A 177,757-nucleotide genomic window follows, 5' to 3' on the forward strand; every position below is an offset into this window, starting at 1 on the left:
GGCGCCGGAAGGGACCGGCGCCCGTGCACCCGGGTGCGAAGGGTGGCGCGTGTCAGTCGAGCAGTCCGTCGTAGTCGGGCAGCTTGTACGTCCGCTCGGCGTGGCCGCCGACGAGGTCGGTGGTGTTGTTGCCGACGTTGGCGATGATCGTGTAGCCGTCGGACTCGATGTCCGCGCGCGAGGCGGTCTTGTAGGCCGAGACCTCGGCGAACAGATCGGGCAGGTCACGGACGTAGAGGCCGTCGACGGGGTAGCCGACGTTCTTCAGGTTCCACTTGGTGACGCTCTCGATGATGCCCGGCCGGGCGGTGACGAAGAAGACGGCGACCCCGCGGGACTTGGCGTACTTGGCCAGCGCGAGGGAGGGCTTCAGTGCCGGGGTCGGCAGCTGGTACCAGGGCGTGTAGTGCGTCTCCAGTGTGGTGTTGTCGATGTCGAAGACGATGGCGAGCTTCTGCCCCGAGGGGTTCGCGGTGCGCGTCTGCACATAGGGCGTGGCCGTGTCGACGACGGCCTTCACGTCCTTCTGCCAGGTGGCGTAGTCCACCTCGGCGGCGGCCGCCGCGCCGGCCGTGGTCCCGCTCTGCGCGGCGGCGGCGGGCACCGCCGCGGTCACCGAACCGCCCAGACCCAGTACGGCCACCGCGGCGACCGTCGTGATGCGGCGTCCCACACCGCTTCCTGTCATGTTCGTCCCCTTTTCTCATGTCAACGCGGCGAGGTCGTCGGAACCTTCGCCGCGCTGGTCATGGTCATGCCCAATGGTGGCCGGGAGACTACCCAAGAGTTACCGGTTGGTAGAAGGGGCGCGACAACCCTTGTTCCACGGGCCGCGGACGCAGCTGGGCGACACGCGGCCGAACCCGGCGGTTCCGGGCACCGAGAAGATCGCCGAAGTCCTCGGCAAAGGCCAACCGGCGGGTCTACATTGCCGGTTGGATGAAGCACCTTCACAGAAGATCCAGGAGCGACTCCGTGACGGACAACCCGGCAGCCCCGGACTTCCCCTCGTCGCCGCTGAACCGGCGCATCGTCACCACACGTCCGGCCGCGGCACGGATCTGGAACTACTGGCTCGGCGGCGGGGATTATTACGAGGTCGACCGGAAGGCCGGGGACGAGATACGCCGGCTGTATCCGAGCATCGGCGACTACGCCCGCGCGGACCGGCAGTTCCTGGGACGGGCGGTGCGCCATCTGGCGGCCGAGGTGGGTATCCGGCAGTTCCTGGACATCGGCGCCGGGCTGCCGACGGCGGAGAACACCCACGAGGTCGCCCAGCACATCGCGCCGGACTCCCGGATCGTCTACGTCGACAACGACCCGCTGGTCCTGGTGCACGCGCGCGCCCTGCTGACGAGCGCGCCCGAGGGCCGCACGGACCACGTCGACGAGGACCTGCGCAACGTCGACTCCGTCCTCGCCCACGCGGCGCGCACCCTGGACCTGACCCGGCCGGTCGCGCTGCTGCTGCTCGACGTGCTGGCCTTCATCCCCGACGACGAGGACCCGTACGGCATCGTGCGCCGTCTGCTGGACGCGCTGCCGCGCGGCAGTCATCTGGTGCTCTCGCACACCATCACCAGCCCGGAGTGGCCCGACGTGGACATCGCGGCGGCCTGGTGGAACGCGCACGGCATCCCGCCGCTGACCCAGCGCACGCCGGAGCGGATCGCCCGGTTCTTCGACGGACTCGACCTGCTGGAGCCCGGCATCGTGTCGTGCACGCGCTGGAGACCGGACGGCGAGGGCGATCCCGCTCGTGGGGAACCGGCGATCGTCCCCATGTACTGCGGAGTGGGAGGCAAGCCATGACGGGGACCGAGTGGGTCCGCCTACAAATGGACGTCAACGGCTTCGACCTGGCACGTTTCCAGCCGTATGCCGACAAGAGTGCCGTACCGCCGGCATCCCCCTGACGACCCTCTCCGAACTCGGCGACACATCCGGGAGGTCCGCCGAGCACTCCTTGGTGAGTTCGTACAACGCCCGACGCTTGTGCGGGGTCGGACCGACGGCGGTCCGGGTTCGTGTTCAACGAGATGACCGGGGTGCGGGCCTCCCACCGGGACCGCGGGATCTCGGTGGCCATGAAGACCTTCGGCATCGGCTTCGCCGGGATCTGCGGGGTGAGCCTCGTCCGTACGGTGCACCATCCGGCCAACACGCGCGCGATCGCCATGAACCGGACGCTGGGATACGTCGACGCGGACCGGTGAACATGTGCCGACCACCGCACGTATGAAAGGAGGGCGCTCAAGGACCGGACGCCCTGGCGGTGTTGACACCGTGTCGGACGGGGTTCGGGAGAGCCAGGCGATGAGGCACGCACGACGACGAGTCGTGAAGCGGGTGGCGCGGCTGACGGCCGCCGGTGGACTGATCTGCGGAACCCTGATGGTGACGCAGGCGGCGATGGCGACCGAACCCACCACCTCCCCGCCCGCGACCCGAAGTGCCGTGCTGGCCGCCTCCGGCACCGGCAACGGCCTGGTCAGCGAGCTGGGCTCCGAGCGCACGGCCGGCACCTGGATCGCCGACGACGGCAAGCCGGTCGTCGCGGTCACCGACGAGAAGGCCGCCGCCGAGGTCGAGCGGGCGGGCGCCCGTCCCAAGATGGTCGAGTTCAGCGGTGAGGACCTGAAGTCCGCCACGAAGGCGCTGCGTTCCGCGCCCCGGGTGTCGGGCACCTCCTGGGCCATCGATCCCGCGTCCAACGAGGTCGTGGTGCGGGCCGACAGCACCGTGTCCAAGAAGGACTGGTCGAGCCTGACCGGTCTCGCCGAGAAGATCGGCGGGTCCGTGCGGATGGAGCGCACCGAGGGCACGTACACGATGCGACTGAACGGCGCCCAGCCCATCTTCGGCACGGGCGGACGCTGCTCGATCGGCTTCAACGTCACCGACGGCGAGAGGGACTTCATGCTCACCGCCGGGCACTGCGGTCCGGCGGGTTCCGTCTGGTTCTCGGACAACGAGGGCCGGCAGGAGATCGGCCGCACGACCGAGACCAACTTCCCCGGTGCCGACTACTCGCTCGTGCAGTACCTCCAGGACGCGCCGAGCAACCGGACCAACGTGGTCTCGGTCGGCGACGGCCGCGGAGTGCGCATCACCTCGGTCGGTGAGGCGGCCGTCGGCCAGCGCGTCTTCCGCAGCGGCAGCACCAGCGGCTTCCGCAACGGCGAGGTGACCGGCCTCGACGCCACCGTCAACTACCCCGAGGGCACCGTCAGCGGCCTCATCGAGACCACGGTCTGCGCCGAGCCCGGCGACAGCGGCGGCCCGCTGTTCTCGGAGGGGGTGGCCCTGGGCGTGACCTCGGGCGGCAACGGGGACTGCGAGGAGGGCGGTACGACGTTCTTCCAGCCGCTGTCCGCCGCCCTCGACGACCTCGGCGTCCAGCTGACCGGCCTGCCCCAGTCCGCCGTCCGGCCGACCGCGGCTGCCGACGGCTCCGACGACGACTCCCAGGGCGCCGCCGCCCCGGGCGGGGCCGAGCCGGGGTCCGTGGAGCCCGTGGACTCCGTCGGCGCCGCCTCCGACCTGCTCGACCGGCTCGCCGACCCCCGCAACGTCGGGCCCGGTCTGCTGGTCATCGCCGGCAGCATGGTCGCCCTGGCCGCCACCCGCTTCATCCGCACCGAACAGGACCGGCAGGCGTACCGCCGGCAGTACTCGGGGAGTTGGGGATAGGGGTCCACGCCCTGCGTGATGTGCGCTCTCGGCGCTCCGCGCCCCGCGAGGGGCGCGGCCGGTCACCGGACTACGAGGCGGAGGCCCATTCGAGGACCAGACGCTCGTACTCGCTCCGCTGCTCCCTGTTCAACGTCCCGCCGCTCCGGAACCAGAGCGCCCGGATCTCCTCGTTGACCTCGGCGGCCGTTCGCGCCGGTACTTCCGCTCTTTCCAGGACGACATCAGGGGTAGTGGACATGGTGTAAACCATATGTCCTCGCACGTGAAGCCGATGTGAGTAAAGGTCCCACTTCAGACATTACGGACCGTGAAGCTGATCACGCTGCGTTTACGGCTCCACGGTTCCGAGCACGAGGACCTGAATGGCCAGCACGGCGGCGCCCCGGGCCCAGTCGTGGAAGTCGGACACCTTCGTCTCCAGCGGGACGGGCGCGGCCAGCGGATGCCGGTGCGCCCGGACGGCCTCGTCCACGGCCTCACCCGCGACCTCCATCAGCCCCACCCCCTCCCCCGCGAGCAGGATCTTCTGCGGCATCACGAAGTTCGCGATCTGCGCCACCAGGGTCCCCAGGGCCCGCCCCGCCTCCCCGACGACCCGCGTGCACATCGGCTCACCGCCGGCCGCGCCGGCCAGGATCTCCTCGTACGTCACCTCGCGCCCCGTCGCCGCCCGCACCTGGTACCGGATGCTGGGGATGCTCAGCAGTGAGACCGCGCTGCCGCGCCTGCCGTCGGGGGTGAGCGGGCCGGCGGGGTCCACGATCCAGTGGCGGCCGAAGCCCCGGTCCTCCTCCGCGTGCGCCACCCGCCTGCCACCCAGGACCAGGCCGTAGCCGATGCCCGCGCCGATGGTGAGGACGACGAACCGGTCGAGGCCGCGCCCCGCCCCGAACCAGGTCTCCGCCTCGACGAGGGCGGCGACGTCGTTCTCGACGACCACCGGCAGCCCGGTGCGCTCCTCGACGAGTCCGGCCAGCGGGACGTCGCGCCACGACAGGAAGGGCGACTCCCCGACCACCGCCCGGTCCCGGACGAACCCGCCGACCCCGATGCCGATCCCGGCGAGCGAGGGATGGGAGCGGGCGAGCCCTGCCGTCATCTCGGCCAGCAGATCGGCGACCCGCCCGGGTTCATGGGTGGTGAGCGGACGGTCGTACCGGGCGACGATCTCGCTGCGGAGCGTGGTGACGACGCCGTACACCATGTCGTCGGTGATCTTGAAACCGAGGAAGGAGCAGGACTCGGCGACGATGTCCAGGGGCTGGGAGGGGCGCCCCTGACGGGCCCCGGGGAGTGCGGCACCCCCGGTGGTCTCCACCAGCAGGCCCGACTCGGTCAGCGGTTTGGTCAGCCGGGTGAGGCTGCCGGCCGAGAGGCCGAGCCGCCGGGCGAGTTCCGTGCGCGAGAGCGGACCGTGCACGAGCACCTCGATCGCCACCGAGCGTTCCCCGGGACTGAGCGGCAGCCAACTGGCGGCGAGTGCGGTCATGGGGGCCAGACTCCCACATCTGATTTATTCCGTCACGGAATCAAACAACCCGCCCATGGCCCGCCACGATCGCCGTCGAAAGATGAACACCTACCCCTTGACGCCACAATTCTTTCGTAGCGAAAGTAAGTGGCCAGTGACTCTTCAGCAGAGAAGGACCCTCCTCAGATGACGTTCTCCCTCGGCATCGTCGGCGCCGGCCAGTTCTCCGGCCAGTTCGCGACGCTGTTCCAGGCCCACCCCGGCGTCGGCGACGTCTACGTCACGGACCTGCTGCCCGAGCGGGCCCAAGAACTCGTGACGGCCCAGGGGCTGGCCGGCACCTTCCCCTCGTACGAGGCGATGCTGGAGTCGCCCGCGGTCGACGCGGTCGCGATCTTCACCCAGCGCTGGACGCACGGACCGCTGGTGCTCCAGGGGCTGGCGGCCGGCAAGCACGTCTACTCGGCCGTCCCCATGGCGATCACCACCGAGGAGGTCGCGGCGATCATCGACGCGGTCCGGGCGACCGGGCTGACGTACATGATGGGCGAGACGAGCCAGTACAACCCGGCGACCGTGCACGCCCGCAACCAGATCGCCGAGGGCGCGTTCGGCCGGATCTTCTACGCCGAGGGCGACTACGTCCACGACATGGACCTCGGCTTCTACGAGGCCTACCGGTACAGCGGCGGCGAGGACTGGAAGCGGACCGCCAGCTACCCCCCGCTGCTCTACCCGACACACTCGGTGGGCGGGGTGCTGGGCGCCTGGGGGACGCACGCGGTGAGCGTGTCGGCGATCGGGGTCGTGGACGAGCGCGGGGACGGGGTGTTCGACAAGGAGGTCAGCCAGTTCGGAAACGACTTCTCCAACGCGACCGCGCTGTTCGAGGTCGCGGGCGGCGGCTCGTTCCGTACGAACGAGTTCCGGCGGGTCGGCTACCCCTCGCAGATCCGGGAGTCGCGTTTCCGGTTCTTCGGCACCGAGGCCAGCATGGAGCAGCTCGCCACGGTGGCGTTCTGGCAGGACAAGAAGGGGGTGACGGACATCAGCGAGCTGCTGGAGCCCAAGCAGACCCTGTCCCCCGACGATCCCTCGCTCCAGCACATCGCGCCGGACCTGCGGGCCGCCTTCACCTCCGGGTCGGCGCCGGTGCACGACCGGGCCCGGCTGCCGCGGGAGTTCGACGAGCTGCACAACGGGCACGAGGGCAGCCACCACTTCCTGGTGGACGACTTCGTGACCGCCGTCAACACCGGGACCCTGCCGTCGGTGAACGCCTGGGTGGCGGCCCGCTACACCCTGCCGGGCATCGTCGCGCACGAGTCCGCGCGGCAGGGCGGGGTCAGGCTGCAGATCCCGGACTTCGGGGACGCCCCCGAGGCGTGACGTCCCGCCACCGCCCGCCGGCCGGGCTCCTGATCGTCTGTCAGGTGCCCGGCTTGCGGCCGTACACGTAGACGTCGTCGCCCTTCTTCAGCAGCGACCAGTACTTCTTGGCGTCCGTCTTCGTCATGTTGGTGCAGCCGTGGGAGCCGGGCGGGTTCCACATGCTGACGCCGACGGAGTGGAAGGCCTGGCCGCCGTCGAAGAACTGGGCGTAGGGCATGGGCACGTGGTAGATCGAGGAGACGTGGTCGATGTTCCGCCAGTAGATCTTCTTCAGACCGGTGCGGGTCTCGTAGCCGTCGCGGCCGGTGCGGACCGGGACGGGCCCGTAGACGAGCTTGCCGCCGTCCTGGATCCAGCTCAGCTGCAGCGTCAGGTTCACGCAGGCGATACGGCCCTTGTTCGTCGGGCACTTGCCCGCCGCGTTGGGGTTCTTGCCCACGGCCTTCTGCTTGTTCATCAGGTCCATCACGCCCCAGGTGACGGAGCCCGCGTAGCCGATGTTCGGCGAGATGCCGTGCTTGGTCTGGAAGGCCCGGATGGCCTCGCAGTCGGCGGTGGACTGCTTGCCGTCGACCGGTCGGCCGAGGAACTTCTCCACCTGCTTCTGGTACGGACCCTTCGTCGCCGTACAACTCGCCGCCTGCGCGGGCGTGATGCCCATCGCGAGCGTGAGCGGTGCCAGCAGACCGGTGACCGTGAGCGCGACCGCGCCTCTTCTTCGTATGTCCCCCATGCCGGGTCCTCCCCCTTCGCGTGTTTCGCTGCTTCTGCCTGCCTAGACATGCGGTCGACGGCCACGGTTGTGGGTCGGCCCACGTCGAGACGAAACAGTTACACAGCCTGGAATTCGGATATAGAGTTCCCCCCATGAGCAACAGTCATTCCCCGTCTCGTGTGGCCCTCAAGAAAACAACTCCCGATGTGTCCAAGGCGATGGGCTCCCTGCATGGTGCCGCCGTTTCAGCGGCACAGGACGCGAAGGTCGAGCCCGAGATACTCGAACTGATCAGAATTCGCGCGTCGCAGATCAACGGCTGCGCGTTCTGCCTGGACATGCACACCAAGGACGCCCGCGCCCAGGGCGAGACCGAGCAGCGGATCTACGCGCTCAGCGCCTGGCGCGAGACCCCCTTCTTCACCGAACGGGAGCGCGCCGCCCTGGCGTTGACCGAAGCGGTGACGCTGGTCGCCGACGGTCAGGTGCCCGACGACGTCTACGCGGGCGCCGCGGAGGTGTTCGACGAGGAGCAGATCGCGGCACTGATCTGGGCGGCCACCGTGATCAACGCGTACAACCGGATCGCGATCGCCACCCGTATGGTTCCCGGGGCCTACCAGCCCGCTCCGAAATAACTCCGAAGCAACCGGATCCCTTGAGTCGGAATTTCCGGAACGCCTTTCAGCGCCGGGTCGAATTCCTTTCGGCCCGGCGCTTTTCCACGCCTTTATGTCACTGTCGGTTCAGTCGCGCGGCAGCGGCTCCATGAGACCGTCCAGCCAGGTCCGCCACTCCGGGGCGTGGACGGCCGGGCCGGGGGTCATCGGGCGCCCGGTCCAGGCGGCGACCGGGCGGATGCCGTGGAGGGCGTTCACGAGCCACACCTCGCGGCCGTCCAGTTCGGCCAGGGAACGTTCACGGTGGGCGACTTGGACGCCGGAGCGGGCGGCCCGTTCCTGGACGAGGGCCAGCGTGACACCGGCGAGCAGGGGCAGGCGGGGCGGCGGCAGACAGAGGGTGTCGTCCTCCCACCACAGCAGGCTGGAGTTGGCCGCCTCCAGCACCAGGCCCGAGGGCGCGATCAGTACGGCCTCGTCGGCGCCGGCGTTCGCCGCCCGTCCGCGGACGCGGGTCAGGGCGTCCAGGTCCGGCCCCTTGCGGCGGGGCACGGTCCGCGGGTCGGGCTGACCGGCCGCCCACACCCGCACCTCGGCGGTGATGGCCGGCGCCGGGCGCAGCAGGAGCCGCAGCTCCAGGGAACCGGAGGCGAGTTCGACCCGGGGGAACCACTCCCCCGTGCGCGGCAGGGCGCGGGTCATGTCCCGCCAGAAGTCGGCGACCCGCGCCGGGGCCGGCGCGCCGCACTCGCCGCAGGATCTCAGGAACCGGTCGCGGTGCCGGTCGAAGCCGCGCACCCGTCCGTCGCGCAGCAGCCACGAGTCCGCGACGAGGAGGCGGCCGCCGTGCGCCTGGCCGGGGACGAGGCCGTGTTCGGGCGACCAGGTCAGCAGACCTTCCGCGATGGCGGGTGGTGTCACTCGGTGCTCCTGTCGGTCTTCCGGTCAGTACTTGCGGCCCGCGACGGCCGGGGAGCCGTGCCGGGGGCCGTAGGGGGCGTGCTCCAGCCAGGCGCCGCAGCGAGGCACCACGGGAGCCAGGGCCGCCGCCGCGCGCTGCTTGACGCGGACGATACGGCGCCGGGGCCGCAGATGGTCCAGGGCCGTGCCGGCGGCGGCGCTGTTGAACAGGCCCGCCGCGCGCCGGACCTCGGCGAAGGAGTCGACCGCCTCCGGGGTGCCGTCGGCGATCGCGCGGGCCGCCGCGACCGCGTCCGCGATGCCGCTGTTCATGCCGCGCGCGCCGAACGGCGGGAAGAGATGGGCGGCCTCGCCGGCCAGCAGCACCCGGCGGTGCGGGTCGGTGAAGTCAGCGGCGACCTTGCGCAGGAAACGGTAGGTGGACACCCACAGGACCCGCTCGGCGTACCCGTCGCCGACGACCTCCGGCAGCCAGCGCCGTACGGCGTCCTCGGTGCCGAACTCCTCCGTCGCGTCGTCGTCGCGGCACTGCAGGTCGAGCTGGAAGCCGCCGGTGAAGGGCACCCGCATCACGCTGCGGCCGCCGAGCGCCGGATGCTCGTAGTGGAAGACCCGCTCCAGGGGCAGTTCGGCGCCGGGGAGGTCGGCGATGTCGGCGACGACGTGGAAGCCCTCGCCGTGGGTGCCCTCCATCGGGATGCCCAGCTCGCGCCGTACGACCGAACGGGCACCGTCGGCGGCCACCGCGTGGGTGCCGGTCCAGGTGCGGCCGTCCTCGCCGGTGAGGGTCACCCCGTCCGGGTCGGTCGTCACGGAGGTGATCCGCGCGTCCCACACGAACTCCACTCCGGCCTCGCGGCACGCGGCGCGCAGGAAGCGCTCGGTGTCGACCTGGCGGAGGCTGGTGAAGGGCGGGGTGCCGGTGGGCGGCGGGAAGGTGCGGGCGTAGACCTCGCGGCCCCGGTAGAGGGTGCGCCTGGTGTGCCAGGTCCGCCCGTACGCGGCGATCTCGACCGCGAGCCCCGGATGGATCCCCTCCAGCAGTTGCAGGGTCTCGCGGTGCACGAACAGGGCGCGGCTGCCGGGGCGTTCACGGCCCTCGGAGTCGGCTTCCAGCAGGGTGACGGGGAGGTCGTGGGCGCGCAGGGCGAGGGCGGCGGAGAGGCCGACGGGACCGGCGCCCACGACGAGAACGGGGACGGGGGGCGTCATGCGCGGGTGCTCTCGGCGAGCATGCGGGTGATCTCGAGCCGCTTGACCTTCCAGGTGGAGGTCATCGGCAGTTCCTCGAACCGCCACTGGCGGGGCTCGGCCATGGTCGGCAGGTCGGCCGTGGCCTCGTGCCAGCGCCGCAGGTCCAGGGGGCGTTCGCCGCGCACGCACACGACGGGGACGGGCTCCCGGTCGACGCCGGGGACGATGACGACCTCGCGCAGCTCCTCCAGACGGGACATCAGGGTGTCCTCGACCTCCAGGTTGCTGTGCACGGAGTCGATCTGGTCGATCTCGCGGTCGATGAGATAGAGGGCGCCCCAGCGGCTCTGGTACCCCATGTCGCCCATCTGCCACCAGCCGCTGTCGAGCTGACGCAGATAGCGCTCGCGGGCGCCCAGGTAGGTGAGGATGCGGCCCCGGGTGCGGGCCTCGATCCGGCCGGCGGTGCCGGGGGCCACCCGCCGTCCGGCGTCGTCGGCGACCCGGACGCGGGTGAAACCGGGGATGCCGATGCCGACCCGGCGGCCGTCGGCACGGGCGGCGCTGCGGCGGGTGAGCCACTGGAAGGCGACCGGGCCCGTCTCGCTCTGCCCGTACAGCTGGATGAGCCAGGGTGAGCGCCGCCGGGACGCGTCGAGGAGCCGCTGCACGGTCCGGGGGTGGATGGCGTCGAAGGTGGAGCCGTACGAGCGGACGCGGGACAGCGGTGCTCCGGGCGCGTCGGCCAGTTCCTCCCACAGGACGAAGGTGTTGGGGTGGGTCTCGACGATGCCGGGGCGGTGGCGCGCCAGCAGGGGCCCCACGTTCGACGGTTCCGGGTCGATGATCAGGACGAGCGGGCTGCCGAAGTGCAGCAGGACGCCGAGCAGGTGGTAGAAGCGCGAGTGCACGAACGACATGTGCAGGGCGGCGGTCTCGCCGCGCGTGGGCCAGCCCATCGCCTTCTGCGGGACGAGCCGGTTCCACATGGTGTTCGGGCAGTGCACGGCCAGCTTGGGCAGGCCGGTGGTGCCGGAGCTGTGGGTGATGAGCGAGGGGTCACGGGGGTGCAGCCGCACGGCGGCGGGGGTCGGCGCTCCCGCGTACTTCGGCAGGGGTTCGGCGCCCGGCGCGTCGTCGACGGAGAGGGTGCGCCGCACCAGGCCGGTGAGGGCGACGTCCGCGAGGGGGCCTTCGAGCTTGGCCCGGTCCGTGATCAGCCAGGGCCGGTGGAGGCGTTCGAGGAGCTGCCCGACCACGGGGCCCGCGAGACCGGGCGACAGCAGCACGGGGACGGCGCCGATACGGGAGACCGCGCAGGTCAGCAGCACGATGTCGACGTTGTCCGTCTTGTGGACGACCACCTCCTCGGAGGGGCGCACGCCCGCTTCCCACAGGCGGCCGGAGAGTTCGTCGACCACGTCGGCCAGGGTCGTGTAGGCGAGGTCGGTCCCGAGGTCGGGGCGGACGTCGAGAGGCCGGTCCAGGGTGACGAAGACATGGCCGTGGCGGTCGGCGGCCTCGCGGAACATGGAGCCCAGGTAGAAGCCGCGGCCGGCGAGGGCGAGTGCGGGCTGGCGGTCGGCCTGGAGCTGGTCGCGCATGGGACCGGACCTTTCTGCGGGGACGAGGGTGTCGGCCATGCTCACCACGCCCCTTGGCGGACGAGGTGTCGGCGGAGCTTGCCGGTCGCGGTGCGGGGCAGGGTGGGCACGAAGCTGACGCTGCGGGGGACCTTGAAGGCGGCGAGCCGGTCGCGGGCCATGCAGATCAGTTCGGCCTCCAGACCCACCCCGATGGGCGGGACGGGGACGACGAAGGCCCGCAGTCTGCTGGCGCCGCGCTCGTCGGTGACCGCGGCCACGGCGACGTCCCGGACCCCGGGGTGGGTGCGCAGCAGGGCCTCCACCTCCAGCGGGGAGACGGTGATCCCGCCGACCATCTCCATGTCGTCGGCCCGGCCCAGGTGCCGGTAGGTACCGTCGGGTTCGCGGACGGCGCGGTCCCGGGTGTTGAGCCAGCCGCCGACGAGGGTGCGGTCGTTCTCCTCGGGCCGGTTGAGGTAGCCGGGGGTCACCGTCGGGCCGCGCACCCAGAGTTCACCGGCTTCGCCGTCCGCGACCTGGGCGCCGGCGCGGTCGCGGAGTTCGACCTCGAAGCCGGGGACGGGGCGGCCGACGGTGCCGGGGTGGTTGTGGTCGAAGCCGTTGGCGCAGAAGGCGTGTCCGGCCTCGGTGGAGCCGATCTGTTCGAGGACGGGGGCGCCGAGCAGTTCGGTGACCTGCTTGCCGAGTCCGGCGGGCATGCCCTCACCGGCCGACACCGCCGCGCGCACCGAGGCGAAGCAGTCCTCGTGGCCGTCCGCGCGGTCGGCGACGAGGGCCGCGTAGGCCGACGGCACGGAGTACAGGAGGGTCACGCGGTGCCGGGCGACGAGTTCGTCGACCGCCGCGGGGGTGGGACGGCGGTCGGCGAGGACGGCGGAGGATCCGGAGAAGAGGGGGAAGACGAGGGCGTTGCCGAATCCGTAGGCGAAGTACAGCCGGGAGACGGACAGGGTGACGTCGTCCGGGGTGATGCGCAGGAGCCGGCGGCCGATGAGGTCGTGGTAGGTCCTGGGGTCGCCGTGGACGTGGACGACGCCCTTGGGGCGGCCGGTGGTGCCGGAGGTGTACTGGATGTAGAGCGGGGTGTGGGCGTCGACGGGGTGGGCGTGCCGGGTGGGGGCGGCCGTGGCGCTCAGGGCGGTCAGCTGGTCCGAACCCAGGCGCGGCGGCGCGGCGCCGCCGCGGGCCGGGCGGGGCCGGTCGTTCCCCTGCGACGGGTCCGTACGGGGGCGGCGGGGCGCCGGGATGTAGGTGTCCAGCGCCGGTCCCGTGACCCAGAGCACCGCTTCCGTGTCCTCCGCCATGAACTGCAGTTCCGGCGGGGTGAGTTCGGGGTTGACCAGGACCGCGACCGCGCCCAGGCGGGCCAGGGCGAGGAACGTGGTGACCCAGGTGACGGAGTCCGGGAGGGCGAGCAGGACGCGGTCTCCGGGGCGGACGCCGTGATCGGTGAGGACGGTGGCGGCGCGGGCCGCGAGGTCGTGCACCTCACCGTGGGAGTAGGCCCGGTGGCCCTGGTGGAAGGCGGGCCGGCCGGTCCAGCCGCGGCGCTCGGCGAGGGCCGCGAGGTGCGCCGCGAGGTTGCCGGGGGCGCCCGCGTCGGCGGTGAGCCGGGTGGGCTGCGCTGTGGTCGTGATCGTCATCGCGTCGGCTCCTCGGTGACGGCCGGGGCGGAGGCGTGCTCCCGGGTGGCGGCCGGGGCGGAGGCGTGCTCCCGGTGGGCGCGCATCAGGGCGGCGGTCTTCAGCAGCATCTCGTCGTACTCGGCAGCCGGATCGGAGTCGAGGACGATCGCGCCGCCCGCGCCCAGATGCATACGGCCGCCCTGGAACACGGCGGTACGGATGACGATGTTGAGGTCGGCTCCGCCGGCGCATCCGAGGTAGCCGAGGGCTCCGGAGTACACACCTCGCGCCTCGGTCTCCAGCGCGTCGATGATCTCCAGCGTGCGGAGCTTGGGCGCCCCGGTCATCGATCCGCCGGGGAAGCAGGCGCGGACGCAGTCCACGGCGTCGGTGCCCTCGCGCAGTCTGCCCTCGACGGTGGAGACCAGCTGGTGCACGGTGGCGTAGGTCTCGGTGGCCATGAGGCGGGGGACCCGCACGGAGCCGGTGCGCGAGACCCGGCCGAGGTCGTTGCGGAGCAGGTCGACGATCATCAGGTTCTCGGCGCGGGTCTTGGGGTCGGCCGCCAGTTCGTCCCGCAGCCGTTCGTCCTCCGCCGGGGTGGCGCCCCGGGGGGCGGTGCCCTTGATGGGCTTGGCCTCGGCGACGCCGTCGCGGGTGATCCGCAGGAACCGCTCGGGCGACGAGCCCGCGATGTCGAGGTCGCCGAACCTGAGGAAGGCGGCGTACGGGGCCGGGTTGATGCGGCGCAGCACCCGGTAGAAGTCGTAGGGGTCGTACGGGGCGGGTAACCGGGCCGCGTTGGTCAGACAGATCTCGTAGCTGGTGCCCGCGTTCAGCTCGGCCTTGCAGGCGTCGATGTCGGCGAGGTAGGTGGCGCGGTCGCGGACGAGCCAGGGTTCGGCGGCGCGCGGGTAGGGCGCCGTGGCCGGCCGCAGGGGAACGGTGGTGTCCGAGCCGACGAACGTCAGCTGGGCCAGCGCGGTGTCGAGCCAGTCGCCGGCCTCGCGCGAGGCCGCGGGGGTGTCCTCGGACAGGCAGACGGCGTAGGTGTGGCCCTCCTGGTGGTCCACCGCGATCAGCCGGTCCGCGAACAGCCAGGCGGCGTCCGGGGTCTCGGCCTTGTGCCGGTTGGCGGAGCCGGTGTCGGCCTTGAGTTCGTAGCCGAAGTAGCCGACGTATCCGCCGGTGAAGTCGAAGGGCAGGCCGGTCGCGTCGACCTTGCGGCTCGCCAGCTGCCGCTTCAGGTAGTCGAAGACGCTCGCCCTGACCCGGCGGGTGGGCCGCCCGTCCCGCTCGATCTCGCACAGGCCGCTGTCGACGTCGTAGCGGACGACCTCGGCCAGCGGGCCGCCGCCGTCGCCGAAGAAGGAGAACCGGGACGCTCCCCGCTCGACGCGGGAGCTGTCCAGCCAGAACGCGTGCGGCGCGTCGGCGTACATACGGGTGAAGGCGGCCTCGGCGTCGACCGCGCCGGCGATCCGGCGGGTGTGCAGCCGGTAGGCGGGTCCCGAAGCTCTGCGGGGGCGGGGGATCGCGCCGCTGAGGGGGATGACCGCGGTGTTGCGGGTGCGCGGGCTGCCGGCCCGTTCCTCCGTGAGGTCACGGAAGTTGACCAGCAGACGCTGGCCGTGGTCGGTCAGGATCGACTCGGGGTGGAACTGCACGCCCCACAGGGGCCGTTCGCGGTGCCGCAGCCCCATCAGGACGCCGTCCTCGGACCAGGCGGTGGCCTCCAGGGTCGGCGGCAGCGGCTCGCGCACGGACAGCGAGTGGTAGCGCACGACCGTGAAGTTCTGGGGCAGCCCCCGGAACAGGTCGCGGCCGTCGTGCCGGACCGTGGACAGGTGCCCGTGGCGTGGCCACGGGGCGGGCTCCACATCGGCCCGCTCGCCCGCCGCGATGCCCTGATGGCCCAGGCACACGCCGAGCACGGGGATCCCGGCCTCGGCGATCACCCGGGCGGCGATGCCGAAGTCGCGAGGTTCCGAGGGGTGGCCGGGGCCCGGCGACACCACCACGTTGTCGAATTCCCGCAGCTCCGGAATGCTTTCCGCCGGAACGTCGTTGAGCACGACCACCGGTTCCTCGCCGTTGACCTGGGCGATCAGCTGGAACAGGTTGTACGTGTACGAATCATAATTGTCGATGAGCAGGGTCTTCACCCGCCCACCCCCCTCTGATCGTTCGCGGACCTAGGCGGTCCGTCGTTTGTGCCGGCCGCGCAGCGCCTGCAACGGCGGATACAGCCATTTCTTCAGGAATCGCTGGAGTCTCGGCATGAGAATCCAGGTCACGATGGCTGTAACGGCCAGACACAGCAGAAGTGTACGAAAAAGCGGATTCAGGTCGTTGAGATAGGGAAGTATCAGCAGGTTGAATAAGAGCACGGGCGGGAAGACCGCACTCATGTTCACCAGCCAGAGTTTCCATTTCGGGGGTGGCCCCGGGGGGCCGGCAGGAGCCGGGGCCCGGGAGGTCTGTGAGTCGAACCAGGCCTTGGACCCCTGGATGCTCCGGCGGCCGGTCTCCTGGGCCAAGGCGTCGGCGCGGGCCGACCACTGAGCCCAGACCACGGAGTTCTCCCAGGTCCGGGCCGATTCATCACTGTCGAAGCGGTAGACCACATGCCACTCAGCCCCTCCGTCGACGAGTACGCCACCCCCCAGAAAGCCCGGTTGCCGCGCACTGGTACGCAGCACGGCCCACCCCCAGGAGTGGAAGTCGGCCTCGCGCCCCGGCACCACCTGGTACGCGACGGTGACGGTAACGGGATTCCTGCTCACGCCGTCGAATACGAGAGGGAACGGGACCGCGTTCACATCTTCAACAAATTTTTTTGAGCTGTCCGGAACGTGCGTTTTTGACGGTGTTTCAGATGCCTTGAGGTCTTCTGCGGGCGAGTACGCCGGGGTAACTTCCGGCAATTTTTGGAAGCGCTTGCCCGGCCTGTCGGAAAAGGAGCACCATCATCAACAGGCTCGGGGGGGGAATTACAGAAAAGCGAAGGAGAGTCATGTCCAGGCACGACCGGGATGTGAACCACGACGGAATCGACCGGGTGCGCGCCGCGGTCGAGCCGGTACGGAAAGAAGTCACCGCGCACCCGATCTATCAGCGCATCGAAAGCCGCGCCGATATGGCCGTGTTCATGGAGCACCATGTGTTCGCGGTGTGGGACTTCATGTCCCTGCTCACCTCCCTCCGGCGGGACCTGACCTGTGTGGAGGTCCCCTGGCTCCCACGCGGGTCCCCGGTCGGGCGGCGGCTCGTCAACGACATCGTGCCGGCCGAGGAGAGCGACGCGCCGAACGGCGGGTTCACCAGCCACTTCGAGCTGTACCGCGCGGGCATGGCCGAGGCGGGCGCGGACACCTCCCGCCTCGACACCTTCCTCGGGCTCGTCGGCGAGGGCCACGCCGTGTCCGCCGCCCTGCGGGTCGCCCGAGTGCCGGGTCCCGCCGCCGAGTTCGTCCGCGCGACCTTCGAGATCGTCGAGGAACGGCCGCTGCACTGCCGCGCCGCCGCGTCCGCGTTCTCGCGGGAGGACCTGATCCCGGACATGTTCGACCAGGTGATCGAGAAGGAGGGCAGGGAGCGGTTCCCGTTGTTCCGCGACCACCTCGCACGCCACATCGAGGTGGACGGGGAGGAGCACACACCGATGGCGATGACCATGGTGGCGGAGCTGTGCGGAGAGGAGGACCGCCGCTGGGAGGAGGCGGTGGAGACGGCGACGACGGCTCTGGAGGCACGCGCCCGGTTCTGGGACGGGATCGTCGCGGCGATGGGGTGAGCCTGCGCCATGGTCTCTCTCGCGGTTACCGTCTGCCCATGTCGAGTTTCGTCCAGCAACTCCCCGCCCTGCTCGGTGTGGTGATCGGTGCGTTCGGTTCCTATCTGGTGGTGATGCGGGGCGAGCAGGTGCGGTTCCGGCGCGAGCGGGAGAGCCGCTGGGAGGAGCGGCGGCTCGCCGTCTACGCCGACTGGGCACGGGCCGTCAAGCAGTCGGTCACGCTGACCTACCGGGTCGCCTCCCATCTCGGCAACGACCCGCACCCCCACCCGCTGTCGCCGGAGGAGGCCGCGCCCCTCATGGCGGAGGCGACGACCGCCCGGGACCCCTCCGGTGAGGCGCTGCTGCTCCTCGGCAGCCCGGAGGTCGTGGAGAAGGCCCGCGCCTGGGTGGTCACGGTGATGCGGATGGAGGAGTTCCTGCGCGCCGGGACCCGCGACCCGGGGGCCTGGCGAACGCTGCTGGAGCGGCAGCGCGCCGGGCGGGACGCCTACTACACGGCCGTACGCGAGGATCTGGCGCTGCCACCCGGCCACGCCGCGCGCTGGCCACTGCCGCCCGCTCCCGCGGTGGGGCTCACGGGGACTCCCCCGTCCGCCTCACCGCCGGCGCCGCGCACATGAGCACGGTTCAGCGGTAGCCCGTGGTGTCCGCCGGCTTCCCCGCGTCCTGGACCTCGACGACATAGCGCCAGGCGTCCGGGCGGCTGCCGTCGAGGTCGGTGAACCCGTAGGTCCGGGCGAGCGCGCCGCTGGACAGGGAGGTGCCGTTGAAGCGGGCCACGTCGGGGTCGGCGGCGAGGGCGGCGACGGCCCGGCCGACGTAGCGGGGTGTCTCGGAGATGGCGAAGTGGGGGACGCGGTCGAGGGCGTCGCGCCAGGTCTCCTCGGTGACGCCGTACCCGTCGAGCATCATCTCCGAACGGAGCCAGCCGGGAGTGAGGGCGACGGCGGTGGCGCCGCGCGGGCCCAGTTCGTGGCCGAGGGCGAACGCCATGCGCAGGACGGAGGTCTTGGCGAGGTCGTAGAAGAAGGTGGCCCGGTAGTTGACCGCGTTGTACTCGGCCGTGCCGTCCGTCATCTCCACGACCAGGCCGCCGGGGTGGCGCAGCAGCAGGGGCAGAGCGAAGTGGTTGGTGATGGCGTGGGTCTCGACGGCGAGACGCAGCAGTCGTAGGCCGTTGTCGAGGTCGTGTTCCCAGACCGGGGCCTCCCAATCGAAGAGCTTCTCTCCGCCCCAGATGTCGTTGACGAGGACGTCGAGCCGGCCCTGTTCTTCCGCGATCCGGTCCACCAGGGTCCGGACCTGGGCTGGTTCGAGGTGGTCGGTGGGTACGGCGATCCCGTGGCCGCCGGCCCCGGTGACCAGGTCGGCGGTGTCCTCCAGGGTTTCCGGGCGGTCGTACTCGGAGCGTCGTTCGCGGGTGGAGCGGCCGGTGACGTAGACGGTCGCGCCGGCCGCGCCCAGTTCCACGGCGATGCCGCGTCCTGCTCCGCGGGTTGCTCCGGCGACGAGTGCGACCTTGTTCTTGAGCGGCTTGTTGTCGGGCGGTGTCGACATGTCCGGCCTCCTGGGGTACGGGTCACCTTGGCGGGCGTCGGATGTGCTCCGGCGTCCTTGGGATGAGGGTGTCGTGGAAGCCGGACATCTTCTGTCGGGTTTTCGGTGGGGCGCCGATTAGCTCGGCCGTTCGGGTGAAGGGGCGACCGCGGGTTCGCTTGGGTTGCTCGCGCAGTTCCCCGCGCCCCCTGAGGGCGCGGGGTGCTGGATCCTTCTGATCAGTGGCCCCGGTTGATCCACTCCTCCAGGTGCGGGGCCTCCGCCCCGATCGTCGTACTGTCGCCGTGGCCGGTGCGGACGACCGTGTCGGGCGGGAGGGCGAGGAGACGGTCGCGGATCGAGTCGATGATCGTCGGGAAGTGGGAGTACGAGCGGCCGGTGGCACCGGGGCCGCCGGCGAAGAGGGTGTCGCCGGTGAAGACCGTGCCGAGGCCCGGGTCGTACAGGCAGACGGCGCCCGGCGCGTGGCCGGGGGTGTGCAGGACGGTCAGGTCGGCTCCGGCGGCCTCGATGACCTGCCCGTCGGCCAGCCAGTGGTCGGGCAGCCGGTCGGGGTGGGTCTGCTTCCACAGCGGCAGATCGTCCGGGTGGAGCCAGATCGGCGCTCCGGTGCGCTCGGCGAGGGCGGGGGCGGCGTCGATGTGGTCGTTGTGGGCGTGGGTGCAGACGATGGCCACCAGCCTGCGGTCGCCCACGGCCTCGGCGATGGCGTCGGCGTTGTGGGCGGCGTCGATGACGACGACCTCGTGGTCGTCGCCGACGAGCCAGACGTTGTTGTCGACGTCCCAGGTGCCGCCGTCGAGGCTGAACGTGCCGGAGGTGACGAGGTGTTCGATGCGGGCGGCCATCAGAGCGTCACCACCGAGCGCAGGACGTCGCCGCCGTGCATCCGCTCGAAGGCCTTCTCCACGTCGTCGAGCGCGATGGTCTCGGTGACGAACGCCTCCAGGTCCAGGCGGCCCTGCAGATACAGGTTGATCAGCATGGGGAAGTCGCGGTCGGGCAGGCAGTCGCCGTACCAGGAGGACTTCAGGGCGCCGCCGCGGCCGAAGACGTCGAGGAGCGGGAGTTCGAGCTTCATCTCCGGGGTGGGGACGCCCACCAGGACCACCGTGCCGGCCAGGTCACGGGCGTAGAAGGCCTGCTTGTACGTCTCCGGACGGCCCACCGCCTCGATGACGACGTCGGCGCCGAAGCCGCCGGTCAGCTCACGGATCGCCTCGACGGGGTCGGTGTCCTTGGAGTTGACCGTGTGGGTGGCACCGATGCTCTTGGCGGTGGTCAGCTTCCGGTCGTCGATGTCGACGGCGATGATCTTCTCGGCACCCGCCAGCCGGGACCCGGCGATGGCCGCGTCCCCGACGCCGCCGCAGCCGATCACGGCGACGGTGTCGCCCCGGCCGACGTTGCCGGTGTTGATCGCCGCACCGATGCCCGCCATCACCCCACAGCCCAGCAGACCCGCGACCGCCGGAGCGGCCGCCGGATCGACCTTGGTGCACTGACCCGCCGCGACCAGCGTCTTCTCCGCGAACGCACCGATACCCAGCGCCGGAGACAGCTCCTGGCCCGTCGAGGCGAGAGTCATCTTCTGCGTGGCGTTGTGGGTGCTGAAGCAGTACCACGGACGCCCACGCCGACAGGCCCGGCAACTACCGCACACCGCACGCCAGTTCAGAATCACGAAGTCACCGGGGGCCACATCCGTGACACCCTCCCCCACCGACTCCACCACACCCGCCGCCTCATGACCGAGGAGGAAGGGAAAGTCGTCGCTGATGCCACCCTGCTTGTAGTGCAGATCGGTGTGGCACACGCCGCACGCCTGCACCTTCACCACGGCCTCACCCGGCCCCGGGTCCGGCACGACGATCGTCTCGATCCGCACCGGCTCGTTCCTGCCCGGTGCGATCACGCCGCGTACTTCCTGCGCCATGGTGAACCCTTCCGTCGATCCGAGATCGGGCGGTCGCCCGCCCACGGTCACCCTACGGAGTGACCAGCCGGTACGGCCTGCGGAGGGGTTCGTTCGCGGTCGAAAGTCGTTCCCGGTGTCGGGCGACCCCGACGTAGGGTGAAGCTCCGCGCCCCGGTCCCCACTCCCCGACCGACCTGCCGAGGAGCCTCGTGAGCACCCCTGAGACCACGGCCGAACGGCAGCCGCCCACCTGGCGGCTGCTGCTCGGTTATGTACGGCCCCACCGCTGGGCGCTGTTGCTGGGCGCGCTGCTGTCCCTCGTCACGGGCGCCACCGGGCTCGCGCTGCCGCTGGTGGCCCGTGAGCTGATCGACGATCTCTCGCACGACCGGACCATCACCTGGGCCCTGGTGCTGATGTCCGTCCTGGTCGTCACCAACGCCGCGGTGGGCGCGGTGGGTTCGTACGTGCTGCGGCGCACCGCGGAGTCGGTGGTGCTCGGCGCGCGGCGCGCCCTGTCCTCGTACCTGCTGCGGCTGCGGATCACGGCGGTGGACCGCAGTGAGCCGGGCGACCTGATGGCCCGGATCACCTCCGACACCACGCTGCTGCGCGAGGTCACCACCGACACCCTGGTGGGCCTGGGCACCGGCGGGCTCACCCTGGTCGCGACGGTGGTGCTGATGGGTCTGGTGGACCCGGTGCTGCTGGCCGTGACGCTGGGCGTGATCGTGGGCGCCGGCCTCGTGTTCGGGGTGATCGTGCCGCGTATCAACCGGGCGAGCAGGGCCGCGCAGGACGCGGTCGGCGCGATGGGCGCATCCCTGGAGCGGATCCTCGGCGCGCTGCGCACGGTGAAGGCCTCCGGCGCCGAGCACCGCGAGGAGGAGACGATCCACGCGGCGGCCGAGGAGTCGTGGCGCCAGAGCGTCCGGGCCGCCAAGTGGTCGGCCGCCGCCGGGAACACGGCGGGCCTCGCCATGCAGATCGCCTTCATCACCGTACTGGCGGTCGGCGGCGCCCGGGTGGCGACCGGCGCGATCGACGTGGGCACCCTGGTGGCGTTCCTGCTGTACGTCTTCTATCTGATGTCGCCGATACAGCAGGTCGTGGGAGCGGTCACCCAGTACCAGACCGGTGCCGCCGCGCTCTCCCGCATCCAGGAGGCACTGCGGCTGCCGGCCGAACCGGCCGCCGAACCGGCTCCGCTGCCGGCCTCCGACGCGGCACCCGCCGCGCTCGCCTTCGACGAGGTCCGCTTCCGCTACGCCGACGATCTGCCGTACGTCCACCACGGGGTGACCTTCGAGGTCCCGGCGCGGGGGATGACGGCGTTCGTGGGCCCCTCGGGCGCCGGCAAGACGACGGTCTTCTCGCTCATCGAGCGGTTCTACGACCCCGAGGCGGGCCTCATCACGGTCGACGGCCGCGATGTCGCCGAGTGGGAGCTGACCCGGCTCCGGTCCGCGATCGGGTACGTCGAACAGGACGCGCCCGTGCTGTCGGGCACCCTGCGGGACAACCTGCTCCTGGGCAACCCGGACGCCGGCGAAGGTGACCTCACACGGGTGCTGAAGACCACCCGGCTGGACGGTCTGGTGGCCAAGCTGCCGCAGGGGCTGGAGACGCTGGTCGGCCACCGGGGCACGAAGCTGTCCGGCGGCGAACGCCAGCGGGTGGCCATCGCCCGCGCCCTGCTGCGCCGCCCCCGGCTGCTGCTGCTCGACGAGGCGACGAGCCAGCTGGACGCGGTGAACGAGGCGGCGCTGCGCGACACGGTCGCCGACGTGGCCCGGACGACGACGGTGCTGGTCGTGGCCCACCGGCTGTCGACGGTGACGATGGCGGACCGCATCGTGGTCATGGACGCGGGCCGGGTCCGCGCGGTCGGTACCCATCGCGAGCTCGTGGCCGCCGACCCCCTGTACGCGGAGCTGGCGGCCACGCAGTTCCTCGCGACGGCCGGTCAGCCCGGCACGCCCTGAGCCCTTCCGGCCGGATCAGAGCCGGATCAGAAGGGGAAGTGGGAGTGCTGGGTGGCGATGGTGACCCAGCGGGTGTTGGAGAAGGCCTCGATGCCCCAGCGGCCACCGAAGCGGCCGTAGCCGGAGGCCTTCACCCCACCGAAGGGCACCATCGGCTCGTCGGCGACGGACTGGTCGTTGACGTGCACGATGCCGGTACGGATCCGGCGGGCGACCGCCAGGCCATGCGTGGCGCTCTCCGTGATGATCCCGCAGCTCAGGCCGTTGTCGGTGTCGTTGGCGGCGGCCACGGCCTCCTCGTCCTCGGCAAACGTCTGCACCACGCACAGCGGACCGAACGACTCCTGGTGGTACAGGTCGGCGTCCTGCGAGACACCGGTGAGCACGGTCGCCGGGTGCACCGCGCCCTCCGGCCGGCCGCCCCCGGCCAGGACCGTGGCACCCTTGGCGACCGCGTCCTCGACCAGCGCGGCGATCCGCCCGGCGGCAGCGGCGCTGACCAGCGGGCCGACCACGGTGTGCGGGTGGCCGGGGTCGCCGGCCTGCAGGGTGGCGACCTTGGCGGTGAACTTCCGGGTGAACTCCTCCGCCAGCGACTCGTGCACCAGGATCCGGTCACCGCACATGCAGATCTGCCCGGCGTTCATGAACACGCTGAAGGTGACGGCGTCGACGGCGTAGTCCACGTCGGCGTCCGCGAGCACGATCACGGAGTTCTTCCCGCCCAGCTCCAGCACGGCGGGCTTGAGGTGCCGGGCCGCGTGCTCTCCGATGATCCGCCCCACCCCGGTGGACCCGGTGAAGTTCACCGCACGCACCCGCGCATCGGAGATCAGCGCCTCCGCGATCTCGGCCGCGTCCTCGGGCGCGTTGGTCACCACGTTCAGCACACCGTCGGGCAGCCCGGCCTCCCGCAGCACGTCGGCGACCAGCAGCCCGCAGGCGATCGGCGCGTCCTCGCTCGGCTTGACGACCACGGTGTTACCGGCGGCCAGCGGCGCCGCCACGGCCCGCACCCCCAGGATGACCGGCGCGTTCCACGGCGCGAACGCCGCCACGACGCCCAGCGGCTCGCGTACCGCCAGACTCAGCGCACCCTCCTTCTGGGTGGCCAGGACCTCACCGCGCGGAGCGGTGACCGCGGCCGCCGCCTCACGCAGCATGTTCGCCGCCAGCGCCACGTTGAAGTACGCCCACGGCCGGGTGCCGCCCACCTCGCGGGCCATGATGTCGGCGATCTGCTCGCTGCGGCCCTCCAGCAGGTCGGCGGCCTTGTGGAAGATCGCCCGCCGGGCGAACGGGGCCAGCGCGGCCCACTGTTCGAACGCGGCGTCGGCCGCGTCCACCGCCCGAGTCACATCCTCCGGCCCGGCCGCCGCGACCGTCGCGTACACCTCCCCCGTGAACGGGTCGAGGTCCTCGGCGGTGCGGCCGGACGCGGCGGGCACGTCCTTGCCGCCGATCAGAAGGTCACGGGTCAGAGCCATGATGCTGCTTCCTCGGGTACGTATCGACGACGGTACGTGATCGAGCATGATCGCTCACGAACGATCGTAGTGCGAAATTCAATTACGTTACTGTTCCGTGATGCTCTGCCCGGGTCCCGGGGAATGTCAAGAGCCCCACCGCTCGGTCCGCGGCGGGGCTCTCGGCCGTGTCCGGCAGGCTGCGCTACTGAACGGCGCCCAGCAGCCCGAGGGCCGGCGCGGCCAGGTCGGTGACCTGGTGCAGCTCGCTCAGCCGGTTCAGCTCATGGACCTGGTCGAGGCTCCTGAGCTGCTGCGAGGGACGCGGAAGGCTCGCCTTCTGCTCCGCCGGGAGGTCGCTGACGGCGAGCGAGTCCAGGGTGGACATCGGGTTGATGCGGGTGGCGTCCGCCGTCGCGTCCGCGTTCGCCATCGGTGCGGCCAGGCCCGTGACACCGATGGCGAGACCCACGGCGGCGACGACACGTCGAGTTGAGATCATGCCCTCAGCAACGCGGGCCGGCCCCGGTCGGTCACGGCCGCTCACCCGTGAGGCGCATGTCCGCCACAGCACTTGCCGGGTTCCGCCCCGCGGAGGAGCCTGTCAGGAGAGGCCTTGAGCGGCCCGCCGCCCCCTGCCGGGCCCCGGCCTTCGAAGGAGGTCAGCCATGGGCACCTCGACGAGCCCCGCCTTCGATGTCGAAGCGCTGCGCCGGGGCACGGAGGAAGCGAACGCCGCGACGCTGACGTCGCTCTACGCGGACGACGCCGAGATGCGCGTCGTGGACCGCAACACCCAGCCCAGCCATCCCAAGGTGATGCACGGCAGGGACGAGATCGCCGCCATGTACGACGACGTCTGCGGCCGGGAGATGACCCACAAGGTCGAGCAGTGCCTCGTCCAGGGCGACCAGGTCGCCCTCACCGAGTCCTGCGAGTACCCCGACGGGGTGCGGGTCTGGGCCAGTTCGATGATCTCCCTGCGCGACGGCAAGATCATCGACCACACCATGGTCCAGGCCTGGGACGAGTAGAGCCCCGGCCCGGCCCGCGCGGGCGGTTTCGGACAGCGGCTCTTTCGGGTCATCGCGGAGCGTTCCCCTGCCGGGGTCCCACGGCGACGCGATACTGGCGGGCGTGCGTGTAGCGATCATGACGGCGGGTTCCCGGGGTGACGCGGCCCCGTACACCGGGCTGGGGCACGGACTGGTGCGGGCCGGGCACGAGGTCACGCTGGTGACCCACGCCCGGTTCGAGCCGCTGGTGGCGGGCTCGGGAGTCGCCTTCCACGCCCTTGCCGTGGATCCCCGGGCGGAGCTGGAGTCGGAGCGCGGCCAGGGGCTGCATCGGAGTTCCACCGGGGCCGGGAAGCTGTACCGGGCGGTGGAGATGGCGCGGAGTCTGGTAGGGCGGATGGCCGGTGAGCTGGTGTCCGCGGCCCGCGCCGCCGACGTCCTGCTGCTGGCCGGCACGGTCGCGCCGCTCGGCCACGCGATCGGCCGGGGGCTGTCGGTCCCGACCCTGGGCGTGAACCTGCAACCCCTCGCGCCGACGCGGGAGTTCGCCCCGCCCATGACCGGCGTCCGGTCCTGGGGCCCGGTCGGCAACCGGGTGGCCGGGCACGCGGTGAACGCGGCCGTCGACTGGATCTTCAGGGAGGAGGTACGGCGGCTGCGTACGCGGTACGGGCTCCCGCCCCTCGGCCGGGCGGGCGCGCGACGGGCCCGGGAGCGGCAGGCGCCGCCGGTCTTCCACGGCTTCAGCCCCCGGGTGGTGCCCCGCCCCGGCGACTGGCGGGCCGGGCTCGACGTCACCGGCTACTGGTGGCCGTACGACCGTGAGGACCGGCTGCCCTCGGCACTGCTGGAGTTCCTCGATGCCGGTCCGCCCCCGGTCTTCGTGGGCCTGGGCAGCGCGACCGTGCCCGATGCGGGGCGGATGAGCGACGAGATCGTCCGGGCCCTGCGGGCGGCCGGACTGCGCGGGGTCGTCCAGCGGGGCTGGGGCGACCTGCGGGGCGAGGGCGAGGACATGTTCACGGTGGGCGAGGTGCCGCACTCCCTGCTCTTCCCGAGGATGGCGGCGGTCGTCCACCACGCGGGCGCGGGCACCACGGCGGCGGGCCTGCGCGCCGGGGTCCCGGCGGTGCCGGTACCCGTGCAGTTCGACGAGGGCTTCTGGGCCGCCCGTCTGGTCGCCCTCGGGGTGTCGCCCGGAGCCGTCCCGCTGCGCGGCTTCACCCCCGCCGCGCTGGAGGCCGCCCTGCGACGCGCGACCACCGACCCGTCGTACGCCCGTCGCGCGGGCGTCCTGGCGCGGGAGCTGCGCGGCGAGGACGGGGTGCGGCCGGTCCTGACCGCACTGGACCGGCTCGCCTGACCGAACGGCACCGGTCCCGCCGGTGTGGCCCTCACCCTCGACCGGCCGGGCCACCGACAGCGGGCCCTGGACGTGGTCGAGCAGAGCCTCACCGGGCAGCGGCACAGGCTGTCGTCCGACCTGCGCGGAGGGCTGGCCGGGCTCGGCCCGGTGCTGGACGAGCGGGCGCGGACCACCGGTGAGCAGGGGCTGCGCGACCGCCCGGCCCGGCGGCTCCTCTCCCGGCCGGGAGAACGGACACGGCCACCGGCAGCTCCCCGTCCCGTCCCCGGCCCCACATCGTCCCTGGTCAGCGGCCGGTCCCCGGCCCCACCTCGCCTCCGGTCATCCACAGCGGCTCGCCCTCGCCGCCGCCCGGCGCAGCCTCGCCGGGGCCGGCGCCCGCCACCGGAGGTTCGCCACCGGACAGCCGAACGGCTGCCGTCTCGGCCGGTCGGACGCGGAGCCACGATCTTCCTCCCCCAGCCCATCTCCCCACCGCCCCTCGGCCACCCCCGGCCCACCCGCCCTGCCGGCGCCCGCTCCTCAGCCCTCTGCCGGGCTCCATCCCGCCGGGCGCAGGATGCCCAGCAGCAGACCGACCAGTTCGTCGACCACCTCGTCCAGGGGAGCGTCGACCCAGCCGGCCTGCCAGTCGTGGAGGAGGCCGTTGACGCTGCCGATGAAGGCCGCGGCGGCGATGCGGTAGTCACGCGGGGCGGCCTCGCCGCGTTCGGCGGCCGCGTCGGCCTCGGCGCAGATGAAGTCGACCCAGCGGGAGCGGCGTTCGAGGCGCTGGCGCTCCAGGCGCGGGCTGACGCCGATGATCTCGGTGAAGGTGATCCGCAGCCGGCGCGGGTCGCCCGTGACGTTCGCGGCGTAGGCGCGGAACGCCGCGGTGGCGCGCTCGGCGATCGACTGCCCCTCGGCCGCCGCGAGTCCGGTGAGCGCGGCCTCCTCGGCCCAGTCGTTCACCCGCAGGTGCAGGGCGGCCAGCACCTCCTCCAGGGTGCTGAACTCCTCGTAGAACTGCCGGGTCGACAGGCCGGCGGCCTCGCTGAGGCCCGCGATGGTGGTCGCCCGGAAGCCGGGGCTGTCGCCGAACAGCTGCAGTCCCGCGTCGAGGAACCGGTCCCGGCGCTCGGCCCGGCGCTCCGCCGCGGACCTCCCCGCATACCGGCCGGTGGGCTGTCTGAGCCTGCCCGCCACGCTGCTCCTCCCGACGAATAGCCACTCGCTGCGACGGCCGGGTCCGGCCGTCGGTCGATTTTGTCGTGTCGCTGGTCTTGTGGTGAAGCGGGGCCGTTCCTTACTTTCCAGTAAGTCGATGTGAATGCCGCTGTATTCAGACTCCCCGTCGCCCCTTCCGACCCTCGCGGTCCCTGAGTCACCTTTGTCATGCCTTGAGCAAGCTGGAGGAACCGAAATGTCCGTCCCCCGCACCCCCCGCCGCCGCAGGACCCGGCATGTCGGTGCCGCCGTCGCCGCGCTCGCGCTGACCGCCTCCGCCGTGGCGACCGCCTCCCCGGCGAGCGCCGCGGCCGATCTGCGGGAGGTGATGTTCGTGGGCAACAACTGGGAGGGCACCGCGGACGTCATCAAGGCCTCCGGCGACTTCGCCAAGATCGGCCGGATCAACGTCATCCCCGACAAGGCCGCCCGGATCGCGGAGATCAACGCCGACCCGATCCGGTGGATCGCCTACATGACGATCCGCAACAGCGTGGGCGAGGGCCACGACCAGTACGTGGACGACATGTACTCCACGCCGGACGGCTCCTCGATGGTCGTCTCCCGCCCGAGCTTCGCCGACGTGGTCTCCATCAACATCAGGACCGGCGCCATCAACTGGCGCTTCCCCGTGTCGGGTTACCGCTCCGACCACATGGCGGTCTCCCCCGACGGCAAGCGCGTGGCGGTGTCGGCGTCGACCGGCAACACCGTGCACGTCCTGGACATCGTCACCGGCAAGCAGGTGGGATTGTTCAAGACCGGCGACAAGCCGCACGAGAACATCTTCACCAAGGACGGCAAATACATCTGGAACATGGCGATCGGTGACGTCAACACCCAGACCGACGCGCCCTGGCTGGACTGGACGAAGGGCGACCGCAAGATCACGGTCGCCGACGCGAACACCTTCCAGCAGGTCAAGGTGATCGACATGCGGGAACGGCTCAACGCCATCGGGCTGAGGGACTACTCGGACGCCGTCCGTCCCGCCGCGTTCTCGCCCGACGAGACGAAGCTGTACTTCCAGGTGTCGTTCTTCAACGGCTTCCTCGAGTACGACATCGCCACCGACAAGATCACCCGCACCAAGACGCTGCCGAAGTCCCCGGGCGTCAGCGACGACCGTACGACCTTCGTCAACGACTCGCGCCACCACGGCCTCACGATGAAGCCGGACGGCACCAAGCTGTGCATCGCCGGCACGATGGACGACTACGCGACCGTCGTGGACCGCGCGACCCTCCAGGAGGGCCCGCTGGTCCCCGTCTCCAAGCCGTACTGGTCGACCGTCAGCGGTGACGGCAAGTCCTGTGTGGTCTCCGAGAGCGGCGCCGACCAGGTCACGGCGATCGACTTCGCCACCGGGAAGAAGACCGTGTCCGTCGCAGTCGGCGACCACCCCCAGCGGGTGCGGGTGGCACAGGTGCCCGCCGACTGGACCGGACCCTCGGCTAACTGAACCTGGCGGTCAGCCAGTTCGACAGCTCCGTCCGTGCCGCGCCCAGTTGCGCGGCGGACGGGGCTGTCGCGCCGTTGGTGACCAGGGCGTAGTGCAGCTTGCCCGTGTCGGCGGCGGTCAGCAGCAGACGGCGGCTGCCGGTGCCGCCCGGCTCCTTGGCGGCGGCGATCGGTGTGGACGTGGTGTACGCCGGCGGCGCGGCGGTCACCCCGAGGTCGGACACCACCGTGGTGGACGCGGTGGGGAAGGACGCCGGCAGGTGCAGCTCGGTCGGCTCCGTGCTGCCGTCCGAGCGCCAGACCAGCAGGGAGTACTGACCGGAGCCGACGAGCGAGGAGACGTTCGGCAGCGAGCCGGGGACCGGGTTCCACGTCAGGGTCGTGGAACCGTCCCGCGAACGGTCCTCGTAGGTGAAGGCGACCGTGCTGCCCGCCGTGGCGCTCGGGTAGATCCGGTCCAGCATCCGGGCGTCCTGGCGGAGCACGGCCGTACCGGAGTCGTCGAGACGTACCGCGGAGAGGTCCTCGTCGTTCCAGGCGTCGCCCTCGACCTGCACCTTGTCGGGGTTGTCGTTCATCAGCTCGTGGTGGCGGCCCCAGTAGATGTCCCACTGCCACTGGGAACCGGAGAGGACCGGGCCGGAGGAGGCCGGCTTCGACCACCAGTCCACGCCCTTCACCCGGGAGTCCAGCGCCTGGTACATGGCCTTGTAGACCGTGGGCGCCTTGTCGGAGACCGAGCCTCTGAGCGGGTGTCCGAACTCGCTGATGATGGCCGTGGTGCCGCCGGCGGTGGCCCGGTCACGGACGGTCCCGAAGTCGTTCACGTACTGGCCGTTCTCCGCCTTGCCCCACATGAAGACGCCGGAGATCGCCTTCTGGTCGTAGAAGTGGGTGTTGAAGACGAAGCGGGGTCCGATGGTGCCGGCGTCGAGGAGGCCGCCCTCCTGCTTCTGGAAGTCGATGTTGGCGTTCCAGAAGAGGTTCGGCTCGACGAAGGCCGGCTTGGACTGCCAGCCCGCCGCGTCCATCCGGGAGCGGAACTTGACGTAGAACGGCCACAGGACGTCCTTCTCCCACGCCCTGCTGGTCTGTCCCGAGTCGAGGACGCCGGGATGCGGCTCGTTCCACGGGTCGAAGCCGACGACGCCCTGGAACTGGGCGGACGTGAGGTTCGACTTCACGTACGCCATCGTCTTCTGCGCGGTGTCCAGGAAGGAGTCCTGGACACCGTAGGTGTTGTGCCAGAAGTCGTACGTCGACTTCGTGACCGCCGCGTTGGAGGTGATGTTCTGGCCCCAGAACGGGCAGATCCCGCAGTACTCGTCGGGGTAGTTGCCGAGGTCGACGGCCCACTTGGGCGCGCCGTCGCCGGTGTACCAGCTGTCGGAGTCGAACAGCCAGCGGGAGTACAGGTCCTGATGGAAGTCGGGGTAGACCTTGATGCCCGCGTCCAGGAAGGCGCCCATCTGTGCGGTGGCCGCCGCGAGGTAGCTGGTGCTCACCTGCCCGCGCACCGGTTCCGCGTACGCCCAGGAGAGCAGGAAGCGGACGGAGTTGCCGCCGCCGAGCGCCCTGAGCGCGGTCGCCGACTTCCTCGCGTCGGCGACCGACGCGAAGGGCAGACCGTTGTTCTCCTTGAGTTTCGTCTCACCCGAGACGTTGTAACCGCGCAGGACGACCTCGCGGCCGAGCCCGTCCTTGAAGCGGCCGCCCTCGACGGTGAGGGTGGCCGCGGCCTGCGAGTCGAACCAGAGATCATCAGTGAGAGCGGAGGCGGGCTGGGTGGGGCCCGCCGTGGTCAGGAAGCCGGTGACGAGTACCAGGACACCGAGCAGACGAGTGCGCAATCTTGACATGTCCGCCACATTCGACATGTGCACCACCGTCCCAATCGGCAGGCGGGCCGTCAATAGCAACTGACGCACGAGTAAGTACCCGTTTTCGCATAAGAGTTCACCGGTCACGACCGATTCTTTGCCTCGCGCGACCGTGCGGGGGCTCGCCACCGACCGCGGGAGCCCTCGGGGCCGAGCGGAGGACCGTCACCGAGTGCGCGCCGCGGAATTCGGCTGACGTTCACCCGAACGTCACCACGAAAGGCCCTGCCGACGGAACCGGCCTATGGTTGAGCGCAGTTTGAGCCCTTTTGTTCGGGACTCCGTCCGACGCACACGAAAGGCGGTACGAGCGGTGAACAGCTCTTTTCGCGAGCTCCGCGAACACAAGCCAGGCACGCGTGACTTCGACCCGCGCAGCGCCCTGCCCCGTTTCGACCGCCTCGGGGCATCGGAGGGGAAGAAGCGTCCGGAGCCGCGCAACGAGCGCTGCGCGTCGCTGTACGACGCGATACGGGACATGGGTAGGTACGAGGCGGCCGTGGAGGCGGAGCAACGCCGGAAGGGCGGTGACAATCTCCTGCCCGGCCCATGACGAAGTGCCGCGACAGAGGTCGAGCCGCGCGTGAGGGGCTCGGCGCGACGGACCACCATCGGGCTGGGCTTGCATGGGCACAGAACCGCGGACCGACACCGGCTCCTCTCCCGAGGAGCCCTCGGGACGCACCACGGGGAACAAGTACTTCAAGGAGTTCATGGGGGTCGTCCACGTGAGCCTGCGGAGCTGGTGGTGGGGGGAACCGCTGGCGGCGACGCTCGGCGGCCTCGGGGGCGCCTGGATCGGGCACGACGACGACCTGCCGATGGACGAGGTGCTGGGCGTCGCCGTCTCCATGGTGGGTGTCATCATCGGGTCCGTGTTCGGCGTCCTGGCGATGATCACTCGGGCCTGCGACAACACCTTTCTGCGCAAGGCGAGAAAGGCCCGCCTCCTTCCCGTCGTCAACTATCTGTGGCCGTTCTTCACCATCATCGGCATGGGCATCCTGTCCATCGTGTTCCTGCTGTTGATGGCCGGGATCTCCGAGGACGCGCCCACGCTGCTGCTCATGACGGTCAGTGCCTCGGCGGGCTTCTGCGTCCTGTGGACGCTGGCCGGTCTGCTGCCCGCCCTGGGCGCGCTCATCGTGTTCACCCGCCTCATCGAGAAGACCTCCGGCGTCGACGACTGAGGGCGGCCCGAAGCGAACGGCACCGGTGCGGGGACGCGCACCGCGTCTCCCGCACCGGTCGTCGGTTCGTCCTCGCGTCACTCGTCGACGTTGAGCACGATGTGGGTCCGGTGCCCGTCCAGGGTGATGTAGCCGTCTCCGTAGGCGGAGCGGTAGCGACCGGTGCCGCCGACGATCGCGGTCTTGGCCGTGACGGGCCGCAGGGGCTGGTAGTCGACCATGTCGCTGAGGGTCAGCGTGCCCTTCTTCAGGCGCAGCACGCGGGTGCACTGGGCGGTCACCGCCTGGGCCCGGGTCTGCACCACGTCGCACTCCGACTCGCCGTCACCGGCGTACCGCAGCTTCGGCTTCCCCGACTTCTTGGCCTGGTGCTTGGTGTACAGGTCCAGCGGAGTGGTCCAGGTACTGCCGATCACACCGTCCAGGGACGGCCAGGTGGCGACCCGGTTGACGCCGACGAGCTCGATCCTCTCGATGTCGTTGTCCTCGTCCTTCTGCTCGGCCCGCGCCGACGTCGGAAGGAGGACGAGCGTGGTGGTGAGGGCGGTGACGACCACCCTGGAAACAGCCGATGTGATCACAGAACCTCCAGGTCGGACAGGGTGCACTCGGACGGCGGAACGGCCGACGCGCCGTCGGCGCGGGGGTGCCGGTCAGTCATCGACGTACAGGTCGAAGACGACGCGCTTGCGCTCCAAGGTGATGTAGCCCTCGCCCTCGGCGTCGTTGTAGATGCCCGTGCCGCCGGCGATGGAGGTCTTGGCCGTGACGGGTTCGTGGCCCTTGCGGCTGATCATGTCGTGGAGGGTGATCTCCCCGCCCTTGAGGCGCAGCACGCGCGTGCACTGCGCGGTGGACCGGTGGTGGTCCGCCTCGACGAGGGTGCAGCGCGAGCCGCCGTCGCCGACGTACTTGCCCTTGGGGTCGTACAGCTGCAGATACGTGGTCCAGCTGTCGCCCGGATCGGTGTGCGCGGCGGCCGTGTCGTACGCGGCATGGCCGACGAGCCTGACCCGTACCACGTCCTCGTCCCCGACGTCCGCCGCGGCCGGTGCGGAGAGGGACGTGGTGAGAGCTGCGGCCAGGGCGCCGAGGGTCACGGCGCCGCGGGCAGTGGCAGAGGGCATGCATCCTCCCAGGTGTGTGTGACGGTGGGTGCTCGGACTCAGGAGCATGGTCATTTCATGTACCTGGGCCCGCCATGGCAACTCGCCTTGCGCGACGCGCGGCACCGGCCACCCGAACAGGGGCGTCGACCCTCATCCCCATGGGCGTCGGCGCGTCCTGCGCCGACGCCCTCGGACCTGCGCGCACCGCCAGGGGCGACCTGTCGGTGTGCCGTACCGCGGACGTCGTACTTGGATGGAGGGGGAACCGCCGGGACGGCGAGAGGAGCGGGCGATGCGCGAGATCCTGCCGGCGCTCGGCGAGTGGTACGCGGCGGGCTCACCCTTCGCGCTCGCCACCGTCGTCGCGGTCAGCCGGAGCGCGCCGCGTGATCCGGGGGCGGCCATGGCGGTCGGGCCCGGTGGCGAGGTCGTGGGCAGTGTGTCCGGCGGCTGTGTGGAGGGCGCGGTGTTCGAGCTGGCCCAGGAGGTCGTGGCGTCCGGCGCGGCGCGGTCGGCGACCTTCGGGTACAGCGACGACGACGCGTTCGCGGTCGGACTGACCTGCGGTGGGGAGATCACGCTCCTGGTGCGCCGGGTGACCGCTGCCGAGGACCCGTCGTTCGGGCGGGTCGTCGAGACGGTGGGTGCCGGGGACCCGGTGACGGTGGCGACCGTGATCGACGGCCCGGGACGGCGCGGCGCCTCGCTGGCGGTGTGGCCGGACGGGGCCCGGGGCACCCTCGGCTCGGCGGGCCTGGACGCCGCGGTGGCCGCCGACGCGCGCGGGGAGCTGGCTCAGGGGATCACCGGGACGCGGCACTACGGCCCGCACGGGGAGCGGCGGGAGGACTCGGTCGCGGTCTTCCTGCACTCGTTCGCGCCCCCGCCCCGCATGCTGGTGTTCGGCGCGATCGACTACGCGGCGGCGGTGGCCCGGATCGGCGACTTCCTCGGCTACCGGGTCACGGTGTGTGACGCCCGCCCCGTCTTCGCCACCCCGAAACGCTTTCCCGCCGCCGTCGAGGTCGTCGTCGACTGGCCGCACCGCTATCTGCGCGACACCCCCACCGACGACCGCACGGTCGTCTGTGTACTCACCCACGACCCCAAGTTCGACGTGCCGCTGCTGGAGGAGGCGTTGCGCCGGCCGGCCGCGTACATCGGGGCGATGGGCAGCCGCCGTACGCACGACGACCGGACGCGGCGGCTGCGGGAGGCCGGGCTCGACGCGGCCGAACTGTCCCGGCTGCGCTCCCCCGTCGGCCTCGACCTCGGCGCCCGTACGCCGGAGGAGGTCGCCGTCTCCGTGGCGGCGGAGATCGTCGCGCTGCGGTGGGGTGGCAGCGGGGTGCCGCTGTCGGTGACGACCGGGGTGATCCATCCGTCGGCCCCGGGTGGGTGAGCGACGGGCGCTCGGTTCAGGTCCGGGGTGGCAGTCGGTGCAGTTCCACGTCCGTCAGCTCGCCCTCCGTGACCGTCGCCGTCATGTACGTGCAGTGGGGCTGGCGGCGGCGGTCGGTCGGGGAGCCGGGGTTGAGGAGGCGCAGGCCGGTGGGCGTGGTCGTGTCCCAGGGGATGTGACTGTGGCCGAAGACGAGGACGTCGGTGTCGGGGAAGCGGGCGGTGCAGCGCGCCTCGCGGCCCTGTGCGGGGCCGGTCTCGTGGACGACGGCGAGGCGCAGACCGGCCGGTTCGGCGTGGGCGACCTCGGGCAGGCGGGCGCGCAGGGCGGGGCCGTCGTTGTTGCCGTACACGGCGATCAGCCGGCGTGAACGGGTCTCCAGCAGGTCGAGGGTGGCCTCGTCGACCCAGTCGCCGGCGTGGACGACCACGTCGGCCTCCGCGATCTCGGCGAGGAGCCGCTCGGGCAGCGCCTTCGCGCGCTTGGGCAGGTGGGTGTCGGACATCAGCAGGAGGCGCACGGGGACAGGGTCGCATCCCGCTCAGGGACCCGCACCGGCGTTCAGTCGAGGGGGATCTCCGCCCACACCTGCTTGCCGCCGCTGACCGGGACCGTGCCCCAGGCCGTGGACATGGCCTCGACGAGGAGGATGCCGCGCCCGCCCGTGGCCTCCCAGCCGATGACGGTCGGCTTCGTCGGCGTACGGGGTGAGGAGTCGGCGACCGCGACGCGCAGGCGGTCGGCCAGGAGGGTGAGGTCGAGGCGGACCCGGCCGTCGGTGTGGACGAGGGCGTTGGTGACGAGTTCGGAGACGACGAGCAGCACGGTGTCGGCCGTGGACTCCACGCCCCAGCGGCGCAGCACCCGCCGGGTGTAGCGGCGGGCCTGGCCGACCGCCTGGGGGACCCGCCACACGCTCCAGTTCTCGCGCTGGGGCCGCAGGGCCATGCCGTCGTAGCGCACGAGCAGCAGGGCCACGTCGTCGTCCCGGTTGGCGCCGCCCAGGAGGGTGTCGGCGACCACCCCGAGGTGGGCGGGGTCGGCGGCGGCCAGTTCGGCGGCGAGATGGTCGAGACCGTCCTCGACGTCGACGTCGGCGGACTCGACGAGGCCGTCCGTGGTGAGGGCCAGCAGGGTGCCGGGGGCCAGCCGCAGCGGGCTCATGGGGAAGTCCGCGCGCATGACGACCCCGAGGGGCGGCCCGCCCTCCGCCTCGCTGATCTCGGTGGAGCCGTCCGGGTGACGCACCACCGGCGGGATGTGTCCGGCGCGCACGTACCAGGCGGACCCCTCCTCCATGTCGATGTCGACGTAGCAGCAGGTGGCGAAGAGGTCGGTCTCCATGTCCATGAGGAGCCGGTTGGCGTGCGAGACCACCACGTCCGGAGGGTGCCCCTCGACGGCGTAGGCGCGCAGGGCGGTGCGCATCTGGCCCATGAGGGTGGCGGCGCCCGCGTTGTGGCCCTGGACGTCGCCGATGACGAGGGCGACGTGGTTGTCCGGCAGCGGGATGACGTCGTACCAGTCGCCGCCGACCTCCAGACCGGCGGTGGTGGGCAGGTACCGGGCGACGGCGACCGCGCCCGGCAGCTGGGGCAGCCGGCGGGGCAGGAGCGTGCGCTGGAGCATGCCGACGAGTTCGTGTTCGGCGTCGAAGGCGTGGGCCCGCATCAGGGCCTGCCCGGCGAGGCCCGAGGCGGCGGTGAGCAGGGCGCGTTCCTCGGGGCCGAAATCGTGGGGGGTGTCCCAGCCGATCAGACAGGCCCCGGCCATGCGGCCCCCGGCGGGCAGCGGGAGGACGGCCAGACCGCCGGGGCCGACATCGGCGAGGGCGGGTTCGAGAGCGGCGCCGGCGGGCCAGATCCCGGCGCGTCCCTCGCGGAGCGCGGCGGCGAGGGTCGGCATGGTGCGCACGGGCGCGTCGGGCCACTCGGAGCGCCATTCGGAGCGCCACACCTCGGGCCAGATCTCCGGCTGCGGCGGATCGAGGACGGTGACGACCAGCCGGTCGCCCTCCAGCTCGGCGAGGGCGATCCGGTCCGCCCGGAGCGGCTTGCGCAGGGCGGTCACCACGGCCTGGCTGACGTCACGGACCGTACCGGCGGTGGCCAGGGCGGCGGCGAGGCGCTGGATGCGGGCCACGTCGCCGCGGCCGGTGCGCAGGGTGGAGGCGTCGGCGACGGTGCCGACGAGCCGGGCGGGCCGGTCCTCGCGGCCGGGCAGGATGCGGCCGCGCAGCCTGAGCCACTTCTGTTCGCCGGAGGGCTGCAGGATGCGGAACTCCAGCTCCCGGTCACCGATGGACATGTGGTCCGCCTCCACGACGGACATCAGCGCGGGCAGGTCCTCGGGCACGGTCTGCGCGATCAGTGTCTCCACCCGGCCGTCGAAGTCGTCCGGGCCCATGCCGAACAGCTCCAGCAGCCCCTCGTCGACCTCGACCCGCCCGGTGTCCATGGCCAGGTCGAACGAGGCGCCGGGCCCGGCGGGCGGCGCGGGCACGGAGCTGGTGACCGCCTCGGCGAGCAGGTCGAGGCACTGCCGGTCCTCGGCGCCGAAGGCGTCCGGGCCGTCCCCGACGGCGACGAGGCAGCCGCGCTCCCGCAGCGGCAAGACGCCCAGCGAGAAGTCCTCGGCGTGGGCGCGTCGGGCGTCGGGGTCCTCCTGGAGGTCGGCGGAGACGAGCCAGCGCGGCCGGCCCGAGCGGCACACGTCGGCGACCGGGGCGGCCCCCGCCGCCGGATAGCTGTCGCGGAGCCCGTACAGGGTTCTCGGGACACCGGCGGAGCCCGCCAGGAGCAGGGCGTCGCCCTCGCCGTCCGGGAGGTAGACGGCGGCGACGGCCGCACTGGTGAACACGAGCACCTGTTCGAGGATGGCGTGCAGCCGCTCGTGCGGATCGAGATGGCCGCCGAGCGACTTGAGCGCGAGTTCGGCACGCAGCGTCCTCGTTCCGCGTTCCGCAGCGCCTGCACTGACCACGTCCGTAATTACAGCGCTTCCGGCACGGTCGCGCAGCCCCTGGGACCGTCCCGCCGGGCCGGGGACCCGTTCCCGCGCCGCCCGGCCCGAAGAGTTTCGAAGGGGGTCGAACACATCTTTACGCATGCGTTCCGCACGGTGGGAGCGTGACAGGCGTGAGGGGTTTGTGGTGACAGCCGTGACTGTCGGGCACCGCCGCGGGCTGGAAGGCTCGTCCTCACTTGGCCCAGGGAGCGACGGCACACGACCCGGGGGAACCGGCATGGACAAGCGGTACGAGGCGTACGCGCTCGCCGACAGACACTTCTACGAGACACCGGACCGGATCCCGGCCGGCGACCGCGCCGGTACGGCGGCTCCCGGCTACGAGACCGCCGCACGCCCGGTCCCCGAGGGCTGGCGGGCCGTGCGGATCGGGGACTGGCTGACGCTGACGCCGGTCGACGACGGCGGACGGCCCCGTCCCGGACCCACCCAGGGATGGAAGGTGCACGCCTCCGCCACCCGGGGGAACGCGGACCGGATCGCGGCGATCGTGTGGGACTACTGCGTGCCCCGCGACATCCCGTTCAAGTTCGTGCCGGGCCCGCATCTGCTGCATCTGCGCAACGCCAAGTACGCGGCCCGCGACACCAGCGGCAAGTTCGTCACGGTCTACCCGGCCGACGAGGAGCAGCTGCACCTCGTCCTGCGCGAGCTGGGCGGCCTCCTCGACGGCCACGAGGGGCCGTACATCCTCACCGACCTGCGCTGGAACGACGGACCGCTGTACGTCCGCTACGGTGCCTTCGCCCGCTCCTTCGTCGTCGACGAGCGCGGCACGCTCGTCCCGGCGGTCCGCGACGGCGCCGGCACCCTGGTGCCGGACCAGCGCAAGCCGACCTTCCACGTGCCCGAGTGGGTGCCCCTGCCCGCCTTCCTGGAGCCCCAGCTGGCGGCGCGCAACACGACCACGGTCGGTGATCTGCCGTACCGCATCGACAAGGCACTGCACTTCTCCAACGGCGGCGGCGTGTACGTCGGCACGGACACCCGTGACGGCAGCCGGGTCGTCCTCAAGGAGGGACGTCCGCACGCCGGGCTGGCCGCCGACGGGGCCGACGCGGTGACCCGGCTGGAGCGGGAGAAGGAGGCGCTGGAACGGCTGGCCGGACTGGGCGTGGTGCCCGGCGTGCGCGACTGGTTCACTCTCGGCGACCACCGCTTCCTCGTCATGGACTTCGTCGAGGGCCGCCCGCTGAACTCCTGCGTCGCCGAACGGCATCCCCTGCTGTCCGCGGACCCCGGGCCGGGCGCGGTCGCCGCGTACACCGACTGGGCGCTGCGGGTGCACCGGGCCGTCGAGGAGGCGGTCGCGGCGGTGCACGCGCGCGGGATCGTCTTCAACGACCTGCACGTCTTCAACATCATGGTCGCGCCGGACGACCGGACGGTGACCCTCCTCGACTTCGAGGCCGCGGCCCCCGCCGAGGAGAACGGCCGGCAGACCGTCGCCCACCCCGGCTTCCTCGCGCCCCCGGACCGCACCGGCCCGGACGTCGACCGTTACGCCCTGGCGTGTCTGCGCCTCGCGCTGTTCCTGCCGGTCACCTCCCTGTTCGTGGTGGAGCGGGAGAAGGCCGCCCATCTGGCCACGGTGATCGCGGAGCGGTTCCCCGAGGTGCCGCGCGCGTTCCTCGACGAGGCGGTCGCGGAGATCACCCGGGGAAGCGGTGCCGCCGGGCCCGGGCCCGCAGGGTCCCGGGGGGTACGGGCGGCGGGCGGTGGCTGGCCCCTCGCCGAGCCCGGGGACTGGCCGTACAGCCGGGACTCGATGGTCAAGGCGATCCTGGCCTCAGCCACGCCGGAGCGCGACGACCGGCTCTTCCCCGGGGACGTCGCCCAGTTCTCCGACGGCGGCGGACTCGGCCTCGCGCACGGCGCGGCGGGCGTCCTGTACGCGCTCGCGGAGGTCGGCGCGGAGCGCTACGAGGAGGGCGAGCGCTGGCTGCTCGACCACACCGCCCCGGTGCCCGTCGGGACCCCGCTCGGCCTGTACGACGGTCTCGCCGGTGTGGCCCTCACCCTCGACCGGCTGGGCCACCGGCAGCGGGCCCTGGACCTGGTCGAGCAGATCCTCGCCGAGAAGTGGCACAGGCTGTCGTCCGACCTGCGCGGGGGTCTGGCCGGGCTCGGCCTGGTGCTGGACGAGCTGGCGCGGACCACCGGCGAGCAGGGACTGCGCGACCGCGCGGCCGAGGCCGCGCGACTCCTCGCGGACCGCCTCGGCGAGCCCCGCCCGGCACCGCCCCGCCGCCGCGCCGGTCTGCTGCGCGGCGCGAGCGGACCCGCCCTGTTCCTGCTGCGCCGGTACGAGGCGACGGGCGATCCCGCGCTGCTCGCGTCGGCCGGCGAGGCACTGCGGCAGGACCTGGAGTGCCTGGTCGACCAGAAGAACGGCGGGCTCGCCGTCGACGAGGGATGGCGGACGATGCCCTACCTCGGTGACGGGAGCGTGGGCGTCGGCATGGTGCTCGACGACCACCTGGCCGCGACGGGCACCGCACCGGGCGACTCGGGAACGGATGAAGTCGACGGCGCACAGGGCGGGTTCGCGGAGATCCGCGCGGGCGTCCTCACCGCCGCGACCTACCGCTTCTACGCACAGCCCGGGCTGTTCGAGGGCCGCGCCGGGATGATCCTCCACCTCGCCCGGACGGGCGCCCCGCGCGAGGCACTGACGGAACAGATCGCCGCGCTCGGCTGGCACTCGATGCCCTACGAGGGACAACTGGCCTTTCCCGGAAACCACTTGATGCGGCTCTCCATGGACCTCGGTACCGGGACGGCGGGATGTCTGCTGGCCCTCGGCGCGGCACACGCCACGGCCGACGGCGCCACCGCACACCTGCCGTTCCTGCCGCCGCCACGACGGCGGCCCCTGTGACGCGGTTCCGCCACCCGGCGGAGTCGTGACGTGACACCCCCGTCCCCAAGGCCCGCCGCGCGGGCCACGACCGAAAGGAATCGACATGGCACTTCTCGACCTGCAGACGATGGAAGCCGACGAGACGACCGGTACCGGCGGGCCCAGCTCCCTGAGCGTGCTGTCCTGTGTGAGCGCGGCCAGCATCACGCTCTGCCTCTGACCCGGCCGGGGCGCCCGGCTCGTCCCGGGCGCCCGTCGGACCGGCACAGCGGCTGAGCCGCGCCGACAGCCCCGGACGGTTCCTCTCCCCTGCCCGGGAAGGAACCGTCCGGGGCTCATCCATCCACGTCAGGACGGGTATGACGACGACCCTCCGCGAAGCCGGCGCCCCCGGCCCGGCAGCCGTGTCCGTCCCCCTGCTGCGCTCCGCCGTCCGCCACTCCGGTCCCCGCTGCACGGCCCTGGCACTGGTGTCCGTGACCGCGACGGGGGCGACCCTGGCACTGCCGCTCGCCCTGGGGCGGGCCCTGGACCTGCTGCTGGCCGGCGACCCGGGCGCCGCGCGCTGGGTGCTGTGGTCGACCGGGCTGGTGCTCGCCGTCGCCGCCCTGGACGCGGTCGAGACCGTGCTCGCCGGGACCACGAGCGCCCGGTCCACCGCCTGGCTGCGCCACCGTCTGGTCGGACACGTGCTGGCCGTGGGGCCACGGGCCGTCGGCCGGTTCGGGCCCGGCGATTTGGTGGCCCGGCTCGTCGGGAACGCGGCCCAGGCCGGAACGGCGCCCGCCACCGCGGCCGCGCTGCTCGCCGCGCTCACCGGCCCGCTGGGCGCTGTGGTGGCACTGGGCCTCATCGACCCGTTGCTCATGGTGGTGTTCCTGGCCGGAGCCCCGCTGCTCGCCCTGGTGCTGCGCGCGCTCGCCCGGGGCTCCTCCGACTGCGTCGCGCGCTATCAGCAGGCCCAGGGCCGTATCGCGGGCGGACTGGCCGAGGCCGTCGCCGGACACCGCACGATCGCCGCCGCGGGGACCGCCGACCGGACCGTCGCCCGCGTCCTGGGCCCCCTGCCCGAACTCTCCCGCGAGGGGCACCGGATGTGGCGGGTCCAGGGCCGGGCCGCCGCGCGGGCCGCCGCCCTGGCACCCCTGCTGCAGCTCTCCGTCGTGGCCACGGCCGGCGTCCTGCTGACCCGGCACCGGCTGTCCGTGGGCGAGCTGCTCGCCGCGTCCCGCTACGCGGTGCTGGCCGCAGGCGTCGGCGTCCTGGTCGGCCATGTCTCGGGCCTGGTCCGCGCCCGGGCGGGGGCGGACCGGCTCGCCGAGGTCCTGGCCGAGCCGCCGACCGCGTACGGCGAGCGGACGCTCCCGCCCGCGGAGCGGGGACTCCCGGTGGGATGCCTGGAGCTGCGCTCCGTGACCGTCCGGCGCGGTGGGCGCGCCGTACTGGACGGGGTCGATCTCGTCGTGCCGGGCGGGAGCACACTGGCCGTCGTGGGCCGCTCGGGGGCGGGCAAGTCGCTGCTGGCGGCCGTCGCCGGGCGGCTGGCCGACCCGGACGAGGGAGAGGTCCGGCTCGACGGGGTCCCCTTGCCCGAACTGGACCGCCGGGAACTGCGCCGGGCGGTCGCCCATGCCTTCGAACGCCCGGCCCTGCTGGGCGACTCCGTCACCGACACCATCGCCTTCGGTGTCCCGCGCCCCTCCCCGGCCCGCGTCCGGGAGGCCGCCCGCGCCGCGCACGCCGACGGCTTCGTCCGACGTCTCCCCGAGGGCTACGCCACCCCGTGCGCGGACGCCCCCCTGTCCGGCGGGGAGGCCCAACGCCTCGGTCTCGCCCGGGCGTTCGCCCGCGACGGCCGTCTCCTCGTCCTCGACGACGCCCTGTCCAGCCTCGACACCGTCACCGAGCACCGCATCACCGAGACGCTCCTCGCACCCGCCACCGGCGGCAGCCGTCTGATCATCGCCCACCGCGTCACCACGGCCGCCCGCGCGGACGCGGTGGCCTGGCTGGACGGGGGAAAGGTCCGGGCGGTGGGACCGCACGCCGAGCTGTGGCGGACGGCGGCGTACCGGGACCTGTTCGGAGAAGGGGCCGGGGCCGACGCCTCGGAGGACGGGGAGGACCGGGCGGTCCCGCCCGGCAGGGACGGGCCACGGGCCACCGGGTCCGGCACGCCTCCGCACGGCGGTGGGTGATGGACCGCCAGGACGAGCGGCTCCGAGCCGGCCGGGCGGAGACCGCACCGGGGCCGGAGACCGCGAGCCGCCCGGCGGACACCGGGCCCGTGCCACGGCCCGCTCCGGTGCCGGGCGCGTCGGGCCCGGCGGACGCGTGCGGGCCGGAGCGGGACGGACGGCCCGGGCCGTTCGGATCGAGCCGGTCCGGGACCGGTGGCGAACGGTCCGGGACCGGGCGGGCCGAGCACCTCTCCCCGCCCGGCCTCCCCCGTCGCGGCCTCCGCTTCCTCCGGAGCAGGCGGCGTGTCGTCGTACGACTGGTGCTGTGGTCCCTGCTGGAGACGGTGCAGACGTTCCTGACGGGGTACGCCCTGGCGCGGGCCCTCGACGACGGGTTTCTCGCCGGGCGCCCGGCGGCCGGGCTGGGGTGGCTCGCGGCCGGAGCCGGGGCGGTGGCCGTCGGGGCGTACGGGACCGGGCGGGTGTACGGGTGTGTGGCGGGGCTGGTGGAGCCCCTGCGGGACCGGCTGGTGCGCGAGGTGGTCGGGCGGGGGGTGCGGGAGGCGGACGGCGGGGCCCTGTCCGGGCTGACCCAGCAGGTGGAGATCGCCCGGGACACCTTCGCCGGGCTGGTGATGGTCTCGCGCTCGTTCCTGTTCACCGCCGCCGGGGCGCTCCTCGGACTCCTCTCGCTGGCCCCTGCGCTGCTGCTCGTGGTGGGCCCCCCGCTGGTCGCCGGCGTGGTGCTGTTCCTGTCGACGCTGCGGCCGCTGGCCCGCCGCCAGGAGACCTTCCTCGTCGCCGACGAGGCCCTCGCCGCCCGGCTCGGGGACGTCTGCCCCGGGCTGCGGGACATCACGGCGGCCGGCGCGGAGGACCTCGTCGCCGCCGACACCGGCCGCCGTGTCGACGCCGAGGACCGGGCCGCCCGCTCACTGGCCCGCTGGGGCGTCGTACGGGTCGCCGCCCTCGCGATCGGCGGCCACCTGCCCGTCGTCCTGCTCCTGGCCACGACCCCCTGGCTGCTGGACCGGGGAGTCACCGCGGGCGCCCTGATCGGCGCCCTCGCCTATGTCACCCAGTCCCTCCTGCCGGCGCTCCAGAACCTGGTCCACGGCCTGGGCACCAGCGGCTCCCGGCTCGCGGTCGTCCTGCGCCGGCTGCTGCCCCCGAGCCCCGCTCCCCACGAGGCGCACACACCGCCCCGGCCCGAGCCGCCGACGGCCCCGGCACCGCCTGACGCCGCTGCCCTCCTCGCCCCCGACCCCGGCTCCCCCCTCCTGGCCCTCTCCCTGTCCGGCGTCACCTTCGCCTACGGCCCGGGCGCCGACCCCGTCATCGACGACCTCGGCCTGCGCCTCCCCCATGGCACGCATCTGGCCGTCGTCGGTCCCAGTGGTGTCGGGAAGTCCACCCTCGCCGGGCTCGTCGCGGGCCTGCTGCGCCCCCGGCACGGCACCGTCCGCTTGTGCGGGGAACCGGTGTCCGCGGCCACATCGCGCGCACACCGGGTGCTCATTCCGCAGGAGGCGTACGTCTTCGGGGGATCCCTCGCCGAGAACCTCGGCGAACTGCGGCCGAAACCCGTGCCCGAGGAGGAGCTGTGGGACGCGGCGGAGGCGGTGGGGCTCACCGAGGTGATGGTCCGGCTGGGCGGCCCGGCCGGACAGGTCGACCCGCGCACACTGTCCGCCGGGGAGCGGCAGCTCGTGGCGCTGGGCCGGGCGTATCTCTCGTCCGCACCGGTCGTGATCCTCGACGAGGCGACCTGTCACCTGGACGCGGAGGCGGAGGAGCGCGCGGAACGGGCCTTCGCCCGCCGTCCGGGCACCACCCTGGTGGTGGTCGCCCACCGCGTCAGCTCGGCCCGCCGCGCCGACCGGGTGCTCGTCATGGACGGGCGGTCCGTCGCATACGGGGAACACGCCGAACTGCTGGCCCGTTCGCCGCTGTACCGGGACCTGGTCGGCGCCTGGTCCCCCGTACCCGCCCCGCCGCCTCGGCGCGGCGGGTGTTCCTCAGAGCCAGCCCTCGCCCTGCGAGATCCGGATGGCGTCGATCCTGTTGCGCGCCCCCGTCTTGCGGGTGATGGCGGCCATGTAGTTGCGCACGGTCCCGTGGGACAGGTGCAGGCTGCCGGCGATCTCGGCGACGGAGGCCCCCTCGGCGGCCAGGGATAACACGCTCAGCTCACGGCGCGTCAGCGGCATCTCGGCGGCCTTGAGGAAGCCGAAGCCGAGGGAGTCGTCGACGAAGCGTCTCCCCCGGGCGACCTCGCGTATCGCGGACACCAGCCGCTGCGGCGAGCCCTCCTTGTCCACGTACCCGAGGGCCCCGGCCTCGGCCGCGCGCTTCAGGAGTCCGGGTCTGCCCGCGTTGGCCAGGACCAGCAGCCCGGGGGCGGGGGCGGGTCCGGCCGCGCCGCGCAGGTCGCCCAGGGGCGGGATGCCGACCGCGTCGGCGCAGTCCAGGTCGGCCGCGCAGACGTCGGGCCGCAGGGAGCGCGCGCGGCCCGGCGCCGCCCGCCACGACGCGTCGTGGACCGCCAGGTCGGGTTCCTGGCGCAGCCACTCCGCGAGGACCGACCTGACCAGACATTCGTCGTGCACGAGCAGTACCCCGATCACGTTCGCCCTCCGCCTCCCGGCCGACCGATGTCCTCCGCCCCAAGCGCGTGCCCATTGTCGGCGGCCATGACCACACACCGGGGCGCGAAGAACCAGCCATCGGGGGGCGCGGGGGCGCACTCGCGGCGCCCGCGCGCCAGCGCGCGCATCAGGCGAGGGGGCATGGGCCGGGCGGGAGGGGGTACGGCGGTTCGTCCGGGACGGCGCTCGCCGTGCGTGGGCGGCCCCCGAGGAGGAGCCTGGACCCTGGAACCGTCGCGCGGCCGCGAGGAGGTGGTGGGCATGTCCGACATCCATGCGTCCGCGGGGCGGACGACCGTGGAGACGGCTCGCGTCGGCCATCCGCTGCTCTCCCTGGCGCTGGCCTCGATGATGGACGACGTCGGGGCCCACTCCGGGGCGGTGTACCTGCTGGCACCGGACGAGCCGGTCCTGGAGATGGCGGTCATGGCGGGCCTGCCGAGGTCGTTCGCCGCGCCGTGGGAGCGGGTGGGGCTGAGCGCGCCGGTCCCCGTCTCCGAGGCGGTGCGCGGTCAGCGGCTGGTGTGGGTCAGCGGCGAGGAGCAGATGGCCCGCCGCTATCCCCGGATCGCCGTGGTCCTGCCCTATCCGTTCGCCCTGGCCGCGCTGCCGGTGGCGACCCGCGACACCACCTACGGCGCCGTGTTCCTCACCTGGCCCGGCTCGCACCCGCCGGAGCTCAGCGAGCGCGAGCGGGACCAGCTGACCTCGGCCTGCGACCGGCTGGCGAAGCGGCTGCGGCGCGCGGAGGAGGAGGGCAGGCCGGTGCTGCCGGAGCCGGACCTGTCGGCGCCGTCGGCGACCATGGTGGCGGGCACGCTCGGCACGGTGGAGGCGGCGCGGATGGTGGCGCGGCTGCCGTACGGGATGTGCGCGCTCGACCTGCACGGGCGGATCACCTTCGCCAACGCGGCCACGGCCGAACTGCTCGGCATCCCGGTGAGCGGTCTGCTGGGCACGCAGCTGTGGGTGTCGGTGCCCTGGCTGAACGATCCGGCGTACGAGGACCGGTACCGGGCGGCGCTGATGAGCCAGCACGTGACGTCGTTCGTGGCGCTCAGACCGCCGAGCGACTGGCTGTCGTTCCGGCTGTACCCGGGGACGAACGGGCTGAGCGTACGGATCTCGCGGGCCCGTGCGGTCGCCGAGGCCGAGCACGCCTCCCGGGTGGAGGGGCCGGGCCGCCTGGTGACCATCCACCATGTGCTGGCGCTGGCGAGCGCGCTCACCGAGGCGGTGAGCGTGCAGGACGTGGTGGATCTGGTCGCCGACGAGATCGTCCCGGCCATCGGCGGCCAGGCCCTCGTGATGTACGGCTCCCGTGCCGGGCGCCTGCACGTGCTCGGGCACCGCGGTTACGCCGACCCGCACCTCGTGGAACGCTTCGACGGCACGCCGCTCACCGCGCCGATGCCCGGGGCGCACGCCCTCACCACCGGCGTACCGGCCTTCTTCGAGTCCCGGCAGCAGTTGGAGCATCTGTATCCGGTGCGGCGGGACACCCCGGACGGGCTGAACGCGTGGGCGTACGTCCCGCTGATCGCCTCGGGGCGGCCGGTGGGCACCTGGGTGCTCGGGTACGCGGAGCCGCACCCGTTCCCCGCCGACGAGCGCGCGGTGCTGACCAGCCTCAGCGGTCTCATCGCCCAGGCCCTGGAGCGGGCGCTGCTGTACGACGCCAAGCACCAGCTCGCGCACGGGCTGCAGCAGGCGCTGCTGCCGCACTCGCTGCCGTCGATCCCGGGGATCGAGGCCGCCTCCCGCTATCTGCCCGCCACCCGGGGCATGGACATCGGTGGCGACTTCTTCGACCTGGTCCTCTCGCACGGGCGGGCCTCCGCCGTGATCGGGGACGTGCAGGGGCACAACGTGACGGCGGCGGGCCTGATGGGACAGATCCGTACGGCGGTCCGCGCGTACACCACCGTCGGGCAGGCACCGCAGGAGGTGATGAGCAGTACCAACCGGCTGCTGATCGACCTGGGTTCGGAGCTGTTCGCGAGCTGTCTGTACCTGCGGCTCGACCCGGCGCACGGCACGGCGGTCATGGCGCGGGCGGGGCATCCGCCGCCGTTGCTGCGCCGGCCGGACGGGAAGGTGCGGGTGCTGGACCTCGCGGGGGGCCCGCTGCTCGGTATCGACGCGGCGGCGGCGTATCCGACGACCGAGGTGGCGCTGACGGAGGGGTCCGTGCTGGTCCTCTACACGGACGGGCTGATCGAGTCGCCGGGGGTCGACATCGAGGACGCGCTGGCCCATCTCGGGGAGCGGCTGTCGACGGCCGGGGAGCGGCCCCTGGAATGGCTCGCCGACCGTCTCGTGCGGGAGACGGAGGCGGCGGAGGAACGGGCGGACGACGTGGCGTTGCTGCTGCTGCGGGCCACCGGCACCGCCGGGTGACCCGGCCGCTCCCGCGTGTCCGCGCCGCACGGCGAACGAAAGCGGTCCGGCCCTCCCGCCGGAGGGCCGGACCGTTCCACCCGCCTGCCGCACCACGGAGGTGGGGCCGGCGGGTGGGACGTGGGACGACGGCCCGGGGTCAGTGGCCGCTGATCGGCGGGCCGTCGTCCACGTACGGGGTGGGGGTCCGCCTCAGCGCTGGACGCCCTGCTGCTCGGCACCCTGCTGCTGCTCGGCGCCCTGCTGCTCGGCGCCCTGGTCACCGGCGCCCTGGTCGTGCTGCTGGCCCGCACCGGCGTCGTCACCGGCACCGGCCGCGGCACCCGCACCGGCGTCACCGGCACCGGCGCCCTGCTCCTCGCCCGCACCGGCCGCGGCGGCGCCCTCTTCCTCGCCGGCACCCGCGGCGGCGGCGCCCTCTTCCTGACCGGCGCCGGCGGCGGCACCGCCGTCGGCCTGCTCACCGGCACCGGCGGCCGCACCGCCGTCGGCCTGCTCACCGGCGCCCGCGCCGGCGTCGCCGAGGGTCGCGCCGACCGCCGCGAGGGCGGTGGTGACCGGCTGGAAGAAGGTCTCGCCGCCGACGGTGCAGTCGCCGCTGCCGCCGGAGGTCAGGCCGATGGCCTGGCCGTCCTCGGTGAACAGCGAGCCGCCGCTGTCGCCGGGCTCGGCGCAGACGTCGGTCTGGATGAGACCGGTGACCGTGCCCTCGGGGTAGTTCACCGTGGCTTCGAGACCGGTGACCTGGCCGTCGGCGAGGCCGGTGGTGCTGCCCATGCGGAAGACCTGGAGGCCGACCTCGGCCTCGCCGGCCGCGTTGATGTCGACCGTCTGGCCGTTGCCGAGGTCGACCGTGCTGGCCGCCTGGGTCGCCGGGTCGTTGTAGTTGACCAGGGCGAAGTCACCGGCGCCGGGGAAGGTGGCGGTCGCGGCGTCGACCGTGCCGATCGGGGCGCCGCCCTCCTCCTCGGACCATTCGGCCTCGGCGACACCGCAGTGACCGGCGGTCAGGAAGGCCGGGGCGCCTTCGGCGTTGACGACGTTGAAGCCGGCCGAGCAGCGCGCGCCGCCGCCGAAGATGGCGTCGCCGCCCTCCAGGAACGTCTTGAACGTGCCGGCGGACTTCTTGATGGTCGCCATGCCCGTGCCGAGCGACTTGGTGGCCGACTCGATCGTGTCCCAGTTCTCGCCCCTGACCGTGGAGTCGGCGGTGACCTGGATCTTGTTCGTGCGGGGGTCGATGGCCCACGCGGTGCCGGGGACGCTGGCCTTCGCCTTCAGCGTCGCCGCGCCCTTCTGGAGCTCGGACCAGCTGTTCTCGACCTCACGGACCTCCGCACCGGCCGACTGGGCCTGGACGATCACGTTGTTGTCGTCGCCGTCGATCTGAAGGCCGTCGATGACGTTGATGATGAGCTGCTTCTCGGCCGAGTCGTAGTACGCGCCTGCGAACGCGTCCCCGAGTGCCTCACGGAGCTGGGAGGCGAGGTCCGAGGCGTCACTCGCGGCGAGCGTCTTGGGGGCGGCACCCTTCGCGTCCGTCTGCGACGCCATGGCGTTCGGCAGGATGAGGGCTGCCGCGCCGAGCGCCGCCACGCCGCCTGCAGCTATGAACGCCTTGCGCTTGGTGGCTCGTTTGTGACTCAACTCTTGACCTCCTGGGGACGGGGTCCGTGCCGCCGTCCGGCGGGTGAACTGGGGGCGCCTGGTTGCCAGTTGGTACGGATGCTTCCGGTGGGGTGTTCAACGCTCCGCAAAAAGATTCCGTTCTTCCATTTCGCAAAGCGCGCTACGCCCCCCGTTCGCACGTCATGTCACGACTTCCCGCCCGGACCCTCTGTGGGCCGCCTGTGCGCGCGGGCGGCCGGCTCCGCGTCCGGCACCCTCGGCGACGGTCCGGTAGCGGTCCGTCCCCCACGGGGGCCGGGAAACCGGCTTCCGGGAATCTCCACACCGAATGCCCAGCGGGGTCACGGCCGAGCGGAGTTCTGCACACGGGTGACTCGTGTCCCGCGCCTTTCAGGCGGACTGTCCCATTCGTTTCCCGGACCGCAATGAACCGCGTATGACGATGCCCCGATCCGTGTGAAGAAGCTGCCCCCAACCCGTGCCCGCTCCTGCACGGATGCACCGTCATGGTCACCAAGCGCGCTGGTGGGAGGCCCAGTTGATTGGAAGTGCGCGGCGGCGTTCTGCTTTGATCCATCGCACCGCGGGGGCCGCCCGACTCTCGGAGACGAGAGCGGGCAACCCCGTGCGCGGCCGTCGTTCTGTCCCCAGAAGGGGGCCGCTCCCCCCTATGAAGAGCTATACGAAGGGAAGTTCCCCCATGAACTCCACCCCCCAGGTCGAGACCGCCGAGATCTCGGACGCCGCCCTCGACGCCGTTTCCGGTGGCCTGTCCGTCAACGCCGTCGGCACCGTCACCGGCCTGGTGGACGGCGTCGCTCCGGTCTCCGGCCTGGTCAACACGGCCGTCGGCACCGTCGAGGGCGTCACCGGCCTGAACACCGCCCCGGTCACCAGCCTGGTCGCCGGTCTCTGATCGAGCCCCGGTGCCGCTGAGTCCCGGAACCACCTGACCGGTTCCGGGACTCTCCGGTGCCCGAACGTCCTCCCCCCGAGTCGCGCAGGTGAGGGAAGTCCCGTGCAGTTCCGCCAACAGGCCCTCGCCAAGCTCCAGTCACCGGAGGAACTCGACCTGCCGGTGCGGTTCGCCCGCCCGCAGGGCTGGCTGGTGCTGTCCGTGACGGTGGCCGCCATGGCCGCCGCGTCCGTGTGGGCCGTCACGGGTTCCGTCGCCTCCACCGTCAGCGCCCCCGCCGTCCTCACCCACGGCCAGGGCAGCTACATCCTGCAGAGCCCCGTCGCCGGCCAGGTCACCGCCGTGCTCGCGCGGCAGGGCGAACGGCTGCCCGCCGGGGCCCCGGTCCTCAGGGTCGCCACCGCCGACGGCGAGAAGGTCGTACGGTCCGTCGCCGCCGGCCGGGTCTCCGCGCTCGCCGCCACGATCGGCCGGATCATCAGCACGGGCGCCGACGTCGCGGCGATCGAGAAGGTCGCCGATGCCGACGACCCGCTCTACGCGACGGTGTACGTCCCCGCCGAGAGCGCCGCCTCGATCCCCGACGACGCCACCGTGGACCTGACCGTGCAGTCGGCGCCCACCCAGCGGTACGGCGTGCTGCGCGGCCATGTGAAGAAGGTGGACCGCGCCGCGCAGACCCCGCAGTCGATCGCCGCGTTCCTCGGCGACACCCAGCTGGGCGAGCAGTTCACCAGGAAGGGCCGGCCGGTCGCCGTCACCGTACGGCTGGACCGCAGGGCGTCCACCGAGTCGGGCTACGCGTGGTCCTCGCAGGACGGGCCGCCGTTCGAGCTGACCTCCATGACCATGGCCACCGGTTCGATCCGGCTGGCCGACGAGCGTCCCGTCGATTGGCTGCTCCCGTGACCGCGTCCCAGGACACCGCCCGGCCGCCGGTGCGCGGCAGACGCAAGGCCGCCCCGCAGAAGCGCCCGGTGCCCAAGGGCCGGCAGCGGACGGTGCGTACGCCGACCGTGCTGCAGATGGAGGCCGTGGAGTGCGGGGCCGCCTCCCTCGCCATGGTCCTCGGCCACTACGGACGGCATGTCCCGCTGGAGGAACTGCGCATCGCCTGCGGTGTCTCCCGCGACGGCTCCCGCGCCAGCAACGTGCTGAAGGCGGCCCGCAGTTACGGTCTGACGGCCAAGGGCATGCAGATGGACGTGGCCGCCCTCGCCGACCTGAAGGCCCCGGCCGTCCTGTTCTGGGAGTTCAACCACTACGTCGTCTACGACGGCATGGGGCGCCGGTTCGGCCGGCGCGGCGTCCACGTCAACGACCCCGGCAAAGGGCGTCGGTTCGTGCCCATGGAGGACTTCGACGCCGGCTTCACCGGGGTCGTCCTCGTCATGGAGCCGGGCGACGACTTCGCCAGGGGCGGCCGCAGGCCCGGTGTCCTCGGCGCCATGCCCGCCCGGATGCGCGGCACCGCCGGCACCCTGCCCGCCGCCGTGCTCGCCAGTCTGCTCCTGGTGGCGGTCGGCGCGGCGGTGCCCGCGCTCAGCCGCACCTACATCGACATGTTCCTGATCGGCGGTCAGACCTCCCTGCTGGGTGTGCTGTTCGGGTCGATGGGCGCCTGCGTGCTGCTGACGGTCCTGCTGACCTGGCTGCAGCAGGCCAACCTGCTGCGCGGCCGGCTGATCTCCTCGACCCTGTCCAGCGCCCGCTTCCTGCGGCACCTGCTGCGGCTGCCCGTCACCTTCTTCTCCCAGCGCAGCCCCGCCGACCTCGTCCAGCGCCTGCGCTCCAACGACGCGGTCGCCGAGACCCTGGCCCGCGACCTGGCGGCCGCCGGTGTGGACGCGGTCGTCGTCGTCCTGTACGCCGTACTCCTCTACACCTACGACCCGCAGCTCACCTTCGTCGGTGTCGCGGTGGCTCTGCTGAACGTGGTGGCGATGCGGATGGTGATCCGGCTGCGCGCGACCCGTACGGCGAAGCTGCGCGCCGACAACGCCCGGCTCGTCACCACGGCGTACACCGGTCTGCAGCTGATCGAGACGATGAAGGCGACCGGCGGCGAGGAGGGCTACTTCCGCAAGTGGGCCGGGCAGCACGCCACCACACTGGAGGAGCAGCAGCGGCTCGGCGTGCCGAGCGCCTGGCTGGGGGTCGTCGCGCCGACCCTCGCCACGCTCAACAGCGCGCTCATCCTCTGGATCGGCGGCATGCGGGCCGTCGAGGGCCATATCTCCGTCGGCCTCCTGGTCGCCTTCCAGGCGCTGGTCACCCGGTTCACCGCGCCGATCACCCGCCTGAACGGCGTCGCGGGCCGCATCCAGGACTTCGCGGCGGACGTGGCCCGCCTCAAGGACGTCGAGAACTTCCGGGCCGACCCCCTGTACGCCCGCCCGGACGCCGCCGAGTCCACCCGCCGACTGCGGGGCCAGGTGGAACTGGAGAACATCACCTTCGGCTACAGCCCGCTCGACACCCCCCTGCTCACCGGCTTCGACCTCACCGTCGGCCCCGGGCAGCAGGTGGCGCTGGTCGGCGGCTCCGGCAGCGGCAAGTCGACCGTGTCCCGGCTGATCTCCGGTCTGTACGCCCCCTGGGAGGGGGTGATCCGGATCGACGGCCGGCGTCTGGAGGACATCCCGAGGGGAGCCCTGGCCGCCTCGGTCTCCTTCGTCGACCAGGAGGTCTTCCTCTTCGAGGGCACGGTCCGCGACAACGTGGCCCTGTGGGACCCGTCGATCCCGGACGAGGCCGTGACGGAGGCGCTGCGGGACGCGGCCCTGTACGAGGTGGTGGCGCGCCGGCCGGGCGGCATCCACAGCAGGGTCGAACAGGACGGCCGTAACTTCTCGGGCGGTCAGCGGCAACGCCTGGAGATCGCGCGGGCGCTGGTCCGCCGGCCCAGCATCCTGGTCCTCGACGAGGTGACCAGCGCGCTGGACGCGGAGACCGAACTGATCGTGATGGACAACCTCCGCAAGCGCGGCTGCGCCTGTGTGGTGATCGCCCACCGGCTCTCCACGGTCCGCGACAGCGACGAGATCGTCGTCCTGCGGCACGGCACGATCGTGGAGCGCGGACGGCACGAGGAGCTGGTGGCACGCGGCGGCGCGTACGCCCAGCTGGTCAGGGAGCACTGAGTTGACGTCCCCGTCCGGCGAGGGTGACCTCGTCCTCGCCGCGCTCGGCGCCCTCGGCACCCCCCTCGACTGCGCCGGACACACCCGCCTCGACCTCGAAGGCCCGCAGACCCTGTGGCTGGTGGCCTCCGGCGCCCTGGACCTGTTCGCGGTCGACGCCGGCGGGCAGGGCCACTGGCACCATCTGGGCCGTCTGGAGGCGGGCGCGCTGCTGCTCGGCCCGGTCGCCGGGCCCCAGCACACCCTGGTCGCCCGCCCGCTGCGCGACTGCGTGGTGCGGCGCATCGGCCTGCGCGAGCTGTACCAGCAGGCGGGCACCGGGAGCTGGTCGTACGACGCCTGGGGCAACCCGCAGCTCGTCCCCCCGCAGACCAGCCCCCTCGAACACGCCCTCGCGCTGGGCGTCGGCCGCGGTCTGTCCATCCTCTTCCAGGCGCCGATGGCCACCGAGCAGGCCGCCGCGCCCACCGACGACGACGTGTTCTGGATGCGGGTGCCGCCCGGCAGCGTCCAGTACGGCTCGCTGTACGGCGCGGAGGCGGCGGCCGATCTGCTGATGGACTCCGGGGTCTGGCAGAGCATGGTCGACCAGCAGTTCCGGCTGCTCGCCACGCTGGACCGCTGGATCGAACAGCTGGAGCGCACCCACGAGGACCGAACGGCCGCCGGGATCAAGGCCGGTGAGGCCGTGCGCGCCCAGGCCGACCGCACGCTCCTCGCGTCCATCGGCAGGCCCTCCGGAAACCGGCGGACGACCGCCGCCGACGCGGACGCCACGTACGCGGCCTGCAAACTCGTCGCCCGGACGGCCGGGATCACCCTCTTGGAGCCGGCGCGGAGCGGCACCGAGAGCGACCGGCTCGACCCGGTGGAACGCGTCGCGCTCGCCTCCCGGGTGCGGATCCGCGCCGTACGTCTCGCCGGGGGCTGGTGGCGGGAGGACGTGGGCCCGCTGGTCGGGCACCGGGCGCTGTCCGGGGCCCCGGTGGCGCTGCTGTGGCGGCGCGGCGGCTATGTGGCCGTGCAGCCCTCGTCCGGCCGGGAGACGCCGATCGAGAAGGCGAACGCGGCGGAGTTCGAGCCGCGGGCCGTGATGTTCTACCGCCCGTTGCCCGAACGGGTGCTGAGCCCGCTGCGGCTGATGCGGTTCAGTCTGCACGGCACGCGGGGCGACATGACGGGGCTGCTGCTCAGCGGTCTGGTGACGGTCCTGCTCGGCTCGCTGGTGCCCGTCGCGACGGGCCAGGTCCTCGGCGAGTACGTGCCGAAGGCGCAGGAGGACCTGATCGTGCAGGTCTGTCTGGCGATCATGCTGGCGAGCGTGGTGTCGGCCGCGTTCCTGCTGCTGCAGAACATGACGATTCTGAGGTTGGAGGGCCGGATCGAGGCGACCCTCCAACCGGCGGTCTGGGACCGGCTGCTGCGGCTCCCGACCACGTTCTTCGCGTCGCGTTCCACGGGTGAACTGGCCGGCGCCGCCATGGGCATCAGCGCGATCCGCCGCACCCTGGCCGGGGTCGGCCCGGTCGTCGCCCAGTCGGTGACCGTCGGCGCCGTGAACCTCGCACTGCTGCTCTGGTACAGCGTGCCCATGGCCCTGGCGGCGATCGGCATGCTGCTGCTCGTGGCCGCCGTCTTCCTCGGCCTCGGCCTGTGGCAGATACGCTGGCAGCGCCGCCTGGTGGTCCTCGGCAACAAGCTCGACAACCGGGCCTTCCAGACCCTGCGCGGTCTGCCGAAGCTGCGGGTGGCCGCCGCCGAGAACTACGCGTACGCCGCCTGGGCGGGCGAGTTCGCGCGCAGCCGGGAGCTGCAGCAGAAGGTCGGCGGCATCAAGAACCTCAACACGGTGCTGGGCGCGGTGTATCTCCCGCTGTGCACCCTGCTGATGTTCATGCTGCTGGCGGGGCCGGCGCGGGGGTCGATGTCGGCGGCGGAGTTCCTGACCTTCAACACCTCGGTGACGATGCTGCTGACGTCGGTCACGCAGCTGACGGGCGCGTTCGTGTCGGCGGTCGCGGTCCTCCCTCTGTTCGAGGAGATCAAGCCGGTGCTGGAGGCGACCCCCGAGGTACGTACGGCGAGCACCCGCCCGGGGGTCCTCACCGGTGCGCTGGAGGCGCGCCGGCTCTCCTTCCGCTACGCCGACGACGGCCCGCTGGTGCTGGACGACGTGTCCTTCGCCGTCGGGTCCGGCGAGTTCGTGGCGATCGTCGGCCCGAGCGGCTGCGGCAAGTCGACGCTGCTGAGGCTGCTCATCGGCTTCGACAAGCCGGTCTCCGGCAGCGTGCTCTACGACGGTCAGGACCTCGCCGCCCTCGACCGGTCCGCCGTGCGCCGGCAGTGCGGTGTCGTGCTCCAGCACGCGCAGCCGTTCACCGGCTCGATCCTGGACGTCATCTGCGGGACGGAGCCGTTCACTCCCGAGGAGGCGATGGCGGCGGCGGCCATGGCGGGCCTCGCCGAGGACATCCAGCGCATGCCGATGGGGCTGCACACCATCGTCCAGGGCAACGGCGCGATCTCCGGGGGACAGCGTCAACGTCTGATGATCGCGCAGGCGTTGATCCGTCGCCCCCGCATCCTCTTCTTCGACGAGGCCACCAGCGCGCTCGACAACGAGACGCAGCGGACGGTGATCGAGAGCACGCGTGCGCTGAACGCGACGCGGGTGGTCATCGCGCACCGGCTGTCCACGGTGATGGACGCGGACCGGGTGGTGGTGATGGAGGACGGCAAGGTGGCGGAGGTGGGGCCTCCGGCCGAGCTGCTGGCGAACCCTGCCGGGCGCCTGCACGAGCTGGTCCGCCGTCAGATGGCCTGAGGGGCGAGAGGGTCGCCGGGGCGGGTGCGTGGGGGCTGGTCGCCGGCAGTTCCCCGCGCCCCTCAAAGCAACAGGCCCCCGCGGCCTTGCGAGTCGGCCGGCGGCGGGCCTGAAAAGCAGCGGGCGCAGCCCCTGCTTTTCAGGGGCGCGGGGAACTGCGCGAGAAGCCCCACCGGGCGGACGCGTGGGGGTCGAAGGGGCGCAGCCCCTGGACGGGGGCACCTCCCGCTCGAGCGAAGCCGAGAGTGGGGGAGGGACGGGTAGGGGCGGCGGGGGCGCTCACCCCCGGCGCGGCAGCAGCAGAACCGCCGCGACCGGAACCACCGCGAGCACCCCCCACGGCACCGCCCCCGACACCCCGGCGTCCATCAACGCCCCCACCCCCGCACTACCCGCCAGCACGATCAGCCCCGACACGGACGACATCGCCCCGGTGTAGAGCCCCAGCCGCCCCTCGACCGCAAGATCCGGCACCCACGCTCGCGCCGCCGGCGCCACCAGCATCTGCCCCACCGTCAGCAGCACCACGAACCCGGCCGCGGGCAGCAGCCCCGCGTACCCCGTCCACCGGGCGGGCAGCGCCACCGCCACCACTCCGAACCCGCCCGCGACGAGCAGCAGCCCCACCGCCATGGACCGCCGCAGATCCAGCCGCGCCCCCACCCACCGGGTGACCGGCAGCTGCGCGGTCACCACCAGCAGCGAGGACAGCCCGAACAGCCAGGCCAGCGCGGACTGCGCCCCCGTGGCCCGTTCCACCTCGTCCGGGAGCAGCAGGTAGAGCTGGTTGTAGCCCAGGAGGTATGCCCCGTACGCGCAGCACAGCGCCAGGAACCGCCGGTTGCGCAGCAGCCCGCCGAGGCCCCCGCGCACCTCGACGCGTTCGCGGCCCGGTATGTGCTGCGGCAGCAGCCGGGCGTGCCCGGCGAGGACGAGCACGAAGACCCCGGCGCCCGCGAGACACACCACCCGGAAGTCCACGGCCAGCAGCAGCGCGCCGAGCAGGGGCCCGACGAACGCCCCGGCCTGTCCGGCCACCGTGAACAGCGCGAGGACGTTCGTGCGGGGGCCGCCGCCCGATTCCTCCCAGGCCACGGCCTGCCGGGCGACCTCGGACTCGACCGCGGGCGAGAACAGGGCCGCCGCGAAACCGATCAGCAGGACCGACCCGATGACCGACCAGTCCGCGTCTGCGTGGCCGAGCCAGGCGAACCCGGCGATCCGCAGCGCGCATCCCGCCAGCACCACCGGCCGGACGCCGTAGCGGTCGGCGAGCGCGCCGCCCACCACGAACAGCCCCTGCTGGCTGAAGGTCCGCAGTCCGAGCACGAAGCCGACCATCCAGCCGGCCATGCCGATCGCCGTACCCAGATGCTCGGCGAGGAACGGCAGTACGGCGTAGAAGCCCACGTTGAAGGCGAGCTGGGTGAGGATCAACAGCCGCAGCAGCGGGTCGAGGCGCGCCCAGGTGCCTCGCCGGGACGGCCCGGCGGTGCTCTTCCCGGGAGCCAGGTCCGGTGTCCTCCGCTCCGGTATGCCGCTCACCGACTGCTTCTCCTGGCGCTCGGTCATCCGGTCTCTCCGACGGCGGGAACGGCGGTCTTCGTTCGGCGTACGGCCCCGGCGAGCCGCGGGCGCGGCCACCGCACCCCGCCCGCGGCCGTGACCGCGAGCGCGCCGAGGAGGGCGAGGGCGGTGGCGGGGCCGAGGACGGCCCAGGGGGCGCGTTCGGCGTAGGGCTGGTTCTCGGCGAGGAGGAGGCCCCATTCCGGGTCCGGCGGCTGGGCGCCCAGACCGAGGAAGCCGAGGCTGGTCAGGGCGAGGGCCACGCCGGGCAGCCGGAGGAGGGCGTGGCGGGCGACGGGCGGCAGGACGGCGGGCAGCAGTTCGCGGCGGAGCAGATAGCCGTCCCCCGCGCCGAGCCCCCGCGTGGCCGTGATGTGGGTGGTGGCCCGCTCCTGTTCGAGCAGGGCCGTGGTGTGCGCGGCGAGCGGTACCCAGGCCACGGCGGCGACGGCCAGCGCCGGTGTCGTCGCCCCGCTGCCGGCGACTCCGGCGACGAGCAGTCCGGCGAGGACCGCCGGGATCGCGTTGACGGTGTCGACGAGGGGCCCGGAGAAGCGGGGCAGCAGTCCGAGGAGCAGGCCCGCGAGAAGCGCGGCGGCGCTGATGGTGACGGCCAGGGCGAGGGTGGTGAACGCCCCGTGGCCGATCCGGGCGAGCAGGTCGCGGCCGAGCGCGTCGGTGCCCAACGGGTGGGCCCAGGAGGGGGGTCGGAGCCGGGCGCCGGTGTCGAGGGCGAGCGGGTCACGGGTCAGGCCGAGCGCGACGACCGCGAGGAGCAGCGTGCCGTGGAGCAGAGGGGTGCGGCGGGGCGCGGGCGGCTTCGGGGGGTGCAGGGAGTGCAGCGCGCCGTCGCGGAGGGCCGGGCCGATGAGGAGGCGGGCGGCGAGACGGGCGAGAGCTCCGGCGAGGGCGGCCAGCAGGACGAGGGCGAGGGTGCCGGCCTGGAGGACGGGGAGGTCCTGGGCGATGGCGGCCTGGAGGGTGGTGCGGCCGAGGCCGGGTATGTCGAAGATCTGCTCGACGGTGACGGCACCGCCGGTGAGTCCGACCACGAACAGGCCGATGTTGGGCAGGAGTCCGGGGACGCAGCGGCGTACGGCCTGACGGGCGGTGGAGCGTCCGGATATGCCTCGGGCGGCGGCGGCGAGCGCCCAGGGCTCGGCGAACGCGCCGGGCAGCAGGTCGTCGAGCATCCGGCCGAGCAGCGCGCCGGCGGGCAGGCCGAGGGCGAGGGCGGGCAGCACCGTCCACTGCGGCCCGTACCAGCCGAGCGCGGGCAGCCAGCCGAGGTGCACCCCGACGAGGACGGCGAGCACGGAGCCGGTGAGGAACTCGGGCAGGGCGGCGAGCATCGCGGCCAGGCTGCCGCCGCCTCGGCGGTCGTCGAGGCGGCGGTGCGCGCCGAGCCACAGGGTGCGGGCGCAGACCGCCGCGGCCGTGGCCGCCGCGACGAGGAGCGCGGCGGCCATCAGGAGCAGGGAGGCGCCGAGGGCCTGGACGACGGCAGGGGTGACCTCCGCGCCGGAGATCCACGAGCGGCCCGCGTCACCGCGCACCAGCCCGCCGCACCACTGTCCCAGCAGGCGCAGCGGGCCCGCGTCGAGGCCGATCTCGTCGCGTACGGCGGCCAGGACCTCCGGCGTGGGGTCGCGTTCGGCCGAGCGCGCCTTGAGGACCGTGAGCGCGGGGTCCGTGCGCGACAGCCACGGCAGCAGACCGATGCCGCACAGCAGCGTGACGGCGAGCAGGGCCCGCCAGAGTGCCCGTCTCAGCGCCGGGTCCCCGTTCCGACCAGGGTGCGCTCGTACGGGTCGAGGATCACTCCCTGGACCGAGGCGCCGACGCCGGTGATGATCTTCTGGTGGACGAGCGGGACGGTGGCGTCCGTCGCGAGGATCGCGGCCTCGGCGTTCATCGCCGCCTGCTGCCGCTTCGCGGTGTCGGCCTCCTTCGCGGCGGCGGCGACGGCCCGGTCGACCTTCTTGTCGCAGAGCTGGGCGAGGTTGTAACTGCCGTCGCAGGTGAAGTCGCTGGCGAGGATGGAGACGGGGTCACCGGTGTCGAGCAGGGAGTTGCGGGCACCGACGAGGGCGTCGAACTTGCCCGCGAGGGCGTCGCTCTCGAGCCGGGAGTACTCGCGGACCTCCAGCTTCACCTTGAACCCGGCCTTCCGGAGCTGCTGTTGCAGCACCTGGGCGACCTCGGGCAGTTCGGGCCGGTTGTCGTAGGTGGCGATGGTGATCGCGGTGCCGTCGGCGTCGGCGGCCTTCGCGCGTCCGGCGGGCTCGACGCGCTTGTCGGCGGCCCAGGTCACGGCGGGTCCGAAGATACCCGCTCCGGCGTCGGCGTGGCCCTCGTAGACGTCCTCGGCGAGGACGGAGCCGTCGACGGCCTCGCGGGCGGCGGCCCGGAGCTTCGGGTCCTTGAAAGCGCCGGACTCGGTGTTGAGCAGGAGGCTGGTGGTGCGGGTGGTGGCCGTCTCGCGCCCGGTGCCCTTGTCCAGGGTGGACACCTGGGCCACGGGGACGGACTCGGCGATGTCGACCTGGTCGGTGCGCAGGGCGTTGGTGCGGGCGGAGCCGTCGGCTATGAAGCGGGCGTCGATGCCGCTCGCCTGGGCCCGGCCACCCCAGTACGCGTCATAGCGGTCCAGGGTGGCGGCCGTGGTGCCGGTGACCTCGGTCAGCTCGAAGGGGCCGGTGGCCGTGCCGACCGGGTTCACGCGCTTGGCGCCGTAGGCCTTGGCGGACAGGATCGCGAGGCCGGGGCTGGTGAGCCTGAGCGGCAGGGCGGGGTCCGGGCTCTCGGTGGTGACCCGCACCTGCCGGTCGCCGCTCGCCTTCGCGGTGAGGGTGACGCCGGAGAGCGCCGCGGGGACCGGCTCGGCCTCCGTGGCGTGGAGGAGGGCGGCGGCGACGGATGCCGGGGTGACCTCGGTGCCGTCCTGGAAGGTGGCCTCACGCAGGGTGAAAAGCCAGTTCCGGTCGTTCTCACGGGTCCAGGACTCGGCGAGCGCGGGGGCGGGGACGCCGTTGGCGTCCAGCTCGGTGAGTCCCTCGGTGACGCCGAGCCGGCTGAGGAGGGTGGCGTCGGCGCCGTAGGGGGAGAAGTTCTCCGCGGGCGGGAAGGCCAGGGCCACCCGCAGCCGGGAGCCGCCCTCGGACGAGTCGTCGGTGGAGTCACCGCCCGAGGCGAAGCAGCCGGTCAGCACGGGGGCGAGGAGCAGGCCGGCGACGACGCGACGGCGGCGGGGAGTACGCATGGTCCTTGGTTCTCTGTGAGGACAGGGGGGTGGCGGTGGTGCGCGACGCAGCCTACATGAGAATGATTTTCATACCGTGATGGGGGGACCGGCGGGCACGGGCAACGGGATCTCGAAGTGCACGACCCGCTCCCCCGTCACCTCGCGCTCGTCGCACACGGCCACCCCTTGCGACCGCCAGAAGGCCTCGGCGCCGGCCACCCCGGGATCGGTGTGCAGATAGACCGAGCGGTAACCGCCGTCGGCCGCGGCGAAGTCGAGCAGCGCGGCGACCAGCCGCCGGGCCAGCCCGCGCCGCCGGTGCTCCGCACGTACGTACACACGGCGCAGCTGGGCGGTCTCACCGGAGGGGTAACGCTCGGCGAGCCGACGGGGGTTGGGCGGATGGGCGGGCCCCCGGGAGTCCAGTGCCCCGGTGGCGACGACCGTGCCGTCCCGCTCGTCGACCGCCACCAGCAGAACATGCCGGTCGGGGGCGACGTAGGCACCGAGCGGATCGATGACGTCCCCGTGCCAGCGCGGCACATAACCCGTGCCGAAGTCGCGGTAGAGGGTGTCGAGCATCACCGTACGGGCGCTGTCGAGGTCGTCGGGTCCCGCGACCCTGATGTCGTAGGTATGCACCTGCACATCATATGCAAGAAAGCTGATCATTCCGATCAGTGGTGCGAACGTTCGCCGACGGAGACATCTGAGCGGCGGCCTTCCCGGGCACCCGCGCGGCCTGCCCTCCGCCGGGCGTGTGCGACGGCGCCCGGTCGGCCGGTATGCGACCGTGCGCCACCACCCGCCGAGCGGGTCACGCGTGCGCGGGCGCCTCACGGGTACTCCGTGGGTCATGCGGATGAGCGTGGTGGATGTCGGATCGAAAACCGTACGACTGGTGGTGGCGGACGCCGAGGGGGGTGTGCCGCTGCCGGTACACACCGCGAAGTGGCGCCTGCGGCTGTCGGAGCATGTGCCGCCAGGAGGTGCCGTACCCGACGAATCCGTACGGCAGTTGTGCGACGCGGTCGCGGCCGCGACGCGTACGGCGGAGAGATGGGGGGCGTCGACGCCGCTCGCCTTCGCGACCGCCGTGGTGCGCTCCGCGCCCAACTGCCAGGACGTGCTGCGGGCCGTGCGCGCGGCGACCGGCGTTCCGATCTGCACCCTGCCCGGCGAGGTGGAGGCCGAACTGACCTTCCTCGGGGCACGACGGTGGATGGGCTGGCGGTCGGGCCCGCTGGCGCTGATGGACATCGGCGGCGGCTCGCTGGAGGTGGCCTTCGGCCGGGGCCGGCTGCCGGACTTCGTGGCCTCGCTCCCGCTGGGCGCCAACCGGCTGACCCATGAGTTCTTCCTGGGACAGGACCCCCCGTCACCGGAGAGCGTCAAGGCGCTGCGGCGCAAGGTCCGCCATCAACTGCGGGACGTCTCCGCGCGCATCCGCTGGGAGGGACCCCGCACCGCCGTGGCCACCTCGCGCACCTTCCAGCAGCTCTCCCGGCTGTGCGGCTCGGCGCCGGGCCGCCACGGACCCTTCGTGGACCGGGAGTTGCGGTGCGCGGACCTGGAGGTGGCCATCGCCCGCCTCGCCCGCCTCCCCGCGGCCGAGCGGTCCGCGCTCCCGGGCATCTCCGCGCCCCGGGCGATGCAGAGCCTCGCCGGCGCGCTGGTCGGGCACACCACGATGAAGCTCACCGGCCTGAAGTCCGTGACGATCTGCCCCTGGGCGATCCGCGAGGGCGTGCTGCTGCGGCACATCGAGGACGGCCCGGCGTGGTGGTCGGAGGTGACGCGGGACGCCGAGGACACCGGACCGACCATGCCGGGCAGAGCGGCCGCGGTGCCCCTGCGCATCGCCGCGCCGGCCCGTTGACCCCACCCACAGAAGGGCACACCCCATGACCCGCCACGACAAGCGGAACAACGACGAAACGCCCGACACCGCTCTGGACGAGGTCCTGCACGAGGCCGAGGAGGCCGCGAGCCGGGTCACCGAATCCGAGGAGCGGCGCCGCCGTCGAGGCGAGGCGGGCGACGCCGTCACGCCCGACCGGCGGGCCCAGGAGGAGTCCCGTAAGGACTGACGCGCGGGGCGCCGACGGGAAGCCGGGCCCGAGGACACGCCTCTCTGGATCAGCAGACACGACACGTGTCAATACATGGAAAGGGAATTCACCTTTTCGAGTGTCGTAGATCGCGCATACGGCACGGAAGGGATGGTCGGCCTCACGCCGGGGTAGCCAACGAGCCCGATGCGCCCTACCCCTGACGAGGTGGAGCCGCCATGACTCCGGATGCCCATGACCGCGCCGCTCCTCGGCCCGGGGACGCGGTCGCCGGTCCCGGTCCCGGGCCCGGTCCCCTCCCCGGTCAGGCGGCGCCCTCCGCCGCAACGCCCGCCGTTCCGGCCGCGAACCAGTACGCGCACACCCGCCGGACCGGCCCGTACACCGTGATCGTGGTCGCGGGCGAGATCGACGTGGCGTCGGCGGACCTGCTGGCCGAGCATCTGACGGCCGCGGCCGACGGGCCCGGCGAGCCGGACGTGCTCGTCGACCTGCGCGAGGTCGCCTTCTTCGACTGCTCGGGCCTGCGCGTGCTGTGCCGGGCCGAGGCCACCGCCAGGGCACGCGGCGGACGGCTCCGGGTCGTCTGCGACCAGCCCCGGATGCACCGGCTGCTGCGCGCCGCCCGCCTGCTGGGCCGCTTCCCGCCGCTCGCGGACCTTCCTCCCCCGCCCCCCGGGGCATCACCGCAACGGCCAGGTCTCATGTAGCAGTTCAATGAAACGATGGAAGGACCGGGGCGCACGCTCCGTGGCGGCGCACGCCGGTACGGAATCCGAACGGCCCGGAAACCGAGCGAGACGGAAGTGGGGACACCCGAAGTGAAGTTTCTTCTCGAAGTCGACCTGGACGACACGGACTGGGACGAGGGCACCACCGTCCAGGAACTGGAGCGCATTCTGCGCTACTGGGGCGGCAACCTGCGGCACTGCGAGATCGGACCGGGTGACGGGCAGCCCCTGTACGACTCCGGGCACCAGGAGGTCGGACGCTGGAGCATCACTCCCGGGTGACCGGCCGGCGGCTCCCCGGCAAATGATGCCGGGGGCCGGCCGCGGCCCCACTCCGCTTCGGCCGGCCCCCGGGCGGGATCACGTGGCACACCGCGACAGGGCTCGCGCTCCCCAGCCACGGGCCCTCGCTCATCACTCGCGGAACCACACGACCCCGGTCTGTCGGCCGCGCGGGGCGGCCTCGTCGTGAGGGACGCTCAGAAGGCGTACAGGACGCTCGCCGCGGCGTCCTTCAGGCAGGAGTTGGCGAAGACACGCTCGTACGCGACACGCTTGCCCTGCCAGACGCCGTCCACGGTGACGACCACCGGGTCGTACCGCTTGTGGCACATCGCTCCGGTGTTGCCCGCGAGGGCCTCGAAGTCACCGCCGCTGCGTCGGAGTTCGGCACAGGCGTCGACGGGCGCCGGGTGGGTGCCGGAGGCCTTCGGCGCGCAGGTCAGCGTGACCGCGCGCTCAGGGGTGACGGCCGCCGCGGTCTCGCCGTGACCCGTGGTCAGTACCAGGGCCGAGGGGGCGTAGAGCCCGGCCGCGGCGGGCTCGGGGGCGGCGAGCGCGGAGCCCGTGAGGGGACCGCAGACGGCGGTGACCGTCAGGGTGAGAGTCGCTGCCCAACGCGCGGTCTTCCGCATGGTGTGCATCCTTCCGCTCTGCAGGAGTTCCCGGGCGGCCCCGCCACATCTGTCGTGTGGTCGAAGCCGGCCCGGACGGTGCCGGATCGGCGAGCGCGAGTCTGCCGGGTCCGGGACCGGAACACACATCGACCCCATGCGTTTCAGTAACTTTGAGTATTGAATCAGTGGCTCGAAGTCACGGAATCCGACCATGCGAACCCTGATTCTGAGCGGCTCCCGATCGCCTCATGATCATGAATGGCCGGATCTGCACGGCTGCGCAATAGGCCTGAAACATTCCGCTTCCGCTCGCGACAACCGCCCGAACGGCCCTCCCACGGCCGGGAGTGAGGGGAGGATTCACCTGTTCCGACCCCGCGGAACAGCGGGATCATCCTCCCGCGCGCGACGCGCCCCCTCCCCCGTGCACGAGGCTGGACGACTCCCCCACGGCTCGTCAGGATCGTCGGCGACGCGGGTGTTCTCGACGGCGAGGGGCAGGGCGGACGGATGGCGAAGCACTGGGCGGACTTCCAGTACGAGATCTACCTGGGCGGGATGGGCGGCTCCGTGCCACGGCTGCCCGCCGACGCGAACCGGCTGGAGGAGCTGGCCGAGCACCGGCTCGGCGCGGGTCCGGTCGGCTATGTGGCGGGCAGCGCCGGCGACGGCAGTACGGCCCGCGCCAACCGGGCCGCGCTGGAACGGCGGCGGATCGTGCCACGGCTGCTGCGGGACGTGAGCGAACGCGATCTGTCCGTCGAGGTGCTGGGCCGCGCGCTGCCCGCACCCCTGGCCCTGGCCCCGGTGGGCGTGCTGTCGATCGTGCACCCGGAGGCGGAGACGGCGGCCGCGCGGGCCGCCGCCGCGCAGGGCGTGCCGTACATCCTGTCCTCGGCGTCCAGTACGCCCATGGAGCGGGTCGCGGAGGTGCTGGGGGACGCGGAGCGCTGGTTCCAGCTGTACTGGGCGAAGGACCGTGAGGTCACGCGGAGCTTCCTGGAGCGGGCGAAGGCATCGGGGTACTCCGTGCTGGTGGTCACCCTGGACACCCCGCTCCTCGGCTGGCGGCCGCGTGACCTGGAGCGGGCGTACCTGCCGTTCCTGCACGGGGTCGGCACCGCCAACTACTTCTCCGACCCGGCGTTCCTGGCGGGCCTCGCCAAACCGGTCCACGAGGATCCGGACGCGGCCGTGCTGCACTTCGCGGGCATGTTCGGGGATCCCGGGAAGACCTGGCCCGACCTGGCGTTCCTGCGCGAGCACTGGGACGGGCCGATCGTGCTGAAGGGTGTGCTGCACCCCGACGACGCCCGGCTCGCCGCGGACGCCGGGATGGACGGGGTGGTCGTGTCCAACCACGGGGGCCGGCAGGTGGCGGGCGGAATCGCGGCGGCCGACGCGCTGCCGGGTGTGGCCCGGGCGGTCGGCGACCGCCTGACCGTCCTCTTCGACAGCGGCGTCCGCAGCGGTGACGACGTCTTCAAGGCGCTGGCCCTCGGGGCGCGGGCCGTGCTCCTCGGGCGCCCCTACGTCTACGGCCTCGCCCTCGACGGACAGCCCGGGGTGGAACATGTCATCCGGTGCCTGCTCGCCGAGTTCGACCTCACCCTCGCACTGTCCGGGCACCGCACACCGGCCTCGGTCGGCCCGGAGAGCCTCGCCGACGGGGAGTACCGGCCCGGTCAGGACGCCTGACGCGACCGGCTCCGCGAGCGGTCCTCGGGCCCCCGCGCCCGAGGACCGCCCCCTCTCACAACCCGAGCCCGGTGAGGAGGCGCGGAATGTCGACGGACGTCAGGGGGCGCACCGGGTCGGTGCCGGAATCGGTGCCGGGCCCCGTCTCCGTCGTCGTGCCGTCGGCCACCGACCTGATCGAACCGTTCTGTTCGACCTCCGCCTCAGGGGACACGCCCGGCTCCGGGGAGTCGGAGCCGCGCGGTCCTGGAGCCGGGGAGGAATCGGCCTCCGGCTTCCGGGTGACCGGCTCGGTCTCGGGCGTGGGGGCCTCGGAACCGGAGACGGACAGGGAGTCGGGGCTGGCGGTCACCCCGTCGGTGAGCCAGTGCTGCCGTCCGGAGTTGTCCCGGACCTTGATGACGATGTCGGCCTTCGGCTCGCTGCCGATCGGGGCGACGGCGAGCCCCTCCCCCCAGCGGGGCAGCAACTCGCCCTGCACGGTGAAGTCGTAGCGCACGTCGTCACCGCGCTCGGAGTCCTCGTCGGCGCACGTGCCGAGGACGACGACTCCGGCGTCGACCTGGGAGTCCAGGCACAGCTCGGGGTTGGCGACGCTGCGCAGCAGACCGTCCTCCTCGTAGGACCACTTCTGGGTCCAGTCGGAGTCGCACTCCGCGAGTGCGGTGGCGGCGCCCTTCTCCGCCTTGCCGCCCTTGATGTCGAGGCACAGATCGGCCGCCTGGTTGCGCAGCCGCGTCTGCACGGGCCCCGTGGGCCGTCCGTCCGAGGCCGGCGGGGTCGGCGAGCCGGTGTCGGTGGTGGTCTCGTTGCCGGTGTCGGGGGCCGTGGCGACGCCCCCGGTGGCGCTGGTGGAGGCGGCGGGATCGGCCGCGCCGCCGTCGTCCGAGAGGAACGCGGCGCCCAGGACGGCCGCGAGCAGCGCGCCCGAGGAGACGCCGACCGTGAGGAGGGCCCGCGGGTTGCGCGCGCCGGAGGTGAGCTTGCGGCGCTGCGCGGGGATCTGGGACAGCAGACGGTGCCGGCCGCCGCTCCCGGGACGTCGCGAAGCCCCCTTGTGCGGCATGCGGCCGGGCCGGGAATCGAGATAGCGCCGGGCTCCCCAGCCGAGTACGGCCTCGGCGATCACACCGCCCAGTCCGCCCTCGAAATGGCTGAGTTGCTCGGCGGCGTATCGGCAGTAGCGGCACTCCAGCAGATGCTGCTGGACATCCGGCAGCAGGGCGCCGCCACGGCGAATGGGCACGTCCAGCAGCCGGTTGTAGAAGCGGCAGTCCTTGGACGGCGCGAGTTCCCGGTGGGCGCGCACACAGCCCTCGCGGAATTTGTCACGGGCCTGTTCCAGCGTGGCCACCGCGTTGTCGGTGTCCAGGCCCAGCAGACCAGTGGGTATGGTTATCGTTTCGGCTTCTACTTCGGTGTGCCACAGCAGGCACTGGGCGACCGCCGGGAGGGCCTGGAAAGAACGCTCGATGAGCTTGCGGTTTTCCGGGGTCATGGACTTGGCCGCCCGCATGCCGCGCCCGCCCGCGGGCTTGCGCAGGTCGGACAGCACCTGGGAGACGCCCTCTTCCGCGGACCACTCCTTGACGGTGTCGCGCGCGGCCACCAGCAGGCGCGGCCGCAGCGCGACGCCCGACTCGCCCCGCATCAGCCCGTCGAGCACCCGGTGGAAGGCGGTGGCGGTCACCATCGAGGCGACACCGGACTGGGTGGCGAGACAGATCGCCGCGTAGTCGTACGTGGGCTGCCAGTGCCGTGCCATCAGCAGGGCGACGGGGTCGCCGGCGCCGCCGTCCGGCCAGCCCCTCAGCCGGGCGGCGAGAGTCTCGTCGGACTCTCCGGGCACCGGCCCGGGAGCGGGCGGATATGTGGGGCGGGGAGGGTGGGGGGTGTGCACAGAGCGGGTTTCCTTCCAAGGCACAAGATGGCACACGGAGTTGTGGCCGCCGAAAAGGGCCCTGGACTGGTGCGTACCTTTTTGGCGGGCGCCGGGAAAGCGGCCGGGGACCGGGCCGCGCAACAGCCGTCTGCCGCGAGCCTTTTGGGCCCTTCGGCGACCGGAAAGGCCAAATAGCCTTTCCAGCCGGGCCATTGCCCATGCGCAGGAAGTTCACCCTTGCACAAGTTACTCATGGCTAACAAGGCGCTTGAGCAACATCTGCATCACTAAAAGCAGGTCAGATGACCGGTACGAATGATTCCGCTTCGCAGAACGAAGCCTTCCGGTTCCTGAAAATTCAAGGACTTGAGCACCCCGTGTGAACCGTGCGCACGCCCCGACGGCACGCGCACGCTCCCGTGCGGCCGCGGTGCGCTGTTCAATCGAGGCGGCCCCCTCGGAAGGCCCCGCGCGGAACGGCGGCTCTCCCGCGCGAAACGGCCGCCGGCCCTGCTCCTCCCGCCCTCGGCCGGCGGCCCCGGAGGCCGTGTTCGCACCGCGGTCGAGCCCCCTCCCGCGCTCAGATCTGCCAGGACCGGAGCCGGTCCGCCGCCCCGTAGACGTCCGTCGCTCCGGAGATCAGATCGCGCGCGAGATCCACCAGGGCCCCGTACGGCGCGTCGATACCGGCGCCGCTGACGAACATGTACGCCACGGCCGTCGCGCAGGCGAAGCGGGCGTTGGCGGCCGGCAGGGGCTTGAGCACCGCGAGGGTGTGCAGCAGCGCGGCGGCACGCCAGGCGGGGTCGGAGTCGACACCGAGCCGCGGCGGATCGACACGGTGCCGGGCCACGGCCGCGACGAGCGCGGAGAAGTCGCTGATGCTGGGCTGCTCGGGCATGACCTCTTCGTGCCGCTGGAGCAGCCACGGCACGTCGATGTGGATGACGGAGGCCATCGGTCAGACGGCCCGCCCTCTCACCCGCGCGGCGGGTTCGTCGTCCGGGAAGGCCGCGGCGAAGTCGTCGGCGCTCGCGGTGAAGAACTGGCGGAAGGTCTCCGCGCCCTCCTTGAGCGCCCGGTGGCGCACGATGTCGGCCGCGGCCGCCGCACGCACGAGCGCCTTCATCGACGTACCGCGTTCCTTGGCTATCTGCCGCAGGTCCTCGAGCTCGCGGTCGCTGAACTCCACATTCAGAGCAGGCATGCGCCCACGGTACCGCGAGGGTACTTACCCGTAAATAGTCGCAGGTCACAGGGCATGGCCCGTGGTACCGACGCCGTGCGGCCGACGCCCTGGAAGGACATCGGCCGCACGGTTGACTCGGGCGCACGGCCGTACCGGCGGGGACGGGTCAGGCCTGATCGGCCACGAACGACGCCATGCGGGCCAGCGCCGCGTTCCAGTTGATCGTGAGTTCGTTGGTCGACCAGGACTGGATGTCGTCGATGTAGCAGAACTGACCGACACAGCCCTGGAGTTTGCTCTGTGCGTAGGGGTCCTGGATGCTCGAGTTGGGTCCTCCCGCGAGGGTTCCGGCCGGCGGGTTGGGCTGGTCCGGGTCGAGCTGGTGGGCGTACCAGCGGCTGTGCTGGTTACGGGCGGCGACCTCTCCGTAGCCGGTGACGTAGGAGATGTTGAGGGCGTTGCGGCCGAAGAGGTAGTCCATGCTCTGCAGCGCGCCCTCGCGGTACTTGGACGCTCCGGTGATGTCGTACGCCGTGGCGACGACGACCGCGTTGTTGAGGATCTGGTGGTTGGAACCCCAGTCGTAGACGTTGTTCTCAGGCGTGTACGGCATGCCGTACGGCTCGTCCTTCAGTGCGGCCAGGTAGCGGTCGGCGCCCTCGATCACGGACTTGCGGACCTTGTCGCGGCCGGGAAGCTTGTTCGGCACCGTGGCGAGGTCGAGGCGTCCGGCGGCGGCCGTGCGGCCCCAGTCGAAGCCGATGGGGCCGAAGATGTCGGCGGTGTGCACCGGCGAGTCGAGGACGTACTCCTGGAAGGCATTCTCACCGGTGGTCAGGTACAGCTGGGCGGCCGCCCAGTAGAACTCGTCGGTGACGTTGCCGTCGGCGTACGTGCCGCCGCCGACGCCGTCGCTCTCGGAGGCGTACCTCGCGGGGTGCTCGACGGCCGCCGCCCAGGCCGTGCGGGCCGCGGCCAGGGCCTTGGCGGCGAAGGCGCGGTCGTAGGGGCGGTAGAGCCGGGCCGCCTGGGCGGCGGTGGCGGCCAGGTTGAGGGTGGCCGCGGTGCTCGGCGGGTGCAGTTCGCGCTTCTGCGGGTCGGCGGCGGGCATCATGGGCAGGCCGGTCCACTGCTCGTCGTGGATCTTGTGGTGGGCCATGCCGGCCAGCGGCCGGCCCTTCGGCACCTGCATCCTGAGCATGAAGTCCAGCTCCCAGCGGACCTCGTCCAGCAGGTCGGGCACCTTGTTGCCGCTCTCGGGGATGTCCAGCGAGCCGTCGCCGAGCCTGCCGGCCTTGCCGGTACGGGCGTGCAGCGCGCGCTCGTAGGTGCTCAGCACCTCCCAGGTGGAGATGCCGCCGTTGACGACGTACTTGCCGTGGTCGCCGGCGTCGTACCAGCCGCCGGTGACATCGAGCCGGTAGTCGCAGACCCCGGGCTGGCAGGGCACGTCGCCGTCGCCCTGGTTGGGCGCGACGTCGACGTGGCCGGCCGCGCGGCCGTAGCCGGGGCGCAGTTCGTCGCTGATCGGGGTGCCGCTGCGCTGGGTGTAGAAGAACTTCAGCGAGTCCAGGCGCAGGCGTTCGTAGGCGCGCGGGTCGATGTCGAAGGGGCGGCTGGTCTCGCCGTCGACGACCAGGGTGAAGCCGGTCCCGCGCTTGCGGTAGGCACCGAAGTCGACGGTGTGGACCTTCTGCCCCGAGGAGGCGTCGAGCCCGCGGGGTGTGGTCCGCCCGTGGGCGACGACAGCGCCCGACGCACTCTTCAGCCGCCAGGGCAGTTTCGCCGTCGCGTCGGTGACCAGGGTGGCGTTCTTGGGTCCGGCGGGCAGATAGGCGACCTGGTTGACGCGGACCCGGGGCCCGGTGTCGGGCTCGTACACCTCCGGCGGCACCCCGCCGAGCAGGGACACGTCGTCCATGCAGAAGGTGAACGGGTTCGCGTTGCCGCCCACCTGGAAGCCGACCTGGGCCTGGGTGGTGTCGACGGGCGAGGTGAAGGTGTAGGTGTACGAGTCGCCCGAGATGTTCAGCTGCGGGCTCACCTCGAAGTAGGTGTCGTACGGGTCCACCGACAGGCCGACGATCGCCCTCAGGACGTTGCCCTGGGGTGTGCCGGACGCGGAGAAGGTGAACCGGTACGACTCGCCCTTGACGAGGGTGATGTCGTTCTGGCCGACGGCCGCGTCCCAGCGGTTGGTGGTGCCGCCGGGGATGTCGGCGCACAGACGGCCGTCGGTGAGGCCGGCGGTGACGTTGCCGGTCGTCCACCAGGGGGCGGTGGTGGTGTCGAAGCTTCCGTTCTTGACCTGTTCGACCTCATCGGCCTGGGCCGGGCCTCCGGGCAGCGCGGTGAGCGCGGCCGCGAGGAGGGCCGTGAGGGCGAGAAGGCTGGTTCTGCGTCGTTTCACGTCTGGGCTCCTCGGGGGAGGTGGGGGCGCGCAGCGGTGACGGACGAACGGTGGCGCGGGAGACGACGTGGATGTGGGAGCGCTCCCAAATTTGGACCCTGGCCATGCTGTTAGAGACATGACGGCTCGTCAACGGTCCGGACGGAACCGGTTTCCCTTCCGCTCCCCCGCCCGGCCGAAGCGACGCCCTCCGCGCGAGCGGTCGACCGGCGAGGAGGCCCCCCGGTCCGGGCCTCGTCGCACGCCTCGCCCGGTCGGCTGCCGGTCGGCGCGAGGCCGACCGGGCTGCCGCGCGGCGCGGCGACGGGACCCGGCGAGGATGCCGGGCGGGGCACCGCGCCGATCGCCGCGCCGAGGGCGGGCGGGGCACCGGGCGCGATCGGCGTAGGTTGCGGACGAAATACGGCGTCCTGACCCGCCCGCAGACGGAAGACGGGTCTCGTCTCGTCTCGTCCCGGACCGGGATCCTCCGGCCGACGGAGAGGAGTCCCGCCGCGGACGGGACGACCCCGTCGGCGCGTGCCGGGTCCCGCCCTGGAGAGGGACGATCGCGTCGCCGGTCATGGACCCCGAGAGCGCAGGCGGGGACGGGCTTCGGCCGGTGGACGCGGCGGTCACGCGGCACCGCCCGGTGGACGGTCGGGCTAGGGCTGCCGATGCGGCCGAAGCACACCCTTCATCGCCCTGCCAGGACGACAGCACAACCGACCGCCACACCACAGCCGACAGCCGAACCGGGCCCCAAGCCCACGACCGAAGGCCGCCCTTCACGACCCGACCAGGACGACAGCGGAGTCGACCGCCCAGCCACGGCCGAAGGCCACCCTCCAGCCGGGCGGCGAGCGACCGGTGCAGCTTGCGTGGCGCGATGACGCCGAGACGCCGAGCCGTCCCCCCAGCGCGGCAGCAGCCGCGTTCAGCCCCAGCACGGGAACGCCCGCCCGTCCGCCCGCACCAGCCGTACGGTGCACGGCCAGGGCGACGGCGGGGCCGGCCGTCGGGTCCGTCACCGCCTCCACCGCCGCGCCCCGGGGGCGCCGGAGTCCCCCACACCCCTCTCGGCGAACACCGGTACGACAGGTCGCACGAGGATACGTTTTCCCATCCGCTTTCCCTGCGGAGCGCATAGGCTGGATTTCACCCGTAAGCCCGTTCGGTCCGGCGAAATGGAACTCGCGACGATGAGGAGCCGCAAGGTAACGCACGGTGACACGCCTGCGTATGCCCTGGACGGTGCCGCCACGGCGCGGGCGGCCATGGACGGCGACGGCACGATCGTCGAGTGGAACGAGGGCGCGAGACGCCTGCTGGGCTGGCCCGCCGCGGACGTCGTGGGGCGCCCCGCCGAGGAGCTGCTGGCCCCGGGCGACGCGTTCCTCCCACCTCCGCCCGGCAGCCGCAGCTGGAGCGGGACGCTCACACTGCGTCACCGCGACGGCCGTACGGTGACCGCGTGGCTGCTCGCCCACCAGCAGCGCGCGACGAACGGCGACGGTGACGGCAGCTGGCTGGTTCTCTGCCCGCTGGACGATCCGGGCCCGCTGGGGCGGGACGATCCGCTCGCGGCGGCCGTCATGTTCCAGTCGCCGTGCGCCATGGCCGTCTTCGACGACCGGCTCCGGCTGCGCGGCATCAACGACGTCATGGCGGACGCCGTGGGCATGCCCGAGGACAACCTCCGGGGCCTGCACATGTCCGAGATCATCGGCGGCCGGCAGGGCGAGAAGCTGGAGGAGCACCTGCGCGAGGTGTTCGCCCTGGGCCGGCGCAAGGACGTACAGACCTTCCTGCGGGCCGCCGACGAGCAGCGCGCCCACGCCTGGTCGGCCGCCATCGCACCGCTGACGGACGAGTCCGGCGCGCCGATCGGGGTCTGTGTCACCGGGCACGACATCACCGAGCAGTATCTGGCGCGGCAGCGGCTGCAGCTGGTGAACGAGGCCAGCATCCGCATCGGCACCACCCTCGACGTGACGCGCACCGCCCAGGAGCTGGCCGACGTGTGCGTCCCCGTCCTCGCAGACTTCGTCAGCGTCGACCTCATGCAGTCCCTCGACCACGGCGACGAACCGCACGAGGGCCCGCTCTCCGCGCCGTTCACCCTCCGTCGCGCCGCCCACCAGTCGGTGACCCCCGGCTGCCCCGAGGCGGTGGTCGAGGTGGGACGCACGGACGTCTACCCGGCCACCTCCCCGCAGGCGGCCTCCCTGTCCGTCGGCCACACGATCGTGGCGGGCGACCCGGCGAACACCCTGTCGGACTGGCTGGCCTGGGACCCGCTGCGCAGCGCGCGGGTCAAGGAGCTGGGCGTCCACACCACCATGTCGGTGCCCATCCGGGCCCGCGGCACGACCCTGGGCGTCGCCGTCCTGACCCGCTTCAAGCGGCTGGACCCGTACACCGCCGACGACGAACTGCTCGCCGAGGAGGTGACGGCCCGGGCCGCCGTCTGCATCGACAACGCCCGCCGCTACTCCCGTGAACGCGAGACCGCACTGGCCCTCCAGCGCAGCCTCCTCCCGCAGACCCTGCCCCGCATGCCCGCCCTGGAGGCGGCGTCCCGGTACCTCCCGGCGGCGCAGGCCGGGGTCGGCGGCGACTGGTTCGACGTCATTCCCCTGTCCGGGATGCGGGTCGCCATGGTCGTCGGTGACGTCGTCGGGCACGGGGTGCAGGCCTCCGCCACCATGGGCCGGCTGCGCACCGCCGTCCGCACCCTCGCCGACGTCGACCTCGCCCCCGACGAACTGCTCACCCACCTCGACGATCTCGTCGTACGGCTCTCCGCGGAGGCCGGCAGCGAGGGCGTGACCGGTGAGGTGGGCGCCACCTGTCTGTACGCCGTCTACGACCCGGTGACCCGCCGGTGCACGTTCGCCCGTGCCGGGCATCCGCCGCCGGTCGTGCTGGACCCGGCCGGCCGGCCGATGGAGGTGGAAGTGCCGTCGGGACAGCCCCTGGGCCTCGGCGGACTGCCCTTCGAGTCCGCCGAGCTGGAGCTGCCCGAGGGCACCGTCATCGCCCTCTACACCGACGGTCTGATCGAGACCCGCGACCGGGACATCGACGCCGGCCAGGAGCTGCTGGCGGAGGCGCTCTCCGGCCGCACGGGGTCGCTGGACGACATCTGCCAGGGCGTGGTGCATTCCCTGCTGCCCGCGAACGGCGCCCCCGACGACGTGGCCCTGCTGCTGGCCCGTACGCGCGGACTGCAGGCGGCACAGGTCGCGACCTGGTCGATACCCGCCGACCCCGCGTTCGTCGCCCGCACCCGCCAGTACGTGCTGACGCAGATGGCGCTGTGGGGCATCAGCGAGTCGGCGTTCACGGCGGAGCTGGTGGTGAGCGAGCTGGTCACCAACGCCATCCGGCACGGTGCCCCGCCGATCCAGCTGCGCCTGATCCACGACGACACCACCCTGATCTGCGAGGTGTCGGACGGCAGCGGCACCGCCCCGCACCTGCGCCGGGCCAAGACGTTCGACGAGGGCGGGCGCGGCCTGCTGCTGGTGGCCCAGCTGACCCAGCGCTGGGGCAGCCGGCACACCGAGGACGGCAAGACGATCTGGGCGGAGCTGACCCTCTCCGAGGAGTGAGGCGGGCTCCGCGCGCCACGTGAGAAGGGCCTCACCCCAGGGCCGCGCCCGGTCCCGTCGGGACCTGCAGCTGTAGGGTGCACAGGTCTCCGCGCCACTTACCGCCCGACACCCCCGCCGTACTCACCGCCCGAAAGCCCTGCCGTGAACACCGCCCTCGCCGAGGTCCTGTCCGTCGTCCTGCTCGTCGTCGTCCTCGGATGTGCGGTCGCGCGCCCGTTCGGGCTGCCGGAGGCCGTGGTCGCCGTCCCGGCCGCGGGTATCGCCGTCGCCGCGGGCGCCGTCTCACTCGACCACGCCCGTGCCGAGGCCGAACTGCTGGGCCCGGTGCTCGGCTTCCTGGCCGCCGTGCTCGTGCTGGCCAAGCTCTGCGACGACGAGGGGCTGTTCCAGGCGTGCGGGGCGTGGATGGCGCGGGCCTCGGCGGGCCGGCCCCGGCGGCTGCTGGGCTCGACGTTCCTGCTGGCCTCCGGCATCACGGCGGTGCTCAGCCTGGACGCCACGGTCGTCCTGCTCACGCCGGTGGTGTTCGCGACGGTGGCCCGCCTCGGCGCCCGCCCCAAGCCGCATGTGTACGCCACCGCGCACCTGTCGAACACGGCCTCGCTGCTGCTGCCCGTCTCCAACCTCACCAACCTGCTGGCGTTCACGGCGAGCGGGCTCACCTTCACCCGGTTCGCGCTGCTGATGGCGGCGCCGTGGGCGGTGGCCGTGGCCGCCGAGTACGTGATCTTCCGGCGTTTCTTCGCGACCGACCTGGACGCCGTCGCGCCCGCGCCCCAGGAGCCGGTGGAGGCGCCCGAGCTGCCGATGTTCGCGCTGGTCACCGTCCTGTGCACACTCGCCGGTTTCGTCCTGACGTCCGTGCTCGGGATCGAGCCCGTGTGGGCGGCGCTGGCCGGGGCCGTGGTGCTGGCGGTCCGCGCGCTCGTGCGCCGTACCACCGGCCCGGTCGCGCTGCTGCGATCCGTCTCGCTGCCCTTCCTGGCGTTCGTGCTGGCGCTCGGCATCGTGGTGCGCGCCGTGGTCGACAACGGCCTCGCCGACGCGCTGGGCCGCGTGATGCCGTCCGGTACCGGTCTGCTCGCCCTCCTCGGTGTCGCCGCCCTCGCCGCAGTCCTCTCCAACGTCATCAACAACCTGCCGGCGGTCCTGGTCCTGGTCCCCCTCGCCGCCCCGCTCGGCACGGGCGCCGTCCTCGCCGTGCTGCTCGGTGTCAACATCGGCCCGAACCTCACCTACGCCGGCTCCCTGGCCACCCTGCTCTGGCGCCGCATCGTCCACCGGCACGACGACGACGTGGACCTCGGCGAGTTCACCCGCCTCGGCCTGCTCACCGTCCCGGCGGCACTGCTCTCCTCGGTGGTGGCGCTGTGGCTGTCACTGCTGGTCTTCGGGGGCTGAGCGCGCCCGCGGCCGAGGCGGGTCCTCAGCCGACGTCGTCCCGCAGACCCTGCCGGTACTCCCCCGGCGGCACCCCGTAGCGCTGCCGGAACGCCCTGCTGAAGTGGGACGGGCCGGCGAACCCGGAGGCTCCGGCCACGCGCTCCACGGGCAGGTCGGTGGCCTCCAGCAGCCGGGCGGCGTGACGGAGGCGGGCGTGGTGGAGGACGCGCATGGGTGAGTGCCCCAGTTGCTCGGTGAAGAGGTGGGCGAACCGGGACGGGGACAGGGCGACGGACTCGGCGAGGGAGCGGACGGTGTGCGGGGCGCCGGGGTCGGCGGCGATCAGGTCCTGCGCCCTGCGGATCCTCGGGTCCACCCCCGACGGGCGCGGCTCGGAGCGGGCGGCGGTGAGCAGCACCACCTCCTCCAGGGAGCACAGGGCGAGTTCGCGGGCCGCCGTGCCGTGGGCCACGGCGACCTCGGTGGAGGCGTCGCCCGGCGAGGGGCCTCCGGCGGTCGGCGGCACGCCCTCGCCGGTCCAGCGGGCGTCGGCGAGCATCCGGCGGAAGGCCGCGTCGGCCCGTGCCCGGATGCCGCCGGGGGCCGACGGGAGGGCGTACAGCCGGTCCCCGGTGTCGTAGGGGCGCAGCCAGGCCGTCCAGGACGCCCGGGGCTGGCAGTGCGCCCACCAGAACGCCCAGTGTCCGGCGCCGGGCGCGACCGCGTAGTGCTGGGGTACGCCAGGGCCGAGGACCACGAGGTCGCCCGGGGCCGCCCGGGTCCGTGCCGAGCCCTGGCGCAGCAGGCCCGCGCCGCCCGTGGTCCAGGTGAACAGCCAGCTGTCCGCGCCGCGCGGCCGGTTCACCGCGTAGGGCGGGGGCCGGTCGAAGCGGCCGATGATCATCTGGCCCGGGGGCGGTGACGGGTCGGCGGGAGCAGCAGTCACGGACAGGTCGTCAGCACGCACAGGCATCCTCCCCAAGGGTGCTCGGACCTAGCGTGGGACATGTTCGACGACGCCGGGAAGGGACACACGGATGGCAGGCACGGGCAGGGCGGAGTTCGAGGAGAAGGGCTTCGTGGTGGCGCGGGGGCTGTTCTCGCCCGCCGAGATCGAGGAGCTGTGCGACCGGTTCGCGGCCCTGCGGGAGGGCGGGCCGATCCCTGGGCACTTCCGGCCCCGGCCGCCCGCGGCGGGCCGGCCGGCCGATCCGCTGGACTCCCACCCCCGGGTGATGCACCCGCACCGCATCGACGAGCTGTCGCTGCGGGTACTCCTGGACGCACGGCTGCGGGACATCCTCGAAGGGCTGCTGGGCGAGGAGGTCCTGGCCGCGCAGAGCATGTTCTACTTCAAGCCGCCGGGGGCCCGGGGCCAGGCGCTGCACCAGGACAACTTCTATCTGCGGGTCGAGCCGGGGACCTGTGTGGCGGCCTGGATCGCCTGCGATGTGATCGACCGCGCCAACGGCGGGCTGGAGGTCGTGCCGGGCACTCACCGCATGGATCTGTTCTGCCCGGAGGAAGCGGACGCGGAGGTCTCGTTCGTCCGGGAGTACGTCCCGCCGCCGCCCGGTCTGGCCGCCGTGCCCGTCGACATGGCACCGGGCGACGTCCTCTTCTTCAACGGCAGCCTCGTCCACGGCTCCCAGCCCAACCGCACCACCGACCGCTTCCGGCGCTCCTTCATCGGCCATTACGTGGGCCGTTCCACCGAACGCATCGGCCGGTACTACGACGTACTGACGATGAGCGGCGCTCCGGTCCCGCTGCCGGAGAGCGAGGGGGCGGGCCCGTGCGGGACGGAGTTCGAGCCGGCGGGCGCCCACTGAACCGCGGCCACGCACCGGTTCAGCCCAGTTCGAGCAGCCCCCGCCGTACCGCCTCGGAGACCGTGCTCGCCCGGTTCTCGGTGCCGAGCTTGCGGTAGACGCGAACCAGATGGGTCTTGATCGTGGCCTCGGTGAGGTGGAGGGCCGCGGCGATGGCCCGGTTGCTGCGGCCCAGCGCCAGCAGCCGTACGACCTCGATCTCCCGCTCGCTCAGGGCGGCCCCCGGGTCGGCCAGGTGACCGGCGAGGTGGCCGGCGGCCTCGGGGGCGAGGCCCATGCCGCCGGCGGCTGCGGCGCGCACCGCCCGGAAGAGTTCCTCGGGCGGGCCGGCCTTGAGGATGTAGCCGCGGGCTCCGGCCTCCATCGCGCGGACGACGTCGCCCTGGGTGCCGGCGCCGGTGAGCACGACGACGCGGCTGCCGGGGGCCTCGGCGGTGATCCGCCGGGTCGCGTCCAGGCCGCTGACCCGCTGTCCGGGGGCCGTGTCGTCGGTCAGGCGGAGGTCCATCAGCACCACGTCGGGGCCGAGCCGCGCGGCGAGCCGTACGGCCTCCTCGCCGTCCCCGGTCTCGCCGACGACGTCGAAGCCGGGCTCACCGGTGAGGAGGGCGCGCAGGCCGGCGCGTACGACCCGGTGGTCGTCGACGATCAGGACGCGCAGGGAGGTGTCGCCGGGGGCGGTCACCGCTCGCTCGCCGGGCCCGCCAGGGCGAGGGCGCCCACGGGGAGGCTGGCGCGGGCCGATGTGCCGCGGCCGGGTGCGCTGCGGACGGTGAGCGAGCCGCCGAGGGCGCCGAGGCGTTCGCGGCCTGCGGGCAGGCCGAGGCCCCGGCCCGGCCGTCGCGCGCCGGTCGCCCGCGGGTCGAAGCCCACGCCGTCGTCCCGGACCTCGACGGTGACGGCCGTGTCGTCGCGGTGGTCGAGGGTGACCCAGACGTGCCGGGCGCGGCCGTGTTCGCAGGCGTTGGCGAGCAGGCCCTGGGCGACGCGGAGCAGGGCGGCGGCCCGCTCGCACGGCAGGTCGCCCGGCTCGCCGGCGGTGCGGAACACCACCCGGGAGGGGGTGGCCGTGGTGCGGGCGCACAGGGTGCGCAGGGCGGTGGCGAGGTCGTCGTGCTCCAGGGCGGGCGGGGTGAGGTCGCCGATGATGGTGCGGGTCTCGGCGAGATGGGTGCCGAGGGCGTCGGTGACCGTGCGGACCTGGGTCCTGGCGAGGTCGGGGCGGCGGTCCCAGTCGCGGTCGGCGGCCTGGAGAAGCATGCGGCTGCCGGCGAGTTCCTGGGCGAGTGTGTCGTGCAGGTCCCGGGCGATCCGGGCGCGCTCGGCGAGCCGGCCTGCCTCGCGCTGCCCCCTGGCCAACTCGGCCCGGGTGCGCCGCAGTTCGCCGAGCAGCCGCTGCTGGGCGCGGTAGAGGGCGACGGTGACCCAGAGCGCGACGGCCGGCGGGACGACCAGTTCGGGGTGGAGGGTTCCGGAGGCGTGGGCGATCAGCGGGACGAGCAGCCCGGTGACCCCGGCGACGGCGGCGACCCCCGTACGGCCCGTGAACACGCGCAGGGCGAGGATCGCCAGCGGCAGTGCCAGCCAGGTGTAGGCGGTGGCGACCTGCGGGGGCGTCACCCAGGAGATCCAGCACCACAGTGTCAGCAGCGAGCCGAGCCACAGCGGCCGGCCCCGTCGTCCCAGCCGGTCCCAGAGGGCGAGCCCGCCCACGTACCCGACCGCCAGCACCATGATGAGCGGGACCAGTTCCCAGCAGAGCGCGGAGTTCCGGTCGACGAGGCTGACCACACCGCCGATGACGACGGTGAGGAACAGCAGGTCCGGCAGCCGGCTCGGCGACAGCGGATCTCGGCGTACGAAGGCGGGGACGGCGATGGCGGGCACGGCGATGGCGGGCACGGCGGCGATTCCCTCTGCGACGGTCCGGACGGGCACGGGGCCCGCCGAGTGTAGAGCGTGACACGTGTGACCGGGGTAAAGGAATGCGCCGTGCCCGGCGGGCAGTTCACCGTCCGGGGTGCAGCCCCAGGAAGCCCGGCGTCGGGTCGCCCTCGACCTCGCCGAAGTACAGGGCGAAGGTCTGCTTCCAGCGCTCCACGGCGGCGCGGTCCTCCATGAACCGGGGGAAGCCGTCGAGGTGGGCGTCGCGGTAGGTCCAGACGGGCTTGAGACCGCCGGCGAGGGTGACGTCGGTGCGGACGGACCAGCCGTTGAAGGAGCCCTGCTGCCGCTCGGTGGACAGCGACCAGTTGAGGTACAGCTTGGCGGCGGTGGGGTGGGCGGCCTTCCTGAGGATCGCGGCGCGCTGGCCCCAGGCCATGAAGGGGTGCCCCTCGGCCACCGCGAAGCGGGTCGGGGCGGTCGAGGGTGCGGTCAGCGAGCCGGAGCCGCCGACGCCGATGGCCTTCTGCCCGCCGTTGACCGCGACACCCGGGGTGTGCGAACCGCGGTTGAACTGCGGCTGCTGGGCGGCGAACTTCGCGATCCAGTCCCAGCCGTAGGCCTGCTGATAGAGGGAGAACAGGTAGAGCACCGCGTCGTCGTCGTGCGGGAAGGAGGAGGCGATGGCGTTCTTCCAGCGCGGGTCGACCAGTTCCTTCGGGGACCTGGGCGCGTTCCCGGCGACGGCGTCGACGCCGTACATGTAGCTGAAGGCGATGACCTGGATGGCCGTCCAGGCGCCCTGGGGGTCGCGGAAGTCCTTGTACAGCTTGGAGAATCCGGCCGGCCTGTAGGGCAGCAGCTTGCCCTGGCTCTTCCAGCGGGTGAAGTCCTGCAGTGTCTGGAGCTGCACGAGGTCGGGGACCAGGGTGCCGGTCGCGAGCTGGTTGTCGACGCGGACGTCGTGGTACTTGCTGTAGTCCACGATCATCTTCAGGTCGATGTCCGGGAAGCGGGTACGGAACGCCTGGGCGGTGAAGTCCTGCTGGCCGGCGGTGTCGCCGCCCGCGTAGATGACGAGCCTGCCGCCCTCGGCGACCGCGTCGCGGTACAGCTCGTCGAGGGAGCGGGTCTCCTCGGCGCCCGGCGCGGGGGTGCGGGAGCCGGCCGCCGACGCGGTGGCGGCGCCGGTCGCGACGAGGCCGCCGAGCGCGGCGCCCGCTCCGGTGGTGAGGACGCGTCGCCTGCTGAGACTGCTGGCCATGGGGGGAGAGGTCCTTTCGGGGCGGGGCTCGTACGGCGGTGCCGCTGCGGCGGCACGGTAAGTCTGTGACCGGCGGACCCCGCCGCGCGTCGTCCGGAAGCCGCCGGCCCGTTCAACCGTTCGGTTGAAGGAGCACCGGGGCGGAACGGACGCTCTGCACCGGGCGGTCCCGCGCATGACGGCCCTTGCCCTCCCCCCGGGTGGCTCCTCGGCCGTCCCGGCCCCGTTCGGAAGGGAACCGTGTACGCCCGGCGTCCGGCCCGCTCCGCTACACGATGACCGCCGCCGACGCCGTGGAGGTGTGCCGGCTGCTGCGTCCCCGTACCGTCGTGCCGGTGCACTACGAGGGGTGGGGGCCCCACTTCCGCGAAGGCCGGGCGGCGGCCGAACAAACCCTGGCCGGGGCACCGGGCCCGGTGCGGGACTCCTTCCGCTGGCTGCCGCTGGGCACGGCGGCGGACCTCACCGTGGGAGAGGCGTTTCCTGGGGCCTGTCGCCCGGCTCCAGCAGGTCCAGCGCCCGTTCCCAGTGGAACTCCCCGCGCCCGCCGTCCCCGTCGCCCTCACCGGCGTAGGGATCACCGAACCGGACGCCCATGCCGCGCAGCCGCTCGAGGCTCGCGCGGTAGGCCGGATGGGCGGCGAGCGCGTCGGCCACGCAGGGCAGGACGGCGAGGGGGACACCGAGGCCGGACGCCTCGCACAGGGTGCCGACCGCGAGGGTGTCGGCCAGGCCAGCGGCCCACTTGTTGACGGTGTTGAAGGTGGCGGGCGCGACCACGACGGCGTCCGGCGGCGGGAAGGGGCGCGGGTCGCCCGGCCGACGCCAGGCGGAACGGATCGGGCGGCCGGTCTGCGCCTCGACCGCCGCCGTGTCGAAGAACCCGCCCAGGGCGACGGGCGTCGCGATGACCCCGACCTCCCAGTCCCGCTCCTGCGCGGCGGTGATCAGCTTGCTGACCTCCACGGCGATGCCGGCGGCACAGACGACGACGTAGAGGAAGGGTGCCCCGCCCCGTCCGGAGCGGGCGCCGGCCGTGTTCGCGGTGGCAGTCACCCGTCGACCCTACCCACACCGGATCACCGTCCGGGCGGTCCCTCGACGAAACGTTCGACGTCCTCGGCGGTCGGCCGGAGCAGTCCGTCGCGTACGGCGAGGGCCGTGGCCTCGGCGCGGGAGGCGGCGCCGGTCTTGCGCAGCAGATGCTCGACGTGGGTGTGCACGGTGCGCGGGGACAGGAACAGCGCCTGGGCGATGGCCTGGTTGGTCATGCCGGTGGCCGCCCGGGTGAGCACCTCCAGCTCCCGCGGACTGAGCCCGTACGGCAGCGGGGCGGGCATCTCGTGCACGAGGACGGCCCGGCGGACGACCGCCGAACCGAGCGTGTGGCGGCGGACGGTGACCCGGTACCAGTCGGGGCCGACGGGCCAGAGCAGGCGCAACCGGGTGCCGCCCGAGTCGGCGAAGGCGCGCACGAGACGGCGGAACTCGGTGTCCCGGAGGACCAGGGCGGGGTCCCGGCCGGGGAGTTCGAGGAGGTCGTCACCGACGGACAGGCTCACCCCGCCGTCCGCCGGGAGGTCGGGGAGGGCGCCCGCGTGCGCGGTGGGGTCGGCGAGGACGCCGAGGGCCGGCAACAGGGAGGCCAGCAGGTGGCGGGTGCCGGTGTCGTAGGCGTCGGGGGTCGCGGTGGAGAGGGTGATCAGGCCGACGAGGCGGCCGTGGTGCCGCAGGGCGCCGGTGACCGCGTCGCGGACGCCGGCCGGGCGCATGCGTTCGGCGTAGAACCAGCCGTCGCGGTAGCGCTCGCCCGGGTCCTCGACGTCCTCGCAGATGGACGGCGGTATCTCGCTGCGCAGGACGTTGGCGTACCAGGGGGTGGCGACGAACTCGGCGGCCAGGGCGGCGGACACGTCGGCGTCGTAGCCGAGGCCCGCGACCTGGACGTGGGTGCCGGTGATCGGGTCGATCTCCAGGAGGGTGGCGGCGTCGAGGGGCAGGGCGCGGCCGAGTTCGTGGAGGGCCTCGGCGCAGGCGGAGGCGGTGTCGCGTTCACGGGTGAGCATGCCGATGCGGGCGGCGGCGGCGAGCTGGTGGTGGGTGAGCATGCGAGCCTCCCGGGGCCGCCCCGAGACCGATCAGGTCGTTTGAGCCCTAACGATAGAGCGGCTCCGACAGGTGGACAAGGCACGCACCGGACCCGTGACCCACGCGACCGCCCCCTCGCCCGCCGCGCGCACTCGGTATTTGTACGGATGGTGGGGCGGGGCGCCGGGGTCTTTCCTGTTCGGCACAGCATGTCGCCCGCCGTCGGCGGGCCCCGCCACCCTTGGAGATCCCCGCCATGAGCAGACGCCCCCTCACCGTCACCCCGGCCTCACGCAGGCAGTTCCTCGCCTGGTCCGCCGGCGCCCTCACCGCGACCGGGCTGGCCGCCACGGGCTGCAGCGCCCCGGAGAGCGGCTCCGGTTCGGCGAAGGCGGCGGGCGCGTCCCCCTCCACCCGCAAACTCACCCAGATCGGCCTCGACTACCCCTTCACCCAGATCCCGCTCTACAGCACCCTCGTGAAGCTGTCGACGGCCGCCGCGAAGAAGCACGACGTCAAGCTGCTGACGACGAGCGACGCGAGCAACCCCGACACGCAGGCCAGCAACCTCAACGCCTGGGTCACACAGAAGACGCAGGCCATCGTGTCGTTCCCGATGGTCTTCGAGGCCACCGAGGCGATCGCCAAGGCCGCCCTGGACGCCGGCCTGATCTGGGTGACGTACGGCGGGACGCTGGAGAGCCAGAGCGCCGACATCCGGTTCAGCTTCCGCGAGAGCGGCACGCTGCTCGGTGAGTCGGCGGCGAAGTGGGCCGCCGAGGCGCTGAACGGGAAGGGGAAGATCGCGTTCCTGGTCGACAACACGATCGACCTGGGCCGGGAGCGCACCAAGGGCATGATCGACGCGTTCACCAAGCTCGCGCCCGGGGTCGACGTGGTGGCGCAGGAACAGGCCATCGACCCCGACACGGGTCTGTCGAAGTCCACCGCGCTGCTCGCCAAGCACCCCGACCTGAACATCATCCTCGGCGTCACGGACGCGGCGGCGTACGGCGGGTTCAAGGCGCTGCAGCAGGCCGGACGCAAGAACGGCGACCGGAAGACGTTCGTCGGCGGCCAGGACGGTTCGGCCCCCTCCCTCCTCGCCATCAAGCAGGGCACGTTCTACCGGGCCTCCGCCGCCCTCGCCCCGCTGGACATCTCCAACGCCATCGTCGACGTCCCGCTCGCGGTCGCCGCCGGGAAGGCGGACCCGAGCGTCGACGTGCCGGTGAAGCTGGTCCAGCGCGGCGACACGGCGGAGATCGACGCGCTGCTCGCCCAGAACGGGTAGGGCCGCGCGATGTCCGACACGAACGGCAGCCACGGGGCGGCGGGAGCGGCGAACCCGCCGAACCTGCGGATCAGCTCCCTGAGCAAGTCCTTCGGCGGGGTGCGGGCGCTGGACGGGGTGGACCTGACCGTGCCCGCCGGGCAGGTGCACGCCCTGCTCGGGCACAACGGCGCCGGCAAGTCCACGCTGATCAAGTGCCTCGGCGGGGCGTTCCCGCCGGACGCCGGGACGATCGAGGTGGGAGGTGTCCCGTACACCCGGCTCAGTCCGCGCGAGTCGATCGCGGCCGGGGTGGCGATCATCTTCCAGACGCTCAGCGTCGTGGACTCGCTGACCGTCGCCGAGAACATCTTCCTCGGCCAGGAGTGGACCCGGCACGGCCGGATCGACCGCCGGGCCCAGGAGAAGGTGGCCGCCGAACTCCTCGACCGGGTCGCCGCGAGCTGCTCACCGCGCGACCGGGTGGCTGAACTGCCCATGGGGCAGAAGCAGTTGGTCGAGATCGCCAAGGCGCTCAGCCGCAGCGCCTCGGTCCTGGTCCTGGACGAGCCGACGGCCGCCCTCTCCGGCACCGAGAGCGACGCCCTCGCCACCCGGGTGGAGGACCTGCGCACCCAGGGCCTCGCCATCGTCTACGTCACCCACCTCCTGGCGGAGGTCGAACGTCTGGCCGACGCGGTGACCGTGCTCCGCGACGGCCGGGTCGCCCACCACGCGGCGACCGGGAGTCACCACCGCCGCGACCTGGTGGCGGCGATCACGGGCGGGCGGGCGGCCGGCGCGACGACGGCTGCGGGTGGGGGTGCCGACGTCGCCGTTCCGGGGCGGCGGGGCCCTGCCCGGCCCGCCCGCCTCACCGTCCGCGAGCTGCGCGGCCCCGGCTTCGGCCCGGTCGACCTGACGGTCGCCGAGGGGGAGATCGTCGGGCTGTACGGGCTCATCGGGTCCGGGCGTACGCGGGTGCTGGAGACCCTGTTCGGCAGGCGCCGCGCGTCCGGCGGGTCGGTCCGGGTCGGCGAGCGGGCCGTCTCCGCGTCCCGTCCCGCCGACGCGCTGGCCGCGGGCATCGCGCTCGTACCGGCCGACCGGCGGGCGCAGGGGCTGTTCGCGGGCCTGAGCGCCCAGGACAACGTGCTGCTGCCGAGCGTGCGGACACTCGCCCGGCGCGGGGTGCGCGCGCTCGGCACCGAGCGGCGGGTGTTCGGCGCGCTCGCCGGGGCCGTCGGGCTGCGGCCGGCGCGGCCGGGGCTCCCGGCCTCGGCGTTCTCCGGCGGCAACCAGCAGAAGCTGCTGCTCGGCCGCTGGATCAACGAGGCGCGCGCCGTCGACGTCCTGCTCCTCGACGAGCCGACCCAGGGCGTCGACGTCGGCGCCCGCCAGGAGATCTACGACGTCGTCTCCTCGCTCGCCGCCGAGCGCGGCACGGCCGTGCTGTTCGCCTCCAGCGATCCGGAGGAGGCGGCCGTTCTCGCCCACCGCTGTCTGGTGGTCGACCGGGGCCGGGTCGTCGCCGAGCTCTCCGGCGCCGGCCTCACCGAGGAGTCCCTGCTGGCCGCCGTCCACGACGCGGGACCGGCGGCACGGGGTCCGGACCACAGCCAGGACGGCGATCCCACCGCGTCCCCCGCCCCGTCCCACGAAGGAGCAGCATGACCACCGTGACCGCCGCCGAGCGCGTCGCCCCCGGCCCGCGCGCGCTGGCCGCGCACGGCCTGGCGACCGTGCGACGCAATCCCCTGATCGTCGTCCTCGCCCTGCTGGTGCTGGTGTTCCAGCTGTCCACCGGCAGCTTCCTCGACCCCGGCAACCTGCGCGGGATCGCCACCGACGCGGCCGCCCTCGCGATCGTCGCCGTCCCCCTGGCCCTGCTGGTCATCAGCGGCTATCTGGACCTGTCCGTCGGCTCGACGCTGGCGCTCGGCGCCCTCACGGCCGGCTGGCTCGCGGGCGAGCAGGCCCAGTCACCCGTGGTCGCCGTCCTCGGGGCGCTGGCCGTCGGCGCGGCGGTCGGCGCCGTGAACGGGGTGCTCTGCTGCTATCTGGGGCTGTCCCCGTTCATCGTGACGCTGGGCATGCTGGCGGCCGTGCGGGGCCTCGCCCAGCAGCTGTTCCCGCTGCCCCTCAGCGGCTTCGGCGACGGTTTCGCCTGGCTGGGCGGGGCGCGGATCGCCGGGATCGCGGCGCCCGTGGTCGTCGCCGCCGCCGTCCTGGCCGCCGGGGCGCTGTTCCTGGCGTACACGCCGACCGGACGGCACGTGTTCGCGATCGGGGTCAACCGGGAGGCCGCGTACCTCTCCGGCATCGACGTCCGCCGTACGCCGTTCGCGCTGTTCGTCGTCACGGGTACGGCCGCCGCGCTGGCCGGGGCGATCAAGGCGTCCGTGCTGGACAGCGTGGTCGCGGGCACCTCGGGCACGGGTTTCGAACTGACCGTGCTCACGGCGGTGCTGCTGGGCGGGGTCGCGCTGAGCGGCGGCTCCGGTTCGGTTCTCGGGGTACTGCTCGGCGTGCTGTTCCTGGGTTGCCTGCAGAACGGGCTGACACTGCTGAGCGTGCCGACGTTCTGGCAGCAGATGGCTCAGGGCGTGGCCCTGGTGGCGGGCGCCGCGCTCGCCTACTTCGGCCCACGGACGATTCGGTGACCGTCGTCCCCGGGTGTGCCGCCCCGCACCCGTTCCCTCCTTCACACCCGCACCAAGACACCTCGGAGAGGTCCTCGTGAGCGACACTTCCCCCACCCTCGTCCTGACCGGCGGTCAGGTCATCACCGTCGACGCCGGATTCACGGTCGCCGAGGGTGTGGCCGTGCGCGGCCGGGAGATCGTCGCGGTCGGCACGGACGCCGAGATGCGCGCGCTGGCCGGACCGGCGACGAGGATCGTCGAGCTGGCCGGGCGGACCGTTCTGCCGGGCATCAACGACTCGCATCTGCACGGCGCCGCGTACGGCCTGTCCAAGCCGCCGTTCGCCCTCGACGTCGGCTATCCGGCGGTCGGTTCGATCGCCGGGATCGCCGAGGTGGTGGGCGCGGCGGCGCGGGCCGCGGCGCCCGGCGAGTGGATCGTCGGCCTGGGCTGGGATCCCGGTTATCTCGCCGAGTGCCTCGCCGAGCCGGGCCGCTTTCCTCACCGCGCCGACCTGGACGCGGTGGCACCCGGCCACCCCGTCTGTCTGACCGACTTCTCGCAGCACATGGTGTGGGCCAACAGCGAGGCCCTGCGCCGCTGCGGGATCGACGCCGGTACCACGCCGCCCGACGGCGGAGTCATCGACCGTGACGACGACGGCTCGCCCACCGGCATTCTGCGCGAGGCCGCCGGCGCCCTGCTGCAGGCCGCCCTGCCCTCCCCCACGGTCGCCCAGCGCCGCCGGGCCATCCGGAACGTCGTCGCCGAACTCCACGCGCGCGGCATCACCAGTTACACCGAGCCGGGCCTCGGCCCCGGCGGCTCCGAGACCCTGTTCGGCGGGCTGAGCACCGACAACTGGACCGCGTACGCCGAACTGGCCACGGCCGGCGCGCTGCACGCCCGGGTCAGCGTCCTGCTGCTGCCCGCGCCGATCGGCGGCTCCGCCGACGACGTCCGCAAGGGCCTCGCCGAGCTCCACCGCCCCGAGTCCGCGGACCCCCGGCTGCTGAACGCCATCGGGGTGAAGATCTTCGCCGACGGGGTGCCCCCGAACCGTACGGCCTGGATGAACGAGCCCTACCTCGACGGCGGCCACGGCTCCCTGTGTGTGCACGGGCGCACGCCCGATCTCCAGGTCGACGAGCTGTTCGACATGGTCCGGGTCGCCCATGAGGCCGGTTACCAGGTGGGCGTCCATGTCACCGGTGACCGGGCCATCGACCTGGTGGTGGACGCGTTCGTGGCGGCGCAGGAGGCGGTGCCGCGCGACGACGCCCGGCACTACGTCATCCACGGCGACTTCATCGGCGCCGGCAGCCTCGCCCGGCTGGCCGCGCACGGCTACGGCGTGAACATGAACCCGGCCATCAAGTGGACGATCTCCGACCTGATGGCGGACGTCGTGGGCTCGGAGCGGTCGGCGTACCAGTGGCCCGCGCGCTCGGCCTTCGACGCGGGGCTCGCGGTGTGCGCCAGTTCGGACGCGCCGATCACCGAGCCCGACTGGCGACAGGGCGTCGCCGGGATGCTGCTGCGCGAGTCGAAGGCCAGCGGCCGGGTCAGTGGTCCGGAACAGCGCGTGGAGCTCGCCGAGGCGCTGCGGGCGTACACGATCAACCCGGCTCGGCAGGACTTCGCCGAGACGTGGAAGGGGTCCGTGGAGGTGGGCAAGGTGGCCGACCTGTGCGTCCTGGACCGGCCGCTGCTGGACCTCGACCCGCACGAGATCACGGAGGTCCGGGTGGAGATGACGGTGTTCGACGGCGGGGTCGTCTTCGAGCGCTGAGCGGCGGTGTGCGTGCGTGGGGCCGGTGGCGCGATGCGCTGCACCGGCCCCATGCCGTGTCCTCAGCCGGTCAGTGCCTCCACCCGGCGCATGACCTCCTTGCAGAAGGCGCCCACGCCGTCGGGGTCGTCGATGAACTGGTTGGGCTTGACGCAGAAGGTCGTGAAGCCCTGTTCCAGCTGCTCGGGTATCGAGGCGAGGGCCGCGCCGAGGTCCGCCGGGGCGTGGTCGTCGGGGAAGACGGCCTGGGTGCCGCCGATCATCTCCAGGTCGGCGGCGTTCCGTCCGACGGCGGTCATCGCCTCGGCGAGCGCCTTCAGGTCGTCCGGGGTGGGCCGTCCGAGGGGGTGGTAGCCGTGGCCGTGGCGGACGAGCCGGCGCAGTACGGGGCCGTGCAGGCGCTGTCCGCCGAACCACAGCCGCGGGCCCTCGGGGCGGTATGCCTTGGGCTCGAAGTAGACGTCCCGGAAGGGGTAGTGCTCGCTGTCGTGGGAGATCGGGGACGGTCCCCATGCCTTCGCCCAGACCGCCAGGTGTTCGTCGAGCAGCCGGCCGCGGGCGCCGAAGGGCACGCCGAGCGCGTCGTACTCGTCCCTGCTCCAGCTGACCGTGGGCTGCACCAGCAGCCGTCCCTCGCTCAGCAGGTCGAGGGTGCCCAGCTCGCGGGCCATCAGCAGGGGGTGGCGCAGCGGGGCGAGGACGGCCGCGGCGGCCAGGCGCAGGCGCTCGGTGACGGAGGCGATGGAGGCGAGCAGCAGCAGGGAGTTGGGCCAGGGGGTGTAGGGGTCCTGGTTGCCGGGGAGGGCGTAGTCGCGGGGGTTGCCCATGATGCCGTCGGCGGCGGCGTCGGGGCCGAGCACGATGTGTTCGCTCACCATGACGGAGTCGAACCCGGCGTCCTCGGCCTCACGGGCCCACCGTACGGCGGCGGGCAGGTCGGCCCGGCCTCCGGTGAGGGTCCAGTTCTCGCTGAGGACCAGCAGCATGCGGGGGGTGGTGCTCATGGCGGTTTCCTTCTCCTCCGTACAATTTTGATGCCGAATGACCGAACCATCGACCTGTCCGCACCGACGATTCGAGGAGCCCCCGTGCCCGGCCAGCGATCCATCACCGAAGCCGAGAAGCTCGCCGCGGCGAAACTGGGGGACTTCTCCATCCGCCGGGACCAGATGGCGGCCGTGGCGAACATCTACCGGGCCGCCTCGGCGGTGCGGCAGCACCTGGAGAACTCCGTGCTGCGCGGCTCCGACCTGACGTGGACGGCGTTCGTGGTGCTGTGGGTGGTGTGGGTGTGGGGCGAGTCCGAGACCCGGCACGTGGCCGAGGAGGCGGGCATCTCCAAGGGCACGCTCACGGGGGTGGCCCGCACGCTGGAGTCCCGTGGGCTGGTGCGGCGGGCTGCCCATCCGACGGACGGACGGCTGGTGCTGCTGGCCCTCACCGACCAGGGCGAGGAGCTGATGCGCCGGGTGTTCCCGGCCTTCAACGAGGAGGAGACCTTCGTCACCGGGCAGCTCAGCGACACCGAGTGCAGGAGCCTCGCGGAGGGACTGCGCAGTGTCGTGCTGCAGGTCGAGGAGCACGGTGAGGACCGCCGCCGCGCGCTGCTGAACGGCGCCGAGCCCGCGCCCCGCCGCAGTGGACGGCGTCCGAAGGCGTGAGGCCCGCGCGGACGGCGCGCTCGTGGCGTCCACCCGTCCGCCCCCCTCATATCGTTTGGATGCAAACAAAGTAGGCAGACGGGGAACCCTGGTCAAGAGCCCGCGGTAAAGGGATTGCGGGGACGCCGCCCCCGGCCCGACGATCTGCGCATGCACACCATCGACGCCTCCCTGCCCCTGACCTTCGCCACCGCCTCGCCGGTGCGGGGCCAGCAGCAGTCCGGCCGACCGTGGGGACCGACACCGCCCCGGTCATGACGGCCGCGCTGGTCGCCGGACTGCTGGCCGGCTATGGCATCGCCGTCCCGGTCGGAGCGGTCGCGACCTATCTCGTCTCCCTCACCGCCCGTACGTCCCTGCGGACCGGCGCCTGCGCCGCGCTCGGCGTGGCGACGGCCGACGGCCTGTACGCCCTGCTCGCCGCCCTCGGCGGTACGGCCCTCGCCGCCGCCCTCCAGCCGGTGCTGGCACCCCTGCGCTGGGTCTCCGCCCTGGTGCTCCTGGTCCTGGCGGCACGCGGCGCGGTGACGGCCCTGCGCCAGTACCGCGCCGGACGGCTCACCATCCGCACACAGCGGGACCCGGTGAGCCCGGCCCGCGCCTACGTCGCCCTCCTGGGCATCACCCTCCTCAACCCCACCACCGTCGTCTACTTCGCCGCGCTCGTGCTCGGCAGCCGCGCCACGGACGCCGTCAGTCCCCTGGAACAGGGGGTGTTCGTGCTCGCCGCGTTCCTCGCCTCCGCGAGCTGGCAGCTGCTGCTCGCGGGCGGCGGCGCCCTGCTCGGCCGGGCCCTGACCGGACACCGGGGGCGCCTGGTGACGGGTCTGCTGTCCAGTGCCGTGATCGCGGTCCTGGCCGTGCTCATGCTGCTGCCGCCGTCCGGTGGGTGAACGGTGCGGAAGGCGGGCGGATCCCGTGCCCGTGCGGCGCGAGGAGGATGAAACCGGGAGCGGCCCGTGTTGAACGCGGGGAGCAGCCCGGACACGACGACAAGGGACGGATGCCATGCCACTAGAGGGCGAGTACGAGCCCAGCCCGACGCAGTGGGTGCGCGAGCAGGTCGAGTTGTACGAGAGCTCGGGCGGGACCCGGGGGACCACATTGCGGGACACGGGCCTGCCGGTCATCGTGCTCACCACGCGCGGCGCACGGAGCGGCAAGCTCCGCAAGACGCCGCTGATGCGGGTGGAGCACGAGGGGCGGTACGCGGTCGTGGCCTCGCAGGGCGGCGCGCCCAAGCACCCGGTCTGGTACCACAACCTCAAGTCCGATCCGCTGGTGGAGCTGCAGGACGGACCCGCGCGGCAGGAACTGACCGCGCGGGAGGTCACCGGGGACGAGAAGACCCAGTGGTGGGAGCGCGCGGTCGCCGCGTATCCGCCGTACGCGGACTACCAGAGGAAGACCGACCGGGAGATCCCCGTCTTCGTGCTGGAGCCCGCGGCGGGCTGACGGCCGCCGGGCGCCCCGCCCGAGGTGAGCGGCGCCGCGGGCACCGGCCGGCGCGGGGAAAATACTTCGACCCGCCCGCATGACCGCCCGCGCACCGGGCACCCGGGTCTCAGGCCCCGCCGCGTTCCCCCGTCGCGGCGGGGCTTTCCCCTGCCCGCTCCCCCGGCCCCGTCCGCTCCGTCACGTCGAGGAAGATCTGGTCGGCCTCGGGGACGATGTGGGCGATGGAGGCCTTGATGCGCACGGCGACCAGCTCGACCTCCTCGCTGTCGAGGCCGGGGACGAGGTCGACCCGGGCGGCCACCAGGGTCGAGTCCAGGCCGAGCTGCATGGTGAGCAGGCCCTCGACGCTGTCGATCTCGGGCTGTGCCGCCAGCAGGGCACGGATCTTCCGGCTGGCCTCGTCGTCGGCGGCTACCCCGATGAGCTGTTCGCGGGCGTCCCGCCCGAGCCAGTAGGCCACGTACACCAGCAGCGCCCCGATCGCGAACGAGGCGGAGGCCTCCCAGACGACCTGGCCGGTCACCATGTGCAGGGCCATCCCGGCGATCGCGAGGGTCACACCGAGCACCGCCGTGCCGTCCTCGGCGACGACCGTGCGCAGCGCCGGGTCCCGGAGCCCGCCGACACCGCCCTGGCCGCGCACCTGGTGCAGGGCGCGGAGCAGCGAGGCGCCCTCGGAGAGCAGGGCCACGCCGAGGACGGCGATGCCGGCGACATACCCGTCGTAGGACTCCGCGCTCTCGGACGTCAGGGCGTGGACCGCCTGGTAGAAGGAGAAGCAGCCGCCCATCACGAAGATGCCGACGGCGGCGAGCAGCGACCAGAAGAAGCGCTCCTTGCCGTAGCCGAAGGGGTGCCGGCTGTCGGCGGGGCGGCGGCTGCGGCGCAGCGCGGCGAGGAGGAAGACCTCGTTCAGGCTGTCGGCGACCGAGTGGGCGGCCTCCGACAGCAGCGCCGGTGATCCGGCGAGCAGTCCGCCGACGGTCTTGGCCACCGCGATCACCAGGTTGGCCCCGAGGGCGACGAGGACGGTGATCCGCGTCCTGCGGTCCTCCCGCGCCTTGCTCTCGTCATGGGTCCCCGGCCCTTGGAGCGCCGCCCCGCCCCGGTCGTCCGTCGTCTCCGTGTCTGCTGGTGTCCATGTCACGTTCGCCGCTTGCCCCGGCCCGTCGCAGTCACACCGTGGGTGTCGCGGAATTCGGGGAACTCTCCTCAGGGCATACGTATCCGGACGGACCGGGAGGTCGGACGGCATGAGTGTCGGCGAGGGCAACGAGGCGTACGGGAGGGAACCGTTCAAGCGGTCCAGGAGCCACTTCACGGACCGTGTCACCGCCGACGGCCGGGACGGCCGGCCCGTGGAGGCGGGCCGCTACCGGCTGGTCGTCAGCCGGGCCTGCCCCTGGGCGAGCCGGGCGGTGATCTCCCGGCGGCTGCTGGGCCTGGAGGACGCGCTGTCGATGGCCGTCGCCGACCCGATCCAGGACGACCGCAGCTGGCGGTTCACGCTGGACCCGGAGGGCCGCGACCCGGTCCTCGGCATCCGGTTCCTGAAGGAGGCGTACGACGCCCGGGAGAGCGACTACCCGGGCGGGGTCAGCGTCCCCGCGCTCGTGGACGTGCCGAGCGGGGAGCTGGTCACCAACGACTACCAGCGGCTCACGCTCGACCTCGCCACCGAGTGGACGGCCCTGCACCGCGAGGGCGCGCCGGACCTGTACCCGCGGGCGCTGCGCGACGAGATCGACACCGTCATGGCCGAGGTGTACGAGGACGTCAACAACGGCGTGTACCGGGCGGGCTTCGCCACCGGGCAGCAGGAGTACGAGGAGGCCTGTGCCGCGGTGTTCCGGCGGCTGGAGGCGTTGTCGGACCGGCTGTCCCGGCAGCGCTACCTCGTCGGGGAGACGATCACGGAGGCGGACATCCGGCTGTTCACGACGCTGGTGCGTTTCGACCCCGTCTACCACGGTCACTTCAAGTGCAACCGCCGGAAGCTGACGGAGGACCGGGTGCTGTGGGCGTACGCCCGTGATCTCTTCCAGACCCCCGGGTTCGGCGACACCGTCGACTTCGACCACATCAAGCGGCACTACTACCAGGTGCACACGGGCATCAACCCGACCGCCGTGGTGCCGCTGGGGCCCGATCTGACGGGGTGGCTCACGCCCCACGGCCGCGAGGACCTCGGCGGCCGCCCGTTCGGCGACGGGACGGCCCCCGGGCCGGTGCCCGCCGCCGAGGTCGTGGCCCCGCAGGGTCGTCCCTGACCACGACATCACCGCACGCAAGAAGGAGGAGCAGATGTCCAAGAAGAAGAAGCTCCCGCTCGCCTACCAGCCGCTGGGCTTCGCCCTCGGCTGGGCGGGCGGCGCGCTGGCCTCGCTGGCGTTCCGCAAGACCTGGAAGCTGATCCGGCACGAGGACGACGCGCCCGACGCGCTGGACCGGGACCGCGGCTGGGGCGAGGTGCTGCTCGCGGCGGCCGTGCAGGGCGCGATCTTCGCCGTCGTGCGCAGCGCGGTGGACCGCACGGGGGCGAAGGCCATCGAGCGGTCCACCGGGGTGTGGCCGGCCACCGAGAAGGGCGGCCGGGACTGACGGCCGGGCAGGTCCGGTGACCCGCGGACGGGGTCACCGGGCCCGCCCCGGACACGTCAGCCCTGTTTCGGGGCCGTGGGGTGTTCGCGGCGCAGGGTGAAGGAGTGACCGGCCGGGTCGGAGTAACCGCGCTCCTCGAACGGCCCGGCCGGCTCCTTGGTGTCCACCGGACGCCCGCCGAGCGAGACGATCCGCCGCTCGGCCTCGTCGAGGTCGTCGACGTAGAAGTCCAGGTGGGCCTGGAGGGAGTTCTCGGGGCGGGGCCAGCTGGGCGGGGTGGCGTTGACGTCCCGGCGGAACGCCATCCGGGCGCCGCAGGCCGCCTCGATCTCCACGCGGTTGGCGGTGGCGTCCGTCTCCTCGGCGTCGAGCAGCTCCTTGTAGAACACCGCGAGTTTCTCCGGCTCGGCGCAGTCCAGCACCACCAGGCCCGCCTGTACCAGTGCCATGTCTCCTCCGTACGGGATCCCGGGCGCGGGGGACGGTCCGCCGCCGCCCATACGCTCCCCGGGTACCCGCCGGCTACAGATTCAGCCGCAGCGTGAGCGCCTGGGGCCGGAACAACTCCCTTTCGTGGAACCGGGTGCCGTCCGCGTTGGCCGCCGAGGCGGTCACCTCCGCATACGCCGCACCGCGCTCGCGCGCCCACGCGAGAAAGCCGTCGACCAGCCGGGCCCCGACCCGGCCGCGCCGGTACTCCGGCCGGACGTGGAGCGCCATGAGGGTGGCCGACACGACGGGCCGCATGGCGGAGGCACCGGCCGTCGCCCCCGACAGATGCCCCACCACCTCGTCGCCGTGCAGCGCGGCGAGCAGCAGGCGGCCGGGGTCCCGTTGGACGGCCGCGAAGGCTTCGGCGCCGTACTCGCGCGGCCAGTCCACGTTCAGGCCGGGGTCCCGCTCCCCGCCGTCCTCGGCGAACAGCCGGGAGCTGGAGACGACGATCCCCGGTATGTCCTCGGTGCGGGCGCGCCGCACGATCACCTCTTGGTCGCTCATGGACGCGAACCCGGCGCCCGGGTCGGACATCACCGTGGCGGTGGTCACAGGTTCACCCGGTGGACTTCCTGGACAGGCGTCCAGTTATAGTGGACACCTGTCCAAGAAGTTCGGAAGTTCGAGTGAGCTACGGAGACGGTTGACCATGGAGATCCTGGCGAACGTGCTGGTCGCGCTGGTGGCCCTGCTGCACGCGTACATCCTGGTGATGGAGATGTTCCTGTGGCAGAAGAAGCAGGGGATGTCCTTCCACGGCATGGACGCGGAGATGGCCAAGCGCACCGCGGCGATGGCCGCCAACCAGGGGCTCTACAACGGCTTCCTCGCCGCCGGTCTGGTGTGGGGCCTGATCGCCGGTGACCCGACCGGGTACCGGGTCCAGATCTTCTTCCTGGCCTGTGTGATCGTCGCCGGCGTCTACGGCGCCGCCACCGCCAACCGCCGCATCCTCGTCGCCCAGGCCCTCCCCGGCGCGCTCGCCCTGGCCGCCGTCCTCGTCGCGGGATGACCCCGGAGGAACCCCGGCCCACCGAGGACCCCCGGACCGCCCGCACCCGGGCCAAACTGCGCAGGGCCCTGCTCGACGAGTGCGCCACGCACCCCTTGCACGAGATCGGCGTGACCGCGCTGGCCCGCCGGGCGGGGGTCGGCCGGGCCACGTTCTACGTGCACTACCCGGACCTGGAGGCGCTGGCCGTCGACGCCTGCGCCGATGTCGTACGGGAGGCGGTGGAGGCGCTGCACGCCTGGCGGGGGCGCCCCGACCCGGTGCGGGCGCCGGCGGCGCTGCCGGAGTTCTTCGCCGGCCTGGCCCCGCACGCGGCCCTGTACCGCGCCCTGTTGGCGCCGGGCGGCGGCGGGCCGCTCGGCCTGGTCCTGCACCGGGACCTGCGCGCCTACAGCCTCCGCGAACGCGAGCTGGCGGGGGCCGCGGACGCCCCGCTGGTGGCCTCGGCCGTGGCGGCCACCTTCGCCGGAGTGCTCGCGGACTGGCTGCACGGCCTCCTCGACGGCACCCCCCAGGAGATCGCCGACCAGGCGTGGCAGCTGCTGGTCGCCCTGCACCGCAGCAGGTGACACCACACCCGCCGAACGGGCGACGGCCCTGTGGGGTGATCCGGTGAGCGGATCACCCCCAGGGCCGGGGTCACGCGGGGAGGACGTACCCCGGCGGAAGATGGCTCCTCGGGACGCCGGAACCCGTCAGAAGGTCAGCACGGGCTTGATGCTCCTGCCGCCGCTCATGTCGGCGACCGCCTGACCGATGTCCTCGAACTTGTAGCGGCTGATCAGCCGGTCGAGCGGGAGCTTGCCCTCCTTCACCAGCTGGACGAGGACCGGGATGGCGGTCTGGATCTCGTTGTCGCCGAGGGTGAGTCCGACGACGCGCTTGCCGCCGAGCATGCCGTTGACGTCGAGGGAGACCTCGGTGCCGAACGGCGGGGCGCCGACGATGACGAGGGTGCCGCGCGCGGCGAGGGCGTCGACGCCCTTGCGGAGCACGAAGACGCTGCCGGTGGTCTCGACGACGCCGTCGGCACCCCGGCCGCCGGTGATCTCCATGACCGCCTCGGTGATGTCGGCGACCTCGCCCGCGTTCACCGTGTGGGTGGCGCCCAGCTCCTTGGCCAGGTCCAGCCGCTCACCGACCTTGTCGACGGCGATGACGGTGGTCGCGGGGGTGAGGGCCGCCGCCATCACGGCGGAGAGGCCGACAGCCCCGGCGCCGAGGACCACGAGGGTGCTGCCCGCGCGGGGCTCCAGCACGTTCCAGACGGCGCCGACACCGGTCTGGACGCCGCACCCGAGCGGGGCGATGGAGTCCAGGGGGACGTCCGGGTCGACCTTGACGAGACCGCGCTCGTCGACCAGGGCACGCTCCGCGAAGGAGGACTGGCCGAAGAAGTGGCCGCCCAGCTCCTGCCCGTCGCGGCTGATGGTGCCGCTGCCGTCGGCGCGGCGGCCGCCGATCAGGTTCAGCGGCAGCCAGGTGGCGCAGTACGCCGGGTGCCCGTCCCGGCAGTTCCCGCAGGTGCCGCACGAGGTGAACGACAGCACGACGTGATCGCCGGGGACGACGGAGGTGACGCCCGGGCCGACGGCCTCCACGACACCCGCGCCCTCGTGGCCGAGGACGCCGGGCAGCGGGAAGGGCAGCCCGCCGCTCGCGACCCCCAGGTCGGTGTGACACAGCCCGGCGGCGACCATCCGGACCAGGACCTCGCCCGGCGCCGGATCGTCGAGGACGACGTCGGAGAGGGTGAAGGGGGCGCCACCGGACTCGACCACGGCGGCGCGTGTGGTGATGGACATGCTCGTGAACTCCTTCGCTTCCGGGGGTGCGCTCAGTCGAGCGAGACGACGACGGACTTGACCTTGGTGTAGGACTCCAGGGCCTCGGGGCCGTACTCGCGGCCGAAGCCGGAGGCCTTCACGCCTCCGAAGGGCACGGCGGGGTCGAGCATCGGCCAGTCGTTGACCCAGACGATGCCCGCCTGGAGCCGGGCGGCGACGCGGTGGGCGCGGGTGAGGCTGGTGGTCTGGATGCCGGAGGCCAGGCCGTACGGCGTGGAGTTGGCCAGCTCGACGGCCTCGTCCTCGGAGTCGAAGGGCTGCACGGTGAGGACCGGCCCGAAGACCTCCTCCTGGACGACCCGGGAGTCGTTGGCGAGGTCGGCGATGACGGTGGGCTTGTAGTAGTAGCCGCCGTTCAGGTCCAGGCGCTCGCCGCCGCACACGATCCGGCCGCCCTCCTTGCGGGCCAGTTCGACGTACTCCTCGACCTTCTTCAGGTGCCGTTCGCCCGCCATCGGGCCGATGACCGTCTCGGGCTGCCGGGGGTCGCCGATCGGCACGCCGGGCACCGCCTCGGCGAGGATCCCGAGCACGGTGTCGTGGACCGACCGGGCGACCAGCAGACGGGGGCCGCCCATGCAGAACTGGCCGGTGTTGAAGACGAAGCCCTTGATGATGGCGCCGATGGCCTTCTCGATGTCGGCGTCCTCGAAGACGAGGTGTGCGGCGTTGCCGCCGAGCTCCATGGTGACCTGCTTCAGGCCCTCGCCGGCGACGCTCGCCGCGTGCCGCCCGGTCGCGGTGGAACCGGTGAAGGCGATCTTGTCGACGCCGGGGTTGCGCAGCAGCGCCTCGCCGGCGACCGGGCCGGTGCCGGTGACCACGTTGAAGACGCCGTCCGGGACGCCGGCCCGCTGCAGGAGGTCCGCCATGTAGAGGGCGCTGAGCGGGGTCTCCTCGGCGGGCTTGTGCACGATCGTGTTGCCGGCCGCCAGCGCGGGAGCGATCTTGGAACCGGCCAGGATCAGCGGGAAGTTGAACGGGGTGATCGCGCCGACCACACCGATCGGCCCGCGCCTGGTGTAGGCGAGGCGGTTGTCGGGGACGTCGCGGGCGGAGCCGTCCAGGGACCAGGCGAGGGAGGCGTAGTACTCGTAGTCGTTGGCCGCGTTCGTCACGTCGACGGCGTGGGCCAGGGTGATGGGCTTGCCGACGTCACGGCTCTCCAGGGCCGCGATGTCGTCGGCGTTCTCCCGGATCAGCTCGGCCACGCGGTGCAGGATCCGGCCGCGCTCGCGGCCGCTCAGCCCGGACCACGTGCCGCTGTCGAACGCCTCACGCGCGGCGCGCACGGCGGCGTCGACATCGGCGGCGCCCGCCTCCGCGACCGTCGTGACCACCTGGCCCGTGGACGGGTCGATCACGTCGGTGCGTGCCCCGTCGGTCGCGTCGAGCCACTGTCCACCGATGAACAGCCGTCCGGGCCCGCTCTCGAAGGTGGTCGTCATTGCCCACTCCTCAGCCTTGATCCAGCCTTGATCCAGCTCTGCTCAGCGCCTGCCCGGCACTGATCGCCAAATCTTCAACAAACAGGAATCCTGTTGGTTCGCAGTCTCATTACACACAGGTTTCCTGTCAATGCCCTACGCTGACCCCATGGTCGGCACCAAGGCACCCCCCTCCCTCCTCTACATGGTCAAGCAGGTCGAGCTGATTGTCCGCTCGCACCTGGACGAGCTGGTCCGGCCGGCCGGGATCACGGCCCTGCAGTACACCTCCCTGACCGTCCTGGAGCGGCACGACGGACTCTCGGCCGCCCAGCTCGCCCGCGACTCGTTCGTGACCGCCCAGTCCACCGCGGACCTCGTGCGCAGCCTGGAGAACCGGGGCCTCGTGCGCCGGGAACGCAATCCGCGCAACCGGCGCGAGCTGCTGATCCTGCTGACCGACGAGGCGCGCGAGCTGCTCACCCGCTACGCCGAGCCCGTGCGCGAGCTGGAGGAACGCATGATCAGCGACCTCACCGCGCACCAGGCCGACCAGTTCAGACAGGCGCTGTCCAAGGCCTGGCACGCCCTGTCGTAGAGCGCTCCGCGCGAAACTCGGGACAGATTGCCTGAGAAATCAAAGACATATGTCAATCGAACATGCTGAAATTCACCCTGACGGGGGTAACTTGCAGAGCAGGGACGGGTGTTGCCCTCGGCCTGCCCTCATGTCCGTCCACATTCCGTCCGGTTGGAGGCGATGCCGTCGTGTCGAGCGACCCCACACCGCCCGCGACCGGGCACCTGCGCGTCCGCACGGACCGCGGCCGTACCGTGCTCGAACTCCATGGTGAGATCGACATCGCGGCGGCCGTGGAGATCATCCCGCACCTCGACGCGGCGACGAGCGGCCCCGGCGCCCGGATCGTGATCGACCTGCGGCACGTCGAGTTCTTCGACTGCTCGGGCCTGCGGCTGCTCTACCGGGCCCGGCAGCGGGTGCTCGACCGTGACGGCGAACTGCGGCTGGTCTGCACCCACCCGCTCACCCTGCGCGTCCTCAAGGTCACCGGCCTGGCCCGGCTGCTCCCGCCCGCCCCCACCCTGGAGGCCGCCCTGGAGCAGCCCGAGGCCGCGACCGGCACGTTATGACCCCGCCGCCGCCCACCCCTTCCCCGGGGTGACCCTCCCCCTCCCGGTCACTCCCCCGGCGCGTCGAACAGGGCGCTGACGGACTCGCCGTTGTGGATGCGGCGCACGGCCTCCGCGAGCGCGGGGGCGATGGACAGGATCCTGAGCTTGTCGGTGTGCTCCTCCACGGGGACGGGCACGGTGTTGGTGCACACGATCTCCAGGATGTCCGGCTGCGCGCTCAGCCTCTTGAGGGCACCCGCCGCGAACAGCCCGTGCGTGCACGCCACCCGGATCGAACGCGGCCCCAACTCACGCAACCGCTCCAGCAGTTCGATGACGGTACTGCCCTTGGCGATCTCGTCGTCGAGGACGATCACATCCCGCCCGGCGACCTCGCCGATCACCGAGTTGATGCTCACCCGGTCGTCCGCGAACCGCTGCTTGGCCCCCGCCGCGACCTGCGCCCCGATCATCCGCGCGAACGCCGCCGCCTCCTTGGCGTTGCCCAGGTCCGGCGAGACGACCGTCGTACGCGACAGGTCGTACTGCCGGAAGTGGGCCGCCAGCTCGCGCAGCGCGTGCAGATGATCGACCGGCACCGAGAAGAAGCCGTGCACCTGCGGTGAGTGCAGGGTCATGGCGAGGACGCGGCCGGCGCCCGCCGACACCATCAGATCGGCGACCAGCCGGCCGCCGATGGAGATCCGCGGCGCGTCCTTCTTGTCGGAGCGGGCGTACGAGTAGTGCGGCATGACCACGGTGATCCGGCCGGCCGAGGCGCCGCGCGCCGCGTCGCACATCAGCAGCAGCTCGACGAGATGCTCTTGAACCGGCGCGACCAGCGGCTGCACCAGGAACACGTCCTTCTCCCGACAGTTGGCCTGGAGCTGGACCTCAAGACAGTCGTTCGCGAAGCGGCTGACCCGGGACGGGCTCAGCGGGACCCCCAGGTGCGCGCACACCTCGTCCGCGAGCTCGGGGTGGGCGCTGCCGGTGAAGACGGCGATGTCACGCACGGTCGGCTCCTCGCAGGAACATGATCATTACGGGTTGCGCGGCTCATGCTACTGGCCGGCCCGCGTACGCCGATGGGATACGGCCGCCCGGACGGCCGCGCCGGACGGGCTGCGGACGATTACGGACAATCACCAACTCCGCGTTCCCCCACGGCCTTCGAGGGCATTCGTTGAAAGAGGAAGGAGGGCCGTCGAATGACGACGTCCATCAAGCGCACCCGTCTGCCCGGCTGGGTCAAGCTGCTCGCCGCCGTGGTCATCCTCATCGTGGTGCTGCTGGCCGCGCTGCGGATGCTGGTCTTCGGGGGACTGAAGGACGTGTTCGGCACCGAGGAGCACGACCGCTCGGGGCCCACACTCCTGAAGTCCATCCAGGACATGAGCCGCTACGACGCCGCCTCGGGCAACTTCCAGGTGGTCGTGGACCTGGAGAAGGACGCCAAGTACCTGCCCGACGCGATCCGCGGCACCCGCACCCTCTACGTCGGTGCGGGCACCGTCGATGCCTATGTCGACCTCGGCAAGGTCGGCGACGACGACGTGAAGGTCGACGAGGACCGCACGTCGGCCACCATCAACCTCCCGCACGCGCGGCTGGGCAAGCCCGCCCTCGACACCGAGCACTCCTACGCCGTCTCCAAGCAGCGCGGGCTGCTCGACCGGCTCGGCGACATGTTCTCCGACAACCCCAACGGCGAACAGGCCGTGCAGCGCCTGGCCGTCAAGCACATCGGCGACGCCGCGAAGGACAGCAGGCTCACGGACCGCGCCGAGGCCAACACCACCGACATGCTCGAAGGACTCCTGAAGTCCCTCGGCTTCAAGGAGGTGAAGGTGACGTACGGGTCCTGAGGCGGCCGGCGGGACCTGAAGTGACCCGTGGGTCCCGAGGTGCCCCCACGGCATCCGAGGCGTCCCGACGGGGACCGCGGGTCCGCGCCCTTCCCGGTACCGGGGAGGGCGCGTCGTACGTCGGCCCGACCGCCGCCTCCGTACGTCCGCGCCCTCCCTCGCCCTGCCGCTCCCGGGCGCCTCCCCGGCACCCCTCGAACGGGAGCGGGTCCCTGTCACTCCCCGCCCGGAGTGCCCAGGGCGGGCGGGGGCAAACCCGCGGGGTTCGGCGGACGGCTTCCCGCACCGGCCGGCCTGGTGGGAATCGAGGGCGGCTTCAGGGGTAACAGCTTGGGGACAGAAGGCAGTTGACATCGGGAGGGTCGCATGGCCGGCACCACGTCACGTTCCGGTTCCACGACGCGCGGCCGCCGTTCGCCGGCGTCCGCGCACGACCGACGGCCGCTCCCGCTGCTCCTGCGGCTGCTGGCGATGGCGCTGGCCTTCGTGGCCATGGTGGCGTTCGGCGTGGTACTGGCCGGACTCACCCTCCAGCCGTCCCCGGCGTCGGAGGTGCTCACTCACAGCAACCTCACTCCTGGCAGCTCGCTGCAGCTCTACTGGCACCACCCCGACCCGCGCGACGCGCTCAAGCAGGTCGGCGGGAACATCCTGCTGGGCGTGCCGTTCGGCTTCCTGCTGCCGGTGCTGGCGCCCGGGGCACGCGGCCTGCTGCGGGTGCCCGCGCTGACCGCGGTGGTGATGCTGCTGGTCGAGCTGGTGCAGGGCGCGCTCGTCACCGGACGCGCGTTCGACATCGACGACGTCATCCTCAACACGACGGGCGCGCTGCTGGGCTATCTGCTGCTGGGCCGGCGGCTCGGCCGGGCGGTGCACGCCCGGGCCCCGCGCGAGCCCGAGGCCGCACCGGCCCCGACCGCACGACGGAGGACGGCGTCCGGCCGCGCCTGGGCACAGCGTCTGCGAGTGGGCCGCCGTCGCGGGAGTGCTAGCGCGGCCTCCAAGTGAGTTTGTCGCCGCCGACCCAGCGGACCTGATCGGGGTCGTCCAGGTCGTGGACGACGACTCCGTAGGCCGCCGCGGCCTGGAGGACGTCCGTCAACGTCTTCGCCTCGCCGACCACCTGGCCGTCGATCTCCACGATCCGGAACGGCGGTGTACCGGGCTGCACCCCGAGCACCATGACCCGGGGGTGGGAAATGTAGGGGCTCGCGCTTTCGGTCATGTCCACAGCGTAGAGCGGTTCCGGCCGCCGTGCGGGTACCCGGGGACTGGGCGACGCTGGAAGCGGAAGGCTGGAGGTGCCATGGATCCCGTCGAGGCCCTGGACCGGATCGTTTTCCTGCTGGAGCGGGACCGGGCCCCCACCTATCGCGTACGCGCGTTCCGGACGGCCGCGGCCGTCCTCGGGGCGCTGTCGGCGGACGAGCTGGCCGAGCGGGCGGCGGCGGGCTCGCTGGAGTCGCTGAAGGGAGTCGGGCCCAGGACCGCGCAGGTGGCGCGCGAGGCGCTGGCCGGTGAGGTGCCGGACTATCTGCGCAAGCTGGAGCAGGGGGCCGAGGCCCCACTCACGGAGGGCGGCGCGGGCGCGGAGCTGAGGGCGCTGATCAGGGGCGACTGCCATGTGCACTCGAACTGGTCGGACGGCGGCAGCCCGATCGAGGAGATGGGCCGGACCGCCGCGCGCCTCGGCCACGAGTGGGCGGTGCTCACGGACCACTCCCCCCGGCTGACCGTCGCCCGGGGCCTGTCCCCGGAGCGGCTGCGCGAGCAGCTCGACGTGGTGGCCGCGCTGAACGAGACGTGGGCGCCGTTCCGGCTGCTCACGGGCATCGAGTGCGACATCCTCGACGACGGTTCGCTGGACCAGGAGCCCGAGCTGCTGGAGCGGCTCGACGTGGTGGTGGTGTCCGTGCACTCCAAGCTGCGGATGGACGCGCGGGCGATGACCCGGCGGATGGTCACCGCCGTCCGCGACCCGCACTCGGACGTGCTGGGGCACTGCACGGGGCGGCTCGTCACGGGGCGGGGGCGGCCCGAGTCGGAGTTCGACGCGGAGGCGGTGTTCGCGGCGTGCGCGGAGACGGGGACGGCGGTGGAGATCAACTCCCGGCCGGAGCGGCTGGATCCGCCCCGGCGGCTGGTGCGGGCCGCCGTCGAGGCGGGGGCGCTGTTCTCCATCGACACGGACGCGCACGCGCCGGGGCAGTTGACGTGGCAGCAGCACGGATGTGCCCGGGCCGAGGAGTGCGGCGTACCGGCGGAGCGGGTGGTGACCACCTGGGGCGTCGAGGAGGTGCTGGGGTGGGCGCGGGACCGGAAGGTGCCCGGCCGGGTGGGGGCGACGGGTGCCTAGGCCGCGCCCGTCCGGGGCGCGTACACGGGGGGATTCGCAGAAATGTTCCAGGACCGGGAAGGTGAGCCGATGAGCAGGGCTGCTGTCTTCGATGTCGACGGGACCCTCGTCGACACCAATCATCTGCATGTCGTCGCCTGGTGGGAGGCGTTCCGGCAGGGCGGCCATCAGGTGGCCATGCACGACGTGCACCGGGCGGTGGGGCTGCCGTCCGGGGATCTGATCACGCATCTGCTGGGTGAGGAGCGTGATCCGCAGGAGAAGGACGCGCTGAGCGCGGCGCACAAGGCGTTGTACGGGACGTACTTCGACCGCCTGCCCGCGCTGCCGGACGCCGGCCGGCTGCTGCGGCGGCTCGCCGGGCGGGGCTGGAGCGTGGTGCTGGCGACCTCGGCGAGCGGGCCGGAGCTGGCCGCGCTGCGGCGGGCGATCGGGGCCGACGACGCCATCACGGCGACGACGAGCGCGGACGACGTGGCCGAGGGGAAGCCCGCGCCGGATCCGGTCGAGCAGGCCCTGGAGCTGGCGGGCGCGCGGGCCGAGGAGTCGGTGTTCGTCGGGGACACGGTCTGGGACATGCGGGCGGGCGTCCGGGCGGGGGTGCGCTGTGTGGCGGTGCTCTGCGGCGGTGTCCCGAGGGTCGAGCTGGAGGCGGCCGGCGCGGAGGCGGTGTTCCGCAACCCGGCCCATCTGCTGGCCGCACTGGAGGAGAGTCCGCTCGGGCCACCGCTCGGACGGGGGGAATGACCTGGCGACAGACGCTCCGGCGAGCCCTGGGGGACGTGACGTAGATCACCGGCAATGTCCGGATACGTAGGGAACACCCCCTGGTACTTTCCCGTTGAACCAACCGTGGGTGTGGATGGGACAGTGTCCCCGGGCCTCACCTTTGCCCACAGGGACGATCGTTCGGCTGAAGCCCTGTGGAGCCTTTCGCCGAGAGGCGACCGCCGTCCGCACCCACACACAGACCGCCCCGACCGCGATTCCCCCGTCCCGGTCGGGGCTTTCCTCTTGCTCCGGCTCGTTCCGTGCCGTTCGCGCGCCGGGTTCCACCGGACCGCGCCGATGTGCTCGACCGGCCGGACGGTGTGTCCGGTCATGACCGCGTGCTTCCGCGGGGCCCGGGTACTCGTGGGCGGCCCTGGAGGGACGAAGCGCACGAGAGGAGTCAGCGGTGAACGGAGAATCCGGCGGCAGGGTCGTGGTCACGGGAGCCACCGGCAATGTGGGGACGAGTCTGGTGCGGCTGCTCGCCGAGGACGAGCGGGTCGATGAGGTACGGGGGCTGGCACGCCGGGTCCCCGACATGGCACCGGCGAAGACGGACTGGTCGGCCGTGGACCTGGGAGACGAGCAGACCGATCTGGTGAAGGAGTTCGAGGCGGCGGACGCGGTCGTCCATCTCGCCTGGGCGTTCCAGCCGACGCACGACCCGGCCTCGACCTGGCGGACCAATGTGCTGGGCAGCATCCGGGTCTTCGAGGCGGTCGCGGCGGCCAAGGTGCCCACGCTGATCCACGCCTCGTCGGTCGGCGCCTACTCGCCGGGGCCGAAGGACCGCGCGGTGGACGAGTCGTGGCCGACCCACGGCTGGCCGGACGCCGCGTACTGCCGGGAGAAGGCGTATCTGGAGCGCGCCCTGGACTCCTTCGAGCACGAGCATCCCGGGGTGCGGGTGGTGCGGATGCGGCCCGCGTTCCTCTTCAAACGCGAGTCGGCGAGCGAGCAGCGCCGCATCTTCGGCGGGCGGTTCCTGCCGGGGCCGCTCGCGCGGCCGGAACTGCTGCCGTTCCTGCCCGACATCCCCGGGCTGAGGGTGCAGACCCTGCACACCGACGACGCCGCCCGGGCCTACCGGCTGGCGCTGCACGGCGACGCCCGCGGCGCCTTCAACCTCGCGGCGGAGTCGCCCGTGGACGCGGCGCTGCTCAGCGAGGTGCTGGGTTCCCGTCCGGTCAAACTGCCCCGGGCCGCGGTCCGCTCCGCGGTCGCCGCCGCCTGGAACCTGCGGCTGCTGCCCGCCTCACCGCACCTCTTCGACGCGGTGCTGCGGCTGCCGCTGATGGACTGCTCCAAGGCCCGTGACGAGCTGCGCTGGCGGCCGGAGCGCACGGCGGTCGAGGTGCTGGAGGAGTTCCTGGAGGGGCTGCGGCAGGGCGCCGGGGCGGACACCGAACCGCTCCGGGGGCGGAAGGTCGGCTGAGGCCGCCGTCCGCTGCACGGACTCCCGCACATGACGGCGCCTCCCCGGGTCCCACCGGGGAGGCGCCGAGTTCTGCGGGACCTCTGCGACGGCTGCTGACGAAAGGTGTCGGCCCGCGCCGGAGCCTGTCAGCCGGAGGGCTCGTCGGGTACGGGCTGTTCGGGGTGGACGGCGTCCGACCGTGTCTCACCCTGGCGGCCGGTACCGGCCTCGTCCGTGTCGGGAACGTCGGCGTCGCCGTCCCCTGACGCGTCCTCCTCCCGCGCGCCGTCACCGGCGCGCGTCGGAGCCACCTCCCAGGGGTCCTCGCCCTCGTGCGCCTGTTGGTCGGGCATGTCCCTCGGTACGGGCTCCGGGTGCTCGCCGGGACCCTCCAGTCGGTGATCGGTCACGGCGTCTCCTTCCCGCTCCGGTGGTGCGCCGCACGTGTTCCTGTTCCGGTGTGCGCCGCACGCGGGTACCACGGTGTGATCGGCACAAACCAGGGGTGGCGTGGTCCGCGCCGTCAGGACAGGGCGCGCAGCTCCTCCAGCGCCGCCGCTAGCCGCGGCGCCACCTCCTCGCGTCGCCAGGCGACGTCGCCGTCGTCCAGGGCGCGCGGCACCACCTCGACCAGCATGATCAGGTAGAGGTAGCTGCGGTACAGGGCGTAGCGACGGCGGACGGACGGCGTGAAACCGATCTCGCCACCGGCCTCTCGATAGCCCGTCAGGAAGTCGTCGTCCTGCCGGATGTCGTCGAGCAGCGCGAGCGAGACGAAGTCGGCGACCGGGTCGCCCCAGAACATGCGCTCACCGTCGATCAGGCCACCGACGCGGGGCGTCTGCCCGTGTTCGACGAGGATGTTGCCCGGCCACAGGTCGAAGTGGACCAGGCGCGGCACGGTCACCTCGTCGAGGGCGTCGTACGCGGCCCGCGCCGTGCGGGCCACCTCGTCCACGGGCAGGGGCAGCCAGGCCCGGAAGCGGCGGGCGTCGGCGAGCACCCCGTCGTAGATCGCGGTGAAGGCGGTGCGCCAGTCGGCGGCGAGGGGACCGAACGTGCCGGACGGGTAGCCGAAGCCGGGGCCGGTCACGCGGTGGAGGCGGGCCACCAGCCCGCCCAGCTCTCGCCGCACCGGGCCCGACTGGGCGGGCTCCAGGTCGCCCCAGTCGCCGCCGGGGCAGTGGGTGAGCAGGAGATACCGGCCGGCCGGGGCCGACTCGTCGAGGGCCGCGGCGACCACCTGGGGCGCGGGGACGCCGACGGCCGTGGCGGCCCGGCAGAACTCCGCCTCGGCGCCGAGGAGTTCGCTCTCGTAGGCCAGACGGGGAGTCGTGGACGGCGGGGGGATCTTGAGGATCAGCCGGGTGCCGTCGGTCAGGCGCAGTTCCTCCACCGTGTTGTACGTGCCGCCGCCGAGCGGCCGCCGCTCGGTGAGACGTCCGGGCGCCAGCCCCGCCGCCGCCAGGACGAGCCGCGCCCGCTCTCCCTCGTCCACCCAGGTCCCCCTCGTCACATCCGGCCGCACAACAGTGCGACCCTCACACTCTCCCAAATCCATTGGCCTCCCGCCAGAGGGCCGAGTACCTTAGGTGAAAACCTAGTGCCCCTAGTTTACTGGACGCGACTCTCCCTGGAGGAACCCGTGAAGCCCCTCACCGAGCAGGACATCCGCGGCTCGTTCGTCAACTGTTCCAAGGGCGAGGCGAAGCGGATCTTCCTGCCACGCGATCTGGAGCGACGGCCGTGGGACGATCTGGACTTCCTCGGCTGGCGGGATCCGGGCGCGCCCGACCGGAGCTACCTCGTGACGGAGCGGGCGGGACGGCCGGCCGGTGTCACCCTGCGTCTCCCGACCGAGCGGCGCGGCTTTCTGCACCGGAGCATGTGCTCGCTGTGCCTGACGACCCACCGGGGCGGCGGTGTCTCGTTGATGACGGCGCGGAAGGCGGGCGCGGCCGGGCGCGAGGGCAACTCCGTGGGGCTGTACATGTGCGCCGACCTGGCGTGTTCGCTGTACGTACGCGGCAGGAAGGCGCTCGACACGGGGAGCCGCTTCGAGGAGAGCCTCACCACGGAGCAGCAGATAGCCCGGACGGTGGGCAATCTCTCCTCGTTCCTGGACAAGCTGTACGACTGAGCAGGTCCGCGGGCCGCCCGCACTCCTCCCTGGTCACCCGGGGGACTGCCGTCCCCGGTCGGGAGTTCGGTGGAGCCGTGGAAGGGGAACAGCGCAAGGATGCGAGACGTACGTGAGGTGTGGGACCTGATCGGCACGAGGGTCGCCCAATGGCGGCAGGACCCGGTGATCGTGCAGGCGGTGCGGTCTGCTGGGGCCGCCACGGTGGCCTACGCGGTGGCGCTGCAGCTCAGTTCGGAGGCGGCGCCCCTGACGGCACCCCTGACCGCCCTCCTCGTCGTGCAGGTGACCCTCTACTCCACCCTGGTCACGGGCATCCGACGGGTGAACTCGGTGATCGCCGGTGTCGTCATCGCCATCGGTTTCAGTGTCCTCGTGGGCCTCACCTGGTGGAGTCTCGCCCTGATCATCCTGGCCTCGCTCGCGGTGGGACACGCGGTGCGGGTCAGCGAGTTCGTGCCCGAGGTGGCGATCAGCGCGATGCTGGTGCTCGGGGTGACCAGGGTCGGCGACACGGCGTGGGACCGGGTCCTGGAGACGCTGATCGGCGCGGTCGTCGGGCTCGGCTTCAACCTGCTGCTCGCTCCCCCGGTGTGGGTGGAGGCCGCCGGTGAGTCCATCGAGGACCTGGCCCGGCGGATGCGGCGGCTGATGATCCGCGTCGGCGAGGAGGCCGCGGGCCACACCCCGGCGGAGGCCGCGGCGGCCCGGCTCCACGAGGCACGGGAACTCGACTTCGACGTCGTCGAGGTCGACGCGGCCCTCCAGCGGGCCGAGGACAGCCTGAAGCTCAATCCGCGCGTGCGGGAGGGGCTGCTGCACCGGGTCGTGCTGCGCACGGGCCTGGACACCCTGGAGATCTGCACGGTCGTCCTGCGGGTGCTGGCGCGCACCCTGACCGACCTCGCCAAGGAACGGGAGCCGGATCCGCTGTTCCCCGCCCCGGTGGGGGCCGCCGTCGAGCAGCTGCTCGCCGAGATCGGCGACGCCGTGGTCAGCTTCGCGGTGCTGGTGACGACCGATGTCAGCCGCAGTGCCGAGTCCGCGGAGGACCGGCTCACCGCCGAGCTGTCGGCAGCCGCAGCGACCCGCGACAAGCTCGCCCAGCTCCTTCTCGAAGAGGTCCAGCGGGACGCCGGCCAGTGGCAGCTGCACGGCGCCGTGCTGACGGAGGTCAATCGCATACTGGACGAGCTGGACACCGAGCACCGCTCCAAGCGGCTGCTGGAGGAACTCGACCGCTGCACCCGCGAACAGCGCGAGCGCTCCCCCCGGCTCACGCGCCTGCGCGACCGCGTACGCATCGCACGCCCCCGCGGGCGGAACCGGTCCGGCCTCGTCGGACGTACTAAGTGACGTCCACGTGAGGCGCTATCGAGGGGAGCGTACGGAATGGCCGAAGGCGCCGTGCGGATCGACGGGACCACGCTGCAGCTGCCGGGTGGGGTACGGGTGCGCTTCATCCGCACCCTACGCCTGCCGGAAACGGGTACGCACCAGCTCCCGCCCGGACTCGGGGACTTCCCGATCCGCCGGGTCGAGGACTACCCGCACACCGCTCCGGAGGAGATGCGGGCACGCGGCGGGGTGATGCTCCCCGTGTACCTGCGGGAGGCGATGTGGCTGCACTTCGGCGGTTCCACGGAACCGGCCGCGCTGCAGGTGGGCGTCGGCAAGGTGTGCGCGGTGTCGGGCAAGCCGTGGAGCGGCTCGCTCGTCCGTGATCCGCAGAACTACGTCGTGGTGCCGCGTCAGCCGTGGCTGGACGGCATCAACTCCGGCAAGGGCACGGTCCGGCAGTTCGTGGCCGTCCCCCTCGGGCTCGGTGCCACGGTCGAGGGCCAGGTCACCGGCGAGGAGGTGTTCGGCGGGGTCCAGTTGCAGTCGTTCCCGCTGAACGACAAGCAGTTGGCGGTGTGGCGGGAGGAGGAGCGGCTGCGAGCCGAACGGGAGCAGTCGCTCGGCGGGTTGAGTACCACCGCGCTTTTCGCCGGCACGGGCGCGGTGCCGATGCCGCCGCCGGGCGCCGTGCCGATGCCGCCCCCGTCGACCGGCGCTCCGCTGCCCCCTCCGCCCGGGGGTGCCCCGATGCCCGCCGCACCCGGGGGTGCCCCGATGGCGGCTCCTGGCGCGGCTCCGCAGCGCAGCGCTTCCGCCGCCCCGCCCCGGGCGCCCGCCGCGATGGGGCTCGGGGTCGGGGGTTCGATGCGCCAGGAGGTCTACCGGGACACCTGGCCGCGCGGCAGCTGGGCCGGGAGTCCGGCCGGGCGGGTCTTCGTGCATCTGGTGACGCCGCCCGAGTGGCGCCGGATCACGGGCGAGGCCCCGCCGCCGTCGCCGGTGGACCGCGCCGCGTACACCCGGGCGGGGCTGCCCTGGTTCGAGTACTACGACGAGGACGGCCACGACCTCGACCCGGCCGACGCCCTCGGCACGGTGAAGCCGGTCGGCGACTGGCTCGGCGACGACCTCGATCCCTGGCAGGCACCGGCCCCTGGCCAGGTCGAGCCGCTGGGTGACGCGCCGGGCAAGCCGATCCAGGACGGTGACTGGTAGCCGGCCACCTACGGCCGTCGCCGGGCGACGGTGGGCGTCGCACGGCGCGCGGCGCCCACCGCCGTCCTGGCCCCGCCTTTGCGCTGAGGCGTTCGGACCCGTCAAGGTGGTGACGGCCGAGACGAGCGACACCCGAGGTGCACGAATGACGAGCGAGGCGGCGGACCGAGGCGACTGGAGCAGGCGCCGCGTCCTGGGCCTGCTGGCGGGAGCGGCCGGCCTGGCCGGTTGCGCGGGCTCCGACGAGGGGGCCGGATCCACGGCGTCCTCCCCCGCGGCGGACGCGCCGACGACTTCCTCACCGGACACGGAGGCCGGCGCGGCCACGGAGTCCACGACCGCCGCTCCCTCCCCCCGCACCGGCCCCCGGCCGCTCTACATCGGCACGTACACCTCGGCCGAGGGCGGCGGTCCCGGGATCGGCGTGGCGACGTACGACGCACGGAGCGGCCGTGTCGCGGGCAAGGGGACGATCACCGGGGTCCCCGACCCGTCGTATCTCGCCGTGCACCCGGACGGCCGCACGCTGTACGCCGTGAACGAGCGCACGCGGGGCGGGTTGACCGCCGTACGGCTGTCCGACCGCAGGGTTCTCGGCACCCGGAGCAGCGGCGGCGAGGCGCCCTGCCATCTGTCGGTGCACCCGGGCGGGCGGTGGCTGCTGAGTGCCGACTACGGCTCCGGCAGCGTCGCCGTGCACCCGGTGGAGGAGTCGGGGGCGCTGGGCGAGCGCACGGATCTGGTGGTGCACCGCAGTCCGGCGCCGGGTCCGGGGCAGGACGGTCCGCACGCGCACCAGATCGTCACCAGTCCCGACGGCGGTCATGTCCTCGCCGTCGACCTGGGCACCGACACGGTCTACACCTATCGGCTGGACGAGTCCCGGGGCACGCTCACCGAGGTCTCCCGGGCACGTACCCGGCCGGGTGCCGGGCCCCGGCACCTCACCTTCCATCCCGGGGGCCGGTACGCCTATCTGGCCAACGAGGCCGACAACACGGTCGTGGTCTGCGCCTACGACCCCGGCAGCGGGCGGCTCACCCCGGGCGACCCGCAGACCACGGGGACGGGAGCGGGCACGAACTACCCGGCGCAGCTGGTCGTGACGCCGGACGGCTCGTACGCCTATCTCGCCAACCGGGGGCACGACAGTCTGACCCGCTACGCCGTGGAGGCGGACGGCGCACGGCTGCGGCTCCTGGACACCGTGCCGGCCGGCGGGGACTTCCCGCGCCAGATCGCGCTGTCGCCGGACGGGGGCCTGCTGTTCGCCGCGCTGCAGCGGTCGAGCGCGGTCAGCGTCTTCCGGGTCGAGGCCGGCAGCGGTGAACTGCGGCGCGCGGGCGGAGCGTTCGCGTCACCCGTCGCCGTCTGTGCGCTGCCGCTGTAGGGCGCGGGGACAGGACGCGGCGCTCGCCTGGGAGAGCAGGACGTGCATGCGCTCGGTGAGCTGCGCCAGGTCGTCGGCGGGTTTGTGGAACGTCAGGCGGACGTCGCCGTCGCCGCGGGCGCGCTCGACGCGCAGGGTCAGGCCGTGCCGGTCGACGGCGAGCGGCTGGACGCGGACGGCGCCGTGCAGGCTGTCGTGCGGGACGAGCCGGGTGAGGCGTTTCACGGCGTCGGGGTGCGCGTCGGCGAGGTGGGTCAGCAGCCGGGACTCGGCGGTGACCAGCGGGTCGGGCTCGGCCGCGGCGAACTCGTCGAGGTCGACCACGACCGCGCCGGAGGGCTCGCGCAGCACGATGCGGGTGGGCCGGAACTCCAGATCGCCGTCCCCGGACGTGAACCAGCCGGCGATCCACAGCCGGGCCCGGATGCGGCCGCGCACCGGGACGGGCGCCACGTCGGCGAACTCCAGCACGGCGGACGGCTCGCCGCGCGGCGCGCAGATGGCGGCGGCGACCAGCGTGCTGTCCTCGGGGACGCGCAGGATCACCCGGCCGTCCTCCGTGACGCTGTGCGCGCCGACGAACTCCTCGCGGCCGCCGTCGGCGGTCACCGCGCAGGACCACGCCGCGGCGAGCACCGAGCGGGCACGCTCCGCCGCGGCGGGCGCGGCCGTCCAGGTGTGACGGTCACCCATCCCAAACCTCCATTAGGTAAGCCTTGCCTAACCTATCGAAGATCGGGGCGTACGCCAACCACCGCCAGGCCGTTCCGCGAAAGTTTTCCCTCGGCGCCGCACAGCCGAGTACGAACGGACAACCCGGTTCAGGGCGTGAGCACGCCGAACAGCGCCCGCGCGCACAGGTCCCGCACCTGCTCACGGGAGAGCTCCGCGCCCCGCAGCCACTCCAGACAGACGGCCGTCGTGAACGACAACCACCCGCGCACGGCGAGCCGCATCTCGGGCCGCCCGTCGAGCGCCGCCCCGAACTCGGCGTCCGACGCCAGCGCCGCCAGGATCTGCGCCTCCTGCACCGCCAGCGCCCGCTGGTAGACCCTGCGCACGGTCTGGTCCCCGGTGGCGTCGGCCCGGTGGAAGGCCCGGAACCCGTGGGCGTGCTCCTCGACATGGGCGAGGAAGGCGTCGAGCCCGTTGGCGAGCCGCTCACGGGCCGACCGGCCCGGGGCGGGCGTCATGATCCGCAGCATCCGCTCGCTCTCGCGCTCCACGACGGCGGCGAAGAAGTCCCGCTTGTTCGGGAAGTAGTGGTAGAGCAGACCGCGGGATACACCGGCTATCTCGGCCACCTGCTCGATCCACACATCGTCGTAGGGGCTCTCCGAGAAGAGCCGGGCGCCGACCGCGAGAAGCTGCTCCCGGCGCTCCTCGGTGCTGAGCCGGCGACGCGGGCGCTCTCCCTGCCTGGCTGCCATGACGGTCACCTTACTTGACGTGGATTCAACAAGGGGACGAGACTGGGCCCACTATTGAACCCGAGTACAACAGCCGCGACGGCCCCCGGGCACGCCGTGCGCGCGAGGGAGATGTGGTCATGACGGCGACGACAGCGGCCACGGCGATCAGCGGCTTCCGCAGCGCTGAGCTGGGCTGGCCCGAACTCCACCGGATACCCCACCCGCCGTACCGGATCCCCCTGGTCGGCGACGTGCTCGGCACGAACGTGCGGACGCCGGTCCAGGAATCGGTGCGGCTCGGGCAGCGACTCGGGCCGATCTTCCGGCGGAAGGCGTTCGGCAAGGAGATCGTGTTCGTCGGGGGCGCGGGACTCGCGGCCGAGATGGCGGACGAGTCCCGGTTCGCCAAGCATGTGGGCGTGGGGGTCGCCAATCTGCGGCCGGTGGCCGGGGACGGCCTCTTCACGGCGTACAACCACGAGCCGAACTGGCAGCTGGCGCACGACGTCCTCGCCCCGGGCTTCGGCCGGGAGGCCATGGCCGGCTACCACCCGATGATGCTGGACGTCGCCGAACGGCTGATCGAGCACTGGGACCGGGCGGAGACGGCGGGCTCCCCCGTGGACGTGCCCGGCGACATGACCAAGCTGACCCTGGAGACGATCGCCCGCACCGGCTTCGGCCACGACTTCGGCTCCTTCGAGCGCACCCGCCCGCACCCGTTCGTCGCCGCCATGGTCGGCACCCTGACCTACGCGCAGCGGCGCAACGTCGTCCCCGACCCCCTGGTCCCGGTGCTCCTGCGGGGCGCGGCACGGCAGAACCGGGCGGACACGGCGTACCTGAACGAGACGGTCGACGCGGTGGTGCGGGCCCGGCGCTCCCCCGGCGGCGGTGGCCGGGGCGCCGGTGACGGCGACCTGCTCGACCGGATGCTGGAGACCGCGCACCCGGAGACCGGCGAGCGGCTGTCCGCCGAGAACGTCCGGCGCCAGGTCATCACCTTCCTGGTGGCCGGGCACGAGACCACCTCCGGTGCCCTGTCCTTCGCTCTGCACTACCTCGCCCGGTACCCGGAGCCGGCCGCCCGTGCCCGCGCCGAGGTGGACCGGGTGTGGGGCGGCGCCGCGCGGCCCGGCTACGAGCAGGTCGCCAAACTGCGGTACGTCCGCCGGGTGCTGGACGAGGCGCTGCGGCTGTGGCCCACCGCGCCCGCCTTCTCGCGGGAGGCCCGCGAGGACACCGTGCTGGACGGGGTCCACCCGATGCGACGGGGCGCCTGGGCGCTGGTGCTGACGTCGATGCTGCACCGGGACCCCGAGGTCTGGGGCGCGGACGCGGAGCGGTTCGACCCGGACCGCTTCGACGCGGCGGCCGTACGCGGCCGGCCCCCGCACACGTTCAAGCCGTTCGGCACGGGGGCGCGGGCCTGCATCGGCCGTCAGTTCGCGCTCCACGAGGCGACGCTGGTGCTGGGGCTGCTGCTGCGCCGGTACGACCTGACGCCGGAGCCGGGGTACCGGCTGCGGGTGGTGGAGCGGCTGACGCTGATGCCGGACGGGCTGCGGCTGCGGGTACGGCGGCGGGCGGGTGCGGGGACGGGCGCCCCGCAGGCACCAAAGTCGCCGTCAGGCCGTCCAGTGAGCGGGGCGGGTGACTGAGGCCGGCAGCCGGGTCCCGGCGCTGCCGCGGGCCGCTTCGAGCTGGGGCTGGGTCAGGAAGAAGGCGCCGGTCAGGTCCGCGTCGCCGAGGTCGGTGTCACGGAGGTCGGCGCCGATCAGGTCCGCGCCCCGCAGGTCGGCCCCGGTGAGGTCGGCCGCGATGAGGTAGGCGCCGCGCAGGTCCGCCCCGCGCAGGTCGGCGCCCCTGAGGCGGGCTCCCATGAGGTCGGCGCCGCGCCGGTTCCGCCCGCGTCCGGCGCCCGCCCGCACGAGGGCGCTGACCCGCAGCAGCAGCTCGTTGACGCGCTGCCGGTGCGCGGCGACGTCCAGCTCGCCCAGTTCCTCGGGCGTCCCCGCGGCCAGCCGCTCGGTCTCCACGCGCACCCGGCGCAGGTCGGCGTGCACCGGACGGGCGGCGGGAAGCGTCAGCGCCTCGGTCACGTACCGGAGCAGCTCGTGGAGCTGGCGTACGACCGGGAAGACGTCGAACATCCGCCGGGCGTGCTCGGGGCCGCCCGTACGCCAGCTCACGCCCTCGAAGGTGGCCTGCGAGACCCGCTGTCCGGCGCCGAAGCAGTCGTAGACCGTGCAGCCGCCGAAGCCCTCGGCCCGCAGCCGGGTGTGAATACCGCACCGGAAGTCGTCCCCGAGGTTGCCGCACGCCCTGCCCGCGGGCTTGTCGACGGCGAAGTCCGCCGAGGCGGCGAAGGGCAGGGCGACACAGCACAGGCCGAAGCAGCTGCCGCAGTCCGCACGCAGGTCGCGCAGTTCGTACCGGCCCACGGCATCGGCGGATCCTTGTTCCATGAGGTTCACCCTAACGAGGACTCGCCGGGCGGCACGCAGGCCCGGCCCCTCAGCGGGGGAACACCTCGAAGGCCACGGCCGGGCGGCCGCCGAACCTCTCCCCCGTGGTCCGGGCGTGGCCCGTGAGGAAGTCGCGGACGTACGTCTCGGGGTCCTCCTGCGTGAGCACGTCGAGGTAGCTGCGGTGTTCCAGGAGGGACGCGACGGCCCGGTCGAGGCCGTTCGTGGCGTCCACCGCGTGGGTGGGCTCGGCGGAACCGGCGACGGCGACCCAGCGGACGCCGTCCCAGGGCTCAAGGCCCTGGTCGACCAGCTCGGGGAAGATCCAGCGGTTCCCGGCGTCCCCGGCGGCGTCCAGGGTGGCGCGGCCCACCGCCACGTGGTCGGGGGTGTTCCAGACGACCCCGCCCCAGGTGTCGCGGTGGTTGAGGGTGATGACCAGCTCGGGGCGGTGCCGGCGGATGGCCGCCGCGATGTCCCGGCGCAGGGCGGGCCCGTACGCGACGACGCCGTCCTCGTGGTCGAGGAACTCGACCCGCGTCACGCCCACGACGGCCGCGCTCGCGCGCTGCTCCCGCTCCCGCAACGGGCCGCACCGGGCGGGCTCCAGGGTGTCGATGCCCGCCTCGCCGCGCGTCGCCAGGACGTAGACGACCTCGCGGCCCTCGTCCGTCCACCCGGCGATCGCCGCCGAGCAGCCGTACTCCAGGTCGTCCGGGTGGGCCACGACCGCGAGGGCGCGCCGCCAGTCGTCGGGCATGGGCGCGAGCTGTTCCGGCTGGTCCTTCCGCGGCTCTGTCATGAACGCACAGTAGCCGCGCCGCTCACACCTCGTCCCGGGCGAGCGCGAGGAGCCGGTCCAGCACGCGCGGTCCCCCGGCCCGTACACCGTCGTGCTCGAACTCGTCCGTGACCCAGGTGCGCAGCCCGCGGACGGCACGGGCGGTCCGCAGGGAGTGGTCCGTCCACGTACATGTCGTCGTGGTAGACGGCGGCGGCGACCGGGACCTCGTTGCGGGCGAGGCGCTCCGGGTCGTAGAGGGGCAGCCAGCCCCGGTCCTCGGCGAGGCTCTCCGCCGTCTCGCGCAGCGGGCGCAGGGCGGGGTCGTTCTCGAACATCCAGGGGTGCACGGACTCGCCCGTGAAGAGGACCGGGTCGTCGCCCGTCAGTGCCTTGGCGGCGTCGAACTGCGGGAACCGCCGGCGCACCCGCTCGGCCGCCCAGCCCGTGGGGCCCGGGTCCTGGCCGTAGCACGCCTCGTGCAGAAGCGCGTACAGCGGGTGGCCCGCGTACGACAGCAGGCCCTGGACCTCCTCCTGGAAGGCGTCGGAGAGGGCGTGCCCCGTGGGGGTGCGGACGAAGGCGTCCTCCAGCAGGAAGTGCAGCCGGTGGCTGCCGTCGCCGCGGCCGAGGAGGATGCCGAGGGACTGGAACGCCTCGACGGTGAGGCGGTAGCCGTTCGGGAGGACGGTGTCGTGCCGCAGGAGGTGCTCGGCGACCCGCCGGGTCCGCTCGACGTCCTGCGGGTAGCGGGCGTAGTGCGCGGCGACCTTGCGTTCGATGCGCGGGAAGGCTGCCTGGTAGACCTCTTCGGCGCTCGCGTCGAGGGAGGGCAGTCCGCCGGTGATGACGACGGTGCTCAGTGCCTCGGGCGCCTCGGAGAGATAGGTGACCGCGCAGAAGCCGCCGAAGCTCTGGCCGAGCACGGTCCAGGGGGCGCCGCCGGTGACCTCGGGGCGGATGGCCTCGCAGTCGCGGACGATGGAGTCGGCTCGGAAGTGGGCGAGGTAGTCGGCCTGTTCGATGGGGCCGCCGCGCAGCGGGAGGGTCTGGCGGTTGGCGGGGGTGGAGGCACCCGTGCCGCGCTGGTCGAGCAGCAGGACCCGGTACTCCTCCAGGGCCCGGCCGAGCCATGCCTCGCGGCCGACGAAGCGGTTCGCCCCGAAGCCGGGGCCGCCCTGCAGATAGACCAGCCAGGGTAGTTCGGCGGTCGCCCGGTCGCTCGCGACGATCTCGCGCGCGTAGAGCTCGATCCGCTCCCCCGCCGGGCGGTCGTGGTCGAGGGGGACGGTGAAGCGTCGGTCGGTGAGGACGACACCGGGCTGCCGGTAGCTGACGGACAACGGGGCTCCCTGAGCGGACGAATTCCAGGCCGTGGTCCAGTCCAGCACAGATTCTCCGCCCGGCCGACTCCGTGGATCAAGAAGATCCCGGAATCTCTGCTGAATGACCGCTCAGCGAGCCGAGAGGCTGGAGCGCCGCACCACCAGTTCCGGCTGGAGGACGACTCTTCGGTGCTCGTGCCGGACGAGCGCCGTCTCGGCCTCGGTCTCCTCCAGCAGGAGTTCGGCGGCGAGGGCGCCCATGGTGACGGCGGGCTGCCGTACGGAGGTGAGGGGGACGGCGGCCGCGGCGGCGAACTCGATGTCGTCGTAGCCGACGATCGCGAGGTCGTCGGGGACGCTCACCCCGGCCGCGTACATGGCCTGGAGCACGCCGAGGGCGAGCAGGTCGTTGGCGCAGAAGACGGCGGTGGGGCGGTCGACGAGGCCCAGCAGGCGGGCGCCCGCGTCCCGGCCGGCGGCCACGTCGAGGCGTTCGGTGGGCAGCTCGCGCAGGGCGTCGGCGCCGAGCCCCGCCTCACGCAGCGCGTTGAGGGCGCCGGTACGGCGGTCCCGGACCTGGTTGAATCCCGCCGGTCCGCTGACGTACGCGAGGGAACGGTGGCCGGCGTCGATCAGGTGCCGCACGGCCAGGGTGCCGCCCGCGACGTCGTCGACGGAGACCGAGCACTCGGTGGTGCCCTCGGCGACCCGGTCGACGAGGACGAAGGGGATGCCGTGGCGGCGGAACGCCGCGATGTTGCGGCCGGTCGCGTCGGCGGGGGTGAGCAGCACGCCGCGCACCCGCTGCTCGGCGAACAGGGAGAGGTACTCGGACTCCTCGCCCGCGCTCTGCGCGCTGTTGCAGACCATCACGCCGAGTCCGGCGTCGCGCGCGGCCCTCTCGGCACCGCGCGCGACGTCGACGAAGAAGGGGTTGCCCATGTCGAGCACGAGCAGCCCCATGATCCTGCTCCGTCCGGCCCGCAGCTGGCGCGCCGACTCGCTGCGGACATAGCCGAGGCGGTCGATCGCGGCCAGCACCCGGGCCCGGGTCCCGGAGGCCACCGAGTCGGGCCGGTTGATGACGTTGGAGACCGTGCCGACGGATACTCCGGCGGCTGCGGCGACGTCCTTGATACCCACCGGCTGCGACATCGGACGGGGACCTCCAGGAAGGTGCGGAGCGGCGGGCGTACGTTCACATTACCGTCACGGTCACACCGGGAACGGCCCGGCAGGACGCGGGAATGTCGCCCTTGTACGGGGTCAGGCGGGCAGGGCGAAGTCGACGACGCGGAGCGCCGAAGGGGTCGTCCCGCTGGACTTCACCTGGTACATCACGGACAGCACATTGTCCTGGGCGATCCGGCTCTCGTCGAACACGACCTCGCCGAAGGCGTTGAGGCCGGAGCCGTCGTACAGGATCCTCCAGTCGGTGTGACCGGAGGCCGCCGAGGCGCCGGCGATCCGGCCGAACGGGAACAGCGCGTAGGCGTTGTTGTACTTGTCCATGACCAGCTTGGTGCGCTGGCTGGAGTTCAGCGGCACCGGTATCTCGGTCTTCGTCCAGGGACCGGAGGCACTCTTGCGGACGAGGAAGGCCCGGCCGTTGGCCGTGCGGTTGGCGACGTAGTTCGTCGTGCACTGTCCGAAGCGGCCGGGGACGTAGCTGATGATGGCGTGCGGCCGGCCCGCCGAGTCGGTCCACTGGCTCTCCTGGTTCATCAGGGAGTGGTCCGGGTTGAGCGCGTCCACGACGAGTCCCGCGTCGGTGACGGAGACCTTGTCGGAGCCGCCGGTGGTGCCGACGACGGTGCCCGCGTTGTTGCGCCAGGTGCGGCCGCGGTCGTCGGAGTAGACGTAGCCGGTGTCGTGGTTGGTGATGCCGCCGCTGTTGCACATGACGGCGCCGTTCTGCTCGCGCCAGGTGAACAGGGCGTGCAGGCGCCCGTTGCGGTCGTAGTCGATGCCGTGCAGGTACATGTTGCGGGCCGTCGAGGAGCCGTGCTCGCTGGTGTACGTGCCGGTGGAGGACGTCCACTCGCCGAGGTTGGTCCAGGAGGTGCCGTTGTACTCGGCGAGGGCGTTGCGGCCGTTGCCGGAGATGCCTGCCCGGTAGCTCAGCTGGAGCTTGCCGTCGGGCATGGAGACGAACTGCGGGTAGGTGAACTGCGAGGTGAGCGCGAGCCCGTCGAGGGTGGACTGGGGGGCGCCGAAGCGGCTCGTGGTCCAGCTCAGTCCGGTCGGGTTGTCCATGAGGCCGGCGACGGACTTGACGTAGGTGAAGCCGTCGCTGTGCGAGTCCATGTTGAGGTGGAGACGGCCGTCGACCTTGGAGACGCCCATGGAGATGACGTTGTGGGAGTCGTTGTAGCGCAGGGTGTGGCCCACCTTGACCGTGGCCCAGGTGCCGGAGCCGAGGACGCGGCGGCCGACGACGGCGTTGCGGTCGGCGGTGTACCAGACGGCGTACTGGTGGCCCTTGTAGGTCAGCAGGGCGTTCTTCTGGAACGCGTTGTTGTTGACCAGGCCGTCGTAGGAGACGAAGTAGATCGCCTGGCTGTCGAGGAGGGTGTTGCCGGTCTGGCTGACGGACGGGCCGGGGTCGGCGGCGCGGGCGGTCGCGGCGCCGAGGGCGGGGGTCACCACGGCACCGGCGAGGGCGGCGCCGAGCAGCGTGCGTCTCTTCATCTCGGGGACTCCGTTGTCGAGCGAAACGGGGAGGGGAAGGTGCTGCGACGTGGGGGGTTCGGACGAAGCGGTTCAGGCGAGGTGGAAGACCTCGGTGAGGGGCTTCATTGCCTCATCGGGCCGGGCGCCGTCGAGGGACTCGAAGAACGGCGCCATCTCCTTCTGCCAGCGGGCGTTGACCTCGGCGGCCTCCATGCCGGCGAGGGCCGCCGGGAAGTCCTCGGTCTCCAGGTAGCCGACGAGGAGGCCGTCGTCGCGCAGGAAGAGGGAGTAGTTGTGCCAGCCGGTGGCCGAGAGAGCCTGAAGCATCTCCGGCCACACGGCGGCGTGCCGCTCGCGGTACTCGTCGATCCGGTCCTGACGGACCTTGAGGAGGAAGCAGACGCGCTGCATGAGATACCGCTCCTGGGGGTGAGGGGGTGGCTGTAACTCGGCCGCGGCGATCAGAAGTCGAACTTGTCGATGTTCTCCTTGTTGAACACGGTGGGCTTGCCGAGGCTGATCACGCCGTCCTTGCCGATGGTGTACTCGCCCATGTCACCGGCGGTGAAGGTCTCGCCCTCCTTGCCGGTGATCTGGCCGGAGACCAGCGCCACCGCGGTACGGGCGGCCAGCTCGCCGAGCTTCGCCGGGTCCCACAGCTCGAAGCCCTCGACCGTGCCGTCCTTGACGTACTTGCGCATGTCGTTGGGGGTGCCGAGGCCGGTCAGCTTGACCTTGCCCTTGTACTTGGAGCCCGAGAGGTACTGGGCGGCGGCCTTGATGCCGACCGTGGTCGGGGAGATGATCCCCTTCAGGTTCGGGTACTCCTGGAGCAGGCCCTGGGTCTGCTGGAAGGACTTCTGGGCGTCGTCGTCGCCGTAGGCGACCTTGACGAGCTTCATGTCCTTGTACTTGGGGTCCTTGAGCTCGTCCTTCATGAAGTCGATCCAGGTGTTCTGGTTCGTCGCCGTCTGTGCGGCGGACAGGACCGCGATCTCGCCCTTGTAGCCGATCTGCTCGGCGAGGAGCTGCACCTCGGTGCGGCCCAGGTCCTCGGCGCTGGCCTGCGAGACGAAGGCGTTGCGGCACTCCGGCTTGGTGTCGGAGTCGTAGGTGACGACCTTGATGTCGTTGCTCATGGCCTGCTTGAGCGCGGTGCACAGCGCGCCCGGGTCCTGCGCGGAGACGGCCATGGCGTCGACCTGCTGCTGGGTGAGCGTGTTGACGTAGTTGACCTGGCCGGAGGTGTCCGTGGCGCTGGACGGGCCGACCTCCTTGTAGCTGGAGCCCAGCTCCTTCAGGGCCGCCTCGCCGCCCTTGTCGGCGGAGGTGAAGTACGGGTTGTTGACCTGCTTCGGCAGGAAGCCGACGGTCAGGCCCTTCTTCAGCGCGGCGTTCGGGTCGGCCTTGCCGGTGGCCGCCGCGGAGGCGGAGTCGTCCTTGACGTCGCTCTTGGTGGTGCCACCGCAGGCGGTGACGGCGAGCGCGAAGGAGGTGACGGCGGCGAGAGCCGCACAGGAGCGACGGAGGGTTGCTCTGCGCATGACGAGGGTTCCTTTTCGAGGAGGAGTGGTGTCGTGCCCCGATGAGGGGCCCGGGTGGTACGGGTGTGCGGCTTCCGCCGCGGGGGGCGCGGCCGGCCCGAGACGGCCGGCGGCTTGTCGGTGACCGGTACTCAACCGGTCTTCGCGACGGGGTCGGGCCCGGATTGTCGCCCGGCCCGGGCGAGGGCGATCTGCTTCGCCACCCGGGGGCCGAGCACGGACAGCACGAGCAGGACGCCCGTGACGACGATCTGCGACTGCGCCGAGACGTCCTGCAGGCTCATCACGTTCTGCAGGGTGCCGAGCAGGAACACTCCGGCGATCGCGCCGCCGAGCGTTCCCTTGCCTCCGTCGAAGTCGATGCCGCCCAGCAGTACGGCGGCGATGACGGAGAGTTCGAGTCCGGTGGCGTTGTCGTAGCGGGCGCTGGCGTAGTGCAGCGCCCAGAAGATGCCGGTGAGCGAGGCCATGAGGCCGGTCACCGTGAAGAGGATCAGCTTCTGCCGCTTGACGCGGATTCCGGTGAAGCGCGCGGCCTCCTCGCTGGCGCCGATCGCGAACAGGGAGCGCCCGAACGGGGTGGCGTGCAGGGCGATCACGGCGATGACGAGCAGGACCAGGAAGGGGATGAACGCCTGGGGGACGAAGCTGTCGCCGATCCGGCCGGCCGCGAAGTCCAGGTACTGCGTGGGGAAGTCGGTGACCGCGTCGGAGCCGAGCACGATCTGCGCGATGCCCCGGTAGGCGGCGAGCGTACCGATGGTGACGGCGAGGGAGGACAGGCCGAGCCGGGTGACCAGCAGGCCGTTGATCAGTCCGCAGACGACGCCGAGGAGCAGACAGATCGGGATGATCGCCTCGATGGTCAGGCCCTGGTTCCACAGGGCGCCCATCACCGCGCCGGACAGTCCGGCGGTGGAGGCGACCGACAGGTCGATCTCGCCGGAGACCACCAGGAGGGTCATCGGGAGGGCGACCAGCACGATCGGCAGGGTGTTGCCGATGAGGAAGGACAGGTTGAGCGCGTTGCCGAAGCCGTCGACGGTGGAGAAGGACAGCAGGAGCACGACGACGAACGTGGCGCCGACCACCGTGTCCCAGCGGATCGCGCGGGAGAGGGATGACTCAGCCATGGCGGGCGTTCCTCTTCTTCAGGGCGGCCGCCACCCGCAGCGCGACCACACGGTCCACCGCGATGGCGAGGATGAGCAGGACGCCGTTGATGGCCAGCACCCACACCGAGCTGACGCCGAGGGCGGGGAGCACGCTGTTGATGGAGGTCAGCAGCAGGGCGCCGAGCGCCGCGCCGTAGACGCTGCCGGAGCCGCCGGTGAAGACCACGCCGCCGACCACGACCGCGCTGACGACGGTGAGTTCGTAGCCGTTGCCGGTGCTGGAGTCGACGTTGCCGAAGCGGGCCAGGTAGAGCGCTCCGGCGAGGCCGGCGAGGGCGCCGCAGAAGGTGTACGCGACGAGGATCCGCTTGCGGACCGGGATGCCGGCGAGGCGGGCGGCCTCCGGGTTGGAGCCGAGCGCGTACAGCTCGCGGCCGCTGCCGAAGTGCTTCATGTAGTACGCCGTCGCGACCAGGACCGCCACCGCGATCAGCGCCAGGTACGGCACCGCGGAGATGCCGCCGGAGCCGAAGTCGACGAACCCGTCGGGCAGGGCGGACGCGGTGATCTGGCGGGAGCCGACCCAGATGGAGTCGATGCCCCGGATGATGTAGAGCGTGCCGAGGGTGACGACGAGGGCGGGCACCTGGCCGAGGCTGACGAGCAGGCCGTTCAGCAGGCCGAAGCCGATGCCCATCAGGACCGCCAGCGCGATGGCCACGACCGCGTTCCCGCCGCCCTGGAGGTAGGTGCCGGCGGCGAAGGCGCTGATCCCGAGGGTGGAGCCGACCGACAGGTCGACGTTGCGGGTGATGACGACCAGTGACTGGCCGACGGCGACCAGCACCAGGATGGTCGCGTTGAGCAGGAGGTCCTTGATGCCCTGCTCGGTGAGGAACTCGCTGTTGCCCAGCTGGGTGACGACGATCATCACCAGGAAGACGACCAGGATGGCGAGTTCACGCATCTTGAAGACACGGTCCACCAGCCGGGTGCCGCTGGACCTGGGCACCTCGGCGACGGGGGTTTTCTCGGGGGTGGTCACCGTCATGCGGCGGCCCTCCCGGTGGCTGCGGCCATCACGGTTTCCTCGGTGGCTTCGGAGCGAGGGATCTCGGCAGTGAGCCGGCCCTCGTGCATCACGAGCACGCGGTCGGCCATGCCGAGGATCTCGGGCAGGTCGGAGGAGATCATCAGCACGGCCACACCGTCGGCGGCGAGCTGACTGAGGAGGCGGTGCACCTCGGCCTTCGTACCGACGTCGATGCCCCGGGTGGGCTCGTCGACGATCAGCACCTTCGGCCCGGTGGCGAGCCACTTGGCGAGGACGACCTTCTGCTGGTTGCCGCCGGACAGCGTGTTGACGGTGTCGGCGATCCGGGCGTACTTCACCTGGAGCCTGACGGCCCAGTCGAGGGCGCGGCTGCGTTCGGCGCCGCGGTCGACGAGCCCGGCCTTCACGGCCGTACGGAGTCCGGTGAGGCCGATGTTCCGTTCGATGGACATGTCCATCACCAGGCCCTGGGCGCGGCGGTCCTCGGGGACCAGGGCCAGCCCGGCGGCCATCGCGGTGGAGGGGGCGCCGTTGGTGAGCGCGTGGCCGTCGAGGGCGACCTCGCCCGCGTCCCAGCGGTCGATGCCGAAGACGGCTCGCGCGACCTCGGTGCGGCCGGCGCCGACGAGGCCGGCCAGGCCGACGATCTCGCCACGGCGGACCTCGAAGGAGACGTCGGTGAAGACGCCCTCGCGGGTCAGCCGGCGCACGCTCAGCGCGACCTCGCCCGGCTCGACCTCCTGCTTGGGGTACAGCTCCTCCAGGTCGCGGCCGACCATGCGGCGGACCAGGTCGTCCTCGGTCATGCCGTCGATCGGCTCGCTGGAGATCCAGGCGCCGTCGCGCAGGGTGGTGACGCGCTGGCAGATCTGGAAGATCTCCTCCAGCCGGTGGGAGATGAACAGGACCGCGGAGCCCTGCTCGCGCAGGGTGCGGACGACTCCGAAGAGGCGGGCCACCTCGCTGCCGGTGAGGGCCGCCGTCGGCTCGTCCATGATCAGGACGCGGGCGTCGAAGGACAGCGCCTTGGCGATCTCCACGATCTGCTGGTCGGCGATGGACAGGCCGCGCGCCGGGCGGTCGGGGTCGAGTTCGACACCGAGCCGCTGCATCAGGGCGAGGGTCGCCCTGTGGGTGGCCCTGTGGTCGATGCGGCCGAGGGCTCGCCGCGGCTGGCGGCCCATGAAGATGTTCTCGGCGATCGAAAGGTCGGGGAAGAGCGTGGGCTCCTGGTAGATCACGGCGATGCCCGCGTCCCGGGCGTCGGCCGGACCGTGGAAGACCGTGGGCTCGCCGTCGAGGAGCACCTGACCGGAGTCCGGTCGGTGCACCCCGGCGAGGCTCTTGATCAGGGTCGACTTGCCCGCGCCGTTCTCCCCGGCGAGTGCGTGCACCTCGCCCGGGAACAGTTCGAGGGACACGTCCCGCAGGGCGCGTACGGCGCCGAAGGACTTGGAGACGCCCTTCAACGCGAGAACGGGGGCCGGACCCGTGTCGGACCGGTGGGTCATGGAGGCTCCTCGACGACGGCCGGTGGCTAGCGGAGAAGCTGCCTCACTCCGTCGTGAAAGGTTTCAACTAGGTTGCCGGGACGTTAGGCACCACACGCATGTCACGTCAATGGGTTCCGGTCGAAATTCTTTCGATAGAAGTGGTCACAACAGGGTCACGGAGAACGGCATGGAGCACAGGGGTTGACAGTCCGGCGAGCCGCTCATAGTTTCCGGTGCTGAATCGTTTCAGACATCAAAGCCGGTAGGAGCCCTGACGTGACCGAGCTCGCCGCGGTGAAGGCCGCCCTCAAGACCCAGGCCGTCGAGACGCCGTCGTGGGCGTACGGAAACTCCGGAACGCGCTTCAAGGTGTTCGCCCAACAGGGTGTTCCGCGCGATCCCTGGGAGAAGCTGGACGACGCCGGCAAGGTCCACGAGTTCACCGGCGTGGCCCCGACGGTCGCGCTGCACATCCCGTGGGACAAGGTCGAGGACTATGCGGCGCTCGCCAAGCACGCCGAGGAGCGTGGCGTGCGACTGGGCGCGATCAACTCCAACACCTTCCAGGACGACGACTACAAGCTGGGCAGCGTCTGCCACCCGGACGCGTCGGTGCGCCGCAAGGCCGTCGACCACCTGCTGGAGTGCGTCGACATCATGGACGCGACCGGGTCCCGGGACCTGAAGCTGTGGTTCGCGGACGGGACGAACTATCCCGGCCAGGACGACATCCGTGAGCGTCAGGACCGGCTGGCCGAGGCCCTCGCGGAGGTGTACGGGCGGCTCGGCGACGACCAGCGGATGCTGCTGGAGTACAAGTTCTTCGAGCCGGCCTTCTACACGACCGACGTGCCGGACTGGGGCACCGCCTACGCCCACTGTCTGAAGCTCGGGCCGAAGGCGCAGGTCGTGGTCGACACCGGGCACCACGCGCCGGGGACCAACATCGAGTTCATCGTGGCGACGCTGCTGCGCGAGGGAAAGCTCGGCGCGTTCGACTTCAACTCCCGCTTCTACGCGGACGACGACCTGATGGTCGGCTCCGCGGACCCGTTCCAGCTGTTCCGGATCATGTACGAGGTCGTGCGCGGCGGCGGGTTCACCCCCGAGGTCGCGTTCATGCTCGACCAGTGCCACAACATCGAGGCGAAGATCCCGGCGATCATCCGGTCCGTGATGAACGTGCAGGAGGCCACGGCCAAGGCGCTGCTGGTCGACGGGGACGCGCTGCGCGCCGCCCAGCGGGCCGGGGACGTGCTGGAGGCCAACGCGGTCGTGATGGACGCGTACAACACGGATGTGCGGCCGCTGCTGCGCGAGGTGCGCGAGGAGATGGGGCTGGACCCCGAGCCGCTGCAGGCGTACCGCCGGTCCGGGTGGGCGTCGAGGATCGTCGAGGAGCGGGTGGGCGGGGAGCAGGCGGGTTGGGGAGCGTGACCGCTGCGCTGGGCTGACGCCGATGGCCGCGTTCCGTCCGCCGCGTTCCGTCCGCCGCGTTTCGTCGGATGCCGGGCTGCGGGCCGGTTCGTGGCTGGTCGCGCAGTTTTCCGCGCCCCTGAAAGACACAGGCCCCGCCGGCCTGGAGGGCCACGGTCCCGCGGGCCCCGAAAGAGCACGGTCCCGCGGGCTCGAAGGAAGACGGTCCCGCGGGCCTGGAAGACCACGGCCCTGCGGGCCTCAAGGACCACGGTCCCGCGGGCCTGGGAAGCGAGGGGCGTAGCCCCTGCTTTTCAGGGGCGCGGGGAACTGCGCGAGATGCCCCGCTCACCCGCACCCGGCGACGCACCTCCGACGCCCGAGCTGGACCCCGTACCCCTCTCACCGTAAGGATTGATCGCACATGGCAACCCATCCCGAAGCCGCAGCTCTGCTCGCCCGGTCCCGTCGGCTCGGTGCCGATCCCCGGAACACCAACTACGCCGGGGGCAACACCTCCGCCAAGGGGACCGACACCGACCCCGTCACCGGGGGTGAGGTGGAGCTGATGTGGGTGAAGGGGTCCGGCGGTGACCTCGGCACGCTCACCGAGGCGGGCCTGGCCGTGCTGCGGCTGGACCGGATGCGGGCACTGGTCGACGTGTACCCGGGGGTGGAGCGCGAGGACGAGATGGTCGCCGCGTTCGACTACTGCCTGCACGGCAAGGGCGGGGCGGCGCCGTCCATCGACACCGCCATGCACGGACTGGTGGACGCCGCCCACGTCGATCATCTGCACCCCGACTCCGGGATCGCGCTCGCCTGCGCGGCCGACGGGGAGAAGCTGACCGCCGAGTGCTTCGGGGACAGCGTGGTGTGGGTGCCGTGGCGCCGGCCCGGGTTCCAGCTCGGGCTGGACATCGCGGCCATCAAGGAGGCCAACCCGCAGGCCGTCGGCTGCGTCCTCGGCGGGCACGGCATCACCGCCTGGGGCGACTCCGCCGAGGAGTGCGAGCGGAACTCGCTCCACATCATCCGGACCGCCGAGCGGTTCCTGGAGGAGAGGGGCAGGGCCGAGCCGTTCGGGCCCGTCCTGGAGGGTTACACCGCGCTCGCCGCCGCGGAGCGCCGGGAGCGCGCCGCCGCCCTGGCGCCGCATATCAGGGCCATCGCCTCGAAGGACAGGCCGCAGGTCGGTCACTTCACCGACACGGACGTCGTCCTCGACTTCCTGGCGAGCGCCGAGCACCCGCGCCTCGCCGCCCTCGGCACCTCGTGCCCGGACCACTTCCTGCGGACGAAGGTCCGCCCGCTCGTCCTGGACCTCCCGCCGACCGCCGACCTCGAAGCGGCGATCGCCCGGCTGGAGGAACTGCACGCCGAGTACCGGGACGAGTACGCCGCCTACTACCGGCGGCACGCCGATCCCGACTCCCCCGCGATGCGCGGCGCCGACCCGGCGATCGTGCTGGTCCCGGGCGTGGGCATGTTCAGCTTCGGCAAGGACAAGCAGACCGCCCGTGTGGCCGGCGAGTTCTACGTCAACGCGATCAACGTGATGCGGGGCGCCGAGGCCGTGTCGACGTACGCGCCGATCGAGGAGTCGGAGAAGTTCCGCATCGAGTACTGGGCGCTGGAGGAGGCCAAGCTCCAGCGGATGCCGAAGCCGAAGCCGCTGGCGACCCGGGTCGCGCTGGTGACCGGTGCCGGGAGCGGGATCGGCAAGGCCATCGCCCACCGGCTGGTCGCCGAGGGCGCCTGTGTCGTCGTCGCCGACCTGAACGCCGAGAACGCAGCCGCGGTCGCCGAGGAGCTGGGCGGGGCCGACAAGGCCGTCGCCGTCACCGTCGACGTGACGGACGAGGAGCAGATCGGTGCGGCCTTCGCGGCCGCCGCGCTGGCCTTCGGCGGGGTCGATCTCGTCGTCAACAACGCGGGCATCTCGATCTCCAAGCCGCTCCTGGAGACCTCCTCGAAGGACTGGGACCTCCAGCACGACATCATGGCGCGCGGGTCGTTCCTGGTGTCGCGGGAGGCGGCGCGGGTGATGATCGCGCAGGGTCTGGGCGGCGACATCGTCTACATCGCCTCCAAGAACGCCGTCTTCGCCGGGCCCAACAACATCGCCTACTCCGCCACCAAGGCCGACCAGGCCCACCAGGTGCGGCTGCTCGCCGCCGAGCTGGGCGAGCACGGCATCCGCGTCAACGGGGTCAACCCCGACGGTGTGGTGCGTGGCTCCGGTATCTTCGCGGCCGGCTGGGGCGCCCAGCGCGCGGCCACGTACGGGATCGAGGAGGAGAAGCTGGGCGAGTTCTACGCGCAGCGGACCATCCTCAAGCGCGAGGTGCTTCCCGAGCACGTGGCGAACGCGGTGTTCGCGCTGACGGGCGGAGAGCTGACACACACCACCGGTCTGCACGTCCCGGTCGACGCCGGCGTGGCCGCCGCCTTCCTCCGATGAGCACGCATGCCATGAGCGGGAGCCCGACGGGCGGCTCCGTGAAGTCGTACGCGGCGGTCGATCTCGGCGCGTCCAGCGGGCGGGTCATGGTCGGCCGTGCGGGGCGGGACTCGCTGGAACTGATCGAGGCGCACCGGTTCCCGAACCGGCCGGTGCGCACGCCCGAGGGGCTGCGCTGGGACGTTCTCTCGCTGTACGCGGGGGTCCTGGACGGGCTGCGGGCGGCCGGGCCGGTCGACTCCGTCGGCATCGACAGCTGGGCCGTCGACTACGGGCTGCTGGACGCCGACGGCGCGTTGTTGGGCAACCCGGTGCATTACCGGGACGCCCGGACCGAGGGTGTCGCGGAGAAGGTGTGGGCCACCGTGCCCGCCGCCGAGCTGTACGCGGCGACCGGCCTGCAGTACGCCCCCTTCAACACGCTGTACCAACTGGTGGCTGCCCGGTCGTCGGCCCAGTTCGCGCAGGCCGAGCGGCTGTTGCTCATCCCCGATCTGCTGACGTACTGGCTGACCGGGGAGCCGGGCACCGAGCTGACCAACGCCTCGACGACGCAGCTGATCGATCCCCGGACCCGGGACTGGTCAGGGGAGGTCGCGGACCGGCTGGGCATCGACCTCGGCCTGTTCGCACCACTGCGCCGGCCCGGCGACCCGGCGGGCCTGCTGCGCCCCGAGGTGCTGGAGGCGACGGGGCTGTCCGGCCCCGTCCCGGTGACGACCGTCGGGTCGCACGACACCGCCTCGGCGGTCGCGGCCGTACCGGCGACCGGGGAACGGTTCGCGTACATCTGCACCGGCACCTGGTCGCTGGCCGGCCTGGAGCTGGGGGCCCCGGTGCTGACCGAGGCCAGCCGGGCGGCCAACTTCACCAATGAGCTGGGGCTCGACGGCACGGTCCGTTATCTCCGGAACATCATGGGGCTGTGGCTGCTGCAGGAATGTGTACGGGAGTGGGGCGACCCCGATCTGGGCGAACTGCTGCGGGGCGCCGCGACCGTGCCCGCGCTGCGGTCGGTCGTGGACGCCGGTGACGCGGCGTTCCTCGCGCCCGGCGGAATGTCCGGGCGGATCGCCGAGGCGTGCCGGCGGTCCGGGCAGCCCGTCCCGGAGACGCGGGCCGGGATCACCCGCTGCATCCTCGACTCCCTCGCCCTCGCCCACCGGCGGGCCGTGTCCGAGGCCCAGGCGCTGGCCGACCACCCCGTGGACGTCGTCCACATCGTCGGCGGCGGCACCCGCAACGCGCTGCTCTGCCAGCTCACCGCCGACGCCTGCGGGATGCCGGTGGTGGCGGGACCGGCGGAGGCGGCGGCGCTGGGCAACGTCCTGGTGCAGGCCCGCACCCACGGCCTGGTGGGCGACCGGGCCTCGATGCGGCAACTCCTCGCCCGCACCCAGCCGTTGGTGCGGTACACGCCGCAGGGCGACCCGGCGGCCTGGCGTGCGGCGGAGACCCGGCTCACCGAACGGTGAGCGGGGCGCCCGCCGCACGGCGGTGGACCGCGCGGCCGTTCCCGGCAGCGGCCGGCCCGCGGATCCACCCGCGCCCACCGATCGGTACGGGGGTGCCTCTCGCCCTCCGCGCAGTCGCGTCGTACCCTGCACTCATCCGATGACCGACCCCCTTAGGAGCCGCGATGCGTGTCGCCCTGTTCCTGACCTGTGTCAACGACACGCTCTATCCGGACACCGGCCGCGCCGTGGTGAAACTGCTGACCAGGCTGGGGGTCGACGTCGACTTCCCGGAGGGGCAGACCTGCTGCGGGCAGGCGCACTACAACACCGGATACCGTCACGAGGCGGAGCCACTGGCCCGGAAGTTCTCCGATGTTTTCCGTGACTACGAGGCGATCGTGACGCCGTCCGGCTCCTGCGGTGCGATGGTGCGGGAGCTGTATCCACGGATGGGCGAGCGGGCGCGGGCGGAGGGGCGCGGGGACACCCTGGCGCGGACGCTGGCGCCGGTCGTACCGAAGACGTACGAGCTGACCGAGTTCCTGGTGGACGTGCTGGGCGTGACCGACGTCGGCGCGTACTACCCGCACAAGGTGACGTACCACCCGACCTGTCACGGGCTGCGGAGCCTCGGATTGGGCGAGCGGCCGCGCAAGCTGCTCGGGGCCGTGAAGGGACTGGAGCTGGTGGAGCTGCCGGGCGCCGACGAGTGCTGCGGCTTCGGCGGCACCTTCGCCATGAAGAACTCCGATGTCTCGGCGGCCATGGGCGCGGACAAGGTGCGCAACGCCGAGTCGACGGGCGCCGAGGTGCTGTGTGCGGCCGACAACTCGTGTCTGATGCACCTCGGCGGCACGATGACCCGGCTGCGCACGGCCGTCCGGCCCGTGCACATCGCGGAGATCCTGGCGAGCACGGAAGAGGAGCCCCTCGCATGAGCGGGACGTTCGTCGGCATGCCGGCCTTCCCGAAGGCCGCGCACGAAGCCGTCCACGACACGACGCTGCGCGCCAATCTGCGCCACGCCACGCACACCATCCGCGCCAAGCGCGCCGCCGCGGTCGCGGAGGTGTCCGACTGGGCCGCGCTGCGCGAGGCCGGCAAGCAGATCAAGGACCACACGCTCCGCCATCTCGACCGCTACCTGGTGCAGTTGGAGGAGGCGGTCACGGCGGCGGGCGGCACGGTCCACTGGGCCGCCGACGCGGACGAGGCCAACCGGATCGTCACGTACCTCGTGAAGGCGACCGGGGAGAGCGAGGTCGTCAAGGTCAAGTCGATGGCCACGCAGGAGATCGGGCTGAACGAGGCGCTGGAGGCCGAAGGGATCCACGCCTACGAGACCGATCTCGCCGAACTCATCGTGCAGCTGGGCAAGGACCGGCCCTCGCACATCCTCGTCCCCGCGATCCACCGCAACCGGGGCGAGATCCGGGACATCTTCGCGCGCGAGATGGGCGAGTGGGGCCGACCGGCCCCCGAGGGCCTCACCGACACGCCCGCCGAGCTGGCGGAGGCCGCGCGGCTGCATCTGCGGGAGAAGTTCCTGCGTGCCAAGGTCGGCATCTCCGGGGCCAACTTCATGGTCGCGGAGACCGGCACGCTGGTGGTCGTGGAGTCCGAGGGCAACGGCCGGATGTGCCTCACCCTCCCCGAGACCCTGATCTCGGTCGTCGGCATCGAGAAGATCGTGCCCACCTGGCAGGACCTGGAGGTGTTCCTGCAGACCCTCCCCCGCTCCTCGACGGCCGAGCGGATGAACCCGTACACCTCCACCTGGACGGGCACGACGGACTCCGGGACGGCCGACGGGCCGCAGACCTTCCACCTGGTCCTCGTCGACAACGGCCGCACGGACACCCTCGCGGACGAGGTCGGCCGCCAGGCCCTGCGCTGCATCCGCTGCTCGGCCTGTCTCAACGTCTGCCCGGTGTACGAGCGGGCCGGCGGCCACGCGTACGGCTCGGTCTACCCGGGCCCGATCGGCGCCATCCTCAGCCCGCAACTGCGGGGCACGCGGAGCGAGATCGACGCCTCCCTGCCGTACGCCTCCTCGCTGTGCGGCGCCTGCTACGAGGTGTGCCCCGTCGCCATCGACATCCCCGAGGTGCTGGTGCACCTGCGGGAGCGGGTCGCGCAGGGCGGCATCGTGACGGAACAGGGCACGAAGGTCGTGCTCAAACCCGCCAAGGGCCACGCCGCCGAGCGGGCGGCGATGCGCGCGGCCCGCTGGGCGTTCAGCCACCCCGGCGCGCTGCGCGCCGGGCAGCGGATCGCCTCGCGCACCCGCCGCTTCCATCCCCGGACGCTGCCGGGCCCCGGCAGGGCGTGGAGCGCCAGCCGCGACCTGCCGGAGCTGCCCGCCGAGCCGTTCCGGGACTGGTGGCAGCGTACGAACGGCGGAAAGGAGACGGGCAAGTGAGCAGCAGGGAGCTGATCCTGGGCCGGGTGCGGCGCGCCCTGGCCGACGTACCGCGGGACGACACCCCGTACGAGCGGGCCGTCCGGCGGGACTACCTCCGGGAGCACGGGGGGCTGGACGCCGCCGAGACGGTGGAGTTGCTGGCGGAGAACCTGGCGGACTACCGGGCGATCGTGCACCGTTGCGAGGACGGGGAGCTGCCGGAGCTGCTCGCGGGGCTGCTGGCCGTGCGGTCCTCGCGGACCGTGCTGACGCCGCCCGGACTGCCGCCGCACTGGCTGGCGGCGGCCGACGCGACGCGGGTGCCCGACCGCGCGTCGAGCACCGCGGACGAGCTGGACCGGGTCGACAGTGTGGTCACGGGCTGCGCGCTGGCCGTCGCCGAGACCGGCACCCTCGTCCTCGACGGCTCCCCCGACCAGGGCCGCCGCCGGATCACCCTGGTGCCCGACCATCACATCTGCGTCGTCCGCGTACCGGAACAGGTCGTGTCGTCGGTGCCGCAGGCCCTCGAACGCCTCGACCCCGCCCGTCCGTTGACCTGGATCTCCGGCCCGTCCGCGACCAGCGACATCGAGCTGGACCGGGTGGAGGGGGTACACGGTCCGCGCACCCTGGAGGTGGTGCTGGTGACGGGGAGCGGCGACCAGCCCGAGCGCACCTGACGCGGGCGGCCGGATCTCGACGGTGGACGGTCGTTCCGGGGACCGTCCACCGGTCACGTACGTGGCGATCTTGCTAGGTTGGCGGCGGCCGAAAGCACCAACACGGGGAGCAGCCATGCCACTTGACCGTCCGGTGATCAACAGCGGCGTGCCGCACTCGGCCCGGATCTGGAACTACTGGCTCGGCGGCAAGGACTGCTACGAGATCGACCGGCAGGTCGGAGACGAGATCCACGGGATGAACCCGCAGATCGTCGGCATCGCCCGCGCCCAGCGGGCGTTCCTGCGCAGAGCGGTCACCCATCTGACCGAGGAGGCCGGTTTACGCCAGTTCCTCGACATCGGCACCGGACTGCCCACCGCGGACAACACCCATGAGGTCGCCCAGCACGCGGCCCGGGACGCGCGGATCGTCTACGTCGATCACGACCCGACGGTCCTCGCCCACGCCCACGCCCTGCTCACCAGCACCCCCGAGGGCGCCACCGCCTTCGTCGCCGCCGACCTGCGCGACCCGGACACCATCCTGGACCGCGCGGCCGGCACCCTCGACCTCTCCCGCCCGGTCGGTCTGATCTTGCTCGGGATCACCGCGCACGTACCCGACGAGAGCGTGTACGACATCGTCGCCCGGCTCCTGGCCGCCCTGCCGTCCGGCAGCCACCTCGTGCTCGGCGACAGCACGGAGGTGTACCGGCCGGAGGCGATGCGCGCGATGGTCGCGCACTGGAACGCGGCGAGCGACAACCCGCGTGTCAACCGCTCCCCCGAGCAGCTGAACCGCTTCTTCGACGGCCTGGAACCGCTGGCGCCCGGGCTCGTGTCCGTGGCCCGGTGGCGGGCCGAGCCGGGCGGCTCCGCCGAGCCGTCGGAGGTCGACTGCTTCGGCGGCGTGGCCCGCAAGCCCTGAGCGGCGCGGCACGGCGATGACGACACGAGCACCACGGGCATCGAGAGAGCCACGGCAGCTACGGCAGCTACGGCAGCTACGGCTCAGTCTTGGCCAAGGCATCGGCGGCCACCTTCAGGTCCGACACCAGCCCCGCGTACGCGCCCTCGCGGTCGTCGGCGCGCAGCACGGCGGAGGGGTGGGGCGTGGCCACGACGTACGGCCCCGGCCCCCCGTCCAAGGGCAGGGGCAGCAGAGCGCCACGGTCTTTCGTGACCCGGAAGGCGGGGCCGAGCAGCGCCCTGCCCGCCGTCGCGCCGAGGACGACCACGATCTCGGGCCGGACCAGGCGCAGTTCGGCGAGCAGCCAGGGACGGCAGGCGGCGACCTCGCGCAGGTCGGGCGCCTTGTGGATACGGCGTCGGCCGCCGCCCGGGGGCCGGGTGAACTTGAAGTGCTTGACCGCGTTGGTCACATAGGCCGTGTCCATGTCGATCCCGGCCTGCTCCAGCGCCCGCCGCAGCAGCCGTCCGGCGGGGCCGACGAACGGCTCGCCCTGCCGGTCCTCCTGGTCCCCCGGCTGCTCGCCGACGAGGAGGAGGCGCGCGGACGCGTCGCCCTTGCCGAAGACCGTCCCGCGGGCGTCCTCCCACAGGGGGCACCCCCGGCAGTCGGCCGCGGCCCGGCGATGGGCGGGCAGACCGCCACGGCTCGGGAGGTACGGCCCGGCGTCGTAGGTCCGGTCGTCGCTCCGCTCGTGCCGCGCGTGGGCGGTGGGGCTCATTGTCGACCGCCTCCTTCACCGGGACGGGGCTCGCCGCTCGTGTCACCGGGTACCCCCGGCACGCCCGGAACATCATGGACGCGCGCGCGAGGTGCCACCGCCCCGCTCACCCGGAACCGACGCACCAGGGAACCGACGCACCCGGCGGTCACCGCGGGTGGCCGAAACACCACACTCAAACTTGGGTGGTTCGCTTTCTTGAACTATTCGTGTTTAGGGGGGTAGGTTGGTCCGCATGACCGCATCCCAGCCTCCGAACACCGCCGAGGAGCTGCGCGGTGCCGGCCTGCGGGTGACGGCCGCGCGCGTGGCGCTGCTGGAGACCGTCCGGATCGGCGACCACCTCGGTGTCGAAGCGATCGCCTCAGGGGTGCGCGATCGTGTGGGCCACATATCGCTCCAGGCCGTGTACGAAGCGCTCAACGCTCTGACCAGCGCGGGCCTCGTACGCCGCCTCGAACCACCCGGCAGCCCCGCCCTGTACGAGGGCCGTGTCGGGGACAACCACCACCACCTCGTGTGCCGCAACTGCGGTGTCGTGGTCGACGTCGACTGCGCGGTCGGGCACGCCCCGTGTCTGACCGCCTCCGACGACCGCGGCTTCGCGATCGACGAGGCCGAGGTCATCTACTGGGGCCTGTGTCCCCCCTGTTCCGAAGCCAGCAGTTCAGCACCGTGATCCACCAGTTCCGGAAGGACTCCCATGACTGAGAACCACGACGCGATCGTCACGGACGCGAAGCCCGAGGAAACGGGTGGCTGCCCGGTCGCCCACGGGCGTGCCGCGCACCCGACCCAGGGCGGCGGGAACCGTCAGTGGTGGCCGGAGCGGCTCAACCTGAAGATCCTCGCCAAGGACCCGGTCGTGGCGAACCCCCTCGGCGGGGAGTTCGACTACGCCGAGGCGTTCAACAACCTCGACCTCGCGGCCGTCAAGCAGGACATCGCCGAGGTACTGACCACCTCACAGGACTGGTGGCCGGCCGACTTCGGCAACTACGGCCCGCTGATGATCCGTATGGCCTGGCACAGCGCCGGCACGTACCGCATCCACGACGGCCGCGGCGGTGGCGGCCGCGGTCAGCAGCGCTTCGCGCCGCTGAACAGCTGGCCGGACAACGGCAACCTGGACAAGGCCCGCCGTCTGCTGTGGCCGGTGAAGAAGAAGTACGGCCAGTCCATCTCCTGGGCCGACCTCATGATCCTCACCGGTAACGTCGCCCTGGAGCAGATGGGCTTCGAGACCTTCGGCTTCGCCGGCGGCCGTGCCGACGTCTGGGAGGCCGACGAGGACGTGTACTGGGGTCCCGAGACCACCTGGCTGGACGACCAGCGCTACTCGGGCGACCGCGAGCTGGAGAACCCGCTCGGCGCCGTCCAGATGGGCCTGATCTACGTCAACCCGGAGGGCCCCAACGGCAACCCGGACCCGCTCGCCGCGGCCCGTGACATCCGTGAGACGTTCCGCCGCATGGCGATGAACGACGAGGAGACCGTCGCCCTCATCGCCGGTGGTCACACCTTCGGCAAGACGCACGGCGCCGGCCCCGCGGACAACGTGGGCGACGACCCCGAGGCCGCCTCCATGGAGCAGCAGGGCCTCGGCTGGAAGTCCACCCACGGCACCGGCAAGGGCGGCGACGCCATCACCTCCGGCCTGGAGGTCACCTGGACCGCCACGCCGACCCAGTGGAGCAACGGGTTCTTCAAGAACCTGTTCGAGTACGAGTACGAGCTGTCGGAGTCCCCGGCCGGCGCGAAGCAGTGGGTGGCCAAGGACGCCGAGGCGATCATCCCCGACGCGCACGACGCGTCGAAGAAGCACCTCCCGACGATGCTCACCACCGACCTGTCGCTCCGCTTCGACCCGATCTACGCGGAGATCTCGCGTCGCTTCTACGAGCACCCCGACCAGTTCGCGGACGCCTTCGCCCGCGCCTGGTTCAAGCTCACCCACCGTGACATGGGCCCGAAGTCTCTGTACCTCGGCCCGGAGGTCCCGGCGGAGACCCTGATCTGGCAGGACCCGCTGCCGGCGGCCGAGGGCGAGGTCATCGACGCGGCCGACATCGCGGCGCTCAAGAGCAAGCTGCTCGCCTCGGGCCTGTCGGTCTCGCAGCTGGTGTCCACCGCGTGGGCGTCGGCCTCCACCTTCCGCTCCAGCGACAAGCGCGGCGGCGCCAACGGTGCCCGTATCCGTCTGGAGCCCCAGCGCGGCTGGGAGGTCAACAACCCGGACGACCTGCGTCACGTGCTGAGCGTCCTGGAGGGCGTCCAGGCGGAGTTCAACTCAGGCGCCAAGAAGGTCTCCCTGGCCGACCTGATCGTCCTCGGCGGTGCCGCCGCGGTCGAGAAGGCCGCCAAGGACGCCGGCTACGCGGTCGAGGTTCCCTTCACCCCGGGCCGTGTGGACGCGACCGAGGAGCACACGGACGCCGAGTCGTTCGCCGCGCTGGAGCCGGCGGCCGACGGGTTCCGCAACTACCAGGGCAAGGGCAACCGCCTCCCCGCCGAGTACCTGCTGCTCGACCGGGCGAACCTGCTCTCCCTGAGCGCCCCCGAGCTGACGGTCCTCGTCGGCGGTCTGCGCGTCCTGGGCGCCAACCACGCCCAGTCCTCGCACGGTGTCTTCACCGACACCCCGGGCGTGCTCACCAACGACTTCTTCGTCAACCTGCTCGACCTGGGCACGACCTGGAAGTCCACCTCCGCCGACCAGACCCTCTTCGAGGGCCGTGACGCGGACACCGGCGAGATCAAGTGGACCGGCACCCGTGCCGACCTCGTGTTCGGCTCCAACTCCGAGCTGCGCGCCCTCGCCGAGGTCTACGCGAGCGACGACGCCAAGGAGAAGTTCGTGAAGGACTTCGTCGCGGCTTGGGCCAAGGTCGCCGACCTGGACCGCTTCGACCTCGTCTGATCACTCCCGCTCACGGCGTCCGGGCCGGCCCCTCGTGAGGGGTCGGCCCGGACGTTCTTCGTGGGCGCCGGTCCCCCGTTGTGTGCCGCCTCGCGTGGTCACCCGGGCGTCCCCTCGCGGAACGCACGGTTCGGGGTGACCGTCGGCTGGAGGCGGGTAGGGAGGCGGACGATCGGATCAGCCGGCCGTGGGGCGACGTTCAGGACGGCCGCCGCGGCCGTCACCCCGGTCGCCTCCGCGGTCACGGACCACTGAGCCGGGGCGGGGTGCTCACGGTGGGTGCGATGACCAGTTCCTCGATCACCGTCCGCCCGGGGAGCGTGGCGCACAGCAGGACGGCCCGTGCCACATCCTCCGGGCGCACCATGGCGGCCCGCCGCTCCCGGCTCGGCGGGACGGAGCGGCCGTCGTGGGCGGGGGTGTCGACCTCGCCGGGCAGGATGCAGGTCGCCCGGATGTGTGCGTCCCGGTATGCGGCGCGCAGATAGGCCGTGAAGTTGCGCACGCCCGCCTTCGCCGCTCCGTAGGGGGCACCGCCGAGCGGGGTGGGATGCAGCGCGGCGAGCGAGGAGACGGTGATGACCGTGCCGCCGCCGCGCTCCAGCATGTGCGGGAGGACGGCCCGGGTGAGCAGGTAGACGCCGGTGAGGTTGACGCCCATGACGGCGTTCCACTCGTCCTCGCCGAGTCCGCGGAGGTCGCCCGTCGGGCCGGCGCCGCCCGCGTTGTTGACGAGGACGTCCACGGGGCCGGCGGCCTCCCGGGTCCAGACGGCGAGCTCTCGCATCTCGTCGGCGTCCTCCACACGGGCGGAGCGGGCGAAGGCCGTGCCTCCGGCGTCCGAGACGGCGGCGGCGACCTCGTCGAGGAGGTGCCGACGCCGTCCGACAAGGACCACCCTCGCGCCCTCCCCGGCGAGCATCAGGGCCGTCTCCCGGCCTATTCCGGTGCCCGCGCCGGTGACCAGCGCGGTCCTGCCGTCGAGCGGTTTCGTGCGCCTGCCGTCCGGGTCGCCCATGCCTCAGCCCTCTCCGTCGTGCGCTCTCCGCCGTGAACTCGCCCTCGCTGAAGGGAAGTTCACCGTGGGGAACGAGCGCGGGTCAACGGGCGGGCAGTCGGACCCCCAGCTCGTCCGCCGCCGACCGCAGCAGCGGGACCAGGGCCACGAGATCGTCCACGCTGCGGCGGAAGGCGGGCGCGGCGGTGGACAGGGCGGCGAAGACGGTGCCGTCGGGGCGCAGGATCGGGACGGCCACGGCACGCAGGCCGGGGTGGTGTTCCTCGTCGGCCGTGGCGTAGCCGAGTTCGGCGGCGCGGGCCACGTGGGCGCGCAGGACGTCGCGGTCGGTGACGCTGTTGGGTCCGTGCGGGGTCAGCTCGACGCGGTCCAGGAGGTCGGCGCGGACGTCGTCGGGGGCGAAGGCCATGAGGACCTTGCCCATCGAGGTGCAGTGCAGCGGCCCGTGGCGGCCCGGCTCGCTGCGGACGCCGACCGGGAGGGGGCCGTCCACGTAGTGCACGTACAGATGCCGGGTGCCGTCGAGGACGGACATCAGGGTGGCTTCCTCGGTCCGGCTCGTCACCCGCTGCATCACGGGGAGGGCGGTGCCGGCGAATCCGTAGACCTGTCCGGCCTGCTGCCCGAGCTGGAAGAGGCGCAGTCCCGGCTTGTAGCGCTTGCCGTCGGCCTCGAACTCCACCAGGCCCTCGCGGCGGAGCGAGCCGGCCAGCCGGTGGGCGGTGCTGACGGGGACACCGCTGGCGCGGGCCAGTTCGGACAGGGTGATCCCGTGCGGGTGCTCGCCCACGAGGACGAGCAGCCTGATCGCCCGTCCGACGACGTCCGTGGGTACCTCACTGCCGCTCACGGCGGGCAAGTTACCACTGGATGGAAAGACATCCCGCCGGTTGACAGCGACCACTCCTGCGCTCGACGATACTTTTCCGTTGAGCAGACACATTTTCCACTCAGTGGGAAAACAGGGAGACAGTGCATGACGAGCCACCCCCTCTTCGACATCACCGGAAGCATCGCGCTGGTCACCGGGTCGAGCCGGGGCATCGGCCGGGCGCTGGCCGTCGGCCTGCTGGAGGCCGGGTGCACAGTCGTCCTCAACGGCCGGAACCCCGACGCCCTGGAGAGCACCCGCGCGGAACTGGCCGGATCCTTCGGCGAGGCGGTCCGCGCGGAGGCGTTCGACGTCACCGACTCCGCCGCGGTCGCCGCCTCCGTCACCCGGATCGAGGACCGGGCGGGCCCGATCGACATCCTGGTCAACAACACAGGCGCCCAACGCCGGGCCCCCATCCTCGACTTCACCGACGATGACTGGCAGGCTCTGCTCGACACCAACCTCACGAGCGCCTTCCTCGTGGGCCGCGAGGTCGCCCGCCGGATGGCCCCGCGGGGCCACGGCAAGATCGTCAACATCTGCTCGCTGCAGAGCGAGGCGGTACGCCCCGGTATCGCGCCCTACGCCGCGACCAAGGGCGGTCTGAAGATGCTCACCAAGGGCATGTGCGCCGACCTCGGGCCGCACGGCATCCAGGTCAACGGCATCGGCCCCGGGTACTTCGACACCGAACTCACCTCCGCGCTGGTCGCGGACGAGGAGTTCAGCGCCTGGGTGCGAGGGCGGACCCCCGCCGGCCGCTGGGGCAGGGTGGAGGACCTGGTCGGCGCCCTGCTCTTCCTCTCCTCCCCCGCTTCCGACTTCGTCAACGGGCAACTGCTGTACGTCGACGGCGGCATGCTGTCTGTCCTGTGACCCGGCCGACCCCTCAAGGAGCACCCATGCACGCGTGCGTTGTCCACGGAACCGGCGACCTCCGCGTCGAGGAGCGGCCGTACGACGGTCCCGCGCCCGGTGAGATAGCGGTCGCCGTCGCCCTCGGCGGGATCTGCGGTTCCGATCTGCACTACTACCACCGGGGCAGGGTGGGCGACTTCGCCGTGAGCGAGCCCATGGTGCTGGGCCACGAGGTGGTGGGCCGGGTCGCCGCGCTCGGAGCCGGCGTCGAGGGGCCGGACGCCCCCGCGGTGGGTACGGCCGTCGCTGTCCACCCCGCCACGCCGTGCGGGGTCTGCCCCGAGTGCGCACGCGGCGCGCGCAACGTCTGCGCACACACCCGCTATCTGGGCAGCGCGGCCCACACCCCGCATGTGCAGGGCGGGTTCGCGCAGCACATCACCGTGCCGGCCGGCCAGGTGCGGGAGCTGCCGCCGGGGCTCGGTCTGCGACGAGCCGTGCTCGCCGAGCCGCTGGCGGTGGCGCTGCACGCCGTACGCCGGGCGGGTGCGGTGAGCGGCAGACGGGTGCTGGTCACCGGGGCCGGTCCGATCGGCCTGTTGGTCGTGGCCGCGCTGCGGCACGCGGGCGCCGCCGAGGTCGTCGTCAGCGACCTCCACGCGGAGCCGCTCCGGATCGCCGGAGAGGTCGGCGCCACCGCCACCGTGCGGGCGGACCGGCCCGCCGATCCCGCCTGGGCCGGTGTGTTCGACCTCGCCGTGGAGGCGTCCGGGGCGCCGGCCGGGCTGCGCAGCTGTGTGGAGCGGGTACGGCGGGGCGGCGTCGTGGTGATGCTCGGGCTGCTGCCGCCGGGGGAGATCGGGCTGCTGGGCAATGTCGCGGTCACCCGCGAGCTGGAACTGCGCGGGTCCTTCCGCTTCGACACCGAGTTCGACGAGGCCCTGTCCCTGCTGGCCCAGGGCCTCCCGGTCGACGCGGTCGTCACGCACACCTTCCCGCTGGAGCGGTCCGTCGCCGCGTTCGACACGGCTCAGGACCGCACGGTCGCCTCCAAGGTGCTGCTGGATCTGTCCGGGGAGTGGTGAGGGGGCGTCAGGCCTGGGTCAGCGTCCACAGCAGTCTGGTGCTGGAGCTCCACGTCCACTGCTTGGCGGCCGAACCGGCGGAGACATTGCCCCCGCCGTCGAGGACGAGCCCGGTGGTGCGGTTGGCGAGGGTGTAGCGGCCGTCGCCCCGGTGGGTGATCAGCCAGTGCTGGTCGGTGGAGTTCTTCCACGCCGCCTGCCGGACGGCGGAGCCGTCTGCGGTGGCTCCCCAGCCGTCGGCGACCATGCCGTTGGCCCGGTTCTCCAGCTTGTAGTGGCCGTTGCCGAGGGGGACGGCGTACCACTGCAGGTTGGCGGAGTCGTCCCACGCCCACTGCTTGAGGGGCGAACCGCTCGGCACCGCTCCCCCGCTGTCCAGGGAGAGGCCGTTGACGACGTTGGTGATCCGGAAGCGGGCGGCGGGATCGAGCACGACCCGCAGCGAGGTGATCTTCTCCCGGACCCGGGGGCTGTCGGCGGTGAACGTCCAGGCGGTGCCGGTGAAGTCGTCGGCGGAGTAGCCGACCAGCCGGTGGGCCGGGGCGAGCTTCAACGAGGAGAGCCTGCGCGGCTCGATGCCGGCGAGGGTGAGCTGGTCGGCCGTGTGGTCGCCCAGGGAGAGCACGACGCCGTCGCCGCGGAAGCGCGAGTCCTCGAAGGCCAGCGCTCCCAGGTGCGGCTGGAGCACGGGGATGTCCCCCGAGAAGCGGAATCTGAGGACGTACGCGGGAGCGTCGAAGGGCTTCGCCGGGAGGGTCACCTTCAGCCCGGTCGCCTGCTGGTCCGGGGCGTCGAGGCCGAGGTAGGTACCGGGCTCGGACCCGAGGAGTTCCACCGAGGTGAGCGAGTCCAGGTCGATCCGGTCGGAGCCGAGCGTCTTCAGGGTCAGCGAGTCGCCGGGCCAGCCCAGGACGGTCGCGTAGAGGACGGTGCCCTCCTTGTCGCGGGTGAACCGGATGTCCCGGGCGGTACCGGCGGTGGGCCGGGTGAAGGAGCCGCCGCCCATCTTCGTCGGCCCCTCGCCGTACACGGTCCAGGCCCGGGTGCCGTAGACCGACTCGCCGAACCGCTTCAGGTAGTCGCCCATCCCGAGCAGGATGTCCTTCTGGCCCTGCGGGATGGTGCCGTCGGCCTTCGGCGCGATGTTGAGCAGCACCGTGCCGTTCTTGCTGATCCGATCGACGAACGAGTGCAGCATCTGCGCGAGGGAGTAGTAGCCGATGCCCTCGGTGTAGCACCAGCTGCTGTTGGAGATGCTGTCGTCGGTGAGCCAGTAGGGCGCGGTGATGTCGGCGGGGCCGCCGCGCTCGTAGTCGAAGACCGAACTGTGGGCGTCGAAGCCGTCCTTGTAGGTGGCGACGACCTCCTTGCCCCACTTGTCCGCCTCGTTGAAGTAGTACGACAGGAAGTTCAGGCGCTGCTTCTCGTCGACGTGGTCGAGCCGCCAGTCCTGCCAGAGGATGTCGGGCCGGGACCGGTCGACGACCTCCTTGAGCTTGTCGTACCAGAGCTGGTTCTCGGCCTCCGGGCCGAGCTGCCCGTACAGCTTCTTCAGGCTGGGGTCGGACTGCTCGGGCGCGAACTCGAAGAAGCCGGTGTAGTTGTACGCGTGGTGCATCGCGACCAGCAGCTTCAGGTCCTTCGCCCGGACGGCGTCGGTGAACAGCTCCAGCAGGTCCAGTTTCGGGCCCTTGTCCACGGAGTTCCACTCGTTGACCCGGCTGTCCCACATCGAGTAACCGTCGTGGTGCTCGGCGACCGGCCCGGCGAACCGCGCGCCCGCGTCGACGAACAGCTGGACCCATTCCTCCGGGTCGAAGTTCCCGCCGGCCGACTTGAGCTTCGGCGCGAACTCCGTGTGGTGGCCCGCGAGATCGTCGGCCCCGTCGATGAAGTGGTGGTACTGCCACCGGGCCGGGTCGCCATAGGTGTCGATGTGGTGCTTGTTCGCCTTGTGGCCCGCCATGTACATGTTGCGCGGGTACCACTCGCTGTCGTAGGCCGGAACGCTGAACGCGCCCCAGTGGAAGTAGATGCCGAACTTCGCGTCCCGGAACCACTCGGGGGCGGCGGTGTGTCTGTTCACGGATTCCCAGGTGGGCTTGGTCTTGGAGGCGGCCAGGGCGCTCCCGGCCGCGAACACGTCGGTGGCGGCGGTGGCGACGACGACGGCCGTGGCACCCGTCAGGAGCCTACGCCTGCTGATCGATTGCGACATACGCACGAACGTCAGGCATGCGGACCGCCACTGTCAACGATCGCGCAGGGATGAATGTTACTGCAGGGGACGGCAGTTGCGTGCTTTTTCGGGATGTAAGCCTACTTTGACCGATGGAAACATCACATGTCTCTGCCGTCGGGTAGGGCCGCGTTCAGTAGTGGAGAGCGGGGCGTTCGACGAGGTCCACCTCGACGCGGACGCCCTCCCGCTGGGCGCGGACGCCCGCCTCGGAGATCGCGGCGACGGCGTATCCGTCCCAGATGCCGGGTCCGGTGACCTCGCCGCGGCGGGTGGCGTCCACCCAGGCCTGCACCTGACGGTCGTAGGCGTCCTCGAAGCGTTCGAGGTAGCCCGGCGTGACCGTGCCGCCCCAGCGTCCGGCCGTGTTGACGAGCATGTCGTGGCCGTCACCGATGCGTGCCGTGCCGTTCTCGCAGACCACCTCGGCCTGCACCTGGTAGCCGTAGCGGGCGGTGAGGAAGATCTCGACATCGACGACGGCGCCCCCGTCGGTCTCGAACACGACGAACTGCGGGTCGCTCAGACCCTCGGGGGCGTGGGCGGACGGCCGGGGCCGCAGCACGGTGACGGCGGTGATCTCCTGGCCGAGCAGCCAGCGGGTGACGTCCATCTCGTGGGCGACGGAGTCGTTGATCGCCATCGCGTCGGTGAATCCGGGCGGTGACTCGGCGTTGCGGTGCCGGTGGTGCAGCAGCAGCGGCCGGCCCAGCTCCCCGCTGTCCAGCAGGGACTTGAGCGCGAGGTACTCCCGGTCGTAGCGGCGCATGAACCCGACCTGCACCCGGCGGTGTCCGAGCCGCCGCTCGGCCTCCAGCAGCCGCAGGGCGGAGGCGGGGTCCGGGGTGAGGGGCTTCTCGCACAGGACGGGCAGGTCGTGCGCGAAGGCGGTGAGCAGGGCCGCCTCATGGGCGGGCCCCGGGGAGGCGACGAGGACGGCGTCGACCCCCGGCGCGGCCAGCGCCTCCGCCGTGTCGGCGTAGGCCGCGCATCCCTCGACTCCGGCGGCGACCGCCTCGGCGCGGTCGGTGTCGAGGTCGACCACGGCGGCCACATGGGCGCCGCTGATCACCTCGGTGAGCCGGCGCACATGGTCGGCGCCCATCCGGCCGGTGCCGACGACGGCGACGCCGAGCGACGCTGAGCGCGCGCCGCGGGCGCCGCGGGCGCCGACTGCGCCGGACCGAGCGCCGGCTGAGTCCGGCCGGGAAGCGGGTGAGCCCTGCGGGGACATGACGTTCCCCTCCTTCGTGTCCGGACGGATCCCGTACGCGGAATTCCGTTCTCCCTCGGTCCGGTCACAGGTTAGGCTCCCCCGGCACACGGGGGACGTGTGCACATCAAGGCGGGGGCACGGGGGCACATGATCGACGACGTCACCGCTTCCGGAACGGGTGCGAGAGCGGGTGGGCACGCCGGGCCGGGAGCGGCTCCGGGAACGGGGCCCGGAGCGAACCCCCGCAAGGAGATGAGCACGGGGGCGCAGGTGTTCTCGGCGGTGGCGAGCGTCGGGGTGGTCCTGGGCGGTCTGTGGCTGGTCGGGGACTTCCTCGGCGACACGCCCGGCACCGTGGGACCGGCCGCCTGCTCGTCCTCGGACGACGCCTCGCGGGCCCCGCGGGGCACCGTCTCCGGTGCGCGGCTCTGCACGGCACTGAACCGCGCGGACCTGCCCGAACTTCTCGGTACACCGACCGAGCAGGCGGTCAGCGCGTCGGGCGGGGACAGCGAGTCGAAGTGGGCCGACGGCACCAGGACCGTCACTCCCGAGGCGACCGTCGAGCTGGACACCTACACCGTGAAGCTGTCGGCGTCCTTCGACGATCTCCCGGTGGCCGAGTCGGAGGACTACCTGGGCGCCGACGCCGAGAGCAGAACCGTCCTGGGACACCGGGCGGTCCTCTATTCGGGGCAGACCATCTCCGTCTCCTTCAGGCTCGACGGCGGTGACGCGACGTCCGGCCCCGGCGGTGTCGCCCGCCGGCTGCTGGTCGCGACGGACCCGAAGGACAGCGGCAGCACCTTCGAACTCGTCATCTGGCGCCAGGACTCCCAGAGGCCCGACGACGACGCGCTGTTCCGGGTCGCGGAGAAGGTCCTGCCGAAACTCCAGGGCTGGAAGCCGGCCGGCTGACGGACCCTTGCCTTGCCCCCGGTGCATCCTGCCGGACTGCCGACTCGGCGGAGTGCCGACGAGCGACGCACCCGGGCAGGGCGCCGGTCGCGACCACTCCGGACGCACCGACCCGGGCGGCGTGCGGCCGCGGATCTCACCGCCGCCGAGCCGGCGCGGAACACGCCTGGCGTCGGGCGCGAGCCGGATGCCCGCGCCGATCTCGGTGAACCGGGGCGCCTGCTCGACGGGATCACCTCGCCCCCGGCGCGCGACGACGTGCGGTCGCCGCGCGCCGGCGCTCAGAGCGGGGTCCGCTCCACCGGGATCCACAGCTCCGCGTCCGCCCGGGCCGCGTCGGGCGACAGCCGGGTCCGCAGGATCTCCGGGCCGGGACGGCTGCGGTAGGGGTTGGACGGGAACCACTGGGTGAACACGTCCCGCCACAGGTACTGCAGCGCCTGCGGGAAGGGCCCGGAGTTCTCGAAGACGGCCCAGGTCCCGGCCCGGACGGTGAGTCCTCCAGGTCGTCGGGGACCGCGGCCCGGGTCACCGCCCCGTGGAAGTAGTCGAGTTCGGTTCCCTCCGCCCGGCTGCCGTCGAGATTGTCACTGACGGAGACGACACCCCGCGGTTCCTGGTCCGACAGGCTCTCGATCCGCCGCAGTGTCTCCTGGCCGATGCCCCGGACGAAGTCGGCGATCGCCGGGTTCATCCCCTCGTGCACGAGCGGGACCCTGGTCCCCCTTCCGACCACCCTGAACTCCTCCTTCTCCACGACTCGGTACCGCATGCTCGTGCTCCCTTCGACGACGAGGCGGAAGGACATCCGGGGCTGGGACCGCAGACTCGCCCCGGTCCGCCGGGCCTCCCCCGGGCCGACGCCGTGCAGGGCGCGGAACGCCCGCGCGAACGCCTCCCCGGAGCCGTAGCCGTAGCGCACCGCGATCTCCAGCAGGGTCCGCTCACCGGCCAGCACCTCGGCGCCGGCGACGGTGAGCCGCCGGCGCCGGATGTACTCCGACAGCGGCATGCCCGCGAGCGCGGAGAAGAGGCGTCGCAGGTGGTACTCCGACGTCACCGCGATCCGTGCCAGGTCGGCCACCTCGATCGGCTGATCGAGACGGTCCTCGATGTGCTCCATGGCCTGGTTGAGCCGTTCCAGCACCCCGGTCTCCTTCCTTTCGTCCACCACGTTAGGAAGGAGCCACCCTGCCGCACCCGACATCCCGTGCCCGCTCCGGTCGGGCGCGGGCCAGATCCGGCGTCCGGCCAGGGCGCCCGGCCTCCGGCCAGGGCTCAGCGTCTGGCCAGGGCCAGCACGATCCGTTCGCCCGGTGCCTGGCTGACCACGGCGACCGGCCGTATCTGCCTGGACCTGCTGGGCTCGGCACGGTCCCGCCGCGAACGCCATGTCGGCGCGTGGCTGCCCGAGCCGCTGCCCGACCGCGCCGAGCGGGAGCAGGCCGGCGCCGCCGCCCTCAACGGGTCCGCGGACCCCGCCGACCAGATCCTCCTGGACGAGTCCGTGGCCATGGCCTTCCTCGTCGTCCTGGAGTCGATGACGCCCGCCGAGCGCGTGGCGTTCGTGCTGCACGACGTCTTGCGGTACCCCTTCGCCGAGATCGCGGGCGTGCTCGGCCGGACCCCCGCGGCCTGCAAGCAGCTGGCCGCCTCCGCCCGGCGGCGGGTGGGGGACGTGTCCGCTCCGGCCGCCCCCGTGACGGCGTCCGGCCGGGCCGAGGTGGTGCGCCGGGTCAAGGAGGCGTGGGAGGCCAAGGACATCGCGGCCCTCGTCGCCCTCCTGGACCCGTCCGCCTTGCTGACCGCCGACGGCGGCGGCCTGGTCGGCGCCGTCCTGCGCCCGGTCGAGGGCGGCGCGCGCATCGCGCGCTACCTGGTCGCCCTCGCCGACAGCGCCCTCGGCCTCGAACTCCTGGAGCGGTCGGTCAACGGGGTGCCGGGTCTGGTGGCCCGGCGGGCGGGCGTGGTGATGACGGTGGCGTCGTTCGACGTCCGCGACGGACACGTCACCCGGATCCGGGCGGTCCGCAACCCGGAGAAGCTGCGGCCGTGGACGGGGGTGAACGAGAACCAGGGTCCTCCGACGGATCTCCGTCGAAGGACCCTGGCGCCGCACCGGAGCGCCCCCGGTTCGGCGCCCCCGTCCCACCCGCCCGGCTCGGGCACCGGCGGGCATCTCCCCCACCGGTGCCCGAGGCGGGTCAGGCGAGGGTCACCTCGACCGGCAGCTTCTTGATGCCGTTCACGAAGTTGGAGCGGACGCGCGGCACGTCACCGACGAGGCGGATGTCGGCGAGCCGCGGGATCAGCTCCTCGAACATGATGCGGATCTCCGTGCGGGCCAGCAGGTTGCCCAGGCACAGGTGCGGGCTGCCCTTGCCGAAGGTGACGTGGTCGTTGTCGGCCCGGGCGACGTCGAAGTCGTACGGGTTGCCGAAGACCGCCTCGTCGCGGTTGCCGGAGGCGTACCACATGACGACCTTGTCGCCCTCCTTGACCTGCTTCCCGCCGAGTTCGACGTCACGGGTCGCGGTGCGGCGGAAGTGGTAGACGGGGGAGGCCCAGCGCAGGAACTCCTCGGTCGCCGCCGGGATCAGGGAGGGGTCCTCCTGGAGGCGGGCGAGCTGCTCCGGGTGCTGGAGCAGGGCCAGCATGGAATGGGTGATGGTGTGGCGGGTGGTCTCGTTGCCGGCCACGACCAGGAGCAGGAAGTAGTTGTCGAAGTCCTGCGCGGAGAGCGGGACTCCGTCGCGCGGGGTGGTGTTGACCAGCTTGGACACCAGGTCCGTGCCGTCGCCGCCGCGCCGCTGCCGGGCCAGTTCACGGCCGTACTCGAAGACTTCGAGGGAGGCGGGGGAACGGAACGGCAGGTCGCGGTACTTCTCGCTCTCGGCGCTGTGCAGGAGGACGTCGGCGTAGTCGGGGTCGGTGTTGCCGATGATGCGGTTGCCCCAGTCGATGAGGCGCTGGTTGTCCTCCGGGGGCACGTCGAGCAGCCGGGCGAGGACGTTGATGGGGAAGTCGGCGGAGACGTCGGCGACGAAGTCGAAGGTGCCCTTGGCGAGGGCCGCGTCGAGGGTGCGGGCGGTGAGGCCGCGCAGGAAGTCGGTGTAGCTGTTGATGACGTTCGCGCCGAACTGCCGCTGGATCACGCTGCGCAGGGCGCGGTGGCGGACGCCGTCCAGTTCCAGGATGGAGGCGCGGATCTTGATCTGGTCCTCGTCGACCTCCTCCAGGTTGACGAACCGGGTGGAGGTGAAGGTCTCGGCGTCCCGGTCGACGCGGGCGATGTCGGCGTGCCGGGTCACCGACCAGAAACCGGAGTTGGGGGCCTCCTCGGGCTGCCAGTGCACCGGGTCCTCGTGGCGCAGGGTGTGGAACATGCGCCAGGGGGTGACGCCGTCGGTGAAGTTGTCGAGGTCGGCGAGGTCCACGTCGTCCAGGGGCATGGGCTCCTGGACGGCCTCGCGTACGAGGGCGGGAGGAAGGTGGGCTGAAGTGGTCATGGCGGTGGTTCTCCTGGGCTTCACAGGTGGTAGGCGTACTCGGTGAACTCCCAGTCGGTGACGTGCCGTTGGAAGCGGTCGACCTCATCGCGCTTGTAGGAGAGGTACGAGGTGGTGAAGTCCTTGCCGAGGATCTCGGTGAGGGCGGTGTCCGCCTCCAGCGCGTCCAGGGCGGCGGGCAGGCTGGTCGGCAGCACGGCTGAGCGGGCGGTGTCGTAGCCGTAGCCCTCCAGCGGGGCGGGGGGCTCCTCGCCCGCGCGGACGCCGAGCAGCGCGGCGGCGATCGCGCCGGCGATCAGCAGGTAGGGGTTGGCTCCGGCGTCGCCGAGCCGCAGTTCCAGCCGGGCGCCGGCACCGCGCTCGGGCGGGATGCGGACCATGGCGCTGCGGTTGTCCAGCCCCCAGTCGATCAGCCAGGGCGCGAGGGTGTCGGGGCCGAAGCGCTTGTAGGAGTTGATCGTGGGGTTGGCGAGGGCGGCGAGCGCCGGGGCGTGGGCGAGGACGCCGGCGACGGCGTGCCGGGCGGTGTCGGACAGCCCGTACCGGCCCGCGGGGTCGTCGAAGGCGTTCTGTCCCCGCTCGTCGTCGCAGGACAGGTGGAGGTGGAAGCCGGAGCCTCCGGCGTCGTTGAAGGGCTTGGCCATGAAGGTGGCGAGGCGGCCCTCCCGGCGCGCGAGTTCCTTGACGGCGGCCTTGAAGCGGAAGGAGCGGTCGGCGGCCGAGAGGGCCTCCGAGTGCGTCAGGTTGATCTCGAACTGGCCGCCGTCGAACTCGTGGTTGCCGTTGGTGACCCCGATGCGCAGGTCGCGCAGGTGCCGCAGGGTGCGCAGCAGGTGGTTGTCGGGGTCCGCGCGCAGACCGGCGGTGTAGACGGCGCCGGTGGTGCCCGCGTAGCGCTTGTAGCCGCTGGGTGAGGCGGGGTCCTCGTCGCAGAGGAAGTATTCGAGTTCGGGACCGACCACGGGGCGCAGGCCCTGTTCGGCACAGCGGGCGAGCACCGAGCGCAGCAGGTCGCGCGGCGACTCGGGGGCCGGTACGCCGGTGGCCGGGTCGATGGTCTCGCCGAGACAGACGGCGACGCCGGGCTCCCAGGGCAGGGCGACCAGGGTGTCGAGGTCGGGCCGCACATGGATGTCCGGCAGGCCGGCGTCCAGCCCTCCGGCCACGGGGACGACATCGCCCTGGGGCGAGGTGTGGTAGACAGCCCGGCAGAAGGCGAGACCGTGCTCGCACGCCGTCGGCAGCTGGTCGAGCAGCACGTCGCGGGCCCGGTCGGTGCCGATGAGGTCGGGGTAGGTCACCCGGACCACATCGATGCCCTCTGCGGCCAGCCGCTCCTGGTAATGCCCGACGGCCGGCGTTTCAGATGCGCTCACCGTTGTCTCCTAGACGACTGGGGCCGATTGTTTGATGCCAAACGATAGGAATGTCTCCAGCGGCCCGCAAGGGGTCGGCCTCAAAAAATTATCCACCTGGACAGGTATTGACCAGGGGGTGACGGCTTCCTATGTTGTTTGAAGCCAAACGAGATGCCTCACCGTCGGCTTCCCCACCCCGCCCGACGCCCTGATTCCCAGGAGGACCGGCCATGAAGGTCGTCGTCGACATGAACAAGTGCCAGGACCACGGACAGTGCGTCTTCGCCGCCCCCGACGTCTTCCAGCTCGACGAGAACGGGCACCTGGCCTACGTCAGCGACCCCGACGACGCGCTCCTCGACGAGGTCGAGGAAGCCGCCGACGTCTGCCCCCTCCAGGCCATCCGGATCGAGGGCTGAGCACCATGACCGGACGCGTGGTCGTCGCGGGTGCCTCCATGGCCGGCCTGCGCGCCGCCGAGCAGCTGCGGGCGGCGGGCTGGACCGGGGACGTCACCGTCGTCGGCGACGAGCCGCACATGCCCTACAACCGTCCCCCGCTCTCCAAGGAGGTGCTGGCCGGGAAGGCGCCCTTCGAGTCGCTGGCCTTCCGTCCCCGCGCGAGCGTGGCCGACGTGGAGTGGCGGCTCGGCACGAAGGCCGTCGCCGCGCGCCTCGACGAGCGGAGCGTGGAACTCGACGACGGCTCGACGCTGTCGTACGACGCCCTGGTCGTCGCCACCGGTATGCGGCCCCGCCGGCTCGCCTGCCCCGGCCCGCTCGCGGGCCGCCACACGGTCCGTACGCTGACCGACGCGCAGGGCCTGCGCGAGGAACTGACGCGTCCCGGTGCCCGGGTGGTCGTGATCGGCGCCGGGTTCATCGGCTGCGAGGTCGCCGCCACGGCCGTGGGCCTCGGGGTCGCCGAGGTGACCGTGGTCGATCCGCTGCCGCTGCCCATGGTCGGTCCGCTCGGTGACCTGCTCGGCCGCGCGCTGCTGCGGCGCCACGAGGAGCGCGGGGTGCGGTTCGCGCTCGGTACGGGTGTCGCCGGGTTCGAGGGCGAGGACCGGGTCACGGGTGTGGTGCTCGGCGACGGAACCGTCCTGCCCGCCGACGTGGTGGTGGAGTCGGTCGGCTCGGTCGCCAACGTCGAGTGGCTGGAGGGCAACGGCCTGGACCTGTCCGACGGCGTGCTCACCTGCGAGCAGCTCCGGGTCGGCGGGCGGCCCGACGTGGTCGCCGTCGGCGATGTCGCCCGCTTCCCCAACGCCCGTTACGACGGCGTGCCCCGCCGCGTCGAGCACTGGTCGATCCCCACGGACACCGCCAAGCACGCGGCGAAGGTCCTCACCGGCGCCGAACTGCCCCCCTTCGCACCGCTGCCGACGTTCTGGAGCGACCAGCACGACTTCCGGCTCCAGTCCTTCGGCGCGCCGCTCCTCGGCCGGGACGACGTACGGGTCCTTCAGGGCGATCCCGCCGGGGACGTCCTGGCCGGCTACCACCACGGCGGCCGGCTGGTCGGGGTGGTCGCCCTCGGCGGCCCCGCCACCGTGTCCGCCGCCGCCCGCTACCGCGCCGAACTGCTCCAGCAGCCCGCCCTCACCGCGTAAGGATCCCCCTGACCATGACCAGTGTCCGTGGATACTTCCACCCCAAGACGGCGAGCGGTGCCTCGTCGCTGATCCCGTCGCCGCCGTGGCGCTACTCGGGCGACCTGCTCACCGTCGAGTACCGCACGGATCCCGCGCGCGTGCGTGAACTGCTGCCGCAGCCCCTGGAGTTGGCCGAGGACGACCCCGGCGCGGTCGCGCTGATCTGGGCCGACTGGCAGTCCTGCTCGGCCTCGGGCGCGGAACTGCTCGACCCGGTGCTCTCCCAGTACAAGGAGGCCTTCGCGGTCGTCCGCTGTCAGTACCGGGGTCGGACCTACTCACGGTGCGTCTACATCTGGGTCGACAAGGACTTCGCGATCGCGCGCGGGCTGCACCAGGGGTACCCGAAGAAGCTCGGGTCCATCCACCAGACGCGGCCGCATCCGCTGGGACCCGCGCCGCGCATCGAGGCGGGGGCCCGCTTCGGGGCGACGCTGGCGGCGGCCGACCGGCGACTGGCCCAGACCGTCGTCACCCTGCGGGAGCCGTCGGAGACCAACGGCTTCGTGAACGCCCACCCGATGGCCCACCACCGGTGGCTGCCGTCGATCGAGAAGGGCAAGGGGCTGGCGCTGGACGAGCTGATCGAGACCGGGGCGGCGTCCTTCGAGGGAGGGCAGCCCTGGGTGGGCGAGGCCGAGCTGGCGCTGTTCGAGGCGCCGACGGAGGAGCTGGCCCGGCTGTCGGTCGAGGAGCCGATCGCCGCGTACTACCGGCAGGTGGGCGTGGTGTGGGACGGGGGTCGTCTTCTGGAGTCCGGGACGTCCGAGGCGTCTGCCGAATGAGGTTCGTGGACGGCTGCGGGTTGTACGTGGCCGGTCGCACCCACGCGGCGGAGCCGCATATCGACACAGCCCCGCGCCCCCGGGTCAGCGGGTCCCTCCCATCCTGAGAAGGAAGCCCCTTTCATGCCTGACAAGATCACCGTCGCCGGAGTCCCCGTCGACACCCGGCACTGGATCGGCGGGCGGCGCGTCGCCTCCGCCGAGACCTTCACGGACGTCTCCCCCATCGACGGCCGCGTCCTCGGCGAGATCGCCCGCGGTGGAGCGGCCGAGGTCGAGGCCGCCGTCGCAGCCGCCCGCGAGGCGTTCCCCGCCTGGGCCGCCACCCCCCGCGCCGAACGCGCCCGCGTCCTGCACGCCATCGCCGACGGGGTCGAGAAGCGGCTCGAGGAGCTGGCGATCGTCGAGACCAACGACAACGGGGCGCTGCTGCGCTCGCACCGGCGGGGTGTGATGCCGCGGGTGGCGCACAACTTCCGGTTCTTCGCCGACTGGCTGCTCACGCTCGCGCACGAGGACTTCGAGACGCGCGGACACACCAACGAGGTGAGCTGGGACCCGGCGGGGCCGTCGGTGCTGATCACCCCGTGGAACGCGCCGCTGATGCTGGCCACCTGGAAGGTCGCCCCGGCCCTCGCGGCCGGCAACACGGTGATCCTCAAGCCCGCCGAGTGGACCCCGCTGACGGCCTCGCTGCTGGCGGACATCGCCGCCGAGGCGGGACTGCCCGCCGGAGTGCTCAACGTCGTCCAGGGCTACGGCTCGGAGATCGGTGACGCGCTCACCTCGCACCCGGACGTGCGGCGGATCAGCTTCACCGGGTCGGTGCCCACGGCCAAGCGGATCGCCGCCTCGGCAGCGCCGAACCTCACCCCGCTCAGCCTCGAACTGGGCGGCAAGTCGCCGCTGCTGGTGTTCGCGGACGCCGACCTGGACCTGGCCGTGGACCTCGCGGTGGAGCAGTACGACAACGCCGGGCAGGTCTGCCTGGCGGCCACCCGGTTCCTGGTCGAGGAGTCGGTCGCCGAGGAGTTCACCCGGCGGTTCGTGGAGCGTGCCTCGGCGCTGACGCAGGGCGACCCGCGTGAGGAGACCACCGACATCGGGCCCAACATCCATCCCCGGCAGCTGGAGAAGATCGACGGCTTCGTGCGGCGGGCCGTGGCCGACGGGGCCCGGGTGGTCGTCGGCGGGCACCCCGGGGAGGGCCAGTACTACGCGCCCACCCTGCTCACCGACGTCGCCCAGGACTCGGAGATCGTGCAGGAGGAGGTCTTCGGGCCGGTCCTGACCCTGCAGACCTTCACCGACGAGGACGAGGCGGTCCGGCTCGCCAACGACACCCGCTTCGGCCTGGCCGCCACCCTGGCCACCGGCGACACCGAGCGCGCCGCCCGGGTGACCGAGCGGCTGGTGGCGGGCACGGTGTGGGTGAACTGCTTCTTCGTCCGCGACCTCCAGGCCCCCTTCGGCGGCTCCCGGCACTCCGGGGTCGGCCGGGAGGGCGGCACCTGGAGCTTCGACTTCTACTGCGACGTGAAGAACACCGTCACCGCACCGAACGGATGGAACGACCATGGGTGAGATCGTCGGGGCGGGGCTCCTCGCCCACGTCCCCACCATCGTGCTGCCGGAGGCCGACCGGATGGAGCTGAACGAGGGCAAGGAGATCACCCTCGTCACCGGTCTGCGGCAGCTGCGCGAGGACGTCTTCTCCCGCGACGACTACGACACCGTCGTGGTCCTCGACTCACACTGGGCGACGACCGTGGAGTTCGTGGTCACCGCGCAAGCGCGCCGGGCCGGTCTCTTCACCTCCGAGGAGCTGCCGCGCGGGATGTGCCGGATGCCGTACGACTTTCCCGGCGACCCCGAACTGGCCCGGAACATCGAGAGGTTCGCGGACGAGCACGGCACCTGGATCACCGCGATCGAGGACGAATACCTGCCGATCTACTACGCCACGATCAACCTGTGGAAGTTCCTCGGCGAGGGTCTGCCCGACAAGCGCTGGGTGACCATCGGCGTCTGCCAGACCGGCGACATGGAGGACCATCTGCGCCTCGGCAGGGCGCTCGCCGACGGCATCGCCGCCACCCCCGGCCGACGGGTCCTGCTCATCGCCTCCGGCGCCCTCTCCCACACCTTCTGGCCGCTGCGCGAGCTGCGCGACCACGAGTCCAGCGATCCGGTGCACATCCGTACGCCCGAGGCCCGTGCGGCGGACCTGGAGCGGATCGCCTGGTTCAAGGAGGGCCGGCACGACAAGGTCCTCGACACCATGGACGAGTTCTGGAAGTACAAGCCCGAGGCGAAGTTCTTCCACTACCTGATGATGGCGGGCGCGCTCGGCGAACAGGACTGTGTCGCCACGGCCCGGCAGTACGGGGAGTACGAGAACTCCATCGGCACCGGACAGGTGCATCTGTGGTTCGACCGCCCCGCCGCCGGCTGGACCGGCACCCCTCACCGACTCCCCTAGGAAGGCCAGCCATGCCCGAGTACCGCCGCATCCTCCTCGACGGGGCCACCGTCGAGGTCACCGTCGACGGCGACGAACTGGTCGCCGGGGACGGCCGCCGCGTCAAGATCGAGGAGGCCCGCCACCTCCCGCCGGTCGTGCCGTCGAAGGTGATCGCCGTCCACCTCAACCACCGTAGCCGGGTCGACGAGTTCCGGATCGACCTGCCGGAGACACCCACCTACTTCCACAAGCCCACCTCCTCCCTCAACAGCCACAAGGGCGCCGTCGTCCGGCCCGACGGCTGCAAGTGGCTCAACTACGAGGGCGAGGTCGCCATCGTCATCGGCAGGACCGCGCGGAACATCGCGCCGAAGGAAGCGGGCGCGTACATCGCCGGGTACACCGTCGCCAACGACTACGGCCTGCACGACTTCCGTGACACCGACGCCGGTTCCATGCTGCGGGTGAAGGGGTCCGACACCCTGTGCCCGCTCGGCCCCGGACTCGTCACCGACTGGGACTTCCACGGCAAGCGGCTGCGGACGTACGTCAACGGCGAGGTCGTCCAGGACGGTACGACGGACGAGATGAAGTGGGACATGCACTACCTCGTCGCCGACATCGCCCGCACCATCACGCTGTACCCGGGGGACGTGCTGCTCTCCGGCACCCCGGCCAACTCCCGGCCCGTGCGGCCCGGTGACGTCGTCGAGGTCGAGGTGGAGGGCCTCGGCCGGCTCACCAACCACATCGTCACCGGCCCCACCCGGGTACGCGCCGACGTCGGCGCACAGCCCACGGAGTCCGAGGAAGTCCTGTCCACGGCGCTCGGCGGAGACTGGGAGTTCCGTGGCATCCGCCCGCCCCAGCGGTGACCCCTGCGCGCCGACGGGCAGGCGGCACGCGGGAGGCGGGCGGGTAGGGTCACGCGCATGACCGACTCCGCCGACGCCCCCGCGAGCCGACGGCCACGCAAGCGCCTCCACTACGGCGAGGGGCGGGAAGCCCTGCTGAACGCCGCCGTGCGCGTGGTGGCGCGGGGCGGGCTGCGCCGGCTCACCTACCGGGCCGTCGCGGAGGAGGCGGGGGTCACCCACGGGCTGGTCGTGCACCACTTCGGGTCGCGCGACGCCCTGATCGAGGAGGCCCTCGCCCACACCATCCGCACCTCGCTCGACACCAGCTCCCTGGAGCCGGGCACCGGCGAGGTCGCCGACTTCTCCATCGGGCTCTCGGAGATGGTCACGGCCGACCCGGACACGCAGGCGTTCCAGTACGAGCTGCTGCTGGAGTCCCGGCGCCGGCCGGAGCTGCTGCCCCAGATCCGTGAGCTGTACGACGAGTACTTCGACGCGGCCCGGCGCGAGCTGGGCCGGATGCTGCCGGGCGGCGCGGACAAGGCGCTGGCCCGGCTGGTCTTCGCCGCGCTGGACGGTCTCGTCCTGCATCAGCTCGTCTTCGACGAGCCGGACGTCACGGAGGAGGCCGTGGAGGAGCTGCGCGCCCTGCTGCGGCTGCTGCACGCCGACGGCGGCGCCTCGGGCACGCACGACACGGACGGGGCCGGCGAAGCCCGCGCATAGCCGCTGACCTGTGCGGTCATGGCCCCGGACGTGCCGCGTACGGGGCCTTCCGGCATGCCCGCGCGGGCCCGGGAAAGCCCGCCGAAAATCTTCACGAGACCCCTTGCCAAACGGATAGTTCGGGCTCACGATGAGGCAACTCGTTTGGGCCTAAACGAATCCCATCCCTCCCCGTCCCCGACAGGTGATCCGAGTGGACAGTCAGACGGCGGTCGCCCCGCACAGCTCGCACGATCCATCCCCGGCAGGCAGGCTCAAGCCCGATTCCCTCGGCGTCCTGGGCATCCTCTTCTTCGTCCTCTCCGCCCAGGCCCCGCTGACCGGCATCGCCGGAGCCGTGCCCATCGCCGTCGTCATCGGCAACGGCGCCGGTGTCCCCGCCGCGTACATCGCGGCCGGCGTCGTGATCCTGCTGTTCTCCATCGGCTTCGTCACCATGGGCCGCCACGTCGTGGACGCCGGCGCCTTCTACACGTACATCGGCAAGGGACTGGGCCGCTCGACCGGCTCCGGCAGCGCCGGCGTCGCGCTCTTCGCGTACTGCGCCATCCAGGCCGCGATGTACGGCCTCTACGGCGCGACGGTGAGCGGCCTGGTCGCGCACTACGCCGACGTGACGATCGCCTGGTGGGTGTGGGCGCTGGTCACCATGGTGATCGTCCAGGTCCTCGGCGCCGCCGGGATCGAGATGGGCGCCAAGCTGCTGGCCGTGTTCGTCCTCGCGGAGTTCAGCATCCTGACCGCCTTCGCCTTCGTGACCTTCTTCAAGGGCGGCGGCCCCGAGGGGCTCGGCCTCGCCGACAGCTTCTCCCCGGACGCGGCGCTCCAGGGCGCTCCCGGAGTGGCGCTGATGTTCGCCGTGGCGTCGATGTTCGGGTTCGAGGCGACCGCCATCTACGGCGAGGAGGCCAAGGAGCCGCGCAAGACGGTCCCGCGCGCCACCTATCTGTCGGTCGCGGTGGTCACCGGCTTCTTCGCCTTCACCTCCTGGATGCTGGTCTCCGCGCACGGCGCGTCCCGGGCGACCGCGGAGGCCGGCAAGGCCCTGGAGAGCGGCGACGCGGCGGGCTGGGTCTTCGCCCCCATCGCGGCGGAGTTCGGCGCCTGGACCGGCGACGTGCTGCCCGTCCTGCTGGCCACCTCGCTGTTCGCCGGGATCCTGGCGTTCCACAACTCCGCCAACCGCTACCTGTTCTCCCTGGGCCGTGAGGGACTGCTGCCCCGTGGACTGACCTCGCTCAACCGCCGTCACTCCCCCTGGGCGGCCGGCATCGTCCAGACCGTGATCGCGGTGGCCCTGGTCATCCCGTTCGCGCTGCTCGGCAAGGACCCCGTGCTGACGCTGTTCTCCTGGTTCAGCGGCGTGGCCGTCCTGGCGATGATGCTCCTGTACTTCCTGACGTCCGTGTCCGTGGTCGTCTTCTTCCGCCGCTCCCATGCCGACACCCGGCCCTGGAACACGCTGATCGCCCCCGTCCTGGGCGCGCTCGGCATCGCCTGGGCGATCTGGCTGATCATCGAGAACTTCACCACGCTCATCGGCGGCGACCGGACCACCGCCCTGTGGCTGCAGCTGACCGTGCCCGCGGTGCTGGCGCTGGGTCTCGTCGCGGCGGCGGTGACCCGGAACCGGCAGCCGGCCACGGACTGATCCCCGGCCGCCACGGACCGGTCCCCGGCCACCGTCACCGCCCTGCCGCTACCGGTGCGGGCCCTGCACCCGGACCACCCCGCACACCGAACAAGGAATGAGGAGAGCCCGATGCCTGCCGCCCTCGCCCACGACGACCTGCTCCGTCGCGCCAAGGAGCTGGATCTCCCCAGCCGGCACCACATCGACGGGGCGGACGAACCGGGCGGGGGCGCCTCCTTCGCCGTCGTGTCACCCCGGGACGGCCGGACCCTCGTCGAGGTGGCCGACGCACAGGACGCCGAGGTCGACCTGGCCGTCGCCGCCGCCCGCCGCGCCTTCGACTCCGGCCCCTGGCCCCGCCTGGCCCCCGCCGACCGCGGCCGGATCCTGCTGCGCGTCGCCGACCTCCTGGAGGAACAGCGGGAGAAGCTGGCCCTGACCATCACCCTGGAGATGGGCAAGCCGTACCGGGAAGCGCACGACATCGAACTGCGCGCCGCGATCACCACCTTCCGCTGGTACGGGCAGCTCGCCGACAAACTCACCGACGAGTCACCCCACACCTCCCGCGACGCCCTGGCCCTGGTCACCCGTGAACCCGCGGGTGTCGTGGGCGCGGTGGTGCCGTGGAACTTCCCTCTGACCCTGGCCGGCTGGAAGGTCGCCCCGGCGCTGGCTGCGGGCTGCACGGTCGTCCTGAAGCCCTCGGAGAACTCCCCGCTGTCCGCCCTGCTGCTCGGCCGGATCGCCACCGAGGCCGGACTGCCGCCGGGCGTCCTCAACGTCGTCACCGGTGACGGGCCGAAGGCCGGGCGGGCCCTCGGGCTCCACCCCGACGTGGACGTCCTGGCCTTCACCGGCTCCACGGCCGTCGGCCGGCACTTCCTGCACTACGCCGCCGACTCCAACCTCAAGCGGGTCTGGCTGGAGCTGGGCGGCAAGTCACCGAACATCATCCTCCCCGACGCCCCCGACCTGGAGAAGGCGGCAGCCACCGCCGCCTGGGGCATCTTCTTCAACCAGGGCGAGATGTGCACCGCCCCCTCCCGGCTGCTGGTGCACTCCTCGGTCGCCGAACGCGTCACCGAGGCCGTCGTCGCCCGCGCCCGGGAGCTGCGCGTCGGCGACCCGCTCGACCCGGACACCGAGATGGGCGCCCTGGTCCGCGAGGCCCACCTCGAACGGGTCCTCGGCCACATCGGCGCGGGGGTCAGCGACGGCGCGCGGCTGCGGACCGGCGGCGAGCGCACCCTGCACGACACCGGCGGCAGCTATCTGCGGCCCACCGTCTTCGACCGGGTCGACCCCGGTATGCGGCTGGCCCGCGAGGAGATCTTCGGCCCGGTCCTGTCCGTCCTCACCTTCGACGACCTCGACGAGGCCGTGACGCTCGCCAACGACACCGAGTACGGCCTCGCCGCCGGCCTGTGGACCTCCGACCTGTCCACCGCCCACCGCGTCTCCCGCGCGCTCCGGGCCGGCACGGTCTGGGTCAACTGCTACGAGGAGGGCGACCTGACCGTCCCCTTCGGCGGCATGAAGCAGTCGGGCAACGGCCGCGACAAGTCCGCCCACGCCGTCGAGAAGTACACCGAGCTGAAGACCACGTGGATCCAGCTGTGACCCGGCCCCTGATAGCGGTTCCCGCCCGTTTCGCCGCCACGACCTCCGCTCTGCGGTACGCCGCCGAGGTCAACGCCCGCGCCCTGATCGAGGCCGTCTGGCGGGCGGGCGGCGAACCCGCGAGCATCCACCCGGCCGCCGGCGGCACGGCCGCCCGTCTGGCCCGCTTCGACGGTGTCCTCCTCCCGGGCGGCGGCGACCTCGCCCCGTACCGCTACGGCGCGAGGGACACCCACGCGAGCGTGTACGACGTCGACGAGGTCCAGGACACCTTCGACCTCGACGTCGCCCGCGCCGCCCTGGAGTCGGGCCTCCCGCTGCTGGCGGTCTGCCGGGGGCTGCAGGTCGTCAACGTCGCCCTCGGCGGCACCCTGGAACAGGACATGGGCGGCCCCGAACGCGAACACCGCCACCTCGTGCACCCGGTGGCGGTCCGGCGCGGCACGCTGCTGGAGCGGGCCACCGGCGCGCAGAAGGTGGAGGCGTCCTGCTACCACCACCAGCGGGTGGACCGGCTCGGCGAGGGGCTGGAGGTCACCGCCCGCGCCGCCGACGGCACCGTGGAAGGACTCGAACTCCCTCGCGCCACCGGCTGGTTCACGGCCGTGCAGTGGCACCCCGAGGACACCGCCGAGGAGGACCGGGCGCAGCAGGCCCTCTTCGACGCCCTCGTCCGGGCCGCCGGCGACCGACGCTGACCCGGGCCGTCCGACGCCGGCCCGGGCCGGCGTGGCCCGGGCCGCGCCGCCGTCAGTCCTCGCCGCCCTCCAGGTCGCCCTCCGTCTCCAGGTACACCTGCCGCAGGCCCTCCAGCACCGCCGGGTCGGGCTTCTCCCACATCCCGCGCGACTGCGCCTCCAGCAGTCGCTCGGCGATGCCGTGCAGGGCCCAGGGGTTGGCCTGCTGCAGGAACTCGCGGTTGGTCTCGTCCAGGACGTAGGTCTCGGTGAGCTTGTCGTACATCCAGTCGGCGATCACACCGGTCGTGGCGTCGTAGCCGAACAGGTAGTCGACGGTGGCGGCGAGTTCGAAGGCGCCCTTGTAGCCGTGGCGGCGCATCGCCTCGATCCACTTGGGGTTGACCACGCGGGCGCGGAAGACCCGGGAGGTCTCCTCGACCAGGGTGCGGGTACGGACCGTCTCCGGGCGGGTGGAGTCGCCGATGTACGCCTCGGGGGCGGTGCCGCGCAGGGCGCGGACGGTGGCCACCATGCCGCCGTGGTACTGGAAGTAGTCGTCGGAGTCGGCGATGTCGTGCTCGCGGGTGTCGGTGTTCTTCGCGGCCACCTCGATCCGCTTGTACGCGGTCTCCATCTCCTCGCGGGCCGGACGGCCGTCCAGTTCCCGGCCGTAGGCGTAACCGCCCCACACCGTGTACACCTCGGCGAGGTCGGCGTCGGTGCGCCAGTCGCGGGAGTCGATGAGCTGGAGCAGTCCGGCGCCGTACGTACCGGGCCGGGAGCCGAAGATCCGGGTGGTGGCCCGGCGTTCGTCGCCGTGCTCGGCGAGGTCGGCCTGGACGTGGGCACGGACGTGGTTGGCCTCGGCCGGTTCGTCCAGGGAGGCGGCGAGACGTACGGCGTCGTCGAGCAGCCCGATGGTGTGCGGGAACGCATCGCGGAAGAAGCCCGAGATGCGCAGGGTGACGTCGACGCGCGGGCGGCCCAGTTCCTCGGCGGGAACGGCCTCCAGACCGGTCACGCGGCGGGAGGCGTCGTCCCAGACCGGGCGGACGCCGAGCAGGGCGAGCGCCTCGGCCACGTCGTCGCCGGCCGTGCGCATGGCGCTGGTGCCCCACAGCGAGAGGCCGACGGAGGTGGGCCATTCGCCGTTGTCGGCGCGGTAGCGCTGCAGCAGGGAGTCGGCGAGGGCCTGCCCGGTCTCCCAGGCGAGGCGGGAGGGGACGGCCTTGGGGTCGACGGAGTAGAAGTTCCGGCCCGTCGGCAGGACGTTGACCAGGCCCCGCAGCGGGGAGCCGGAGGGACCGGCCGGGACGAAGCCGCCGTTCAGGGCATGCACGGTGTGGTCGAGTTCGGCCGTGGTCGCGGCGAGCCGGGGCACGACCTCCCGGGCGGCGAACTCCAGGATCGCGGCGACCTGTTCGCCGTGCTCGGTGGGAACGGCGGCGAGGTCCCAGCCCGCGTCCTCCATCGCCTGGACCAGCGCTCGGGCCTTCTCCTCCGCCTCGTCGGCGGTCGTACGGGTCGCGGCGGACTCGTCGAGACCGAGCGCCTCGCGCAGACCGGGCAGGGCGGTGGTGCCGCCCCAGATCTGGCGGGCGCGGAGCACGGCGAGGACCAGGTTGACGTGGTCGGCGCCGGTCGGCGGGTTGCCGAGGACGTGCAGGCCGTCGCGGATCTGGGCGTCCTTGACCTCGCAGAGCCAGCCGTCGACGTGCAGGAGGAAGTCGTCGAAGCCGTCGTCCTCGGGGCGGTCGTTCAGTCCCAGGTCGTGGTCGAGCTTGGCTGCCTGGATGAGGGTCCAGATCTGGGCGCGGATCGCGGGGAGCTTCGCCGGGTCCATGGAGGAGATCTGGGCGTACTCGTCGAGGAGCTGCTCCAGGCGCGCGATGTCGCCGTAGGAGTCGGCGCGGGCCATCGGCGGCACCAGGTGGTCGACGAGCGTGGCGTGGACGCGGCGCTTGGCCTGGGTGCCCTCGCCCGGGTCGTTGACCAGGAAGGGGTAGACCAGCGGCAGGTCGCCGAGGGCGGCGTCGGGGCCGCAGGCGGCGGACAGGCCCGCGTTCTTGCCGGGCAGCCACTCCAGGTTGCCGTGCTTGCCGAGGTGGATCATCGCGTCGGCGCCGAACCCGCCGTCGTCGGCACGGGCGGCGATCCAGCGGTAGGCGGCGAGGTAGTGGTGGGAGGGCGGGAGGTCCGGGTCGTGGTAGATCGCGATCGGGTTCTCGCCGAAGCCGCGCGGCGGCTGGATGAGGATCAGCAGGTTGCCGAAGCGCAGGGCCGCGAGGACGATGTCGCCCTCCGGGTTGGCGCTGCGGTCGACGAACATCTCGCCGGGTGCCGGCCCCCAGTGCTCCTCGACGGAGGTGCGCAGTTCCTCGGGGAGTCCGGCGTACCAGCGGCGGTAGTCGGCCGCCGGGATCCGGACCGGGTTGCGGGCCAACTGCTCCTCGGTCAGCCAGTCCTGGTCGTGGCCGCCCGCCTCGATCAGCGCGCGGATCAGCTCGTCGCCGTCGCCGGAGGCCAGGCCCGGCACCTCGGCGTCGGTCCCGAAGTCGTAGCCCTCCTCGCGCAGGCGGCGCAGCAGGGCGACGGCGCTGGCGGGGGTGTCGAGGCCGACCGCGTTGCCGATGCGGGAGTGCTTGGTCGGGTAGGCGGACAGGACGAGCGCGAGGCGCTTGTCCGCGTTGGCGATGTGACGCAGTCGCGCGTGGCGTACGGCGATCCCGGCGACGCGGGCGGCGCGCTCGGGGTCGGCGACGTAGGCCGGGAGACCGTCCTCGTCGATCTCCTTGAAGGAGAACGGGACGGTGATCAGCCGGCCGTCGAACTCCGGAACGGCGATCTGGCTGGCCGCGTCGAGCGGGGAGACGCCCTCGTCGTTCTCCTCCCAGGCGGCGCGCGAGCCGGTCAGGCACAGGGCCTGGAGGATCGGCACGTCGAGGCCGGTCAGGGCGCCCGCGTCCCAGGACTCGTCGTCACCGCCGGCCGAGGCCTCGGCGGGCTTGGTGCCGCCCGCGGCGAGGACGGTGGTCACGATGGCGTCGGCGGCGCGCAGTTCCTCGATCAGCTCGGGCTCGGGGGCCCGCAGCGAGGCCACGTACAGCGGGAGCGCACGGGCGCCCTTGTCCTCGATCGCCTCGCACAGGGTGCCCACGAAGGCGGTGTTGCCGCTCATGTGGTGGGCGCGGTAGTAGAGCACGGCGACGGTCGGGCCGTCGGCGGTGTCGCGGGGGGTGCGCTCCAGCGGGCCCCAGGAGGGCGCGGGCGCGGGCGCGTCGAAGCCGTGCCCGGTGAGCAGGACGGTGTCGGAGAGGAAGCAGGCCAGCTGCTCCAGGTTGGCGGGGCCGCCGTGCGCGAGATAGGCGTGGGCCTCGGCGGCGATGCCGACCGGGACCGTGGAGGCGGCCATCAGCTGGGCGTCGGGCGCCTGTTCACCGGTGAGGACGACGACCGGGCGGCCGTCGGCGAGCAGCAGGTCGAGGCCGTCCTGCCAGGCCCGGATGCCGCCGAGGAGGCGTACGACGACCAGGCCGGTGCCGTCGAGGAGGTCCGGGAGGTCCTCCAGGGCGATCCGGGAGGGGTTGGCGAAGCGGTACGGGACCGGGCCGGCTGCCGCGCGGGCGCTGAGCAGGTCGGTGTCGGAGGTCGACAGGAGCAGGATGCGGGGCTGCGTCGAGCGCTCCCCGGGCGATGGCTGCATGCGGCTGCTGGCCTTCCTCGGGGTCCGCGCCCCGGGCGGTGTCGGATCGGAGTCTCCCCTGCCCGGGCGGACCGGGCGGTACGGGGAAGGGAGTTCCTGACTCGCCCGACCCTCCTGGGACGGGCTCACAGTGGCGGGACCGCGCCGGACTCACACCGGGCTTCCTCCCCTAGGGAATGCGACGACAGACCCTAGCGCCTTGGTGGCGTCGGCGGACCGGATGATCCACCAAGCAGCATAGTAAGGGTCGCCTCAAAAGGGCGGAGGATACGTCCGGGGTGCCGGTGGGTATGCTCGCCGCCATGTCCACGCCTCCCCCGCGTTCATCGTCCCAGGCCACAGCGGTCACACGGGACCGTGGCGACGCCTGCCCGGGGGCGCTGCGGCTGCATACGGCGGACGACGGGGCGCTGGCCCGGGTCCGCGTGCCCGGCGGTGTGCTGGGCGTCCGGCAGGCCGAGGCGCTCGCGGAGGCGTCACGACGGCTCGGCGACGGTGATCTTCACCTCACTTCCCGCGGCAATGTGCAACTGCGTGGGCTGGCCGAGGGCTGCGGGGGCGAGCTGGCCCGATCGCTGGACGCTGCCGGGCTGTTGCCGTCCGCCGGACACGAACGGGTGCGCAACATCGTCGCCTCGCCCCTGTCCGGTCTCGACGGACTCGGTCTGCGCGACGTACGGCCCTGGCTGTCCGCCCTCGACACCGCGTTGTGCGCGAGTGGGACGGCGCGGGGGTTGTCGGGCCGGTTCCTGTTCGCTCTCGACGACGGGCGGGGCGATGTGGCCGCGCTGGACGCCGATGTGACCGTCCGGGCGGCCGAGGACGGTGGTGCCCTGCTGAGCCTGGGGACGGCCGCCGAGAGTCTGTCGGTCCCCGGTGAGGACGCGGCCCGTGCCGCGCTGACCGCCGCCGAGACCTTCCTGGAGGCGGCGCGGGAGGGCGGGGCCCGGGTCTGGCGGGTGACCGAACTCCCCTTCCAGGACGGGTTGCCCGGCCGGGTCCGGGACCGGCTGGCCGCCGTCGGCGTCGACTCCGTGAGCCGGCCCCGTACCGAGTGCGGGACGAGCCCGGCCGGAGCCGAGGGCGGCCCGCCGCCGGGAACCGTCGGCGACGCCCTCTCCGTGCACGCCCCCTTCGGTCGCCTCACCCCCCTCCAGTGGCGGGAGTTGACCGCCCTCGCGGCCGCGACGCCGTGCCGTGAGCTGCGGCTGACCCCGTGGCGCGGAGTCGTCGTCCCCGTACCGGACCTGACCGAGGAGCAGGCGGCCGACGCGCTCGCCCGGCTCTCCGTGACCGGTCTGGTCACCGACCCCGCCTCCCCCTGGCTGCGTGTCGGCGCCTGCATCGGACGGCCCGGCTGCGCCAAGTCCCTGGCGGACGTACGGGCGGACGCGGCCGGGAGCCTGGCGGCAACCGGAGGCGCCGGACTTCCCCTGTACTGGTCCGGTTGCGAGCGCCGCTGCGGCCACCCCCGGGGCGAACGGATCGACGTGGTGGCGGTGGAGAGCGGCGGCTACCAGCTCTCCCGCACCACCCCCGGCCGAAGCCCGCGCACCGCCCCCATGGCGGACACGTCGCGACTCGCCGCCGTATTGGGGGAGATCACCGCATAAGGCCGAGAACCCGCACGGCACGGCCCCGATGACGCGCACGACCTACCCGGACTACGCCCGCACGCACGACCCCCGCACGAACGACCCCCGTACGCCGACCGAGAGCAGCGAGAAGACCACCGTGACCACCTACGACTACGAGAAGGACGGCCCGGCGATCTACCGCCAGTCCTTCGCCACCATCCGCGCGGAGGCGGACCTCGCGGCCCTGCCCGCCGACGTCAGCCAGGTCGCGGTACGGATGATCCACGCCTGCGGAATGGTCGACCTCGTACGGGACCTGGCGTACACGCCCGACGTGGTGGCCCGTGCCCGTGAGGCCCTGCGGGCCGGGGCACCCATCTTCACCGACGTGCGGATGGTGGCCAGCGGGGTGACCCGCAAGCGGCTGCCCGCCGACAACGACGTGCTGTGCACCCTCTCCGAGCCCGGCGTGCCCGAGCTGGCGGCGAAGCTGGGCACCACGCGCAGCGCCGCCGCGCTGGAGCTGTGGCGGGACCGGCTGGAGGGCTCGGTCGTGGCCGTCGGCAACGCGCCCACCGCGCTGTTCCGGCTGCTGGAGATGATCGACGAGGGCGCGCCCCGGCCCGCCGCCGTCATCGGTGTGCCCGTCGGGTTCGTCGGCGCGGCCGAGTCCAAGGACGCGCTGGCGGAGCACCCCTCGGGCCTGGAGCACCTCGTCGTACGCGGCCGTCGTGGCGGGAGCGCCATCGCCGCCGCCGCGCTCAACGCGATCGCGAGTGAGGAAGAGTGAGCGGGAAGCTGTACGGGGTGGGGCTCGGCCCCGGTGACCCGTCCCTGATGACCGTCCGGGCCGTCGAGGTCATCTCCGAGGCGGACGTGATCGCGTATCACTGCGCCCGGCACGGCCGTTCCATCGCCCGCTCGATCGCCGCGAAGCACCTGCGCGACGACCACATCGAGGAACGGCTGATGTATCCGCTGACCACGGAGACCACCGACCACCCGGGCGGCTACAAGGGCGCGATGGAGGACTTCTACGAGGAGGCGTCGGCGCGCCTGGCCGCACATCTCGACGCCGGGCGCACGGTCGCGGTCCTCGCGGAGGGCGACCCGATGTTCTACGGCTCCTACATGCACATGCACAAACGGCTGGTGGACCGCTACGACACCGAGGTCGTCCCCGGTGTCACGTCCGTGTCGGCCGCCGCGGCCCGCCTGGGCACACCGCTCGTCGAGGGCGAGGAGGTGCTGACGATCCTGCCGGGCACCCTGCCCGAGGAGGAGCTGACCGCACGGCTCGCCGCGACCGACGTGGCCGTGGTGATGAAGCTGGGCCGGACCTTCACCAAGGTACGGAGCGCCCTGGAGAGTTCGGGGCGGCTCGCCGAGGCCCGCTATGTCGAGCGTGCCACCATGCCCGGGGAGCGCATCGGCGAACTGGCGGACGTGGACCCGGAGTCGGTGCCGTACTTCTCGGTGGCCGTGCTGCCCAGCCAGGTCGACGCCGAGCGGCCCGAGGCCCGGGAGCGGGGCGAGGTCGTGGTGGTCGGTACCGGGCCCGCCGGTCCGCTCTGGCTGACGCCCGAGACGCGGGGCGCGCTCGCCGCCGCCGACGACCTCGTCGGCTACACCACCTACCTGGACCGGGTACCGCGCCGGGCGGGCCAGGTGCGGCACGGCTCGGACAACCGGGTCGAGTCGGAGCGCGCCGAGTTCGCCCTCGATCTGGCCCGGCGCGGGCGCCGGGTCGCGGTCGTCTCCGGTGGCGACCCGGGGGTCTTCGCCATGGCGACGGCCGTACTGGAGGTCGCCGCGCAGGAGGAGTACGCGGACGTGCCGGTGCGGGTGCTGCCGGGGGTGACCGCCGCGAACGCGGCCGCCGCCCGCGCGGGCGCCCCGCTCGGCCACGACTACGCCACGATCTCCCTGTCCGACCGCCTCAAGCCGTGGGAGGTCATCGCCGAGCGGCTGCGCGCGGCGGCCTCGGCGGACCTGGTGCTCGCCCTGTACAACCCCGGTTCACGCAGCCGAACCTGGCAGGTGGGCAAGGCGCGCGAGCTGCTGCTGGAGCACCGGGCGCCGGACACCCCGGTGGTGGTCGCGCGGGACGTGGGCGGCTCCGGCGAGCGGGTGCGGATCGTACGGCTGGCCGACCTGGACCCGGCCGAGGTCGACATGCGGACGATCCTGCTGGTCGGCTCCTCGCAGACCCAGGCGGTCAGGCGCGGGGACGGCGAGCAGATCGTGTGGACGCCCCGCCGGTACCCGGAGGGATGAGCGGGGCGGGGCGCCGTCGCGGGTGGCGGTGGCCGGGTGGGCCCGCGCGGAGACCCACGCGTGCCCACGGGTGCCAGGGCCGACGGGTACGCGGCCGCGCCCGGGCCCGCCGGTCCTCGGGTCGGCGCACGGTGCCGTGTGTGCCGACCCGGCGGGGTCAGCGGACGTCGGGGCGCTCCTCGACCCGCCCGGCTCGGCCTGCTTCGACCAGCCCCTGGACCCAGTGGGCCGCGCTCTCCGGGTCCGGCACCGTGGTGACACCCTCGGGGGCGGGCGGTCTGCGCACCACGACGACCGGCACCCCGGCCTCCCTCGCGGCCGTCAGCTTCGGCGCGGTGGCCGCGCCCCCGCTGTCCTTCGTCACGACGACGTCGACGCGGTGCCGGCGCAGCAGTTCCCGTTCCCCTTCGAGGGTGAACGGGCCGCGGTCGAGCAGGACCTCCGTCCGGGCCGGGTACGGGGCCTCGGGCGGGTCGACGGACCGGACGAGGAACCACAGGCCGTCCAGGGCGGCGAACGCGGCCAGGCCCATGCGCCCGGTGGTGAGGAACACGCGGTCGCCGAGCGTGGGCAGCAGCCGCGCCGCCTCCGCCAGTGAGCCGACGTCGTGCCAGTCGTCGCCGGGTCCCGGCACCCAGCCGGGCCGGCGGAGCGCGAGCAGGGGAACATGGGAGGTGGCGGCCGCCCGTGCCGCGTGGAAACTCATGGTCCCGGCGAAAGGATGGGTGGCGTCGATGAGCGCGTCCACCCCGTGCTCGCGCAGCCAGGCGGCCAGCCCCTCGGCCCCGCCGAAGCCGCCGACGCGGACCTCGCCCGGGGGCAGCCGGGGGCTGGCGACCCGCCCGGCGAGGGAGCTGGTCAGCCGTAGGCCGGGGGTGCCGTGCAGCAGCTCGGCCAGGCGGCGGGCCTCCGTGGTTCCGCCGAGTATCAGTACGTGCATGGAAGTCCGGGTCCGATCATGAGCAGTGACGAGAAGCAGGGTGCCGGCGGCGGCGCGGCGGCGGGCGGTCGCGCGGCCCAACTCAAGCACACCGGTCTCCGGCCCGGCTGGACCACCGGTGCCTGCGCGACCGCCGCCACGACGGCCGCGTACACCGCGCTGCTGACCGGCGAGTTCCCCGACCCGGTGACGATCACCCTGCCGAAGGGGCAGACCCCGGCGTTCGCGCTGGCGGCCGAGGAGCTGACCGGTGACAGCGCGATGGCGGGGATCGTCAAGGACGCGGGCGACGACCCGGACGTCACGCACGGCGCGCTGGTCCGGGCCACCGTACGGCGGCTGCCCGCCGGGTCCGGGGTGGTCTTCCGGGCGGGGGCCGGGGTCGGGACGGTCACCCGGCCGGGCCTGCCCCTCGCCGTGGGCGAACCGGCGGTGAACCCGGTGCCCCGGCAGATGATGCGGGACCATGTCGCCGAAGTCGCGGCCCGGTACGGCGGCAGCGGCGATGTCGAGATCACCCTCTCCGTGGACCACGGCGAGGAGATCGCCCGCTCCACCTGGAACCCCCGCCTCGGCATCCTCGGCGGTCTCTCGATCCTGGGCACGACCGGGATCGTCGTCCCGTACTCCTGCTCGGCGTGGATCGACTCCATCCGGCGGGGCATCGACGTGGCCCGGGCTGCCGGACGCACGCATGTCGCCGGGTGCACGGGGTCCACCTCGGAGAAGACGGTCGTGGCCGAGTACGCGCTGCCCGAGGACGCGCTGCTCGACATGGGCGACTTCGCGGGCGCGGTCCTGAAGTACGTACGCAGGCACCCCGTGGACCGGCTGACCGTCTGCGGCGGTTTCGCCAAGCTCTCCAAGCTCGCCGCCGGCCATCTCGACCTGCACTCCGCCCGCTCCCAGGTCGACAAGGGCTTCCTCGCCGAGCTGGCCCGGCGCGGCGGCGCGGACGAGGCGCTGGCCGCCGAGGTGGCCGGCGCCAACACGGGGCTCGCCGCGCTGCAGTTGTGCATGGCGGCGGGGGTGCCGCTCGGCGACCTGGTCGCCGAGGCGGCCCGTGACGAGGCCCTGGCCGTACTGCGGGGCGCGCCCGTCGCGGTCGACGTCCTCTGCATCGACCGCGCGGGCACGGTGGTGGGCCGCAGCGCGATCCGCTGAGCGGGGGGCCGGGTCGGGTGCGGGTGCGTGGGGCAGAAGCATGGGGCGCGGCCCCTGCTTTTCAGGGGCGCGGGGAACTGCGCGAGAAGCCCCACCGGCCCGCAGCCGACAACGCACTCACCTCGCCCGTCAGCACCCGTGCCGGTCTCGCTCCGGCGAGTACAGGTGGCTGTCCCGGAACTGCGAAGCCCCCAGCGTCCGGCCGACCATGATCACGGCCGTGCGCAGCACACCCGCCGCCTTCACCTGCCCGGCGATCTCCTCCAGCGTCCCCCGGAGGATCAGCTCCTCGGGCCGCGAGGCGTACGCGACGACCGCGGCAGGACAGTCCGCTCCGTAGTGCGGCACAAGCTCCTCCACGACCCGGTCCACGTACCGCGCGGCCAGGTGCAGCACGATCAGCGCCCCGCTCCGGCCGAGCGTGGCCAGGTCCTCTCCCGGTGGCATGGCCGTGGCCTGCTGCGCGATCCGCGTGAGGATGACGGTCTGCCCGACCGTCGGCACGGTCAGCTCCCGCTTCAGCGCGGCCGCCGCCGCGGCGAACGCGGGCACCCCCGGCACCACCTCGTACGGCACCCCGGCCGCGTCCAGCCGCCGCATCTGCTCGGCGACCGCGCTGAACACGGACGGGTCCCCGGAGTGCAGCCGGGCCACGTCGTGCCCCTCCTCGTGCGCGCGCACGAGCTCGGCGGTGATCTGGTCCAGATCGAGCCGGGCGGTGTCCACCAGCCGTGCGTCCGGCGGGCATTCGGCCAGCAGTTCGCGCGGGACGAGGCTGCCGGCGTACAGGCAGACCCCGCAGGCGGCGAGCCTGCGGGCGCCCCGGACCGTGATCAGGTCGGCGGCACCGGGGCCGGCGCCGATGAAGTACACGGTCATCTGTCTTCTCCCGAAGCGGTGTCGGCGGTGTGGACGGTGGGGGCCGCTGTGTCGGCTGCGTCGAGGGGCGTCCTGCGTACGGCCCACTGGGTGACCGGCATCGCCTGCCGCCACCCGGTGAAGCCGCCCACGGGCACGGCGTGCGCGACGGCGAGCCGTACCAGCTCCCCGCCGTGGCGGCGGTGGGCGGCGGCGAGGACGGCCTCGGACTCCAGCGTCACGGTGTTGGCGACCAGCCGTCCGCCCACCGGCAGGGCCTGCCGGCAGGCGTCGAGGAGGCCGGGCGCGGTGAGCCCGCCGCCGATGAACACGGCGTCCGGCGGCGGCAGTTCGGCCAGGGCGGCGGGCGCCGCCCCGGTGACGACCCGCAGGCCGGGCACACCGAGCCGCTCGGCGTTGCGGCTGATGCGCGCGGCGCGCACCGGATCGCGTTCGACGGTGACCGCCCGGCAGGAGGGGTGTGTGCGCATCCACTCGATCGCGATCGAGCCGGATCCGCCGCCGACGTCCCAGAGGAGTTCGCCGGGTGCCGGGGCGAGGGCGGCCAGCGTGGCGGCGCGCACATAGCGCTTGGTGAGCTGGCCGTCGTGCTCGTACGCCTCGTCGGGGAGGCCGGGTCCGGCGCCGAGGCGGAGGGCGTCCGGGGCCCGCCGGCACTCGACGGCGACGATGTTGAGGGGGTCGCCGGGCGGGTGCGCGGGCTCCCAGCCGTCGGCGGTGCCGGCGTCGCTCGTCCGCTCCTTCTCGCCGCCGAGCTGTTCCAGGACCCGTATCCGGCTGGGTCCGAAGCCGCGGTCCCGCAGCAGGGCGGCGACCTCCGCCGGTGTGCCGGCGTCCGCGCTGAGCACGAGGAGCCGTCGTCCGTCGTGCAGGGCGGCGGCCAGCCGGGCGGCGGGGCGGCCGACGAGCGTGACGACCTCGACGTCCTCCAGCGGCCAGCCGAGGCGGGCGGCGGCGTAGGAGACGGAGGAGGGGTGCGGCAGGACGCGCAGCCGGTCACCGGCCTCCTCGGCGAGAGCGCGGCCGATGCCGTAGAACATGGGGTCGCCGCTGGCCAGTACGGCGATCCGGCGGCCGGCGTGGGCAGCGAGCAGAGCGGGGACGGCCGGCCGCAGGGGTGAGGGCCAGCCGATGCGTCTCCCCGCGCACTCCGGGGGGAGCAGGTCGAGCTGCCGGGGGCCGCCGATGAGGACCTCGGCCTCGCGCAGGGCCGCCCGGGAGGCGTCGGGCAGGCCCCGCCAGCCGTCGGCGCCGAGCCCGACGACGGTGACGGCGTGGGGCGGTCCTGGTCGTGCGGGGGTCACTGCGCGGTACCTCGGCGGATCGGGGGCGGCTCTCGGTGGACGACAGAGGCGCACTCTACTGGGCGGTGACCTGCGCGCTCGTGCCCGGGTGCGCGGGAACCGGCGCCCCGGTCCGGAGGCTGCCCCCGTTGTCGCACACGCCGCGCCGTCGCCCGGCCGTAGCCGCTCAGCCGGGGGTCAGCGTCCGGACCGGGGTGCCGGCGAGGAAGGCGGTGATGTCCTCGACCGCCTCCGTGTAGAAGGTGCGGTAGTTCCGCTCGGTGACATAGCCCAGGTGCGGGGTGGCGAGCACGTTCGGCAGGGAGCGCAGGGGGTCGTCGGCGGGGAGCGGTTCGGTCTCGAAGACGTCGAGACCGGCGCCGGCGATCCAGCCCTCGCGCAGGGCTCGCAGGAGGGCGGCCCGGTCGACGATGGCCGCGCGGGAAGTGTTGACGAGGTGGGCGTGCGGGCGCATGGCACGCAGTTCCGGCTCGCCGAGCAGGCCGCGGGTGCGGTCGGACAGGACGAGGTGGACGGAGACGAAGTCGCTGCGGCCGAGCAGGTCCTCCTTGCCGTCGGTGAGCCGGGCTCCCGCCTCGGCCGCCCGTTCGACGGTGAGGTTCTGGCTCCAGGCGAGGACCTCCATGCCGAAGGCGGTGGCCACCCGGGCCACCCGGGTGCCGATCCTGCCGAGTCCGAGCAGGCCCAGGGTGCGGCCGTGCAGGTCCTGGCCGACGGTGGACTGCCAGGGACCGCCCGCCCGCAGCCCCCTGTTCTCGGTGGTGAGGTGGCGGGCCAGGCCGAGGAGGAGCGCCCAGGTCAGTTCGACGGGCGGGGTGGGGCTGCTGGCCGTACCGCACACGGTGACGCCCTGGGCGCGCGCCGCGGCGAGGTCGATGGAGGCGTTGCGCATCCCGGTGGTCACCAGCAGACGCAGTCGGGGAAGTCGGCGCAGCAGGCCGGCGTCGAACGGGGTGCGCTCCCGCATGGCCACGACGATCTCGCAGTCGTCGAGTTCGGCCACGAGCGCGTCGCGGTCGGCGATGTTCTCGCTGAGCGTGCGCACCTCGACCCGGTCGGTGAGGGGGCTCCAGTCGGCCATGGTCAGGGCGGCGCCCTGGTAGTCGTCCAGCACTGCGCAGTGGAGGGTCATACGCGCAGTCTGCCGTTGCCCGGCCCGTGGGGTGGAGGCGGGGCGGGGCAGGGTGTGAGCCACGCAACATCACCCTTGCTTCAAATTTGAATCATGGAGGGCTAGGGTCGGCATTACTGTTTGAAGCATCAAGCAAAAGGCGGGTCGGTGCGGCGGAGCCGCGCCCACCGACCGGCCGGCCGCCCCCTTCGCCGCACCCTGGAGTTCCCCCATGCCCACCTCCCTCGGTCGCGCCTCCACCGACGCCGCCCCCCGCTACGCCAAGCAGCTCGCCTCGCACTTCGGCCGGAAGATTCCCGGCGAGGCGACCCCCGACGGCGGCCACCGCCTCACCTTCCAGCAGACCGACGTCCTCCTCCAGCCCGCCGCGGACCACCTCCTGATCCGTGTGACCGCGCCCGACGCGTCCGCGCTCTCCACCATCAGGGAGGTCGTGGGCAGCCACCTCGAACGCTTCGGCCGGCGCAACGAGCTGTCGGTCACCTGGGACGAGCCGTCCGACGACTGACGCGCGAACCGGCGCGAGCCGCCCCGGCAACGGTACGGGCGTCGAACGGCGGGTGGGCCCGACGGCATGTCCGTCGGGCCC

The 177,757-nt window shown here is 72.6% G+C and carries 151 protein-coding genes, 4 pseudogenes and 1 riboswitch; of the genes and pseudogenes, 81 read left to right on the plus strand and 74 right to left on the minus strand.

Annotated features, from left to right (window positions below; translation table 11 throughout):
• Window positions 1-52: 52 nt before the first annotated feature.
• Window positions 53-688, minus strand: a complete 636-nt coding sequence (locus ACFU5F_RS05050; RefSeq protein WP_383882080.1) for an HAD family acid phosphatase — start codon at window positions 686-688, stop codon at window positions 53-55.
• Window positions 689-975: 287 nt separating this feature from the next.
• Here ACFU5F_RS05050 and ACFU5F_RS05055 point away from each other — a divergent pair, with 287 nt between their 5' ends.
• The 3 genes from ACFU5F_RS05055 (at window position 976) to ACFU5F_RS05065 (ending at window position 3,696) form a co-directional block, all read left to right on the plus strand.
• On the plus strand, window positions 976-1,815 hold the full coding sequence (locus tag ACFU5F_RS05055) for an SAM-dependent methyltransferase (RefSeq protein WP_383882083.1): 840 nt from the start codon (window positions 976-978) through the stop codon (window positions 1,813-1,815).
• Between the two features lie 215 nt (window positions 1,816-2,030).
• Window positions 2,031-2,219: a hypothetical protein gene (locus ACFU5F_RS05060; RefSeq protein ID WP_383882086.1), complete on the plus strand. Its 189-nt coding sequence runs from the start codon at window positions 2,031-2,033 to the stop codon at window positions 2,217-2,219.
• Between the two features lie 100 nt (window positions 2,220-2,319).
• On the plus strand, window positions 2,320-3,696 hold the full coding sequence (locus ACFU5F_RS05065) for a S1 family peptidase (RefSeq protein WP_383882088.1): 1,377 nt from the start codon (window positions 2,320-2,322) through the stop codon (window positions 3,694-3,696).
• A 70-nt stretch (window positions 3,697-3,766) separates the two neighbouring features.
• On the opposite strand, the gene ACFU5F_RS05070 is transcribed toward ACFU5F_RS05065, so the two are convergent.
• A complete protein-coding gene (locus ACFU5F_RS05070; RefSeq protein ID WP_383882091.1) occupies window positions 3,767-3,949 on the minus strand; it encodes a hypothetical protein in 183 nt (60 codons plus the stop codon).
• Window positions 3,950-4,027: 78 nt separating this feature from the next.
• Window positions 4,028-5,188, minus strand: coding sequence for an ROK family protein (locus ACFU5F_RS05075; RefSeq protein ID WP_383882094.1), 1,161 nt, complete (start codon window positions 5,186-5,188; stop codon window positions 4,028-4,030).
• A gap of 168 nt (window positions 5,189-5,356) precedes the next feature.
• Between ACFU5F_RS05075 and ACFU5F_RS05080 the strand changes: the two genes are divergently transcribed.
• Window positions 5,357-6,559 carry a Gfo/Idh/MocA family protein gene (locus ACFU5F_RS05080; RefSeq protein ID WP_383882097.1) on the plus strand — a complete coding sequence of 401 codons (1,203 nt, stop codon included), beginning with the start codon at window positions 5,357-5,359 and terminating at the stop codon, window positions 6,557-6,559.
• A gap of 40 nt (window positions 6,560-6,599) precedes the next feature.
• On the opposite strand, the gene ACFU5F_RS05085 is transcribed toward ACFU5F_RS05080, so the two are convergent.
• Complete coding sequence (locus tag ACFU5F_RS05085) at window positions 6,600-7,295, minus strand: L,D-transpeptidase family protein (protein ID WP_383882100.1); 696 nt, start codon at window positions 7,293-7,295, stop codon at window positions 6,600-6,602.
• 134 nt (window positions 7,296-7,429) lie between these two features.
• Between ACFU5F_RS05085 and ACFU5F_RS05090 the strand changes: the two genes are divergently transcribed.
• Entirely contained in the window at window positions 7,430-7,915 is a 486-nt protein-coding gene (locus ACFU5F_RS05090; protein ID WP_383882103.1) for a carboxymuconolactone decarboxylase family protein, read from the plus strand.
• 108 nt (window positions 7,916-8,023) lie between these two features.
• Here the strand turns inward: ACFU5F_RS05090 and ACFU5F_RS05095 are convergent, their stop codons facing one another.
• Genes ACFU5F_RS05095 through ACFU5F_RS05120 form a run of 6 tightly spaced genes read right to left on the minus strand, consistent with a single transcriptional unit; the run spans window position 8,024 to window position 16,030 of the window.
• Window positions 8,024-8,818, minus strand: coding sequence for an aminotransferase class IV (locus tag ACFU5F_RS05095; protein WP_383882105.1), 795 nt, complete (start codon window positions 8,816-8,818; stop codon window positions 8,024-8,026).
• Between the two features lie 24 nt (window positions 8,819-8,842).
• Window positions 8,843-10,030 (minus strand): FAD-dependent monooxygenase, encoded by a 1,188-nt coding sequence (locus ACFU5F_RS05100; RefSeq protein ID WP_383882108.1) that lies wholly within the window; start codon window positions 10,028-10,030, stop codon window positions 8,843-8,845.
• Window positions 10,027-11,616, minus strand: a complete 1,590-nt coding sequence (locus ACFU5F_RS05105; RefSeq protein WP_383882111.1) for an AMP-binding protein — start codon at window positions 11,614-11,616, stop codon at window positions 10,027-10,029. The genes ACFU5F_RS05100 and ACFU5F_RS05105 overlap by 4 nt, the downstream gene beginning before the upstream one ends.
• Before the next feature lie 41 nt (window positions 11,617-11,657).
• A complete protein-coding gene (locus ACFU5F_RS05110; protein WP_383882114.1) occupies window positions 11,658-13,262 on the minus strand; it encodes a benzoate-CoA ligase family protein in 1,605 nt (534 codons plus the stop codon).
• Window positions 13,259-15,409, minus strand: coding sequence for an aminodeoxychorismate synthase component I (pabB, locus tag ACFU5F_RS05115; protein ID WP_383882117.1), 2,151 nt, complete (start codon window positions 15,407-15,409; stop codon window positions 13,259-13,261). Before pabB ends, ACFU5F_RS05110 begins: the two co-directional genes overlap by 4 nt.
• A 30-nt stretch (window positions 15,410-15,439) precedes the next feature.
• Window positions 15,440-16,030 (minus strand): antibiotic biosynthesis monooxygenase, encoded by a 591-nt coding sequence (locus tag ACFU5F_RS05120; RefSeq protein ID WP_383882120.1) that lies wholly within the window; start codon window positions 16,028-16,030, stop codon window positions 15,440-15,442.
• A gap of 230 nt (window positions 16,031-16,260) precedes the next feature.
• On the opposite strand from ACFU5F_RS05120, the gene ACFU5F_RS05125 reads away from it, so the two are divergent.
• Window positions 16,261-17,040 carry a DUF3050 domain-containing protein gene (locus ACFU5F_RS05125; protein ID WP_383882123.1) on the plus strand — a complete coding sequence of 260 codons (780 nt, stop codon included), beginning with the start codon at window positions 16,261-16,263 and terminating at the stop codon, window positions 17,038-17,040.
• A 38-nt stretch (window positions 17,041-17,078) separates the two neighbouring features.
• Complete coding sequence (locus tag ACFU5F_RS05130; protein WP_383882126.1) at window positions 17,079-17,663, plus strand: hypothetical protein; 585 nt, start codon at window positions 17,079-17,081, stop codon at window positions 17,661-17,663.
• Window positions 17,664-17,670: 7 nt separating this feature from the next.
• Here ACFU5F_RS05130 and ACFU5F_RS05135 read toward each other — a convergent pair whose 3' ends face one another.
• The 3 genes from ACFU5F_RS05135 to ACFU5F_RS05145 all read right to left on the minus strand — a co-directional run bounded on the left by ACFU5F_RS05135 (window position 17,671) and on the right by ACFU5F_RS05145 (window position 20,536).
• Window positions 17,671-18,600 carry an SDR family oxidoreductase gene (locus tag ACFU5F_RS05135; RefSeq protein ID WP_383882129.1) on the minus strand — a complete coding sequence of 310 codons (930 nt, stop codon included), beginning with the start codon at window positions 18,598-18,600 and terminating at the stop codon, window positions 17,671-17,673.
• 218 nt (window positions 18,601-18,818) lie between these two features.
• Window positions 18,819-19,448, minus strand: a complete 630-nt coding sequence (locus ACFU5F_RS05140; RefSeq protein ID WP_383882132.1) for an MBL fold metallo-hydrolase — start codon at window positions 19,446-19,448, stop codon at window positions 18,819-18,821.
• Entirely contained in the window at window positions 19,448-20,536 is a 1,089-nt protein-coding gene (locus ACFU5F_RS05145; protein WP_383882135.1) for an S-(hydroxymethyl)mycothiol dehydrogenase, read from the minus strand. Before ACFU5F_RS05145 ends, ACFU5F_RS05140 begins: the two co-directional genes overlap by 1 nt.
• Window positions 20,537-20,727: 191 nt before the next feature.
• Here ACFU5F_RS05145 and ACFU5F_RS05150 point away from each other — a divergent pair, with 191 nt between their 5' ends.
• Window positions 20,728-22,503, plus strand: coding sequence for an ABC transporter ATP-binding protein (locus tag ACFU5F_RS05150; protein ID WP_383882138.1), 1,776 nt, complete (start codon window positions 20,728-20,730; stop codon window positions 22,501-22,503).
• Between the two features lie 26 nt (window positions 22,504-22,529).
• On the opposite strand, the gene ACFU5F_RS05155 is transcribed toward ACFU5F_RS05150, so the two are convergent.
• A complete protein-coding gene (locus ACFU5F_RS05155) occupies window positions 22,530-23,990 on the minus strand; it encodes an aldehyde dehydrogenase family protein (protein ID WP_383882141.1) in 1,461 nt (486 codons plus the stop codon).
• A gap of 184 nt (window positions 23,991-24,174) precedes the next feature.
• A complete protein-coding gene (locus tag ACFU5F_RS05160; RefSeq protein WP_383882144.1) occupies window positions 24,175-24,471 on the minus strand; it encodes a hypothetical protein in 297 nt (98 codons plus the stop codon).
• A 166-nt stretch (window positions 24,472-24,637) separates the two neighbouring features.
• On the opposite strand from ACFU5F_RS05160, the gene ACFU5F_RS05165 reads away from it, so the two are divergent.
• Together ACFU5F_RS05165 and ACFU5F_RS05170 are read left to right on the plus strand one after the other, a co-directional pair.
• Entirely contained in the window at window positions 24,638-25,003 is a 366-nt protein-coding gene (locus tag ACFU5F_RS05165) for a nuclear transport factor 2 family protein (protein ID WP_383882147.1), read from the plus strand.
• Window positions 25,004-25,121: 118 nt separating this feature from the next.
• Window positions 25,122-26,348: a glycosyltransferase gene (locus tag ACFU5F_RS05170; protein ID WP_383882473.1), complete on the plus strand. Its 1,227-nt coding sequence runs from the start codon at window positions 25,122-25,124 to the stop codon at window positions 26,346-26,348.
• Between the two features lie 525 nt (window positions 26,349-26,873).
• Here ACFU5F_RS05170 and ACFU5F_RS05175 read toward each other — a convergent pair.
• Complete coding sequence (locus ACFU5F_RS05175; protein ID WP_383882150.1) at window positions 26,874-27,536, minus strand: TetR/AcrR family transcriptional regulator; 663 nt, start codon at window positions 27,534-27,536, stop codon at window positions 26,874-26,876.
• A gap of 217 nt (window positions 27,537-27,753) precedes the next feature.
• Here ACFU5F_RS05175 and ACFU5F_RS05180 point away from each other — a divergent pair, with 217 nt between their 5' ends.
• Complete coding sequence (locus ACFU5F_RS05180) at window positions 27,754-29,019, plus strand: YncE family protein (RefSeq protein WP_383882153.1); 1,266 nt, start codon at window positions 27,754-27,756, stop codon at window positions 29,017-29,019.
• On the opposite strand, the gene ACFU5F_RS05185 is transcribed toward ACFU5F_RS05180, so the two are convergent.
• Window positions 29,012-30,877 carry a cellulase family glycosylhydrolase gene (locus tag ACFU5F_RS05185; RefSeq protein WP_383882156.1) on the minus strand — a complete coding sequence of 622 codons (1,866 nt, stop codon included), beginning with the start codon at window positions 30,875-30,877 and terminating at the stop codon, window positions 29,012-29,014. The two genes, ACFU5F_RS05180 and ACFU5F_RS05185, sit on opposite strands and share 8 nt — an antisense overlap.
• A gap of 647 nt (window positions 30,878-31,524) precedes the next feature.
• Between ACFU5F_RS05185 and ACFU5F_RS05190 the strand changes: the two genes are divergently transcribed.
• Window positions 31,525-32,088, plus strand: a complete 564-nt coding sequence (locus ACFU5F_RS05190) for a hypothetical protein (RefSeq protein ID WP_383882159.1) — start codon at window positions 31,525-31,527, stop codon at window positions 32,086-32,088.
• A 77-nt stretch (window positions 32,089-32,165) separates the two neighbouring features.
• On the opposite strand, the gene ACFU5F_RS05195 is transcribed toward ACFU5F_RS05190, so the two are convergent.
• Both ACFU5F_RS05195 and ACFU5F_RS05200 read right to left on the minus strand, forming a co-directional pair.
• Complete coding sequence (locus ACFU5F_RS05195; protein ID WP_383882162.1) at window positions 32,166-32,669, minus strand: hypothetical protein; 504 nt, start codon at window positions 32,667-32,669, stop codon at window positions 32,166-32,168.
• Between the two features lie 72 nt (window positions 32,670-32,741).
• Entirely contained in the window at window positions 32,742-33,215 is a 474-nt protein-coding gene (locus tag ACFU5F_RS05200; protein ID WP_383882165.1) for a hypothetical protein, read from the minus strand.
• A gap of 274 nt (window positions 33,216-33,489) precedes the next feature.
• On the opposite strand from ACFU5F_RS05200, the gene ACFU5F_RS05205 reads away from it, so the two are divergent.
• Window positions 33,490-34,599, plus strand: coding sequence for an XdhC family protein (locus ACFU5F_RS05205; protein WP_383882168.1), 1,110 nt, complete (start codon window positions 33,490-33,492; stop codon window positions 34,597-34,599).
• Between the two features lie 16 nt (window positions 34,600-34,615).
• Here ACFU5F_RS05205 and ACFU5F_RS05210 read toward each other — a convergent pair whose 3' ends face one another.
• Together ACFU5F_RS05210 and ACFU5F_RS05215 are read right to left on the minus strand one after the other, a co-directional pair.
• On the minus strand, window positions 34,616-35,119 hold the full coding sequence (locus ACFU5F_RS05210; protein WP_383882170.1) for a metallophosphoesterase family protein: 504 nt from the start codon (window positions 35,117-35,119) through the stop codon (window positions 34,616-34,618).
• Window positions 35,120-35,160: 41 nt separating this feature from the next.
• Window positions 35,161-37,581 carry a SpoIIE family protein phosphatase gene (locus tag ACFU5F_RS05215; protein ID WP_383882173.1) on the minus strand — a complete coding sequence of 807 codons (2,421 nt, stop codon included), beginning with the start codon at window positions 37,579-37,581 and terminating at the stop codon, window positions 35,161-35,163.
• Between the two features lie 262 nt (window positions 37,582-37,843).
• On the opposite strand from ACFU5F_RS05215, the gene lanKC reads away from it, so the two are divergent.
• From lanKC to ACFU5F_RS05235, 4 genes are all read left to right on the plus strand, one after another.
• Window positions 37,844-40,507 (plus strand): class III lanthionine synthetase LanKC, encoded by a 2,664-nt coding sequence (gene lanKC, locus ACFU5F_RS05220; RefSeq protein WP_383882175.1) that lies wholly within the window; start codon window positions 37,844-37,846, stop codon window positions 40,505-40,507.
• 85 nt (window positions 40,508-40,592) lie between these two features.
• Window positions 40,593-40,709, plus strand: coding sequence for a SapB/AmfS family lanthipeptide (locus ACFU5F_RS05225; RefSeq protein WP_005483995.1), 117 nt, complete (start codon window positions 40,593-40,595; stop codon window positions 40,707-40,709).
• A 139-nt stretch (window positions 40,710-40,848) separates the two neighbouring features.
• On the plus strand, window positions 40,849-42,687 hold the full coding sequence (locus ACFU5F_RS05230) for an ABC transporter ATP-binding protein (RefSeq protein WP_383882178.1): 1,839 nt from the start codon (window positions 40,849-40,851) through the stop codon (window positions 42,685-42,687).
• Window positions 42,687-44,849: an ATP-binding cassette domain-containing protein gene (locus ACFU5F_RS05235; RefSeq protein WP_383882181.1), complete on the plus strand. Its 2,163-nt coding sequence runs from the start codon at window positions 42,687-42,689 to the stop codon at window positions 44,847-44,849. The genes ACFU5F_RS05230 and ACFU5F_RS05235 overlap by 1 nt, the downstream gene beginning before the upstream one ends.
• Here the strand turns inward: ACFU5F_RS05235 and ACFU5F_RS05240 are convergent.
• Window positions 44,772-45,638: pseudogene (locus tag ACFU5F_RS05240) on the minus strand (LuxR C-terminal-related transcriptional regulator); the annotation flags it as partial. The gene ACFU5F_RS05235 and the pseudogene ACFU5F_RS05240 sit on opposite strands and share 78 nt — an antisense overlap.
• Between ACFU5F_RS05240 and ACFU5F_RS05245 the strand changes: the two are divergent.
• The gene (locus ACFU5F_RS05245; protein WP_383882184.1) at window positions 45,579-47,717 is read left to right on the plus strand and encodes a SpoIIE family protein phosphatase; all 2,139 of its coding nucleotides are present in this window, start codon (window positions 45,579-45,581) and stop codon (window positions 47,715-47,717) included. The pseudogene ACFU5F_RS05240 and the gene ACFU5F_RS05245 overlap by 60 nt on opposite strands.
• A 192-nt stretch (window positions 47,718-47,909) precedes the next feature.
• Here ACFU5F_RS05245 and ACFU5F_RS05250 read toward each other — a convergent pair whose 3' ends face one another.
• Window positions 47,910-49,364 (minus strand): S1 family peptidase, encoded by a 1,455-nt coding sequence (locus ACFU5F_RS05250; RefSeq protein WP_383882187.1) that lies wholly within the window; start codon window positions 49,362-49,364, stop codon window positions 47,910-47,912.
• Window positions 49,365-50,046: 682 nt separating this feature from the next.
• On the opposite strand from ACFU5F_RS05250, the gene ACFU5F_RS05255 reads away from it, so the two are divergent.
• The 4 genes from ACFU5F_RS05255 to ACFU5F_RS05270 all read left to right on the plus strand — a co-directional run bounded on the left by ACFU5F_RS05255 (window position 50,047) and on the right by ACFU5F_RS05270 (window position 56,229).
• A complete protein-coding gene (locus tag ACFU5F_RS05255; protein WP_005484006.1) occupies window positions 50,047-50,262 on the plus strand; it encodes a hypothetical protein in 216 nt (71 codons plus the stop codon).
• A gap of 102 nt (window positions 50,263-50,364) precedes the next feature.
• On the plus strand, window positions 50,365-51,171 hold the full coding sequence (locus ACFU5F_RS05260) for an HlyD family efflux transporter periplasmic adaptor subunit (protein WP_383882190.1): 807 nt from the start codon (window positions 50,365-50,367) through the stop codon (window positions 51,169-51,171).
• Window positions 51,168-53,405: an NHLP family bacteriocin export ABC transporter peptidase/permease/ATPase subunit gene (locus ACFU5F_RS05265; RefSeq protein ID WP_383882193.1), complete on the plus strand. Its 2,238-nt coding sequence runs from the start codon at window positions 51,168-51,170 to the stop codon at window positions 53,403-53,405. The genes ACFU5F_RS05260 and ACFU5F_RS05265 overlap by 4 nt, the downstream gene beginning before the upstream one ends.
• A 1-nt stretch (window position 53,406) precedes the next feature.
• A complete protein-coding gene (locus ACFU5F_RS05270) occupies window positions 53,407-56,229 on the plus strand; it encodes an NHLP bacteriocin export ABC transporter permease/ATPase subunit (protein WP_383882196.1) in 2,823 nt (940 codons plus the stop codon).
• Window positions 56,230-56,508: 279 nt separating this feature from the next.
• Here ACFU5F_RS05270 and ACFU5F_RS05275 read toward each other — a convergent pair whose 3' ends face one another.
• The 4 genes from ACFU5F_RS05275 to ACFU5F_RS05290 all read right to left on the minus strand — a co-directional run bounded on the left by ACFU5F_RS05275 (window position 56,509) and on the right by ACFU5F_RS05290 (window position 61,681).
• Window positions 56,509-57,801: an MDR family MFS transporter gene (locus ACFU5F_RS05275; RefSeq protein WP_383882199.1), complete on the minus strand. Its 1,293-nt coding sequence runs from the start codon at window positions 57,799-57,801 to the stop codon at window positions 56,509-56,511.
• On the minus strand, window positions 57,798-59,264 hold the full coding sequence (locus ACFU5F_RS05280) for an ABC transporter permease subunit (RefSeq protein ID WP_383882475.1): 1,467 nt from the start codon (window positions 59,262-59,264) through the stop codon (window positions 57,798-57,800). The genes ACFU5F_RS05275 and ACFU5F_RS05280 overlap by 4 nt, the downstream gene beginning before the upstream one ends.
• Window positions 59,265-59,563: 299 nt before the next feature.
• Complete coding sequence (locus tag ACFU5F_RS05285; RefSeq protein WP_383882202.1) at window positions 59,564-61,057, minus strand: ABC transporter substrate-binding protein; 1,494 nt, start codon at window positions 61,055-61,057, stop codon at window positions 59,564-59,566.
• A 69-nt stretch (window positions 61,058-61,126) separates the two neighbouring features.
• Window positions 61,127-61,681 (minus strand): GNAT family N-acetyltransferase, encoded by a 555-nt coding sequence (locus ACFU5F_RS05290; protein ID WP_383882204.1) that lies wholly within the window; start codon window positions 61,679-61,681, stop codon window positions 61,127-61,129.
• Window positions 61,682-61,895: 214 nt separating this feature from the next.
• Here ACFU5F_RS05290 and ACFU5F_RS05295 point away from each other — a divergent pair, with 214 nt between their 5' ends.
• From ACFU5F_RS05295 to ACFU5F_RS05310, 4 genes are all read left to right on the plus strand, one after another.
• Window positions 61,896-62,918 carry a Ppx/GppA family phosphatase gene (locus ACFU5F_RS05295; RefSeq protein WP_383882207.1) on the plus strand — a complete coding sequence of 341 codons (1,023 nt, stop codon included), beginning with the start codon at window positions 61,896-61,898 and terminating at the stop codon, window positions 62,916-62,918.
• A 25-nt stretch (window positions 62,919-62,943) separates the two neighbouring features.
• The gene (locus ACFU5F_RS05300) at window positions 62,944-63,129 is read left to right on the plus strand and encodes a hypothetical protein (protein ID WP_383882209.1); all 186 of its coding nucleotides are present in this window, start codon (window positions 62,944-62,946) and stop codon (window positions 63,127-63,129) included.
• A 200-nt stretch (window positions 63,130-63,329) separates the two neighbouring features.
• Entirely contained in the window at window positions 63,330-63,821 is a 492-nt protein-coding gene (locus ACFU5F_RS05305; protein WP_383882212.1) for an anti-sigma factor antagonist, read from the plus strand.
• A 111-nt stretch (window positions 63,822-63,932) separates the two neighbouring features.
• Window positions 63,933-64,124 (plus strand): hypothetical protein, encoded by a 192-nt coding sequence (locus tag ACFU5F_RS05310; RefSeq protein WP_383882215.1) that lies wholly within the window; start codon window positions 63,933-63,935, stop codon window positions 64,122-64,124.
• A gap of 197 nt (window positions 64,125-64,321) precedes the next feature.
• On the opposite strand, the gene ACFU5F_RS05315 is transcribed toward ACFU5F_RS05310, so the two are convergent.
• The gene (locus ACFU5F_RS05315) at window positions 64,322-64,756 is read right to left on the minus strand and encodes a protease inhibitor (RefSeq protein ID WP_383882218.1); all 435 of its coding nucleotides are present in this window, start codon (window positions 64,754-64,756) and stop codon (window positions 64,322-64,324) included.
• 492 nt (window positions 64,757-65,248) lie between these two features.
• On the opposite strand from ACFU5F_RS05315, the gene ACFU5F_RS05320 reads away from it, so the two are divergent.
• Entirely contained in the window at window positions 65,249-66,436 is a 1,188-nt protein-coding gene (locus tag ACFU5F_RS05320; RefSeq protein ID WP_383882221.1) for a lactate 2-monooxygenase, read from the plus strand.
• A gap of 55 nt (window positions 66,437-66,491) precedes the next feature.
• Here the strand turns inward: ACFU5F_RS05320 and ACFU5F_RS05325 are convergent, their stop codons facing one another.
• From ACFU5F_RS05325 to ACFU5F_RS05345, 5 genes are all read right to left on the minus strand, one after another.
• Complete coding sequence (locus ACFU5F_RS05325) at window positions 66,492-68,336, minus strand: RICIN domain-containing protein (RefSeq protein ID WP_383882224.1); 1,845 nt, start codon at window positions 68,334-68,336, stop codon at window positions 66,492-66,494.
• Between the two features lie 562 nt (window positions 68,337-68,898).
• Entirely contained in the window at window positions 68,899-69,276 is a 378-nt protein-coding gene (locus tag ACFU5F_RS05330) for a toxin Doc (RefSeq protein WP_383882227.1), read from the minus strand.
• Window positions 69,277-69,279: 3 nt separating this feature from the next.
• Window positions 69,280-69,525, minus strand: a complete 246-nt coding sequence (locus ACFU5F_RS05335; RefSeq protein WP_383882230.1) for a hypothetical protein — start codon at window positions 69,523-69,525, stop codon at window positions 69,280-69,282.
• Window positions 69,526-69,673: 148 nt separating this feature from the next.
• A complete protein-coding gene (locus ACFU5F_RS05340) occupies window positions 69,674-71,917 on the minus strand; it encodes a glycoside hydrolase family 9 protein (protein ID WP_383882232.1) in 2,244 nt (747 codons plus the stop codon).
• 767 nt (window positions 71,918-72,684) lie between these two features.
• Window positions 72,685-72,927, minus strand: a complete 243-nt coding sequence (locus ACFU5F_RS05345; protein ID WP_383882235.1) for a hypothetical protein — start codon at window positions 72,925-72,927, stop codon at window positions 72,685-72,687.
• Window positions 72,928-73,098: 171 nt separating this feature from the next.
• On the opposite strand from ACFU5F_RS05345, the gene ACFU5F_RS05350 reads away from it, so the two are divergent.
• Both ACFU5F_RS05350 and ACFU5F_RS05355 read left to right on the plus strand, forming a co-directional pair.
• Entirely contained in the window at window positions 73,099-75,513 is a 2,415-nt protein-coding gene (locus tag ACFU5F_RS05350; RefSeq protein WP_383882238.1) for a SpoIIE family protein phosphatase, read from the plus strand.
• A gap of 144 nt (window positions 75,514-75,657) precedes the next feature.
• A complete protein-coding gene (locus ACFU5F_RS05355; RefSeq protein WP_383882241.1) occupies window positions 75,658-76,917 on the plus strand; it encodes an SLC13 family permease in 1,260 nt (419 codons plus the stop codon).
• A 25-nt stretch (window positions 76,918-76,942) separates the two neighbouring features.
• Here ACFU5F_RS05355 and ACFU5F_RS05360 read toward each other — a convergent pair whose 3' ends face one another.
• On the minus strand, window positions 76,943-77,872 hold the full coding sequence (locus ACFU5F_RS05360; RefSeq protein ID WP_383882244.1) for a helix-turn-helix domain-containing protein: 930 nt from the start codon (window positions 77,870-77,872) through the stop codon (window positions 76,943-76,945).
• A 64-nt stretch (window positions 77,873-77,936) separates the two neighbouring features.
• Between ACFU5F_RS05360 and ACFU5F_RS05365 the strand changes: the two genes are divergently transcribed.
• Entirely contained in the window at window positions 77,937-78,731 is a 795-nt protein-coding gene (locus ACFU5F_RS05365; RefSeq protein WP_383882247.1) for a phytanoyl-CoA dioxygenase family protein, read from the plus strand.
• Window positions 78,732-78,750: 19 nt separating this feature from the next.
• Here the strand turns inward: ACFU5F_RS05365 and ACFU5F_RS05370 are convergent, their stop codons facing one another.
• The 5 genes from ACFU5F_RS05370 to ACFU5F_RS05390 form a co-directional block, all read right to left on the minus strand.
• On the minus strand, window positions 78,751-79,416 hold the full coding sequence (locus tag ACFU5F_RS05370; RefSeq protein WP_383882250.1) for a response regulator: 666 nt from the start codon (window positions 79,414-79,416) through the stop codon (window positions 78,751-78,753).
• Window positions 79,413-80,633, minus strand: coding sequence for a sensor histidine kinase (locus ACFU5F_RS05375; RefSeq protein WP_383882253.1), 1,221 nt, complete (start codon window positions 80,631-80,633; stop codon window positions 79,413-79,415). The genes ACFU5F_RS05370 and ACFU5F_RS05375 overlap by 4 nt, the downstream gene beginning before the upstream one ends.
• A gap of 106 nt (window positions 80,634-80,739) precedes the next feature.
• Complete coding sequence (locus ACFU5F_RS05380) at window positions 80,740-81,879, minus strand: ABC transporter substrate-binding protein (RefSeq protein WP_383882256.1); 1,140 nt, start codon at window positions 81,877-81,879, stop codon at window positions 80,740-80,742.
• Between the two features lie 462 nt (window positions 81,880-82,341).
• On the minus strand, window positions 82,342-82,935 hold the full coding sequence (locus tag ACFU5F_RS05385; RefSeq protein WP_383882258.1) for a flavoprotein: 594 nt from the start codon (window positions 82,933-82,935) through the stop codon (window positions 82,342-82,344).
• A gap of 23 nt (window positions 82,936-82,958) precedes the next feature.
• Entirely contained in the window at window positions 82,959-83,987 is a 1,029-nt protein-coding gene (locus ACFU5F_RS05390; RefSeq protein ID WP_383882260.1) for a response regulator transcription factor, read from the minus strand.
• A gap of 236 nt (window positions 83,988-84,223) precedes the next feature.
• On the opposite strand from ACFU5F_RS05390, the gene ACFU5F_RS05395 reads away from it, so the two are divergent.
• The 4 genes from ACFU5F_RS05395 to ACFU5F_RS05410 all read left to right on the plus strand — a co-directional run bounded on the left by ACFU5F_RS05395 (window position 84,224) and on the right by ACFU5F_RS05410 (window position 89,677).
• Complete coding sequence (locus ACFU5F_RS05395) at window positions 84,224-85,261, plus strand: sugar ABC transporter substrate-binding protein (protein ID WP_383882263.1); 1,038 nt, start codon at window positions 84,224-84,226, stop codon at window positions 85,259-85,261.
• Window positions 85,262-85,270: 9 nt separating this feature from the next.
• Entirely contained in the window at window positions 85,271-86,914 is a 1,644-nt protein-coding gene (locus ACFU5F_RS05400) for a sugar ABC transporter ATP-binding protein (RefSeq protein WP_383882265.1), read from the plus strand.
• A complete protein-coding gene (locus ACFU5F_RS05405) occupies window positions 86,911-87,903 on the plus strand; it encodes an ABC transporter permease (protein WP_383882267.1) in 993 nt (330 codons plus the stop codon). The genes ACFU5F_RS05400 and ACFU5F_RS05405 overlap by 4 nt, the downstream gene beginning before the upstream one ends.
• Before the next feature lie 76 nt (window positions 87,904-87,979).
• Window positions 87,980-89,677 carry an amidohydrolase gene (locus ACFU5F_RS05410; protein WP_383882270.1) on the plus strand — a complete coding sequence of 566 codons (1,698 nt, stop codon included), beginning with the start codon at window positions 87,980-87,982 and terminating at the stop codon, window positions 89,675-89,677.
• A gap of 62 nt (window positions 89,678-89,739) precedes the next feature.
• On the opposite strand, the gene ACFU5F_RS05415 is transcribed toward ACFU5F_RS05410, so the two are convergent.
• Complete coding sequence (locus tag ACFU5F_RS05415) at window positions 89,740-90,681, minus strand: LLM class flavin-dependent oxidoreductase (protein ID WP_383882273.1); 942 nt, start codon at window positions 90,679-90,681, stop codon at window positions 89,740-89,742.
• Window positions 90,682-90,765: 84 nt separating this feature from the next.
• Here ACFU5F_RS05415 and ACFU5F_RS05420 point away from each other — a divergent pair, with 84 nt between their 5' ends.
• The 3 genes from ACFU5F_RS05420 to ACFU5F_RS05430 all read left to right on the plus strand — a co-directional run bounded on the left by ACFU5F_RS05420 (window position 90,766) and on the right by ACFU5F_RS05430 (window position 92,793).
• The gene (locus ACFU5F_RS05420; RefSeq protein ID WP_383882477.1) at window positions 90,766-91,338 is read left to right on the plus strand and encodes a MarR family winged helix-turn-helix transcriptional regulator; all 573 of its coding nucleotides are present in this window, start codon (window positions 90,766-90,768) and stop codon (window positions 91,336-91,338) included.
• Between the two features lie 254 nt (window positions 91,339-91,592).
• The gene (locus tag ACFU5F_RS05425; RefSeq protein ID WP_383882276.1) at window positions 91,593-92,231 is read left to right on the plus strand and encodes a LysE family transporter; all 639 of its coding nucleotides are present in this window, start codon (window positions 91,593-91,595) and stop codon (window positions 92,229-92,231) included.
• Between the two features lie 115 nt (window positions 92,232-92,346).
• Window positions 92,347-92,793 carry a nitroreductase family deazaflavin-dependent oxidoreductase gene (locus ACFU5F_RS05430; RefSeq protein ID WP_383882278.1) on the plus strand — a complete coding sequence of 149 codons (447 nt, stop codon included), beginning with the start codon at window positions 92,347-92,349 and terminating at the stop codon, window positions 92,791-92,793.
• 109 nt (window positions 92,794-92,902) lie between these two features.
• On the opposite strand, the gene ACFU5F_RS05435 is transcribed toward ACFU5F_RS05430, so the two are convergent.
• Window positions 92,903-93,943: a cation diffusion facilitator family transporter gene (locus ACFU5F_RS05435; RefSeq protein WP_383882281.1), complete on the minus strand. Its 1,041-nt coding sequence runs from the start codon at window positions 93,941-93,943 to the stop codon at window positions 92,903-92,905.
• Between the two features lie 106 nt (window positions 93,944-94,049).
• Between ACFU5F_RS05435 and ACFU5F_RS05440 the strand changes: the two genes are divergently transcribed.
• Together ACFU5F_RS05440 and ACFU5F_RS05445 are read left to right on the plus strand one after the other, a co-directional pair.
• Window positions 94,050-95,066 (plus strand): glutathione S-transferase family protein, encoded by a 1,017-nt coding sequence (locus ACFU5F_RS05440; protein ID WP_383882284.1) that lies wholly within the window; start codon window positions 94,050-94,052, stop codon window positions 95,064-95,066.
• Window positions 95,067-95,100: 34 nt separating this feature from the next.
• Window positions 95,101-95,397 (plus strand): DUF4235 domain-containing protein, encoded by a 297-nt coding sequence (locus ACFU5F_RS05445; RefSeq protein WP_012998821.1) that lies wholly within the window; start codon window positions 95,101-95,103, stop codon window positions 95,395-95,397.
• 56 nt (window positions 95,398-95,453) lie between these two features.
• On the opposite strand, the gene ACFU5F_RS05450 is transcribed toward ACFU5F_RS05445, so the two are convergent.
• Together ACFU5F_RS05450 and ACFU5F_RS05455 are read right to left on the minus strand one after the other, a co-directional pair.
• Window positions 95,454-95,846 (minus strand): VOC family protein, encoded by a 393-nt coding sequence (locus ACFU5F_RS05450; protein ID WP_383882287.1) that lies wholly within the window; start codon window positions 95,844-95,846, stop codon window positions 95,454-95,456.
• A 73-nt stretch (window positions 95,847-95,919) separates the two neighbouring features.
• Window positions 95,920-96,444, minus strand: a complete 525-nt coding sequence (locus ACFU5F_RS05455; RefSeq protein ID WP_383882290.1) for a GNAT family N-acetyltransferase — start codon at window positions 96,442-96,444, stop codon at window positions 95,920-95,922.
• A gap of 97 nt (window positions 96,445-96,541) precedes the next feature.
• On the opposite strand from ACFU5F_RS05455, the gene ACFU5F_RS05460 reads away from it, so the two are divergent.
• A complete protein-coding gene (locus ACFU5F_RS05460; protein ID WP_059078449.1) occupies window positions 96,542-96,904 on the plus strand; it encodes a DUF1304 domain-containing protein in 363 nt (120 codons plus the stop codon).
• Entirely contained in the window at window positions 96,901-97,473 is a 573-nt protein-coding gene (locus ACFU5F_RS05465) for a TetR/AcrR family transcriptional regulator (protein WP_383882293.1), read from the plus strand. The genes ACFU5F_RS05460 and ACFU5F_RS05465 overlap by 4 nt, the downstream gene beginning before the upstream one ends.
• Window positions 97,474-97,599: 126 nt before the next feature.
• Here ACFU5F_RS05465 and ACFU5F_RS05470 read toward each other — a convergent pair whose 3' ends face one another.
• The gene (locus ACFU5F_RS05470; RefSeq protein WP_383882296.1) at window positions 97,600-98,709 is read right to left on the minus strand and encodes an NAD(P)-dependent alcohol dehydrogenase; all 1,110 of its coding nucleotides are present in this window, start codon (window positions 98,707-98,709) and stop codon (window positions 97,600-97,602) included.
• 32 nt (window positions 98,710-98,741) lie between these two features.
• Window positions 98,742-100,199 (minus strand): aldehyde dehydrogenase family protein, encoded by a 1,458-nt coding sequence (locus ACFU5F_RS05475; RefSeq protein WP_383882299.1) that lies wholly within the window; start codon window positions 100,197-100,199, stop codon window positions 98,742-98,744.
• Window positions 100,200-100,347: 148 nt separating this feature from the next.
• On the opposite strand from ACFU5F_RS05475, the gene ACFU5F_RS05480 reads away from it, so the two are divergent.
• Both ACFU5F_RS05480 and ACFU5F_RS05485 read left to right on the plus strand, forming a co-directional pair.
• Entirely contained in the window at window positions 100,348-100,776 is a 429-nt protein-coding gene (locus ACFU5F_RS05480; protein WP_383882303.1) for a MarR family winged helix-turn-helix transcriptional regulator, read from the plus strand.
• Window positions 100,777-100,946: 170 nt separating this feature from the next.
• Complete coding sequence (locus ACFU5F_RS05485; protein ID WP_383882306.1) at window positions 100,947-101,330, plus strand: anti-sigma factor antagonist; 384 nt, start codon at window positions 100,947-100,949, stop codon at window positions 101,328-101,330.
• A 47-nt stretch (window positions 101,331-101,377) separates the two neighbouring features.
• Here ACFU5F_RS05485 and ACFU5F_RS05490 read toward each other — a convergent pair whose 3' ends face one another.
• A complete protein-coding gene (locus ACFU5F_RS05490) occupies window positions 101,378-102,328 on the minus strand; it encodes a ribose-phosphate diphosphokinase (RefSeq protein ID WP_383882309.1) in 951 nt (316 codons plus the stop codon).
• 195 nt (window positions 102,329-102,523) lie between these two features.
• Between ACFU5F_RS05490 and ACFU5F_RS05495 the strand changes: the two genes are divergently transcribed.
• Window positions 102,524-103,180 (plus strand): DUF4230 domain-containing protein, encoded by a 657-nt coding sequence (locus ACFU5F_RS05495; protein WP_383882311.1) that lies wholly within the window; start codon window positions 102,524-102,526, stop codon window positions 103,178-103,180.
• Window positions 103,181-103,546: 366 nt separating this feature from the next.
• Window positions 103,547-104,188, plus strand: coding sequence for a VanZ family protein (locus ACFU5F_RS05500; RefSeq protein ID WP_383882314.1), 642 nt, complete (start codon window positions 103,547-103,549; stop codon window positions 104,186-104,188).
• Here the strand turns inward: ACFU5F_RS05500 and ACFU5F_RS05505 are convergent.
• Entirely contained in the window at window positions 104,169-104,405 is a 237-nt protein-coding gene (locus ACFU5F_RS05505; RefSeq protein ID WP_383882317.1) for a hypothetical protein, read from the minus strand. The genes ACFU5F_RS05500 and ACFU5F_RS05505 overlap by 20 nt on opposite strands.
• An 81-nt stretch (window positions 104,406-104,486) precedes the next feature.
• Between ACFU5F_RS05505 and ACFU5F_RS05510 the strand changes: the two genes are divergently transcribed.
• The 3 genes from ACFU5F_RS05510 (at window position 104,487) to ACFU5F_RS05520 (ending at window position 107,742) form a co-directional block, all read left to right on the plus strand.
• Window positions 104,487-105,536, plus strand: a complete 1,050-nt coding sequence (locus ACFU5F_RS05510) for a PHP domain-containing protein (protein ID WP_383882320.1) — start codon at window positions 104,487-104,489, stop codon at window positions 105,534-105,536.
• Window positions 105,537-105,605: 69 nt separating this feature from the next.
• Complete coding sequence (locus ACFU5F_RS05515) at window positions 105,606-106,283, plus strand: HAD family hydrolase (RefSeq protein WP_383882322.1); 678 nt, start codon at window positions 105,606-105,608, stop codon at window positions 106,281-106,283.
• Window positions 106,284-106,713: 430 nt separating this feature from the next.
• The gene (locus tag ACFU5F_RS05520; RefSeq protein ID WP_383882325.1) at window positions 106,714-107,742 is read left to right on the plus strand and encodes an SDR family oxidoreductase; all 1,029 of its coding nucleotides are present in this window, start codon (window positions 106,714-106,716) and stop codon (window positions 107,740-107,742) included.
• A gap of 128 nt (window positions 107,743-107,870) precedes the next feature.
• Here ACFU5F_RS05520 and ACFU5F_RS05525 read toward each other — a convergent pair whose 3' ends face one another.
• Together ACFU5F_RS05525 and ACFU5F_RS05530 are read right to left on the minus strand one after the other, a co-directional pair.
• Window positions 107,871-108,134 (minus strand): hypothetical protein, encoded by a 264-nt coding sequence (locus ACFU5F_RS05525; RefSeq protein WP_383882328.1) that lies wholly within the window; start codon window positions 108,132-108,134, stop codon window positions 107,871-107,873.
• Between the two features lie 113 nt (window positions 108,135-108,247).
• The gene (locus ACFU5F_RS05530) at window positions 108,248-109,222 is read right to left on the minus strand and encodes a phosphotransferase family protein (RefSeq protein ID WP_383882331.1); all 975 of its coding nucleotides are present in this window, start codon (window positions 109,220-109,222) and stop codon (window positions 108,248-108,250) included.
• A 147-nt stretch (window positions 109,223-109,369) separates the two neighbouring features.
• Here ACFU5F_RS05530 and ACFU5F_RS05535 point away from each other — a divergent pair, with 147 nt between their 5' ends.
• The 4 genes from ACFU5F_RS05535 (at window position 109,370) to ACFU5F_RS05550 (ending at window position 113,810) form a co-directional block, all read left to right on the plus strand.
• Window positions 109,370-109,864, plus strand: coding sequence for an FBP domain-containing protein (locus tag ACFU5F_RS05535; RefSeq protein ID WP_383882334.1), 495 nt, complete (start codon window positions 109,370-109,372; stop codon window positions 109,862-109,864).
• Between the two features lie 99 nt (window positions 109,865-109,963).
• Window positions 109,964-111,220, plus strand: coding sequence for an aromatic acid exporter family protein (locus ACFU5F_RS05540; protein ID WP_383882337.1), 1,257 nt, complete (start codon window positions 109,964-109,966; stop codon window positions 111,218-111,220).
• Between the two features lie 36 nt (window positions 111,221-111,256).
• On the plus strand, window positions 111,257-112,420 hold the full coding sequence (locus ACFU5F_RS05545; protein WP_383882340.1) for a GyrI-like domain-containing protein: 1,164 nt from the start codon (window positions 111,257-111,259) through the stop codon (window positions 112,418-112,420).
• Between the two features lie 145 nt (window positions 112,421-112,565).
• A complete protein-coding gene (locus ACFU5F_RS05550) occupies window positions 112,566-113,810 on the plus strand; it encodes a lactonase family protein (protein ID WP_383882343.1) in 1,245 nt (414 codons plus the stop codon).
• Here the strand turns inward: ACFU5F_RS05550 and ACFU5F_RS05555 are convergent.
• Both ACFU5F_RS05555 and ACFU5F_RS05560 read right to left on the minus strand, forming a co-directional pair.
• On the minus strand, window positions 113,778-114,503 hold the full coding sequence (locus tag ACFU5F_RS05555; protein WP_383882346.1) for a DUF2470 domain-containing protein: 726 nt from the start codon (window positions 114,501-114,503) through the stop codon (window positions 113,778-113,780). The genes ACFU5F_RS05550 and ACFU5F_RS05555 overlap by 33 nt on opposite strands.
• Before the next feature lie 128 nt (window positions 114,504-114,631).
• Window positions 114,632-115,240: a TetR/AcrR family transcriptional regulator gene (locus tag ACFU5F_RS05560; RefSeq protein WP_383882348.1), complete on the minus strand. Its 609-nt coding sequence runs from the start codon at window positions 115,238-115,240 to the stop codon at window positions 114,632-114,634.
• Between the two features lie 119 nt (window positions 115,241-115,359).
• On the opposite strand from ACFU5F_RS05560, the gene ACFU5F_RS05565 reads away from it, so the two are divergent.
• Complete coding sequence (locus tag ACFU5F_RS05565) at window positions 115,360-116,883, plus strand: cytochrome P450 (protein WP_383882351.1); 1,524 nt, start codon at window positions 115,360-115,362, stop codon at window positions 116,881-116,883.
• On the opposite strand, the gene ACFU5F_RS05570 is transcribed toward ACFU5F_RS05565, so the two are convergent.
• From ACFU5F_RS05570 to ACFU5F_RS05615, 10 genes and pseudogenes are all read right to left on the minus strand, one after another.
• Complete coding sequence (locus ACFU5F_RS05570) at window positions 116,851-117,690, minus strand: pentapeptide repeat-containing protein (RefSeq protein ID WP_383882353.1); 840 nt, start codon at window positions 117,688-117,690, stop codon at window positions 116,851-116,853. The two genes, ACFU5F_RS05565 and ACFU5F_RS05570, sit on opposite strands and share 33 nt — an antisense overlap.
• Window positions 117,691-117,739: 49 nt before the next feature.
• Window positions 117,740-118,492: a PIG-L deacetylase family protein gene (locus ACFU5F_RS05575; RefSeq protein ID WP_383882356.1), complete on the minus strand. Its 753-nt coding sequence runs from the start codon at window positions 118,490-118,492 to the stop codon at window positions 117,740-117,742.
• Between the two features lie 22 nt (window positions 118,493-118,514).
• A pseudogene (locus ACFU5F_RS05580) lies at window positions 118,515-119,814 on the minus strand (alpha/beta fold hydrolase).
• Between the two features lie 111 nt (window positions 119,815-119,925).
• A complete protein-coding gene (locus tag ACFU5F_RS05585; RefSeq protein WP_059078472.1) occupies window positions 119,926-120,951 on the minus strand; it encodes a LacI family DNA-binding transcriptional regulator in 1,026 nt (341 codons plus the stop codon).
• 111 nt (window positions 120,952-121,062) lie between these two features.
• The gene (locus ACFU5F_RS05590) at window positions 121,063-122,487 is read right to left on the minus strand and encodes a BNR repeat-containing protein (protein ID WP_383882360.1); all 1,425 of its coding nucleotides are present in this window, start codon (window positions 122,485-122,487) and stop codon (window positions 121,063-121,065) included.
• Window positions 122,488-122,559: 72 nt separating this feature from the next.
• The gene (locus ACFU5F_RS05595) at window positions 122,560-122,880 is read right to left on the minus strand and encodes an L-rhamnose mutarotase (RefSeq protein ID WP_012998851.1); all 321 of its coding nucleotides are present in this window, start codon (window positions 122,878-122,880) and stop codon (window positions 122,560-122,562) included.
• Window positions 122,881-122,930: 50 nt separating this feature from the next.
• Entirely contained in the window at window positions 122,931-124,013 is a 1,083-nt protein-coding gene (rhaS, locus tag ACFU5F_RS05600; protein ID WP_383882363.1) for a rhamnose ABC transporter substrate-binding protein, read from the minus strand.
• A 131-nt stretch (window positions 124,014-124,144) separates the two neighbouring features.
• A complete protein-coding gene (locus ACFU5F_RS05605) occupies window positions 124,145-125,146 on the minus strand; it encodes an ABC transporter permease (RefSeq protein WP_383882366.1) in 1,002 nt (333 codons plus the stop codon).
• Window positions 125,139-126,179, minus strand: a complete 1,041-nt coding sequence (locus ACFU5F_RS05610; RefSeq protein ID WP_383882369.1) for an ABC transporter permease — start codon at window positions 126,177-126,179, stop codon at window positions 125,139-125,141. Before ACFU5F_RS05610 ends, ACFU5F_RS05605 begins: the two co-directional genes overlap by 8 nt.
• Entirely contained in the window at window positions 126,176-127,693 is a 1,518-nt protein-coding gene (locus ACFU5F_RS05615) for a sugar ABC transporter ATP-binding protein (protein WP_383882372.1), read from the minus strand. The genes ACFU5F_RS05610 and ACFU5F_RS05615 overlap by 4 nt, the downstream gene beginning before the upstream one ends.
• 258 nt (window positions 127,694-127,951) lie before the next feature.
• On the opposite strand from ACFU5F_RS05615, the gene rhaI reads away from it, so the two are divergent.
• From rhaI to ACFU5F_RS05650, 7 genes are all read left to right on the plus strand, one after another.
• The gene (gene rhaI, locus ACFU5F_RS05620; RefSeq protein WP_383882375.1) at window positions 127,952-129,112 is read left to right on the plus strand and encodes an L-rhamnose isomerase; all 1,161 of its coding nucleotides are present in this window, start codon (window positions 127,952-127,954) and stop codon (window positions 129,110-129,112) included.
• Window positions 129,113-129,515: 403 nt separating this feature from the next.
• Window positions 129,516-131,555: a bifunctional aldolase/short-chain dehydrogenase gene (locus ACFU5F_RS05625; RefSeq protein ID WP_383882378.1), complete on the plus strand. Its 2,040-nt coding sequence runs from the start codon at window positions 129,516-129,518 to the stop codon at window positions 131,553-131,555.
• Between the two features lie 11 nt (window positions 131,556-131,566).
• Window positions 131,567-133,030, plus strand: coding sequence for a rhamnulokinase family protein (locus tag ACFU5F_RS05630; RefSeq protein ID WP_383882380.1), 1,464 nt, complete (start codon window positions 131,567-131,569; stop codon window positions 133,028-133,030).
• A gap of 164 nt (window positions 133,031-133,194) precedes the next feature.
• Window positions 133,195-133,950, plus strand: coding sequence for a (Fe-S)-binding protein (locus ACFU5F_RS05635; protein ID WP_383882382.1), 756 nt, complete (start codon window positions 133,195-133,197; stop codon window positions 133,948-133,950).
• On the plus strand, window positions 133,947-135,434 hold the full coding sequence (locus ACFU5F_RS05640; protein ID WP_383882385.1) for a LutB/LldF family L-lactate oxidation iron-sulfur protein: 1,488 nt from the start codon (window positions 133,947-133,949) through the stop codon (window positions 135,432-135,434). The genes ACFU5F_RS05635 and ACFU5F_RS05640 overlap by 4 nt, the downstream gene beginning before the upstream one ends.
• Window positions 135,431-136,099: a lactate utilization protein C gene (locus ACFU5F_RS05645; protein ID WP_383882388.1), complete on the plus strand. Its 669-nt coding sequence runs from the start codon at window positions 135,431-135,433 to the stop codon at window positions 136,097-136,099. Before ACFU5F_RS05640 ends, ACFU5F_RS05645 begins: the two co-directional genes overlap by 4 nt.
• 115 nt (window positions 136,100-136,214) lie before the next feature.
• Window positions 136,215-137,009, plus strand: a complete 795-nt coding sequence (locus tag ACFU5F_RS05650; RefSeq protein ID WP_383882389.1) for an SAM-dependent methyltransferase — start codon at window positions 136,215-136,217, stop codon at window positions 137,007-137,009.
• Between the two features lie 76 nt (window positions 137,010-137,085).
• On the opposite strand, the gene ACFU5F_RS05655 is transcribed toward ACFU5F_RS05650, so the two are convergent.
• A complete protein-coding gene (locus ACFU5F_RS05655; RefSeq protein ID WP_383882393.1) occupies window positions 137,086-137,772 on the minus strand; it encodes a UdgX family uracil-DNA binding protein in 687 nt (228 codons plus the stop codon).
• A 235-nt stretch (window positions 137,773-138,007) separates the two neighbouring features.
• Here ACFU5F_RS05655 and ACFU5F_RS05660 point away from each other — a divergent pair, with 235 nt between their 5' ends.
• Both ACFU5F_RS05660 and katG read left to right on the plus strand, forming a co-directional pair.
• Window positions 138,008-138,451 (plus strand): Fur family transcriptional regulator, encoded by a 444-nt coding sequence (locus ACFU5F_RS05660; protein ID WP_383882396.1) that lies wholly within the window; start codon window positions 138,008-138,010, stop codon window positions 138,449-138,451.
• Window positions 138,452-138,475: 24 nt separating this feature from the next.
• On the plus strand, window positions 138,476-140,692 hold the full coding sequence (gene katG, locus ACFU5F_RS05665; protein WP_383882399.1) for a catalase/peroxidase HPI: 2,217 nt from the start codon (window positions 138,476-138,478) through the stop codon (window positions 140,690-140,692).
• 241 nt (window positions 140,693-140,933) lie between these two features.
• Here katG and ACFU5F_RS05670 read toward each other — a convergent pair whose 3' ends face one another.
• Window positions 140,934-141,710: an SDR family oxidoreductase gene (locus ACFU5F_RS05670; RefSeq protein ID WP_383882402.1), complete on the minus strand. Its 777-nt coding sequence runs from the start codon at window positions 141,708-141,710 to the stop codon at window positions 140,934-140,936.
• Between the two features lie 82 nt (window positions 141,711-141,792).
• A complete protein-coding gene (locus tag ACFU5F_RS05675; protein ID WP_383882405.1) occupies window positions 141,793-142,560 on the minus strand; it encodes an IclR family transcriptional regulator in 768 nt (255 codons plus the stop codon).
• 126 nt (window positions 142,561-142,686) lie between these two features.
• On the opposite strand from ACFU5F_RS05675, the gene ACFU5F_RS05680 reads away from it, so the two are divergent.
• A complete protein-coding gene (locus ACFU5F_RS05680; RefSeq protein WP_383882408.1) occupies window positions 142,687-143,460 on the plus strand; it encodes an SDR family oxidoreductase in 774 nt (257 codons plus the stop codon).
• Between the two features lie 26 nt (window positions 143,461-143,486).
• Window positions 143,487-144,527, plus strand: coding sequence for an L-idonate 5-dehydrogenase (locus ACFU5F_RS05685; protein WP_383882411.1), 1,041 nt, complete (start codon window positions 143,487-143,489; stop codon window positions 144,525-144,527).
• A gap of 7 nt (window positions 144,528-144,534) precedes the next feature.
• Here ACFU5F_RS05685 and ACFU5F_RS05690 read toward each other — a convergent pair whose 3' ends face one another.
• On the minus strand, window positions 144,535-146,745 hold the full coding sequence (locus ACFU5F_RS05690) for an alpha-L-fucosidase (RefSeq protein WP_383882414.1): 2,211 nt from the start codon (window positions 146,743-146,745) through the stop codon (window positions 144,535-144,537).
• 154 nt (window positions 146,746-146,899) lie between these two features.
• Window positions 146,900-148,000: a Gfo/Idh/MocA family protein gene (locus tag ACFU5F_RS05695; protein WP_383882417.1), complete on the minus strand. Its 1,101-nt coding sequence runs from the start codon at window positions 147,998-148,000 to the stop codon at window positions 146,900-146,902.
• Between the two features lie 234 nt (window positions 148,001-148,234).
• Between ACFU5F_RS05695 and ACFU5F_RS05700 the strand changes: the two genes are divergently transcribed.
• Window positions 148,235-148,900: a DUF6215 domain-containing protein gene (locus tag ACFU5F_RS05700; RefSeq protein WP_383882420.1), complete on the plus strand. Its 666-nt coding sequence runs from the start codon at window positions 148,235-148,237 to the stop codon at window positions 148,898-148,900.
• A gap of 281 nt (window positions 148,901-149,181) precedes the next feature.
• Here ACFU5F_RS05700 and ACFU5F_RS05705 read toward each other — a convergent pair.
• Window positions 149,182-150,047, minus strand: a pseudogene (locus ACFU5F_RS05705) (helix-turn-helix domain-containing protein).
• A gap of 153 nt (window positions 150,048-150,200) precedes the next feature.
• Here ACFU5F_RS05705 and ACFU5F_RS05710 point away from each other — a divergent pair.
• A pseudogene (locus tag ACFU5F_RS05710) lies at window positions 150,201-150,956 on the plus strand (sigma factor-like helix-turn-helix DNA-binding protein); the annotation flags it as partial.
• Between the two features lie 148 nt (window positions 150,957-151,104).
• On the opposite strand, the gene ACFU5F_RS05715 reads toward ACFU5F_RS05710, so the two are convergent.
• Entirely contained in the window at window positions 151,105-152,409 is a 1,305-nt protein-coding gene (locus ACFU5F_RS05715; protein ID WP_383882423.1) for a cytochrome P450, read from the minus strand.
• Window positions 152,410-152,429: 20 nt separating this feature from the next.
• Window positions 152,430-153,785 (minus strand): glutamine synthetase family protein, encoded by a 1,356-nt coding sequence (locus tag ACFU5F_RS05720; RefSeq protein WP_383882426.1) that lies wholly within the window; start codon window positions 153,783-153,785, stop codon window positions 152,430-152,432.
• Between the two features lie 212 nt (window positions 153,786-153,997).
• On the opposite strand from ACFU5F_RS05720, the gene ACFU5F_RS05725 reads away from it, so the two are divergent.
• The 10 genes from ACFU5F_RS05725 to ACFU5F_RS05770 all read left to right on the plus strand — a co-directional run bounded on the left by ACFU5F_RS05725 (window position 153,998) and on the right by ACFU5F_RS05770 (window position 164,210).
• The gene (locus ACFU5F_RS05725; RefSeq protein ID WP_012998879.1) at window positions 153,998-154,186 is read left to right on the plus strand and encodes a ferredoxin; all 189 of its coding nucleotides are present in this window, start codon (window positions 153,998-154,000) and stop codon (window positions 154,184-154,186) included.
• A 5-nt stretch (window positions 154,187-154,191) separates the two neighbouring features.
• A complete protein-coding gene (locus tag ACFU5F_RS05730) occupies window positions 154,192-155,382 on the plus strand; it encodes an NAD(P)/FAD-dependent oxidoreductase (protein WP_383882429.1) in 1,191 nt (396 codons plus the stop codon).
• Between the two features lie 14 nt (window positions 155,383-155,396).
• Window positions 155,397-156,209, plus strand: coding sequence for an acetoacetate decarboxylase family protein (locus ACFU5F_RS05735; RefSeq protein ID WP_383882431.1), 813 nt, complete (start codon window positions 155,397-155,399; stop codon window positions 156,207-156,209).
• A 123-nt stretch (window positions 156,210-156,332) separates the two neighbouring features.
• Window positions 156,333-157,793, plus strand: coding sequence for an aldehyde dehydrogenase (locus tag ACFU5F_RS05740; protein WP_383882434.1), 1,461 nt, complete (start codon window positions 156,333-156,335; stop codon window positions 157,791-157,793).
• Window positions 157,786-158,691, plus strand: a complete 906-nt coding sequence (locus ACFU5F_RS05745) for a 3,4-dihydroxyphenylacetate 2,3-dioxygenase (protein ID WP_383882437.1) — start codon at window positions 157,786-157,788, stop codon at window positions 158,689-158,691. The genes ACFU5F_RS05740 and ACFU5F_RS05745 overlap by 8 nt, the downstream gene beginning before the upstream one ends.
• An 11-nt stretch (window positions 158,692-158,702) precedes the next feature.
• Complete coding sequence (locus tag ACFU5F_RS05750; RefSeq protein WP_383882439.1) at window positions 158,703-159,548, plus strand: fumarylacetoacetate hydrolase family protein; 846 nt, start codon at window positions 158,703-158,705, stop codon at window positions 159,546-159,548.
• Between the two features lie 57 nt (window positions 159,549-159,605).
• Entirely contained in the window at window positions 159,606-160,256 is a 651-nt protein-coding gene (locus ACFU5F_RS05755) for a TetR/AcrR family transcriptional regulator (RefSeq protein ID WP_383882442.1), read from the plus strand.
• 193 nt (window positions 160,257-160,449) lie between these two features.
• Window positions 160,450-161,907, plus strand: a complete 1,458-nt coding sequence (locus tag ACFU5F_RS05760; protein ID WP_383882444.1) for an APC family permease — start codon at window positions 160,450-160,452, stop codon at window positions 161,905-161,907.
• A gap of 111 nt (window positions 161,908-162,018) precedes the next feature.
• Window positions 162,019-163,512, plus strand: a complete 1,494-nt coding sequence (locus ACFU5F_RS05765) for an aldehyde dehydrogenase (RefSeq protein ID WP_383882447.1) — start codon at window positions 162,019-162,021, stop codon at window positions 163,510-163,512.
• Entirely contained in the window at window positions 163,509-164,210 is a 702-nt protein-coding gene (locus tag ACFU5F_RS05770; RefSeq protein WP_383882450.1) for a gamma-glutamyl-gamma-aminobutyrate hydrolase family protein, read from the plus strand. Before ACFU5F_RS05765 ends, ACFU5F_RS05770 begins: the two co-directional genes overlap by 4 nt.
• A gap of 52 nt (window positions 164,211-164,262) precedes the next feature.
• On the opposite strand, the gene cobN is transcribed toward ACFU5F_RS05770, so the two are convergent.
• The gene (cobN, locus tag ACFU5F_RS05775; RefSeq protein WP_383882452.1) at window positions 164,263-167,895 is read right to left on the minus strand and encodes a cobaltochelatase subunit CobN; all 3,633 of its coding nucleotides are present in this window, start codon (window positions 167,893-167,895) and stop codon (window positions 164,263-164,265) included.
• Between the two features lie 69 nt (window positions 167,896-167,964).
• A riboswitch (cobalamin riboswitch) is annotated at window positions 167,965-168,106 on the minus strand.
• Window positions 168,107-168,185: 79 nt separating this feature from the next.
• Between cobN and cobG the strand changes: the two genes are divergently transcribed.
• The 3 genes from cobG to ACFU5F_RS05790 all read left to right on the plus strand — a co-directional run bounded on the left by cobG (window position 168,186) and on the right by ACFU5F_RS05790 (window position 171,749).
• Window positions 168,186-169,508, plus strand: a complete 1,323-nt coding sequence (gene cobG, locus ACFU5F_RS05780; RefSeq protein WP_383882480.1) for a precorrin-3B synthase — start codon at window positions 168,186-168,188, stop codon at window positions 169,506-169,508.
• A 121-nt stretch (window positions 169,509-169,629) separates the two neighbouring features.
• Window positions 169,630-170,262: a precorrin-8X methylmutase gene (locus ACFU5F_RS05785; protein WP_383882483.1), complete on the plus strand. Its 633-nt coding sequence runs from the start codon at window positions 169,630-169,632 to the stop codon at window positions 170,260-170,262.
• Entirely contained in the window at window positions 170,259-171,749 is a 1,491-nt protein-coding gene (locus ACFU5F_RS05790; RefSeq protein ID WP_383882454.1) for a precorrin-2 C(20)-methyltransferase, read from the plus strand. The genes ACFU5F_RS05785 and ACFU5F_RS05790 overlap by 4 nt, the downstream gene beginning before the upstream one ends.
• Window positions 171,750-171,906: 157 nt before the next feature.
• Here the strand turns inward: ACFU5F_RS05790 and ACFU5F_RS05795 are convergent, their stop codons facing one another.
• Window positions 171,907-172,689 (minus strand): cobalt-precorrin-6A reductase, encoded by a 783-nt coding sequence (locus ACFU5F_RS05795; protein ID WP_383882457.1) that lies wholly within the window; start codon window positions 172,687-172,689, stop codon window positions 171,907-171,909.
• An 18-nt stretch (window positions 172,690-172,707) separates the two neighbouring features.
• On the opposite strand from ACFU5F_RS05795, the gene ACFU5F_RS05800 reads away from it, so the two are divergent.
• Window positions 172,708-173,853, plus strand: a complete 1,146-nt coding sequence (locus tag ACFU5F_RS05800) for a cobalt-precorrin-5B (C(1))-methyltransferase (protein WP_383882459.1) — start codon at window positions 172,708-172,710, stop codon at window positions 173,851-173,853.
• Window positions 173,854-173,982: 129 nt separating this feature from the next.
• Here ACFU5F_RS05800 and cobM read toward each other — a convergent pair whose 3' ends face one another.
• The 3 genes from cobM to ACFU5F_RS05815 all read right to left on the minus strand — a co-directional run bounded on the left by cobM (window position 173,983) and on the right by ACFU5F_RS05815 (window position 177,168).
• Complete coding sequence (gene cobM / locus ACFU5F_RS05805; RefSeq protein ID WP_383882462.1) at window positions 173,983-174,732, minus strand: precorrin-4 C(11)-methyltransferase; 750 nt, start codon at window positions 174,730-174,732, stop codon at window positions 173,983-173,985.
• The gene (gene cbiE / locus ACFU5F_RS05810) at window positions 174,729-176,036 is read right to left on the minus strand and encodes a precorrin-6y C5,15-methyltransferase (decarboxylating) subunit CbiE (RefSeq protein ID WP_383882465.1); all 1,308 of its coding nucleotides are present in this window, start codon (window positions 176,034-176,036) and stop codon (window positions 174,729-174,731) included. The genes cobM and cbiE overlap by 4 nt, the downstream gene beginning before the upstream one ends.
• A 166-nt stretch (window positions 176,037-176,202) precedes the next feature.
• On the minus strand, window positions 176,203-177,168 hold the full coding sequence (locus tag ACFU5F_RS05815) for a D-2-hydroxyacid dehydrogenase family protein (RefSeq protein ID WP_383882467.1): 966 nt from the start codon (window positions 177,166-177,168) through the stop codon (window positions 176,203-176,205).
• A gap of 211 nt (window positions 177,169-177,379) precedes the next feature.
• Here ACFU5F_RS05815 and ACFU5F_RS05820 point away from each other — a divergent pair, with 211 nt between their 5' ends.
• On the plus strand, window positions 177,380-177,676 hold the full coding sequence (locus ACFU5F_RS05820; protein ID WP_383882470.1) for a DUF2218 domain-containing protein: 297 nt from the start codon (window positions 177,380-177,382) through the stop codon (window positions 177,674-177,676).
• Window positions 177,677-177,757: the final 81 nt, after the last annotated feature.

The sequence above is a fragment of the Streptomyces sp. NPDC057438 genome, from assembly GCF_042802995.1.
Taxonomy (GTDB): Bacteria; Actinomycetota; Actinomycetes; order Streptomycetales; family Streptomycetaceae; genus Streptomyces.

What these genes read in the sequence shown, in the direction of transcription:
- ACFU5F_RS05320 (WP_383882221.1), top strand. Translation starts at nt 65,249, where the DNA reads ATGGCGAAGCACTGGGCGGACTTCCAGTACGAGATCTACCTGGGCGGG.
- ACFU5F_RS05105 (WP_383882111.1), bottom strand. Translation starts at nt 11,616, where the DNA reads ATGCGCGACCAGCTCCAGGCCGACCGCCAGCCCGCACTCGCCCTCGCC.
- ACFU5F_RS05470 (WP_383882296.1), bottom strand. Translation starts at nt 98,709, where the DNA reads ATGTCCATCACCACACGCGCCGCCGTGGTCGAGTCCGGTGGCGCCCCC.
- ACFU5F_RS05700 (WP_383882420.1), top strand. Translation starts at nt 148,235, where the DNA reads ATGAGCACGGGGGCGCAGGTGTTCTCGGCGGTGGCGAGCGTCGGGGTG.
- ACFU5F_RS05255 (WP_005484006.1), top strand. Translation starts at nt 50,047, where the DNA reads ATGAACTCCACCCCCCAGGTCGAGACCGCCGAGATCTCGGACGCCGCC.
- ACFU5F_RS05800 (WP_383882459.1), top strand. Translation starts at nt 172,708, where the DNA reads ATGAGCAGTGACGAGAAGCAGGGTGCCGGCGGCGGCGCGGCGGCGGGC.
- ACFU5F_RS05565 (WP_383882351.1), top strand. Translation starts at nt 115,360, where the DNA reads ATGACGGCGACGACAGCGGCCACGGCGATCAGCGGCTTCCGCAGCGCT.
- ACFU5F_RS05795 (WP_383882457.1), bottom strand. Translation starts at nt 172,689, where the DNA reads ATGCACGTACTGATACTCGGCGGAACCACGGAGGCCCGCCGCCTGGCC.
- ACFU5F_RS05335 (WP_383882230.1), bottom strand. Translation starts at nt 69,525, where the DNA reads ATGCCTGCTCTGAATGTGGAGTTCAGCGACCGCGAGCTCGAGGACCTG.
- ACFU5F_RS05500 (WP_383882314.1), top strand. Translation starts at nt 103,547, where the DNA reads ATGGCCGGCACCACGTCACGTTCCGGTTCCACGACGCGCGGCCGCCGT.
- ACFU5F_RS05610 (WP_383882369.1), bottom strand. Translation starts at nt 126,179, where the DNA reads ATGACGGTGACCACCCCCGAGAAAACCCCCGTCGCCGAGGTGCCCAGG.
- ACFU5F_RS05185 (WP_383882156.1), bottom strand. Translation starts at nt 30,877, where the DNA reads ATGTCAAGATTGCGCACTCGTCTGCTCGGTGTCCTGGTACTCGTCACC.
- ACFU5F_RS05125 (WP_383882123.1), top strand. Translation starts at nt 16,261, where the DNA reads ATGTCCAGGCACGACCGGGATGTGAACCACGACGGAATCGACCGGGTG.
- ACFU5F_RS05685 (WP_383882411.1), top strand. Translation starts at nt 143,487, where the DNA reads ATGCACGCGTGCGTTGTCCACGGAACCGGCGACCTCCGCGTCGAGGAG.
- ACFU5F_RS05725 (WP_012998879.1), top strand. Translation starts at nt 153,998, where the DNA reads ATGAAGGTCGTCGTCGACATGAACAAGTGCCAGGACCACGGACAGTGC.
- ACFU5F_RS05625 (WP_383882378.1), top strand. Translation starts at nt 129,516, where the DNA reads ATGGCAACCCATCCCGAAGCCGCAGCTCTGCTCGCCCGGTCCCGTCGG.
- ACFU5F_RS05555 (WP_383882346.1), bottom strand. Translation starts at nt 114,503, where the DNA reads ATGGGTGACCGTCACACCTGGACGGCCGCGCCCGCCGCGGCGGAGCGT.
- ACFU5F_RS05145 (WP_383882135.1), bottom strand. Translation starts at nt 20,536, where the DNA reads ATGGCGCAGGAAGTACGCGGCGTGATCGCACCGGGCAGGAACGAGCCG.
- ACFU5F_RS05510 (WP_383882320.1), top strand. Translation starts at nt 104,487, where the DNA reads ATGGATCCCGTCGAGGCCCTGGACCGGATCGTTTTCCTGCTGGAGCGG.
- ACFU5F_RS05515 (WP_383882322.1), top strand. Translation starts at nt 105,606, where the DNA reads ATGAGCAGGGCTGCTGTCTTCGATGTCGACGGGACCCTCGTCGACACC.
- ACFU5F_RS05475 (WP_383882299.1), bottom strand. Translation starts at nt 100,199, where the DNA reads ATGACGACCACCTTCGAGAGCGGGCCCGGACGGCTGTTCATCGGTGGA.
- ACFU5F_RS05155 (WP_383882141.1), bottom strand. Translation starts at nt 23,990, where the DNA reads ATGGCTCTGACCCGTGACCTTCTGATCGGCGGCAAGGACGTGCCCGCC.
- ACFU5F_RS05170 (WP_383882473.1), top strand. Translation starts at nt 25,122, where the DNA reads ATGACGGCGGGTTCCCGGGGTGACGCGGCCCCGTACACCGGGCTGGGG.
- ACFU5F_RS05100 (WP_383882108.1), bottom strand. Translation starts at nt 10,030, where the DNA reads ATGACGCCCCCCGTCCCCGTTCTCGTCGTGGGCGCCGGTCCCGTCGGC.
- ACFU5F_RS05575 (WP_383882356.1), bottom strand. Translation starts at nt 118,492, where the DNA reads ATGACAGAGCCGCGGAAGGACCAGCCGGAACAGCTCGCGCCCATGCCC.
- ACFU5F_RS05630 (WP_383882380.1), top strand. Translation starts at nt 131,567, where the DNA reads ATGAGCGGGAGCCCGACGGGCGGCTCCGTGAAGTCGTACGCGGCGGTC.
- ACFU5F_RS05180 (WP_383882153.1), top strand. Translation starts at nt 27,754, where the DNA reads ATGTCCGTCCCCCGCACCCCCCGCCGCCGCAGGACCCGGCATGTCGGT.
- ACFU5F_RS05360 (WP_383882244.1), bottom strand. Translation starts at nt 77,872, where the DNA reads ATGCCTGTGCGTGCTGACGACCTGTCCGTGACTGCTGCTCCCGCCGAC.
- ACFU5F_RS05635 (WP_383882382.1), top strand. Translation starts at nt 133,195, where the DNA reads ATGCGTGTCGCCCTGTTCCTGACCTGTGTCAACGACACGCTCTATCCG.
- ACFU5F_RS05765 (WP_383882447.1), top strand. Translation starts at nt 162,019, where the DNA reads ATGCCTGCCGCCCTCGCCCACGACGACCTGCTCCGTCGCGCCAAGGAG.
- ACFU5F_RS05730 (WP_383882429.1), top strand. Translation starts at nt 154,192, where the DNA reads ATGACCGGACGCGTGGTCGTCGCGGGTGCCTCCATGGCCGGCCTGCGC.
- ACFU5F_RS05570 (WP_383882353.1), bottom strand. Translation starts at nt 117,690, where the DNA reads ATGGAACAAGGATCCGCCGATGCCGTGGGCCGGTACGAACTGCGCGAC.
- ACFU5F_RS05400 (WP_383882265.1), top strand. Translation starts at nt 85,271, where the DNA reads ATGTCCGACACGAACGGCAGCCACGGGGCGGCGGGAGCGGCGAACCCG.
- ACFU5F_RS05480 (WP_383882303.1), top strand. Translation starts at nt 100,348, where the DNA reads ATGGTCGGCACCAAGGCACCCCCCTCCCTCCTCTACATGGTCAAGCAG.
- ACFU5F_RS05495 (WP_383882311.1), top strand. Translation starts at nt 102,524, where the DNA reads ATGACGACGTCCATCAAGCGCACCCGTCTGCCCGGCTGGGTCAAGCTG.
- katG (WP_383882399.1), top strand. Translation starts at nt 138,476, where the DNA reads ATGACTGAGAACCACGACGCGATCGTCACGGACGCGAAGCCCGAGGAA.
- ACFU5F_RS05110 (WP_383882114.1), bottom strand. Translation starts at nt 13,262, where the DNA reads ATGACGATCACGACCACAGCGCAGCCCACCCGGCTCACCGCCGACGCG.
- ACFU5F_RS05315 (WP_383882218.1), bottom strand. Translation starts at nt 64,756, where the DNA reads ATGCGGAAGACCGCGCGTTGGGCAGCGACTCTCACCCTGACGGTCACC.
- ACFU5F_RS05395 (WP_383882263.1), top strand. Translation starts at nt 84,224, where the DNA reads ATGAGCAGACGCCCCCTCACCGTCACCCCGGCCTCACGCAGGCAGTTC.
- lanKC (WP_383882175.1), top strand. Translation starts at nt 37,844, where the DNA reads ATGGACAAGCGGTACGAGGCGTACGCGCTCGCCGACAGACACTTCTAC.
- ACFU5F_RS05305 (WP_383882212.1), top strand. Translation starts at nt 63,330, where the DNA reads ATGACTCCGGATGCCCATGACCGCGCCGCTCCTCGGCCCGGGGACGCG.
- cobM (WP_383882462.1), bottom strand. Translation starts at nt 174,732, where the DNA reads ATGACCGTGTACTTCATCGGCGCCGGCCCCGGTGCCGCCGACCTGATC.
- cobN (WP_383882452.1), bottom strand. Translation starts at nt 167,895, where the DNA reads ATGCAGCCATCGCCCGGGGAGCGCTCGACGCAGCCCCGCATCCTGCTC.
- ACFU5F_RS05680 (WP_383882408.1), top strand. Translation starts at nt 142,687, where the DNA reads ATGACGAGCCACCCCCTCTTCGACATCACCGGAAGCATCGCGCTGGTC.
- ACFU5F_RS05285 (WP_383882202.1), bottom strand. Translation starts at nt 61,057, where the DNA reads ATGCGTACTCCCCGCCGCCGTCGCGTCGTCGCCGGCCTGCTCCTCGCC.
- ACFU5F_RS05740 (WP_383882434.1), top strand. Translation starts at nt 156,333, where the DNA reads ATGCCTGACAAGATCACCGTCGCCGGAGTCCCCGTCGACACCCGGCAC.
- ACFU5F_RS05365 (WP_383882247.1), top strand. Translation starts at nt 77,937, where the DNA reads ATGGCAGGCACGGGCAGGGCGGAGTTCGAGGAGAAGGGCTTCGTGGTG.
- ACFU5F_RS05650 (WP_383882389.1), top strand. Translation starts at nt 136,215, where the DNA reads ATGCCACTTGACCGTCCGGTGATCAACAGCGGCGTGCCGCACTCGGCC.
- ACFU5F_RS05235 (WP_383882181.1), top strand. Translation starts at nt 42,687, where the DNA reads ATGGACCGCCAGGACGAGCGGCTCCGAGCCGGCCGGGCGGAGACCGCA.
- ACFU5F_RS05745 (WP_383882437.1), top strand. Translation starts at nt 157,786, where the DNA reads ATGGGTGAGATCGTCGGGGCGGGGCTCCTCGCCCACGTCCCCACCATC.
- ACFU5F_RS05080 (WP_383882097.1), top strand. Translation starts at nt 5,357, where the DNA reads ATGACGTTCTCCCTCGGCATCGTCGGCGCCGGCCAGTTCTCCGGCCAG.
- ACFU5F_RS05460 (WP_059078449.1), top strand. Translation starts at nt 96,542, where the DNA reads ATGGAGATCCTGGCGAACGTGCTGGTCGCGCTGGTGGCCCTGCTGCAC.
- ACFU5F_RS05130 (WP_383882126.1), top strand. Translation starts at nt 17,079, where the DNA reads ATGTCGAGTTTCGTCCAGCAACTCCCCGCCCTGCTCGGTGTGGTGATC.
- ACFU5F_RS05660 (WP_383882396.1), top strand. Translation starts at nt 138,008, where the DNA reads ATGACCGCATCCCAGCCTCCGAACACCGCCGAGGAGCTGCGCGGTGCC.
- ACFU5F_RS05655 (WP_383882393.1), bottom strand. Translation starts at nt 137,772, where the DNA reads ATGAGCCCCACCGCCCACGCGCGGCACGAGCGGAGCGACGACCGGACC.
- ACFU5F_RS05595 (WP_012998851.1), bottom strand. Translation starts at nt 122,880, where the DNA reads ATGCAGCGCGTCTGCTTCCTCCTCAAGGTCCGTCAGGACCGGATCGAC.
- ACFU5F_RS05815 (WP_383882467.1), bottom strand. Translation starts at nt 177,168, where the DNA reads ATGACCCTCCACTGCGCAGTGCTGGACGACTACCAGGGCGCCGCCCTG.
- ACFU5F_RS05065 (WP_383882088.1), top strand. Translation starts at nt 2,320, where the DNA reads ATGAGGCACGCACGACGACGAGTCGTGAAGCGGGTGGCGCGGCTGACG.
- ACFU5F_RS05605 (WP_383882366.1), bottom strand. Translation starts at nt 125,146, where the DNA reads ATGGCTGAGTCATCCCTCTCCCGCGCGATCCGCTGGGACACGGTGGTC.
- ACFU5F_RS05820 (WP_383882470.1), top strand. Translation starts at nt 177,380, where the DNA reads ATGCCCACCTCCCTCGGTCGCGCCTCCACCGACGCCGCCCCCCGCTAC.
- ACFU5F_RS05380 (WP_383882256.1), bottom strand. Translation starts at nt 81,879, where the DNA reads ATGGCCAGCAGTCTCAGCAGGCGACGCGTCCTCACCACCGGAGCGGGC.
- ACFU5F_RS05160 (WP_383882144.1), bottom strand. Translation starts at nt 24,471, where the DNA reads ATGATCTCAACTCGACGTGTCGTCGCCGCCGTGGGTCTCGCCATCGGT.
- ACFU5F_RS05230 (WP_383882178.1), top strand. Translation starts at nt 40,849, where the DNA reads ATGACGACGACCCTCCGCGAAGCCGGCGCCCCCGGCCCGGCAGCCGTG.
- ACFU5F_RS05330 (WP_383882227.1), bottom strand. Translation starts at nt 69,276, where the DNA reads ATGGCCTCCGTCATCCACATCGACGTGCCGTGGCTGCTCCAGCGGCAC.
- ACFU5F_RS05140 (WP_383882132.1), bottom strand. Translation starts at nt 19,448, where the DNA reads ATGGCCGCCCGCATCGAACACCTCGTCACCTCCGGCACGTTCAGCCTC.
- ACFU5F_RS05090 (WP_383882103.1), top strand. Translation starts at nt 7,430, where the DNA reads ATGAGCAACAGTCATTCCCCGTCTCGTGTGGCCCTCAAGAAAACAACT.
- ACFU5F_RS05425 (WP_383882276.1), top strand. Translation starts at nt 91,593, where the DNA reads ATGACGGCCGCGCTGGTCGCCGGACTGCTGGCCGGCTATGGCATCGCC.
- rhaS (WP_383882363.1), bottom strand. Translation starts at nt 124,013, where the DNA reads ATGCGCAGAGCAACCCTCCGTCGCTCCTGTGCGGCTCTCGCCGCCGTC.
- ACFU5F_RS05750 (WP_383882439.1), top strand. Translation starts at nt 158,703, where the DNA reads ATGCCCGAGTACCGCCGCATCCTCCTCGACGGGGCCACCGTCGAGGTC.
- ACFU5F_RS05615 (WP_383882372.1), bottom strand. Translation starts at nt 127,693, where the DNA reads ATGACCCACCGGTCCGACACGGGTCCGGCCCCCGTTCTCGCGTTGAAG.
- ACFU5F_RS05050 (WP_383882080.1), bottom strand. Translation starts at nt 688, where the DNA reads ATGACAGGAAGCGGTGTGGGACGCCGCATCACGACGGTCGCCGCGGTG.
- ACFU5F_RS05735 (WP_383882431.1), top strand. Translation starts at nt 155,397, where the DNA reads ATGACCAGTGTCCGTGGATACTTCCACCCCAAGACGGCGAGCGGTGCC.
- ACFU5F_RS05135 (WP_383882129.1), bottom strand. Translation starts at nt 18,600, where the DNA reads ATGTCGACACCGCCCGACAACAAGCCGCTCAAGAACAAGGTCGCACTC.
- ACFU5F_RS05280 (WP_383882475.1), bottom strand. Translation starts at nt 59,264, where the DNA reads ATGGCCGCCGCGCTCCTCGTCGCGGCGGCCACGGCCGCGGCGGTCTGC.
- ACFU5F_RS05695 (WP_383882417.1), bottom strand. Translation starts at nt 148,000, where the DNA reads ATGTCCCCGCAGGGCTCACCCGCTTCCCGGCCGGACTCAGCCGGCGCT.
- ACFU5F_RS05350 (WP_383882238.1), top strand. Translation starts at nt 73,099, where the DNA reads ATGAGGAGCCGCAAGGTAACGCACGGTGACACGCCTGCGTATGCCCTG.
- ACFU5F_RS05445 (WP_012998821.1), top strand. Translation starts at nt 95,101, where the DNA reads ATGTCCAAGAAGAAGAAGCTCCCGCTCGCCTACCAGCCGCTGGGCTTC.
- ACFU5F_RS05715 (WP_383882423.1), bottom strand. Translation starts at nt 152,409, where the DNA reads ATGACCACTTCAGCCCACCTTCCTCCCGCCCTCGTACGCGAGGCCGTC.
- ACFU5F_RS05670 (WP_383882402.1), bottom strand. Translation starts at nt 141,710, where the DNA reads ATGGGCGACCCGGACGGCAGGCGCACGAAACCGCTCGACGGCAGGACC.
- ACFU5F_RS05545 (WP_383882340.1), top strand. Translation starts at nt 111,257, where the DNA reads ATGGCCGAAGGCGCCGTGCGGATCGACGGGACCACGCTGCAGCTGCCG.
- ACFU5F_RS05245 (WP_383882184.1), top strand. Translation starts at nt 45,579, where the DNA reads ATGTCCGACATCCATGCGTCCGCGGGGCGGACGACCGTGGAGACGGCT.
- ACFU5F_RS05405 (WP_383882267.1), top strand. Translation starts at nt 86,911, where the DNA reads ATGACCACCGTGACCGCCGCCGAGCGCGTCGCCCCCGGCCCGCGCGCG.
- ACFU5F_RS05465 (WP_383882293.1), top strand. Translation starts at nt 96,901, where the DNA reads ATGACCCCGGAGGAACCCCGGCCCACCGAGGACCCCCGGACCGCCCGC.
- ACFU5F_RS05075 (WP_383882094.1), bottom strand. Translation starts at nt 5,188, where the DNA reads ATGACCGCACTCGCCGCCAGTTGGCTGCCGCTCAGTCCCGGGGAACGC.
- ACFU5F_RS05585 (WP_059078472.1), bottom strand. Translation starts at nt 120,951, where the DNA reads ATGTCGCAGCCGGTGGGTATCAAGGACGTCGCCGCAGCCGCCGGAGTA.
- ACFU5F_RS05275 (WP_383882199.1), bottom strand. Translation starts at nt 57,801, where the DNA reads ATGACCGAGCGCCAGGAGAAGCAGTCGGTGAGCGGCATACCGGAGCGG.
- ACFU5F_RS05165 (WP_383882147.1), top strand. Translation starts at nt 24,638, where the DNA reads ATGGGCACCTCGACGAGCCCCGCCTTCGATGTCGAAGCGCTGCGCCGG.
- ACFU5F_RS05450 (WP_383882287.1), bottom strand. Translation starts at nt 95,846, where the DNA reads ATGGCACTGGTACAGGCGGGCCTGGTGGTGCTGGACTGCGCCGAGCCG.
- ACFU5F_RS05430 (WP_383882278.1), top strand. Translation starts at nt 92,347, where the DNA reads ATGCCACTAGAGGGCGAGTACGAGCCCAGCCCGACGCAGTGGGTGCGC.
- ACFU5F_RS05070 (WP_383882091.1), bottom strand. Translation starts at nt 3,949, where the DNA reads ATGGTTTACACCATGTCCACTACCCCTGATGTCGTCCTGGAAAGAGCG.
- ACFU5F_RS05560 (WP_383882348.1), bottom strand. Translation starts at nt 115,240, where the DNA reads ATGGCAGCCAGGCAGGGAGAGCGCCCGCGTCGCCGGCTCAGCACCGAG.
- ACFU5F_RS05550 (WP_383882343.1), top strand. Translation starts at nt 112,566, where the DNA reads ATGACGAGCGAGGCGGCGGACCGAGGCGACTGGAGCAGGCGCCGCGTC.
- ACFU5F_RS05085 (WP_383882100.1), bottom strand. Translation starts at nt 7,295, where the DNA reads ATGGGGGACATACGAAGAAGAGGCGCGGTCGCGCTCACGGTCACCGGT.
- ACFU5F_RS05205 (WP_383882168.1), top strand. Translation starts at nt 33,490, where the DNA reads ATGCGCGAGATCCTGCCGGCGCTCGGCGAGTGGTACGCGGCGGGCTCA.
- ACFU5F_RS05300 (WP_383882209.1), top strand. Translation starts at nt 62,944, where the DNA reads ATGACCCGCCACGACAAGCGGAACAACGACGAAACGCCCGACACCGCT.
- cobG (WP_383882480.1), top strand. Translation starts at nt 168,186, where the DNA reads ATGCTCGCCGCCATGTCCACGCCTCCCCCGCGTTCATCGTCCCAGGCC.
- ACFU5F_RS05295 (WP_383882207.1), top strand. Translation starts at nt 61,896, where the DNA reads ATGCGGATGAGCGTGGTGGATGTCGGATCGAAAACCGTACGACTGGTG.
- ACFU5F_RS05590 (WP_383882360.1), bottom strand. Translation starts at nt 122,487, where the DNA reads ATGAAGAGACGCACGCTGCTCGGCGCCGCCCTCGCCGGTGCCGTGGTG.
- ACFU5F_RS05190 (WP_383882159.1), top strand. Translation starts at nt 31,525, where the DNA reads ATGGGCACAGAACCGCGGACCGACACCGGCTCCTCTCCCGAGGAGCCC.
- ACFU5F_RS05390 (WP_383882260.1), bottom strand. Translation starts at nt 83,987, where the DNA reads ATGCTCACCCACCACCAGCTCGCCGCCGCCGCCCGCATCGGCATGCTC.
- ACFU5F_RS05200 (WP_383882165.1), bottom strand. Translation starts at nt 33,215, where the DNA reads ATGCCCTCTGCCACTGCCCGCGGCGCCGTGACCCTCGGCGCCCTGGCC.
- ACFU5F_RS05755 (WP_383882442.1), top strand. Translation starts at nt 159,606, where the DNA reads ATGACCGACTCCGCCGACGCCCCCGCGAGCCGACGGCCACGCAAGCGC.
- ACFU5F_RS05225 (WP_005483995.1), top strand. Translation starts at nt 40,593, where the DNA reads ATGGCACTTCTCGACCTGCAGACGATGGAAGCCGACGAGACGACCGGT.
- ACFU5F_RS05690 (WP_383882414.1), bottom strand. Translation starts at nt 146,745, where the DNA reads ATGTCGCAATCGATCAGCAGGCGTAGGCTCCTGACGGGTGCCACGGCC.
- ACFU5F_RS05540 (WP_383882337.1), top strand. Translation starts at nt 109,964, where the DNA reads ATGCGAGACGTACGTGAGGTGTGGGACCTGATCGGCACGAGGGTCGCC.
- ACFU5F_RS05640 (WP_383882385.1), top strand. Translation starts at nt 133,947, where the DNA reads ATGAGCGGGACGTTCGTCGGCATGCCGGCCTTCCCGAAGGCCGCGCAC.
- ACFU5F_RS05505 (WP_383882317.1), bottom strand. Translation starts at nt 104,405, where the DNA reads ATGACCGAAAGCGCGAGCCCCTACATTTCCCACCCCCGGGTCATGGTG.
- ACFU5F_RS05415 (WP_383882273.1), bottom strand. Translation starts at nt 90,681, where the DNA reads ATGAGCACCACCCCCCGCATGCTGCTGGTCCTCAGCGAGAACTGGACC.
- ACFU5F_RS05440 (WP_383882284.1), top strand. Translation starts at nt 94,050, where the DNA reads ATGAGTGTCGGCGAGGGCAACGAGGCGTACGGGAGGGAACCGTTCAAG.